Genomic DNA, 230,686 nt, shown 5'->3' on the forward strand with positions numbered 1-230,686 from the left:
CATAAATAGCATTATTTCCCATAATCTCTGGCAGAGATGTTGTATTGCTAACAATACTTGGAATTCCACAAGCGGCCGCCTCTATGGGGGGGAGTCCAAATCCTTCATATAGAGAAACATAAATAAAAATTTTGCTTAAACCATATATTATTGGAAAATCTTCTTCAGCAACATAAGTTAAAGTCTTTATTTCTTTATTACAGTTGTAGTTTTGTTTTAAATCTTCTATTTGTTCTTTAATATTAGTTAAAATAACTAAAGGTAAATTAAAGTTACCTAAGCAGTAACTTTCAAGTACTTTTGCCAAATTTTTGTGAGGTTTGCTATTGCCTAAAGTGAAAATATATTTTTCTGGAAGATCGTATTTTTTTAATACGCTAATTATTTTTTCTTGTGAGAAAAAATTTAGAGGTTTAAAATTATTTTGAACACCATTGTAAATTACATGAATTAATTCGGGTTTTATATTAAAGTATTTAATAATTTCTTGTTTCGAGAAATTTGAAACTGTGATAATTGCTTTTGCTTTTTTTAATTTTCTTTGGAGAAAAAATTGATAATAAAATCTTTTGATAAAAGAATAATTATTACCTAAAGCTAAATGATTCATGTCGTGGATGGTAGCTATTAAAGGAACTGTACTAAGTAACGGAACGATAAATTGTGGTGAATGGAAAATATCTGGTTTATATTTTTTTATTACAAAAAATAATTCTATTTGACTTTTTAAAGAAAAAACAGAGTTTTTTAAGATAATTAATTTAAAATTTGAGGGTAATGCTTCATCTAGAAATACATTATCATTATTAATTAGTATAAAATAAGTTTTGTCATTTCCGGAGGCAATTTTGAATAAGTTTAATAAAAGTTCTTTGACGTGCCTTGCTATACCATGTTCAGAATTTTTAATAGCTATTCTGGCATCTATCATTATAGCTTGCTTACTACTCATTTCCACCTCGGTTAATTAAAATACCCTTTTTTGGATAAAGTAACATTTAAGATAATCGGAAGAATCATTTAATGCAAGGCGTGTATGACAAGGTGATTGTTCTCCTTTATGGAGAAGAACCCAATTACCTTTATCAAATCCTTTCGAAACAGAGTCTAGAAATAATTCATCATTTACATGTCTACTACAGCTACAAATCACTAAAATTCCATTATCAGACAATAAACGTGAAGCTAGTTTTGCTAAACGGGTATATGCTCTGGAGGCCTCTGATACATGTTTTTTTGCTTTAGCAAAAGCAGGTGGGTCAGCAATGATTAAATCAAATTTATAATTTTCTTTATTTAATTTTTGCAAATGTTCAAATAAATCTCCATGTAAGGTTGTTATTTGAGATTCTTTTATACTGTTTAGTTGGATATTTTCTTTGGCTAAATTTAAAGCCCAAGCATCTTGATCTATTAAAGTTAAATCTTGAACGCCCAATTTTGCAGCTGTTGCACTCCATGCTCCAGCATAACTACAAATATCTAAACTTTTTTCAATTTTAGAATGCGGTATTATTTTTTCTAAAAATTTTAAATTATTTCTTTGATCTAAAAATAATCCTGTTTTTTGAGCTTTATTCAAATAGAATTTTATTTTTAAATTTGCAAAATTACAATTTACAAGAAAATTATTTAATTCTTTTCCTTCTCTAATCCAACGGGTTCGTTCTGGTAAATTTTCTAATTTTCTAATTTGCCCAGTACTTCTTTCAAATATTGGTAGTGTTGTAAACTTAAGTAACGCTTCTGTTACATAAGGTAATAAAAACTCGCCAACTATAGATGAGATCTGTAATACATAAACAGAATTATAAAAATCTATTGCGATTGAAGGAAAAAAATCATTATCACCATGTGAAATTCTATATGCTTCAGTATTCGCAAAATGAAAATGTTTTTTATTATTTTGTAATTTATTTAAGTGTTCGTAAAAAAATTCAACTAATTTTTCATTTGTAAAAAAATTATTTTCTATAAAATTATGAAAATTATCCGAAAAAAATCGAACAGAAATTAGACTATTTTTATGATAAATACCATATTTATTTGTTTCCTTAATGCGCACTATAGCAATTTTCTGTTCATTTAAAACAGAATCATCTAAGTGAATAACTTGATTGCTAAAAAGCCAAGGGCTTGTGAAGGATTTTACATTTATTCCTTTAGTTTCTAATTCTTGGATAGAAATCAAGGGAGACTCCCAAAAGCGAAATTATTTATGATTGATGTCCTTTCCATTTACATGGAATAAATGATATAATCCTCTTTATCTTTTTTTGTAAAATATTTGAACAGGAATTTTGCTTGATGTAAATAAGCGCCTGCTTTCTGAAAAACAAAGGAAAGCGTGCTTTCATTTTTGAGGTGCTTCATGAAAAAAGTGATACGAAATGTATCAGAACTTACTATTTCAAAAGAATCCCTTTCTTCAATGCCTTATGCGAATCGTGTGATGATGGTTTCCCCGGCCTATTTTAATGTGGAAAATCCAATCAATGCACATATGCGTCAGTCAGATGGTTCTTTACATAAGTTAGATAAAAATCTAGCCGTAGAGCAGTGGTATAATTTAAAAGCCACTTACGAAAAGTTGGGATTTAATGTTTTTGTTGTTGATCCCGTCGATGAGCTACCAGATATGGTATTTTGTGCGAATCAAAGTTTTCCTTATTTAGATTCATGCGGAAACTTTAATGCTGTTTTATCGAATATGTTCAATGATACTAGAAATGAAGAAGTGTCTTATATTAATTCTTTTTTAATTGGTCAGGGATATGAAACTCACCGAATAGCATCAAGAACTTTAGGATATTATTTTGAATCTATGGGTGATGCTTTATGGTTGCCAGGCTATCGATTTATCCTTGGTGGTTATGGATTTAGAACGGATAAAAGAATTTATCAATTTTTATCTGAAACAACAAATGCTCCTATTGCAATATTTGAATTAAAACACCCAAAATTTTATCACTTAGATACATGTTTAAGTATTTTAGATGATAAAACTGCTTTAGCTTGTAAAGATGCTTTTACTAATGAAGGTTGGCAACTGCTTAATAAAATATTTCCAAAAGTTGTTGAAGTTCCTTTACATGAGGCTGACTCTCCAGGTTTTGCTTGCAATGCACATTGCCCAGATCGTCGCCATGTTATTATTCAAAAAAACTGTGTGCAAACAAATTCAAATTTGAAAGCAGCTGGTTTTATTCCTGTTGAGGTTGATACTTCTGAGTTTATAAAATCAGGGGGTTCTGTATTTTGTATGAAACTCATGTTTTTTTAAATATATAAATTTAATTAAGTTTTTTTAATTTACTATCCATCAATCTATTGTACAGCGATTTAAATTCATTCTATTTGAATTGACACTTTCTTGCAGTATAGATTTTTATGGCATAGCTTAACCTTTGCATTTGTTTGAGTGACAAACTCAAACTTATCTTATTAGAAGATTCTTTAAAAATTGTTTTTTTCGATACTTTATTTGGAGAGTTGATAAATGGCTCAAAAATTATCAAATCAGCTTTTGGTAGCTTTTTATAAAGAAATGCTACTTGGGCGTCGCATTGAAGAGCGAGTTGGACAACTGTATGTTCAACAAAAATTTAGTGGATTTTGTCATTTGTATATTGGCCAAGAAGCAGTTGGCACTGGTTGTTTAAATGCAATTAGAAAGGGAGAAGACTATGTGATTACAGGATATCGTGATCACTTTCTTCCAATCGTATTAGGTATGGATCCTGGTGTGATGCTTGCTGAGTTACTTGGTAAAGTAACAGGTTGTGCTAGAGGTAAAGGCGGCTCCATGCATATGTTCTCTGAAAAATTACGTTTCATGGGAGGACATGGAATTGTCGGAGGACAAGTTCCGCTTGCAGTTGGTGCTGGATGGAGAATTAAATATAAAAAAGAAGACAATGTTGCTCTTTGTTTTTTAGGTGATGCTGCTATCAATCAGGGTCAGTTTCATGAAGCTTTAAATATGGCTGCTATTTGGGATCTGCCTTGTATCTTTATAGTTGAAAACAATATGTACGGAATGGGTACTGCTATTTCAAGAACATGTACATTAGAACACCTTGCTGATAGAGCAAAAGGTTATAATATGCGCCAAGCTATTGTTGATGGTCGAAATGTTATCAATACCTATACTCAGATGAAAGAAATTGTAGAAGAAACACGTAAAACTTCAAAACCAATTCTTGTTGAAGCTCAAACTTATCGTTTCCGTGGTCACTCTGTATCCGATCCTGGAAATTATAGAACAAAAGATGAAGTGGAAAAAGAACGTAGTCGTGATTGTTTAATATTACTGAAAGATGCTATGTTGCATCAAAAAGCAGCAAAAGAAGATGATTTTGAAAAATTTGAAGAAGAAATTGCTGATAGAGTTGAACAAGCAGTGACGTTTGCTGATGAGTCTCCAGAACCTGGACTCGAAGAAATTTATGAACACGTTCTTGTATAATTTTTTAAAAGTTAGAGGTTTATAATATGGCTGTATTAACTTTACGTGAAGCTTTAAATCAAGCTTTGACAGAAGAAATGGAAAGAGACCCAAATGTTTTCATTATGGGTGAAGAAGTTGCGCAATATGATGGCGCTTATAAAGTAACAAAAGGAATGCTCGCAAAATTTGGTCCAATGCGAGTTGTCGATTCACCAATTTCTGAGGCTGGTATTGCTGGTCTTGGTGTAGGCGCTGCTATGTGTGGTTTACGTCCTGTTATTGAAATGATGACTTGGAATTTTGCCATTCAAGCTTTTGACCAAATCATCAATCACGCCGCAAAAATGTTATATATGAGTGGTGGTCAATATAAAGTACCAATGGTTATCCGTGGACCACATGGAGCTGCGCACATGCTTAGTGCTCAGCACAGCCAATGCGTTGATCACATGTTAGTGAATTGCCCTGGTTTAAAAATTGTGAGTACAGTTATTCCCGCAGAAGCTAAAGGCTTAATGAAATCAGCAATCCGTGATGACAATACTGTTTTATTTTTAGAAAGTGAAATGATGTATGGTCGCACAGGGGAAGTTCCTGAAGGTGAATATACTATTCCGCTAGGTGTTGGTGATATTAAACGTGAAGGAACTGATGTTACTTTAGTAGCTTGGAATAAAATGGTTTATGTAGCGCAAGATGTTGCTGCTGAGCTAGAAAAAGAAGGAATTAGTGTGGAAATTATAGATCCACGAACATTAATGCCTTTAGATGAAGATCTTATTTTTAATTCTGTGAAAAAAACAAACAGATTAGTTGTTTTAGAAGAGGGCTGGGGCGTGGCTTCTTTTGGGTGTCACATTGTAGATAGAGTTGTAAAAGAATGTTTTGATTATCTTGATGCTCCACCAGAAAGAGTTACTAATTTGTTCGTTCCAATGCCATATAATGAAAGACTTGAGCATGAAGTCATGCCGACGGCAGAAAGAACTATTTCTGCAATTAAAGCTGTATTATATAAATAATGAATGAAACTTTGGAGAAATAAATTATGGCAACTGTAATGGAAATGCCAAAACTTTCAGATACCATGTCCGAAGGTTCTGTTGCGCGTTGGTTAAAAAAAGAAGGTGAGAAAGTTTCTGCTGGAATTCCTATCATTGAGATTGAAACAGACAAAGCAACAATGGAATATGAATCCCCAGCGGGAGGAATACTTTTAAAAATTCTCGTTGGTGATGGACAAAAGTGTCCACTGCAAGCACCTATTGCCGTGATTGGTAAAGATGGAGAAAAATGGGAAGAAGCGTTAGAAAAATATAATGCAAAAAAAGGGGGAGCTTCTTCAGCTCCAGCTTCTAGTGCTCCTAAAAAAGAAGAAAAAGCAGCGACTCCTGCGCAAAGTTCTGCAAGTAAAACAGCAACATCTTCACAAACCAATGATTTAGTAAAAGCCAGTCCATTAGCTAAAAAAATAGCTGAAGACAAAGGAATTGATTTAAAATCTATTCAGGGCAGTGGACCGAATGGACGAATTGTTCAACGGGATCTTGCACAAGTTTCTTCTTCAAGTGGTGTTGCGACCGCTGGAGCTCCAAGCTTTGCTTTTGGAGCTGCTGAAGTTGAAAAAATTCCTCACACCAATATGCGCAAGACAATTGCGAAACGCCTGACGGAAAGTCTGCAAACTTCGCCACATTTCTACTTAACAGTAAGTATTAATATGACTAATTTGCTTGCTTGGCGAAAAGATGTAATAGCTAAACTCTCTGAAGCAGAAAAATTTAGTGTAAATGACTTAGTTATTTTTCTAACTTCCAGAGCTTTAAAACGTCATCCAGAAATCAATTCATCTTGGCAAGACGATCATGTTGCAAGATATCGCGATGTGCATATGAGTGTTGCTGTTGCATTACCTAATGGATTAATGACTCCTGTGGTTAGACATGCTGATAAATTAACTGTCGTACAAATTGCGCAAGAAACAAAACGTCTTGTTAAACTTGCTAAAGATGGAAAATTGCAACCAAATGACTATGCTGGGGGTACTTTTTCTGTTAGTAATTTAGGCATGGCTGGGATTGAAAGTTTCACCGCGATTATTAATCCACCACAAGCAGCAATTTTAGCTGTAGGGGCAACAGTTCCTACACCTGTTGTTTTAGCGAATGGTTCCGTTGGTGTAGAACAAAGAATGAAAGTTACGTTAAGTTGTGACCATAGAGTTATCGATGGTGCTTTAGGAGCAGAATTCTTAAAAACATTACGTCAATTTTTTGAAGATCCTGTGTCCGCTTTATTTTTAGGTTAAATAATTTTTTTATATAAACAAACTCATTACTGGCCTATTTGTTAGTAATGAGTTTTTTTCATGTTGGGAAACATTAAAATGGTTAAAGAAACGAAGGTTGAATTGGTTAGATTAAACGTACTTTTGCAAGAATATGGAGTTTCATCAAGAAGAAAAGCAGATGAATTAATTGAAGCAGGTAATGTACAAGTTAACGGAAAAATAATTAAAACTTTAGGTATTAAAGTAGAAAAAAATTCTTCAATAAGTGTTAATGGAAAGATATTAAAATCAATTCCTACAAAGGTAACGTATCTTTTTAATAAACCATTTATGACTATTACTAGCAGAAAAGATGAAAAAGAAAGAACAACCATATTTGACCTTCCTGAGTTAAAAAAATTACCTTTAAATGTTCAGTCTGTTGGTAGATTGGACTATCGTAGCGAAGGTTTACTTATCTTAACAAATGATGGTGACTTATCATTAGCTTTATCGCATCCAAAGTATTCAGTAGAAAAAACCTATGCAGTTCTTGTTTCATCTACTTTTACAATCGAAGATTCAGAAAAATTAAAAAAAGGTGTTGAATTAGAAGACGGTTTAGCTAAAGCAATTTCGGTTAAAATTGGTTCAAAAGAAAAATTAGGTAATAGTTTAGGACAATGGATAGAATTGGTTGTTACTGAAGGTCGGAATCGATTAGTGCGAAGAATGTTAGAAGCTATTGGCTTAAGCGTAGTTCGTTTAATTAGAGTAGCAATTGGAGATATTCGCTTGCCAGCAAAACTTGAAGCAGGTAAAATGCGAGTTGTTACTGAAATTGAAGGTAAGTATTTATCTAATCTTAAAAAGAATATGTTACAAGAAATTAATGAAAAATCAAAATTTACTCCTAGTAAAGATATTTTAGAAAAAAGAAAACTAAAGAAAAAAGTAACATTAAATGATATAGAATATGCAAAAGAAGCTGAACGTCGAGAAAAACGAGCTACACTAATATCTAAATTAAGAAAAAAAGAACTTGCACAAAATGAACAAAAAAGACATACTTGGAAAGGGAAAGATTCTAATAATTCTTTCACTGAAAAAAGGTTAGAAACCAAAGAAAATATCTATAAAACAGATAAAAAAGAAAAGAGTTTTAATAAAACTAATTTAGAATTTAAATCTAAAGAACAGATAAATTCTAATATGGATACTAAAAAAGCTATTTTTAAAGGAAAAGAGACCAGAAAACTAAATGATTTAGATAAAAAAGAATTTGAATTAAAGAAAAAGAGAAAAACTACTAATGATAAAAATAATTCTCGTAGTAGTGGAAGAAAAACAAATCAAAGGAAAAAATAATGGATTATGATTTATATTGGTTATATCTAATTATTGGAATATCTTTTCTTTTAGTAGAAATTTTTTCATTAACTTTTTATTTTTTACCTATCGGTTTAGCAGCTATACTAACTGGTATTTTTGCTATTTTTACAAATAATGTTTATTTTCATGTTGGATTATTTAGCATTCTAGGTATATTTTTGTTTTTCTTTATATCTAAATGGAAAAAATCACGATTTTTAAAACCAAAGGGTTCTCAACATATTGCAGGTTTGGTTGGGCAGCAAGGTATTGTTGTTGAAAACTATCAATCCCCGCAAATATCTGGAAAAGTAAAAATATTTTCTGATGTATGGGAAATATATTGGGACATTCACCAAGAAAATAGCTTACGCCAACTGAAAGAAGGTGATGTTGTTAAGGTAATCTCAGTCGAAGGAAATAAAATTAAAGTTGAAAAGTTAAGTTAAGTTTTTAATTTGGAGATATTTATGCAAGAAATGAATTTGATGCCAATGTTATTACTCATTGGTATAGTTGTGTTAGTTGTGTATATTTTTTCTCGTTACATTATTGTTATTAGGCAACAAGAATGTGTCATTATCGAAAGGTTAGGTAAATTTCACACAATTCTGAATTCAGGTTTGAATATTTTGATTCCTTTTGTTGACCAATCAAGACAGATATTATGGAGTCGCAATGGTGTTATTACAAATGTTGATAGAATAGATATGCGCGAAGTTGTTATAGATATTCCAGAACAAAAAGTAATTACCAAAGATAATGTTGGAATTATTGTTGATGCTATTATTTATGTTCAAATAACAGACGTAAAACGCGCTGCATATGAAATTCAATCATTACCATGGGCTGTTGCTCAGCTTACACAAACGACTTTAAGAAGTTTAGTAGGTGAAATGGATCTTGATCATACTTTAAGTAGTCGTGATACCATAAATTCCAGACTTAAAATGGTGTTAGACGAAGCCACTGATAAGTGGGGCTTGAAAGTTAATAGGGTTGAATTGAAAAATGTTTCTCCACCACCAGATGTGCAAATGGCGATGGAAAAACAAATGCAAGCTGAGAGAGAAAGAAGAGCTAATGTTCTTGCAGCTGAAGGATCTAAACAAAGTCAAATTTTAAATGCTGAGGGTGAAAAAAGGTCTAGAATTGAACACTCTGAAGGTGAAAAACAAGAAAAAATCAATCAAGCGTTAGGCGATAAAGAGGCAATGATTGCAAGAGCTTTTGGTCAAGCAAAAGCCATAGAAGATGTCGCAGCAGCGCAAGCAAAGGCTATTGAATTTGTCAAAGAAGCTTTTGGTTCGTCCGATGTAGCAGCTAACTACCTTATAGCTATGGAATACTTAAAACGCTTTGGCGAAATGACGCAAAAGAATACTGATAAAGTTTTTATTCCTTATGAAGCAACTTCAGTTCTTTCTTCAATTGGAGCTATTGGAGATATTTTAAATAAAGTTTCACAAGATCCTTCTAAAATAACTCACCTAAAAAAATAAAATTTTGCTAGGAAAAAAAATATAAGGAAAAAAATTCTTATACATCGCTTTTCTTTTTCTTTAACATAGAAGAGGAGGAAAAGCCTTGAACTCAAATAGTAAATCAAATATTTGGATGACTGAACACGTCTCAGCAACTGAAATGTACCTTTCAGAAGTTGAAGAAGTTATTTATCAAGGAAAATCAACTTATCAAGAAATTATAATTGTTAAATTAGTAAATGGTCATAAAGCTTTATATTTAGATGATCAATTACAATCAACAACATTTGATGAAAAAATATATCATGAATTACTAGTTCACCTTCCCTTTACGATTCATGGAAGTCCTAAAAATGTATTAATTATTGGTGCAGGAGAAGGCGCAAGTGCTAGAGAAGCTTTAAAGTGGAGAACTATAAATTCTTTAACATTAATTGAGTTAGATCCAGAAGTGGTAAACTGTTGTAATAAATTTTTGCCAGAAATGAATGATGGTGCTTACTATAATGAAAAAGTAAATCTTATATTTACAGATGCAGTTGAGTATTTAAAGAATTGCAATGAAAAATTTGACATAATAATTTGTGATTTATGTGATCAAGATCTCGATAGAAATGAAATAATAAATGAAAAATTTTTGTTATTATGCAAAAAAATACTTAATAAAAAAGGAAATATATTAATACAGTCTGGTGAATTGCCATTTAAAAAAGATGAAACATTTGTAAAATATATCCAAATGTTAAAAAATAATTTTACATATTTAAAATTATTTACAACATGGATTCCTTCTTACTGTAGAAATTGGGCATTTGTAGTTTTACAAAATGAACCAATAAATTGTTTGAGCATGGAAAATGTTAATAAAATAATTAATAAAAATGTCTTGAAAGAACTTCTGTTTTTTAATGCAAAAACATACTTAGGAATATTTAATCCTCCAAAGTATGTTCAAGAATTGGAAAAGTAACTGGCATTTATTAGGGTAAAAGTAAATGGGTTATTGAATGATAAATAGAAAAATTATATTCTTTTGTTTACTAGCTTATTTATTTCAATTTGTAATTGAAGTAATTAATATTTCTGCTAGTTCTTTTTTTATAGATACTCTAGGGGCAGAAGAACTTCCAAAAGCGTTAATAATTTCTTCATTATTAACTCCAATAACAATTATACTATTGGCACAATTTGAAAAAATAAAGAACTCTCGACAATATAAAATAATTGTTTTCTTAGTGCTTTCTTTGATTTATTTAGGAATTAACTTTTACTATACAGCAAGTCCTAATTTCTATGAAAAGACAGTCTGGATGTATCAAATTTTTGGAAATCTATTTTCACTAATTAGTATTATATTATACTGGAATTTAATTAATTCATATTTTTATGTATTTGAATCAAAGCTGTTTTTTTCATATTTTATAATTTCAGAAGAATTTGGCGCAATTACATCTGATATTTTAATTAATAAGGTTTTTTATAGTTTAAGTCTTTTTCAGTATTTTTTACTTGATATATTTATCATTTCTGTTCTTTTTCTTTCTTATTTATATGTATTCAGAATTAAAAAAATAAATTCTGATGATGTTATTGAAGGAAATCAGGTGGTTGATAGTGATGAAAAAATTTTAAAAAATAAACATTTATTTAATTTGGTTTTTTTATATATTGTAGTTATTTGTTTATTTCATTTTATTACTGCATTTATAAATTATCAATTTAATGTTTCTGCTGGTGCTACATATGGAAGTACTGAAGAGTTAAATAAATTTTTTTCAGAGTTCCAACTATTTTCTAGTATTTTAATTATACTTAGTAGTTATTTATTAAGTAGATTTCTCTTTACTAAATCAAAAATAATAATGCAGCATATTATATATGGATGCTGTCTGTTGGTGTTAGTGTATTTAATGAATTTAGAATATACTTTTTATGTTATTGCTGGGGTTGAATTAATAAAAGTTGTACTTGAGCACTCCTTATTTCAAACTTCTTATGAACATTTTACTTCATCTTTTAGCGAAATTATAAGTGATAAAATTCGTAACTACACTGAAGGTTTTTTTGTACCTATGATAATTGTTGTTTCTGGTTTTTGTATGAATTTGTTTCCAACAAAATTTAGTTTTTATTATTTGAATTTTAATCTTTTAATTTGTATATCGATTGTAATATTTTTAGCATTTCTTATAAAAAAATACTATTACATTTTTCATTTGAATATTGCAAAAAATAAAATAAGCAACATCCGTTCTGTTCAAGCTTTGGGCGAAAAAAACAATATCCAAGCACTTGAAATACTCCAAAGTAACTATAATAAAACTGATGATAAATTTATTAAAAAAAACATAGTAATTTCAATTGGGAAAATAAATAGTGAAAAATCTATAGACTATATTTTCTCCGTCTTATCTTCAGGAGATGAATTTCTCCAAGCGGCCGCAGTTGATGCATTATTTGAATACAAGTCTTATAAAGTCGATTACTTATTAGTTCAATTTATCATTGGACAGCAAAATAAAAGCCTTTATATAAGGCATAAAATAATTTCATTTATAAATAAAGTTTATAAAAATGCTATAGTTCCTTTTTTTATGCATTTACTTTATAGTGATGATCAAAGAGTTGTTGCCAATGCAGTAGAAAATTTTTGGGACATAAAAGACAAAAAAATAATTCCATTCATGCTAAAATTTTTAACTCATAAAAGTAATAGAGTAAGAGCTAATGTTATTATTTTAATTTATAAGTTTGATATTTCATATTACAATAAATCGTGCATTATTGCTTTACAAGCATTAAAAAACTCGAAAGAATTAAATGATAATTTGTCTTTTGTGTTTGTTGTAGGTTTTTTACGTCTCGAAAAATATTCTAATTCAGTAGAAAAAGTATATGAACGATTGAAAAATACTCCTTTGTTTAAAGAAAGACTTGTAGAAAATTTTGCTTTTTCATTTTCAGCTTTAGATAATCCTATTGGTGATGATTTATTTCAATTTTTATTTATGGACGCTCAAAAATTTCCGCAAACTTTACTTTATAAATTTCGTTTGCTAGATTTGGCAAATAGAATTAAAATATTAAATACATTTATGCTGGGAGGTTTTGGTGACATTGTAGAACAAAATTTACTAACAAATTTTAAAAACTCTATTTATGATTTTAGCTTTGAACTTGAAATGCTTGAAGAAATTATCAGCAAAAATGTAAAGGAATAGTATTGTTAAATTTTACATTTCTCCAGTTATAATTAAGGCAAATTGATTTGTCGTCCATGTAACTGAAGGATTTTTACCACTACTAGCTAAAGATTCTTCAAGTTGATACTGCGCCCCTGGTTTGCTTTGTTGATGCATCCAGGTGAATCCGTAGGTTGAATTCTTATTAATATATGCTATACCTACGGTATAACCAATGAAATTAACATTTATAAATTGATCTTTTACTTTAGGGTCTCCAGTCCAATTATTTGTAAAGTAACCAAGTCTCAAAGCAACTTTTTCAAAAAAAACTGTTTCGGATCCTAAAAAGTAATCATAAACTTCTTTAGTTTGATAAAAAGGGTTATTAGCCTGATTTGCAGAGTAATACGCTATATCCGCGGTAAAAGTTTGAAATTCAAATGGAAACAAAGCCATTCCAAGGCGAATCATATAAGGTAATTCACCAAAGGGTTTTTTATCTTCCTTTGTAGTCGTCAGATTTACAAATTGATCATAGGGGTATGTGCTATCAGGACCTAACGGAACAAAATTTGTATCTGTAATAACTTGATTGTCAACAAAAGTAGTATCTGAATCTTGGGCCATGATAAACTTGTATTTTCCAGACAGACCAAAGGAAATATAATCATTAGGTCTATAAGCAATACCCAAACCACCTTCTATTCCACGCACAAAAAAAGAACTCGTGTAGTTCCACATCTCGTAAGTATAAAGTTGGCTCCCAGGATTATCAGGATCATCAAATGGCCCGCCCACGATGTTTGCATTTTGCACTTCTGAATATTTCATATCAAAAAAAGCAATGCTAGCACCAATGCTCCATTTTGGGGTAATACGTACAGCAGCTCCAAATGCATATTCATTTTCAGTTGAATTTGTTTTTTGCACAAAGCGAGTGCTTTTTTTCCCATCATTACTAAAAGAATTAACCACATTATCAATGTTTACATAATCTTTGTTGTAAATTGCAAAAGCAAGATAAATAGGTGTTTCGGTATCTAGGCGAAATATTCCGCCAAAGTAGCCATTTAATAAATCGGCATCCCCCAATTCAAAGCCTGTGCTACTGTCACTTAAATAGCCTTGTTGTTTTATTGTTGAAGTATAATAGTTGGTTGTTGAAACACTCAGTTGTAAATCAGGTGAAAATCCCATACCACCTGGGTTGTAGTAAATTCCAGCGGCTCCCGTTCCTATGCCAGTATAGGCTCCACCCATTCCAGCGGGTCTTCCTCCCATGATGAAACTATTATTATGCCACCAGTCCGCATAAATTGGAGCATGAAATAAGATATGCAAACAAAATATTATAATGTTTGTTAAAAAGAATTTTTTGCAATCTTTGTTTTGCATTGTTCCTTTAATTTTCATACCTGCTTCATAAAAAAAAGTTTTTACATTTTTTTATTTCTTTCTCCTTTAGCTAAGAAATGGTTTTAATATTTAAAATTATATTTTAAATATTAGTTATGCTTTGCAATCTTTATTTTAGCTTGTTAAGATAAGTATCAATGTGAAAAAATGTTGCAGATAAAAAGTAATCAGTTAGATACTTCCTGCCTAAGCTGAACCTTTAATTAAAGTTTCAACATTTTTTGCAGTTGAATCTAGTTTTTCACTTTGAGAAACTAAATTAATGGAAGATTCTTTCGTATTTGCTACTGCCATTTGGCTTTTTTGCGTTGCTTTATCAATGTTTGCCATAGCGGTAGAAATTTGTCTCACTCCAATTTCTTGTTCTCTTGTTGCTTCAGAAATTTGTTGAATAACATTAGACATTGTTGAAATGTCTTCTGATATTTGATGAAATGATTCTTTTGCTTCAGCTGTTACTTTTTTTCCTTCATCAACACGTTCTTTCGTTAAACCTAAAATTTTGTTCACTTGTTCTTGGCTTGAAGTAATTAATTCTTGTATATCTTGCGCAGATTTACCACTAATTTTTGCTAAGTTTCCAACTTCTTCAGCCACAACAGCAAAGCCTTTACCATATTCACCCGCACGGGCTGATTCTATGGAAGCGTTTAAAGATAGAAGTTCAGTTTTTGAAACAATATCATTAATAACTGCTGTCTTTGTATTAATTTGAGCAATGATTTCAGCAATGTTTTGCAGTTGAGCATTGGATTCTTGAATAGTTTCCATTGCAGTAACAAGCCTTTGCATTGTTTTTTGTGCCGTTTCTGTTTTTTCTGAAGCCGCAGTTGCAACACTCGATGACTCTTTGGCATTTTCAGCTGTTCTGTTTACCATACTAGTGATTTCATTGATTGCAGCACTTGTCTCATGAATAGCAGCGGCTTGTTCACTTACTGAATCAGATAAAACATTTGATCCTTCTTTTAAGCTATTTGCTATTTCACTTGCAGCAATACTTTGGTTTTTTAAATTATCAATTGCTAAATTTAACGCATTGCTTGTTGTGCGAATCAAATTCATAATAAAAAGACCAATGATAACTGACAGTGCAATAACAATACTCATAGTTATTAATGTTAAAGAAGTTAAACTGGCACCTAGTTCTGTCGAATGAACCCCATTTTTGTAATTAAATTTGCCTAATTCAACGATTGCTTCTTCAAATTCAGCAGCATCTTTACGTGCTTCTTTCAAGATAAATTTAACGGAAGCAGGTTTGTCTCCAGCTTTATTAATTTCAATGGCTTTTAAACATGCTTTTTGATATACATCCCATTTTTCTAAGATATTTTTTAAAAGTTTTTGCTCTTCATCACTATCTGCAAGTTTTTTATGGCTTTCCAAATTATCTTCAATTGCTTTTCCGTATTTGTGCAAAGCTTTTAAATCATCTTCAAAAACTTTAGCTCCTTCATCACCTGAATAGATCATAGTATTGGATAGTAATCCAATAATTCTTCTTGAATATTTACTCATACCTTCGCTCATTTTGCTGCTAGATAAAATACTTGGCATCCAGTTTGTTCCCGTATCTTGAGCAAATTTTTGGGTTTTATTGATCATTAGACTTGCGTATATTGCGGAAAATAAAATCAATGTCAGAAGCACCAAAACGGAAACATTTAGTTTAAAGGACAGGCTTCTTTTTTTCATACAGACCTCAAAGAAAACATATTAAATACTTCCCTGAATGAGCAAATCAATTTCATTAGCCGTAAAATCAAGGGTTTTTGTTTGATTTAGAAGAATTTCTGCTGCTTCTGAAGTGGTCTTGACTGCGGCATTGCTTGTTTGCGTAGCCCTGTCAATATTTGTCATTGCAGTTGAAATTTGTCTTACCCCTATTTCCTGCTCTCTAGTAGCATCGGATATTTGAACAATTACAGAAGACATATTTGAGATATCTTCTGAAATTTGTTGAAAAGCATCTTGTGCTTCCGCTGTTACTTTTTTCCCTTCCTCTACTCTTTCTTTAGTTAACTCAAGAATTTTATTAACTTGTTCTTGGCTAGAGGTGATCAGCTCTTGAATTTCATTGGCCGATTTCCCACTAATTTTTGCCAAATTTCCAACTTCTTCCGCCACAACAGCAAACCCTTTTCCATATTCACCTGCTCGGGCTGATTCTATGGAAGCATTTAAAGAAAGTAGTTCAGTTTTAGACACAATATCATTAATAACTGCAGTTTTAGTATTAATTTGATTAATGATAGTTGCAATATTTTGTAATTGTGCGTTGGAATCTTGAATTGTTTCCATCGCAGTTACTAACTTTCGCATTGTTACTTGTCCGTCTTCAGCTTTATTTGAAGCATTGGTTGCTACTTCCGTTGATTCTTTTGCATTTTCAGCAGTCCGATTTACCATACTTGTAATTTCTTCAATAGAAGAGCTTGTTTCATGCACAGAATTTGCTTGTTCTGTTGCAGACTTGGAAAGTTTTTGGGAATCATCGTTTAAGACATGAGCTATTTTATTTGTTTCTTTTGATTGGGATTTTAAATCTATGACAGATTTAGAAATAGATTTCAAAGATTTTAAATTTATAGTAAAAATTGTTAAAGTAACAATTGCTGAAAAAATTAATATCAAAGTCATCGTTATACTTGTTAATTTTGTAAGATATGCTCCTGATTTTGTTGAATCATAAGCTCCTTTTGCATTATAATTGGTAAGATTTTCTAATGCTTTGGTTGTTTGCAAAAATAAGTTTAATGTTTTAGTATTGTAAGTTTCAAAAACAATATTTCCTTTTCCCTCTTCAAGATCTTTTAAATCTTCAACTATTTCATCTTTACACGCCTTCCAAGCACTACTTAAAAGATTAAATAAATTTTTTTCTTCAGCATCAGAGATAAAATTTGGATATTCTTCCATTTTTTTTTCTATTGCGGCAATAAATTCAGTTAATTTTGCTTTATCATCATCTATTTTTTCTTTTCCTTGATTGGTAATATAATTGCCAATTATAGTTACATGTCTTCTAGAAATTTGCCCAAAATTTTCTGAAATTCCTGCCAGTAAGTTAACACTAGGCAACCAATTTATTCCAGTTTCATGGGCATATTCTTGTGATTTATTAATCATAAAAATTGAATATAAACCTGAAATTAAAATAGAGGAAAGAAGTATTATGGTTGCTATGTTTAATTTAAATGCAAAACTGTTTTTCATAAAATTCTTCTTTACCTCGTCCCTATAATTACTAAACTAATATTCCCAGCTGTACCGTCTAGCTTATCACTCTGTTCTACTAATTCTTCAGAAGATTTTGCAGTTGATTTAACCGCAAGGCTGCTATTTTGTGTTGCTTTATCAATTGCGGACATGGCATCAGATATTTTTCTTACGCCTATTTCTTGTTCACGGGTTGCTTCAAATATTTGTTGAATTACTTCTGACATTTTTACAATGTCAGCTGAAATTTTAATGAAAGAGTCTTGAGCTTCACTAGTTACTTTTTTCCCATCATCAACTCTGGCTTTGGTTAGTTCAAGTATTTTGTTTACTTGTTCTTGGCTAGCAGTAATGAGTTCTTGAATTTCATTTGCTGATTTTCCACTAATTTTTGCTAAATTCCCAACTTCTTCAGCAACAACAGCAAAACCTTTTCCATATTCTCCTGCTCTTGCTGATTCTATGGAAGCATTTAGTGATAGTAATTCAGTTTTGGAAACGATGTCATTTATTACTGCAGTTTTTGAATTAATTTGATTAATAATTACTGCAATATTTTGTAACTGTACATTAGATTCTTGAATAGTTTCCATTGCTTTTACTAATTTTGTCATCGTGCTTTGTCCAATTTCAGACTTTTCAGAAGCCTTTTTTGCAACTTCAGTAGATTCTCTGGCATTTTCAGCAGTACGATTTACCATACTTGTTATTTCATTAATTGCTGCTGTGGTTTCGTGAATAGCTGCAGATTGTTCGGTAACAGAATTCTCTAGTTTTTTTGATCCACTTTTTAATTCGTTAGCAATTCTATGGTTTTCAACACTTTGTTCTTTTAATTTTTTTATCGCTTTTTCAATTAGTCCTGTAGATTTTTTAATTATGAGAAAAATAATATAACCTATTATCATTGAAGAAATTATTGTAATTCCCATTGAAATATTGGTTAAATTAGTTAAATAAGCGCCATCATTTGTGGAACTAACACCACCTTTATAATTGTATTCAGATATTTTATTTAATTCTTCATCTAAATTTGTTACTTGAGAAATCATTTTTTCACGATAAAAATTAAATCCAATATTTGGACTTTTATTTTCTTCAATAATTTTTTTTATTTCTTGAATACTGTCATTTAGTATTTTCCAATTAGATAGAGATTTATCATATAATTCTTTTTCTCCTGGTTCACTGACATATTGAGCATAATTTTTTAAGTGGTCTTCAAATTTTTTAAAATTTCCACTAAATTCTTCTAATCCTTTATTTTTTATTGCTTGGGAAGAATTTGTTGCCCAATCTAAGGAATATAAAATCAACCCCCTTGGCCCTGCAATTAGATCTCTTTTTAATTCTCCAATTGCCACAATACTAGGTAACCAGTTTTCTCCGGTATTTTGTGAATAAGAGTTTGTTTTATTTATCATTAAAATTGAATATATTGAGATGCATAATATAAGAAAAAATAATATACCTAGTGATAAATTTAATTTAAAACTAAGACTTATTTTTTTCATTCACTACTCTCCAAAAAATTCCTATAAACTTTTCATGCTTCGGAGTCTTTGGAAAATTTATTAACTAGTAAAGAAACTGGGCGTTAAAATTTTGAACATAGATGAAACTTTTATCTACTATGAATAAAGTAAACAATAAACATACAAAAATCACTTTCTAGTTTTTTGCTTTTGTATCACTTTTCAGATATGAAGTTTTTGAAATCTTGTTTGAATATTGTTAGGAGTCGACTTATGCTAAATCATTCTTTCAATCCATTGACACATTTAAAAGAAGAAGAATCCATGTTTTTTCATTCAGTTCTTGAATTTGCGAAAAAAGAAATTCAACCGCACATAGCTGAAATGGATGAAAAAGAACTCTTGTCACCTGAAATAATAAATAAAATTTTTGATCTAGGTTTAATGGCAATTGAAGTTCCTGAAAAATATGGTGGCGCAGGCGGATCTTTCTTCCAAGCAATTCTTGCTATTCAGGCTTTAGCTCAAGTCGATCCTAGTGTCAGTGTTTTTGTTGATGTCCAAAATACTTTAGTCGCAAATGCTCTTTTAAAATGGGGACCAGAGCAAATAAAAAATAAATATTTTCCGCAAATGGCTAAAAATAGAGTGGGAAGTTATTGTTTAACAGAATCTAATAGTGGGTCAGATGCTTTTGCACTTAGAACAACTGCTAGTGATAAAGGTTCTCACTATGAATTAAATGGTAAAAAAATATTTATTACCAATGCAAAAGAGGCTTCTGTATTTCTTGTTTTTGCAAACATTAGCCCAGAATTAGGTTACAAAGGAATTACTGCTTTTTTTGTTGATAAAGATATGGGTGGAGTTACTTTAGGTAGGAAAGAATCTAAATTAGGAATTCGAGCTAGTAGTACTTGTGAAGTTATTTTTGAGAATGCTAAAGTACCAAAAGAAAATGTTATTGGTGAAGTAGGGAAAGGTTATAAAATTGCAATTGAAACTTTGAATGAAGGTAGAATTGGCATAGCTGCGCAAATGTTAGGGCTTGCTGAAGGCGCATATTTTGCAGCAGTACAATATGCAAAGCAACGTGAACAATTCGGCAAAACAATTTCTCAGTTTCAAGGAATTCAGTTTCAGATTGCAGATATGGCTATTCGTATTGAAGCTGCTAAGCTGATGGTTTACAATGCTGCTCGATTGAAAGATGCTGGTCTCAGTTTTGTAAAAGAAGCTGCTATGGCAAAACGTTTTGCAAGTGAAGTTGCGGAAAATGTAGCCAGTACTGCGTTAGAAATTTTTGGAGGCTATGGTTTTATCAAAGAATTTCCAGTTGAAAAGTTTTATCGCGATGCAAAAATTGGCAAAATTTATGAAGGAACGACCAACATGCAGTTGCAAACTATTGCAAAGATGATACTAGATTAATCTTGTTGTTTTTTGGATTAATTGGAGTGATAAATACATGAATTTTAAATTAGCGACATTGAAATTGAGTGCTATATTGGTTTCTTCTAGTTTTGGCAGTGCTGTCATGGCTCAAACTGCTGCGAGTGCTCCTCAGCAAGCTCCAGCAGGGGCTGCTTCTGCAGGCGCTCCTCAAGGAGGCCCAATGTGGGTTAATTTAGCCCTCATGGGTGGAATTATTCTATTTATGTGGCTATTCGTTTTCCGTCCTCAGTCGAAAAGAGCAAAAGAGCAAAAAGAATTTTTAAATTCTTTAACTCCAGGGGTCGAGGTAATTACAGCTGGAGGAATAATTGGGACAGTTGTTGAAGTGAAAGACAACATAGTTTCATTAAATGTAGGAAATTCTACGTTACGCGTTATCAAATCTTCCATTTCTGGAAGACTAGAGGCTGCTGCAGCTTCTGTAAAGTAAAGTTAGGTTTTGCTTTTGAAAAATGAAACCGCCCGCTCATTCTGGGCGGGCGGTTTCATTTTAAGTTTTTTTTATAGCAACACATCAGGTGATTTATGCCAAACAAAGTTCCTATGCCCGCGTTGTGGTGGATTAAAACGGTTATTATTTTCTGTGCCCTTATTTTTGGAATTTTATATACTTTACCTACTATTATTGGAAATCCTTCGGATTGGAAACGTGATCAAAACGGCCAGCCAGAGAAGTGGTACCAAATAGCTGCTGAAAACTTTCTCCCATCTTCAAGAGTAAATTTAGGTCTTGATTTACGAGGTGGACTTTCATTAACTCTAAATGTTGAAGTTGAAAAAGCGCTTCAAGACTCTATCATTCGTGCAATGTCAAGAGCAAAAGATCTCATAGCTACTGAAGGTATAAAAACTGGAGCATTTAAAGTAAATGATGATCTTTCTGCAACTATTGAAATAGAAAATCAAGCCCAAGCCCAGCAGCTACAAAAGAAAATCAATGAGCAAACATTATTATTATTATTTGATAAAACTGTTGGAAATACTTTACATTTTTATCCTAATAAAACAAACCTTGCTGAATTTGAAAAACAATTAATGCAACAGGCAATCAATACAATTCGTAATCGTATTGATCAGTTTGGCGTTTCTGAACCAAATATTTTTCAAGCTGGTATAACAAGAGTTGTTGTTGAATTACCAGGAATGTCAGATACTGAAAGAGCAAAACAATTACTAGGTAACACGGCACAACTTGATTTTCGTTTAGTTTTGAATTCTGTTACGCAGGAACAGCTGTTACCTTTATTGGCTGAGGCGCGGAAAGCTTTAAAAATTTCTGAAGAAGATCATCAACCTTCTACTATTGAAGAACTTTCAAGATGGTTAAGAGACAATAATAAATTACCTAAAAATGCGACTATAGTTTTAAAAAGAATTTATGGCCAAGGAACCCAAGTAGGCAAAGTCGTATCTACTCTCCCTTATTTAGTAGAATCACATGCTAAATTAACAGGTGATCTTATTGAAGATGCACAAGCAGTTCAAACTGCTGAAAATTATATACCGCAGTACAGTGTTTCTTTAAAATTTAAACCACAAGGTGCGAAATTATTTGGAGAGCTGACGACTACCGCCGCAGATCCCAAAAATGCGCCACACGAAGTTGCCATTATTCTTGATGGAAATCTGCAAAGTGCTCCCTATGTTCGTTCACCAATTACTGGGGGAAATGCTTCTATTACTATGGGAAGCAATATAAATATGGCTGAGCAAATGAAACAATCACAAGATTTAGCTCTTGTTTTACGTGCTGGAGCTTTACCTGCTTCAGTAAAAGTTGTTGAAGAACGTCAAATAGGACCTACTGAAGGTGCGCAAAATATTCATGCTGGAGTCATTTCAACTCTAATTGCTGCAGTTTTAGTTATTGTTGTTATGTTGTTTATTTATGGTTTATCTGGGTTTGTAGCTAATTTAGCTATGATTTTCAATGTCCTTCTCATACTAGCTTTTATGGCTTTGTTTGGAGCTACATTAACTTTACCAGGTATAGCTGGAATTGTTTTAACTATGGCAATTGCTGTTGATGGTAACGTGGTCATTAATGAGCGTATTAGGGAAGAAATACGTTCTGGTTTTTCTCAAAAACAAGCTTTTTATAAAGGTTATAGTACGAGCTTTCGCACTTTAATAGATGCGCATATTACTTCGGCTGTCGCAGGGATTGTTCTTTTAATTTATGGTAATCCTACAGTTAAAGGCTTTGCTGTTACTTTGTTATGCGGTATTATCTGCACATTATTTACTTCATATTACGTAACAGAAGTTATTGGACAATGGCTTGTTGAAAAAACAAAAATTAAAAGGTTTGGCTAAAAAAGAGGAAAACTATTATGGCGTTTAAATTAGGAAACATTCAGGTTTTCCCACATAACTATTATTTTGATTTCATGAAATGGCGAAAATTTACTGTGGGAATTTCGTTATTACTTGTTATATTATCACTAGTAATTGTTGCAGTAAAAGGTCTGAATTATAGTATAGACTTTTTAGGCGGAGCAGAAATTCAAGTCAACGTAGTGGATCGTTCCATTTCACGTGAAAAGTTGCAAGAGGCCATAAAAGCTATTGGTATTGATCATGCTGAAGTAACTGCTTACGGGAATATTGCTGTCCGGAAGGATAATTCTGAATCCTTTTTAATTAGAATTCAAAGAGAAAAAGGAAAAGATGAAAATGCAACAACAGGAAGAGCAGCCGAATTAAAAGAAAAGTTAACTGCAAAGTTTGGTGCAGAGAAGCTTGTTTTTGCCTCTACAACAAATATTTCTGGCAAAGTAGGAAAAGAAGATGAATACAAGGGGTATATGGCTTTGCTGCTTTCTTGTATTGGTATTCTTATTTATATTGCCTTTCGTTTTGACGCAAGATTTTCTCCAGGCGCAGTTTTGTGTTTGATTCACAATGTTATTATTGCACTTGGTTTCATGACTTTACTCGGTCGTCCTTTTAACACCACTTCAATAGCAGCTTTTTTAACTATTGTTGGTTACTCTATAAATGATACGGTAATTGTTTACGATCGAATTCGTGAAACTAGGCTTTTGCAACCCAAAATGCCTATGATTGATGTTGTTAATAAAAGTATTAGTCAAACTATGAATCGGACTATTTTAACTTCAGTTACTGCTATCTTGGCTTTATTAGTATTATCCGTTTTAGGCGGTGGTTCTATTGAAGATTTCGCAATTACAATGTTGGTTGGTGTTGTTGTTGGTACTTATTCTTCTATTTATGTTGCAGCTCCATTAACTTTAATGATGGATGGTTACTTTACTAAGTTAGGCTGGAAACAAAAAGAGCAGAAAGATAAAGCTGTAGTTGAAAAACCAAAAGATTATGCTCCTCCTATTTATGTTAGAAAAAAACATCCACAGGAAAAAAAGTAAATGGTTTTTACAACAAACCAAGAAGAAGTAACGCAGCATTTTACCAATGAATATTTATGTACTACGGAAAGATATGCTTGGAAAATAAAAGATATATTTGCTAAAAATTCAGATTCTTTTGCAGAATATTTTTCCCAAAAGAAAAAATTTTTACTCAATGGTCAAATGCTTGAAACAGATGGAGCCTTGCTACGTTTATTACCAGAACCTTGGTTATTAAAAGATCTTAAATTAGCTTGTGAGCGCATTCTGCAGGCTATTAGGCAAAAAGAAAAAATTACAATTTTTGGTGATTATGATGTAGATGGAACAACATCTTGCGCCATGTTACAGCAATTTTTTGCCGAGATAAATTATCCTGTTGATATTTATATTCCAGATAGGTTGCTCGAAGGATATGGACTCAATAGTATTGGCTTAAGAAAACTCGCCGCACAGCAAACAAGGCTAGTGATCACAGTAGATAATGGCATATCCGCAGTTGCTGCTTGTGAGGAAAGTAAACAGCTAGGTATAGATGTTATTGTTACTGATCATCATGATATTCCTCTAAAATTGCCTAATGCTTTTGCAATTTTGAATCCTAAACAGGAAAATTGTTTATTTCCAGAAAAAATGATTGCAGGCGTTGGTGTTGCATTTTATTTATTAATTGGATTAAGGCAGAAATTAAAAGAAAACAGCTTTAAATGTGACATTAATTTAAAAAATTATCTCGATTTTGTTGCAATTGGTACAATTGCAGATATGGCTCCGCTTGTGGGAGCAAATTATATTTTGTGTAAAATTGGTTTAGAAGTATTGTTGCAAAATATAAGTCTAGGAAACCGTCTGGGGATTCAAGAATTGTTACTTTGTGCTGGGTGGAAAGTTGGGCAAAAAGTGACCGCAAGTGATATTGGTTTTAAAATTGGCCCCCGTTTAAATGCTGCAGGTCGTTTAGGAAATGCTCTTAGAAGTGTTGAATTATTAGCTACTAGTGACATAAATTCAGCAAAAGAAATGGCTTTCCACTTGCATCAAGAAAACTCTGAGCGTCAACTTTTGGAAAAGCAATATACCGAAGAGGCATTTGAATTGGTGCGAAAAATGAGTTTCATACCCGATGCTCTTGTTTTGCATCAACCGCATTGGCATCCTGGGGTAGTCGGATTAGTAGCAACCCGAGTATTGGAAAAATTTTATAGACCTGTTCTTGTGTTTGGCACAGTAGATGGAAAATTAAAAGGAAGTGGTCGTTCGACACATGCATTTAATTTGTTTGCAACACTTAATGCTGCTCGCGATGAGTTTATTTCTTTTGGTGGACATTTTCATGCTGTGGGTTTGACAATTTCGCCAGAAAAATTGGAATGGCTAACGGAGTATTTACATTCTCAAGCGAAAATAAATATTCAGGATAAAGATAAAACTCCATTACTAAAAGTCGATGGTTTACTTTCTTTGGAAAGTTTAACTCTTTCTTTAGTAGAAAAACTTGAAGAATTAGAGCCTTATGGCGTCGAGAACCCGAGAACTCGCTGGTTGTTGGGGCCTGTTCAGGTTAGACATGTTAAAAGAATGGGCAAAGACATTTCCCAAAACCATGCTAAAGTTCTATTCTACGATGGAGGTTCAGAAGCTTGGTTGACAGCTTTTGGGTTAGCTGAAGTTTTTGAGCAATTTTTAGAAACAGGATTGAGTGTTCAGCTAGTAGTTGAAGCAAAACTAGCTGTTTGGAACGGGCGTCTGACAACCGATGTGCGGGTGATAGATTATGCGCCTGTTTTATCTTCGTCCTTATTCTAATAAATTTTGCCTATTCAAATCCTATGCAGTAGAATTGGTTTTCATAAACCATATTTTATTTGTTAATTTTAATTGAAGTGGACGCGCCTATGATCCAGTCACATAGAAATGATATTGAACCATGGTATGTTCGGAAGAAAAAGTATCAGTCACAAAATTCTTTTAATAAACCTTCAAAGCCAGGTTTAAATGAAGAATTAGATAAAAAAGAGCAAATAAAAAGAAGCTTTTCTTTATTTGTTTGTATTTTTTTTATCATAATAACAGCTATTTCTACTGGAGTATTTATTGCTCTAAGTGTCTTTGAAAAATCGATACATGCAAATATCAGTATACTTATTCTATGTGCTTTAATTTTTCTTCTAACATCAATTTTTTTAATTATATTATTAGTAGGTTTTATTTGCGCAAATATTATGAAGAACAATGCAATTAATAAATTTTCTTTTGCATTTCAATTTTTTAAAGGTCAATTACATATTGAAGAACCGCGGAAGGGAATTCCTGCTCCCGAAATGGCTTTATATCAATTTATCCAGCAAGTCAGAGCTTACGCAATGGAAAAGTCATTTTTAAAACAAAAACAAGATAGGCAACAAGATGCTTTTATTGGTTTGAATGGAGTAGATCCTAATTCACTGTTAAAACGCCGTTGGAATGATGTTGTCGATAGTTTGAATGAATTTGAAATTTATTTAGCAAATGATCCGAAAGGTATGATTGAAAAATTAGTGGTCAAATCACCGCCTCAAAATATGGATGTTTCCCAAATATTTAGAGATGTAGCAGAAACATTTGATACTACTTGGCGGAGAAAAGGGATAAACATTGAACATGCTATCGTAACACCACTGAAAGCAAATACAAATGAAGCGCTTTTGCGGCGTTTGCTTGTCGGTCCTTGGAGAAGTTGCGTTTATTTTGCAAGAAGGGGCAATGGAGTTGTTTTCTCTGCAAAAAGTATAGATGGAAAAATTATCACCCGCTGGGAATGCGAGGGAATGGCTTTTCCTGAAGAGTTTTTTGCCTTGGTAAAAAACAACGAGCTTGATGTAAATGAAAGAATTGAAAAGGGTATGGCTATGATTGCCTTAGATCCGAACAGTCCAAATACTTTATTTGCACTGATAAGTTTTGTTACTTGGATAGATTTAGTGCATGTGGCTCAATGCGACTATGAAATTAAGCAAGGTTCAGAAGGTCTTATAATAGAATTGAGATTATAAAAATTTAATCTTTTTGTTAAATAATTAAAAATTATTTTTTCTATCCTTTTTTTTTAAAAATTGTATTCATTCTTCCAAATTTTTACCAAATTTTTCCAAGTTATTTTATTTAATTTGCTATTCATTTTATATTTTTAGCATTTTTTAAACTTTCTTGACTATTTTTAATTAATATATTAACAATTAAATAAAGTTAACTAATTGTTTTAATAAATTAAATTATAAAATCGATTTTGTGATGAGTTGATCTTAAATAAAATATTTCTAAAAATTAATAAAGTAAGGAATTATTCATGAAGCTTATCTATTTAGCTATATTGAATTTGATTGTCTTAATACTTACTGCTTGTGGAGAAAAAAAACAGACCCAAACAGAGCTTTACAAAGTAGATAATTTATTTACTTCTGAAGTTTTTCAAAAACAATCAGAAATGACCTCAGCAATTGTTGGAAAAGGATTTAGTTCTATTGAAAACAAACTTAAGAATAGTTGTTTAGACAATACTTCATTTGAATTTATTCCTGATGGTAGGTCACAAATTTCATTTTATAATAATATCTCTTCTTCTGAATTGAATGAAATTTTAAATATAAATACAAATGGTAAATTAAATTCGCTCCAAGGGAATATTACTTTTGATAGTGGTTATTTAAGTAATTTAAAAGCTAGCGAACTTTCTTCTACGGTAACTCTAGTATCAAGTGTGACAAAGGGAATGAATTCTCTAATTAAAAACGACAATAGTGAAAATGGATTTAAGATAAATAATTTTTATTCTTCGATATTTGAAAAAAATAAATCAGAATTTATAAAAATTTGTGGCGATTCTGTTGTTGAAAAGCAGAAATTATCTGCTTTTTTAATTATAACTGCAAAAATTGACTTCAAGAATAAAGAGTCAAAAATTTCATTTGAAAATAGGATAAATGGAGATAAAAATATTTTTAATGGAATAAATTCATTTGTTGATTTTAAATATAGTAATGCTAATGAGAAAATAAATAATGACATTAAAATTACAATTTCAGGAATACAATTAGGTGGCGATTTTATTCAGTTACAGAAAATATTAAAGAAAAACGTATGTAATTTAAATCAAATCGAGCAGTGTAATCAAATGTTTGAAACTATAAATGAGTATTTTTCAAATGAGTTTCAAAATCAATTAGATCTTAATGATAATGCCTTATGGATTACCTCATCTATTAAAACAACACCATATTCACAGATTATAATAGTAAATAATAGTGGGGAATATTTTAGTGATAAATTTAATTTTGGTTTAGATTATGCTAATTTTAGTGATAAACTAAACATAATAAAAGAAGAAAATAAAAAATTAAATACCAAATTAAAAAATACATTATCACAAAATAAGCATATTTATTTATCAAATGAACAATTAAAATATTACAATACAAATTTAATTAACTCTGAAATAAATTTAAATGTTATTGATGACTACTTTTCTGATTGTCAAAATCTAAAGTCTTTAGATAATTGTGTAGTTAAGTATTTAAAAGAGGCAAAGGAAGCTTTTTTACCAATAGATCTGCGTATTATGAATGAATCAATAGGAAACCATATTCGATCCTATCATATTGGGGTTAGTGATATAATTATTAGTAAGGAAAATTATAAGAAAAGAGATATTGATGAAAGAATTTTTAGTAATGAAAAAAATCTGAAATTTGTTTTGCTAGATCCTAATAGGAATGAAGTAAGAAATGAAAAGATTTCAATCTACTGTGAAAAAAAATATTCTAAGAAAATAGAAAGTGTAAATAAAGGATTTTGGTTGACATTTATATTAAATGTTTGGCCAACTATTTATACAATTATTAGTAAAGCTGTAAATGAAGAATATTATCTTCTTGATAATATTACAAATATGAAAAAATCAGATCTTATTTTACATGATATCAAAAATTACTGTGGAAATGAGGCAAAAATATTTTTTGCAAGTAAACCCGATAGTTTAGTAAGTAAAATTGAAATTTGGGAGCAAAATATATGAAGTTCTTAAAATTTTTATTCACTTTTATTGTCAGTATATTTTTCTTAAATTCAGTTACTGCTTACGATTTTAAAAATGTAATTCAAATTTCATCAGGAAAGAGACATACATGTGCACTACAAAGTAATGGTGAAGTATATTGTTGGGGGGATAACTTAAATTACCAATTAGGCAGTTTAGGAAATGACAGCAGTATTCCTAAAATCGTCCCAAATTTAAATAATGTTGTTTCCATTTCTGCTGGTGGGCAGCATACTTGCGCTCTAAAAAAAAATGGAAGTGTACAATGCTGGGGACTGAATACTTTTGGTCAATTAGGAATACCCATTCAGCTAAATCAACCTAGAATAGCTTCCTTAAAAGAAATAAAAGAATTAAAAAATATTAAAAGTATTTCACTAGGAGAAAATCATTCTTGTGCATTAGATAATTTAGGGGATATTTATTGTTGGGGAGATAATAGCGAAGGTCAATTACTAACAAATCAATTATCAGAATCTGCGTTACCTATAAAAAATAATTACATTTCAAAAATAACTATGATCAGTTCAGGTAACCAACACATTTGTGCTTTACATGGAAAAGGTGAAGTTTTTTGTTGGGGTGATAATAGAAGCGGACAAGTCGGTAATAGGAAAATACAAAATAAAACTATAGTTAATTTAGTTCAAAATTTAAAAAATATAAAAAGTATCTACGCAGGTGGTTCATCAACTTGCGCATTAAATACTTCTAATAACTTATACTGCTGGGGGGATAATACATTTTCCCAGTTAGGAGTAGAAAATACTATTGAAAATAAAAATGCGAAGTTTCCTGTTCCTTTTAAACTCGATCATTTCCAAGATATTAAAGATATTAGTATTGGAGATAATCATGTTTGCGGTTTAACAAAAAATAATACAGTTATTTGTTGGGGTAGTAATTCTAAAAATAACTTTCAATTAGGTACTGTCACTAAAAATACAATTCACTACTTACCATTAGAAGTTCCAAATTTACTAGATATCAATTCAATATCTGCTGGAGGAATTCATACCTGTGCATTAAAAAACAATGGAACAGTTTATTGTTGGGGAAATAATTTCCAAGGACAATTAGGAAATGGTGAATTTTCAGCTTCCTATGGAAGACCTTACAAAGTTTCAATTCTAAATTACCAAGAAAAGAAACAACATCAATATTCACTTGCTTGTTACTATTACGAAATAAATAATTCTCAATCTGATAGTGGAGTAAATCAAACTATATATAATAATTCAAATATTTCTTACTATTGGGGAGTTGAATCAAAAACAGATGAAACAAATTATGCTTCTTTAAATGGGCACATTGAAGATGGATTTTTTATAGAAACAAAGTTAACTTATCAGAATGCTCTGGAGTATTGTAATAATATTATTTATCTTAAAAATAAGTCAGCAAAAAATTTAAACGTTCTAAAATTATATGATATTAAAGCAATTTTACAAGCTGAAATACAAGATTTTGTATATCCAATTTATTTCATGAATCCACTGCGAAATGAACAAATTAAAAGAATAGTAGTATTTGGTGATAGTTTATCTGATAACGGAAATTTAAAAGAATTTACTCATTATCTTCCAAGTGATCCTTATTTTAAAGGAAGATTTAGTAATGGTTTAGTATGGGGAGATTACTATAGTATAATAAATCAAGTACCTATTTTAAACTTTGCATATGGTGGAGCAAAAACAAAGTCAGAGATCAATAAACCAATGTATAAAATAGTTTCTTTTTTAAAGTCTGGAGTTAGAAACTTAATAACTGGTGGTATGACTGACTATATTAATAAATATCTGAAAAATTATTTAAATGGAAATACATTTAAAGGAAATTTTACAATACAATCACCTGATGAGACACTTTATGTTATATGGATAGGCGGAAATGATTATTTAGAAATTATGAATAGTAAAAGCGATTATACAAGGTTGGTTGATAATGATAGCTATAAAATGAGTGAAGGAATTGTAAGTAATATAATGAATAGTATTTATCAGTTACAGCATGCTGGAGCGAAACATATTTTATTGCTTAGTTTACCAAATATAGGAATGACTCCAGAAGGTATTTTAAATGACAATTATAATTTTTCTGGCGGAAAGTTTAAAACTAAGGAGCAAGTTTATTATCGTTTGTCTGAAATAGTACAAATTCATAATTCAATATTGAAACAGAAAGTTGAAGAGAGAAATTCAAAACCTTTAAATTCTTTAATATATTATGTTGATATTAACCCATATTTATCAAAATTTATCAATAGTGAGAATTTTCTTGATGGAAGTAAATTTTCTTATGATTTAATGTATTTAAATAGTGCATATACTTTTAAAGATTTTGATAGCAATACTATTCAGCTTCCTTGTTACAAAGGTGAATTTAAACGAAATCCTGTGGCAAATCCTTTTCAATCACAAAAAAATTTATTTTGTGCAGATAAAAAGGAGATTACTAATGTACGAACTTTATTTTGGGATTCTGTCCATCCAACAAGTTATACGCATTGTTTAATTGCATACGTTATCCAACATAATTTAGGTAAACAGCAATTAGTGAATAGTCCAAGTAATTCTATCTTTGAGTATAAGAATTATTGTTTAGCAAATTTTTATGAAAGAAAAATTTACGATTAAAATTAAATAGAAATTTAAATTTTAAAAGAAAAATGTATATTATAATTAAAGTCCAAAGATTTATAGATAGAATTCCCATTTGGTTACCATAACCTATTAGATAAATAAAATTTTAGTAAAAAGTAATTTCTATTTCAAACTTTCAAAGCAAAATTTTACTTTATAAATCTTGTGACACTTAAATTTGAATAATAAAAATAATTATTTATATAATATACTTTAAGCAAAATTGCTGAGGAATATTTAATATGAAAAGTTTTGCGATTTTTGACCCAAAAAGAATTTTAACTGAATTAAACTTCAAAGAATTAACAGATACTCTTTCAATTCTTTGCAATTCTGCTATTGCTGCAGTATCGATTAAAATTGACGATAAAATATTTTTTATGTCTGCAAAAGGATTGAAAGTTAAAAAAATAAAATATGAAGAATCATATTGCAAATATTCCATTAAAAGTAAGAAAGTATTTTTGATAAAAAATGCTTTGAAAGATAAAAGGCTAGCAAATAATTTATATTTTACAGGTAAAAATAAATTTGTTTTTTATGCTGGATACCCTTTGATTTTAAAAAATAGAAGAGTTATTGGAAGCATTTTTATAATGGATAAAAAACCAAGATTATTAACGAAAAATCAATTACTTTTTTTAAAGAAGTATTCAATAATTATAATAAATTATATTGAATTGTTTCTGAAAAATGTTGAATTAGATACAATTCATTTTAATTACATAAAAGAATCAAGATTTAATTCTATATCTATGCTTTCCTCTGGAATTTCTCATGAAATTAATACACCTCTTGCGATTATTAGTGGAAAATTAAATATCATTGATGAGAAAATTAAGAAATTTTTGGTTGTAAACACAAACTTAAAAATAGAAAAAGATTTTGATACAATCAAAACAGGAATTGAAAGAATTCGTAAAATAATATTTGCATTAAAAAAGTTCTCAGAACTTTCTGATGAAGAACCCTTCACTGAGAATAAGTTAATAGATATATTTAAAGCTATTTTTTTCTTACTTGAGAAAAAATTACAAAATAGCAATATAAAAATAAAAATAAACATAGATGAAAATTTCAAATTAAAATGTAAATTAATTAATTTGTCACATGTTTTTTTTAACCTGATTATAAATGCCTATGAGAGTTTATTAAACTCGAATAAAGATGAAAAGTGGATCAAAATAGAATCACATGTAAATAATTCTGATTTAATTGTAAAATTTATTGATAATGGAAATGGTTTAAAAAAAGAAGATATAGAGAAAATAATGGAACCATTTTTTTCTACAAAAAACGTTTGCAATATTCCGAAAGGTCTTGGTTTGTCAATTGCAAAAGGAATAATTAAAGCGCAAAAAGGTGAAATATATTATGACAATTCTACAGATTTTACCACTTTTATAGTTCTTTTTCCATTGCAGAAATAAAATATTAATGAAATAGATTTTTAGTCAATAAATTCAATTACTGAATTGCTCGCTTCTCTTGTTTGAGGAGATTGTTGATTTAACCTATGTCCAAATGCCACAATAGCAACTAAATCTAGTTCATTCCAATCAATTATTTCTTTTAAAATAGGATGAACTTTTTCAATTTCAAATCCTTCCATTGGGCAAGAATCAATTCCTAGTGATGCTGCTCCAGTCATCATATTTGCTAATGGAATATATACCTGACGTTTAGCCCATTCTTGGGTATTTTGCATAGCTAAATAACTAATTATCATGTTTAAATAATTATCTAGCATTTCGCCAGATGATTTCCTTCCCACTCTTTGTTTTAGAAATTCAGTTTTACCTCTAAAGTGATGAGGCATATAAGAAAGACATAAGACAATAAAAGATGATGAGGTAATTTGATTTTGATTCCAACAAGCTGGCTTTAATTTTTCTCGTAATTCTTTATTTGAAATAGCTATAAATTTCCATGGTTCTAATCCAAATGAGGACGGAGATAGGCGAGCATATTCTAGTATATTTTTTTTATCCTCTAATGAGATATTTTTGCTTGGATCAAATTGCTTACATGCATGTCTAAATTTTAAAAAATCAGTAAAAGTCATAGTCGCTCCTTAATAATACTGTTGAAAGGTAGGTAGCATATTTTTTTCTTTTTGTTAAGTTCTTTTAATAACAATGCATGTAATATCTTCACTGATATGCTTTGAATCATAGTGCCGAAAAGCATCAGAAGTTATTATATCTAATACATATAAAGCATTTTTGTCTTTAAAGTTATTTTTTTCAAAAACTTTTTTCAAATTTTTTTCGCTATAATCTTTCTCAAATTTATCTTTATTATTGACAATTCCTGCGGTAAATAAAAGAATCATAGCCGTGTCTTTAAATTCATATTCTGTAATTTTTATTTCTTCTTCTGCTAATGATGAGTTGTTTTGTTTAACACCCAAGCTGTGTCCTTTACTTTTAAATCTAGAAATTTTTATTTCATCTTTTTCATTATATTCTACAAGATATGGAAAACTATGCCCTGCATTTATAAATTTTACTCTATTTAAGTTATCATCAAGAACTAATATTGACATTGTTAGAGTAAGTTGGTTTTGTATTCCTAATTCTTGAATAGTTTGATTTAGATGCTTGAATACATCTAAAAAATTAATTTTATCCAATGCTTTTTTGTCAATAGCATTTTCAAAAAATTTAGTTATAGAGTCAATTACAATTGTCGTCCCTTTATCATGTCCAAATACATCACCAATTAGAATAACCTTAATTTTTCCAAATTCATAAATTCCCCACCAGTCTTTTCCTAGTTCTTTAGCGCTTTGGGAAAATGCAGCAAGTGATATTAAATCGGTATTAAATGAGGGATTGTATTCAACTCTTGGATAAAGATCTTGTAAACATTTTTCAGCAAATTTACTTTCTATTTCTAGCATTTTGAATTTTAAATCATTTTCATGAAATTTTTTTTCAAGATTTAAATACAAATTAGCTATATGATTGGCTAAAGGTTTAAAAATGAAAAATAAAGATATAATAGATGTTATTAAGTAACTAATAATCATAATAATTGATAAAGCGCTAATTTTTCTTGACTGCAAATCACTTTCATTAGCATATAGCTTAGATAATTTTTCAAGATCTAGTAATAAGCTATTCATTTTATAAATATTATATTCCAACAGAAATTCACTATAATCATTCTTTTTAGCGTTTTCTTCTGCTAAATTAGTATATTCATTTATTCTTTTGTATAGGTTTACCTTATTATTTAATATTCTCTCTATTTCACTATTAGTTATTTTTAATATATTTTCTTTAGGACTTCCATTCATAATAATTTCATTTGCTTTTTTCATTTCTTGAATGCTTGATAGTAAATCACTTTTTATGATAGTCGCGCTATCTAAATTTTTTGCATTTACTGATTGAATTAGTATCATTATTTTTTGAGTAAGCATTCTCTGCTTACCTGTTGTATTTATTAATTTAGTAATTGATGATTCAGTTTCATTAAATTCGTCTAGAAATTTTTTAGTTACAAAAGCAATGGATATTACAAAAATTATAGAAATAATTGAAGAAATAAAAATTTTAATTTTTATTTTACTACCTTCATTTCTTTTTTTCATTAATTTCCTCAAAAATATATTTATATTTTATGTAATATTAAGAATTTTTCTAGAGTAAATTTTGAGGTAGTTTTTTTAAGTTGTTTTTTTATGGACATATTCGCCTTCAGATTTTGCAATTAGAACTGTTCCAATAGTATTACCTATTATATTAGTCACAACTCTTGCATCAGACATAAATCTATCAATTCCAAGTAACAAAGCTAAGCCTTCAATAGGGATAATATGATTAGGCATTGCTGCTAGTATGGCTGATAAAGTTACAAATCCCGCTCCAGTAATTCCAGCAGCTCCTTTTGATACAATTAAAATTGTAACTAAAAGAATAAAAAATTCGTTCCAACCAAATGGGATATTGTAAGCTTGTTGAATGAATAATGCTCCAGCAGTAACATAAATTGCTGTTCCATCTAAATTAAATGCATAGCCAGTAGGAAGAACAAAACTAACAACTTTCTTAGAACAACCAAAGCTTTCTAATTTATTCATCAACTGTGGAAATACTGATTCTGAAGAAGAGGTACCAAAGGCTATAGACATTTCTTCTTTGATATGTTTCATAAGTTTTAAAGGATCAAAACCATAAACTCTTCCAACAATGTAAAGAATTATCCAAAAAGCGACCATGCTGATTCCAAGAACAAGTATAAAGTAACCAAGCATAACAAGTGATTGAACACCTTGTTGTCCTACAGTCGCTGCTATGGCGCCAAACGCTGCAATAGGTGAAATTCTTGAAATCATTCCGATCATTTTGAAAAACACATCATTAGTCATTTGGAAAAATTGCAGAATTTTATCATTGTTTTTCATTTGAATAATAGCTATTGAAAATACTACGGCCAATACAATTACAGCAAGTAAATTATCTCCAGCTAAGGTAGCAAATACATTTTCAGGAACCATGTGAGTAATAAATTCTGTAAAACCACCTTTTGTTCCCTCTTTGGGTTTAAATTTGGAAATATCAACGCCTTGAAATGCCGTAATATTAAATCCGACTCCTGGTTGAAAAAATAGCATAAAACCAAAAGTCAAAACTACTGCCAATATGGACATGATCTCAAAATAAACTATGGTTTTAAATGCTAATTTTCCAACACCACCATGTTTACTATGCGAACAAACACCAAGAATTATTGAGACAAAAACGACTGGCGAGATTACCATTTTAATAAAACGAATAAAAATTGTAGCGATAAGTCGAAGATCAACAGCAAATTTGGGAGCTAATATGCCAACCAATATACCCAAGGCGACTGCTATGACAACTTGAAGAAATAAATGAAATTTTAAAAAAGTAAGTATTTCATTAAGTTTTTTTTTAAAAGACATTTTGCCCCTCTTAATATAATTTTATTCTATTATAGGTATTCTTATATTTTTTTAAAGGGTGTTTATTTAGGTAATTTTGGAGGGCTTGTCAAATTTGCCTTAAGTCAGAAGAAGTTTTAAAAATTTCAGGTTTTTCATTAATAAGTTCTTGGATGAACCAATTTTCCTTGATATGAGTTCCTGATAAAGTACCCATCTTTAATTTTTTACTTAACAAAGAACCTATTTTTTCGCCAACAGCTCTATAGGTTGTGTATTTACCACCATAGATGCAGAAAAGTCCACTGATAGGTTCATCAATAACTGTTTCACGAGAAAGACCCGATATATTTTTGTCTAATTTATTTAAATAAAAAGGCGATTCATAAGGATTATCAATCCAGTTTGAATTTAATTTTGAGAATTTTGTTTTGTTATTAAGAGGCATGCATCTCACACCGCAAAATATTTCAGAAATATTTTGTTCTGCATCAGTTAAATTTAAAACCTCTGTGGCAGTATGCATAAGATATTGTTTATCTTCTTCTGGGTACTTAATTTGTGATGGTCTACTTGTTAAGATAGATTCAGTTGTTCCAAACAACCATTTGTCAAACCAAGGAATAAAAAATACAATTCTTCCATCTGGTTCTTGAATAAGAGTAGCAAAAGAATTTTCTACAGTACCATTTTTAACTGCTTCAGGGCGAAAAATAATATGTGTTCCTAAATTGAGAAGACATGGTATATTTGGAATCATTCCCCATTTTAAAAGATTTTCATTGCACCATGCTCCTGCGGCATTGATTATATATTTAGTAGTTAAAGTTCTTTCTTGGTTACTTGATTTTATCGTTACTCTAAAACCGCCTTCAATTTTGTTAACTTGAGTGACTTCAGAATTTTCTTCGTACGATGCTCCAAGCTTTACTGAAGCTTCTACAACCAGTTTTGCTATTACATCGTCAAGCATTTGTGCATCATAATATAGAAAAGCGCTAATCATTTCACTTTCTATTTTTTTTGTATTTAGATAGGGAGCATAATGTATAATTTCATCTTTGCTAATTTTAGTTGCAGCTGGTAATCCACAGTCTCCGGCAAGTAAATCATAAAAAAAGAGTCCTAGACGAATCATCCAAGGAGGGCGCTTATCTCCATGAAAATTTGGCAGAACGAAAGGGAGTGGTTTTACTACGCCATTTAAAAGTTTCAAAAGTAAACTTCTTTCTTTCAGGGCTTCTTTAACTAAACTCCATTGATTTATATGCTCCAAATATCTTAATCCACCATGTACTAATTTCGTGCTTCTGCTCGATGTTCCTGAAGCAATTTTATTTTTTTCGACAAGATGGATTCCGTGTATTTTACGAGTTGCTAAATCATGTAAAAGACCAACACCGTGTATTCCTCCACCAACAATTAATACATTCAAGTCCATAATCAACATCCTATTGTTTTAGAGTTGCAGATTCTTTTTTTAATTTTATTGCAGTTTTGGCTAAACGTTTAGCAGCTTCTCTGACTTCAGATTCGGAATTTGTTAAGCCAAAACTTATTCGAAAACTTGAAAGGGCATTTTCTAAGGGAACACCCATAGCAAGTAATACGTGGCTAGAGGTTGCTTGCAAAGTCTTGCAAGCACTTCCAACGCTAGCACAAACAGATCTTGTTTCTTCTAGAAGCTTCATAGCATTTACCCCAGAAATACATAAAGTCAAAATTCCTTTTACTTTATTACTGTCTTGTCCATAAAAAATAGGCTGAAGATATTTTGAGATTTCATTTTTAAAGGCATTTTCTAACTTTTCATAATATGTAAATCTTTCAGAAGCTTCAATTTTTTGTAATTCACAAGCTTTTGCAAAACCAATGATAGCCGCTGTATTTGGAGTACTTGAGCGGAGAAGAAATTCGTGGCCGCCGCCAGTAAGTTGTGGTTCCAATTTTATTTTAGGTTTTCTTTTTTTTATTATAAGGGCGGCAGCCCCTTTTGGACCATAAATTTTAGAAGATGAAATTGTCGCAGTATCAAAATTTAAAAATAGATCTTCTGTTTTACAACGCGCAAAACCTTGAGCCATATCTATATGTAGAATAGTGTTTACTTTGTCACATAAATTTTTTAAATGGGAAATATTTTTTTGCAGAATACCTGTTTCGTTATTTACATCCATCACACAAACACATAGTGTACTGCTATCAATTAATTTTTCAGCTTCAGCTAAAACAATTTGACCTTCATTGTCTATTGGGAGTTCCTTTAGAATTATTTTATCGTCAAATTTTTCGCTCAAATCTTTTATTGTTGCAATTATACTTGAGTGTTCTGTGGGACTATATAATATTTTATTTTTTTTTCGGAATGGGCTAGAAATAAGACCGCGAAGAAATAAATTGTTACTTTCTGTTGCACTTGAAGTAAATATGACATCATCATAATCAACTTTAAAAATAGAAGAAATTTTAATTCTAGCTTCTGCGATTGCGTGATCAGTAATTTCACCCATTGGATGGGTTCTATTGGCAGCATTTGCAAAATATCCAAGCATCCAGGGTGTCATTTCATTTAAGACACGTCTATCTAATGGAGTGCTTGCTGCAAAGTCTAAATAAATAGTTTTTTTCGGAAGTTCAATACCACCAAATTTTATATTTGGGACATTTTTTTTTGAAGTATTGTATAATTGAGAGGGCAGAATAAAGTTTTTTATAAATTTATTTTTAAGCATAGATAAAGTCCAAGTTTGATGTAACCAAGATCAATAACTTAGACTGTTCTCTTAAAACTTGCAAATGTTCTTATTTGAAATAAAAATTCAAAGCTTTATTTCCGATATATTTGATTGATTATCCAATCACAATATTTTAATTTGGCAAGAAAAATTAAGAAATTCTTTTATAGATTGAAAAAATAATATATTGTTACTTTAATGAGGTGCTGTGAGTACGGACTCAGCTAACACTTTCTGAAAATAACTCAATATCTTAATTTTGAGTTTTTCTAAATAAGAACGGAACTTATATGCCAAATTCATTGTACTTGAAATTAATTTTCCAAATTCTTTACTTCTCTATCAACATTCTTTACTTAAATATAGTTTGGGAAAATAGAAAACTATTACCAACAGAAGAAATATTCTCTAGAATAAAATGAGAATAATTCTAAAAATAAATTATAAGGTAGTTTTATAAGGTTCTAATATGGTTTTTAATGTCATTGACTACTCAGGTTCATTTGCTTTCTGTATTAGTGGCGCTTCGATAGCTGTCGCTAAGAAAATGGATATTTTTGGCATTTTTGTTATGGCAGTCATAGCTGGCTTTGGTGGTGGATGCCTTAGAGATATTATATTAGGGAATACCCCTCCAACAGTTTTCAATACCCCTATCTATTGGATTATTGCCTTGCTAGCAACTGTAGTTGTATTAGCTTTTAAAAGACAACACCGTTATTTCGATAAAATGATATTGTTATTTGATGCACTGGGATTAGCATTTTTTACTGTAGCTGGTGTTAAAGTAGCCCTTAAATCTGGTCTTTTAAATTATCAATGTATTTTAATGGGTGTTATTACTGCCTGTTTTGGTGGTGTTCTTCGTGATGTTATTGTAAATCGTGTTCCTTACCTATTTCAAAAAGAAATATATGGAGCTTTTGCGGTCATGGGAGGAATTATTTATTTTGTCTTAGATGACTACTTACCCCCATTAATGCTTGATATTATTGTTATTTTATTTATTTTTGTCTCACGTATGATCTCTATATGGAAAAATTGGAATTTGCCAAAAGCAAGAAAAGAAACATTACAAAACCGTAGATTAAAGTTTTTACGGAGAAAGAAAAGAACCTCTAATCTTGAATAACTATTTAATTTCAATAGGTTATATAATTACCTAATTGATCTGATAATTCAAAACTTAGAACAAGTCTAATATTTTCTTGCTATTTTCTTTCTATACTTATAACATCTCTTGATGAGGGTACTTTTATGATTCAAACGCCAATACATGAAAAAAATCAATGCTTAAGTGTTGCAGAAATAGAAGAAAAATTAAAAAAATCGGGAGTTGCAGCAACAGCTCAAAGAATCGCTATTTGTAAATACGTTCTGTGTGAAGCAGATCATCCGACTGCGGAAGATATTAAAAATTGGACCGATGCTAATTTTCCAAAATTAAGTAGAGCAACTGTCTACAATACCCTAGATGTTCTTGTGCAAGCAGGGATGTTAAAGGAATTAAAGTTACCTCACACTGGAAAAGTTGTTTACGATACTAACGTAAATGAACATTTTCACTTTTTTGATAACAATACTGGAAAGCTATTTGATATTTCGCAAGAGCAATGTAAACTTATACTAAACCTACCTAAAAATATTAATGTCGTGGAGGTAGACGTATTTTTGCGGGGAACAATGACTTAAATTCAAAACCTAATTCATTTATCATTGATTCTCATTTTCATTTAAATTACTTACCTAATTTAAAGCAAACTATACTAAATTCAATCCATTCAAGTGTTAAAGTGGGTATTGCAGCGGGTGTATGGAACGAAGATACACTTGAAAATATTGCCATCCTAACCAATTCTGATTTTAATGATATTCTTGAGTTTTTAAACCGAGAAAATTTTCTAAATTCAAATTTTCATATAAACAATAATAAATTTTCTTGCTTTTTAACTCATGGATTGCATCCAATGTATATTCATACAAAATGGTTAAATGCAGATGGCAGTGAAAATTTAAAGCAAATTACTAAAGACTTTGAGTTATTTAGTAGTATTTTAAAAAATCATTTATCAAGTATTTGGGCCATTGGTGAAGCTGGATTTGATCTTTCAAAAGAGGTTATGCAGGATATTAAATGCAAAGGATTAGCAAAGAAACAAATACTTGAATTGCAAAATATTGCATTTGAATATTTAGTGGAATGTGCGGTGAAATATAATTTACCCCTCATTTTGCACTTACGGGCTCCTTGGCAATATTGCTATGAACGTATTCAATGGGCTTTAGGAAAAGGAGTGCAAAAAATTATGATCCATTGCTATAGTGGATCGGTCGAAGAACTAAAAAAACTTTCGAAGCATTCCATTTTCTTTTCTTTTGGAGGAGTTCCTACTTGGAAACATGCCTTAAAAAATAGAGAAGCCTTTATTCAATGCCCTGCGCATTTAAGATTACTTGAAACGGATTCTCCCGATCTTCCCCCAGAAATACCTGAAATAGGAAAATTACCTTATAACGAGCCTGCAATGTTAAGTAATATTGCAAATATTTTAGCAAAATATGTTGATTTATCTCCTAATGAATTAATAGATCAAACAAATAAAAATATTTTGAAATTTTTAGGAATAATTTAGGATGTTTCTTTAAATTTTTAGGTTATTTTATGTGGTGCGAAATTTTTTTCTAGTAAAGAAATTTTTAGAGTGAATTTTTTTATGAAGAAGTAGAAAATAGAATATATACATGGAAATAAATTGCGAATAACTGAGATATTATTGAATAATTAGGTTAAATTTTTAATCCCAGCATCAGTAATAAAATTTGTTTAAGAATACTCTTTAAATGCTTTATTTAAAGATGCCTTCCAAAGCAGTTTATGTTTATTAACAATATCCATAAATCCATCTCAAAACAATATCTGCCTTTAATTGATCAATTAATGTTACTTTATTTGAAGAACTGATTTTCCAATAAAGGCTTTTCTAAAATTTCCTCTATACAAAGATGGTTTTCTGTCGGAATTCTAAGGTAAAATACAGGTTCGGGAAATAATTTGTTTTTAAATTTCTGCTAATATTAAAAAATCGTGATTTCTATGCAATCATTTTCATGCATTAATTTCGATTCACAAAATTGTAATTAACACGGAAGAACCCCTTTTCTCTTTTTTGTTCTAATTTTTAAATCCATTCATTATGATTTAAATAAAAAATTATTAATATTCTATTGATTATTTTTAATTTTATTATAATTTGCAAAAAGACTTTTCAAGTCTTTTTGTTTTAAGATATTTCCTATGGAGGAAAAATGAAAGCTAAGAATATTATTCCATTTCTTTTACCTTTTACATTATTATTTAATAGTTGTGGAAAAAGCGCTTCTAAAAATAGCAATAGTAGTGAATCAAATTCAAATCATAATGAACAATTTAAATTAGTAAACGCTATTCATAATTTTACCCAGATAAAAGGAATGTATCTTGATGAAAATAAAGATCTTCCTGATATAAAGGCAATTTATACTTTAAATGCAGACAACAGTATTTCTGAACTTGGAATTTTTGAAATCACAGATGTTAATACAGGCAAAAAAGTTACAAAATCATCTCATGAGTTATACTCACCAAGATATATATTTGATACAAAATATTATATCCTTCTTTATTTCGTCAATTCACATAACATGATAAAAAGATGTCCTTTTATCACCATTCGTAAAAGTGATGCTCATTTAGCTTGTTTAGAAACAAAAGAAGATTTTTCCATTTATGAAGATGCAATCAATTTTAATTCTGAAAAAACATTCATAGTATTTAGAGATTCAGATAAATTATATAAATTAGATTTATCCACTGATCAGTTTGAAAAAAATAGCTTAAAAAGAATTATAGAAAAGACCTCTAAAGAAAGTGTCTTTGAATTCCAACCCAACTCCTTAGGTGACATTATCACATATTCTCGTTCAGGAGGAGGAGACCTTGTTAAAATCATTAATCACAATGATAAAATACAACCCCTTAATACTAATTTACATGGCTATGAGTATTTAGATGGTCCCAGTGGATTTGGGCAAAATTTTTATTTTTTAAAATATAATAATAACTTTGGAATAGTGCATTATAAATTAGAAAGTTTAGAAAAGGTTGGAGACTCATTTAATCATAAAATCATTCATTCAACTTTACCAGAAGTAAATAAATTAGTAAAAACGAAGCGTTCTATATTTGCTTATAGTGAAGAAATATTTATTGATGCAATGAATTCTAATAATTCACAAACACTCAAACCAGTTCAAATTACAAAAATTGCACAAATTCAAGGTTCTTCTCATGCATTATTTATTTTAGGAACCAATACATCAGGGCAAACATTAATAGAAAAATATGATATCAATAGTAAAACCTTTACGACTTTAATTCAACCAGATAAATTTAGTATTACATATATGAATGTTAATGATAACGGAGATCTCAATTTCATTGCTAATCGTTATGCTGATAATGTTCAAATATTTGCCTTATTAAAAGATGGGAAAAATGAAAGCGACTTATTAATTCAAAAAGTAACTAGTAAAGAAAAAATTAACTTTGTCAGCTTAAATTAAGCGGACAAAGTAAAAGTTAGTCTTTCTTGAAATTTTGAAATTTAAAAAAGTGCTTTTCTTTAAAGAATGAAATATAAAGAAAATTAATTTTGAGAAACTAACTATTCTTTAGTTTCTCTACTTCAGAAATGGGTAGATCTGTTATTTTACTAATCATCTCAATTGAAAAATGATTGGCTAGAAGGTTTTTTGCTATTTCAAGTTTTCCCTTAGCAAAACCAATTTGCATTCCTTCAGTTTTCCCTTTAGAAAACCCTTCTTCCCTTGCCCCATCCATATCGGTGTTGTAATCTAGCTCATATTTTCTTCTTGCTTCGTATTTTGCCCTAGCAATGGGATCTTGGCTGATATATTCGAGTGTAGAAAAAGCTTTTTCAATTTCAGGTGTTTGCATAGCCATAACGGTCTCCTTTGAAGCACCTTTAAAAAAGTGCATCCATTTATCCAGTTCATTGTAATACTGATCGGGGATTTTGGGAACTTCTAAAAAGTAGAGTTGAAAATCGTGAGAAAAAACTTTTCTTGTTTCAGTATCTAACGGTTTAATTTTTGTCATAAAATAATCTTTATCTTTAAAAAAATTAAAGTTTAAAATATGAATACAGATAGCTGGCTTTAAAGTTTTATATTTTTTTCCACTGGTTAATTGTTGTTCATAAAGTTTAGCCCAATAATACAAACAACGTTTTTCATACTCATAAGTGTTTTGTACTTGAATTTCTATGTTAACAAAACTTTCATTATTAAGTTTTGCCAACACATCTAACCTAGTTTCCTTATCGTCTTCTTGGTCTTTATTAATTTCAGTATTTAAATATGTTAAGGAAATAATTTTTTCACTTTCCGGATAATTTAACACACTATTTAAAAAGTGAATTAAAATATCTTCCTTCTCCCCAAATATACGTTTAAAGACATAATCATTTTTAATATCAAGCAATTCAAATTCCATTACGACTCCTTTCAAATAAATAAAAAAGGAACATAAATTAAAAATAATGAAATGTGTGGAGTTGACCAGAAACTGAACAAAGTTGAAAGAAAACTGGTCAAAGTGAATTTTTATTTAATATTTTTCTTTTCAATATTAAATTGAATTTTTTTAAAATTTTTTCAGGGTATATTAAATATTACTTGAATAATAGAGAAACTAACTATTCTTCAGTTTCTCTATTTCAGAAATGGATAGATCTGTTATTTTACTGATCATTTCAACTGAAAAATGATTGGCTAAAAGGTTTTTTGCTATTTCAAGTTTTCCCTTAGCTAAACCTAATTTCTCTCCTTCATTTTTTCCATTTTGAAAACCTTTAGTAAAACCCTCTTCCTTAGCCCCATCCATGTCGGTGTTGTAGTCCAGTTCATATTTTCTTCTTGCTTCGTATTTTGCTCTAGCAATGGGATCTTGGCTGATATATTCAAGAGTAGAAAAAGCTTTTTCAATTTCAGGTGTTTGCATAGCCATGACGGTCTCCTTTGAAGCACCTTTAAAAAAGTGCATCCATTTATCCAGTTCATTATAATACTGATCAGGGATTTTGGGAACTTCTAAAAAGTAGAGTTGAAAATCGTGAGAAAAAACTTTTCTTGTTTCTGTATCTAACGGTTTGATTTTAGTCATAAAATATTCTTTGTCTTTAAAGAAATTAAAATTTAAAATATGAATACAGATAGCTGGCTTTAAGGTTTTATATTTTTTTCCGCTAGTTAATTGTTGTTCATAAAGCTTTGCCCAGTAATATAAACAACGTTTTTCATATTCATAAGTATTTTGCACTTGAATTTCTATGTTAACAAAACTTTCATTATTTAATTTTGCTAAGACATCTAGCTTTGTTTCTTTATCGTAAATCATCGCACAAGCCCACATTTCAATAAAAATTAAATTTGTTAGATTAAAATAGTCATCATAAAAGAAGAGAAAGGAGATGATAATGGAGAATGTAACCTTAAAAAGGAAGTTAAGTTCTTATGTATCAGATAAAGGGTATTTAAAGCATGTCCCCGATGACATATTGTTTGAAGTGTTATTAGCATGGGAGAATTGGACAGGTTCTAGTAAGGAATTTTATGGTACTTTAGGTTTTACTCATGCCCAAATGGCATCTTTAATTGGTAAAGCAAAAAGGTTAAAAAGAGAAGGTCACTTTAGTGACGAAGATTTTAAACAAATAAAGATATCAACGGAACAAAATTTAAATTCAGAACATGCAACAGTAACAACATCTGTATGTGGTGCTGCAGAGTTAGTGTTACCAGGTGGTAAATTGATTCGATTTTCAAACATAGATTTTTTATTGGATTATTTAAAGAAAAGCGCATGATTAATTTTAATAGAAGAACAAAGATATATGTAAATAAGAGTCCCACGGATATGCGAGAATCGTATGATGGGTTATTTAATCGCGCAAAAAATGTTCTTCGTAAGGATCCTTTTTCGGGACATTTATTTTTATTTATAAATAAGAAAAGGTCTTCTTGTAAGTGCCTTTATTATGATGGTACTGGACTCGTAATCATATCCAAAAGGCTAGAAAAAGGTTTATTTTCAAGAATAAATCCGAGGTATAAAAAAGAAATTATTCTTACTCAAGCTGAATTTAGTTTATTTTTTGAAGGAACAGATCTAAACAAAAGATTTGTTGAAAGTCCTGCAGAAATTAGAAAATACATAACCAAATCAAACACTTGAAATTTAATGAACTAGGTGTTATCTTGCGCGAATGGAAAAAAATCTATTCGAAAAAATTACCGCGAATGATCTTTTAAAATTCAATAGCAAACAGCTGATTGAATTCTTTGAAAATCAAAAGAAATATACTGAGAAAATATTAAATTCTCATAATGAATTTATTCAAAAACACAATCTCATTCTTGAAGAACGAGATAGCTTAAAAAAGCATAATAAAGAGTTACTGGATAAAATTGTTGAAGTTGAGGGGCAACTTGTATTACTTAGACGAAGGATATTTAGAGAAAAATCTGAAAGGATTGTAAAAGATAAAAATACTTCGGAACCATCTGATAATATAAAGAAAAACAGCTCAAAAAAACGTGCCAAAGAAATTAAAAGACTTCCATCTGAGCGATATCCTGAAGCAGAAATAATTGAAGAACATGTAGAATTTAAGGAACTGCCTATTTGCAACTGCTGTGGTTCACAAATGCGTGATTCTGGAATGACTGAAGATAGTGAGTTTTTAACAACAGAGCCAAAAGATTACTACATAATAAAACAAAAGCGACATAAATACCGGTGTACCAAATGTCATGGAGATATTAAGACTGCTCCTACTCCTAAAAAAATAATACCAAGTTCAGTTTATAGTGACGAAATGATAGTCGATGTTGCAATGACAAAGTACTGTGATCTCATCCCTATTGAAAGATACAGTTCAATAGCAGGGCGTGAAGGCTTTGTGGATTTACCACCCAATAGTTTAATAGGTACGACACATAAACTAGCCGAATATGTTGAACTGGCATATAATAAAGTAAAGGAAGAAATATTATCTTCAAACGTATTACATGCGGATGAAACCCCTCACCGCATGTTAGAAGGAGATGAAAAAAAGAGCTGGTATTTATGGGGATTTTCCAACAAACAAAGCTCATACTTTGAAATCAGGAATACCAGATCAGGCGATGTCGCTTCTGAGATTCTTGGCAAATCTAAGTGTGAATATTTAGTCAGTGACATTTATTCCGGTTACGTTAAATCAACAACAGAAGTAAATAAAAAGCGAGAGAATAAAAATATTCCATTAATTAAAAATATTTATTGCAATGCGCATAGTCGTCGCAAATTCATGGAAGCTGAAAAATTCCCTGAAAGTAAATTCTTCATTGAACAGTATCATGAAATTTATAGGTTAGAATCAGATGGAAAAAAAGATCCTCAACTACTGCAAAAAAATAGAAATCAAATGAAAGCACTCTTTGAAGACATGAAGATAATAGGAAAAAAATTGTTACAAGGAGTTTCTGCTCAAAGTACACTAGCAATCGCTATAAACTATTTTTTAAAAAACTATGAAGGGCTTACAAGATTTATCGAAAATATTGAATTGCCCATTGATAATAATCACCAAGAAAGACAACTTAGAAGTCCTGTTATAGGAAGAAAAACTTGGTATGGAACTCATTCAAAACAAGGTGCAAAAACAGCATCTATTATGTTTACTCTTGTAGAGTCTTGTAAATTAAATGGAATAAATCCTAGAGAATATTTTTCAATGCTTGTTAAGGATATTCATGCTGGGAAAAACGTCTTTACCCCAAAAGAATTTAATAATATAGACAGCGGATAAAGAAACAATTCTTATTCATTTATCAAATTACGTAAATAAATCACTATAAATTAAATTATAAAATTAAGTTACTGCATTGACGTTTACTCGGCAATGTGTGAAGGTTCGACGATTTACTCTTTATCGTCTTCTTGGTCTTTATTAATTTCAGTATTTAAATATGTTAAGGAAATAATTTTTTCATTTTCCGGATAATTTAAGACACTGTTTAAAAAGTGAATTAAAATATCATCTTTTTCACCAAAAATACGTTTAAAGACATAATCATTTTTAATATCAAGCAATTCGAATTCCATTACGACTCCTTTCAAGTAAACGGAAAAGGAGCTTAAATTAAAAAAAATGAAATGTGTGGTGCTGACCAGAAACTCAACAAAATAAAAAGAAAACTAAACAAAGTGAATTTCTATTGAATTTTATTTTCTGACTTTGATTTTTTTAGCTTCTATATCTTATGAAGTTCCATAAAAAATTTAAATAATACTTATATTAAAAGTCATTATTCTTTAAGAAAAAATATTCACTTAATTTTTACAAATTCCTAATTGGATCATATTTATAGTATCAACAATTTTACAATCATCAGGTATTTTAGTATTTTTATAGAAAAAACCATATTCTGATTTTTTTGCAGCTTCTCTTTCGCCAAAACATAATCCAAGTGATGGATAGTAGGTTGGTGTAGAACGAAAAACATATGCTTTATCCCATGGAAAATTAGGATTTCTTTGCTTCAATTCTGCACATGTTTTATATGGAGAATCATCACCTTTTAAAGCTATATCACTTTCAGGGGCATTTTGAACATTTTTTGGAATATAATTTTCATGATAGATAACTTTTTTTCCTAAAATATTTTCCCTGACAAAAGTTGAAAAGTTTATTCCTAAAGCATCTTGCATACAGATACTTAAATACATTTTAAAGAAAATAAAAAATGCTATTAATTTTAGAATTTTATTATCTAGGTTCTTCCAAATACCGAGAGCAATAAAACTCATAGTAAAAGAAATTCCTGCCATATAGTAGTAATGAACAAAAGCATGAGTCCCATCAAGACCTGCAATTGTAACATATTGTATAATAGCAATTATCCACAGAGTCAGAAAATAAACTTTCTTTTCCTTTACTATTTTAAATAACAGAAAGAAAATTGCAAAAACAAAACCAAAATTAAATAAACTATATGTATTTAAATTTGCAAGAACTTGTTTGTAGTCAAGAAAAAATGAGTATAAGGAATAAAAAAATGGTCTTTTTTGAATATAAAATAACCCTCCAATTTCTTGATAGTTAGATATATATGCAACACCGAAAGTATAGAAAAAGTATGTTATTGATACAGAAGGTATAAGCCAAATAAAGTTTTTAATACGATTAAAACAATTTTTGTCCGCAAGAAAAAAAGCAAAAACAATAACACTGGTTGGCTTCATTAATAAGCCAATGGTGCTAAACAAAAATGCGGGGATAAATCTTTTTTGCTTCCAAGTCAATCCTACTGCTAAGAGACAAAATAAAACTGAAATACTATCAGGCATAAAGCGCCAAAAAAATGGAGCAGAAAAGGAAAAACAGCTAAATAATAATATACTTTCATAAGCTGGAATTTCATAAATTTTAATATTTTTCCATATTTTTAAATTGCAAAATAAAAGAATTAAAACCATACAGCAGGCAAATAAACTTGCTAAAACTTTACCTTCATATGCTCCTAAAGAAAAAAAAGGTGCAGCAACAAAGTTTAGCAACGGGAATTCCATTGGCATAACACCATCTGTGTTACCTGAATTTAAAACACTTGGCAGGTACCAAGGGGTTTTAAACTCAGATAAGTGAGTCCATTTTATCCAATAACTTAAAGCGACTCCTAACGTATCAGTTTGTCTCCAGTTTTGTGGTGAATTAATTGGCATAAAACAATAAACTATTGCACATAAGAATCTAAAAGTTAGAAAGATATATAAAATATTTCTTAACTTAATAATATTACTAAACTTACTCATTGATATCCTTCTAATTCAAAAACAAATAAAAATCTGTAGAAAAAATATTAAATATATTATTTTGATATATATTCAAATTTTTAGAATTGAATTTTTGAAATTTTATTTAAACATTTGATTTAATACTGCATTTTTCAAACAAATTTTACATTTCATAGGAACTCTGATATCATTTACGACAAACAAAGAATTAACTATCAAACACTTAATGAATCCCATTTAGTATAACAATTATCTAGTTCATTTTGCATTGCAAGAATTTCCTTTGAAACTAGATCACTTTCTTTATGATTTGTTCCTTTACTATAAAGCTCTTCTAGTTTTTTATTTAATGCAGAAATTTTTTCTTCTAGCTCAGAAATTCTATTTTCTATATTTTCTAATTCTTTTTGTTCTTTAAATGAAAGTTTTCTTTTTTTGGCTACTTCTTGTTTTTTTTCTTGGTTATCTTCAATTTTGTTAAGTTCTTTTTTTCCAGTTGGTTCTAAAAATTTTTCCATTTCATTTAAAGCTTGGTCTAAGTCCGGTAATAATAGCCATTGGCCAGTAGTATTTTCAGTTGTTTCGTTATTTCCTAAAAAGGTCAAAATATTTGTCGCAACTTTTTGCACAAAATAACGATCATGGCTAGTAAATAAGACTCCACCTTGATAGTCCATTAAGTTTCTTTCAAGAATTTGTAAGGTTGGAATATCTAAATCATTGGTAGGTTCATCAAGTATGAGTAAATTACCTTGTTCTAGCATAAGTTTAGCAAGTAATAATCTAGCTTGCTCGCCACCAGACAATTCTGTTACTTTTCTGTTTGCATCAAATTTATAAAATAAAAATTTATCCAAATAACTCATGATATGAATAAATTTTCCACCGAAGTGGACATAGTCCCCTTCGGGTGAAAGAGTAGATTTAACGGTCTGTGTTGTATCTAATTTCTGTCTTTGTTGATCGAAATAAGTGATATTAACTAATTCATGATATTTGATATCACCCTGGCTAGGATGAAGTTGATTAGCAATAATATTCATTAATGTTGATTTTCCACAACCATTTGGACCTAAAATTGCAATTCTCATTTTTGGTTTGATAATTAGATTTAAATTTTTAAAAATATAATGATTTTGTTTTCCATTTGGATGCAATATGGAAACATTTTTTAAATTTACAAGTTCTTGATCACCTAAACTTTTAACGACCGCAACAATATTATCTTCTGAGTTTCTTTGTTCATCAGTCATCGTTGCTGCAAAATTTAAATCTGTGGTTTTTTTACTTTGAATTGATTTTTGTTCTTTTTGATTTAAAGCTTTATCTAATGCATGGGCTCTATCAATCCTAGATTTTTGTTTCGTTGTTCTCGCTTTTGCTCCAGTTCTAAGCCAAGCAAGTTCTCTACGCATTAAGTTTGCCATTTTTGCTTTTGTTTTTTCAGCGGTAAGAGTATTTTCAATTTTTACTTGGCTATAATCTTCATAATTTCCTTCATATTGAGTTGCAGTACCGCCCTCTATTTCAAGAATTTTATTTACCAAAGTATCAAGTAAAGCCCGATCGTGCGAAATAATTGCAAAGGCAATTCTTTCTGAATTTTCTTGATTATTTTTAAAGCCAAACAAATTAGATCCTTGTTCAACCACTTCTAATAGAAGTTCTTCAAGCCAATCAACCGTTTGAACATCAAGATGGTTTGTTGGTTCATCTAATAAAATCAGTTGTGGATTTTTAAGTAATGCTGTTAAAATTTGAACTCTTTTTTGTTGCCCACCAGATAAATTTTTAAATTTAGACTGCGATATTTCGTTTAATTTCCCTGCTTTTAAAGCACTATTTAAGATATTTTCTGTTCCTGCTCCTGAAAATTTGGATAACTCATCATGTAGCTTTATGAGAGTGTCGTTCCATTTTACGTCATTTCCTAGATCAGAATTTGTGGTGAGTAAATCTGTATGTTCTTGAATTTTATGAAGAATAATTTCTTGCTGAGCATCTAAATCATACTCAATTGGCAATGAATCTTTAAGAATTTCAAAGACTGTTTTTTCAGCATCAAATTCATATTTCTGAGTTAAAATTGATACTTTTAAATTATTACGAAAGGATATTGTTCCAGAATCTGGAGCTTGTTTTCCTTCTAGTAGTCTGAATAAAGTAGACTTCCCAGCTCCATTTGGCCCCACAATTCCCCATCTTTCCCCTGGATGTATTGTAAAAGATAAGTTTTCAAACAGTTTGGTTGCTCCATAACTTGTTGAAATGTTGTGAATTGATAAGTAGGGAGCTGTGGACATAAAAATCTCCTAGTTGGAAAATTACAATGGCATTTCTTTTTAAAACTTAACATTGCTGAAATTTCAATAGTTAAAAATATATAAAAGATGAAATTTTAAGATTTTAAAAAAAATTGTAATAAAATAACGAAAATTTACGATATTAGCATAAGGGGTGTGAATGCCGCAGAAATCAAAACTCCTTGACTTGTGGTTTTCTGAAAAATTGTCTGATGGTGAAGTTTACAAATATTTAATTACTAAAACACGAGTTCAGAAGGAAACACAAAAACATAATTTATATTTGACAGAATTTGATACCAGGGGGATTGGTTTTATTCTAGACTACAAATTAAAGTTTACTTCTTCTGATGAATTTATGTTTTATGAGCCTTTAGTGCATGTGCCTTTTATTCAATCTCAAAATATCAAAAATGTTTTAATTTTAGGTTTTGGCTGTGGGGCAAGTATAAGAGAATGTTTGAAATGGAAAAATTTGGAAAAAATTACAGTAGTTGAAGATGATAAAGAGCTATTTTTAACCAGTGCAGAATATCTTTCTGAAATTCATGAGAATTCTTATAAAAATAAAAAAGTAGATATGCATTTCCTAAGTTTTGATGAATATAAGGAAAAGTATCAGACAAAATTTGATTTAATTATTTTAGATATAAATTATTCATATATTAGTAATGAAAATAGTTCATTACTTGACAGGAAATTTTTTCTAAATTGCCATTCTCTATTAAATAAAAATGGTTTGATGTCTTTTCATATTGCTGACCTCCAAATTAATAGTGATCAAAATTTAAAAGAAAAAATTAAAGTATTGAAATCAATATTTAAAGAAACAATATTATATTCAACTTGGATTCCTTCAATTTGTAAAAACGTAACTTTTATTTTATTGTCAAAAAATAGAAAAATAAAACATTATACGACTGATGAAATTAGTGAATTTATAATTTCTAAAAATGTAGGAATTTTAAAATTTATAAATGAATATTGTTATGTAGGATTAATGAATCCTCCAAAATATTTACAAGTATATGAATTAGCATCTTAATTAACTTATTTATTTTGCGTTAGAGTAACTAACCCAATTTTCGTTTGGCAAATTTATAATATCTTTCATTACTAGAATACTTTCTGATAATTGGAGATCTTTATCAATCACAAATTTTTTATTATCCTCTTCTAAATTTTCATCATTTTCTTTTGAACTAAGATAATCTTCTATTAATTTTAGATTACTACTTAAAATAGGGATCAATGTGCTTTTTCCTAATTTAAAAGCATTTATTTTATTTATAAGTGATTTATATTTTTCATTTATAGATATTCTTTTTTCACTTAAAATATTTAATTTATTTATCAAATTTGCATTATTTTTTAGAGGCTTAAAGTCACTTGCAGGGAGAATGCTATCAAAGGATAAAGCATAATCTTGATTTTCTTCTCCAGTATCAAACCCTTCTTGCAGGCTTGGTAAATTAATATTTGTTTCTACTCCAACCATTTGATTACTTTTTCCAGTGGCTCTGTAAAATTTACTTTGAGTGACTTTAACAGCACCGTCTGTTTTTCTCCCAAAAGTTCCAGGAATTTCTTGAACTATTTGGATTGTTCCTTTCCCATAAGTTTTTTTATCGCCGACAATAATACCTCTGCCATAGTCTTGAATAGCTGCGGAGAAAATTTCAGATGCTGAAGCGCTTAAGTGATTTACTAGAATTACTAATGGCCCCTTGTATAACCAAGAGTTTTGTTCAACATTATATTTTTTTTGAATATGATATTTATCTAATGTTTGCACAATAGTGCCTTTAGGAATAAACAAACTAGTTAATTTAATACTTTCCGGAAAATCTCCTCCTCCATTATTTCTTAAATCTATCACAATTCCTTTTGCCCCATTATCATTTAACTTAATGAGCTCTTTTTCGGTGTCATAAGCTACACCTTTGCAAGTATCAAGAAGTTTTATTTTACATTTTATATCGGTATAAAATGTTGGAATTTTAATTACACCAATTTTTATATTTTGTAATTCTATTATTGTACTATTAACTTTATCGTCTTTTAATTCTATTTCGTCTCTAAGCAAAGAGACATTAATTTTTTCATAGCCTTTACTAGTAGGCCTTTGTAGATACATTTTTAGTAGGGATCCTTTTTTTCCTCTAATTAAACTTACCGCTTTATCAACATCTACATCGAATAAGTATTGAAAACCACTTCCATTACCAGGATCTACAGCCAATATTTTATCATTTGGTTTAATTCTTCCATCTTTTTGCGCTACACCACCATTGACTAAGGATTTAATATAAATTTCGCCTTCTTTTTCAATTAATTGTGCGCCAATTCCTTCTAATTTATTACTAATATGAATTACAAAGGAATCATGTTCATTAGGAAGCATGTGTGCTGAATGAGGATCAAGAGCTAGTGCAAAACTATTTAAAAAATTTCCAAATAATTTATCACTATCTAGTGACGATAAATTTTTTTCAAATTTTAAATATTTTTTTTCAATTTTACTTTTAATGTCAATATTATTTTTTGCAGTTACTTCTTTTAAGTACTGAAGTTTTAATTTGCTTTTTAAAGTTCTATATAGCTCGGGATAACTTTTAGCCCAATTGTTTTTATTTGCATTAAAGTATTCAGTTTCCTTTTTTTTATCAATATTAGTTAAAATTTTTTTTATAGTATTATTTCTCTCTTCCACTCTTTTCGAAAATAATTTGTAAAAATCAAAAACAAAATTGCAATTATTTTTGCTTAAATCAGTTAAATAATATTTAGCTTTATGCGAGATATTTTCTATATCAGATTGCAGTAAGTAAATTTTATTTTGATCTAAGGACTCTCCCATTTTATTCATTGTTCTGGAAAATAGCTCTTCGGTAAATTGATCGTATTGATAATGTAATTCTAACATTGTGTTAATACGGTTTTTTACTTCTTCGCAATTTAATATGGATGGATTTGTTCTTGCAATATTTAAGTTCTCTTCGTAAGCTAGGCACTGGGAGAATGAACCTCCAAAGATGAATGTGATTATAAATACCAGCAAAGACTTTTCTTTTATTTGCATAATGTTTATCCTCTATTCATCTTAAAGCTTTATTATCCTTTCAACTTTTTCTAGTATAGTCAATTTGTTATTTGTGAGATTTTATGACGACATCCCGAAGATCCATTGATAATTTACCTAAAAGATCACATTTACATAAAGTTTTTGATGATTATCTTAGTAAATTGGGTTTACGCCAAACTCGCCAACGCAAAATAATTCTTGATGCTGTTCTTTCTTCTGGCAGACATGTAGATGCAGAAACTATTTCAAACGAAGTAAAAAAAATTGATAGTTCAATAGGTCTTGCTACTGTTTACCGGACTCTTAAAATGATGACTGATTCTAAAATTCTTGTAGAGCGGCATTTTAGTGGAGATAGAGCTAGCTTTGAATTTGCTGACCAAGATAATGAACACCATGATCATTTAATCTGTAATCAATGTGGTGAAATAGTAGAATTTTATGATGAAGAACTTGAAAGATATCAAGATATTGTTGCTAAAAATCTTGGATTTCAATTGAAAACGCATAAAATGGAACTTTTTGCTGACTGCCTTAGCTTTGAGTCCTGTAAACGGAAAAATATAAAGTAATGAATTGATCTTTATTCACGCAAGTTCTATTTTCCCATTGAAATTGATTAGGATAAGTATTGGTTTTGAAAACTTATCTTATATGAAATGTTAATTAGGAAAGAACAGCGTTATGAATAAAAAATCGAAGGCAAAATTGATATGGACTGTAACAAATAAAGGTTGCGAAAAACTTGGGATAGAAAATATTGCCGCAACCATTACTCAATATCGTTTAGATGCTGTCCGTATGTCCTATTCTTCAAGTGCTTTACCTAATATTTTAAAGTTAAGAGAAGAAATTTCTCGTCAATTAGCAAGCGAAGATGTTTCTCAAAGTGATGGCTATGTCCCCTTTTTATTAAGTTTTATAGGGCGTCGAGCTTTATTATCAGTTCCTAATGCGCAATTAGAAGTGGTCGATGGAACTTCTATCGATATTACCTTTTTAGTTGATTTTAATTACTGTGCTTCTCTAAGGCCATCAACAACTGCGACAAAAAATGTAGAAGTAATTGTCTCAAGTGAAGATCAGTTAGTTAATATTAAAGTAGGTACTAAAATTAGTATTTCCTATGGTGCTGTGGAATTAAAAGTGGTTTCTATACCATCTGCATTAACTTCTGGTTGTACTATCCGTTGTGTCGTTGAAAATGGAGGACTTCTTTTATCAGGAGTTGATGTTCATTCTACAGATATGTCTAGAGATTTATTTCCTTTATTGCCTGAAGATGAAAAAACATTGCGCTCAGGATTTTCAGGATTAGCAGATTACGTTATTATTGACGGTTTAAAATCAGAAGAAGAATTATTATCTATTAAAACAGGTATTCTTGGAGAAAATGTCAAAGTATCTGAAAGACATCCGAGTATTCCAATTTCTAAAAACGTTCATGAATTGGAAGCGGTACTGCCTCCTCGGTTTCTATTAAAAGTTGATTCTAAGCGATCATTAGAATTGCTGCCGAAACTTTTAAAACTGGTTGATGGTGTATTTTTAAGCAGATCTGAGCTTGGTATTGATGAACATCCACACAATTTACCAATCATTCAAAAAGAACTCATCACACGTTGTAATAAACTTTCAAAAACTGTTATTGTGGCCTCTGAACTTATGCACTCCATGTTTGTTAATGCAAATCCAACACGGGCAGAAGTATCTGATATGGCCAATGCTGCTGCTGATGGTGCCGATGCTTTAGTATTATCACATGAAGTTACTGAGGGACCTAATTCATCGCTTGTTGCAGAAGTTTCTCAAGAAACTTTAATCAATAGTGAAGCTTGGTTTGAAAAGAAATGGCATCCTTTTGAAATGGATGAAATACCTTCAGATGATGATGCTGTGACTTATGGCGCAATTCGTATTGCTCAACAGGCAAATGTAAGAGCTATAGTTTGTTTTACGGAAGGAGGTTATACGGCTATGAAATTATCATCAATGCGTACACCTACTGAAATTATTGCTATTACATGTAACAAGAAAATTATGCGTCAAATGAATTTATTGCGATCTGTTTCTGCAGTTGTTTTAGAATCAAGAAGCAAAGTAGAAAGAATATTAAACGAAATAAAAGAAATATTAGTAAATAATTATGCGTTTAAAAAAGGTGATAAGTTTGTATTTGTTTCTTTAACCGCCTCGAGTGTTTCTGAAAGAAATTCAAATTTATTTACAGTGCAGGAAATTGATTAATAATGTTGCCAAGTATTTTTTTTATAGTGAACCCTAAATCAAGATCAGGAAGAACAGAAAAAGTTTGGGATACTAAAATTTTACCTGAAGTTTTATCTGTCTTTCCTAATGCAAACTGGAGTTTTACAAATTCTCCATTAGCAGCTTCTTTTTATGCTTCCTATGCAAAAAATATGGGTTATGACATTGTAGTTGCTGTTGGTGGTGACGGCACAATTAATGAAACCGTTAACGGACTTTTAGGGAATATTTTAAATTCAGAATTATTTTTAACAGAAAATATCGAAATTTTTGGAACTCAGCAAAGTATATTAAGTAAAAAAAATAATTTAACTCCTTTACTTGCATGCATGCCTTTAGGTACGGGCTGTGATTTTGTGAAAACCTTAGGAATTCCAAATAATATTAAAAAATCACTAGAAATTATATTAAAACAAAATAGCATAAGTTGTGATGTAGGATTAATAGAATTTAAGCAAGATAATATCCCAAAACAACGATATTTTATTAATATTGGTGGTTGTGGAGCGAATGGGCAAACAATTGAAATCATCAACAACAGAAAAAATACTCTATTTGGAAAGAAAAGTTCATTTTTAATAGCAGCAATAAAAACACTTTTAAAAAACAAATCGTTTCCAGTCGAGATTTGTTACGATAATTCAGAAACAATAACTACTGATCTAACTGTATTGTTTGTCTGTAATGGAAAATATTGTGGAGGAGGAATGAAAGTTTCACCTCAAGCTTCATTGCAAAATGGAAAATTTAAAATAGTTCAAGTTAATAAAATGAATTACTTAAAATCAATTTTTATGATGAATCGATTATACAAAGGAAATTATTCTGGTTTAGAATATGCAATTACTGAAAAAGAAGTATCTTCTGTTACAATTAAACCACAATTCAGTGAATTAATTCCTACTGAATGTGATGGAGAACTGCCTGGTTATTTACCAGCAACATTTTCTATAATGCCAAATAAAATCTCAATAATTGCAAATATAAATTAAACACAAGTATACTTCAAAAAATAATACTTATTTAGTCTTTCCCATTAAACCTTTTAATCTTTTTTCTTCAATTTTCTGCAGCTTCAATTTCACAGCTTCCTCTAAATTTATATTTCTTGAATTACAATAATTCATTAACGCAATAAATACATCGGCTGCTTCATCAGGAATGGTTTCAAATGGCGTTTGATTTGATGGATCTCGCCAAATTTTTTTTTCTAAATTTGCAAGTTCTCCAGCTTCTCCACACAATTCAAGGCTAAAAAAATTTGCAGGTCGTTCGCAAAAAGCATGATTTTGATAATGGTTAAATTCATGTTGGATAGCTTTTAATCCAATAACATTTGGTTCATTTAAACGCTTCAAAGGTTTCTCCTTGTTCCTGTCAATAAAATATTTATTAGGATCTATTTGCCTATCTTAAATTTCTTTCTATTCTTAGTTTTCCGATAAATCTTAAGCCAAAGCAAAATGTCTTGCTATGGGTAAGAAAGATAATAAAATGTTATTCTTTTTGCAAAGTATTTCTGCAAAAAATAAACTCTGGATAGCCACTATTATTCATATTTTAGTGTGTGCTAGTTTATCCATAGGAATAATTTATTATGATCAATTTTCTAACAATAATTTATATATTGCTATTTTAGTATTATGTTTCATAGGCTTGTCATTTATACTGCTAATTAAATATTTACTTTACAAATTTGTTAAATCTATAAAAAATGGATTGAATTATACCTCAACACAATCTGTTCAAGGTGATCAACAATTAAAAGATTTAAAAGATAATTTATCACAATTTATTTCTGTTACAGGTAGTGAATTAGATGAACTCACTACAAATGCAAAGCTTATGCAAGACATTGCTCTCATGTTTGTTGAAACAACAAGAAATTCAGAAGTTTGTAAAGAAATGTCTGATAAGGTTACTAGGGATGTGAATGAAGGAAATGAAATTATGGAAAAAATGGTTGAATCCATTTTAACTATTGAAAAAGCAAAAGATGGTTTAAGTGAAATTTCTAATTTAATTCAACAGATAAGTAATGATACTTCTACTATCCATACTATTGTTTCTACTACAGAATTATTATCATTAAATGCATCGATTGAAGCTGCAAAAGCAGGGCAAACAGGAAAAGGATTCTCTGTTGTTGCAGAAGAGGTAGGTAATTTAGCAAAGCATAGTGGAGTAGAAGCTAATGAAATAGAAAATATTGTAGTAAAAAGTCAAAAACAAATTCAAGAAATTATTCAGGCAAATCAATCTCGGGTCGAGGTTGGTAAAGTATCTAGTAATAATGCTTTGACTTTATTTTCTGAAATTAAAAAGGAAATGTTTGGTATTTCAAGCCGCTCAGAAAATATAAGGGCAGCTACTTGGGAACAAAAAGTAGGACTTGATCATATGACTGAATCTAACGTCGAAATTAGAAATATTTTAAAGAAAAATATAACAGATACAGTTAATTTAATAAGAATTCATGATGTTAATTATAAAAACTTTCAAAATATAAAAGAAGTAGCAAAAGTTTTGAGTGAATACTGGACCGGAGAAAAAGTTAATGAAAACTAGTGATGAAGGAAAAAATTATGATTATTCCGGATTAAAAAGTAAGCTATTATATCTTCATTTTTTCTCTATTTTTTCTCTATTTTTAGGGACTTTAGCAATTGTATATTTTTTTGGATCTGGGAAATTAAATTTAATCAAGTATGCTGTTTTTATGGGTTTAGTATTAGTTTTTTTTCAAACAACAATTTCTATGTATTTAAGAATGATTGAAAAAAAATCTTTTATGGTAGGGTTACTTTTTCAAAAATATATAGAGAAAAGTCAAGAAACAATTGATGAATTTATTTATCCGAAGAAAAATATCTTGAATTCTTTTAATAAACAGTATGATATGACAAATCAAAATGCTGCTGCTTTGGCACAAATTATTCAAATGATTAGCAAAACAATTGAGCAGATAAATGATTGTAAAGCAATAACTCAGGTGACTGAAAATAGATTGCAAAATGGGACTTCTATAATGGAAAAATTAGGAGACTCAATTGAAATAATTAAAAGTGTTACAGCAGACATGGATAAAATGTTGGAAATTATTAATCAAATTATACTTAAATCTATTGTAATAACTGATATAGTTGCAAAAACTGAATTACTAGCCATGAATGCCTCAATTGAGGCCGCTCGTGCAGGTGATCATGGAAAGGGTTTTTCTGTAGTTTCTGAAGAAGTTGAATCACTAGCAAGAACAAGTGGTAAATCAGCAAAACAAATTAAAGACTTACTAAATGAAAGCTCAATTAAGGTTTCATTAATGATTAGAGCTATGAATGAAAGAATTAAAGAAGGAGAAATTGTAAGTAAACGAGCACTCGATGCTTTTAAAAGAATTACTGAAGGAGTAAATTTACTTAAAGAACAAATAAATATTATTTCTGAAGGAACAGAAATGCAAAGAGGACATGTAAAAAACATGGAAGATACAATGCTAAAAATAAAAAATGATACTGCAAATAATAAAAATACAATTGAAAATGGGAATGAAATAATAAATAAATTAACAGAAATTAATCGGCTATTAATGGAATGTTCTGTAAATTCTCAAAAAGCCTTTTCAGGAAATACGGGAATAATGTTTATGGAAAGTAATAAAGGAAATGAAGTCAGAAGAACTTTAAAAAGTATGGGATTTTAAATTACTACTTTCCAAACCAAATATTTAAATATGCTTTTTCATAGCCTAAGTTTTTAAATATATTATCGGTTCCATATTTATCAAGCAACTCTTTTGTCACTAAAATTGGTTTAGTAATATACCCGCTAGCATTCTGACCAGCAAATGCTCTATTTAATTCGTCAGCCAATTGCCATGCTTGTACACTTATGGGCTCGGCGACTGTCGCTATTTGACATGAATTACCTGAACGAATTCTGTTAAAAGCTTTTATAGATCCATCACCTGCAGAAATATTAAATATATCCTTTCTCTTTAATTCTTTTAAAGGAGAAGAAATATTATCATAATAAAGATCATTAATAGCTAATGTATAATTCCAATTTTTGCCAAATTTTTTATTAAGCTGATTTGTTACTTCAGATATTTTGACATCAGCATCACTCATAGGTAAATTTTCAAAAGCTAACACTGTGCAAGATATGCATTTTTTTAAAGTGTCCCGCATTTTTTCAGCTTTAGATGTCGCAATCGTAGAAAGTTTATCGTACAAAATTACAACTCCTGCTTTTTGATTGCTTTTTTGGATTACATAATCTGCAGCAATCATAGCAACTTCTGATGGATTGGTAGTTATATTTGCAAATAAGTTTTTATCATTTAATTCTGGTCCAGAATGCCATCCCACAAAAACTATTCTATTTTTAAATCTATCAATAATTTCTTTATATGGTTCAGGATGAAATCCTCCCAATATAATAGCATCTGGATTTAATATTATGGCTTGAAGAAATTCTTTTTCAATATTTTCAAATCCTTTACCATCAATAAAATCTACATTCCATTTTAAATATTTTGCTACTTTTTGAAAATCCTTGAAAACCTCAGCAACACTTGAATTTTTAAAATCATGGGAAATAAAAATTATTTTTTTGTTTTTTTGAGCTTTTGGACCTGTAGTAGGGCCTTCCCAAGAAAAAATAGTTGGAGAATAGATAAATAATAACAGCATAAATAGCATACTAAATATTTTAAAAATACGTTTCATGTTTAGCATAAAATTCCTTTACAGTCATTTTCTTAAAATGAGTTTTTGAAAAGAAGAAAACGACTTATTTACAGTAGTATAGAAAATTATAATGCTTTTTGCCAAGGAATGATAAGGAGTATATTATAAAGCGGCTTCTTTTTTATTTTTCATTTCAACTAATGGGATATCCTCTGCTGACTCCATAGATTCGACTACTTTCATTTTAAATCCATCTTCCATCTCAAAACTCTCTGCCATGAGGTCAAGGATTTTTTGAGTAGCTTCTTTGCTTATTTTCGCCGCATTTTCGTCATAGCAAGAGATGATTTCAATTTGGGCACCTTCGGGAGATTCACATAACAAAGTAAATTTTTTTCTGACAACACCTGTGAAAAAATTAGACATATCAAAACTCCTTTAAATTATTTTTTCTTTTTAAAAAATCCACCGGATTTTTTACTTGTTGAAGAAGAGTCACTACCACCAGAGAAAAATCCTTTTTTCTTAGGTTTGGAATCATCGCTTTGTGCAGTAGAACGGGGAGAAAAAAAGCCTTTTTTAGTAGAAGATTGTTTGTATTGGTTTTCATATTTTTTATTGAGTTCATCAGGAGTTTTTCCGGAAACTCCTCCTGTAACCAGTCCGCCTTGGCTACCAGAGGCAGGAGGAGGCAAATAATAAGCAGGTGGTGCGTATCTAGGTTGCATAGCATTTGATACCGCATTTCCAACTAATGCTCCCATTAGAAAAGGAGCCCAAGAACTTCCTCCACTATTGCTACTGGCGGAGTGTTCGCCAGTAGTAGCATTTTGATTTGTTGCTGCCACTAAATCTATTTTATATCCCTGAGTCATTTCTAAAACAGGAGTACAATTTCCGTCAGTTTTATTAAAATTTAATTTAGCAGATTCTCCTGAACTACCTTTAGCATTTTCTATTTGCGCCATTTGAATATTTTTGACGCTTAAAGGATTAGGAAGATTTTTGTTATCGTTTCCTGCGCCATGGAAAATTGTATATTTACCCAGATTTTCATTATATGAAACTTTAACAACACTGACAGCGGCGGTTGGACAAGAAGCCGCTGTAAAAGCATTATTATTTGGTGCTGTAGAATGATCTATACAACTAACAACCATTAAAGAAGAAAATGCAATTATTGGAATAACTTTTTTCATGGATTTTCCTTTTCATTTTAAATCAAATCAATTCGAAAATAAAAAGTTTCACAATGATTTGATATATTTGAACGAAAAAAAGGAAAAATTAATCTCACTTTTAACTCATTCAAGATTCCTAACATCGCATCATAATATGGGTTTCTTTTTTTTATTGTCAATCTTTTAATAGAAAATTTTAGAAAAATTCAGAAGAAAAAAATAGTTAGTTTTTATAAATATAAATAACTATTTTAAATTTAAATATATAATTGGGGTAACAAGTTAATTTATTACCCCAATTAAATTAATTAATACTATTTAAAGCTATTTTTCTAACTTCTAGGTAAGCTGTATGGGCTGCTTTTAAAGCTGCATTTTCTTCAGGAGAAAGATCAATTTCAAATACTTTTTCAGCGCCTTTATTTGTTAACTTAACTGGTACGCATAAACAAGCGCCTTCTGAAATTCCATATTCACCTTTTAATTCAACTGAGCATGGAAGAATTCTTCCTTGATTAAGCACTATGCTTTCTATCATAGCTGTTACACCAAAACCAGGCGCAACCCATGCTGAAGTTCCAATAAGTTCTGTTAACTCAGCGCCGCCACGTTTTGTACGACTTACAATATCAGAAATTTGATCGGCGGTTAATAATTTATTTAATGGAACACCACCAACTGTTGCTGTGCTTGTGACAGGAACCATGTCTTTATCAGTATGCGCGCCAATTACAATGGCTGAGACATCTTTGATATGAACATTCAGTGCGCGTGATATATTACTTCTAAAACGAGAAGAATCTAACACACCAGACATTCCTATAACTCTTTCACGTGGGAAATTTGTTACCTTTTGTGCAACAGTAAGCATCGCGTCAAGAGGATTTGACACCAATATTAAAACACAATTAGGTGCAAATTTTTTAACATTTTCGCAAACAGTTTTTACAATTCCAGCATTAATTCCAACTAATTCTTCTCTAGTTTGTCCTGGTTTCCGTGGAACACCTGCAGTAACAACAACTATGTCTGAATCTTGCATAAAAGAAGAATCATCCGTTGCAGTAAAAGATGCATTGAAACCGGCAAATGCACCGCCTTGAGCTAGGTCCAAAGCTCTACCTTGAGCCACATTAGGTTTTAAATCAATTAATACAAGATCTCCAAGTTCTTTTTGCGCGCACCATTGAACAACAGCAGCTCCAACATTTCCACCCGAACCAACAACAGTAATCTTAGGTCTTTTTAGCATATAAAAACTCCCCTAATAAAGAAACAAGAATAACTTAATCACAGAATAACATGTAAAAGGATCATGCTTGTTTTAATAATATAAAACAAGAAGACAGAATTCTTTTAACTTTTTTTAGTCGCTTTGAAAAGTCTTGTAGCACCACCTAACCATTTTGTTTGTTCAATAGACACAAAACCAGCATTAGATAGCATTTTTGAAAAATTTTCAGCTGAAGGCATGGTAGATACACTATTTGGTAGATATTCATATGCAGATCTGTCAGAAAATAAGCCACCAATTTTTGGTAAAATTTTCTTAAAATAAAAGTCAAATAATTTAGCAAAAAAAGTATTATCTGCAGGAAAAAATTCTAAAATAAATAAAGTACCAGAAGTTTTTAAAACCCTATTAAATTCTTTTAATGCAAAATCTCTATTGTCTACATTGCGAAAACCAAATGAAATAGTTAAACAATCAGCAGAATTATTTTCAACAGGTAAAGCCTCGGCAGAAGCTTGAATAAAATGTAAATTATTATTTACATTATTTTTTCTTGCTCTTATTTTTGCCTGTTCAAGCATTCCAGCCGAAATATCAAATCCATAAAAAGTTTTATAATCTTTTCTTTTATTTATTGTATGAAAAAGAACATCTCCTGTACCACATGCAACGTCATATAAAGTTCCAGAGGTATTTTCTGGAAAAGAACATATCATTTTATTTCGCCATCTTGTATCTTGTCCAGCAGATAATAGTCTATTTAAAAAATCATATTTATTCGATATTTTATCAAACATTTTTTGAATTTGGATAGATTTTTCACTTAATACTAATGGATTATTTTCCTGTTTATTTAAACTCATTTTTTCTCCTGAATTTCCTGCTTTTTTAACTCGGAGTAAATATAATCTTCATCGACTACTCCAATTGGAGCAAAGCCATTATTTAATACTAAATTCGGAGATTTTAGCAATAACGTTTGGCCAGCGATACTAAAAGTTATGCATTTTGCTTTTTCACCTAAAGCTAAGTTCATAGCGCCAAGAGCTTCGCGAAATATCCGTCCACTTTCATTTCCTGGTATGACGCCTTCTCCAACTTCATTTGAAACAACAAGAATAGGGCAATTTAAACTTGATAATTGTTTGATAAAGTACAAAGATTCTGTTTCTAAGTGTTTCAGTAATTGAAGTTGTGAATAGTTTTGGATATTTTGGGATATTTGCCATCCCATCCATAAAGTTAAACAATCTATTAAAAGAACATCAAAATTTTCATATTGACAATGTTTTATGACTTCTTCTAGTCCTATTGGATATTCAACAGTTGTCCAGTGCTGTGGCCTTCTATCTTTGTGTTTTTTTATTCGCAAATTCCATTCAGGGGAATTTTCAATTTGTCCACCTGTGGCATAAAATAACACTCTCTCCCATTTTTTTGCACAGTTTTCAGCAAAAAAACTTTTTCCAGATTGCCCTCCACCTAAAAAAAGCGCAATTTTTTCGGAATAATTATTTTTTTCCATAACTTATTTCCTTTCTGAGATTAAGAAAAACTTAATTGAATTTCCTAAATTCTTTATTTTTTCAAAAGAAATAATATTTTTTGTATCATTACTTGTATGCCATTCATCAAGATTTTTCCAGTCAATAATATGCAGAAATGGAATTCCTTCTTGTGCAAAGGGAATGTGATCATCTTCAATTTGGTATGGAAAATTCGATATGTCTATATCTTTTGCATGTTGAATAAATATCTCAGCTTGTTTTGCATTAGAACCTTTTGTAAAGTATAATTTTTGGTTTTTATGACCAATCATATCTAAAATAATGACAAGTTCTATTTTTTTATTATCAAATAATTTAGTTCCATTTTTGTCTTTAATTTGCGTTTTAACAAAATCTTTAGATCCATAAGTATTATCTTGAATTCCCAAGTAATTTAATCCATCATTCCATTCATTTAAAAAAGCTTCTTCGCCATCTAAAAAAACAAAATGTATATCACATTTATGAATATATGTTTCTTTTTTTCCTTTTGTTTTTTGTAGAACTCTCGCTAATTCTAGAAGGAGAACTGTAGATGATCCCCCATCATTTGCTCCAACAAATTTAAATTGAGAAAAATATTTTGTATCATAGTGACCACCTAAAATAATACTGCAATTTTCTGATCCTTTTTTAGTGGCAACAACATTTATTCCTGTTACTTTTTTTGTTAGCCCTGCCATTGCAACTTTTCCGCCAAATTTTGTGGAATCAAGATTTGGAACCTCGACTTCGAATTTCATTTCTCGAACTTTTAAATGCATTTTTTTTAACGTTTCTTGCAAATCTTGAGCGATTTTAACTTGCTCTTTGCTACCCATCGGATGGGGGGAATTAGTAAACCAATCCATGAATTTCTTTAGATTTTCTATTGATAAATGCTCCGAATTTTGAAATGAAATAGAGTGTGCTGCCATTGCTTGAAGACAAGCAAAAAGCCAGATCAAGTTCTTAAACCATGGATAAGAAGGACGTTTCACTATGCATTTACTCCTTTGTAATGATGATGGCTATAAAGCAAAAGGAATTCAAATATTAGCAAAATATTTAAATTCTTTAGGTCACAAAATAACAGTAGTTGCTCCTAATGGCGAACGTAGTGCTCAGTCTCATGCTATGACATTTTATCAACCAGTTAAAATAACGGAAGTTTCCATCAATGAATTTGCTGTTGATGGAACACCTGCCGATTGTGTCGCATTAGCTTTAAGCAAATTGATTCGGGAGAATCCTCCTGATTTTGTCGTCTCAGGAATTAACCATGGGCTAAACGTTGGAATAGACGTAAACTATAGTGGAACTGTCGGTGCGGCCACAGAAGCCGCGCTAATGGGATATAAAGCAATCGCTGTTTCAGCAGATATTGAAGGAATAAAGGGTGAACAACAAGAAACATTATTTCTTCAAGCTGCGAAAATAGTAGGTCAAGTCATTGAAAATGCAAAGTTTTTAGACTGGCCAAGATTAGAAGTCTTAAATATAAATGTCCCGCAAAAACCTGCTAATATCTCAATCGCCGATTGCGGTGGGGAATCATTATATGTACCTCACATTGAAGAATTATCAGTTCAGTCGAAAAAGAATATGGGTATCTATTTAATTGGTGGTCTTTCTCGCTATGAACCTCAAGATATGTCGCAAGATGTATCGTTAATTTCAACCGGAAATGTTACTTTAAGTTTCGTTCGAGCAAAACAAAGTAGCACTGTTAGTAATAAAAAATTAGAAAAAATCGTTGGTTCTTTAAAAATATGAAATCTATTGAAAAAAATTGGGCAAAAGAATTAGCTAAAGGTATTATTACTGCAGAACAGCTTCTGCAAAAAAAATTTATTGCAATAAATGAAGTTGAAAAAATAGAATTAGCTAAAGAAAATTTTGACATTAGAGTTCCAAATGTTTTTTTAGATGCTATAGATAAAAATATTTCTGAAATAAAAAAACAATTTGTCCCTTCTGCCCAAGAACTCAATTTTCTACCTGAAGAACTTGAAGATCCTATTGGAGATGAACGTTGGACACCTGTCTCAGGAATTACTCATAGATATCCTGATAGAGTCCTTCTAAAGCTAACATATATGTGCGCTTCCTATTGTCGTTTTTGTTTCCGACGTTATAAGGTTTCTGATTCTGCTTTTAACTTAACAACTGAACAATATCATGAAGCTATTGAATATATAAAAAATAATAAAGATATTTGGGAAGTTATTTTAACAGGCGGAGATCCTCTCACTTTAACGGATCAAAAATTAAAAAATGTTTTAGAAGATTTAGATAAAATTAGTCACGTAAAAATAGTTAGATTTCATACAAGAATTCCTTCTGTTTTACCAGCAAGAATTAATGATAGTTTGATAAAAATATTAAAAAGTATTCAGAAACAAATCGTTTTTGTAATTCATATAAATTCGCATCATGAGTTTAACGTTGAGGCAATTTATGCTATAAAAAGATTGCGTGCAGAAGGATTTTCTTTATTAATGCAATCTGTTCTATTAAAAGATATTAATGATGATCAAGAAAAATTAATAAAACTATTAAAAATAGCCACTGAAAATGGAATTAAACCCTATTACTTACATTACTTAGATTTGGCTAAAGGAACAGAACATTTTCGTGTTCCGCTAAGAAAAGCTATAAATTTGTATAATAGTTTAAGAGGTTTAATTTCTGGTATATGTATTCCAGAATTTATTTTAGATATTCCTGGTGGAAAAGGAAAAATATCTTTACAAAGTTCTTCGGTGAAAGAATTGGAAAATAATTGTTGGCAGTTTATTAGTCCCATTGATGGATCTAAAATAGTGATCCAGTATCCAGCGGAGGTTTAATTTAAATGCAATTGTTACAGGAAGTATTTAAAAATAGTGAAGAAATCAGTTTGAATGGTAAAACAGCAGTGATAACAGGAGCAAGCTCTGGAATTGGTCAGGCAACTGCCTGTTGGCTTGCTCGGGAAGGTATGAATTTAATTCTTATAGCCAGAAGGTTAGATAAATTAGAATTCTTAAAAAAAGAATTAAATGAACAGTTTCCTAAAGTTTCGATAAAAAATATTCAAATAGATTTACAAGAAAAAAAACTTCTAGAAAAATTAACAAATGAAAATGTTTTTAATTGTGATCTATTTATTAATAATGCTGGATTAGCTCTAACTAGGGATTTAGTTGAAAATAGTAGTGAAGAAGATATTGAAACTATGGTTAGTACAAATATTACTGCTTTATTTAAATTATCTTCCGTAGTAGCAAAAAATATGGTAAAAAAAGGGCATGGGCATATCATAAATATTGGAAGTGTTGCAGGGCATTTTAGTTACCCTGGTGGTGCTGTTTATTGTGCTACAAAAGCAGCTGTAAAATCATTTTCTGAAGCTTTACGCCAAGAATTACACGAAAAAAATGTTAGAGTTACTTTAATTTCGCCAGGAATGGTTCGAACTGATTTTAGTTTGGTTAGATTTAAGGGTGATAAATCTACTGCTGACAATGTATATGCGCACGTTGAATGTTTAGAAGCAAAAGATATAGCAAGAATAATTGTGAAAACTGCGAAAGAACCTATTCATGTTAATATTGATGAAGTATTGGTTTTCCCTACAGTACAAGCACCTGTTTCTTTAAAAACTAGTAAAAATAAATAAAATACATTAATCATTTAAAATTACTATAGTTCAGTATTTTAAATGATTATTAATTTAATAATAAACAACTCGCTTTCGCCCCAGTTTTAACTTCTTTTAATTCAGGAATAGTGCTCGCACATTTGCTTTCTGCTAGTGGACAACGTGTTCTAAATCGACATCCACTTGGTGGATAAATAGGAGATGGCAAGTCACCTTGTAAAATTTGAATGACTTTGCTTTTTTCTAGTTCAGGATCAGGAATAGGTACAGATGATAGTAACGCTTTTGTATAAGGATGTTGAGGAGATTTATAAATTTGTTCCCTAGTTCCAATTTCAACAGGTTTACCTAAATACATAACCATTATTCTATCACTGATATGTTTAACTACACTAAGATCGTGTGCAATAAACACCAAAGTTAATCCTAATTCGCGTTGTAATTTTTTTAATAAATTAACAATTTGCGCTTGGATAGAGACATCTAGTGCACTGACAGGTTCATCACAAACTATTATTTTAGGATTTAGTATTAAGGCTCTTGCAATTCCTATTCTTTGGCATTGTCCGCCGGAAAACTCATGTGGATAACGATTGATATGTTCTGGAATTAGACCAACAAGATCCATCAAACTAGTTACTTTTTCTTTCACTTCTATATTAGACATTTTTGGGAAAAAAGTTTTTAAAGGTTCAGCAATGATTTGTCCAGCTGTCATTCTTGGATTTAAAGAAGCCAAAGGATCTTGAAAAATCATTTGAATATCTTTTCTAGCTTCACGCATTTCATTTTTATCAAGATCAAGTAAATTTTTTTCTAATAAAGTAACTTTACCTTCAGTTGCTGGTAGTAAACGCATTATAGCCCTTGCTAAAGTAGACTTGCCACACCCAGATTCACCAACTACACCAAGTGTTTCGCCTGCGTGCAAATCAAAACTAACACCATCGACAGCTTTTAAAGTAACTTTTTTAAACCATGAACCTTTTTTTTGGACAGGAAAATATACTTTTAGGTTTTCAACTGAAAGAATTTTTTGATTCATGTTAAGAATTCCTTATAACAAGCCTTTTTCGTTTTCTGATTAATTGCAACTAAAGGAGGAGGTGTTGTGAAGCATTTTTCAGTAGCATACTGACAACGTTCATGAAAAGCACATCCCGTCGGTAAGTTTAATAAGCTTGGAGGATTACCTGGAATTGTAGGTAGATCTCCATAAGTTTCGTCGTTTAATTTAGGAATAGATTTTAAAAGTCCTTGTGTATAGGGATGCTGCGGTTGATAAAAAATATGCTCAACTGACCCATATTCCATGGTTCTTCCTGCATACATGACCATCACATTGTCGCAAATACCTGCAACAACTCCTAAATCGTGAGTAATGATTATTATTGCTGTTCCTAAATCTTTTTTAAGATCTCTTAAGAGAGCGACTATTTGCGCTTGAACTGTAACATCTAATGCAGTAGTTGGTTCATCAGCAATCAACAAGTCCGGTTTACAGAGAAGACTCATTGCGATCATAACCCGTTGACGCATTCCTCCAGAAAATTCATGAGGATACATGTCTATTCTATTTTTCGCATCAGGAATTTTTACTAAATCTAACATTTTTATCGATTCTTGTTTTGCTTCTTGTTGAGACATATTCTTATGAAACATTAAGACTTCTGTCATTTGGGTAGAAATTTTTAAATAAGGATTTAAAGAAGTCATAGGATCTTGAAAGATCATCGATATTTTATCGCCTCTGATCTTGTTTAGTTGTTGTTGATTTAAACCAATTAATTCATTGTTATTAAATTTTACGCTCCCAACAGTTTTACCATTTTGAGCTAGTAATCCCATAATTCCTAGGACAAGTTGACTTTTTCCCGAACCAGATTCGCCTACTATTCCTAATGCTTCACTTGAATTTAAAGAAAAACTAATTCCATTTACAGCTTTTACCATGCCATCATGAGTGGAAAAAGAGATATTGAGATCGTTAACACTTAATAAAGTCATAGGAGAATTCCTTTTTTAACGGTCTTTAGGATCAAGAGCATCTCTGAGTCCGTCACCAATAAAATTAAAGCAAAATAATGTAATTACTAAAAAGGCTGCGGGGAAAACCAATCTCCACCAAGCCACTGTTACATTTTGTGCACCATCATTTATTAAAACTCCCCAACTGGTAGCAGGTTCTTGAACTCCAAGACCAAGAAAGCTTAAAAATGATTCTGTAAGAATAACTTGCGGGATAGTTAAAGTAACATATACAATTACTATTCCAAGCACATTTGGAACGATATGGCGTAAAATTATTATCGCTGAACTTACACCGCTTGCATGTGCTGCTTCTATAAATTCTTTTCCTTTTAAAGAAAGAGTTTGTCCTCTAACAATTCGCGCCATGTCAAGCCAATTTACTGCTCCAATTGCAATGAAAATAAGAAATATGTTTCTGCCAAAAAAAGTCATTAATAAAATAACAAAAAACATAAAAGGAAGAGAATAAATAATATCGACAATTCTCATCATAAAACCATCAATTTTTCCACCTAAAAAACCAGCTGTAGCGCCATAAGCTATACCTATAACTACACTTACAACACTTGAAATGATGCCAATTAAAAGAGACATTCTCCCACCATATAGTGTTCTAGAAAAGACATCTCTTCCTAAATCATCAGTACCAAAAAAATGTTTACTGCTAAAATCGGGTGAAAGACCAATTGAATTCCAATCAGTATCTTGCATTTCATAGTGGGAAAAATATGGAGCAAAAATGACCAATAAGGTTATGATAAAAAGGATTCCAATACTAACAACTGCTGCTTTATTTAAAGTTAATCTTCGAAAAGCATCTTTCCAAAGACTTCTTCCTTTAATTTCTTTTTTCAGCGCAATTTTTTCAAGAATGATAGCCTTTTTACTCATATTTGTTACATTCTGTATTGAAGTCATAATGTTAAGCCTCTTCAGTATTTTATTTTTGGATCAATCACAGCATATAAAACATCAACAATAAAATTAAATGCAATTATGAGAGCTCCTACTAAAATTACAGAGCCTAACACTAAAGTGTAATCACGATTTAATGCACCTTTAACAAGGTAACTTCCTAGTCCAGGTAAGCTAAAAATTTGTTCTACAACTACAGAACCGGTAATGATCCCAGCTGTAGCTGGACCTAAATATGATATAACGGGAAGTAATGCAGGTCTTAAAGCATGGCGAAATAAAATAATTCTGGTTGGAATTCCCTTTGCTTTTGCTGTACGGATATAATTACTTTTTAGAACTTCAATCATGCTTCCTCGCATTATTCGACTAATAATTGCTATTTGTGGTAAAGCAAGAGAAGTAACAGGAAGAATCATATTTTGGAAAGAGCCATCATTCCAACCACCGGCGGGTAACCAACCTAAAAATACTGCGAATAATAAAGTAAACATTGGTGCTGTTACAAAACTTGGAATTGAAATTCCTGTCATTGACATTCCTGTTGCTAAATAGTCAACAAAAGTATTTTGCTTAAACGCTGCAAAAGAGCCAACAAGTACACCTATAATAACAGCAATTAACATAGCCCAAGCGCCCAGCCATAGTGAGACAGGAAATCCTTGATTAATAAGTTGATTAACAGTCCAATCTGGATATTTAAATGAAGGTCCAAAATCACCTTTCGCTAGTGACCATAAATAGTCTAGATATTGAATAAATATAGGATCATCTAAATGATATTTAGCGTTCAAATTTGCTTGCACAGCTGGGCTCAGTACTTTTTCTCCAGAAAAAGGACCACCTGGAGCAATTCGCATAAGAAAAAAAGATAAGGTAATAAGTATAATTAGCGTAGGCCATGCCCCTAAAAATCTTTTTATAGTATATGAAATCATATTAACTATGCCTCAAAATAAGTAAATTAAATTTTATTACCTTAAAATCTTTCAATTAAAATAAATCAGTAAAGAATAACTTTTTCTTCTTAACGTATTGCAGAATTGGAACTATCAACTATGTAGAAGTTCTTAGTATACATATGATCCAAAGGATTTTCTCCACTATAACCTCCAACATGATTTTTGACAAGGTGTGTGGTTACATAAGTGTATAAGGAGATAATTGGGTAATCATTTAGCATTAATGCAGATGCTTGTTGCAAAGTTTCTGATCTTTTTGTTGGATTAACTTCTAATGAAGCTTTTTGTATAAGTTCGTCGTATTTAGGATTTTTATATTTTGGATTATTTTGTGGATTATGTGAAACAAAGAGATCCAAATATGTACTAGGATCATTATAATCAGCATTCCATCCATCTCTTGCTGTAATAAAACGGCCTTCATTTCTTTCTGTGAGAAATACTTTCCATTCTTGGTTTACTAAATTCATTTTAACACCAAGATTTTGTTCCCACATAGCGGCTAAAGCTATTGCAACCTTTTTATGTAATGCATTTGTGTTGTAGGTATAAGTCAATACTAAAGGTCTTTCTTTAGAATAACCGGATTCTTTATAAAGACGTTGAGCTTCAGCAATTCTTTGAGAAGCGGGCATTTTTTCCCAAGAATAAGCTTGTTGTTTATAAGATGCCATGCCAAATGGAACTATATCGTATGAAGGAAGTTCGCCTCTACCTGTTACTTTTTCAGTCAGAACTTTTCTGTCTATTGCCATAGATAAAGCCTGTCTTAACTTAACATTATTTTTAAAAGGTTCTACATTTGTATTTAAAGATACATAATAGGTTGATAAAAAAGGATTGGCTTTTAATTGTTTTCCAAGTGATTTTTTTAGATCTTTAAATTTGTCTGATGGAATATCATAGGTAATATCTAATTGACCAGTTTGGTACATTTGCAGTTCTGTATTTACATCGGCGATAGGGTAGTAATTTGCACTTTCAATTACAGTTTTTGCATTATTCCAATACATTTTATTGCGTTCAGTTGTTATTTTATCACCAATTTTCCAATATTTTAGCTTATATGCCCCGGAAGAAACTAAATTACCTGGTTGACTAAACTTATCTCCAAATTTTTCTACATTAGCTTTTTGGACAATGGCTAAATTTTGGAAGGCTACGATCTTTAAAAAATAGGGACATGGTTTATTTAAAGTAAATTGCACAGTACTTTTATCTAAGGCTTTGACCCCTAATTCTTCTGGCTTCTTTTTACCAGTTGTTATTTCAGGGGCATTTTTAATCATCAGGACTAATTCAGCATATGTGGCAGCTAATTTAGGATCTACTAGACGCCGGATGGAAAAAACAGCATCTTCCGCTGTGATTAGTGAACCGTCTGAAAACTTAGCGTCAGGGCGAATTTGGAACGTATAAGTTAAACCATCTTTACTTATTTCCCACCTGTTCGCGATTCCGGGATTAATTTCACCTTTTTCATTTTCTACCAGCAAGCCTTCAAATAGGTCGTATAAAACGCGTGCGCTAACTGTATCTTGAGCCTTTTGTGGATCTAACGAGGGAACTTCAGCTCCTATCCCAACATTTATAATTTGCTTAGTTGAAAGTTTAACACCAGTAGGCACTTCTGCAGCAAAGGTATTAGGAATAAATGATGTACATGCAAATAGTGAAGAAAAAAGAATAGCAGAAAATTTTGGCGTTTTTTTCAACAGCATAGGATCTCCAGCAAGGAAAAAGTAGAGATGAAAATAAATATTTAACTATTGACTATTTAGCCGAAATTATATCTTGTGTCAATTAAAAATATAAAATTAGTTTGAAATTGCTTGTTATCTCTATTATTAAATCATTTTTAATTTGTTCTTAATTAAGATAAATACTTTAATTTAATTCTTTTCATTATAATGACATAAAGTTAACTTTTTCTAGTTCTTGGAATTTATTATATTTAAATGCAATTATTAAATTTAATTATTAAAAAGATATTAAGTTAAAATTTCATCAATATTTTGGAGAAAAAATAAAATTTATTAAATTTAAATTAAAATTTGTAAATTTAATTTAAATTTAATAAAAAACTAATTATTAAAAAGTATTTAGACTAAGTCGAAAAATATCTTGCTTGGGGATGCCAACTCACTAATGCACTAGTTGTCAGCTCAGGATGCATTTGATATGCTTCTGATATAAAAACACCAATTCTGCTGGCATCTAATAAATTAAGTAAAGTTGCATTTCCCTCCATACTTGGGCAAGCAGGATAACCAAAAGAATATCGAGAACCTTGGTAACCTTGACTAAAAAGTTGGCGCATATTTTTCGCATCTTTTCCAACTATTCCTAAATCTGTTCTAATTTTTTTATGTATTAATTCAGCAAATGCTTCAGTTAGTTCTGTTCCAATTCCATGCATGTAGTAATAATCAGTTACGTTACCAGAATCATATAGTTTTTTTGTTTGATTAGAAAATTCTTCACCTAAAGTCACTATTTGTATTCCTAAGGTATCGAATTCAGCATTTTTTATATTTCTAAACATATCAGAAATACACAATAATTTTCCAGAATTTTGGCGTGGAAATTCAAATTCCGCAATAATTTTATTTTTATCAGATGGATGAATTTTATTTTTTTCACTTGGGTCATAAACAAATAATTTATTTTGAAAAGAACATACTGGAAAATATCCGTAAATGGCTTTTGGTTGGAAGACTTTTTCTTCAATAACTTTATTCTTCCATTTATGGTATAAAGGATATGCTTTTTCTTGTAAAAGTAAATTAAATTCCGTATCATTTTTGTTACCTTGAGAAAACCCCCAGCGACTGCGTATTAATGCAAATTCATCAATAAAATTAAATAAATTATCTATACTTTCTTCTATTACTTTTGTTCCCCAAAAAGGCGGAATTGGTATAACTTCGTTTTTTCTTATCCAGGGACTTTGGCCATTTTCATCAAGTTGAATGGAAGGAGAGCCTTTTCTTATAATTTTAATTTTTTGTTCTTCTGGTTCTGAAGGAGTAGAATTATCATGTCCGCGAGCATATTTTCTAATGGCGTTTGCTTGTTCTAAAGTAAGCTCTCCAGAAATTTCGGATAATTTTTCCATTATTTTTAAGCTTTCAAAAGCATCAAAGGCATAAAATACTTGTCCTTTGTAAACTGCCTGGCAATCTTTTTCTACAAATTCTCTAGTCAATGCAGCACCACCAAGAATCACTGGAATAGTGTGGCCATGGACTGTCATATATTCCAAATTTTCTTTCATAATAGCTGTAGATTTAACTAATAATCCACTCATCCCAATTGCATTAGCACCTGAGTTTTTATATTTTTCTAAGATAGATTCGATAGGTTGTTTTATTCCTAAGTTTAAAATTTCAAATCCATTATTTGAAAGAATAACATCGACTAAATTTTTACCAATATCGTGAACATCACCTTTTACTGTAGCAATGATCATTTTACCTTTACTGTAACCTGTTTTTTTCTCCATATAAGGTTCAATAACGCTAACAGCAGCTTTCATAGCTTCAGCACTTTCAAGAACAAAAGGTAATTGCATTTCGCCAGCACCAAAACGTTCTCCAACAGTTTTCATTCCTGAAAGTAAAATTTCATTAATTATCGTAAGAGGAGGGTATTTTTTTAAAGCTTCTTTGCAGTCTTCAATAATGAGCTGTTTTTCTCCATCAATAATATCAAGTTTTAATTTTTCTTCTATTGACAAAGTGTTACGTTTTATTTGTTCTGTAGATGAATCTTTTTTTAAATCAGAAAATTTTTGTAATATTACTTTTAAAGGATCATAATTTTCTGCTCGTCTATCGAAAAGAAGATCTTCAAAAATATTTCTGACATCAGATTCTATTTTTGCAACAGGGATTATTTTTGAAGCATTTAGTATTGCTAAATCTAGCCCATTTTTTACAGCATGATAAAGCATTAATGAATTTAATATTTGCCTTGTATATGGAGTTAAGCCAAAACTTACATTTGATAGTCCAAGAATTGTTTTCACACCTGGTAAAGTTTCTTTAATTAATTTAATTCCATCAAGAGTGGCAATAGCTGATTTTCTAAATTCTTCATCACCACTTCCTAGAGTGAAAGTTAGAGGATCAAAAATAAGATCTCCTGGGTGGATATGAAATTCATCAACTACTAAATTATAAATTCTTTTAGCTATTGCAACCTTTTTTTCAGTAGTTTTTGCCATTCCTTCTTCATCTATTGTAAGAGCAACAACAGCAGCGCCATATTCTTTGCAATATTTTAAAATTTCCCTTGCTTTTTCTTCACCATCTTCAAAATTTATAGAGTTAATGATACATTTTCCGGGTGCAATTTGTAAGGCTTTTTCTATAACTGGTAATTCAGTAGAATCTATCATTATGGGAATATTTACTTGTGTTACTATTTTTTTAAGTAACTTCTCCATGTCTTCAGTTTCGTTACGTGAAACATAAGCAACACATACATCCAAAATATGTGCGCCTTCTTTTAATTGACTCTTTGCTATTTGGACAAGACCATCATAATCATTCACAGCCAGAAGTTCTTTGAATTTTTTAGAACCATTTGCATTTGTTCTTTCGCCAACATATAATGGTTTTGGCTCAAGATTTAAAGGAACACTATTATATAAACTACTTACACTTTTTTCGTATTTTCCTTTACGTATTCCTGGATTAAGTGTACCAGCAAGGTTTGCAAGTTCCTTGATATGCTCAGGCGTAGTACCACAACAGCCACCAATAATATTTAAGGAAAAATCTTTTGCCATTAAATTTACTTTATTGGCAAAATCTTTCGGTCCAAGAGGATAAACTGTTTTTCCTCCCACATTTTGTGGAAGGCCTGCATTGGGAAGAACACTTAACGCAAATGGCGAAGCTTCGGCTAAATAAGCTATATGCTGCCGCATTTCATCTGGACCAGTAGCACAATTCATTCCTAAAACATCTATTTCTAGTGTTTCAATTGAAGTTAAAGCTGTTTGAATATCACTGCCAACTAACATAGTGCCAGAAGTTTCAATTGTTACCTGAGACCATATAGGAACCTTTTTATTAAGCTCCTTCATAGCAGATTTTGCTGCTCTGATTGCAATTTTTACTTGATTAATATCTTGAGAAGTTTCGATTAATATTGCATCTACTCCACCTTTAATTAATCCTACCATTTGTTTTTTGTAACTTTGATATAATGTATGATAATCAATTTGCAAAAGAGAAATAAGTTTTGTTCCAGGTCCTACACTTCCAATGACATATTTATTTTCATTAAAACTATTAGCTACATATCTGGCTAACTTTGCAGCTATAATATTTAATTCTTCTGTTCGATGGGCTAAATTAAATTCACTTAAAACAATTTCATTGCAACCGAATGTGTTTGTTTCTACTGCATCAGAACCATTTATAAAATAATTATGATGGATCTCTTGAATCCACTTCGTTCTTCTTTCATTTAATAATTCTACACAACCATCGTATTCTAATCCACCATAATCCTCAATAGTTGGATTAAAATTAAAAATCTGAGTGCCCATAGCTCCATCAAGAACTAATACTTTCTCTTTAATTAATTCAGAAATTTTTTTTTTCATTTCATAAACCTATATAATTGATTGAGCAATTACCTTTTATTTTTATTTGACATCCTAGCCGTTCATCTTTATTTGCTGATATGGATTCAAGAAAATCTTTTTCTTCTCTTTCCATTGCGGAGATATTCTCAATGCCTTTTTCAATTTTAATTCTGCATGTTCCACAAGTTCCAGTTCTGCAGCCAAAAGTAACATCAGCTCCACAGGAATCAACTATTTCTTGAAAAGAAGTGCCTTGAGGGGCTTCTACTTCCATATCTTCCAATACAAAATATATGATTGGTTTTGACATAATATTTTCCTAATTTATGAGAAATATTTAAAGTAAACGCAGAGCAAACTCAACATTTCCTAAAGGAGCACTTATTTGCAAACCTTGTACAGAAGATTTAATTTCATCAATAAGTTCTTTAGCAATTGCTATCCCTTCGTTCATTTGTTCGTCTGAAGTCTTACATTTTCGCATACGATCTAAAATCGTATTTGGTACATAAACTCCAGGGACTTCATTTGCCATAAATTCAGCATTACGTAGACTTTTCAATGGCCATATTCCAGCAATAATTGGTACTTTAAATTTTGAAGAAAATTCTAAAAATTTGAATAATGAAACAGAATCAAAAACTGGTTGAGTAATCGCCCACTCGGCACCAGCTTCAACTTTATATTTAAAACGAGATTTTTCTTTTTCTATATCAGAAGCAACGGGGTTTGCACCGACACCAACACTCATGCAAGTTGGTCTGCCAATACTGGAACCACCTAAATCAAGTCCAGAGTTTAATCTTGTTACCATATTTACTAATCCAATAGCATCTATATCAAATACCGCTGTTGCATTTGGATAAGGCCCCATTTTAGGAGGATCTCCAGTTATGCATAGAATATTTTTAATTCCTAATCCTGCAGCACCTAATAAGTCACTTTGAATACCTAATAAATTTCTATCTCTACAGGCGTAGTGTAATACGGTTTCAATACCAATTTCGCGTTCAATAATACATGCTGTGGCTAAAGAACTCATTCTTGCTGAAGCTCTAGGACCATCTGGTATATTTATCGCGTCTATGTTATTTTCTTTACATATTTTTGCGCGTTCAAGGATTTTTTCTATTTCTAATCCTTTAGGTGGAAGAAGTTCAATACTAGTAACAAATTTTCCATCAATTATTTTTTGCGCCCAATTACTTTGTAAAACTCTAGGTACATTTGTGATATGTACATGAATTTTATTTTCTTCTTTTGTTTCGATATTTTTTGTTTGTTCCGTTAAGTCAAAAGCTTTTGCTTGGCGAATAGCTCCTGACATTATTTTTGTATGTGCAGGGGACGTTCCACTACTGCCTCCGAGAAGTCTCGCGCCTCTTAGTAAGGCTTGACGAGCAAATTCACCCATATATTCAGGGCTTGCCATATAGATAAGTCTTCCATCAACCATGCGTGGTTGGCCTGCATTGGGATAAAGAATAATTGGTTTATCTGTTGACTGCTTTAGTTTTTTTAATATTTCTAACATGGGAGCAGGGCCATTTCCGCCATCTATTCCTACAACGTCAGCCCCCCATTCATCTAATTTTTGGGTGAACCAAGTAGGTTCTGTCCCAAACAAACTATTTCCATCTTCATTCACACTCATCATTGCAATAATAGGAAAATCACCTATTTCTTTTATTGCTAGTATTGCTTGATGAATTTCAGATAAGTCTGGAAAACCTTCAAGAATAAATAAGTCAACAGATCCGTTTATTAAGGCATGAGCTTGTTCTTTGAAAGTATTTTTTGCTTCTTCAAGCGATGTTGGTCCCCAGGGTTCAATTCTTACTCCAAGTGGTCCAATACTGCCAGCAACCCAACAGTTTGTTGTAGCTGCTTTGCGAGCAATTTCTGCTCCTTTTAAATTTATATCTTCAACTTTTTTTTCCAGTCCAAAAGATTTTAATTTATAGTGATTAGCACCCCAAGTATTAGTACTTATAATTTGTGCGCCTGCATTAATAAATTCTGAGTGAATTTGATAAACAAGTTCAGGTTGAGAAAGATTTACTTCTTCAAAGGATTTATTTATAAAAATTCCTTTTTCATACAGAAGAGTACCGGTTGAACCTCCAAGTAAAATACATTCACCTTTTTGTAAACAGGAACGAAACGAACGTATACATTTTTGCTTAGAATTAGCAGAAAAAGAATTAGGCATATTTTGACCCACTCCAGAAAATTTTGTCTCACAGTGGAAACCACACAACACAGCCAATTGGCGAGAGAACAAAAGAGTTTAGGTTAACAAAAATAAAAAATTTTTGTGCAATGTAGAACATTGTGATAAAAATTATGACATGAAATTTTTCTAGGAGCAAGTATAGTTATATTTCTTTATGTGGAATGTAAGTGTAACCAACACCTCTTACAGAGTGAATAAATTCAGGTTTTGCCGGATTTTTTTCAATATACTTTCTTAATTTCCCTACAAAAACGTCTACAGTTCTAGTTTCTATAATTGCATCATACTGCCAAACTTTATGGAGTAAATCATTTCTAGTTAAAATTTTATTTTCATTTTCTAAAAATACTTGAACTAATAAGCCTTCTGTTGGTGAAATTCTATGGACAATTCCGTCATTTCTAGTAATTGTGAGACGCTCCATGTCAAAAATTGTATTACCAAATGCTCTGGGAGTAAGGGATAATTCGGTCTTATACCATTTTTTTCTTTGTACTAATCTTTTTACACGAAGAATAATTTCCGATAAATTAAAAGGTTTTGTAACATAATCATCAGCACCTAATTCAAAAGCTTTTATTCGGTCATTTTCAAGACTTTTAGCACTTAAAACTAAAATGGGAATTCTTTCAGCAAGAATTCTTGTCTTTTTTAATATTTCATAACCATCTAATTGAGGTAACATTATATCTAATATAATGGTAGAGATTTTTTCAAAATTTATTTTTATATATTCTAATGCTTCAAATCCATTAGAAAGTAACACTACTTCGAAACCTTCGGCTTCAAAATTAAACAATAATCCTTCACCAATTGCTTCTTCATCTTCAACTATGAGAAGAAAGTCTTTGGAGTTCGACATAAAACGTACATCCTTTGTTTAAACCATCACTAAGTGCAAATATTTTTCCATGATGTTCTTTAACTATTGATAAACAGACAAATAGACCAAGGCCAGAGCCTTGGATTTTAACTTTTAAATTTCTTTCTATCCTATAAAATTTTTTAAATATCTTTTTTAAGTGGTTTTTTTCAATTCCAACGCCATTATCTTTTATAAAAACTTGGATAAAGTCTTTTTTTAAAAGAACTCCAGCTTGAATTAAGCCACCTTTTTCTGTATATTTAACTGCATTATCTAGCAGGTTGTCAAATAGCATTGTTAAATGATAAGGATTTCCCCAAACAAAAAAAGCATTTTCAACATCAGTCAATAAATTTTGAAATTCAAAAATACGTAAATCGCCAAATCGATCTTTTACTCTATTAAAACATGCATTCAGTAATTCACATAAATTAACTCTGCTATGAATTAAAGTACTTTTATCCGATTCTAACCGTGCTGATATAAGTACTGTATCAATCAGTTTTTGCAATCTTTCAGTTTCTTTCAATGTTCGGGTTAGAAATTTTTTTCTTTCATCTTCTGTCACATTACGGAGTAGCATTGTTTCTGCATAAAGCCTTATACTCGCTAAGGGGGTTTTCAATTCGTGGGTCACATTGCTTAAAATAGCATCTTGCATTTTTGTAATTCTAGAAAGTCGTCTTTGACTTACAAAAATCATGTATAATGCAATGAGGATAAAACCCATTAATATGCAACCCTGCGATAAAATAACCCATTGACCAGAATTAGTTGCAGCAACAGGAAATTTTTCTATGAATGTATTTATTTCTTGGCTTCTTAAGATGTACCATCTGATCCAGACAAACATAAGCAAGCCCCAACAAATTTGGGCGCCGATGAGGATTGAGATGGGATGTAAAAGCCATTTAAGTTTTTTTAACATGATTTACCCTTTAGCAATAGCAATCTTTGGTTGCTTTAGTAGTATACCTAAAACGTATGCTTTAGAAAACTCAAATTCTGAAGTAATGGGTAAAAAATATATTACTTTTTATCAAGATTTCTTGAAAAATAAAAAACAAGAAGAAATAAAGCATTTAGATGAAATAAAAAAACAAATTGGAAAAGAAAAAAATGGACAAGAAAAAATATACCTTTTATTAGGACTGCTAAATAACGCAGGAGATATATTGCAAGATGATTATGTAGAATTTGCAAAAAAAAATATTCAACAGTCTAAAATAAAAATGACTGATTTGCAAAGTCAACTTTATCGAATATATTATGCAAATTATTTGTATTTAAAAAAAGATTATGCTGGAGCAATATTATTATTAAAACCAATTTCTAAACAAAGTAAATTATTAATTTTTCAGATGATAGCACCGTTGTACTTAGATGCTTTACTTGATGCTGGATTTAAAGCTGAAGCAATAGATTACTATAAATCCTATGGAAATATTATTGAACAATATACAAATTGGGAAAAAATGAATGAAGTATTTGTCAAATTATCGCAAGCAGCAATGTTTTTTAACCAATTTAATCAGGCACTTGTTTTCTTAAAAAAACCTTTGCTTTTTTATCCGTTAGAAAAATCTGGTAGAGATGCAATGGACATTGTTTCAAAAATTGAATGTTCTGGTGGAAGTTTAGGAAGTCTTTATTTTAGGGAAGAAAATCTCCAGTATTTGTCAAAAGAAGTATATAAACGGATAGGGAAACAACCTGATTCACGAAATTATATATTAGCTTTAGTAGGAATTAATCCTTTCAATCCAATTCCAACTAAACCTTTTGAACAACTATCAACCCAAGAAAAAGATAAGATTTTAGGAAACACTGAACTGTTACTTTCTGCAAGAGAATATAATTTAGCTGATAATGTATTAAATTATCTTTCTGAAAATGGTACTTATTCCGATTTAAATATAAAAGATAGAATATTAGATATGCGAGGAAGAGTTTTTAATGCTTTAAATCAACCAGCAAAATCAGCACAAGTGTATTTTAAATTATTTACTGAAATGCCAAATTCAAAGTTTTCAGAAATTGCTAAAATGAAGTATGCAGTATCGCTTCATTATGCAAGAAAACATATTGAGGCAGCTGAGTTTGCAAAGAAATATTATATATTTTCAACGCTTGAAGAACAAAATTGGTTTATTTTATGGGAGTATATATTAGCAAAAAAATATGATGAAGCTGAAAATGTTGCTATAAATTTTTTAAGTCAAAGTAAAAAAGAAACAGTAAACATTAAATTTCAATATTGGCTTTCAGTAATTCAATATGAAAAGGGATTGAAAGAGGATGCTAAAAAAAGCTTTCAATCAATTGCAAAAAGAACTTCAGAATATCCCTATTCTGTGTTTTCAAGATGGAAATTAAATAATTACAGTTATAAAAATCAAAATATTGGAGAAAATTTAGGAATTAAAGACTATTATTCAAGAAGATTTAATCCTTTTTTAAAAAGAAAAATTAAAGACAAAAATTTAGAAGAAATTAGAAAATTTATTTTAAGTGATTTAGAAGATGTAGCGATTATTTATATTAAGAAAATAAATACAAAAAAAATGAAAAAGAACCAGATAGTTCTTTTAGCAAATTTAGCATATGCAGCTACTGACTTTAAAATGTCTTCGGATCTAGCACGCAATAATTTTGGAAATACTCTGGATGAATATGGTGTTGATGAATTATGGACAGAAAAAACGAATTTCTGGAAATTAAATTACCCTTTAGCTTATTGGAAAGATATCCAAAATGCAGCAAAATTAGCTGATATTGATCCTTTATGGTTACTTTCTATCATGCGAGCAGAATCACTCTATTTTCCTACAGCTGAAAGTTCCGTTGGTGCAATAGGTTTAATGCAGATTATGCCTTACACTGGTTTAAATATCTCTAAACATATTGGCAAAGATAATTTTAATATTAGCTTGTTAAAAGAACCTTCACAATCTATTGCATATGCTGCTTGGTATTTAAGAATGTTATTAAAAATATATAAAGGTAATTACTTGTTAGCAACTGCCGCATATAACGGGGGGCCAGAAGCTATAAATCGTTGGATAGGACAAAACAATTCACTAACAATTGATGAATTTTATGAAAATATTCCATTTCAAGAAACAAAAAAATACGTGGCAAAAGTCTTGGGATACCTTGACATTTATTATAGAGTGCAACTAGGAAATAGTGATGGTTATAATTTGGATTTCGGTGATTCGCTACCAGATCCTTTTACAAAACTAAATATTTTTTAGGCGCTTTATAAAGGGGTTCCCTTGTGAATTTACAGCAGATGCAAAATAATGATTTTATTTTGCAAGTAGATAATATTGTAAAAACTTATCCAAATGGGACAAAAGCTTTAAAGGGAATTTCTTTTCAAGTACCTAAAGGTGCATTTCTATCAGTTATAGGTCTTTCAGGTTCAGGGAAATCCACTCTGTTAAGATGCATTAACCGTATTCATGAACCTACTGCGGGAACAGTTTATTTTGAAGGACAAGACATTACCCACGTTAAAGAACGAGAACTCAGAGAAATAAGAAAAAAAATTGGAATGGTTTTTCAGCATTTTAATCTAATCAATAGACGAAATGTATTAAATAACGTTTTAATGGGTAAATTAGGAGAAATGAATAATCATTTTTTGGGTGGGATTTTTAAGAAGTGGCCTTCTGATTGGGTTGATGAAGCTTATGCTGCTTTAAGAATCGTAGGAATAGCAGATAAAGCACTAGTACGCGCTGATGGTTTGTCTGGGGGGCAAAAACAGAGAGTTGCTATTGCAAGAACTTTAATTCAAAATCCACACCTACTTTTAGCAGATGAGCCTGTTGCTTCACTAGATCCAACGACGAGTTATTCAGTGATGAATTACTTAAGGGATTTAAATACTAAAAGAAATATTACCGTTGTTTGTAATTTACATTTTTTAAGTTTAGTTAGAGATTATTCTACTCATGTAATTGCTTTAAAAAATGGAGAAAAAGTTTTTGAAGGAAAACCATCAGATATTTCTGAAAAATGGTTTAAGGATATTTATGGCTCTGATGCAAAAGAAGTGGAGATACATTAATGAAATTCCCTTCATTTATTCCAATAATAGAATCAAAAAGAAAAAAAAGAGAGTTAGCAGGTTTACTAATTGAAATGTTAGTATGGGCATATATTTTAATATTTTTCTTCAAAATTTTAATATTTTCTATTCTTTTACCACTAATTGAAAACTTAGCTTATTCGGAAAACCCAAATCAATTTGCCTTAAATATTATTCAAAAATTAAATTTTGATAGTAGATATTTTGAATTTCCATGGAGTTGGTTTTTGGGTTTATCTTTTATTGGATTTGGTATTGGCGCTTTAGTATCTTTAAAATGCAAAGGATTTGGTTCTTGGGTTGCAAGTCTATCTAAATTACAAGTAACCGATCCTAATGATTATTTAAAAATACAGAAGCATTGGAAATTTGCAAAAATTGAAGCATATTTTTTAGTATTAATTACTTTAATTACGGGGATAGTAATAGTAAATGTTAGTGTATCTAAAATAATTCAAATTGATGGTTTATTAGGCGCAGGTAGATTAACGTTACAGTTAACTTGTGGAATACCTGGAGTTGGTGAACATATATTATTTGGTTCTTTCTACGATCTATTGCAATCTTTTTTTAATTTATTGTTACGTTTGCATAATTCTGTTTTTACCAATCAAGCAGAATATTTTAATATACCTTGTATACCGAACGATTTAACTTATTTTGGCAAAGCTTTAAGTAAACTAGCAGAATCAATTTATTTAGCATTTTTAGCTACGTTTTTTAGTATTCCAATTGCGTTTGTTTTATCTTTTTTTGCTTCTAGAAATTTAACACGCCATAGCTATGCTATGCGCTCTCTTTATTTCTTAATTCGTTCTTACATGAATATTACAAGGTCTATAGAGCCATTGATTTGGGCAATCTTATTTTCAGTATGGATTGGGATTGGTCCTTTTGCTGGCGCATTGGCTTTGATGGTTCATAGTGTTTCCAGTCTAGTGAAACAATATTCAGAAGCTATCGAAACAGTTGATGAAGGGCCTATTGAAGCCTTGCAAGTAACAGGCGCAAGTCGTATTGCTGTTGTCTGGTTTTCAGTTGTTCCACAAGTTATTCTTCCTTTTCTTGCCTTTACGATTTACAGGTGGGATATCAATGTAAGAATGGCAACTGTAATAGGACTTGTAGGTGGCGGTGGAATAGGTAGTATTTTAATTCAGGAGCAAATGTTGGCGCGTTGGACACAGGTGGGAAGTCTTGCTTTTCTTATCTTTTTGGTTGTCTGGTGCATGGATTTCTTATCAGCAAGAATTCGCGAGGCTATACAATAAGTGCAAATAAAATATTTAGGACTTTTACCATATTCAGATACGTTAGGAATAATGGAGTCTATCCATACAGATATTGTTAATAACCCTTCACAAGAAGGAATTATTTTAGTTGTGCAGCATCCGCCTACTGTTACTATGGGGAAGCGTGAGTTATATACAGATATGCTTATTCCACCTGAACAATTAAAGTATAAAGGGGTGGCCTTTCATAAAATAGATCGTGGGGGCAGTGTTACTGTTCATGAGCCAGGACAAATTGTTATTTATCCCATTTTTCAAATTCAAGAATATCAACAAACAGTTCGTTCGTACGTACATTTATTAGAAGAAGCAATGATAGAAACAGCTGCATTATATGGAGTCAATGTTCAAAGAGATGAAATAAACCCAGGGGTATGGGTAGGGCAGAACAAAATTGGAGCTATTGGAATTCGAATTAAAGATAAAGTAACAAAACATGGAATTGCATTCAATGTTTTGAATTCCTTAGAAACATTTTCTAACATCATACCTTGTGGATTACATGGTAGAGGTGTGATTAATTTGCTCCAAGCTATAAAAGACATTCCTATAGAAAAAAGAAAAATCCCCCTTCTTGATTATCATGATGTAGAAAGATATTTAGCACAAACAATAAATAATAAATTATCTTTGATAAATTAATTCTTGCAAAGTAATGAAGTTTTTAGTCTAAATAAATATCGCATTAATCTTTCAATGCCGCGAGAATTTTCTCTTTTCTTTCGGCTAAGCTCGGATGGGTTGAAAAAACTTCTAAAAAGTAAAATATTATTTTTTCACTCTGAGTTTGAGTTGTATTCTTTTCAATATTCTTTAATGCATATATAAGTAATTCTGGAGATAATTGAGCAGACTGTAAATTTTTTGCAGCAAAGATATCTGCTTCATGTTCAAAGTTTTTTGAATATTTATTTTCTAAAATAGCTCCATAAAATGAAGTCAATGTTGATGAAAAATCGCCAAGGATTGCGGATATAAAAAAGCCAATAAAAGTAGATCTTATTGCTTGTGTAATAGAATGTTTATACTTAAGGTGACCAATTTCATGAAGCAAAACAGCAGTAATTTCATCATTGTCGCAAATATTTATCAATTCATCAGTTATTACAATATTTTCTGAAGTCAGTGCAAAGGCATTGGGGCCAAGGCTTTTGCTTGAAAAAAAATGGAGTTTAAAATTAGGTAAGTTATTATTTTCTTTAATAATGTTAACTCGTGCCAAAATAGATGCTTTTTTTTCTGGTGAAACTTTTGTTTCTTCCAAAAAATTTGTACTTTGGAAATACTCCAAAACATTATTATCAATTTTCTGCAAATATTTATAAGGGATATTATGAGCTAATATATGAGAAAATCCAGGTATTAAAATTTTATATGAAATTCCTAAAAAACTTATTAAAGCAACAGTTAAAAGAAATATTTTGGTTACGCTTTTTTCTAAATTTAAGGAATTAGCATGTTTTTTTATAGAATTATTTTTAATCCATTGCTCTATTTCTTTAGAATTTTTAAAATGGCATTGACTTCCATTCTTAAAGAAAAAATATCTTTCTCCATCCGATATTTGTGTTGTGAATTTAATATTGAATGTAGAATATGCAATGTTTAAATCATTGTTTTGAATAATAAATTCATTATTTTCAATTTTAATTCTAACATTATGAGTTATTGATGACAGTCCATCATAATAATTGCCATCAAATTCTCTATCCATAAATTTATACTCCTATATCAATACCAAATAAACTATTTGTTATTTCAGAAGATTGAGAAAGAATTTCATTACTATTTCCAGTATTTTCATTTTTAAAGATCATTTCTTCATTTATTTCTAAGTATAGTTTTTCAAGAAGTAATTTCTTTAATTTAATTTCAGCAAATGGCATATATAGACCGAAAGTTATGACTATCAATATAGTATTTGTTATGTTTGTAAAAAAATATTTTTTGAAACTAATATTAGTTTCAAAATTGTTACTACAAATAGAAAGATTATTAATAACTAATTTATAAAATGCTAAAATTGTATAAATAAGATTCACAAATACCGTAATTACTGTGGCGATATTAAATACTATACCTGTTGTTTTTTCTGTACCAAATAGTATATTATAAATTACAAATGGAGAAAAAACTAAAATAGAAATGCCAATTAATTTAAAATAAATAAAATAAAATTCTTTTGTTTTAGTATGTATTTTGAAAAATACATCTCCAATCTTAATATTGCTGTATATAATGTCATTATATTTTTTAAGCGTATAAGGGAAAATAATAAATAAAGTAATTAAGTTAAGAAAAATATGGGAAAAAAAGAAAATATAAAACTTTTTTAAATTACTCTGATAATTAAAATGTATTCCTTTGTAGCTTATATTTGTCAAATGGTATTGCATAGATTTTGTAATAAAGAATGGAAAAAGAAGAAATGCAGAAAGAAATACTAGAGCAGCTATATTTGAAGAAAAATATGATACTAAAAGATATAACCCAAAAAAAATTAAGACGAAAATATTTCCTTTTAAAATAGCGATAGGATTTGCATGATAATTGAAATGATTTCCTTGGAACCAACTATTTTGCATAAAGTACTGTGTTTTTCTTACTTTTGCCCAGGCATAATAAATACCGCATGTAAGAATAATTAAAACTGTATTTGTAATCCATATCTTAAAATAATCTATCCCTTTACCCGTAAAATTAAACTGCTCAATTTTTTTTTCTTCCATAACCATATCCATATAAAATAAATTAGCACCGAAATAAAACCAAAAAACTAGATATTTGTTGTTAATTAAATTGTCAATATATTTGATTTTTTTATATAAATAAGAACACTAATATCTATAATTAATGTTTTTCTTCTTGGTCGCAACTAACGCTTTCAAATTGTATAGTAACATGAGTAATTTTATGTTTTTCGGCTAATAATTTTTTTATTTGAAAAAGAAGTTCTTCCGAATTGCTATTTTCACGGTTTACAATATGACAAGTGAAATTTATTTTTCCAGAAGTGATTGCCCAAACATGTAAATCATGTACATCAGTAATCCCATGAATTTCTTTAATTTCTTTTTTAATGCCTTCGATATCAGTTCCTTTTGGAACTCCTTCTAACAAGATATTGAAACTATCAGTGAGGAGACTCCAAGCTCTTGGAAAAATCCAAAGAGCGATTAAAATTGCTATTAATGAATCTACCCATTTTATGTTAGTAAAATGAATAATGATGGCTGCAAGAATGACTCCTACTGAACTAATCATGTCACTAAAAACTTCTAAATAGGCTCCTTTTAAATTCAAACTATGTTCTTTCCCGGCACTTAAAATTTTCATGCAAATAATATTAACAACAAGTCCTGCGATAGCAACCCAAAACATAATTCCAGTTTTAATTTCAAAAGCATCGTGATTAAAAAACCGATTAAATGATTCATATAAAATATATATGCCAACAAAAATAAGTAAAAAAGAATTAAATGATGAGGCTAGTATTTCGAACCGATAATAACCAAAAGTTCTTTTTAAATCCGCAGGTTTTTTCGCAATTTTTATAGAAATATAAGCTATTGCAATTCCTATTACATCGGTAAGCATATGAGCTGCATCGGATATTAAAGCTAAACTACCAGAAATTAAACCAGCAAACAGTTCAATACAAAAAAACAAACCAGTAAGAACTAAAGCAAAGAAAAGTGGTTTTTCCTTTGATACATGTGAATGATGAGGTCCTTCGTGAAAAGTCGTGTTCTTTTTCGGAAACATAAAACTCCCATTTTAAATTGTATTTATAATGTAAAATTTTATGAACTAAAATTCAATTTAAAATTAGGAAATTATGGAGAGATTCTTTAATAATTAATTTGCTATTTTCATTTGTTCAGAAGCTACAGAAGGATCATTTTTGTTTTTATTACTTTTTTTCTTAAAAAAGTTTGAGGTAATAATAGCAAATGCTCCGTTACCTAAAACATTTCCCGAAGTATTGACTGGATCAAGAAGAATATAAATTGCTGTGATTAATCCACTCATTTCACTTGAGAAACCTAAATATTTTTCTAGAATAGGAATCATAACAATAATTCCACCCCCAGGAATACCAGCAACACCAAATTTATTAAAAACAAATAAGATAGAAAAAATAAAAAATGTGGACAAACTAGGAAAAGGAAGGCCAAATGTTGCCATAATTGCAATAGCAATCATAGGCACTGCGATGCTGTCTCCCACTAGATGAACATTGACTGTAGCTGGAACGATAGTGCGTGAAATATCTACTTGGCCAGTATTTTTTTCTGCTGCTTGTAAACTTAACGGCAGTGCAGCCATACTAGACATAGTACTAAAGCCCATCATTCCTGCAGGCAATGCGTTGCGCATAAAAAATAGAAATTTTTGTGGATTAAATCCGGCTGCTGCAAAATAAAGAAAAGAAATATAAAGAACTTCTGCCAATAATATAGCAATTACTAATGGAAAATAAGATTTTATGATAACGCCTAAAATTCCGTCGCTTTCAAGTTTAATGACAAAGCCTAAAGCAAATAAAGGGAGGACTGGCACAAAAAGTTTATTTAGAAAAATTGTAACTGATGATCTTAATTTATTAGCGATTCTTTCAGCTTTTGCACTCTTTATTATTGAGAAAATCACACCTGCAATAAAGCCTGCAAATAAAGAAGTATTATTAGAAATTAAGCTGGGAAGATTTAATTCCCAGAGTGGAACTAAATTACTACTTATATTTTGAGTTTCTTTTAAATCATGGAAATGAGTTAGAGCGTATTTTGAAACCCCATATCCGATAAAAGTTGCGATAAAACCAGAAAGGCAAATAAAAATTAGTAAAATAGAGATAAATTTAAGAACATTCGTTTTAAAAGATAAAAGGCATGAAAAAATGCAACTAAATATTATGAAAGGAAGAATAAATACAAGAATACTTTTTAACGTTAAACTTATAGAATATAATGTTTGCTGAACGACTTCTGGAAGGGAATTCCCAAAAAAGAAGCCGAATAATAGAGTTATAATGAGTTTAAAAATAATACTGTTTAGTAATTTTTTGATAAGCTTAAGCATATTATAACCTTAAGTAAAACGTGGAAAATATTGTGAGAATACCGGGTATCCTTCTGTCCTTAAATATGGCCAGTCATCCTGTTTAACGAAATGAAAAATTGGAGTCAACAAATCATGCAATTGAAAGTGTACTCATGGAATTTAAATGGAATTCGTGCGGCAAAAAAACAAGGGTTTTTATCTTGGTTGCAAAATTCTGCAGCGGATTTTGTGTTTCTCCAAGAAGTTAGAGCTACGGCAGATCAACTAGAATCAGAGCTAATTTCTCCAAATCATTATAAAAGTTATTGGCATCCGGCAGAAAAAAAAGGATACAGCGGTGTAGGATTATATTCTAGAATTCCTTTGCGAGAAAATGATGTCATGTTGGGTATTGGGAATCCTGAATTTGATAGAGAAGGGCGTTTTATAGGTGTTTTTTACAATAATATTTTTTTTGCGCATGCTTATTTTCCAAATAGCCAGCCTGAAGGAAAAAGACTGGATTATAAACTCGAATTTTGTCGTTGTGTTGAAGAAAAACTGCAAGAAATTAGAAAAAAAGGGTTTTCAATAGTTTTAGGAGGAGACATCAATATAGCACATACAGAAATAGATTTAGCGAACCCAAAACAAAATACAAAAAATCCTGGTTTTTTACCTGCAGAAAGAAATTGGATATCACATTTTTTGGAGCTAGGTTATCTAGATGCTTTTCGTATTTTTGAAAAAAAAGGTGGATATTACACTTGGTGGAGTCAACGCCCTGGGGTGCGGGAAAAAAACATTGGTTGGAGGATTGACGCTCATTTCATTAGCGAATGCTTAAAAGATAAAGTAAACAATGCATTAATTCACGACAAAATATACGGCTCCGACCATTGTCCTATTTCTATAGAGATATGCACAGATTCTCCTTAAAAAACTAGCCTCATCTCCAACCTATTAATATGATTAAATTTGTGTTATAGCTAAATGCTTTTCAATTTAGGTGGAGGGTTGTATGCGTAAAATTCTAAGTTTTATTTTTTATGGAATTATTTTATTCAGCTGTTCCTTAGCTGTAGCGAAAGATTTTTTGTCCATTAGTGATATTCACTTCAATCCTTTAGAAATATGCGAGGATCCTGCAAACTCAAATTGTGTACTTTTAATAGAAGAATTGCATGTGACAGAAGCAAATTCTTGGGCAATGGTATTCAAAAAATATAATCAGACCAATAAAATTACCATCTATGGAAAAAATACAAACTATATATTATTTAATAGCTTTCTAGAAGAAATTAAAAATCAAACAACTAAAAAGAAATTTGAATTTGTAATAGTTCTGGGCGATTTTTTAGCGCATTTTTTTATCCAAAATTATAACAAGTATACAAAAGATATGCCAAAAAATAAATATGATAGTATAGACATATTTGTTCAAAAAACTATGCAGTATATTGCATATGAATTAAGAAAATCAATTGGAAATAATATTGAAATATTTCCAGTTTTAGGGAATAATGATTCTTCTGTAGATAATTATAATGTAGATAATCCGAAAAAAAGTAACTTCTATAAAAATTTGCAATCAAATTGGGGTAATTTGAATAAAAGTATATTAAATTCCTCCTCTTTTCTTGAAGGAGGCTACTATATAGCTGATACTGGCTTAACTAACTTAAAAATTATTGCCTTAAATACAAATATTTTTTCAATAAATGCGAAAAGTCAAGATAATATAAATTTAAAGAATATGGCTAATAATCAATTAAAATGGTTAGAAAATATTTTCAAAAAAAATACAAAAGATAATTTTTTAATTATCTCGCATATTCCTAGTGGAGTAGATGCTTATACTACCGCTATACGGATTGAAAAAAGTAAAGATAAAGTTTCTTTTTGGAGTTCTAAAAATTATAATATAGAAAATAATTACTTGAAAATTATTAGCAATTATTCAAACAATATAAATGGTATTTTTGTCGGACATACTCATCATGATGGATTTCAAATTTTAAATCAAGAATTAGGCTTATATACTGTGTCTGTTCCATCAGTAAGTCCAGTGCATTTTAATAATCCAGCGTTTAAAATATTTTCTTTGAATGAGACATTTAATTTAGAAAATTCAGTGACAAATTATTTTGACTTAAAAGAAAAAAAATGGATTCAAGGAACTAGTTTTAACGAACTTTTCGAATCAAAAAATATTTTTATTGGTATCCAGAGTTTAGTTGGAAAGTGGCTTAATCAATTATCTGAACCTGACGAAAAATTTATGAAGTATTTTTTTGTAAATTCTCCTTTTGCAAATCAAATTAGAAGTAAATGGAAATATTATGCTTGTGCAATGAGTGATAATTTAGAAAGTAGTGACTACTTAAATTGTATAAATCAAGAAAACTAATTACTTACTAATTTTTTTATTTCTACTTAAACCAAAAAGAATTAAATTAACTAAATCATCAGTAGGCATTGGTAACAAATGCATAGAAAATTTTAGTCTATTGATATATCGTCTTAAACTCCAAAGTAAACCTTCAAGTAACAAAGTTTTCATTCGAAAAAAACTGCTATATGCCATATTAGCTAATAATACATCACCAAATTTATTTTTTTGAGAAACTAAATAACTTTGTTTTGAACTTTCTTTCCAAGATTCAACTCGCATTAAAAAGCGCCAAATAATTTTTGAACTTAATGGTAATCCTGCAAAAGATGATTCCCAAATATTTGCAAAGCGAAGTGAATACAATTTTCTAGCAGCAATTTGTACTTCACCAATTAATTGAGTTTCATCAATTGTTCTAAGGTAACTGTACTTGCTCCAAGATTCGACAATTTTCCAGTAATCATCTAATGAATTTCTTCTAAGTTGTTCTAAACATTCTATAGTACAGAAGCTTCTGGCAATACTTGCAAGTTTAACAAATTCTTGTCTTTCTTTCAGCCATTTTTTAGTTGGAGTTTCTATGACATATCGAACTGTAGCAGGTCTGACTTTATCAACAATTTCAATATAAAGATCACTTGTAATTAATAAAGTTTGTCCATCTTGACTCATTTTTAAATTAGGATGATCTTCAGGAGATACCCTGCGAAAATGAATATTACAAACATTTGCTTTAGAGAGATCTCTTACATAGGAATTTAACGTTTCTAAATCTCTTTCATCAAGCACTGGTCCTATATCAAATTCAGGTAATTGGCGAGTAAATTCAAAAAGAGTTGATAAAATAACTTTAGAAACTCTTAAAATTCCTACATCCCAAACTGTTCCTATTAATTCTTTTAAAGTAAATTGATTTCTGAGAATTAAGCCAAAATTATTTCTTACTGAGATAGATGATGTTGTTAATGCTATTTGGCTCAATCCTCTCAAAGCTGCTTGAACTTGAACTTTTAAATCAATTTGGTTTTCACTTAATGTTTTAATAAATTCGCCAACAAATCTTGTTAAGCTTGCACTTCCCATTGATAAATTTAAAAATTTACTTAAATCTTCTATAATAGCATTTGAATGTAAAGTTTCTGGAAATTCAACCAAATGATGAAGTGTTTTATAAACTCCTTCAGCATCTCTTAACAGTAATCTATAGATTAAATGTTTAAATTCTTGTCTTGTCTTAAGATCCCATAAAAAGCAAGGATTTAAATCAATCATAGATGTTTGATTTGTAATATCATCAAATAAAATGTTACCTGGATGTGGGTCTGCCCAGACTACTCCTTTTGTAAATACAAGATCAATATATGATGTTGCAATATGATCTGCTATTTCTCTACGTTCAAGATACTTTGCTTGAACAATTTTTGTAATTTTTATACCAGGCATTTTTTCCATAAAGACAACGGTTTGGGTAGATAAAAAATATCTTGGTACTTTAATAAAATCAATACTTTCTAAAGCATTGCGTACTTTTTCTGCATTTTGCTCTTCTTTTGTAAAATCAAGTTCTTCTTGACTTTGTTTATGATAATTAAGAACAGATCTGCGCAAGGTAGAAACAATTCCAAGCAGCTCAGAAGCTGTATCGGTATCTATAGAACCATCTGTTAAAATCAATTTATTTGCTTCATCTGTTAATTTTAATATATGTTCACATTGAGTAGCGAATATTTCTTTTAAATTTGGCCTTTGAATTTTAATTAATACATTTTCAACATTGAATTTCTCTTTTCCTAGGGGTGTTAATTGAAATAAATAAAGAGCTCCCACGCTTGCGCTTGCAAAATGTTTAATTGGGATTTGCGGAATTTGGAGATATGGTTTCCATTCTAGATATAAGGGTTGATTTAATGTTTCTATTAAAAATTCCCAAGATTTTTCTATACTGGGAAAAATTCCTCCTGCTTCATCTTGTGTTGTTCTAAGTTCTCTTGCTAAACTTGGTGGACAAAGTTCAGAAATAACTTGTGATATTTTTACGTAAAGACCACCCATTTCTTGAATTGCAATTGCTATTACTCTTCCATTTGAAAATTCATTATGCGGTGTACATGCAATAGATAAAATTGCATTTATGCAACTTTCTCCTGGAATAGCTTCAATAGCTCCTCCTAAAATAGGAGCTAAAACTTTTCCTCTTGGATCAGTAGAAAGAGTTTTCTTTAATAAAGGTAACACTTTTTCTTTATAGACAGAATCTAATATTTCTTCTGCTAAAATATATATTTCTTTTCGCTCTTCTTTTTTTAATTGAAAAAGTGCGTTAAAGAAAGTTTCTTTTAAGTTTGGAAATCGTTCAGCAGCCTGAGTTGACAGTGCTGGAATAATTTCAACAATCCCAGCAATTCTTTCTCCTAAAGGCCCAAATGCAGCTTTTAATATTTGGGGTTGATTAAATAATGCTATCAATTGTGGATTTTTTTCAATTGTCAAACAAACCATTTCTATAAAAGGTGCTAAAAGTTCTTGCGTAACATCTGTATCTGTCAATATTTCTGTTGATAATTCGCCAATATTTTCTTGTAGAGCTTTTATTGACTTTTCGATTTGAGTAAGCAATGAATCACTTTGAGGAAAGAGAGCTTTAGTAATTCCTTTTATTAAACTAAAACGTCCATATTGAGTTTTAGATGAAGATATTGGAGTTACGGCAATTTCAGCAAATACAAATGAAAGAAATTTTGAAATTACTACAGATTTATTTCTTATTTTTTGAGTTAACGGAATGACCCAACGATAATCTAAAGAAGCTACTTTTTCTAAGCTTTCTTTATAATTATTTTTTTTGTGTTCAATATTTTGTTTTTTCTTTTTGTTTTTTCCAAATTGCATTTATCTGAATCCTTTATTAGGGATATGGCTGTGCTAGTCAGTCATACCTCTTCAATAGAATTGTTGACATCATTTAAGCATTTTGCGACCCCTGTGTCAGATAAATTTTGGAGGCTGAATTTTCACTGCCAACCAAAGGAAGGAATGAAATGTTTGCAAAAGTTCTAGGCGCTCAAATACGGAATGAATTCCCAATTTTTAAAAATAACGAAAAAAAAGTGAATGGACAAATTTTACCTTTTGTTTATCTTGATTCCGCTGTTTCTAGTCAAAAACCAACGGCCGTTATTCAAGCTATGGTTCGGCATATGGAGTCTGATTACGGTTCGGTTCACAGGGGAGCATATGGTGTTTCGATACGTTCTTCTCAGCAATTTGAGGAAACACGAAGCATTGTTGCGTCTTTTCTTGGTTCTACAGTCCGGGCTGAACAAATCGTTTTTACTAAGAGTACAACAGAAAGTTTAAATATTCTTGCAAATGGAATAGCCGAGGTTTACCTCGATGAGAAAAGTAGAATTGTCACAACCGCAATTGAACATCATGCAAATTTAATTCCTTGGCAACAGGCCGCATTAAGAAAAGATTGTGAATTAGCTTATATTTCTTTGGAAGGAATAAATTCTGAGAAATTAAAATTAAATTTAATTGAAGCAAAAAAATTAATAACAGCAAATACTAAAGTCGTTTCTTTAGCGTATGTGGGAAATGTGCTAGGTCAAATCAATCCCATTGAAGAAATTATAGAGTTAGCAAAAAAGGTGGGTGCTTTAGTTGTTCTAGATTGTGCTCAAAGTATGAGCACTCATTCAGAAGATTTATTTGCACTTGGTGCTGATGCTATCGTATTTAGTCCGCATAAAATATATGGCCCTTCAGGTATTGGTGTTCTTGCAATGAGTGAAAAACTTTTAGCAGAATTGCCTCCTTTATTGTTTGGCGGAGGAATGATTTCATCAGTTACCTTGGAGGAAAGTTTGTGGACGACAGGTCCTGCGAAATTTGAAGCTGGAACCCCAGCTATTACTGAAGCCATAGGTTTAAAATCCGCTATTCTGTGGTTAGAAGAATGTGGAAGAAAAAGAATTCAAGAGCATGCGCAAAATTTAGCACACCAGTTTGCAGAAGGTCTCCAAAAAATCCCGAATATTGAAATATTTAGCCCTTTAACTGGCAAAGAGACAATTATCCCATTTCGGCATAAAAAAGTGCATGCGCATGATCTTGCTACCATTTTAGATTATAGCAATGTTGCAATGCGGGCTGGGCATCACTGTGCTTGGCCTCTTATTCGTAGCTTGGGTGTCGATGCTCTCGTCAGAAGTAGCTTTGCTGTCTATTCGGATAGCGATGATGTAGAAATAGCCCTTGAAGCTATAAAAAATTCTTATAAATAGTGATAGATTTATTGTAAATATTTATATTATGTTGATCTAGCGTCGCAATTGTCGATCTTATGTATTTGAAGTGGTATCCCTTAATATAGGTTGTATTTTGACCTAAAGTGATAAGAATTTTGGAGTTTTGGAAGTATGTCGGAAAACCTGCAATCATCACAGACGATAGAGCTAAATTCATTGTATCAGGAAGTAATCGTTGATCATTCAAAACGTCCTCGTTTTAAGTCAAAACAATTTCCTTGCCAATTTTGTCAAGAAGGGAAAAACCCTTTGTGTGGTGACATGATAACCGTGTTTTGTAACATTCAGACTAAAGAAAACTCTTTTCCACTTCTCTCTATTGGATTTGACGGTTCTGGATGCTCCATAAGTCAAGCTAGCGCAAGCATTATGTGTGAAAAACTCCAAAATGTTACTTTATCTCAGGCACAACAAGCAATTCAATTAGCCGAACAAATATATACTGGAAAAGTAACAGTTAATTCAAACGATCTGGATGAAGATATTGAAGCGTTAAATGGCGTAAGTAAATTCCCTGTAAGAATAAAATGTGCCGCGTTACCTTGGAAAACTTTGGATCTTCTTCTAAATGATAGCTTTGATGAAAAAGGCATGCCAAAAAGTGGCTGTGATAAAAACGAAAATTGTGCAAAATCTAATAATAATAAACGCAAATTAAAAATTGTAACAACAGAAGCTTAGAATTTGTTATTTTAGGAGATCGTTCCAAATGTTATCCATCAAAAACTTAAAGGCATCAGTAGGTGAAAAAGAAATTCTTAAAGGAATAAACCTTGATGTTCCAAAAGGCGAAGTACATGTCATTATGGGGCCCAACGGAGTAGGTAAATCCACTTTAGCACATGTGCTAATGGGCTCAAAAGCTTATCAATTATCTAATGGTCATATCTATTTAGATTCTGAAGACATTAGTCAATTAGATACTGCTGAAAGAGCAAAAAAAGGAGTGTTTCTAGCATTTCAATATCCCGTTGCTGTTCCAGGACTTCGCTTGTCTGAATATCTCAGAAATTTATATAATATTCGCCATGAGAAACAATTAAGCGTTTCTGAGTTTAGAAAAGTTTTGAAAGATAAACTCCAGCTTTTAGAAATCGACAGAGTAACTTTACAAAGATATTTAAACGATGGGTTTTCTGGCGGTGAAATGAAGCGTTTTGAAATGCTTCAACTACTATTGCTAGAACCAAAATTAGCTATTCTTGATGAAATTGATTCTGGTGTGGATGTCGATGCGCAAAAAATTGTAGCTAATTGTATAAATCATGTCGCTAAAGAAACAAAAACTAGTTTTCTTATTGTTACGCACTATCAGCGCCTTCTAAGTTTTATAAAACCTGATAAAGTACATGTTGTTTTAGACGGGATAATTCATCGTTCTGGTGACATGTCTTTGGTAGATGAGTTAGAACGTAACGGATATGATCATATTCGTCAAAATCATCCTACAGTAACTTTATAAGTTTAAAGTTTGCGAGGAATAGTTATGCAGAAGAAAAAAACAAACGAACAAGATCCAAATCTAGAAGCAAAATCTCAATTAAATATTCTTGATGATTATAAATACGGATTTCATGTTAAAGAAAATTATGTGTTTAAAGGAGCAAAATCTGATAAAGGTTTAACAAAAGAAATTGTTACTGAAATTTCTAAGTTCAAAAATGAACCTGAATGGATGCTTGAATTTCGCTTAAATGCTTTAAATATATTCCATGAAAAGCCTATGCCTACTTGGGGTGATACAAAAGCTTTAAATGAAATTGATTTTACAAATATTCACTATTTTGTCCGTCCTACTGAAAGAGTTGGAACGAGTTGGGATGAAGTTCCAACAGAAATTAAAGATACTTTTGATCGCTTAGGTATTCCAGAAGCAGAAAGAAAATTTTTAGCAGGAGTTTCTGCCCAGTTTGAATCTGAAGTGGTTTATCATAGTATGCAAAAACAACTTGAAGAAAAAGGCGTACTCTTTTTTGATATGGATACTGGTCTCAGACTTTATCCAGATATTGTGAAAAAATATTTTGGATCAGTTATTCCTTCCCATGATAACAAATTTGCGGCCTTAAATTCTGCAGTTTGGAGTGGTGGAAGTTTTATATATGTTCCTAAAGGCGTTCATGTCGATATCCCTTTGCAAGCTTATTTTAGAATTAATACTGAAAATATGGGACAATTTGAAAGAACTTTAATTATTGCAGATGAAGGTTCTTCCGTTCATTATATCGAAGGTTGTACTGCGCCTGTTTACCGTTCTGACTCCTTACATTCAGCTGTTGTCGAATTGATAGCAATGAAAGGTGCAAAAATTCGCTATACGACAATTCAAAACTGGTCAAAAAATATATTTAATTTAGTTACCAAAAGAGCATACGCTTATGAAGATGCCTTGGTAGAATGGGTTGATGGAAATATTGGCTCTAAATTAACAATGAAATATCCTGCTGTTTATTTAATGGGGCCTAGAGCTAGAGGTGAAATTTTATCTGTTGCGTTTGGTGGGAAAGGTATGCACCAAGATGCTGGCGCAAAAATTATCCATGCAGCACCTAATACTACAAGTGTAATTACATCAAAATCTATTTCAAAAGATGGCGGTTGTACCACTTACCGTGGGCTTGTAAAAATTCCTAAAGGTATTGTTGGTTGTAAAAGTAAAGTGCAATGCGACGCTTTGTTAATGGATGAGAAATCGTCATCCATAACTTATCCAACTATGGAAATTGAAGAGCAAATTGGTACAGAAGTGGGACATGAAGCGAGTGTAAGTCGTGTCAGTGATGACCAAATTTATTACTTAACAAGCCGTGGTTTTTCGGAACGCCAAGCAACTTTGATGGTTGTAAATGGATTTATTGAAGCCTTTGTTAAGGAATTACCAATGGAATATGCGGTTGAGTTAAATCGATTGATTGAAATTGAATTTGAAGGAGTAGGTTAAATATTATGACATTGGATTATTTTGATGGAAAAAAATTATCTTTGTGTCCAACTTACCCTGAAGAAAGTTGGCGAAAAACAAATCCTGAAATTTTCTTTTTACCAGAAAATGAAGTAATTAATTTCGAAGGAAATAATACCTTAGAAAACTTACAGAATCATTTTCTTCCTTGGAAGGTTGCATTTCGTAGTGAGAATCTATTATCTGATAAAATTAATGATTTAACTGAATTTCTCGGAAGTAGTAGTATAGAAATAATTAAAAATGAATTGGCTAGAATTATATTTGTTGAAGTATTTCATGGCCGTGTAGATATTTCTGCTTCAAATTCATTAAAATCAAGTGTTGAATATTCTTCAAAACCTTCAGAAATTGAATCAATTGCTCCCAATAGTGATATTGGTTTTGCTTTAGCTAGTCGTCTGAAAGCATCTTCTCCGCATGAATTTTGTATCTCTATTAATAATAGTAATAATAATGAAGTTCCTTTAATAATTGTGAAAAATAATACTTCACCTGATTTTTCTCAATCTTATTCTGCTATGAAAATTGAAATAGAAAAAGGGAGTAGAGCCGATTTATTATTAATAGATGGTCGTGCACCGTTTAATTATCATAGACATTCTATTGTAATTCATGAGAAAAGTGTATTAAATCAATTTTGGCTTCAATACTCTAGCAACGAAATGAATAAATCTGTTTCATTATATGAACGTTCAGTTAAGTTATCAGCTAATGCTACATTTAATGATGCACAGTTATTTTTACCTGAAGGAAACTCTAGAGTAACATCTAATGTAATATTTCAAGGTGAAAAAGGTCAAGCAAATTCTGGTGGAGCTGTTGTTTCGCTCAAAGGAAAATTTGATTATGAACCAATCCAACATCATAAAAAACCACAATGTCAGTCTGCTTTAAATCTTAAAATGATTTTAGCGTCTAGAGCTAGAAGTGTATTTCAAGGTTTAGTGAAGATAGATAAAAATGCTGGTAAAACAAAAGCTTTTCAATTAAATAAAAACCTTTTACTTAGTAAACAAGCTAGAGTTGATGCATCGCCAAGATTAGAAATTTTACCGAATGATGTGGTTTGTAAGCATGGAAGTGCTACTGGTGAAGTTGATCAAAAACAACTATATTATATGGCTACTAGAGGTTTTTCTCCTACTGAAGCAAAAAAACTTATCATCCATAGTTTTGCTAGAGAAACTCTAAATAATTTATCTGAAGCTTCTGTATTGTTACCCATTGCAGAAGCAACATTAGAACATGTGCTTGTAAATACCCTTGATAAGGTTTAAACGGCATGTCTTATTTTAGAGTTTGTTTACTAAGTGATTTGTCTGATTCAAAACCAAAAAAATTTGAAATTGATGGAATTGAGTTATTATTTGTAAAGTCTATTTTTCAATTAGATAAAGTTTGGGCTTTTGATAGTAATTGCAATCATGCTGATAAGCCTTTAGAAAATGGTAGATGGAATGCAGAGAAAGCCGAAATCACATGCCCATTTCATAAAGCTGTTTTTTCAATTAAAGATGGAGGGGAGGTTAAGTCTCCTCCTGCCTGTGTTCCTTTGTCTGTTTACGAAACAGAAATAAGAGAAGAAAATTCTTCTCAGGTTGTTTTTGTAAAATTAGATTAATTGTAAATTAAAGGGGATTATCATGCCTAGCTTTGACATTGTTTCAGAAGTTAGTATTCAAGAAGTAGATAATGCAGTAAATCAGGCGCAAAAAGAGTTGGCTTCGCGCTACGATTTTAAAGGCAAAAAATATGAATTGATTTTAGATAAGCAAAAAGCAGAAATGAAATTAACTGCAGATTCAGAATCACACGTAGTTGCAATGGCCGATATAGTGAATTCAAAGTTACTTAAACGTGGAATTGATTTAGTTTCTTTAGATGTCGAAAAGATAAAACCGGTTGGTGGAATGCAACTATCGCAAAGTATAAAAATAAAACAGGGTATTGAGACAGATGTTGCTAAAAAAATAACAAAAGCCATAAAAGATGCAAAATTAAAAGTAGATACTCAAATTCAAGATAAACAAATTCGAGTTTCGGGAAAAAAAATTGATGATTTGCAATTAGTAATTGCAATGTTAAAAGAAAAGCAACAAGAATTTAAAATACCAATGCAGTTTGTAAATATGAAAAATTAATCTTTTTTGGAAATATTATATCTCCCATTTTGTTATGATAGAGCAAAAAAAAGTATTAATTTATTTTAAATATTCTCTATATTAAAAAAATATTATCATATTTAATTTTTTTCTTTTTTTGCTAAAATTAGAATATTGAAAGAGTTGATCCTAAAGAAAAAATAATTGTACATTCATTTTGTTTAATAAAAAAATTCCTTTAAGATATTTTAAAATAATAAAATAAAGGGGGTTTTTGTTGAAAAATATTTTTAAATGTATAGTTCTTTCAATTTTTTTTATGTTTTATAATTCTGCATTTGCATCTAGAGGATTAATTTTGAGTGCAGACAATTCCATTAACTACTATGAAAATGGAGAATTAATTCGTAAAGTTATTCAATTGCCAAGCAGTAACTACTCAATTTCATATACAGGAGATAATTTTTTTTATGCAAAATATTTTAAAGAGGATAAAAAATATTCTTTACACATTTGTAATTTACTAACTGCTAAATGTAATCCTATCGAAACACCAAAAGAAACAGCTGAAATAGTAGATATTTCATTTTCAGATAATGGATATGGATTAATTGCTAGAACAGATAATAAAATTGACATTTATTTTGAAGGAAGCTATTCATACTCTATTCCGATTGAGGGAAGAGAAATTAAAGGTGTCTCTTTTGTTGGAGATTATTTTTATGTATTACAGGTGAAGGAAAATAGATATAATTGGATTTCATCTAGTATAAAAAAGTGTAGTTTATTAAATTTAATTTGTAGTGATTATATCCAGATTAATCAACAAATAACATCTATTTTTAGCAATGAACAAAATGACATTTTTGCGCTGAGTAAGGACGGTTACATATTTTACTTTTTTAATGGGCAATATCAGTGGCAAAAAAAATTTATAAATTACTATGCAGATAATTTATCTTTTACCGATCAAGGATTTGTTATTCGCCAGCAGTATACTGAAAAAATAAACAATATTTTACAGCCTAGTCGTTACACGGCAAGCTTTTTTCTTTGTTCAATAGAAGAAAATTATTGTGAAAAAATTCAAACAACAAATACTATACCTGTAAAAGGATCTTTTAAGTAATAGAAAAATCTACTAAAAAGCCTTCATGTCTTCTGACATTAAAAACATGGTTTTTAAACATTAAATATTGACCTTTAATTCCCATAATTTCTTCTTCAAAAGTATTATTCTTTTCTAAATTTATCGATTGAAATTTATTAATTTGTTCAGGGAATGGATATTCTATATTTAATATCGTAGGATTTTCAAATAAAGTTATTTCATTTTTTAACTTTAAATGTGTTGGTAATTTAGCTTTGTATTCATCTAATTCTAATAGAGAATTACTTTTTATCCATTGTGATATTTTGGTATAAGTTTCATAAAAAAGAGAAATGGACGGTTTTTCATTTCCGCTTTTGAGCATATTGATCCAATGACTTTTATCATGAATGATTTCTTTTAATTTATGTTCTAATATTCCAGCTTGATTTCTAGATGAAACTTTTGCAAGTAATACAGCGCTTGTTGCTCCTTGATCTATCCAGCGAGTTGGAATTTGAGATTCTCTTGTAATTCCAACTTTAAATTTATCTGTATAAGAGAGGTAGACATAATGTGGTTGATAACAGTATTCATCACCCCAAGTCGGTTCCCGGCAGGTGCCGTTCATGTAGTGACATAAATGTGGACTCATAATGCATTTATCAGCGCATGCTTTATATTTAAAACAAGGAAAGCAAAAGCCATCAAATAGTTTTTTTACAACTTTTGTACATGAATTACAGTTGTAATTTCCTAAATGAAATAATTTTATTTTTCTTTGTTTACCTATTGGAATTATTTTTTCTTTATCAAGAAAATATGTGATATTAATATCAATTGTTTCTTTAGAATTTAATTGTTTGTTTTCAAGTTTTTCTAATGAGAAAGTTGTTGTTCTTGGAATAATTTCGTAATTCATTTTTACTAAAGGATAATTTCTTTTTTGGAGGATATAATTCAAGATTGACACCCTTTTCGTCAAAGTCTAAACATGATGTAACAATGTGTTGATTTCAACACCCGAGCAATTTTTGTAACATATAATATATAGAGCAGTCATGCCGATAACATTAAAGTGTCTGTCATGAAATGGAGCCAAGAAGGTGAAATTTAATAATATCAATATCTTAGATAAAAATGAACCCTCTAAAAAAAAGAAAGTATTTCTTACTGCTTGTAAAACGCTAACAACATTCTGTTTTTTGCCATTGCTAGTGAGTTGTCAAAGCTCTTTAAAGCAATCTGATTTGTATTTATCATCCGAAAATTCTGAAATATATAGTAAAAACAGTAGCATAGATAAAAAGTTAGCAAATAACGAAAAGCAAGAATCAAATCAAAGTACTTCCAGATTTGATGCGAAAAAAGAAAGTAAAAAGCAAGGAATAGTTAAGTCACAAAAGCCACAACAAGCCTATGCTCCGCCAAAAAAGACAAAGCCAGAAGAAGACTTAGAGTTATCCTCTGATAATAATATCATTCCAAGTCCTGACGAAACTGAAGATCTCAATGATAACCTTTCTTTGACAACATCTGATGAGGCTATTTCACTTGAAAAACTTGAAACTTCTGAACTAGCCGGCTTTTCTCAAAATTACTCAACAGGAGAAGGAGCGGAAAACACTCTTATATGTGATGACAACATTTATTATGACTCTTGGAAAGAGCAATTTGACAGTCAATGGTTGGCTAATCACGGACATGAACATAGTTCTGTAGCTCAAAGAAACAAAGCTTTAGCCCTCGCAAGAACAAATGAATATATAAAAATAGTTTATCCTTCGATTGAAAAAACAGGATTTGATTTTCCTGTAGTCATTAATCAACAAGTTTTGCAATGGATTAATTACTTCACTAATCCCGGAAGAAATTATTTTGTTGTCTGGTTAAAGCGAGGAAGGGCATTAATGCCTAAAATGGAGAAAATTTTAGAAGAATATGGTCTTCCTAAAGATTTAAAATATTTATCAATGATTGAATCAGGTTATAACCCAAAAGCTCTAAGTTACGTTGGTGCTGTTGGACTATGGCAATTTATGCCTGCTACAGCTAGGGAAAATGGTTTAATTATTAACGATTACCTAGATGAACGCCGTGATTTAAATAAATCTACTAGAGCGGCAGCTAATTATTTATCTCGTCTTTATTCAACATTTGGATCTTGGCATTTATCTGCTGCAAGTTACAATGGAGGACCAGGTCTAGTCAGAAAAACTCTGAGAAATTATGGAACAGATTCCTCTTTTTTTGAATTAACTTCTATGGGAGTTGTAAATAAAGAAACAGCCGATTATGTACCAAAATTAATTGCAGCTATGATTATCGCAAAAAATCAAGAAAAATTTGGCTTTGATACAACTGATGCTCCGCTGCCAGCACCTACAAAAATTGTTGAAGTAAAACGTTCCATAGCGCTTTCCGATTTAGCTCAAAATTTAAAAATTGATAAAAGTGTATTAGAAGCAATGAACCCAGAGCTGAGATTGGGCATTACTCCTCCAGCGAGCGCTACTGCTGAAGGAAAATTCGATTTGGAAGTACCAGCGAGTCACTATGAAAATGCTCTTTTGGCAATTAATCAGTTACCTGAAGCTTCAAATAAATATATTATTGCTGCAAGAATTCATAGACGCGAATCATTGGTTTCTTTTGCTGCGCGTTACAAAGTATCACAAGCCGCCATTTTACATGCTAACAGTAAGTTAAAAGCTAATGCGCATTTGAGAAAGGGTCAAGTTATATATATTCCTATCTCTTTAGGGAACGGTATGTATGATAAGCTAACTGCACAAAAGTTTTTGGCGAAAAGAAATGCTTCGAAAAAATCACAAATACATCATATTTCTTCAAAAAATAGTAAAATAGTCGCACAAAACGAGCATATAAGTAAGTCTAAAAAAGCTAAATCTTCTTCCATGCAAAAAAGTAAAAAGAAAATTAAAAGCCTAGCTACTGCTCAACAAAAAAGTAGTAAAGGAAAAAAGGTTGCCACATCAGGCAATCGGAAAACTTCTCGCTAGACCTATTTGCCTTTCTAAAATATGTTGTGCTAATCAAATTGAGTCAGGAATCGGAGAGCTGGCAGAGTGGTTGAATGTACCTGATTCGAAATCAGGCGTACTCATTTCAGGGTACCGAGGGTTCGAATCCCTCGCTCTCCGCCATTATATTAAAAGTTTCAATCTTAGATAGTTTCTTTAAAATCTTTATCTGCTATTAATTTTTTTTATTTTCAAAACTTTAAATTATTTTTTAAAATTAAAGGAATATCATTGTTTAATTTATATTAAAGACACTTCAAAAAACTAACTCCCTTTTATTTTTTTTTAATAGTACAATTTTTAAAGAAGACTCTAAAAAATTTATGCTCTTGGAGGAGAAGTGAAGAGTTATGTGTTTTGCTTCTTAATGTTACTAAAAAGTAACTTAATTTTTGCGAATAACTATATGCTAAGAGTTCCTACTTTTGAAAGTAAACCAAAATTTTATAAAAAAAATGGGAAGGTTATTGGATTATGTATTGATGTTTTGTCAGAAATTGAAAAAGTTGAGCCAAAATTGAAATTTACGGGGATGGATGAACAAATTTCAATCGTCCAAATAGAGCAAATGGTAACAGATGGGGAGGCTGATATTTTTCTATGCAATGGTGAAACTGAACGTCGAAATGTAAAATTGAAGAAAGTAAATGTGCCAATATTTCAAGCTCAATCAGTGCTAGTAGCAAGAAGTGAAGACGCTGTTGAAATTAAAAATATCCAAGATTTACAAAAACTCTATCCTAATAATTTAGTTCTTTCATGGAAAGGTACGGAACAAAATGATTGGATACTAAAAAAATCAAAGGTCATGACTGATAGTGGAATATCAGGCACGAATAATATGGAACGGTTGTTTCAAATGCTGCTAACAAATAGAGGGCGATTTTTATTTGTCCAAAAATATACAGCTATAAATAGCATAAAAGAATTAAGTTTGGAAAAGAAAGTTAAAATACTTCATCCACCTCTTTCAGTTTCAAATAGATATATTTGGGTTTCAAGAAAAGTTCCTTTAGAAGCAGTTAACTTAATTGAAAAAGCATTAAATAAATTAAAAGCTAAAAAAATTTTACATGAGCTTGCAAAAAAATACGATATTGATTAATTTTTCTTATAAATTTCATTTGTATTTAAATTTATATGTGACAGTATGCAGAATACGATACATAAAATAGATCCAAGCATAAGAGCATAAAAACCAGCATGCCATCCATATTTGTCTACTAAAAAGCCAAATAAAGAAGTACCTAATGTCGCTCCTAAAATATAGCTCATAAATCCTCTTAATCCTACTGCAGATCCAACTGCAAATTTAGGAACAACTTCCATAGTTTGAACTGAGGCTAAAAATTGTGGAACATAAATAAGGCATCCAACAATCGAGGCAAATATAGTTACCGTATGAACGGATTCACTTTGCCAGTATCCAATAATACATACAAAAATTAATGACATACAAATAATTGCTAAAGGCATAGGTCTACCCTTAAATAATTTGTCTGAAATGTATCCTGCTAATAAAGTAGATGGAATTGCTGCCCATTCAAAAAATAAAAATGCAATACTCATTTCATTTTTAGTGAAATCTTTTTCTTTTAATAAATAAATAGGCAACCAGCTTAACATTCCAAAGCGTACCATATAGACAAACACATCGACGAATGCGACATACCAGGCATTTTTATTTTTAAGAACATATTTTATAAAAATTTGATAAGCGGACATATTTTCAGGAGGGTGTTCTTCATTTTTTTGGTTTGCAGTCATTTTTTCAGGGATAATATCTTTTAATTCAGGCAATCCTTCTTGAGAAGGAGAGCCTTTTCCAAGATAAATAACTAAAAAAGCGATTCCAATTGATATTCCTGCAGGAATAATAAAACTAGAAATTTGCCATTTATCTTGCCCAAGTACAGCGAGGGAACCGCCGATTATAGGAGAAACAACTCCTCCTCCAATATTATGTGATATGTTCCATATGGAGCCTACTCTTCCTCTTTCGGAGCTTGGAAACCAATTTGCAATAGTAATAAATGAGGGAGCTACTCCCATTCCTTGAAAAATACCATTTAAAATAACAAAACCTACAAAAACCCAGAATAAAGAGCTAAATCCTAGTCCTATATTTACAATTGAACAAAGAATTAAACCAAGAGCCATATACATTTTTGGATTAGCTTTATCAGCTAAACTACTCATTACTCCCTTGCTAATTCCATAAGAGATGAGCATGCAACTGCTTAAAAAACCAATTTGAGTATTTGTTAATTGCAATTCGTGCTGTAAATATGGAGTCGAAAGAGTAAAATTGTTACGTACTAAATAATATGATAAATACCCAATAAAAACACTTGAAAGAGCCATAATACGAAATCGGTTATAGGTCTCCTTTATTTTTTCATTGGGAATTTTTACTACAGAAGTTTTTGGTTTTAATATTGAAAACATTTGAACCACCAAAATAGAATTATTTTACATAATATTTTATATTATAAACTATAGTATAAAATATTCAATTTTATAATTCTTTTTATCTTATATTTTCAAGCTTATTTTAATTTATTTTATTATTTAAAATATTTCAATGAGTTTTATGGTTTTTTTATATGTTTTTATTAAGATAAATTTTTTTTTAATATATTATAAATAATTTTATATTTTTTATTCATTATTAGTGGTTGAGTTTTTATTTTGAATTGTTAAAATATGAGTAAATTTGTTATTCTTTCAATCTATACTTATGAGAATTATGAATATTTCATTTTTATAATTTATTTAATTTTGTAAAATAATATAAATTATGCTACTTTGTTTTTTAAAATCTTATTCAATTGATTAGATAGCTCATCAAGATGATGCGCTTTTTCTAATAATTTATGCGACTGTTCTTCTGTTTGATAGACAATTTCATTCATTTTTTGACTTGTCTGTTCCATTAATCTAAGTGCTTTTGTTGCTTCTTCGCTTCCTTTTGATTGTTCTGAATTTGCAGCACTTATTTCATGTGCCATTTCACTTGATCTAGTGGCTATTTCTACAACTTTTGCCAACATTTCTAAAGACTTTTGACTATTTCTTAAGCCTAATTCAACTGAAGTACTAACTTCTTCCATTGATGCAGAAAAATTCTCGCGAAAAGACGAAATGAGATCGCTTACTCTTTGATTAGAATTAGAAACAATACTTAATATTTCAACTGAGGAGCTTCCACTCATTTGTGCTAAATTCCCAACTTCTTCCGCAACTACAGCGAAGCCTTTTCCTGCTTCGCCTGCTCTCGCCGCTTCAACTGAGGCATTAAATGAAAGTAATTTCGTTTGAAACACAATGTCATCTATAACGCTTGTTTTATCAGAAATTTGATTCATAATTTGGATGACTTCTTGCATTTTTTCTAAATTTTGCAAAGTTGTTTTTTTCATGACTTCTTGAGATTGAGTAATAGAGTTCATTGTTTGATTCAAAACTTGCAAAGATTTTAGACTTTGTTCGACAATCTTTCTTGTCTCTGCTGATAATTGAGAAGATTCTGTTGCTGACTGAGATGTTTTTCCTATCATTTCATTCATCTGAGTCATCGCCGCAGCTGTTTCATGAATGGAAGAAGATTGTGTTTGTCCAGATGAATTTAATTCGAGTGAAGTTTTGTTTAATATTTCAGATGTAGTCATAAGAGAATTTGTTTGAAATTTTAAAGATTCTATTACCTCTTTTACGGGAAGGACCACTTTCATTAATTGTTGTAAGCCACCATAAATTGAAATGGCAAAAGTAACACATCCAGCTAGAAGTAAAAAAATTAAGTTTTCATTTCGTACTTTATTGGTTTCTGCAGCAATATCATCGGTATAAACCCCATTCCCTATCATCCATTCCCAAGGCTTAAAAAGTTTTACATATGAAATTTTAGGTTGCGGTTCGGTTTTCCCTGGTTTTGGCCACATATAGCTTACAAAACCAGCTTCTTCATTTTTTACTACTGTTACCATTTCTTGGAAAAATTTTTTACCAGTAGGATCTTTGAAGTCAGTAATATCTTTTCCATTTAATTCAGGCTTGTAAGGATGCATGATCATAGTTGGATGTAAATCGTTAATCCAAAAATACTCATTATCATTATATCTAAGTAATTTTATTTCTTCTAACGCTTCGTTTTGAGCTTGTTGACGACTCATAGCGCCTGATTTTTCTTTATTGTAGTAAAAAGTTAAAATTTGAAAGACAGATTCTATTGCAATTTGAACCGAATTTTTCTTTGCTTGTTCTATTCTATCTTGATAATTTGGCAATGTAAAAAATATAAAAACTAGTATTAAAGGAACAGCTGCTAAAATTGCGCTACTGATACTTAGTTTTAGTGAATGAATATTTTTTATTAATAACTTTCCAATATACATAGCTCTCTCTTAAAGTATGAGTCTAGAGAAATATCGAGAAAGCTTGAAAAAACTTAAATATGCTGGTGTTATTTTCTTGTTAAGTGTTAAAACCTTGACTTTTTAATTTTTTATCTACTACTTGGGTGACACAAGAATCAGACCAAACATTTAATGAGGTTTCTATCATGTCAATTATACTATAAAATGGAAGGATAATCATTAATAATACAATTGAAACATCCATACTGGCGAGTAAACTAGCACTAAGGAAAAAACATCCCATAGGCACTCCAGCATTTCCTATCGCAGCTATCGTAGCAATAAAAACCCATAACAACATTGTTGCAAGTGATATTTCAATTCCTTGATTTTGCATTAAATAAATAACTGTTGCAAATATAAAAGCCGCACAGCCATTCATATTAATACTTGTACATAGAGGGAGCACAAATCGACTTACTGAAGGAGAAATATTTAAATTTTTTTCAGAAGTACTAATTGTAACTGGTAAAGTTCCTGCCGAAGATTTAGAAAAGAAAGCTAATGTTAGCGCGGGTAACATACCTTTAAATGCTTTAAAAGGTTGTATACCATTTGCTTTAAGCCAAAGAGGTAATACAATTAAACCTTGAATTAAGTTTGCTAAAATTATAACTGCTAAATATAAGCTCAGTCCTTTTAAATCCATCCCTTTTTTAAAGGAGAGAACAGTAACAGTCATAAAACCAAATAAACCTATTGGAATAATTTTAATTATCCATTGAGTGATAGTTAGAAAAAGACTGTGCGCGCCTTGAAAAAAATATTGAATGGTTTCTTTTGCTTGTTGATTAGGGATTTTTCGAATAGCAAGGCCAAAAATGATTGCAATAATCAAAATTGAGAGAACTTGATGTTCAATAAATGGAGAGAATAAATTGTTTGGAATAATATTAGTGATATGGTGAAGATAACTTTTATCTGAGTGAATTAAATTGTCTTGAGTTGATAGTTGTACATGGGTATTAGTTGGAGATATTATCAAGTAAAGAAAAAAACTTATTAATGCGGCTACTAAAGTGGTAGTAAGAGTATATAAAATAGTTTTTTTCCAAATGAACTTTGAAGAATTTTCGGAATTGTAATTTGTTAGTGTAACTATTAAAGACAATCCTATTATTGGTAAGCTGATAAATTTGAATATTTTGATAAATAATTCAGATATAAAATTACCAAGGTTATGGAGAAAAGAAATATCGCTTAATCCAGAGATTATCCCTAAAGATATCATGAGAAAATAAGCTAAAGGTTTTAAGTAACGATTATTATTTGACGTAGCATGATTTGCGCACATTTTTTATTAAGCCTTATTTTATTGTAATAAAAGAAAAATAATGAGAAAAATGGAAATTTAGCAACAACAACAGAAAATATTTTTTTGAAAGGATTTTGGAAGTAATAACATTTCATTAACCTATCGTTTGCACAAGCTTTAGATGATACTAAAGGAAGCCAAAAATATATCTATATTCAGTAATTGTCAAATAATATTCCAGAGAGAATTTCTGGGTCGGTATTAATATTTAATAATTTCAATATGTTATATTAAGAAGCGAGTTTTTCTTTTACATGAACTATCTGATTTAACTTTGTTTTAATTAAATTGATATAATTTTTCATTTTTGAAACATTGCCGCTAAATACATGTAAATCATTTGCAACTTTATTTGTCTCAGTTAAAATATTAGCAATATTTTCTTTATTTGAAATAATAAATTGATGAATATCCAGTATTTGATTATCAAAATACCCTTCAATACTAGGATTTCTTGATATTTCAATTTTTGATAAATCTTTGGTTATTTCTAGGCTAAATATTTTTCCTTTTAAAGAATTTGAAATTTCAAGTAGATTTTTACACAGATATTGTGATTTATCAAGAGATTTTATTAATTTTGTATTAGAATTGTCAATAAATAATGAAAAAAGAATACTTACATTTTGAGCTATAATATTTACATTACTATCACCAGAAGAAAAAAATTCAAAATAATCCAGCAAATAATTTTCTATTGTTTGAATTTGAATAAAAGCAAGACAACCTTCTAATTCAATCATTTCTAGTAAAGTTCTGAGTTCTTTAGATATATCTTGAAATTTTCTAACCTGTGTTCTTATGGTTGATACCATAATTTGAAATTCTCTTGAGATAATAGAAACTGAAGCGGTTTGTTGTCCAAGATTTCCTGAGTTAATCGACATATTCAAGGAAATGTAGTCTAGTTTATTACAGGACAATAAAATTTGATCTGTTTTTTCTTTTAATAATGGGGCAAATTCAATCAGTAATTTCATTTTTTCGATAATTACGCTAAATTCTTTTTTGTTATTTAAAAAATTTCTGTTAACTTCAGAATATATTTCATTACTTACTTTTTTTGAAAAAATATTTTCTTTATGTGCAAGGAATTTTTTATTTAGAAATAATTCTGATGATAACGCTCTTGTCATAAATGAATCATAAGATTCAAATCCCATTTCAATGATTTTCTTCATAAATAAATCATACGAGTTGTTTATATTCGAATTTTTTTCAGTTGATAATAATTCAATATATAAATCCTTAATTTTTTGGAACAAAGAGCTTTGGGGTTTGATGCGAATTGATAAATATCCATTTTGAATTGGTAAAACACTTGAAAGTACCCAGTAATAATTCCCCTTTGCATCTTTATTCTTGATATATGCAACTATACCTTTATTATCTTTTAATTTTTCCCAAAGTAATTTGAAAACACATTTTGGCATTTCTGGGTGTCTAATAATATTATGTGGTTTATTGATTAGCTCTTCTTTTGGAAAGCCACTTACTCGAGTAAAAACTTTATTTCCATCAAGGATAATACCTTTCTTATCAGTGATAGAAAAGAAAATTTCATCAAAGTCAAAATCAACTTCTTTACTTTGAGTATTTTGTAATGCGTTCATCAAACCCTCTCGTGCTGTTTTCGGAAAAAATAGTTAAAAATTAATTTTTCGAAGAACTTAGCAGTCAATGTTTTGCAGTCACTTTCTTCCTATCTGTGACATTTAGTTGCCTTTAGGCATGCTCTATGTTAGATGTTCAAATGTAGGATCCATTTTAATTGCTATAGTAAGATATTTTTTCTTCAAGGTATGACTTGATGTAATAAAATATTGATCTTTTTTGATATTATGAATAATTTTAATTTACTAATGTGTTATCAAATCAATATATTGTTAAGTTAAAATAAAAAAATTGGGGATAATTACTTTCAATGAAATTGACTAAAAAAAATATTTTATTACTAGTTGTTCTTTTTATTGCTTCTATATTAGCTACCTATTTTATTTATGATAATTATATTTACTTATCTACAGATAACGCGCAAATTGAAGGACATTCAACCATATTATCTGCAAAAGTAGGTGGCTATATTACTAAAGTAAATATCATTCAAGGGCAAAAAGTAAAAAAAGGAGAAATTTTAATTGAAATTGATGATAGGGACTATCTTAATGCATTGAAACAAGCAAAATATAATTTGTCATCCCTATCAGCAAAATTAAAAGATGCTGAATCTATTTTCAAGCGAACTGAAAGCCTTTTTAATACTGGAGCTTCTACAAAGCAACAATATGATACTAGTTTCGCTAATGTTTCAGATCTACGGGCACAAAAAGAAAGTTTAGAGACCATTATTTCGCAAGCTGAATTAAATTTAGAATATACAAAAATATTAGCACCTACAAATGGTATTATTTCAAAAAAATCTGCTGAGGTCGGTCAATTAGCATCACTTGGAACAGCCTTAGTAGGATTTGTAGATACTAATGAAAGATGGGTAACGGCAAATTTTAAAGAAACAGAAATTGAATACCTAAAAATTGGGCAAGAAGTTGAAATTGATGTTGATGCTTATACTAATAAAAAATTTAAGGGCAACGTTTTTTCAATAAGTTCAGCAACAGGAGCTACCTTTAGTTTACTTCCTCCTGATAATGCAACAGGTAATTTTACAAAAGTTGTCCAAAGGGTTCCAGTAAGAATAAATATTAATTCATTAACGGAACAAGATATTATCCTGTTAAAAAATGGTTTATCCGCATTTATAAAATTAAAGAAACAACGGAATTAACTCTATGAATGCAAATTCTAAATTAATTATTTTTGTTGCAGTTATGGCTTCATTGCTTGAAATTATTGATACATCAATTGTAAACGTAGCTATTCCAACGATGATGGGAAATTTAGGTGCAACATTAGAAGATGTTAGTATGGTTATAACAGGTTATACTGTCGCCAATGCAATCGTATTACCAATTTCAGCTTGGTTTGGAGAGCGTTTTGGAAGAAGACAATACTATTTAAGTTGTATTTTTATTTTTACAGTTACTTCGGTGGCTTGTGGTCTTGCTCCAAATTTAACCTCTTTAATTATCTTTAGAATTTTGCAAGGAATTGCTGGTGGTGCTTTGTTACCGACTTCACAGGCTTTAATTTATGAACAATTTCCTCCGGAAAAAGCAGGAATTGCTGGAGCTATTTTTGGAATGAGCGTTATGATAGGCCCTACTTTAGGTCCTGTAATGGGAGGATACTTAACTGATAATTATGGATGGCGATCTATTTTTAATATTAATTTGCCACTCGGACTTCTAACTTTAGCAGTCGGATATACTTGTATTAAAAATAGAGAAAATCATGGAAGCAATAAAGTTAGATTAGATATCTTAGGTTTTATTTTGTTAGTTCTAGGAATCGGTTGTTTGCAATTTATGCTTGAAAGAGGTCAAGCTGATGAATGGTTTGATTCAAAATTAATTTTAGCTTGTGCAATTATTTCTTTGGTAAGTATAATTTCTTTTATATTTTGGGAATTTAAGGTTAAAAATCCTTTACTAAATTTACATTTGTTTAAAGAGCCTATTGTTGTTAGTGGTATTACTCTTATGGCTTGTTTAGGATTTTATTTATTTGGAATTGTTTTTATTTTACCAGTATTTTTAAATAGGGCTTATAATTATGATGCCGTTCAAATTGGTGCAATGTTTATTCCTGGATCAATTTTAACAGCCTTTTGTATGCCTTTTATAGGAAAACAAATTCAAAAAACTGCCGATCCTCGTCGGTTGATTTTTATTGGCTTAGTTTTGGTTGAGCTTTCATTAGTAATGATGACATTTTTTTCGTCTTTTACTTCAAAAGATTATGTTTTATATATGCTATTTGTTCGAGGCGTAGCTTTAGCGTATTTATTTGTTCCTATAAATTCTACAATTTTGAGCCAATTTAGTGGCTACGAATTAGGACAAGTTTCTGGTTTTTTAAATTTATTTAGACAAATTGGTGGAAGTATGGGGATAGCCTTTATAGATACCATGTTGGCAAGGAAACTAAGTAGTAACTATAATGAATTGTTACCTAGTCTAAGCTCTTTAAATATTAATGCTGCAAATGAATTGAATGGAAATATCCACGGTCTGGCAACTAAATTTCCTAATCAAGTAGGATTTACAGATTATATGACTGCAAGTGTTGCTAGTATTTATCATAGGGTACAGCAACAAATATTTATGTTAAGTTTCTTACAATTAGTAGGAATTATGATGGTTATTTTTTCAATTTCTTTTATTCCATTGTTTTTAATTAAGTTAAAAAAGAAAGTGGTTGCAGTTACAGATGCACATTAAATTATTTCAATTTAAAGTAAAATCTTTATATTTCATGTATTGTAACTTAAGTTTGAATTATCAACTATTATTTAAAAGAAGTTGTGACAAAAACTTTAGATTGAAAAGAAGTTACATAGTCGTTACACCAGCTCTAATTTCATCACTTATGTTTTCAATATTTTTTGTTGTTTGCAATTCTAAATAGTAGCGAATAATATTTTGTTGTATTTGATTTGTTTGCAGAGATGGACAAGGAATTCTTACAATTAAATTTATTTGCTTTGGAGAATGAATTACAATTTGTACCCTTGGTTCAATATTGACTGGTCCCAATACAAAAAAGTGATCTTCGCTGGCGTAAAATTCTTTTGCATCGTTGTAAAAACCTTTACACGCGTTCTGCGCAGCAAGTAATAAATTTTTTTCAGCAACATGCCAATTTGCATTATTTTCGATAGGAACTATAAACGAATAAAGAGTAAATTTTTCATGGTGACTTTCTTTTGCTATTGTATTTGTAAGATATAAACTATTTGGAATAATAAGCATTCTACCAGTATATTGCGAATGATCCTTACCAGGCCCAATTTCAATTATTTTAGTGCTTAGAAATTTAAAATCAATAACTTCACCACGGAAAGAAGAAATTTCTATTCTATCCCCAACAGAAAAAGGTTTGGCTAACCAGTAATAAATTCCACCTATAAAGCATAAAATAAATTCTTTAGTGGCAATTGCAATGGCCGCAGCAATGGCAACAAAAGAAAGAGCCATTGTCTTTATTTCGTCAGACCAAATTGTAATTATGGACAGAAATATAATGATAATAAATAAGTTATTTACTTTAACAATAATACTTCTTTTAGTTTCAGCGGAAGAAATTTTTAAATTAGATATTTGCTTTATAACTAAAAATCTTAGAGCTAGAAAAGTTAAGAAGAAAACAAAGGTCGTAACAACATGCTGTAAATAAAAATCTTTTAAATCTAAAGAGAACATTTTCTTCCTAAAATATTAGAATAATTATTATTTTTGATCTTTTGCTGCTTCATTAGCAATTTTGATCATTTTAGGGCGAGCAATAAAATAAACTACACCGCAAGTCAAAATTACAATACTCACAATCATAAAAGTTTCAAATGGTGCATGTAGTGATTGGCTACCAATTTTTGCTGCTAAGAAACTGGTCAAACCAAAAGAAGCTAGGTAAAAAGATTGGAAAAGAGATTTAAATCTTAATGGAGCCATTATACTTATGGCAGACATCATAACAGGGGAAATAATAGTCTCACTAATAGAAAGTAAAATGATAAATAACATAATTTGATAGTGGACAAAAGGTTTTGTGCCTTCTGTAATATCTTTTGCAATAAATGATAAATAAGTCAAATAAAATATTGCTAATACAGAAACAAATATGGCGAAATTCATTTGAGAGAAAAAATGTGGATATTTATTTTTAAGCGCTAATTTAGCTAAAGTATAAGTAATAATTGGTGTTACTACGATAATAGTAAAGCTTTCAAGTGACATAAAAAAAGTTGTTGGAATTTCATAATTAAATAACGTGCGATTAGTGAACTTTTCAATATATAAGCTTAAAGTGCCGGAAACTGCAAGATTATAAACTGTTGTCCAAATTGCAAAGAAAACAAATGCAAGAATCAAACAATACAAAGCTTTCTTTTGTATTTTTGTCATATGCTTTTTTTGAGCTTCTTTATTTCTTTTTGACTTTTTTGTAAATTCAAGAACTAAATGTTTTTTTCCTAAAAAGAAAACTACCATTCCCAAGATCATTCCTACACCTGCAGAAGCGAGTGCGATAGGATAACCAAATTCTTTTGTCAAAAGACCACCGCTTATTCCTGCTACCATGGCACCAATATTTATCCCTAGGTAATACCAGTTAAACCCAGATTCTCTGCGGCTATCATTGGTTTTATATAAATCGCCAAGCAATGAGGGCATACATGGCTTGAAAAAACCCGTTCCTAGCGCAACACAGCATAAGGCTAAATAAAACATGCTTTCATTTTTTGAAAAAAGCATGAAAAAATGCCCCAAAATAATAGTAAATCCACCAAAAATAACTGCTTTGCCTTTTCCTATATAGTCATCCGCAATATATGATCCAATAATAGGAAAGGTGTATGCAGCTAAAGTATAAATACCAACTAATTCAAGTGCCCTTTCGTTGCTCCAGCCAAGCCCTCCAGAACTTATTGGTGAAGACGCATAGAGAACTAACAAAAAAGAAAGAGTGTAGTAGCTAAATCTTTCAAATACTTCGGTAAACGCTAAGACATACATACCTTTCGGCTGACGTATTTTAGTAGTCATGTTTTTGATCTTTCTGATTCCAGAGAGGGTGAATATTTAATTTTCCCAATCTTAATCTCAAGAAGATAGCTTGACAACTATTGTTGTAATAATAAGCAAACTTAATTTTATTGTAAAAAGTAACTAAAATATTTAAATTATTGAATGAATTTAATAAAATAAAAAATAAATTAATTTTTTAAGATAAATTCTAAAATTATTTTTTTTATATTTGTCGCAGTTTATTTTGGATGAAGGGGGATTATTTTTCCAAATTCAAATGAATTTGGTATTGTATTTTTTACAGTTTGAACATGTTCTGGAGCCACAACTAGACAAAAACCCAATCCCATATTCCAAACATTGTAAGCTTCATCATCAGAAATTTTTCCTAGATCTTTAAAATATTTCATTATGGGAGGAGTAGGAATTTTACTTTTATCAATATCAAAAACAAAACTTTCAGGAAGAACTCTACTAATATTTGTGAGTCCACCACCTGTTATATGTGCCATTGCTTTTATAGGAACAATAGATTTTAAATTTGTAATTTCTTTCACATATAATTTTGTTGGTTCCGTTAAGTATTCTCCTAAAGTTTTTCTTTCAAATGGAGTTTCTAAGGATAGTTTATGGTCATTCATAATTTTTCTTAAAAGAGAATATCCATTTGCATGGAACCCACTGCTAGGTAAACCTATTAAGCAATCACCTGACACTATTTTTTTTCCGTCTATAAGGTCTTTTTGATAGACTTCACCAACAGCAAAACCCGCCAAATCAAATTTATTATTATCGTAGAATCCTGGCATTTCAGCTGTTTCGCCGCCGAGTAAAATGCAGCCACACTCTTGGCAAGCTTTAACTATTCCTTTAATAACTCTGTGCGCAATATCGACATCTAGTTTTCCAGTTGCATAATAATCCAAAAAAAATAAAGGTTTTGCACCACAGACTATCAAGTCATTCAAACTCATAGCAACAAGATCTTGACCCAAGTATTCGTAGCGTTGCATTTTAATTCCAAGTTCCAATTTAGTGCCCACACCATCAGTGCAAGCTACTAAAAATCTATCAGCATCAAGTTGATATAGTCCTGCAAAACCACCAATACTTGGGTTTATTTTCTTTATTTTATCAACAAGAGATTCTCCTGCATGAATACTCACTCCAGCCTTTTCATATTCTTTACTTGTCATTATTTTTTATCTCCTAAGATTGAATGGACGGTATCTATAAGAATTTGATGCTCTAAAGGACGTACTCTATTTATTAACTCTTGAGCACTTTCATAAGGAAACAAAGGAAAAGAAATGTATTTCAAAACCTCTCCTGAATCTAATTCAGGAATAACTTTGTGCACACTTAAACCCCAATGCGAAAATTTATTATTTACAGCATATTCATATGCATGAGCACCTTTATAAAGTTGGAGTGGTGCTGGATGTAAATTTATAATTAATGGTAATGTATTATTAAAAGTTGTTTTAAGTTCTGAAAAAAAAGTAGCTGTTAATACTCGCATATATCCAGCAAGAATAATAAGCTTTATTTCTTTATATTTACCAATACATTCAACTATTTTTTTTTCATGATCTTCTCTCGAAGAAAAGTTTTTATGCGCTATAATATGCACATTTATGTTTGAAGCTTTGGCTTTTTCTATCACTTTAGCTTCTGGATTATTACATATTAATCCAGAAATTTTTTGCTCAAACTCTTTTGCAAGAGCTGCAAAATTAGTTCCACTTCCACTTGCTAATACTAATATCATTTTAAACCCAACTCATTTAAGCTTTGCATTTATTCAAACTCTTGCCCTATATCAGTGCGATAATGTGGATCAACAAAAGTATTTTCAGCGTCTTTCAGTTTAATTTTTTGAATTTGGGAGTAAATATTTTTACGCGCAATTGAAATACTTTTACCAGAACTCAATAATCCAAAAGCTCTTCCACCACTAGTTGATTGGTCAGGTTCAATAGCTGTTGGTATAAATTGACATTCTTCAGAGATATTATTTGTAAATACAAGTTTTCTTTTTGGTGCATTTTTTTCAGGATATTCAGGTGAAGCTCCAACTACAAAAACTCTTTTTAAGGAATCTGTCAGAAAGGGAGTCGTATTTTTTTCAGGAAATAAAAATGCTTGTTTTTTTGCAGTTCTATATAACTCAATATAAAATTCTCTTTGTAATCCTGGTAAAATAACTTGAGTTTCGGGGTCCCCAAGACGACAGTTGAATTCTAGTAACCAAGCATTTTGGTCTTTATCAATCATAAAACCAGCAAATAAAAAACCATGATAAGGAGTATTTCTTTGGTTTAATTCTTTTAAAATTTTTGTAAAAGTATCTTTTACCTGTTCCATTATAATATTTGAAAGTTCTACTGGGGAGACAGTTCCCATCCCACCAGTATTTGGACCTGTTTGCTTATTGTTACGTCTTTTATAGTCTCTAGCAATTGGTAAAAGTCTGAATTGTTCATTATTGCATAATGCAATTACAGAAATTTCTTCACCTATTAAAGTTTCTTCAATAAGAAAATAGGGTTCATTATTTTTATTACTATATGTTGGTGCTTCAACTGATTTTGTCATAATTTCCCAGTCAGGTAAATTATTTTCAATAGTTATTAATGCTTGTTTTATATCTTCATGAGTTGAAAGAACAAAAACACCTTTTCCAGCTGCTAGACTATCATACTTCAAGACACAAGGTAACGAAAAATCTTGAATTCTAGGATTTTCTAAAAAATTTAAGAGAAGTAATTTTAATTTACTCCATGAAATAACTTTTGATTTTGCTGTTTTTATTTTTGCTGCTTCAACGATTTCTTTACAAATTATTTTGCTAGCTTCTAAAGAGGCGCATGCCAAAGAGGGTGCTAACACAGGGATATTAAACTTTTCACAAGCCGGTGCAATACCATTTGCAATCGGTAATTCAGGACCGGCAATGACAAGCCCGACTTTTTCTTTTGCAGCAAATTGAGCTATTTCATTCACATCTGTTGCAGGGCAGTTTGCAAATTTTGGTGAATCCCAAAGCCTTTTTCCAGCAGCACAGAATACTGTGCTTACTTCTGGAAGTTTTTGAAAAGAAGAATAAATAGTATAATCTCTGCCACCATTACCAACGACTAAAACATTTTTTGGCATAATAGCTGCATTTATGATTTCTTTAAAAGTATCTGGAAAAATTGGCCAAGCAACTTTTTGTTCATTAGCAATTTGGAGAGGAGTCTTTTCAGAACCAATAAAGGTTTGATATAATTCTAGATACCTAGTTGTTACCTTTTCGATTAGTTCAGAAATAATTTTTTCATCTTTAAAAAAAGGATGATTTGCAGGATTATCTTTAATATTTTCTGGACTTCCAAAAAGCTTAATTAGTTCTTCACGAAGAAATTCTTTTGACATTTGTTTTGGATTAGATAAGTCTAATTTATCTGCAATCCAATACCGCGAAGAATCAGGTGTATGAACCTCATCTACTAATATAATTTTATCATCATATTCTCCCATTTCGTATTTTGTATCTACAAGGATGAGATTTTTAGCAAGAGCTTCTTTGCTACCAAAATGAAATAATTCAATAGATTTTTTTGCAATAAAATTCCATTTTTCTGCACCAATTAAATTTTTAGCCATTTCTGCTGAAATAGGCAGATCGTGTCCCATTTCAGCTTTGGTGGTAGGAGTGATAATGGGTTCAGGAAATTTTTGATTTTGTTGCATTCCATCAGGAAGATATATTCCATATTGACTAAGAATTTCTTTTGCGCCTTTTTCTTTATATAAACGCCATAGACTTCCAGATAAATATCCTCTAACTACAATTTCTATCGGGAAAACTTTGGCTTCTTTTACTAAAACATGAGTCGTATCCAGTGATCCAATTAAATGGTTTTCAATGATATGGCTTGTATTTTTAAAGTACCAAGTTGAAATAGCTTGTAATATTTCAGCTTTATTGTTTATTTCAAATGGAAAAATAAAATCAAAAGCTGATATTCTATTACTTGTTTGAAGAATTCTTAATTTATTTGATAATGATATACTATTTCGAACTTTTCCGATATAAATATTTTGAATTAATGTCATCTTAAGATCCTTGAAAATACTTATTAATATTGGTTATATTTTCGTACATAGCATCTATCTCGATATTACCACCAGAAAAAACCGCTCTACTAAATGGAAAAATCATTTCATTTGGCATTTTTTTGCATTTTGTAATAACATTCCAATCTGCACCTTGAGCTCCTATACCAGGACATAAAGCACTTAATCCGCTCGAGATAAATTCATGAGAAAAAAGAATTTCTTCTCTGTTTGCAGCAATTACAACTCCTGTTACTTGGGAATAAATGGGATCATTAAATAGAATATTTTCCCGAACTTTTTTGCAGGAAGTTAAAATATTTCTCCAGTTATCTTGAATATAAGATAAATCTGAATTACTATTTTCACTAGTTGCGCAAAGAACATAAACTCTTCCCTTTTTTCCTACATGTTCAACACATTGTTCAACAGCAAGTTCTATCGATTTTTCACCTAAAAAAGGACTAATGGTAATTCCATGAACACCTAACGTAACAAAAGCAAAATCTAAATAAGCTTTTAAGGTTGTAGAAATATCGTTAAATTTTCCATCAAGTATAATAGTATAATCTTTATGAAATTTAGCTACTAATTCTTCTAGAAGTAATAACCCTTTACTTCCGTGCAATAAAAAATAAGCTAACTGTGGTTTTATGATATAATTACTTAATTTACCGCAACTAAAACTTAAAATTTCCATATGTTTATAAACAGAGCTTTTAAAGTTTTCAAAGTCTTTTACAATAGGATTTGGATCAATTCCTAAACACATTTTTGTATTAATCAGATTCATTTAAATCCTTTCTAAAGTTTTCAGAAAATTTATTGCAATCTGTAATGTTTTCTGCATGACAAATAAAATGCCCCATTTTTCTTTGTTTAGTTGCAGATTCTTTGCCATATAAAGTAACGGAAATAATATTAGGATGATCTTTCCAACAACTTAAATTAAGGTTTTTTTCTTTCTTTTGATTAATCCAAGTAGAACCTAATAAATTACCCATACAAAAATATCCGGGATACAATTCAGGCTTATTTATTGGTATATCTAATAATATTCTTGCTAGAAGATCATATTGACTTATAGTGCATGAATTTCTTGAAATATGGCCAGAGTTATGCGGACGGGGAGCGAACTCATTAATATAAATTTGAAAATCATCTATTTCAATTGATTGCTTTACATTATCATTTTTTACTTTTGAAATAAAAAATTCAGTAGTTAACAAGCCTAAAACGTCCAATTTTTCAGCAGCTTGAATGGCAATATTTTGTAATTTTTGTTGTACAGTTATTGGTAATTGTGAGGGCAGATTTGTTTGGTATAATATCTGATTCTTGTGAATATTATCAAAGATAGGTAAACATACGGTAATATTTTGAGAATTACGGGCAACTATGCAACTAGCTTCAGAGAAAATATCAATTTTTTCTTCAATTATAAAAGACGTATTTTCTTTTGTAGTAATCTCAGAAAGAGTTTTATTTAATGCCGTAACATTTTCAATAACCCATTGCCCTTTTCCATCATATCCACCATACGCTGTTTTTATAATAAAAGGAAAAGGAAAATTTTTTGCCTTAGTAATGAGTTCAGATAAGTTTGAACAAGCAATAAATTTACAGACTGGTAAATTATTTTTTTGTAAAAAAGTTTTCTCTGCTATTCTATTTTGGGTTATTTTAAGAACATTTTCTGATGGAAATAAAGGTTTTTTTGTTTTTTCTATCAAAGAATTTAGGAGATCTGTTGCAACATTTTCAAATTCATAAGTAACTAAATCGCATTGTCGAAAAAAAGCTTCGAGTTTTTCAGCATCATTCCAATCTCCCTGATAATGAAAAGCTGATTTATGAAAAGAAGGAGAAAGGGGATCGGGATCATAAAAAACTACTTTAGCTCCATAATTGTATAAAGCCTCAGATAGCATTCCACCGAGTTGCCCACCTCCTAAAATTCCTATGGTTCTCATGGTTCTTGCTTTCCTTGATTTTTGCGAGTTTTCTCTTGAACTATTTGATTACCTTCAAGGGCATTCATGCTTTTCATCGTGCGCCAGTGTTCTAATTTTTTAAATAAAGCATCATTTTCCATTGCTAAAATTTGAATTGCAAATAACGCTGCATTTACTGCTCCTGCTTGTCCAATAGCAAACGTAGCCGTTGGAATTCCGCCTGGCATTTGGACAATCGATAATAAGCTATCTAAACCATTTAGAGCTTTTGATTGAACTGGAACAGCAAGAACAGGAACCAAAGTCAATCCGCTTACCATTCCGGGTAAATGAGCAGCTCCACCAGCTCCAGCAATGATTACTTTAATACCTTTCGTTTTCACAGATTCAGCATAATCAAACATTAATTTTGGAGTCCTGTGGGCACTTATGATTTGAATTTCATAGGGAATATCAAATTCCGCACAAATGTTTTCACTATATTTTAAAGTTTCGTAGTCAGATTGACTTCCCATTATAATGGAAACAATTGGGCTGTTATGCATTTTTTAATTCCTTTATAAAGCCACATCCTTTTTGTTGTGCAATTTTATCTTGATAGTTTCCAGTAAAACAAGCAGTACACCATCCTCCATTTTCGTGGGCGGAATTTTCTAACTTATTATTTTTTTGGAATTTTTGCATTACAATCAGAAGTTGTTTTTCAGAAAGAAAAGATAGAGAGTCAGATTTTAAATAATCATTCATTTCATTTGAGGTCATGACTTGCGCCAGTAAATCTTGTCTTTTGGGAGTATCTATCCCATAAAAACAGGGAAACTTAACAGGAGGGGAGGCGATTCGCATATGCACTTCTTTCGCACCTGCTTCTCGCAATAATTCTACTATTTTTTGGGAAGTGGTTCCTCTGACAATACTGTCATCTATAACAATAACTTTTTTGCCTTTGATCGTTTCCCGAACAGGATTTAATTTTAATCTTACTTTGAAATTTCTAACATTTTGTGTTGGTTCAATAAACGTTCTACCGACGTAGTGATTTCTAATTAAACCAATTTTATACGGAATACCCGAAGCGTTAGCATAGCCCATTGCCATTGGAACACCACTGTCTGGAACAGCAATAACCATGTCTGCTTGGACAGGATTATTCTTAGCGAGTTCTTCGCCCATCGCAAAACGCGTATCATTTGCTAACATATTCCAAACAAGGCTATCAGGACGAGCAAAATAAACATGTTCAAATATACATTTAGCCTGTTGCAGATTTTTACTTTGTTGAGTTGTTAAGTTAAAAAATACGCTTTCAATTTTTCCAGTAGTAAGCTCAATACTTAATATTTCTCCAGGAGAAATATCGCGGATAAATTCAGCGCCAACTAAATCCATTGCACATGTTTCACTTGCAAGAACCCAGCTAGGAATTTCACTCTCATTTTTTATTAAACCAAGAGATAAAGGTCGATATCCACAGGCATCTACAACGGCATACATATGAGTCGGGGTAAGGAGTAATAAAGAAAATGCTCCGAATAATTCTTCAAAAGCATGGGTAAGTTTTGCAATAAATTCTTTTTTACTACTTCGAGCCATTAAATGTAAAATAAGTTCTGTATCAGAAGTAGCTTGTAATATAGCGCCTGAGGATTCTAAAAATTGGCGCATTTCTTCGGAGTTAACTATATTCCCATTATGAGATAAGGAAACAGGAACTCCACCAATACGAGCAGTTAGTGGTTGAATATTTGCGTCAGAGTTTCCTCCAGCAGTGCTGTATCTAACATGCCCTATAGCATGATTACCTTTTAGTTTAGTTAAATCTGTTTCTTTGAAAACATCAATAACTAAACCAGAATTCTTATGACTAATAATTTCAGTAGAATTGGTTGAGGAAATGCCAGCACTTTCTTGACCCCTATGTTGTAAAGCAAAAAGACCAAGATAAGCTATTTTTGAAGCATTTTCAGTATTAGTTACTCCAAAAACTCCGCACATTACTTTGTTTCCTTTTCAGCGCATGAAAGTGTGTCAAAATATTTTTTAAGGGAACTAGAAAAATCTGAATAAACAAGATCATGATCATATATAGGCATACTTATATTAGATCCAATTGGTTTTAATTCTGCTATTTTAGTAACAACGATATCTGTGTGGATAGAAGAATTAAATATTGATTCAAAGTTTTCTTCTTCTTTAAATCCTAAAATAAAGCCCATATTTCCTTCAGAAAATAATTCTTTGCTAGATTTTTTCCATAATGCTTTTTCTAAATCTATTAAACAATTTGAATTTAAAGCTAGAGAAATTAAAGAACCTAGCATTCCTCCATGTCCTATGGGTCTAGAAATTTTTGGTGACTTTAGTTGAATTGTTTTTAAAATGAAATTCCAAATATTTTTTTCACTACTTATATTAATTTTTGGACAATCAGAATTTTCTCCTCCAAAAATCCATGCCGTTTGAGAAGCAAGGTAACTTGAATTTTCAAGAGAATTACTTAATGAAATGTGATATAACTTTATTGATTTTTCTTTAGTTTTATCAAAATATCTTATAGGTAATCTATCTAAAGGTACTTTGTTAACATCATCAACTCTGCCAACCATTCCTAACATCGGAGTAGGAGGAATTGGTATACCTTCTGTTTGATTGTTTAAACTTACATTCCCACTTACTATCGGAATATGCATTTCTTTTGCTATTAAATTAATTCCATCAATTGCATCTGAAAATTGTCGCATTACATCAGGTGATTTGGGACTTCCAAAATTTAAACAATCAGTCATAGCTAAAGGAACAGCTCCACTGGCAACTAATTTTCTAGCAATTTTTAATGCAGTTAATGCTGAACCATGAAAAGGATCTAATTCAACCCAACGCTCTTCGCAGCCTCCTGCGATTGCGATTCCTGTAGTACTTAACTTTCCATTAGAATTTAATTCTTGTGCATATTCAGGTAAACGGACAACACCAGCGGAAGCTGTTTGTAAAGATCCACAAGCTGCAACACTATTTCCTTGAACAGTTGAGCAATAATTATGAAATACAGGTGATCTGTTTGCATTCATCGGATGCGCAAAAAGTTTAGGAATTAAATTTGGATAACGTTCAATCAAATTTTCTAGTTGAATATCTGAAAGAATGTCATTATGAATATCTGAATTTTTTAATGATAAAGACAAACTTAATTTATCTGTATCATTTTTTTGCTGCCAGATATTTTCTGTTGCTTCGTTTTTAATTATTTTTTTCTCTTGTAAGTATTCTTCTTTCCTTTGAATTGGCCAATTGTATTTAGGTGTTTCATCCACTAAAATTGGAACTGGAGTTGCAGTTACAATTGTGTTATCAAAAATACATGTGAATAAACCTGTAGCATTTACTTTTCCAATTTCAGCATAAGTGATATTGAATTTTTCCAATTCAGATAGAACGGCAGAAACATTTTCGGGTTTTACTGCGCACAACATTCTTTCTTGTGATTCGCTTAAAAGTATTTCCCATGCTTGCATATTGCTTGCACGTTGAGGAACTTTATTTAAATCGATGGCAACACCGCAACCAGAACGACCTGCCATTTCTACTGAGCTAGATGTTAAACCTGCAGCACCCATATCCTGCAGACCTATTGTTAATTTCTTTTCAATTAACGATAATGTAGCTTCTAATAAAACTTTTTCCGCGAAAGGATCCCCAACCTGTACAGTTGGTTTAAGAGTGTTCCCCGTGGATGAAAATTCGGAGCTACTCATCGTAGCTCCATGAACGCCATCACGTCCTGTTGCAGATCCAAAATAAATTAAAACATTTTCAGATTCTGGAAACAAAATATTTTGCAAATCAGCATTTATATTTTGTTTGATTTTTATCTTTTCAATATTTGTTACTTTACTTGTTGTTTCTTCAGAAAGAATTCCTTTAAAAATTTTATCTTTATGAATTAATCCAGCATTAAAAGCATTTACCAAAATATTTTTACTATACTTATTATGAAAACTAATATCGCCTGTTACTGTAGGTACACCAACAGAGTTTCCGTAGTCACCAATTCCACGAACGGTATCGCGAATTAATTTTGCATTCCATGTTCCTTCACCAAAACGCAGACAATTTAAGCTTGCTATTGGATAAGCTCCCATACAAAACACATCACGCAGGATACCGCCAACACCCGTCGCAGCTCCTTGATAAGGCTCTAAGTAACTAGGGTGGTTGTGAGATTCCATTTTAAAAGCAATTCCATAATTTTTATTTATTGCTATTACACCCGCATTTTCTCCAGGTCCTTGGATAACCCAAGGTTCTTCTGTGTGAAATCTTTTCAAGTGAACTCTTGAAGATTTATAAGAGCAGTGTTCGCTCCAAAGTGCACCACAAACTGCTAACTCTTCATGACTTGGTATTCTATTTAATTTAGTGCAGAAATTTATTAATTCTTCTTTGTTTAAACCAAATTGCTGTGCTTGAGCTACAAATTCAGCTGTTAGGAGGTTTGAATCAAACATAAATTTCTCCTTGAGTCAGTTGTTCTACAAACAAAGCAAGTGGACTTCCTTGCTTTATAGCTATATTTTTTGTTTGTGAAATTCCTAAAAGAAAAATCAAACCTTCATTTCCGCCTAAGATATCTTCAGATGCGCGTTCTGGATGGGGCATCATCCCAAAAATAGTGCCACTTTCATTTGTTAAGCCAGCAATTGATTTATAGCTTCCATTTTCGTTAAAATTATAATAAACAACTGCATTTTTCTCTGCTAAATTTTTATCTATTTCAGTAGATGGAGGTAACCAATTCCCCATGCCACAAGACATAGGTATGAATATTTCTTTACCAAAAACTTTACTTGCATTTTCTAAAATTTTACCTTTGAATTTAGGAATCCAAAGTGACTTTTTTACTTGGTTAGATTCATCTAAAAAACTAATATCTATTCTTATTGAAACTGGAAAATGGTGATGTTGACGGGTTATATTTTTTATCAAAGCACCTGGCAAGAGACCACTTTCACATAAAATTTGAAAACCATTGCAAATTCCTAAGATAGGAATATTTTCAAGGGCCTTTTCTTTTACAAAAGCCATTTCTTTTGTTCTTGCTGCTAAAGCACCTGCGCGCAAATAATCACCAAAACTAAAACCTCCAGGAATAAAAATAAAGTCAATTTCTTCTTTTTTTAATTGACTATGCTTTTCTAAATCTAGAAATTCAGCATTAGTTTCTAAATTATTTGCAATCCATAATAAGGATTCTTTTTCACAGTTTGTACCTGGGAAAACTGGTACTAAAGTTTTTTTCATCATTGGACAACCTCAATCTTATACTGCTCAATCACAGGGTTGTATAAAACTTCTTGCGTGTATGAGTTAATATTTTCTGGAGAAGCGTGACCAGGAAGACGAACAAAAAACGATTTCTGTTGGCGCATATCGAGCACGTCTGTTCCAGAAGACCTCATATCGTTTGCAATTGTTTTAGCCTCTGTGTCAAGAACATCTGGAAGAAGTTCTACAGTTACCTTAATAACTTTTTGTAATGCTGGGATTTTCGCATTGATTGAGAGATTATTTTTTCGTGCGAATTCCTCAGGAGTGATTCCAAAAACACGTTTAAAAGTAACAGGAACAGTTGTTAAATATCTTTCTGTATCAAATAAAGTATTTAAAGTATTATTTCCAACTATTTCGCTCACCTTTTTGTTTAGCAGGAGATCTTGTAAAAATTGTTTTTGTTCAACACCGACGGTTGAAACCTTAGCAGAAATATTTAATGCTATGGCCTGAACAAATTCATAAGCTTCTGTTCTGTTCATTCCACTTGAAACCAAAGCAGTAAGAACACTTTGGCTTGCCCATAATCCGCCAGATTTCCATAAATTAGCTAACATAGCTTCAGGACGAATCTGCATACCCTCGACAAGTGATGCGCAGCGTGCAAGCATAAAATCAGCTGTAACAAAAATATCAGGTAAAGCTATTCGTTCGACACTGCTGTGGGAGATATCTCTTTCATGCCACAAAGCGACATTTTCAGAAAGCATTCCGACATATCCGCGAATAGATCGCGCTAATCCGCATAAATTTTCAGCTAAAATTGGATTTTTTTTGTGCGGCATCGCTGAACTTCCCTTTTGCTTTTTACCAAAAGGTTCTAATACTTCGCCAAGCTCTGTTCTGGCCCAATGACGCATATTAATAGCAAAACGATCAACTGCATTTGTAGCGGATAAAATAGCATTTGCTACCGTTACAATTCTGTCTCTTGGAATAACTTGTGTTGCTACAAGTTCTGGTTCTAAATTCAGTTTTGTTAACACAGCGGCTTCAAATTTAGGTGACATTTGGGAATATGTGCCAACAGCTCCGGAAAGTTTCCCAAAGGACATTATTTTTTGTGCATGTAGAATTTCTAAGTGCGCTCTTTGGAATTCAGCAAAATGACTGCAGAGAACTTGACCAAAACTCATAGGTTCTGCATGAATACCGTGTGTTCTTCCAATGCATACAGTATTTGCATTCTCGAAAGATTTTTCGGCTAAATTTTCTCTGATTTTTTGGATTGTTTTTGTAAGGATTGAAAGAGAGGAGCGGATGCGAAGGGAAAGGCTTGTATCTAGAACATCGGAGCTTGTTAAACCTTTATGTAAAAAGTGACCTTTGTCACCCATAGAATCTCCGACTTCTGCAACAAAGGCAATGACATCGTGACCCGTTTCCTGCTCTCGCTTTAGAAAATCTTCTGGACCTTTGTTTTTTAAAGCTTTTTCAAAGATAGAAAGAACTTCTTGGGGGGCCTCACCAGAATCAACTAAAGTAGCTAAATGCGCTTTTTCTACTTCTGCCCAAGAGGCGTACTTGGCATCTTCAGTCCATAAAGCTTTCATTTCGGGGCGAGAATAACGTTCAATCATGATACAAACCTCCGGATATTTATGTTTGTTTACACGGTCAGTTTCTCATAGATAAAAATATTTCAATGTACAAGCTTTAATCTTAAAAAGAGAAAAAAAATAAAAAAAATAAAATAGTTACCAACTTAAGCCAACATCAAGAAAAAGCATTAAAATAAATCCAAAGATAAATCCAGTTGTTGCTTTGGAACTGTTTATTTCTTCTTTGTGCAATTCTGGGATCATTTCTCCACAGATGACATAAAGCATAGCTCCGGCACAAAAAGCTAAACTAGAAGGTAATAATGCAGTAGAGAAAGAGGTGGTAATGCATCCTATTAATGCGCCGAAAGATTCGGCTAGTCCGGAGAGGAGGGTGGCAGTAATGGCGTAGCGGTTAGAATAGCCATAAGCTTTCAGAGATAAAGCAACAACAAGTCCTTCAGGCAAATCTTGGAGCGCTATTCCGACAATAATCGGTAAGGCTATTTTCAATTCACCACTTCCTAGCCCGACTCCTACAGCCATTCCTTCTGGGAAGTTATGAATTGTAATTGCAAGTACAAATAACCAAATGCGTTTCAAGGATTTTACATCTTTTCCTTCTTTTCCTTTTAGAAAATGTTCATGGGGAATTTTTTCATTTAAGTAACTGATAAAAAAACTACCCAGTAAAAGAAAAATAGAAACATATCCTGCAACAATTAGCTTATTACTAAATTTAGTTTCAGTTAAACTTATTGCAGGATTTATTAATGAGAAACAAACTGCTCCTAGCATTACTCCAGCGCTAATTCCCATTAAAATATTTCGAATTTTTAATGAAATATTTTTTGAGAAAAAAATTGGTAGTGCTCCTATGCAGGAAGCAAAAAAAGTAACAGAAGTGCCTATGATGATTACTTGAATAAAATGTGCATTATCTATCACTTAATTGAACCACCTTATCTATTCTTATAAGTAACTGAGACCTTTTGTTACTGCTGCAAATTTCATCACTGTATGAATTTTTTGGACAGGAACAGATAATTCTAAAAGTGCTTTTTCATGCGCAACAACACATTTCTCGCAACTATTAAGAATACTAACAGCAATTGAAAGAAGCTCAAAGGTTTCTTTCGGCAATTTTGTATTCATTAAGCTTTGCATTCGTAAATTTGGTGCACCATAATTTACATTATTGCTTTGAAAATTCTTTTCACTAAAATACTTAAATTTATAGTAAGTATTTAACATTCCCATTATAGCAGGAATTTGTATAGCTTCATTTATTAATGAATGTTCTAGCTCACGAAGATTCGCTACTTCCAAAACAGAGTGATACAGATCTTGAAAGTTTAAACTTTTGCTAATGCATATTAATAAAAGTAACTTTTCGTCAGTAGTTAAATCTCCACTAGATAGAAGTTTACTAAAATTTAATTTTAAGTCTTTTGGAATAATTCCTTCTAAATTTCCAGTATACTTATCTATAAATATATTTAAATATTCTAAATTTTCCATAAGAAAGTCTTTCTGTATAAAATTTTAATTCTTATTTAAGCTAACTTTATAGTATCTTGACCTTTTTCCCAATTACAGGGGCAAAGCTCATCTGTTTGTAAAGCATCTAAAGTACGCAGAACTTCATTTACATTTCTTCCAACAGATAAGTCATTGACACTTACCCATCTAATAATTCCTGTTGGATCTACAATATAGGTCGCTCTTAAAGGAACTTTTTCAGTCGGATGTAAAACTCCAAGTGCTTCGCTAAGCTCTTTTTTATTATCCGCCAGCATTGGAAATTGGAGATTCAATAAATCTGGATGATGTTGACGCCATGCTAAATGCACAAATTGGCTGTCAGTACTGACGCCATAAATTTGCGCTTCTCTATCTAGAAACTTTTTATTAGCTTGGTTAAATTCAGCTATTTCAGTTGGACAAACAAATGTAAAATCCATAGGCCAAAAGAAAAAGATAGACCATTTGCCTAAAGTAGAGGCTAAATTAATTGTGTTAAACTCTTTACCTTTTTCTAATGAAACAACTGCTTGGACACTAAAATCAGGGAATCTTTCGGCAATACTTAATAATCTAGACATAAAAACTCCTTAAAGGGCATTAATTTAATAAGAACAAATTTAGAATAAGTCTAAAATTAAATATTGTCAATATTTGCTCGTGAGTTTTTGAAATGAAAAAAGCCATAGAGTAACCTATGGCTTTTGCGATTTTTATTTTAGGAAGGGGAAAAGAATTAGTTACTTTCTAAGTTCTTTTTAAAGAAAGATTTTGCAGAAGCAAGATTTTTCTTATCGCGCATACAAATGCTTAAAGTGGAATCTTGGCGATCACGCGCACGGTACATGTATTTCCAGTCACCGTTGCATTTTACATAAGATTCTTCAACTTCGTAGCTAGGAATGCGTTTACGTGATTTTTTATCAACATTATCACCGAATTTTTGAACCCATTCATAAACAGTTTTATGTGATACTTCAACACCATGAGCGAGCATTTTTTCAGAAACAGAACGAAATGTCATATTTTGTTGAAAATAAAGTTGAACTGCAGTTTCAATCACTGCCCAAGGGTAACGATGTTGTTTATCAATTCTTTCTTTGCTTGCCATTAGTAGTAGCTCCCATTCAAAATCTAGATGAATAAATGTATACGGACCTTAATCAAAAAGTAACGTAACAGTGCCCTTTTGATATCTCAAGTGTTTTTTATAGGCAAGCTTTATTTATATTATTTGTCTTTTAAAGGGATAAATATTTAAGATATAATCAGATTATTTGAGACTGTATTAATATCTAGGATTTGGGCAAATTTAGCACTCAATCCAATCCAGCGTTCTAAAGCAGGTTTTACCATACCAACTAAAACATAACAGGCTTCTTTTGGGCTATCATGGACAGCTAATAATGTCGCATCTTCTACATGATTTGCAATGAGATCTAATTGTTTAAGACAATCTTGACCTTCTTCTTCAATATTGTGAGGATCTTTATTTAAGAGATAGATTGGTCTAGCGCCCAAAGAAAGAAAAAGATTACAATCATTTAAAAGGGTTTCTAAGCTTTTTTCATAACTTTTTCCTGCTTCCCATAGCCTTACAGCAACAACTTTTAGATCAAATATTAGAAGCCCTGCCATATCTAGTGCGACTTGTAAACTTTCATAAGATAATTGCTCTGGGGAGTCTATTTTAACTTCTACTGTATCTTCAGTCTCTAATTTTAGACGATGATATTCAGGGTTATCAATGTCAATTGCACTATTATTTACAATGATAGAGGTTAAAGCACTATTGTTTTTTACTGCAATTGATTCCAGTTTACTTATTAAATTTGAAATATTATCAATGCTTTGAAGTGGCGGAACTCTTTTTCCGTTAACTCTAACATCTGCCATAAAACCTCTCCTTCCAAAGACAAATCAAGTATTAATTATAATTAAGCAGGTTTTTTCATAGTGTCTTGCTTTTGTATTTGTTGGATTAAACTATGTGCTCTGCTATTCATTGGATCGAGTGTTAAGATATTTTCCATTAATTGAAGAGCAATATCGTTTTTACCAGTCTTTAATTCAATTGTTCCTAAGGTATAAATCATATTTACGTCGTTAGGATGGAGACCTAAATAACGAATTAATACTCTTTCAGCATCAACGAATTGTTCCATTTCAAAGGATAACTTAACTAAATTAAAAATAGCTACAGTATTATCAGCTTTTAAATGACAAGCTCTAACAGTCCAAGATAACGCTTGTTTTAATTCATTTAAGCCTTCAAATGCCAAACCTAAGCCTAAACTAGCCATATCGTCGTTTGGTGCCAAACTAACAGCTTTTTGAAATTGCGGAACAGCTATATTATAATTATTTCGTTGTAATGCAATTGTTCCAAGACCAATAAAACATTTAGCACAATAAGGATCTAGCTCTAAAGCTTTAGAATAATTTGATACTCCATTATCTAAATCTCCAAGTTTTGTAAAGCAATCTCCTATCAATCTAAATAAAGTTGCTTGTTGAATAACGGACAAATTTGTCTTTTGAAATGCCTGAGAAATTAAATTTATTGCATCAATATATTGTTTTGCAATGACCATTTCCTCAATTTGAGCAATAAGTTTGCTGGTATTTTCTATCTCAACAGTAGGTAAAGTGATAATTAAAGATTTAAATATTTCAGATATTTCATTGCAGTTTTTTTCGAATGGAAATTCATTTAGCAAAGCTTTTTTTATAGCATTTTTAACGTTAGTAACTTTATCTTGTTTCTCGATGGTTTCTTGCATAAGGCGAGCTAGGCTATGAATACTTCCTGCTGAAAATGTTTTATAAAAACGACTGACCCATTCTCCTATCCAGTTATTACCATTAGAAATAATAATAATATCAGATGCTAATGCACACATTACATCATATGTACTATCTAAATGTTTGGTTGCATTTCCGTTTACTGGAGCAATTGGGGCATGAATCACTGCATCACAAAGAGCAATAATGCTAGAAAATTGGTTTCCATGAATTTCTTTTAAACCTTCACCATTTGGATTTAAAAAATAAACATGATCATCCAATCCTAATTCAACTATGCTCTGTCTTATGTCTGCTCCTGCAGAACCGGTACCACAAAAGCACAAACGCGCTTTGCCTTGAAATAATGGATTGCTTTGGAGCAAATTTTTAAAAGCAAAAACAGAATCAAGAGCGCCTGATTCAATTTCTAATGGCCCAAGGTGAAAAAAAATGAAATCAGTTTCAGGCAATCCTAGTGAAGCTCTTAATTCAAGTCTTCTAAGGGAAGATATTTCAGAGGAATATCTTTGCGAATTAATACCTCTAGAGACTCTTCTAATTCTTTGTGAACTGACATCTTCTAAATATGACCATGTTGCACCATCTTTATCAAAACATAGAACAACATCTGAATTCTTTAATACTTCTTTCCTAACTGTTCTTTCTCTTGCGATATTTGGCAAGGGTGAGCCGTTGGGGGATCTCGCTCCTATATTAGCATGTGGTGGGCGAGGTGAATTTTGCCAAATAATTAAACGTGAAAGGTGACTACGCTTCACTTTAGCGGCTTGATAGCTTGCGAGGGAATTTTCGCCTAAAGCTATAATTAATTGAAAATCCTCTAATTCTTTTTCTAAGCCGGATAGAAATGTTTTATTTTCATTCATTGAATCTAAAGTGTAACAAGTTAAGTAAATAGGTGTATTTGAATTGTGTAATAATTTTGCAAATTGAATAAAATTTCTTTCTTCACTAATATGAGTATATAGTGAACCTTCTACACCTAGTTTTTTCACACATTGATTCCAGATTTCCAGTTCGCACGGATGGGGCAATTGAGGAGCGATAAAAGCCACTTTTTTTGCTTTAGTTAATGCTGCTTTTTCGTGTAGCTCTTGAATTTTAATTAAGGCAGCAAATTTATCGCTTTCAAGATATTCATGAAAGATTTGCGGTTCATACATTTTTGCTGCTTTTAGGATGCTTTCTATGGAACAGCATTTCATCATTTTGGTTTATCCTCCCAAAGTATATTGAGAATATAAATATGCATTCGTAGCTTTTCGATACGCGTTCAATTTATTGAGTTCAGTTAATAGTCTAGTTAAAATTTGAGTTAGAATAGCTGTAAATTTTTCATCGTGTTCGGTTAAAATGTGTTTCAATAAAGTCACTTCATTTTTTAGTGAGGGTTTTTTTTTAATTCCTTGCAAAAAGGCAGAGATCATTCCAGTACGTTTATGCATAAATTGATCATTGAGTTGTTTGATTTCGATAAAATTATGGGTATTTGGATAACTAATTATTATTATTTCTTTTAGTTGAGCAAGATGAATTGTAGTCCATTTTTCCCAAAAATTAATAAATTCATTTTTTAATTCAGAAAGTTCAAAGCCTTTGCTCAATTCTGCATTTAGTTTTTGGTAATGTTCAATTTCTGAAGATAAATTTTTTTCCACTATTAATACCTATTTATCAAAACATAAAAAGCTTTCTCTCCAAAGTTTATTAATTGCTATATAATTAATCAAATATTTCTGCTGTTGCTTTTTTGGCTGAACTACTGCATTTTTTTCTTCTAAAGCAAGATACATCTATCTTGGCAAGTTGGAGGATAAATAATGAATCAGAGTAAGTTTTGTGAAACTATTACTGTCGATGACGGTAAAGTAACACTAGCAGATTACATGGGTAATGATCTATCTGTTGTGAACGCTGCTAGAGTAAGTTTTGGCAAGAGAAAAACTGAATTAGATGAAAAAGATATCAAGTTAATAAAATATTTAGCAGCTCATAAACATATGAGTCCTTTTCGGCACGTTGTTTTTTCGTTTACTTTAGAAGGAGTATCCGAAGTTGTTTGCCGTCAACTTTATAAGCATCAGGTTGGTTGTTCTTATACTAGCGGTGAATTTAAAGAAGCTGCCACAACTTGGAATGAAGTATCAGGCAGATATGTCGAGTTTGAACCTGAATTTCATATGCCAGAGTTATTTCGCAAGCAGCACACAAATAACAAACAGGCATCGAATGAAGGTGATGCTGTAGAGAAAAATGCAGAAGCACAAAAAATATATATGTCAGCTATTGAAAGTGGCTACTCTGCTTACAAGCAATTATTGGAATTAGGGGTTTGTAAAGAGCAAGCCAGAATGGTGATGCCCATCAGTTTTAAAAACTCCTTAGTCTGGACCGCTTCCTTAGAAGCCACTGTGCACTTTATCAAACTAAGGGATCATGAAGGAGCACAGTTAGAAATAAGAAACCTTGCGCGTGCTATCAAAAAATTGATTGACCCTATCTGTCCACACTCTATTGCCGCACTACTAGATTCTTCAAAGTAGAAAAATTTACCTACAGTCCAAAAAAACTTTTCCGATATGCAAAATGTACGCATGGCAAAATGCCTACGATACATTTTTTCTTAGTATGGCCAAGGATGGCCACACCCTGTACCAAAGTGGTTTTGGTTTGCGGTGAGTTTCATGGAGGAGACCAACTATGGGTTTGCGCATACAAACCAACATCCAATCCCTTAATGCTCAAAGAGCCTTGAGTATTACCACTAAACAAAATGACGAATCCATTGAAAAGGTGAGCTCTGGATATCGCATTAACAAAGCTTCAGATGACGCTGCTGGCCTTGCCATCAGTGAAAAATTAAAAGCAGATATTCGTGGTTTAAATATGGCGAAAAGAAATGCGAGTGACGGTATTTCTTTGTTACAAACAGCAGAAGGTGGGATGAACGAAATAGGTAACATTCTTTCTCGTTTACGTGAGCTTGCCGTACAAGGTGCTTCAGATACCATCGGGAATAAAGAACGTGGATTTATTCATAAAGAATTTAATGCGTTGAAAGATGAAGTTGATCGTATTACAAATTCTACTGAATATAACGGAACATTACTTTTAACTGGTAGTAATATTGATAATGTTGAAGATAAAGATCAATTAAATCTTCCAGAAGAAATGACTAAAAAATCAAACGTTCCACCACTAGAAGTTCAAGTTGGGAAAAACTGGGCTGCTGCTACAGATGGTATTAATGAAAGAAAACTTGATGGCCAAGGCGATGTCTTCAATGAAGAGTTCGCTCGTAACCCAGTGAACATTATTCGCTTGAATTTTGATAAGATTAATACCAGTACTTTAGGGTTAGGACTTGGTAGAGCAAGTGATGAATCTTATAATTCTACCGGTGTTTTCATGGAAGACGCTGATAATATGAATGGTTCAAAAATGCGTGCTCAAGCATCAATAAATAAAATTGATGATGCTATTTCAAAAGTATCTGAATTCCGTGCAGATATGGGTGCGTTACAAAACCGTTTATACTCAACGATTTCAAACTTGTCAGTGCAATCTGAAAACTACGCTGCAGCGAATAGCCGTATTCGTGATACAGATTTTGCGGAAGAAACTGCTAAACTGGCTCAATCTAACATTCTTAAACAAGGTGGTGTGGCTGTACTTGCGCAAGCAAACCAAAGCCCTGGCGCAGCAATGCGTTTACTTGGATAAGTTTTTTCTTGAAAGGAGTGGATTTGTTGCGGTTTAAAGTGACAAATCCGCTTTATTTTATGGTTGAGATTATAAATTTTGCAAAAAAAATTTCGTTAATAATTTTCTTTTTATTTTCTCAAAATGTGCATGCAAAAATAAAAATATTTGCTGCAGAAAATCCTCCTTTAATAATGCAAGATAAACAAAATAAAATAACTGGTATTGGTGGAGATATTTTTGTTAATTCTCTAAATTTGTTAAATGATGAATATGAAATAGTTTGGTTGCCATGGTTAAGAGCATTTGAAGAGTGTAAAAAAAATAAAAATTCTTTACTCATACCAATTGGTGGAAATAAAGAGAATAAAAAAATTTTTAATTTATTTGGTGAACTTTATGAAGATTCTGTGCATTTTTTTACAATTAGTCCGCAAAGAGAAATAAAAACTTTTGCTGAGATTAATAAATTAACTTCTTTAGGAATGATATCAGGAGCACCATTTGCTGATATTGTTGAGAATTATGGATTAAAAGATAAGCTTGAAATTTCTTATAATGGTGAATTGCTTATTACTAAATTAAAAAATAATAGAATTGATTCTATAATAATAACAAAACTATTAGGAACATTCAAACTGTTAAATGCTAAAGTAGATTTTAATAATATTCAAAAAGGGATATCCATAGGGACTATGAAATGGTTTATTGCAGCTAATAAAGATTTTCCAAAAGGACAATTAAATAAACTAAAAAATAAACTAGAAAAATTTAGAAAAACTGAAAAATACCAGCAAATATTAACAAAATATTTTTCGGTAACAAAGAAAAAAGATTGACTCAAAGATTTTTTAATTATCTTTCATTTTATAAAAAGAATATTCTTTTACAGTGTTGTTTTCATTAAACACAACATATAATCTTTTTCCTGACAAACTTAATGAGGACCCAGTGATAGATAAATATTCAAATATTAATATATTATTACTAAAACCAACCGAATCAGGTTCGCCAAATATTTTGATAATATCTTTTTGTGTAGTTATATTTGTTTTTATTTCTGTTGTTTTTGTTTGGTCAAATTTTTTTCCTACAGAAATACACCCTTGGAGGTTTAATAAGAATACTAATGATATTAATATGGTGATTTTCATGAACAATTATCTTTCATAAGTTTTAAGAATTTTTTCTTTTTCTGCTGGAACAGTTGTATAATATGTATTGTCTAAGACTGTTTTATCATCTGCAAAAGTTATTAAAAGAATTTTTATTTCAGATGATTTTATTACAAAAAAGTAATGTTTAAAACCGGCATGAACATAAGTAAATGTTTCTTTTCCCATGATATAATGAATTTGCTCAGGTTCACCAAAGTTTTTAATGATTTCGTCTTTGGTTGTTACATTTTTAGTAATATTAAAAGCATCGCCTGTTATTTTTTTAGGGAAGATTTGGCAACTAGCTAAAATAAAAATTGAAAAAAAAATGCTGATGAAATTTTTAAATTTTGGTAATCTATAACTCAACAAGATAAACTCCTATAAATCTATGACATTTAGATACATATTGTATAAAATGTTAGTAGTCTTTACTTTAATTTTTTTTTAAAATCAATAAATGAGAAAATTGTCATTTTCCAGAGTGAGTGTCATTTAGGCAGGAATGAAATTAGGTAGTTATCCATAGAGGATGTCAAAAGTTTTTTCCATAGATCCTGTCATAATATGTTAAAATTTCCATACTCCCTGTCACAGGATTATAATAATGGAAAAACAGGACGTTACCGAAGAAAACGAAAACTCTGGGACATCTTCTTTGGCAATTGGGCCAGTAAGATTGTCAGAACCAGCTTGGGAAGAAGCTCGCTGCAGAGCAAGAATCATCCAATCCCTTTTAAAGATACCAAAAATTTCAGAAAAAAAAAGACAAGCAGCCGCAAATGAGCTTGGCATCTCTAAACGCACATTATCAAGATTGATTAAACGCTATAAAGCGTCAGGAAATCTTTTAAGTGCACTTGCGCCTCAGCCTCCGAGCGGTGGACTAGGTAAGCCAAGGATAAATGAAAATGTTGAATCAATTATCCATAAAGTGGTTAGAGAGCTTTACCTAGATAAACAAAAAAGAAAAATATCTAAAATCGTACAAGAAATCCGAAGGAGATGCATAGAAGCAAATATTACGCCTCCTGGGCAAAATACTGTTCGTAGGCGAATCTCGCAACTTTCTTTGGAAAAAGTTTTTGAAAAAAGATCTGGCAAATTATCTGCTCATCCTTTTACAGCAAATCATGGTCCAGCCGTTACTGCTCAATATCCGCTTGAGATGTTCATGATAGACCACACAAAAGTAGATGTTATTGTAGTAGACGAGCAACAACGCCTCCCTATTGGAAGACCATGCCTTACATTAGCAATCGATGTCTTTAGTAGATGCATTGCTGGTTTTTACTTAAGTTTTGAAGACCCATCAGCAGTATCTGTCGGCCTGTGTTTAACAAATTCAGTATTTGATAAAACAGATGTCCTTAAAAAATATAATATTCAACACAGCTGGCCATTAAAAGGCAAACCAGAAAAAATCGTAGTGGATCAAGGAAGCGAATTTAAAAGCGAAGCATTGCGCAAAGGGTGCGAACAGCATGGTATTTCTATCCATTGGAGGAAAATTGGTTATCCACATCTAAATGGAGTTATTGAGCGTGTTATTGGTACTTTCATGAAAGAAATACATGAAATTCCTGGTACCACCTTTTCAAATATATCCGAACGTGGAAATTACGACTCCACTAAAATGGCCGTTCTAACAATGCCTGAACTAGAAAAATGGCTCACCCATGCAATTGTTGGGAAATATCATCTGGAAATTCATTCCTCGCTTATGGAAACACCGCTTTCGTTATTCCATCGTGGAATAGAAACGAGGAAAAAAGAAATAAATTTAGTGAAAAACCAAAAGGCTTTTTTAATCGATTTTTTACCCATAGAAAGAAGAACTCTTCAACGACATGGATTTGTGATCGATCATATTTTTTATTTTTCTAATGCATTAATACCTTGGATTTCATCAGGTAAAATAAACGAAAAATTTATGATTCGCAGAGACCCTCGTAATTTAAGCAGGATTTTTGTCCTTCATCCAAAAGAATTCCAGTATTTAGAAATACCATATAGAAATATTGCTCGTCCTGTCATTACATTATGGGAACATCGAGAATCTTTGCGAAGGCTAAAAGAAAGAGGCTTACGTCATTTTGACGAGGCTTTAATCTTCAGGACTCTTTTGGAAATGAAAGAAATTATAAAAAATGCTAAAAAAGAAACTCAATCTGAAAGAAAAAAAAGAGTAAAAAATGAAAATGCTAAAAAAAATACGCTAGATATAAAAAGTAACAATAGTTATTATAATTCGAATAAAAAAGAACAGGAAGAATTCGACATACATTCCATTAAACCATTTGAAGATATTGAGGATTGGTCATGATAGAAGTGAACTTTAATAATGCTTGCTCACTTGAGCATCTTATCCCTCAAATGAGAAAAACTGCTTTGTTACCTAATGAAGAACGCATTGCTTATATTCGTGCAGATAGATGGATAGGTTATTCAAAAGCACAAGAAGCAATTTCTAAGCTTCAGAAACTCATTGATCACCCTAAACGCCAAAGAATGCCTAATCTCCTTATTGTTGGCCCTACAAATAATGGAAAATCAATGATTATCGAAAAATTTAAACGCATGCATAAAGTTATTTCTTGCGAAAATACTCCAAAAGAAACAATACCGATCGTAGCACTACAAATGCCAAGCGATCCGACCATAGCCAGATTTTATTCCATGCTTCTCTACAATTTGGGAGCACCTGTTACTATGAAATGCAAAGTTGCTGACTTAGAACATGTTGCTTTAAAATTATTAAAACAATTATCTACCCGTATGATCATTATTGATGAACTACACAATATACTTGCTGGTAGAATAAATGTTCAAAGAGAATTTCTTAACCTTATTAGATTTATTGGGAATGAACTTCAAATTCCTATTGTCTGCCTTGGTATTAGAGAAGCTTATCTTGCCATACGCACAGATGATCAACTTGAAAACCGTTTTGAACCACACATTTTACCATTATGGGAAGATGATAGAGAATTTTCAAGTTTGCTTGCAAGTATTATTTCAACATTTCCATTGAAAATGGCTTCATTTTTACTAGAAAAAGACATACGTCAATATATTTTAAGGAAAACAGAAGCTACTATTGGCGAAATTATTTCTTTGCTTTCTAAAACAGCTATTTTAGCTATTGAAAGCGGTCAAGAATACATCGATTTAAAATTGTTAATGCAAGCTGACTATGATTCTCCAACAGAAAGACGTAATAAATTTGAACGTGAATTACAATAATGAAAAAGAGATTTCCAGTATGGCCTCATCCTTATAAATTGGAATCATTAAGCTCATGGATTATGAGAATTGCTGATTATTATAGGATCAATGTTGATACTTTATTTGAAATTGGATTTTTGCTTCAAAAACCAAGTTCTTGGTGGGATATTGATGTTTCCCCAAGTGCAGAATTATTGAACAAAATTTCAATAAATACAGGATTGTCATTAAAATATTTAAATGAAATGACTGTTGCAGGAATTTCTCCTTGGGTTATTGATTCAATAAAACCAGTATATGATTTTGAGTTTACAAGATTAACTACTTCATTCTGTATATTAAATAGTAATTCCCCTTATTTTAATACAAATTCAAATTGTAAAAAATCTTTGCTACCGTGGATGCCTAATGTTCCATGGAAATCAACTAGGATAAATCGTTTTTGCCCTATATGTATAGAAAATAAAGACTTAGATTTACCTAATCTACTTGTTTGGAGAACCGTATTAGTATCATCTTGCCTAAGACATGAATGTTTGCTTGTAGAGACAAAAAATAATTCTTGGGATCAGTTGTCTTGGAAAGAAAATATTATAAGTACAAAATATTTGAATACTTGGCTCGATGAAATCACACTTAATGCAATTGAAACAGGTTTTGCAAAACTTGGCAATGAAAAAATAAATGTTAGTATTTGGGTCAGGTTTTTAAGAAGCCTTTTTCATGAACTTACGATAGAAAGCAGAGATTTTAAAGATCAAGAACGAATTAATGAAATTTGGCGGTATGCAGGACTTAAAAAACCAAGAAACAAAATATTTGAGCTTCTAGAAATAAAAGAAAGAGCTAATGTTACTAAATGCGCAGCATATTTATTACAAGATTTTCCAAGACAGATAATTTCATTTATCCCAATTAGTAGAAATATAAATCAAATATTTTTGCCAAATTTTATTGCTAAATATTTTGGACAAAATGAAATATATTATGATCTCTTTTTAAAAGAAGAAAACTCTAAAATTGAAATGACTTACAATAATAGAAAAGGAGAAAGTTTTTTACCAGCCGCTAAATTATTTGTTTCACTGATCCAAAATAAAATAAATAAACATGATAAATCAGTTGAAAAAAGAAATATTATAGGAGCTGAATATTTAAGTAATTTAAAAGAAAATAATATTTTTGCAAGAGATGGAGAGAATACAAATTTTTGTAAAATGGATTAATTATTTATTTGGAACATAGCAAAATGACATAGGAGCTCGTTTTATCTCAGAAAATAGATCTTGTATAAAGGCTGGTTCGTTAAGTTTTATAGGATTTCTAATTTCTAAAACTATAAATTCTTGAAGTCCTCTTATATAATTTAATACTTCTTCTCTATTATCACCTGATTTCTGAATATAAAAATCTGCAAATTGAGCTTCAATTTTTTTAATACTTAAAATTTGACATTCTCCCAATATTTTTCCAACTGGTTTTGTGGCATAAATATAAACTTTTGTTCCTGTCGGTAAAATAGGAAAACGACGTCTAAATTCAAGTCTTTTTTTTCCTTCGAGAATTTTTAAAGCAAAATCTGGATGTAGGCTTAATAAAATAGATTTATCTTTATTCACTGTAAACTCACTTAAATCATGTTAAATTTTAAAATACTGTTAAATTATTCAATTATAATATATTGAAAATATTGCATTATATATAGTATTTTTACTCTATAAATACCATTTTATCAACCTTTGGAAGTGTATCAGAAAGTTACTGAAAAATAATCATTTAATTTTAATATTCTAATTAATCATTATATATCAATAGTATAAATGTATTTTAACATTCCAATTAATCATTGAATAGAAAATAAGCTATTATATTGCTGATAGTATTGACATAAATAACAATCCGAGTCTCAATACATTTAAGCTTTTTCTTAAGGATTCTTTAAATCCCCGATAATAAAGAAATTATTCAAATTAAATTTATGTACTAGTATTTTAATAATCATATCAGCAAATTCGTAGTAAAGCATTTGATATATTTAAAATTTTTTAACTTTGCCGATAACAAGAAGTCTTAAAATTAGAAGGATATAAAAAATGCCTTTAGAAACAATTTTATTAACTGGAGAATTACACCATCGATATGTAGAAGATACTTTGACTTGTCTAGGTGCTCCTGAAGGTTTTGTTATTAGATTTGATTATCGCAAAAAATATAAAGATCCAGATATTTCTAATCCAAATATAGATGATACTGTTTACTTATTTTCTTATAAAGGAAAGATAGAAGATAAAAATTGGTTTCCTACACGGATTGCAAAAATTAAGCATTTTTTTGAAGATGAAGACTCTTATCATTACATATTGGAACTTAAAAATTCTATAGTTGCAAATGAAAGTTGTACAAATCATTCAGGTACACTTAAAGAATTTCAGGGAAAACTCAATATTACAGCTGGTGATATGTATCATATTCGAAGAGAAAATATTTCCACAGAGCTTATTTTAAAAAGAGAATTACCAATAAATTTTAAAGAAATTGTAGATTATTCCCTTCGTCATTCAGAACTTTTAAAAAGTAAAGATATTATATTTTCCACAATTTATTTACTAGATAAGAATAATAAAAAAATTATTCTAAAGTATAAAACGAGAAAAAAAAATGTAGATAGTTTCACACCTAAATATCAGCTACCATTCTCACTTTGCAATTTAATTAATGAAATCAATATTAAGATTGAATTTTATTCTCCAAATATAGGTATATTTTCACATAAGATGAAAATTGATGAAACTATTTCAAGTAGTAACAAAAAAACCCATAGTATTAATCTTGGAGCAAGGCAAGATATTTATATTACTCGTATTCCAATCAACCGAAGTTGGTTACCACGTGAAGCAAGTTTTGAATTTCTATCAGAATCTGAAAGTACATTTACTCAGCGTTTAAAAATAAAAATACCACTTCAAATAAATATAGGAATTTGGATTTTGATTTCTATAACATTGCTCTCTTATGCATGTATTTCAAGTACAAAAAATATTTGTAGTTTTTATTGCGAATTTATTAAGGCCATAATAACCGTTATAGTATTAAAAATTCTTACAAGAGATAAGTGACATATTTTTATGTTTAATTCTAATGAGTGCGAAATTAAAATTATTAGTAGAAAAGAATGTCTAGATTTTATTAAACTCTATCACTATCAGCCAGGGCTACCTGCAGTTACATGGAACTATGGAATATTTTATAATGGTATAATCATTGGTGCAATAGCTTTTGCACCACCCAGTTCACCAACTATATATAAATTATTTAGAGGGATATTTAAGAAAAAAACAATTTTTCAATTATCAAAATTTGCATTATCACATTTAGCACCTAAAAACACGGGTTCTTACGCTCTTTCTAAATGTCTAAAAATATTTAAAAAAGAAAGACCAAAAATAGAGTGCATTATTACTTATTGCGATATGGAAAGAGGTTACAAAGGAACTGTATTTCGTGCCGCAAATTGGATTGATATCGGCCTTTCTTGTAAAGGAGGCGCTCAAGCTTATTATCATGGGAGAAAAAGAATTACAGCGCGAGAATTTAATCGATTTAATAATTTAAATATTAAAAATCATTATAGAAAAGAGAAACGTACAATAAAAATAAGATATATATATTTATTTGATCGAAAAATTCACGATTTTCTTTTAGAATTAGATTCAAATTCTGTTAAGGAGTAGTTAAAAATTTGATTTATATATTTATTAAATTAAAGAGCCGTATTTTTTTAGCTATAGAGTTATCATTTATTCTCACAAATGACCGTTTTTGAGAATATTTCTATGTGAAAATTCAGATCGCATTACCATTGGAAAACTTCTTTCTCAATAACCATTCTTGATTCTAAATTCTTGTTCTGATAACTTCAGATGAGTTTTGAGAAGGAGAAGCTATAAAATGCTTATTGGTTATGCAAGGGTTTCAACACTAGAGCAAAATCTAGATTTACAAGAAAAAGCATTGCAAAAATCAGGTTGCAACAAAATCTTTGTGGATAAAGCAAGCGGAAGTCGCTCTGCACGACCTGGATTAGAAAAATCTCTTGAACAATTAAGAGAAGGCGACACTTTTATCGTTTGGAAATTAGATCGTCTTGGAAGAAACATCAAAGATCTAATCGATTTTGTAAAAGATCTTGAAGCTAAAAAAATCGAATTTAAAAGTCTCACTGATAATATTGATACTTCGACTCCTTCTGGGCGTTTCTTCTTTCATACAATGGCTGCACTTGCTCAAATGGAACGAGAACTCATTATAGAGCGCACTAAAGCTGGTTTAAAAGCTGCTAAGGAACGTGGTAGAATTGGTGGCAGAAAAAGAAGAATGACTGCAAATAAACTTGAATCTGCAAAAAAATTACTAAGCAGTGGAACCCCTCCAAAAGATGTGGCAATGAGTTTGGGTGTTTCTATTCCTACTCTGTATCGATGGCTGCCAGCCCATACTCACTCTGAAGCTTCATAAAATCATTTAAACTAAAGGGCGTTGATCTTATTCAGATATTTTAAAAATGACATCCTCTTTGGAAATTTGGACATCCACTATGGAAAATGACAAAAATATTTTATTGAATCTTTTCTAAAAAATTAAAATTGTTATGAAAAGTGTTTTTCTGTGAGCTTAGTTTTCTAGATCAAGAAAAATTATTGAATACTATTAAAAAGAGAATAGATAAATGTTTTAATTAATAACTACAGAATTACTTGCCATTTTTTCATAAAATGAATAAGTCATATAGTAAATACCATCTTTGTAATCTATTTCGTTACTATTTCCAGAATCTTCAAAAATTAAATTCGGGTTCTCTTCTTTTGCAACAGAAGATAAAGATAAGGCTGTAAAAAATGTAACAATAGATATTTTGCACAAATTTGAAATTCTCATTTACCCCTCCAAATAAAATTTTAACTATTTTGAATAAGTTTAACTTAAAAGATTTTAATTACAATTGGTTATGTCAATATTTTTTTGTGAATAATCGGAAACAAGTATTTTTTTGAATTCTTTTTATATTGTGATTTAAAAAAATTGTAATAATCCAAAATTAAATCCAAAGGTATTAAACGGATTTAAAGTATAAGCATAATCAAAGCGTAAAGCCACCCGATTAATTTTTAGGGGTAAGATCCTAATCCCAGTTCCCACACTTACACCAGTAAATTTATTAAAAATACCTGGAAAAGTATCAGCCGCATAACCTACATCGGAGAAAAATGCATGTTGTAAAGCTATGTATTCAGTAACTAAACTTGGTACTCTAAGTTCAAAATTACTAAACCACGAGTATTTTCCTGAAAACTCTCCATCATAAAAACCTCTTAATTTATCTAGTCCCCCAACAAAAAATTGCTGAGAAGTAACATCACTTGAAGTGGCGCTTATATTGCTACGCATAGCAAAAACAGTATATTTAGGTAGAGGAATAATTCCAAAATCAAAATTAGATTTATAATATAATAGAGTGCTATTTACTGAGGTATAATTATCTTCCTTACTGGGGTATCCTTGGAGAGTAGAATCAATTATAGTAACATAACTTAAGCCATCAGATTTTAATCCATCATAATTTATTTTTCCAAGAGTTAATCTTGTTTCAAGTGCTAGAGATGAGGTAGAAGCTGGTACATTATATTTTCGATTTTTATTGTTTTCTGAATCAGATGCTGCTATTCCTTCTTCAGAAATGTAATTATTAAGATATAAAAAGCCAAGACCAATAAAAAAAGAAGGTGTAATTTTTAAATCTGTAAATAAATTTATCATGTCTCTTTGATTTGAAAATGTTCCTAAAATATCTCGATCATGATTATAAACATGAAAAACATTATGTTCTTTAGTTAAATAACTCACAATATTAAAAGCACTACCTAAAACACTTGGATTTCTAAAGTAAACAAAAGTAGAGCAGTTATTATTTTTACAACCATATGTAAAATTAAAGGTATATAATCTACCTATAAAATTGGTTTCGTAAAGTCCAAGAACTAAATATGAAGTACCACCCCCAGAACCGGCTAAAAAATAAGGTAATAGGGTCCATTTTTCTTCTATTTCAAAGCGAACGATAAGCCTATTTTTATCATCTAAATATAAGGTGACATCTATTTTTGAAAATACTTGCAGATTTTTTAAATTCTGCATAGAAACTCTTAATTTTTCTGAGGTAAAAGCTTCGTTTTCTTCAAGTTCTAAATTATTTTCAATGACATCATCACTAGTTCTGAAATTACCTTGAAAATCTAAGTCAGCTATAATCATACCTTCAGCTACTTTGGGTGTAATTATAGTATAATTTTTAATATCTAATTCGTTTGATTCTTGAGCGAAACATGAATTAATAGAATAGAATGTACAAGAAAGTAGAAGTTCACAAATAGTAATAAATAAATAAAATGAAATTACTTTCTTTTTAAAAATTAACAAAATACTTATCCTAGATTATTTTTTAATAACTAAAAAACTGAGAATGGCTTCTTCACTGTTTTTTACTATTTCATCATAGTTAAAGACACCTTCGTCAAATAGCCATTGTAATGCAATTCCATCGATCATTGCAATTATCATACTAGCAAATTGTAGGGCTTCGCCTTTTCTAAAAACACCTTGAGTGATTCCGTGTTGAATGATGATAGCAATTGAATTTCTAAATTTTGCGTAATGACTCGCCACTTCTTGTCTTACTTTTTCTTTTTGATCAATTTGAGTCCAAAAGTCCATATTTATTCTATAATACTCACGTTTATTTTGGACTATACTCGAACACATCCAAATAACATTAGAGAGCCGAGTAATAGGATCTGAATTTAGGTCGCCCGAGTGAAGAAGATTTTCTATATCCGAACTGACATGGTCGAGAACCGTCATCATTAAATCTTCTTTATTTAAAAAATAATAATGAATAATTCCTTTCGAAACATCGGCAACTCTTGCAACATCTTGCATAGAAAAGTTACTGTAGCCATAACGAGTGATACATTCAATGGTGGCATTGATGATTTGAGTTTTTCTTTCTGAAGCAAGATCGGAGCGGCTCATAATTATTATTCCTGTATTGAATCGTCAATTTCGTATCTGGGAAGGAACTGATACTCCCCCAGAATCTAAAATAGCTTAAGATCATAGTAGAATGAGTCAAGAGAATCATTTCAATTCAAAGGAAACTTAAGGTCTAGGGAAAGACATATGTACGATTTGCTTCAGGTTATGCAGCAAGATGGGTACCTGTCTTCTGGAGAACTCATAGCCTTAAGAAAAACATGCAAAGAACTAGGTGAAAATCCAGTTCGTATATTGCGTTCATTAAATATAGCTTCACCCGAGCAAATACAAGAATATTTACAAAGATATTTTAGAGTTAATGCTTTAGGGGATCAGGCAATTACGTTGTTAAATGAATCATATCAATCATATATTCCTATTGATATTGCCGTTCACTATAGTTGTTTTGGTTTGGGTGAAGAAAACTCTGCGATATATGTTGCAATGGAAGACCCTTCTGATAGGGGGACAGTTCAACAGTTACGTTTTTTTTTAAATAAACGAATCATTCCTATTGCTGCTACAGTCTTTCAATTGGCAGAAGGTCTGCATAAAATATATCGAATTAGTATTCCAAATTTAAAGTTAACAACCGTGATTGAACGCTCAAGAGGAGTGATAGGTGGATTAAGATATGAGGCTTCTTATGAAACTAGTGCTCTTGCCATTGATGGTGATAAACAAATTAACAATCTTGCAAAATTAGAGGCAGATAATGTTAATGAATTTGTAAATAAAGGTTCAAAGAAAAATAAAACTAGTGCCCCAGGGCATGATGATGAAGAACCATCACCAGAAATTGCATTTCCAGAGATGAATAACACTATTTATACACCAAGTCCGACTGTGGGTTTTATTGATGGAAGTAGTGGAGAAATTGCAAAAGGAGTTTTAGATGTTGAGGAGTCTAAAAAGGAAGTAAAGGCAGAAACAGGAAGTACGACATCTGAACCTGTGCAACCTTCCAACGCTTCTCCAAGCGAAGCTCCGGCAGAAGAAGGAATTAGTGAAGAGAGTGCAGCAGTTAGTGCAGCCCCAAGCGAAGCTCCGGCAGAAGAAGGAATTAGTGAAGAGAGTGCAGCAGTTAGTGCAGCCCCAAGCGAAGCTCCGGCAGAAGAAGGAATTAGTGAAGAGAGTGCATTAGAAAGTGCTGAAGTTAACGAAACAGCTAATAATGTACCGGCAGAAGAAGGAATTAGTGAAGAGAGTGCATTAGAAAGTGCTGAGGTTAACGAAACAGCTAATAATGTAACGGCAGAAGAAGGAATAAGCGAAGAGAGTGCATTAGAAAGTGCTGAGGTTAACGAAACAGCTAGCGAAGCTCCTAGGGAAGAAGAAATTAGTGAAGATATTGAACTTACAGATTCAGATCAGGAAAATTCCATATCATCAAATGAGCCAATAATTACAGAAGAAAACTCAGATGAGCTTGATGATAAGCAAATATCCGAGTTATCTGCTTTGGCAAGCATAGCTTCAGTTAAGTTAACTATGCTTAGTAATCAGTCTCAAGCTATAAATTACATGAATTCAATTTTACAAAATCATAATATTTCAGTTTCATTTGATGGAAACAATACATATGAAATTAAAGGTCAAAATTTCTCATCAGTTGGTGATTCTAAATCCATTTTAAATCAAAGCGATAATAAAATTTACTATGCACTTGATCCAATTTTAAAACAAATTTTAAAAATGAAGTTAGAATAATTATTATTTGAGGTGTGAAGTGGAAAATGAACAAATGTCTTCGGATACAGGATTGTCGGCAGTTGATTGTATGGCATCTATGTTGAATGCGCAAAGACAGTTGATTATTGCAATTCGACGTTTAAATGAATTGATTGCTTTTTCGCAAAGCACTGATATTGAAGGCGAACGTCAATTGCTTCTTGCTCTCCAGGGGCAATTTAGAAAAATATCGGACAGTATTGCAAGTGTTACGGATAATTTAGGTAATTTACTTGAATTTAGAAAAACTAAAGATCGAGAAATACAAAGAGCGTCATTTAATTTAGATAGTACAAGACAGGCTATTGGAGAAAGTATTGTTACTTTAAATGTTACTTCAGATTACATTCGGGAAAGTATTTTACTAAGTAGACACACATTAGCAGAAACCAGAAAAACAGCTGATAGAAGTAGAGCTTGGGGACGTTTAGGTTCAGATCTTTTGCATGACTTTAATACTTTTCAAGACCAAACAGAACAGCTTACTGAGGTTATAAAAAGCTGGGATGAGCTCATGAATAAAACACAAGTTTTGCAAAATGAAGTATTTCAGCATTCGCAAACGACGCGTGAAGCAATTCAAGGAGTAACCTCTGCCATGATTGGCGGAAGAGATCGAATGAATGCGGTTCAAGAAAAAATTTCTATTTTAGCCAATCGGGTTGCTGACATTGGAAATATTATTGAAGTTATTGATGATATTTCTGAGCAGACAAATTTACTAGCATTAAATGCAAGTATTGAGGCTGCACGTGCTGGTGATCAAGGGAAAGGATTTGCTGTTGTTGCTGATGATATTCGAAAATTAGCTGAACGTTCTAGTACTGCAACTAGAGATATCTATGATCGAATAGAAGCAATACAAGAAGAAACGTCAGGCGCAATGGCAGCTATTCGAGAAGGACATGCTGTTATAGAGGCGGGAGTAAAAAAAGCGGATACAGCCGATGCTTTATTAAAAGAATTGAGAGAAAAAATTGGCCAACTATCAAGACAAGCTATTGGATTAGATGATCAATTAGGAACAGCAAAAAATTTGAGTGAAGGTAACAAGTCGAGAACTAGAGAAATGTTTAGGACTATCAGAAAAATTACAGAAACAGCTACATTTGCCCGGGATTTAGTAACTCAAGTAGAAACAAGTTTAACAAGTATTGTCGCTGCTGGAACCAGTAGTTTAGCAGCAATACAAGTAGAAATAAAAAAATTATTAGACATCGTTAGTAATCTTGAGCAAGCGCAAAGCGTTGTAAGGCAAGTTCATGATTGGGTTCATCATGTTTCAGTTACTTTAGGAGAAGCTAAATCTGATTCAGAAGTTGCAGCAAATCAATGTTCAAGTGGACTTCATCAAGTAGAAATTTCTTTTAAACATTTGGATACAGAGCGTTCTTCTTTAGAAACTATGCAACAGGTATGTAAAGATATATCTGGTTGTGTTGATAAAGTAATATTAGCAAGTGAATATTTAAAAAATATGTTGAACCAAGGTGTATCTTTAAACGTAGGTTCACCTGGTGAAGTTTTAATTTTAAAAGAAGATGGAAAATTTACTTTAGTTGATTATACAGTAAATAAACAAGATGAAACAAACAATTCAAGTGGTGTTAAGGAAGCAAGTTAAATGGGTTTGAGAATTACTGGTACGAGCATTGTAGAATCAAATCTTACAAAAGCACAAAAAGATTATGACAATAGTCTTGAAAAATTGTCATCAGGTGTTCGATTTACTCGTAGCGAACCTATGCCAGCTGAACGAGCGCGTTCAGATATGCTAATGGCAAAAATGCGTGAATTAAACGTTTATAAGCAAAATGCAAACGAAGGTTTATCTTTTACAGAAAGTGTTGATTCTTCTTTAAGTGCAATTTCAAATACCGTTATAAGATTAAAAGAATTAGTAGCGCAATCAATAAATCCTGCATTATCTGATAAAGAAAGAGGTTTTTTATTTGTAGAATATCAAGCTAATTATGATTCACTTGTTTCAACTTCTTCAACAATTGCCCATGCTGGAAAAGAATTATTTAGCACAGATGCAAATGATGCATCTGAATTTCAAGGAATAGGGCGTGGAAATGGATTTAGTACCAAATCTATTAAAATTAGAGTTTCAGCACCAGCAAATTCCGATGGTAAAGATGTTGGGCTGATAGAAATAAACGATTTAGATAAAATCAAAGTTCATCCTGAAGATTTGGGAATTAAATCAGCAGAAAATCTAGTTAATGCTGAAGATGGAGTGTCTATTGATGATGTTTTGGATAATTTTGGTGCAAGCAATGTCAAAGAATTAGGGGAAAGTTTTAATCAAGCGCATTTACAGGTTTCGGAACAAAGGGCGAATATTGGTGCTGCCACATCTCGTCTTTCAAGCGCACTAAGTTCAATTAATGTTGCATATGAAAATACAGCCGCAGCAAATTCAAGAATTCGCGATGTAGATTATGCAATAGAAATTACGAATCTTGCCAAAGCTAATATTTTAGTTCAGGCAAGTACAAGCTTATTAGCTCAAAAAAACCAGCATTCTACCCAAAATATCCTAACATTAATTAAAAGTGTAGATAATAAATCATAATTTCTATTGAATATTAACAAGATTTGGATCGAATTCAATCTCTTCCAAATGATTTGGTATTATTTGAATAACTGGATATTTATAACTATTAAGTTCATTTACATAATTTCTATTTCTAAATTTTTGCAGAATTTTTACTACAGATTTAGCAATAAAAAAATATTCATCAGTTGTACATGGTTTGCTTGAAATCAGAAGTTTTTTTGATGTGAATAATCCTAAAGTTTTGTTTTGATATGAGATTTTTAATTTATTCATGTGATAATCATTCTCTATTATTTCTAAATTGAAGAATACATTATCTCCTCTATTTAATACGCACATATTTTTTCCGTTTAACATTAATTGTAGCCAAAATCCTTGAATAAAAATTGTTACTGTTGTTGCTGGAGAGTATAGTTTTATAAACTCTTTCTTTCCTAATTTAGCTATAAGATGTAAAAACCTTCCTTCCTTATCAAAAGAAGATTCAACTTTTGTTACTTTAAATATTTCTTGCGCAATTTCAGATGCTGTTTTTTGTGCATTTGAATTCGACTTCATAAAAAATTTTCCTTGTGGCATTATGAATAGTTTTGATGATGGCAAATAATATATAATATTGTTTGTTTTTTCCTCACCCATAGAGTTGTTTTACTCTATGAATGATTCTTAACTTAAATTAACTGATGAGGTGTGTCGAAGATTTGACTGGTAATATTTTAGACAGTTTTATGAAGATCAAAAGTATTTAACCCTCTAGTTTTAAGAAATAAGTTGTCTCCAACCAAAAGGATCTGGAAGTTTTCCGGATTGGATTCCGACTAGTTCATTTTTTAACAACATACTCACATCGCCAATTTTCCCATTATTTATTTCAATTTTTTCATCTCCATCTAATAGGCAACCGACCGGCGAGATAACAGCTGCAGTGCCGCATGCAAACATTTCAGTTAATTTGCCTGATTTTGCATCAAGTATAATTTGATTGATATCAACCTTTGTCTCTTCTATAGGAATATTTAATTTGTTAGCGATTTGAATCACAGAAGATCTTGTTATTCCATGCAAAATGCTTCCTGACAAGGCTGGGGTGAGAATTTTATCCTTGTAGACAAACATGACATTCATGGCTCCAGCTTCTTCAACATATTTGTGTTCCTTTGCATCAAGCCAGAGAACTTGCTCGGCACCTTTATCTTTAGCAATTTTCATAGGTAGTAATGATGAAGCGTAATTTCCTCCACACTTCGCTTCTCCAGCTCCACCTATGGCAGCTCGGGATAAATTTCTTTCAATATATACTGAGATTGTGGTTTCACTAGTAAAGTAATTTTTTGAAGGGCTTAGTATTATAAAAAAACGATAATCTTGGGAAGCACGATAGGAGACGCCTTTGTCTAGAGCAATCATTGAAGGCCTTATATATAGTGCACCAGGAGAAGGTAAAATCCAATCTTTGTCTATTTTTACAAGTTCTTTGATGCAATGCACAAACATGTCTTCGGGAAAAGGTTCCATTCCCATTCTTTGTGCTGATTTAGCCATTCTTTCTGCATTTTTATCAGGGCGAAAAAGAAAGATTTCTTTCTCATTGCATTCAGAACGATAAGCTTTCAACCCTTCAAATATCGTTTGTCCATAGTGAAAAACAACAGAATTTGGTGAAAATGAAAAAGGCTTATAAGGAAGAATTTCAGGATTTTGCCACCCATTTTTTCTTGGTAAGTAATCACAGATCAACATGTGATTGGTTGGGATAGCTCCAAAAGGAATATGGTCGTTTAAAGAGGGGGGAGCTTTCCTTTTATGCCTAGGCAATAGATTTTTTATAATTTTGAAATGATTGATAAAATTTTGATTACCGTTTGTACTCTTTAAACTCATTTGTCTTCCCTTTTCTTTTATTTCTGGAAACGAGTCTAAGCCATGAACCTTGGCTATTAGATATGAAAGACTCCCTTCCACATCTAACATGTTTTTTCAATTAAGTAAGAGCCTTCAATCTCTTTCGAAAAAGGAAAAGGATTAACCTAGAAAAAAATTAGAATCGAAGCTTGACAAGATTTGTTAACGTTGGCATACAGGTTTCACCACCGATTGGGGCATCGACAAGTGGTAAGTCAACGGTTTTTGATACCGTCATTCCTAGGTTCGAATCCTAGTGCCCCAGCCACATTTCCACAAGAAATACCTTAGCTAAAACATAAAAAAATTTCATTAAAGAAACATTAGTTACCTTCTTGATGGCTTAAAGGCAGTTCAATAATAACTGTAGTCCCTTCTCCCTCTTTACTCTGTATTTCTATTGTTCCATTATGCATATTTACCATACTTTTTACTAATGAAAGACCTAAGCCCATATTTTTTGATGATGTATGTCGTGCTTTATCAATTCGATAGAATCTATCAAATAAATGTGGGATATTTTTTTCTGAAATACCCACCCCTGTGTCTTTTACTTCTATATGTAAATAATTTTCTTTCTGGATAGCATTTATTTTTATTTTACCATGATCTTTATTATATGTTATTGCATTGGATAGAAGATTACTTATAATTCTTTGAAATAAAACTTTATCAACTTGCGCTGTAATATTTTTATCGCACTCTAAGCTTATTGTAATAAACTTTTCTTCAGCAATACCTTCATAAAGATCTTTCATATTGTTTAATTCTTTAAAGACATTAATTTCTTCAGCCTGTATTCTAATGTTTTGTTTTTCTGAACGAGATAAAAAAGTTAAGTTATCTATAATTCTTGTTAGTCTATGACATTCTTCTAAATTAGAGTGGAGGATATCAATATAGTCTTGATTTGTTCTCTTTTTTTGCAGTGTGACTTCAATTTCACCTTTTAAATTATTTACAGGAGTTCTAATTTCATGAGCAATATCATCAGAAAATTGACTTATTCTTCTAAAAGAATCTTCGAGACGTTCTAAAACTTCATTAAAAGAATTTTTTATTATTTTAATTTCTTGTGGAAGCCAATCGATATCAACTCTTTCATGTAAATTAGAAGATGTAATAATACTTATTTTCTTCACAATTCTATGAATAGGGCTTAAAATAATTTTAGAAATAAATATCGAAAGAATGAGGAAAAATATTAATATAGCTAGTGAAATAAAATTAGAACGATTTTTAAAACTGGTTAAAATTGAAATTCTATTTGTTTTGTCTGATAATACTTCAATATGTAAAACTTTATTATTATGAACAATTTCTTTTTTTATATAGTAAAAATATTTAGAATTTTTAGATCTAATATTAATATCATCATCAGGTGTAACGAGGTTTTCTGTAATATTTTCTCGAAGAGAGTATAAAAATTTGAACATTCCTGGAGTTATAAACATAATCTTTCTGTTTGTAACATCTTCAACTAAAAAAAAGAGATTGTCATTAACCTCAAAAAAAAGACACTCAAAAGGAGATCTGCTTGGATTTTCACGTCTGTCAATAAGTCTAATAATTTCTTGGATGTTTTTTTCAAGTGTTACTTTTTCATTTTGGTTGTAAAAAGATGAGATAAAGCTATTAAATAAGTAATTTTGGGAAAAAATTAAAATGAGACAGGTTATAATGTACCAAAATGAAAGCCAAATTGTAAAACTGATATTAAAGTTGTTTTCTCTTATATTCTTAATAAATAATGAGATTTTTTGCATGCTCAACTTTCATCAAACATATATCCTATTCCTCTAACAGTTTTAATAAATTTCTTATTAAATCCGTCATCAATTTTAGCTCTTAGTCTTCTAATATGAACATCAACAACATTAGTATCTGTATCAAAATTAATATTCCAAATTTTCTCTGAAATTTCACTTCTAGATAGTGCAACATTGTGATTCCGAATTAACAAAGAAAGTAACATAAATTCTTTTGGAGTTAACTCAATTTTTTTACCTTCACGTGAGACTTTTTTCTTATTAAAATCAATTTCAAGGTCAGCAAAAGCCAAAATATCTTTTTGAATTGTAGGTTTTCTTCTCAAAACTGTTTGTATTCGTGCAACAAGCTCAGAAAATGCAAATGGTTTAACAAGGTAGTCATCTGCTCCAAGATTCAGACCTTTTACTTTATCTTCAATATCATCTCTTGCAGTGAGCATAATTATATGGGTTTTATTATCAGAAGCTCTTAGCTCTTTAAGAATAGACCAACCATCAAGTTGAGGAAGCATTACATCTAATATTATTAAATCATAATTATTCACTTGTGCTAAAATAAGACCCTCTTGTCCATTTGATTCAACATCAACGACATAACCCTTTTCCGTTAATCCTTTTTTAAGAAAAGATGCAGTCTTTTCAGCGTCTTCAATAATTAAAATTTTCATTAGAAATCCCCTGTTGTTTCTTTATAACAAATTCCTATTTACCTTCCAATGTGCATATTTTGACTAATTTATAACATATTGAAAAGGTTACATAAAACCATCATTCTCGAAGTGTAAATAGATGAAAATACTGAGAAAATAGTGTCATAAGAAGTTATTTTTTAATACTTCTTAAATAGAATATTACAAATAAAACTCTAAATTTGTAATCTTAATTTCAAGCTAAAAGAAGAAGGAAGTTTTTACTTCATTGGAATTAGTATATTACAAAATAAAACAAAAAATTCTTAATTTTTAAGTCATAATTATGTAATTATTTAATATTTAATTGCTTAAAATATCAATATTTTTATAGTGTTACTTTTATTTTGAGTAATAGAAATAAAATGCGAGTTTTTAATACCTGTTTAACACCTTTGTAATGACTAATATTCTATAAAAAAAAGGTGTTTTTAAAGTTATTTTAGAGGTTAATCAGGAATTATTCCTTTTTATAGCTTTATTTTTATAAAATTACTTAGTTATTTTTAACTAATTAATGTTGAAAGGAATTTCTATAAATGAAAAAAATATTGATTATTTTTTTAACTATTCCTGTTTTACTTGCTTCTTGTGAAAAGAAATCTTCACCAGCAGATAAATCAACTTCTTCTATTAACTTTGAAGATTCTAATTTTTCAATTCCTTCAGAGTGTGAAGGTTAATTATTTTAACATTTTTTCATCACAACTAACTTAAAGGGTTATTTATGAAAATTCGTAATACGAAATTACTTCAACTTACAATGTTGACAGTTGCAGGTGCTGCCTTTGCAATTTCTTGTAACAAAGGAAAATCTTCTTCCTCTGAACAGACATCTGATGTTGTAGCATCAAAATCTGATGCAGCTAAATTAACAGTTAGTGTTCCAGTAGCTCAAATTACTGCTAAAGTTGGTGCAAAAAAAGAACAAGTTATTTTAATCAAAAATGAAGGCACAAAACCAGCAGCAAATATTGTATTAAGCGGACTTAGTTCCCCATTTACAATAAAACCAGCAATTACTCCTGTAGAACCAACAAAAACAGACTCACCTGTAAAAACAGAATCTCCAGCAAAAGTAGATGCTTCAGCAAAAGCAGAAGTTCCAGCTAAACCACAATCTCCAGCAAAAACAGATGAAGGAACAACAGATCCTGCAAAACCTGTTGAAGCAGCAAAAAATTCATGCGAAATTAAAGCATTGGCACCAGGTGAATCCTGTGAAGTAACAATTGAATTTGCTCCTGAAAAAGTTGGAAGTGGGAAAGAAACTCTAACTGTACAATACATGAGCGAAGGAAAAGCGTTATCAGCTACATCAGATATCGCATACTTAGCTAAGGGAAAAATTGAATTAGAAATTCCAAAACTTCCACAGTTTCAAGCAGAAGTTAGAAAACCTGTTACGCAAACACTAACAATTAAAAATAATGGTGAAGAAACAATAACAGGATTAAAAATAGCTGAATTAGCTGCTCCTTTAAGTTCTAAATCAACTTGTAAAGATACATTAGAAGTAGGCGCATCTTGTGACATTGAAATTACTTTTAATCCATTAGAAGTTGTTAGTAGTTTAGTTGATCTAAAAATTTCTTATAATGATATTGATGAAGATGGAAATGAAAAGGCTGTTACGGCAACTTCTCAATTATCATATCAAACAACAGGAATTGCAAATTTAACAATTGAATCTACAGCGGATTATTTAATTGCAAATGTAAATTCTTCAGCTACTCGTACTTATACAATTAAAAATGCTGGAAATGGAAAAGCAACTAAATTAGCCCTTCCTGTATTAGTTTCTCCTTTAAAAATTGGGGCGACAACTTGTAAAGCCGAATTAGATAAAGAGCAAAGTTGTACTTTTGATGTGGTTCTTACTGCTGATAAAGATAATTATGAAACTGCAGGATATGCAATGGCTGTTGTGTACAACGATGGGAAAGTACAAAAAACTGCAATTTCTAATATTAACTTTAAATCAGTTCCTGCAAATGTTTTAAATCTTTCTCAATACAAAGTTGCTACAGCAAGTATTGAAATTGGAACAATTTGTAAAACTGCAGAAGTATATGGTAATGGTTCTCATAATATTCCATTAGTTTCCACTTTCACAGGAACAGATATCAATGGTAAAAAAGTTGATGTTAAATTAGCTGATGTAATGAAATCTACTCAAGTGCAATTAGTAGCAGGTGGAGTTAGTATCAATGCACCAGGTATTAAAGCTGAGAAAGATGTTTATTCTAAATGTATTGATGGTTCTTCAATTCCTGAAGGTGTATCAGCAGTTTACTTAGCATCCAAAGCAAATGGACAAACTTTAGATGTTGGTGCAAAACTTTCTTATGTTGAAAAAGATGGAAAAGTTTCTTCTATAAGCACTGATAATTACCAAGCTGGACGTATTAAAGTAGATGTAAAAGACAATCCTTTCTTAAAGATTTCTGCTAGCTCTTTATACTCTATAGGAATTAAAGCTGATGATTATAGCGGTGGATTGGTAACAAGAGATAATTATAGATTGTTTAAAATCGAACCTAATCTTAAAGATATCCCATCACTATCTATAGCTCGTGTTTCTCAAATTCGTATCACAAATACGAACCAAAATAAGAGTTCAAACTGGTACCAAATTGCAGCTGATAAATTCAGTACAGATTTAGCATGGTTTGACCAAGGTCAAAGAAAAACATTTATGAACAATCAATATAGAAGAGAATTCTATTCAGGAAAATTCCTAAATGGTAGCTTAAAAGGTTCTGAAACTTCTGTTAATTTAAGCAAAAATAAGTCAACAAACTTATCTTTAGCTGAAATTACAAGCCAAGACTTTGCACTAGCTTCAATTTCCGACTCTGGTATGCCTAGCTGGGTAGGTAACTACCAATGGCATCTTCCATTTAAATTAGAAATGCAAGGTACTGATTCATTTGGTAACCAATTCACGGCTGTAATGGGTGATAATTTCTAAGATTGTGTAATATAGCCTAAAGCTTTTAAACTCCAAAAGTTCGGAAGAATTTTTGGAGTTTTTTTTTATTTCTTAAACTTCTATTATTTTTTTCCAAAATACTTTTAAAATTTTCTCTTAGTTCCTTTTATTAGAAGTGTTTTTATTAAAGTTATACCATAATTATTTTTATTATAATTTTAAATTCTAAAGCATTATATTGATTTTTTTTATTTCTTTGTTTTTTCTTTTTTATATTATAAGAAATTTATTTAAATTAATTAAAATATATTTATTTATAAAACTATTTTCAAATTTTAATATTTTTCAATTTAGAAATAAAATTGACATCTCTAGCTAACTTTAATTATCTATATAGCTTGTTAATATAAATCATTTTCTGATTTTTCTTTGTGTTAAATTGAGATTAAAAAATTATGGAGTAACAATGAAATATAAAATTAATTACAATTATTGTATAAAAATAAAATACTTAAATTTTTTTCTAATATTTTTTCTTTATTCATGTAGTAATAAAAATAGTGAGCAAAACCAAAGCAATAGTAATAGTCAAGCATCTCCAGGGGGAACTCCTCCAATAGAGTTAGTAATACCGGAATTCAAAGATGAAGGTAAAAATCCAACAAATGATGAAAATACTGAAATAGATGATATCAATGAAAATGTAGCAAATTTAGAAGATGAAAAAAACAAATTGCCAATTAATTCTTCAAGTATTGTTAATGACAATGAATTAACACATCTTTCAGATGAAGATAGTGAAGTAGATAATCCAACTAAAAATACTTATCAAGTCAAAAATATCAAGCTATCTGATAAAATTTATCCAATTCTTGAAGAAGATTCAGAGTATAAAAGTACTTTAGAAGAAAGTTTAGCTGATAAAAGTACTTTAGAAGAAAGTTTAGCTGGTAAAAGTACTTTAGAATCTGATTCAAACCAGAATGATAATAAAGTTAAAAATGATAAATCCGTTGCAAAAAACATCTTTGAAAAAATAGTGAAAAAAATAAGTCATAAAAAAATCATCCAAAAACTAAAAAGTCATGGAGAAAAAGTAAAAAAACAAGAAAATATTGGAGAAAATGAAAATCAAGAAAATAATAATAGGGAAGTTGAACTTCAAGAAGAAAATAACGTTGAATCGAATATTAAAATTGCTGGTAGTGAAAATGAAACAAAGATATCACTCCAAGAAAATAAAATACCTGAAAAATTTAATGAGTTAAAAAGTTCAACTGAGCTAAATGAGGTAAAATATTCAAATGATATTCAGCCAAGCGCTCCTTTAGAAGATGAAAATCTAATTACTTATGCACAATTGCAAAAAATACTTGAAAAAGAAAAATTAGTGCAACAATTAAATTCTATTAGTGGTCTACACTTAAAAGTTTGGTCTTTATGTAGTAATGCAGATAATATGAAAAACTCAACTTTGTTTGATAATAATTTTCATAAGATTCCATTAGCATTTGGTATTTATGATTCTAATAATAATCAAATATTTTTAAATGATAGTGATTATAGAATATTAAAAGATAATTTATTTATTAAAGATATAGAAAATAGTAATATAAGAAGTATCATGGAATATGATAATAAATTTGATAGCTTTGTAAGGTGTGCAAATGGAGATATCCCAAGTAATGTGAATTTAGCAAATGTTTTCTTTATAAAAAACATAAAAAATGGAGCTAAAAAGCTTAAAATTTCAACTTTTCTTAAAATTGATGGCATGCATCAAGAAATTACAGCGAAATCTAGCGATTATTTAAAAATTCCAGTTAAAATTAGTAGTCAAATAGAAAAGGATAATTTATTTGAAGATTTTAAACATGTTTTTAAAGTTGAAAATATATTAACAAAAGAAAAATTCAAATATATGACTTCAAAATACAATGGAAAATATAAAAACAATGATAAAGTTAATCTTTTTATTCAAAGAATAATTTTGACTGATAAAGAAAATAAAGTAATAAATTTTATAGCAAAAGATGCAAAATTAGAAAATAATATTAAAGACTTAAATTCGTTATTTATTGGTAATAATAAATTACTCCAAAATATTGCATTTTTTGAATTGAAAAGTAATAGAAATGAAGTTGAAAATATTTTTGAAAAATATTTTAGAGGTAGTAATTTGCTTTTTTCAGGAGTTAAAGATTACAATCAGGTAATAAATAGTATTCAAAAAGATAATAGTATTGGAATTTTAATTAAAATTGATAATAATTTTGGTTCAGAAGAGCATGCAAAAATTACAATAGAATTAGAAGGAATAGATAGTTTTGGAAATCCATTTATGGCAAAAATAGAAGATAGTAAGTGGTAAAAAATTTATAATTTTTAATTAATAAAATTTTAAAATAGTTGATTAAATAATATCTCTATAAAATTTCAGTACTTTACAAACCAAATTTTAACACAAATGACTTAAAAATAAACTTTTAAAAATTAACAGTTTAATAAAATTAATAAATAATATTTTTTTTACAGATTTTTATTTTATAAAAATTTACTTTATTTACATTTTACAAATTTAGAAAAATATATTACTCAATAATAACATTTAATTTGTTCTGATAAAAAAAAAATTATATATCTGAGAATATTTGAATATAAACTATTATTATAAAATTAAATTTTTTATATAAATTATGATTTATAAATATTTAATATTTCTATCTTTAATGAGTTAAATTATTTAATTTATTTAATAAAATTATTATATAAATCATAAAAAATCTATATTAAAAGCGTATTTGTAATTTTATTTAATTCAAATATGTATAAAATTAATTTGACAAATATTGGAAAAATTAATTAATAAATAAATGTGGTTGTTTTATATTAATCTTTTTAAAATATATTTTTATAATTTAATTAGATTTGTTAATTTATAGAATGGAGAAAGTATGAAGGTAGAAATAACAAAAAATAAATTACTATCAGTTTCTTTAGTAGCTGTAATTGGTGCATCTTTTTTAACTTCTTGCAATAATAAAAAATCTGATTCAAAAGATCAAAATCAACAAACTTCTGCGCCTGGTGGTAATACAGGAACTGGAGGCGGGTCTACTGGTGGTGGCGGAACTGCTGGTGGAACTGTAGATCCAAGTTTAGTTGATGATGGGATTGGTGCTGATTTAGCAAATAATGAACTAAATTTAGATCTTTTAGATCAAATCGAGTTTAATGGATTAACTGGAAATGTTCCTCAAGAATTAGTAGATTTAGTTGCTTTGAAAAAAATTTCAAGTATAAAACTAGCGCATTTATGTGAAGATTCTAAAAAAGATAAAAAAGCTCTAGGAGTATATTCCAATACTAAGCATAACGTACCAATACAAATTAAACTTTATGATGATAAAAATAGTGAAATTCTTCTTTCAGAAGCTGAAGCTAAAACTATTAAAGATAATTTAGCAATTGATGATACTTCAAGACCAAATGGATTAGTTAAATTGTCGGCAGATGAAAAGGTTTCAAATAACTATTCTAGATGTGCAAATGGTACTGTTCCAAAGCTAAATAATAATTTTAACGTAATTTATGTTAAGCCTAAAACTAATGACAACAAGGATATTAATTTATATGCTGCTTTAAAAATTGGTGATGATAATACTATTTTTAGTGTTGCAAAAGACGGAAGTCAGAGTCCATTATTAATTCCAATTCTAGTGCCAAAAAATGAAAAAAATATTTTCGATAAATTTAACCATGTATTTAAAGTAGTTGATACAAGTAATAATGAAAAATACAAGTATATTTCAGCAAACTACGTAGGAAAGCATAAAAATAAAGAAGAAGTAAATCTAACTGTTACTGATATTAGTATTACTGATAGTGAAAAGCCAAAAAATACGGCTACTTTTACTGCTCAATTAGCAAAAATAGATCAAGATATTCCAGCACTAACAAATTTAAAAATTGGTGGAACTAAGGAACTTGCAGCTTTAGAGCTATATAACATGAATAAACCAAGAATGGAATTATTTACTGCTTTTAGTACATTGTTTAATCAAACTAAATTTGAATTCAAAGATGGCATTAAGTTAGATAATTTAGTAGATAGTCTTCCTAAAGAAAAGAATGTTAGCTTTCTTCTTAAAATTAAAAATGCGGATTCAAATAAACATTCAGAAGTTAAAGTAAAATTAACTGGAGAAGATAGTTTTGGTAACCAATTCACTACAGTAATCAGTGATTCCAAATGGTAATTTTTATATCCCAAAAAATTTAAATGTTGGGTTAATTTTTTTTCTGGGAAATTCCTTTTATTAATGATACCTGATGCATTAATGAATGACTATTAATATCTAGTCCTCCCCCTATGCCCGTATTTTCAGTTTATTCATTCTTTGCTTTCCCAGAAAAATTAATTTATTTATTCTATAAGTTTTTAAATTTTAAAAGTGTTCTCTTTTATCTTAAAAATTTAAAGTTAAATTATTGTCATCACTAATCTTTTACTAACTTTCTTTTTAATAATAAAAATATTTCTGTATAAAATATTTTCAGCTAAATTGAAATTAAGCACATATAAAAGTTCTAATTTAAATTAGTTTAGTAATAAATAATTTTCTTTAATAAAAAGTTAAATTACTTATTTTATATCTTAAATTAATATTTTTTAAATATTTAACTAATTTGTCCAAATTTCTGCAAACTTTGTTCACATTCTATCAACCACCTTAAATTTCATAATTTTTTATTTATGCTCCTCTTCTGTTTACTTGAAAGGAGTCTTAATGGAATTCGAATTACTTGATATTAAAAATGATTATGTCTTTAAACGCATTTTTGGGGAGAAAGAAGATATCTTAATCCACTTTTTAAATAGTGTCATAAATTATCCAGAAGATGAAAAAATTACTTCCTTAACTTACTTAAATACTGAAATTAATAAGGATCATGAAGACGATAAGGAAACTAGGCTAGATGTCTTGGCAAAACTTAATAATGAAAGTTTTGTGAATATTGAAATCCAAGTACAAAATACCTATGAATATGAAAAACGGTGCTTGTATTACTGGGCGAAGCTTTATGAACAACAATTAACTAGCGGAAAGAAATATAAAACATTAAAACCTGCTATTTGTATCCATATTTTAAATTTTAATTTTTTTAAGGACAAAGATTATTTTATGACGAAAATTAAACCGTTAGATACAGAAACAAGAAAAGTTTTTTCCCATGATTTTCAACTTTATTTTTTAGAAGTTCCCAAAATCCCCGATCAGTATTATAATGAACTGGATAAATGGATGCACTTTTTTAAAGGTGCTTCAAAGGAGACAATAATGGCTATGCAAACACCTGAAATTGAAAAAGCATTTAATACCCTTGAATATATCAGCCAAGATCCCATTGCTAGGGCAAAATATGAAGCCAGAAGAAAATATGAGCTAGATTACAACACCGATATGGATGGGGCAAGGGAAGAAGGTTTTACTAAAGGTTTTCAAAATGGAAAAAATGAGGGAGAACAGCTAGGTTTTGCTAAAGGAAAAAATGATCAAAAATTTGAAATAGCAAAAAATCTTCTAGCCAATCATTTTTCAATTGAAATGATTAGTAAAATAACAAATCTACCTATTTCTGAGATTGAGAAACTAATGAACAATTAGTTTCTCAGCATCTTTTTTAGATATTCAAATTAAAATACTCCTCTCATTAAAAATGTTTTAAAGAAATGGTTTGTATTAGTAGAAATAACTGATTTTAATAAATCCATTATTTAATTTTTAAGTAAAGTTTTTCCAATTACTTATTTTTACTAACTAGTACTGTTACCATGCAGTTACTTTGAATATTTAGCATACTTGTAATTGGATCAATAAGTGGTTCAATACTAAGTAATAAAAATATTCCCACTGCTGGGGGGATTCCAAGAGGTGAAAGAACAACTCCAAAAGTAGTTGCGCTTAAAATTGCAGGTCCAGCCGTACTTGCTATCGAAGATAAAAAGCTAGTAATTAAAAGAATGAATAGAGAATTAAAGTTGATAGGAATTTTATACAAATTCATAAGGAAAAATGCAATTGAAATGCTTCTTATCATGATTCCTGGTTTAAAAATACTTATCCCCAAAGGCAGTATTAATTCAACATTTTTTTTCTCTAATTTAAATTCATTTGTTAAAGAGAGCATAGCGGCTGGCATTGAAGCAAAACTACTTGAAGTTGCAAAAGCAATTAAATATGCACTTTTTAAATTGTTTATTGTCTTAATAATCGAAATTTTTTGTTTTCTACTTATTATTATAAGAAAAATAATAAATAAGGTCAAAATAGTAACATATATTAAAGCAATTAAATCAAAAAGAGATTTTAGTGTTTCCAAGCCAACGCTGGAAATAAATCCAGATATTAAGAAAAATATTCCTATAGGCAATACATAAAGAAGAATATTTACCATTTTCATAAATGCGGAAAAAATAGCATCAAAAAATTTAATAGCTGTCGTTACATTTGGATTTTCAGCGCGCCCAAGACAAATTCCTAATAATATAGAAAACAGTAAAATAGAAATATCTTTTCTTTCATAGATTGCTTTTACAATATTAATTGGTAATGCATTTTTAAAAAGTTCAATAAAACTTCCATTAGTATTTATATTTTTTGATAAAGTTTTCTCTGAATTTGCAATTCCATTACTCAATAGTTCAAGTGTTTCTTTAGATAAATTATGTCCAGGAGAAATGATTAAAGAATATGAAAATGTAAAAAAACAAGTGAGAAGAATAAAAATAAAATAATAAAAGGAAAGTTTTTTTAAATAATAAATAGAATCGCTATTATGAAAAATATTAAAAAATCCGCAAATTATTGCTGTCATCATAATTGGAATAACTGAAATTTGGAGCAATTCTAAGTAAATTTCACCAATAAATGATAAATTTTTAGCTTGAAATGGAAAATATAAGCCAAAAGATACTCCTAAAATCATAGTGATTAGGATAGTCCAATGATTTAGCATTATATTTTTAAATTTCTCAATCATTTCATTTCTTTCATATATTTTTTTGCAAGAGTTTTCTCTTTTCCATTGTTTTTCATTCTAGTGATGTAAAGATTAATCCAGTTGGCTAAATTTGGTGTTTTCCAATTCAAAATAATACAAATAGGGTCAACTGCGTCAGTAACTATTTTTTTTCGCACAAATAAATTAGCACGTTTATCATTGGCTAGTAAATTATTGGCATAAATTTCATCTACATAAAGACCTAATATTTTTCCTTCAATAACATCATTAAAGGCGTTTTCCAGAGAGTCATATTTCACAACCGAAAAATCTTTAAAGTTATTTTTAAAAAATTCATAATTTTGATTTGCAAAATCTTCATATGCTGCATTATTTAATATAGCAATTTTTCCATTCTCAGGAGGTATTTTAACATCATTATTAATTTTTAGTTCAAGTAATCTATTTGTTATTACTACTTGGTTTGGTAAAAAATATGGACTTGAAACCCTTACTGATATTCCGCGGTTTAAAGTTCCACTTAATGCACTTATTGCTAAATCAGCTTTTTCATTTTCTACTAATTTAACAACATCTTTAAAAGTTTTAGCTGATCTATCGAATTCAACATTTACTCCAAGATACTTTCCTATATCTTTAGAAATGTCTACATCTATACCTTCTAATTTACTATTTTTTGTTTCGTAGAAAAATGGGGGATAATCAATTCCATTAATTGCTATGATTATTTTTCCTCTTGATATTATTTTTTTTATATCTGGAGGTATTTCAGCTCTTGCATAGTTATTGCTTAATAATAAAATAAGAATTGTAAATGAAAATATTTTTATTATTACTTTGCTAGCTTTATTTTTCATTTTTAATCCAATTTTCTAAATGTAAAATAATAATAAAGCATAAATTAAAAAAAATATAGACAAAAATTTGATATACATTTGGCAAAAATTACCTAATTTAATTTTGACAAACTGAAATTTTCTTCCTTAACAAGTTATAAATTTGGCATTAAATTTAAATAAATATCTACATAGGTGAGCATGTGGCAATAAAATATACTGGACCGCAGAAAGCAGCAATTTTACTTTTAGCATTTGGTGAAGAAATTTCAGCTGAAATCTTCAAACATATGACTGAATTTGAAATAAAACGTATCGGTAGCGCAATGAGTCGTTTAGGTAGAGTTGACAGTGATGTAATTGATATGGTTATGGAAGAGTTTTATCAAATACTTCAATCTAACAAAAAATATTTTCTTGGAAGCAATGATTTTACAAAACGTTTGATTGAGTCTGCATTTAAAAGTGACCAAGCTAATGCATTAATTGATGAGCTTTCATTGACTTCAAATGCAAATTTAGAATCCCTAGAATTGATAGATCCTAAAACTTTAGCTAATTTTTTACGAAGTGAACACCCACAAACGATGGCATTAATATTAGCACATTTGGATCCAAAAAAATTTGGAGAATGTTTAAAAATATTACCTGAAAGTTTACATACGGAATTAATTTTACGGGTTGCCAGTTTAGAAAGTGTTTCACCTGAAATTATTGATGAAATTGATGATGTTTTACGCAATGAAATCCAGCGTCTAGGAAACGTAACAAGTTCAAAAGTTGGTGGTATTGATCCTATTGTTGAAATGCTAAATTTAATGGATAAAGCTACTCAAGAAAATATTTTAGATAGATTAGAAGAAAGAGACCCTGATCTTGCTGAAAATATAAGAAAGCTAATGTTTGTCTTTGATGACTTGATCAAAATTGATGATAGAGGAATTCAAACTGTTCTTCGTGAAGTTAAACCTGAACAATTAAAACTTGCATTAAAAACAGCTTCAGAAGGTGTAAAAGAATTAATTTACAAGAATATGTCTCAAAAAGCAGCTGAAAATTTAAGAGAAGAAATGACAATAATGGGCCCTGCAAAAATTTCAGATGTGGAGCAGGCTCAATTTGCAATAGTTCAAGTTGCAAGAAGATTAAACGATGAAGGGAAAATTGTTATTTCAGCTAGTGGAGAAAATGCGTTAGTATAATGGGAGAAAAATGGCTAGCAAAAGTGGGAAATTAGTAAAAAAGTCAGATGAAAAAATGATGAGTTTATTAGATATGGATAGTTATCCATGGTTACATTTTAATGAGCAAAGTATAATTTTTCCTGACAATGTGAAGCGCTCAGTTATTTTAGAAAAAATGCATGATCCTTTGGAGATAACTCAAAAAGTTATTTCAGCAAAAGAATTCGAAAAGCCATTTGCCGGAAAATCAAAACCATTAATTCCTAGAGACATGACTGAAGATTATAAGCGTGGGCAAAGAGAAGCATTGAAGAGAAGGCGGCGAACATTAATGGATGAAGAAGAAGCTATGGCGTTAGAATTAGCTGAATTAGAGCATGTTGAAGAAGTAAAATTAGGTAAAGAAAAACAAAAAGATAAAGAAAAAAAAATTAATAAAAAAGAAGATAACAAATTTGATCCAAATTTGAGCGAAAAAAAAGACATGGCATTAGGAGAAAGTGAAAATAAACTAAAAGTATTTCCTAAAGAAAATATTACAGAAGAGAAAAAAGAAGTTCAACCACCATTACTGCAAGAAGATAAAGTTAAAGAAAATGTAGATCCAAAAATTCTCGAATTAGAATTAAATAAAGCTAAAGAAGATGGCTTTCAAGAAGGACGTAAAGAAGGTTTTGAACAAGGTGAAAAAATAGGAAAAGAAGAAGGGTATAAAGTTGGGATAGATGAAGGTAACAGAATGGGATTTCAAGTAGGAGAAGAAAAAGGATTGGTAGCAGTTGAATCTAAATATGATAAAGCATTTGCAAATATTTCAGAAGCTGCATTGAAAATGGATGAATTAAAAACAACTTTAATATCAGAAGGAAAAGAAATATTTCTAGAAATATTAAAACTTTGTTCTGAAAAAATAATTCGTGAACAGATTAAAGCTAGTGATACTACTCTTTTTCGAATTTTTGATGATGTTATTAAAGAAATAGATACTAATTCAAATCTTACAATCCAAGTTAATTCTCATGATGCTCAAAGGCTAAAAAAACATTTAGAAGTTCAAAATTCAAAATATAAAATAAAAATAAAAGAAAATAATTCATTGGAAAATGGAAATTTTCAAGTTGAAAATGAAGCTGGGGCTTCATTAGTAGATATTAGAAAAAATGTAGATACTATAATTGATAATATAAAGGATGAACTATTTAAAGAAATTTCATCAAATAAAGAAGCTAATTATGATATTCCTAAAAAGGCAGGATAGTTATGTTTTCTAATAATGCATTAGCAAAAATTAAAAAACAACGTGAAGTACTACAGCCCCAAAATCATTTTGAAAATTTCGGAAAAGTTGTTCAAATAGTAGGAACAGTTATTGAAGTTACTTTAGCAGATGCTCCCTTAGGAGCTCTTGTTAAAATTTTTAATCGTGAAAAAACTTTTGCAATTGAAGGTGAAATTGTAGGATTCAGGAAAGAAAAATCATTAGTCATTCCTTTTTCTGATCCAGCTGGAGTGTGTGCGAATTCTTATGTTCAATGTATAGAAAGAGAGCCGAAAATACTGGTTGGTGATCATCTTATTGGAAGAGTCATCGATGGTTATGGAAGACCAATGACTGGAACTTCTTTCCAAATCGGGCAAGGGATTCCCTATTCTATTCATCGAGAACCTTTAAATCCTTTAGTAAGGAATAGAATAACTAAACACTTTGATACAGGAATACGTTCAATAAATGGGCTTTTAAGTTTTGGTGAAGGTCAACGGATAGGAATTATGGCTGGCTCAGGAGTAGGGAAAAGTGTTTTGATGGGAATGATTTCAAGATATTCTGATGCTGACGTTAATGTAATAGCTTTGATTGGTGAGCGAGGAAGAGAAGTCCGAGAATTTCTTGAAGAAAATCTTGGCTCAGAAGGTATGAAAAAAAGTGTTGTTGTGGTTTCGACAGGAGACCAGTCTCCATTAAGCAGAGTGAGAGCTGCCCATGTTGGAACGGCAATTGCAGAATATTTTCGCGAGCAAGGAAGAAAAGTATTATTACTTATGGATTCTTTAACCCGGGTGGCAATGGCACAACGGGAAATTGGTTTATCAGTTGGCGAGCCTCCTACAACGAAAGGTTACACTCCCTCTGTTTTTTCTTTGTTACCTAAGCTTCTTGAAAGAGCTGGAAACAGTCAATCTTCGGGTTCTCTGACTGGCATTTACACAGTCTTAGTTGAAGGTGACGATTTTAATGATCCTATTAGTGATTCTGCAAGAAGTATTTTGGATGGACATATTAATTTATCAAGAATTTTAGCAGAAAGAAATCATTTTCCTGCAATAGATATTCTTTCTAGTGCTAGTAGAGTTTTAACCGATATAGCATCACAAGAGCACTTAAAATATGTAGCATATATTAGAGATTTAATGTCAGAGTATCAGAGAAATGAAGATCTTATTAATATAGGCGCTTATAGCAATGGTATAAACCCTAAGTTAGATAGAGCAATAAAATTACTTCCTAAAATTAATGAATTTTTAAAACAAGATAGAAATATCAATTGTAATTACAATGAATCTTTGTTGTTATTAAAAGAATTAACAGGAGATGATTTAGCATGAATTTTAAATTCTCCTTGCAAAGAATTCTAAATCTACGTGAGCAAGAAACTCAAGAAGCTGAACTTAAATTAGAAAAGACTAGAAATATTATAGCTGATTTGCGAAAAATGGTGCACCAAGAGAGAGATATGTATTTTGATGAAAGAGACGAATTGAATCAAAATTTAAAAACTGGAAATTTAAGTTCAGTTAAAATTTATGAACGATCTTTATTATTAAGACAAGAAAGAATTATTGAATTACTTGATAATATAAGAACTTATCAGGCAGATTTAGAAGTTCTACAACAGATTTTAATCCAATCTAAACGAAATCAAAAAATACTAGAAAACCTAAGAGATCTAAAGAAAAAAGAATTTTTTGATAGAGAAACGGCGAAAGAGCAAAGGATGATTGATGAAATAGGAAGCCAAAAATATATTCGAGCACAAATTAATGAAAAAGGTGAAGAATGAGAATAGTGTTCATCTACTTTCTGATAAGTATTTCTCAAATTTTTAAAGCATTTGGAGAGGATTTACCTACAATACCAAAAGAATTAACAGCTTCTGAAGCGCTAAAAATTAGAGAAGAGCTGCAATTAATTAAAATAGATATCGAACAAAAGATTGTGAAATTAGAAGAAGCAAAGAAATCTTATGATTTAGCCAAAAATGATGTTGAAGTACGGATAAAAAAAATAGAAGAAGAGAAACGTTTACTTGACGAAACCCTCCAAAAAGAGAAAAAACTAAAAGAGGATCGGGTGAAAGAGGCTGTGGAGTTTGTTTCAAAAATGGAGCCAAGAAAGGTTGCTCCCGTTTTAGAATCTATGGATAGAGATTTAGTGATAGCTCTATTTAGCCGTTTGCCATCAAGGCAAGTTACTAAGCTTCTTGAAAATACTTCACCCGCAAAAGCGACACAATTTTTGGAGTACTACACTAGAATTCGCTCTGGTAGAGAATTTGAAATGCTACGTGAACTTGGGTTATGTTCTCCAGCTAAGGAAAAAAATGAAGAAAAAGGAAAACAAACATCTGAATCAGCAAAACAGTGACTATTTGTATGGACAGTCTCCAAGTTTAAGATTTTTTGTTACCACTGCAAAAGGATTTGAAGACACCCTCCAAGAAGAATTATCTGAACTATATGACTTTTTGAAAATTAAACACCATAGTTGGAAAGGGTCTGCCGGTTGTTATGTAGAATCACCTTGGTCAGGTGCAGTAAGTGCTAATTTAGCTTCAATGTGTGCTAGTAGGGTTTTATTAGTACTACTTGAAAGGCAAATTGATTCTGAAGAAGATATCTATCATGCATGCCGTGAAATTAGCTGGACTGATCTTTTTGAAAAGCAAAAAACATTTGCAGTGAACGCTTCAATAAATCATACATTTATTGACAATTCTATGTTTTTAGCGCTCAAAATTAAAGATGCTTTATGTGATAATTTTCGAGATGATTTTGGCAGTAGGCCGAATGTGGATACAGAAAATCCTGATGTAAAGATATTTGTTCGTTTGGTACAAAATAAATTAAGCATTTCTATTGATACAACCGGAGAGCCTTTATCGCAAAGGGGTTATCGAACAAAAACTGTAGAGGCTCCACTGAAAGAGACGCTTGCTGCTTCTTTACTACGAATTACTGGTTGGAATAAATTAGCCAATAGTATTTGGAATAGTTCAGAGGGTGTCAATTTTGAAGATAAAGAAACTAGAATATTAAAGAAACAAGGAATAAAAGTTAAAGAACACCTCTTATCCCCATTTCTTTTAGATCCAATGTGTGGTTCAGGCACTTTTGCAATCGAAGCGGCACTTGCTCTTTTGCATTGGAAACCCAATGCACATCGCACGCATTTTGCGTTTTTCAATATATTGCCTGAATTAGAACGAGAATTAAAATCTTTAGCAAAAGAAATAAGAAATAAAATATTAGCGAATGAAAAATCAATAACTAATTTAATTTTGGTTATTAGAAATTATGCGAAAGAAAATAATATTGAATTTGATGAAAATACTGTCTATTCAATAATTGCAAGTGATATTTCAGAGAATAATTTAGAAACAGCAAAAGAATGTGCTAAAAATGCTGGTGTTAATAAAATTATTACCTTTAAAAAACAAAATGCTTTTATGTCTAAGCCCCACGCATCAGTTGGACTCTGTTTAGTTAACCCACCATATGGTGAACGCTTAAATGAAAACACGGATTTGGAACCTTTTTATAAATCCTTGGGTGATTTATGGAAACAAGAATTTCCCAATTGGACTTCTTGGCTTATTTCTGGGAATGAAGAAGTTGCAAAAAAAGTTGGTTTAAAACCTACACGTAAAATAACTGTGTATAATGGGAGCATTCCTTGTAAGTTTTTCCAATATGTTTTGTATCCAAGGAATTCAAAAAATTCTAATCCTACTAATTAGAATTAAAAGGAGATCTACTTGGTTGCGGATAAATTTTGTGGATATAAAGAATTTAGGGTAATGTACATTGCGGATTCTTCATTAATAGAATCCTTAAAAGTCGATTTTTTAAAAGCTGGCGCAAGAATTATACATCCAGATAAACCAAACTCATTTTCAGTTTCTTCTTATTTATTAAGAAGACTTGCTTTGGCTGCGAATTCCTTTCCTGGGGCGACAGTTAATTTCTATGATGATGTTCATGAAGTCGCTCGTGAACTTCCCATCTTTGATGCAGATTTAATTATTTTAGATGAAAGAACGATTGAAAAAGACCAAACATTTTTTTCACAACAAGATAACAATTTAAGTGAACAACATATTCAACAGGGAGAAGAAAATCCCGAAATGGCTAATGTGCTACATTCTTCTTCTATTACAAGTGAAAAAAAAGATCAAAAAATACCTATTACATTTGAAAATCTTCGTTCGGCAATTGAAAAATTTACTCCTTCAGGCTTTTTATATACAATGCGCAGAATAGTTGTCATTCTTCCAAAATCTGCGCGTAAATCTAATCGTGAGTTTTATTTAAGTCTAGCAAATGTTAGAGCAGTAATTATTGAACCATCTGATTCAGTTGAGTTATTTTTAGCAGCTACAAGACAACTTTATGAGTTTAGACAATCACATAAAAAAACAAGTATCTGTATTTCTGGCGGGGGGCTAGAAGGCTATATTTATTCAATAGGTGTAGTAAACGCGTTAGATAATTGTTTACTTGATAAAGAAACAGGCGATTTTGATATTTTTTGTGGAGTTTCTTCTGGAGCTATAATTGCTAGTACTATAGCAGTTGGAGTACATTCAGATGATCTCGTAAAACAAATTTATAGAAAGCACACCAGCCTAGAACCTTTAGGCTTAAATACCGTTTTTGACTTTGCAGGTTCAGAAATAATTAAAAGAGCATTCGATTTTATCCGAGCTTTTTCATCTTTTGATTCGGGCGAAGTGATTAGTCGACTACAACATTCAGTTCCAACTGGTTTTTTTAAAGGTGAGAAATTAAAAAAATTTTTTGAAAAACAAATGCGGCATTTTGGTATAGATGATAATCTCTCTTCATTAAAAAAAGAGTTATATATAAGTGTAACAGACCAGGATACTGGGGAAAATATTGTTTTCGGGGAAGAACCTTGGAAAGACATAAAAATAAGCCAAGCTATCAGAGCGAGTACAGCTTTACCTCCCTTTTATTTACCAGAATTGATTAAAGGTCATTGGTTTACAGACGGACAATTAACTAGCGCTTCCGATTTTAATACTGCAATTAGAAAAGGAGCTGCATTGGTTGTTTATATTGACCCGATGGTTCCATATACTAGTAATTTACCTGGTGCTGTTATGAAGCGAGGAGGGTATTTTACTATGGTGCAAGCAGTAAAAAGTTTAGTGCAAACTCGCTCTAGTTCGATGCTAAAGCATTCAATGGATAATCACCCTGATGTCGATTTTATTATTTTTAAACCAACAGATGAAGTTATGGAAGCGATGGCAGGTAACCCTATGAAATACTATATCCGGACAGAACTAGTAGAATTAGGTTATCGCTGTACTATAGCCCAAATATTAGCATCTTATGATGCTATTGCGCATAAATTCGCTAAACACGGATATGCTCTAAAGTCCAAAAATATGATTGCATCCCTCTTAAACTGACAAATTTCCTACATAAAAATTTCCTATAGGCAATAATTGGAGCTTGAATCCATTCTTTTACATTCCGATATAAACTTTGCATAGGGAAAACAGTGCTTAGAGGTTGTGAAATGACTAATATTCGCCTTAAGAAAACCGACTCAAATAACCGGCAAAAGGAAAAACCTGAAGAAGTAAAAAATGTTCCAAAAAATGAAACATTTCCAGATGGTTCCAGCGATGACGACTTAGGTAAAAAGAGAAAAATGATTCTTACTGGAATAACTGCTGGAGTTGGAGTTGCTGGCGCTGCAGCAGCAGGTTTACTATTTTTTGGTCCTTTTTCTCCTTTTGGGATGAAAGAAAATGAAAAACAAGATAATATACCTACTGAAAAGCCTGTAGAATCTCCAGCTAAAAAAGAGGAACCGTTTAAAGTGCAAGTCCCTCAAGAACATATGGTTGAACAATCAAATGTCATTGCAGCTCCAGTAGGGAAAGAATCTGCTAAAACTTCTAGCAATAAAGTTGCTGTTGCACCTCCCGTTAAAGAAACTGAAACAAATAAACAAAATTTGATAGAAGCTCCTAAAAAAATAAATGAAAGACCTACAGTACATTTAGACAATAAGGATATACCTCCTCCATTTATTGCACCAAAAAATGATATTTCTGTAGCTGCACTACCAAAAGAAGCTACTGGGCCAGCGGTATATAATTATGATATACTAGATGGCGGACCTTTATTAAATATTCCACAAAAACAAAAAATTTATGTTTCAAGGGATCCTAATTTTAAGAAAATTTATTTAAATGGATCTGCAGATTCAAGTGGGAAATATAGAATTTCTATACCTCCACCAGGAGAAATATATTGGAAAGATCAAAATGATAATGTGCATAAAATGACTATCATACCGCCAGAATCTTCTGCACTAATAGCAGATATTCCTGAGCAATTAAAATTAAAAGATACAATTAAATGGAATTCTAATGGCAAGGTTTCTTTTTATAGAATTGAAATTGCAACAGATATAGAATTTCTTAATCGAGTGAAGGTGTTTAGTACAGTTAAAACAAGTTTTCCTGTTCAAAATATTGGAAAGGGAAGATGGTATTTAAAAATATCTGCTCTTAACTTACAAAGTGGCACTTGGGATTTTACAAAAATATTTCCAATTAATATTGAAGATCATCTAATAATTAAAGAACCTGTTGTGATAGAACAGCCAAAAAAAGAAGAACAACCAGCTCCAATGCCTGAAGTAAAAGAAGCTAAACCTGAAGAACCAACACCTACAGTTCAGCCTGAAGATCCGCCTGTCAAAGCTGCAGAACCGGTTGCACCTGTCGAGGCAACTGTGCCTGAGAAATCAACTATTCAACCACCTGAAGAATAGCATTCTAAAATTTTCTCATGTAAATTACCTTTTGGACTGTTTATATTTTAAACAGATTTAATGTTAATTATACAAAGGGTAAAATATGCCAATTGCGACAGGCTCGCTTGCTTTGAAACGCTTTCAAATTCTTACTCATGGCAAAGATTTATCTATTCAATGGATCATGGATAAACTCAGCAAAGCTTTTATTTCACCTCTGCACATTGATGATGTAAGAGAAGATGCAAATGGTTTTTGTCACCCTTTTACTGGTGAGCCTAAGATAGAATATCCGCATTCCTTGGTTTTTGATCAGTTTTTTTTGTTTGGAATGAGATCCGATAGAAAAAAAATACCGGCTACTTTTATGAAGTTGCAATTACGAAATGCTTTAGAAGCTCTAGGACATGAAAAAGAAGATAGTCAAGGAAATAAAAAGAAAATAGGGAAAAAAGTACGAGATAATATAAAAGATAAGTTAAAAGAAGAACTATTAAAAAGCTCTATTCCTTCAGTTAAGTTAACAGAAGTATTATGGAATTTAAATGACAATCAAATTTGGTTAACTTCAACATCTCCTTCATCTTTAACTGAGTTTGAAAAATTATTTTCCGAAACTTTTGAATTACCTATTATTAATATTAATCCTGGAACAGCCGCTTTAGATTTCGAGAAAATACAATTAAATTTAAATGCTGATATCCAACCTTACTTAGATCTATCTCCTGTTTCTTTAGCAAATAAGTTTCATTTTGAAAGAAAAAGTGAAACCAATTATGAAAATGAATCAAGCCAACCAGTTTTTTAGGAAAATAATATGCCAACAAAAAAAACAGAGCTTTCTCCTATTTTAGCTAAACCTTATAAATTAAAAAAATTTACAGTTGTCGATGAAAATGGAAACGGTATTTCTGAAAAAGATCTTTTAGGGAAATGGAATATTATTTACTTTTATCCTAAAGATATGACATCTGGCTGTACTATAGAGGCAAATGATTTTCAGGCTAAATTAAAAACATTTCATAATTATGATTGCAATATTTATGGTGTGAGCAAAGATTCTTGCCAAAGTCATTTAAAATTTATTCAAAAAGAAGGTTTAAAATTTACCTTATTATCAGATGAAGAAGGAAAATTATTAGAAATTTTTGATGTATGGAAAGAAAAAAGTATGTATGGAAAAAAATATATGGGTATTGAACGCTCAACTTTTTTAATTAACAAAGAAGGAATGGTCGTTGCTGAATGGAGAAAAGTTAAAGTAACTGAGCACGTGGAAAAAGTCTTAGATGTTTTAAAAGAATTATCAAGTTCCTAAAATTCTACCAATTTTATAAATTCAATGCCTGTAACTTTGGAATGCAAAAAAGAATAGAAATGCTTAGAAATGACATATTTTCATATTTTTCATTTTTATGTTAATATAACTTCAAATTGTGATTTATGTAACAATTTTATGAGGTTCAATAATGAATGAGATAGATAAAGAAGCTCGTGACCAAGAAATAATCCAACGCGATAAAAATGAGCTAGCTAGTGGTTATCCTAAATGGTTTAGAGCTATAGAGATTGTTGGTTTATTCTTATTTTTATCATTTGCATTTATTATAAGTTGGAAAATAATTGCCTCCTTTCATGAGCTATGGTTTTTATCTTTACCTGCTCTTATCCTTGGTTGGGTATTTAGCGATTTTATAGGCGGAGTAGTGCATTGGGCAGGTGATACTTGGGGGTCTGTAGATATTCCTATTTTAGGTCCTGCACTTATTCGCCCCTTTAGAGAACATCATGTAGATCAGCTTGCAATTACTCGGCACGATTTTATTGAAACCAATGCTGCTTGCGCTTTAGCAGGCACTCCAATACTTTTTGTTTGCCTTTTTTTACCCATAGGATCTTCTCATAAGTTTTTATCCTTTTGTGTTTACTTTGTTTTTTTTATGACAATATTTGTGTTATTTACAAATCAAATACATAAATGGGCACATTCAAAAAAGCCAAATTTATTAATTAAAATATTGCAAAAATATAGAATATTTTTAAACCCAGAGCATCATAAAATTCATCATACAGTCCCTTTTAATAAATATTATTGCATAACAACTGGGTGGTTGAATCCAATTTTAACTTATCTCGATTTTTTCCCGAAATTGGAGCGTTTCATTACAAAGTATACAAAAGCATTACCTCGACGTGAAGATATCGGACAAAAAGCGGCAGAAAAACTTCTCACTTGAAATTCTCTCTGTTTGAAAAATCTTTTAACTATGATTTTTTGCTGCTTGAAAATTATCTTTTTTAATTAAAATTTAAATAAATCTAAGAAAAGTTGATCTTTACAACAGTTAAAATTTCCAATATCAATATTATTTGTTTTTAAAATGTAGATGAAAGAAAATTCATGTCGTTTACTAAAGAAGTTTTACTGCAAAACATCAAAGCTCGAACAATAAGCCAAATCATTGAAGGTGTTGAACGGTTTCCAAAACCTTTCCAGGCAGAAACTTTCATTCAATTACCAGAAGATGAAAATTTGTCAGCTAAAATTTCTCAATGTGTTCTGTGCTCATTAGCTAAGTCGAGAAATCATGTTGTAGTTTCAAAAGTTATTCAACCTAAAAAATATTTTATTCTAGCGGATTTTCCTGATTCAATAGAAGATAAATCTGGACATATCTTTTCAGAAAAATCACCCTTAGCAAGTCTTATTTTGAATTTACTTGGGAAAATTGGAATTATCAACGAATCTTATTTTTCTTATGCTATAAAGTGTTTTCCACAAAAAGCTCTCTCAACAGATTGTCTGAATATTTGTGTCCAAAATCATTTATTAGATGAACTAAAAAATGTTGCGCCCGAATACGTTTTTTGTTTTGGCTATCGAGCAATGAAAGGCCTGTATATTTCTCTTAAAGTTCCCTTTTTTTTTGAAAATATTAATGAAAACAGCAAGTTAGATAAATTGGAGCTCTCTGGAAAATCTATCCAACCATTTTTTCTTCCGAGTATTAAAGAGTTATATGAATTTCCGCATTGGAGAAAACAGGTTTGGGATCTTCTCACAGGTCTATAATTGTTTCTTTTGTCAAACCAGTTTCCTTAAAATTATTGATTTTATAGTCAAAATGCAGTTCAGTATTGACCTTACAGGTTCTCTTTAGTAATGGTTTTTAGCTAAACAATTGGTGTTTGCTACGCTCTTTATAGGACTTGGCAACTTTAAGCAACATCCGTTTTATGGATTTTTTATTAAGTAGGAACTAAAAATGACATTTTCCTCAACTATTGAAGAAGTGAATAGCACTCGTCGTAAATTTAAAATATCAGTACCAGCTGCTTCTATTAAAATAGCATTTTCTGAAGTTGCTTCGGAAATTCAAAAAACTGCAGAAGTTAGAGGATTTCGTAAAGGAAAAGCACCTCAAGCTTTGATTAGAAAGTTTTATTTTGGTGACATAGTAAAAAAAGCTGCTGATAAAGTAATTAATAATGCATACTCTGATGTTGCAAAAACAGCAGATTTTCAAATTGTTAGTTATCCACATATTGAACCAGAAAACCAATTTGATGAAAATAATGATTTTCAATTTACTGCTACGGTTGATATCAATCCCAAAGTTGAAATTAAAGATTATTCTAATTTAACTGTTAAATTAAATAAAAATTTAAATATTAATGCAGAAGAAGAACTTGATAAATTACTTAACAATTATGCTAGAATTTTAGGCAAAACTGAAAAAGATGAGAGCGGAAGAACTCTTGTTAAAGGTGATGTCGCTAATGTTTCTTATAAAGTATTTTCAGCTGAAAATGAACTTAAAAATAAAGAAACAAATTCACAAATGATTGAATTAAATGGCACTAATCTTCCAGCAATTGAAGAAGCAATTTTAGGATTAAAAGCCGGCGAATCCAAAACTTTCTCGGTAACTTATCCAGAAAATTATCAAGATGATGAGCTAAAAGGGTTAACAGTTGAATTTCAATTGGTAGTCAATTCTGTTGAAACTATAATTCCAGCTGAATTAAATGATGAATTTGCTACACGTTTAGGTCATAAAACTATGGATGAAGCAAAAACAAATTTGCTCGAAACCATCAGAAAATCCAATGAAGAAGCTCGTTCAAGTTCTGCTTTTGCACAGATAGTCGATCATGTTCTTACGGTAAATAATTTTGAGGTAGCTGAAAGTTTAATCGAAAGTACTATCGATCGTGCTATAACTGAAGCTAATGCCAAAGCAGCAAAAAATGCTCAAATTAATAAAGAAGATGAACAAGTACGAGCTGGATATCGTGAATGGGCTTCAAAACAAGTACGCGGAATTTTAGCTTTAGGGCATATTGCAAGACAAGAAGAAATAATAGTGAGTGATGATGAAATGTTAAGAGATATGGCTTCATACGCTATGGCAAATCGCATGGATCCACGCGAATTAATAAAACGTGCTGGGACACAAATTTATGATGAATTTCGTGGTCAAGTAATGATTCGTAAAGTAATTTCAAAAATTTTGGAAAAAGCGCAAATCGAATATATTGACTAAGATAAAAAAATCTTTAAAAAAGATTTTGATCTTGGAATAAATTCTGAATTGTTTGCGTTTTAATATCTGAGGATGATTTTTTGCTCCTCTTATTTTAATCTAAGCCAATTTTTTTTGGGGGTTTTCATGAAACTTATATCTTTAGTTGCAGCATCTCTTCTTACTTTTTCTGCTTTTGCAAACGAAGCGGCTACTGAAGCAGCTGCACCTGCGGCGGCTCCAGCCGCTGAAGCTAAACCAACTTCTACAGCAGCTGCAAGTGATGCTAACGCTGAAGCTAAGCCTGCTGAACATAAAAAAGCTGAGAAGAAAAAAGCAGAAAAGAAAAAATCTGCACACAAGAAAAATAAAGCTAAAAAATCCGAAGCTGCTAAATCTGAAGCTGCTCCAGCAGCTGAAGCAGCACCAGCTTCTAACTAAATATCAGTTTAAAGCTGAAGTGTTAAAAGCCTCCTGTTAAGGAGGCTTTTTTATTTAATTTTTGAAGAATTAAATAATTAATTAAATTTCTCAATATCGTTAATAAAATTCAAATTCACATCAAAGTAACAATTTATATTGACTTTTTGTAAATATAATTTTATCTTAACAAAAGATAATTGCTTGAATCTGTGATTTTATTTGCCTTTTCTTTACTTTTGCTTCTGATATCTTGTAAATCTGGCAATTAAAATTCTGAATAATACTAAATATTCCTTATTATTCTTTAATTAAATAATTTATTTTTTATTCCTTAGTAATTGAAAGGAACATGCAATGGGAATTTTATATCCTATCGAAGATTATGAAATATGGGCTAAGCGTTATGATATTGAAATTAAAACTATTCGTTGTGATAAATGCGGTAAAGCAATTACGACCTCAAAACCTTTTGCGTTAGGTCAATTGCGAGGTCTTCTAGCAGAAAATCATGGTTGTGAAGGAAAATGCTTAGCTTCTGTGGTATTTCATGGGAATCAGCTAAAAAAAATTGAAGGCATGCTAAACCTAAAAAAGAAAGCTAAAAAACCTAGATTTATCAATATCATATAATTACCAATAATAAAGTATTACTTTTTTAAAAAGTAGAAATATAAAAGTAATTGATTTATATCAATTTTGTGTTAAAATAAACATACTGGCAATGAACTTCCTTTCCTGTTTTGCTTATTAAAATAAATTAAACAATTCTAAAGGTTTGTATGAAATTTAAATTTAATAAACATATTAGAGTCTTAAGTGCTATTTTGGCGTTTAGTTTTTTCAATTGCATTTATGCTATTGATTACCATGAATCTACTAGCGATAGAAATTCAATTCCATTAAGAAACTACTTAATTTCTCATAAAAAATGGATAAAATCTTATTATCAACAAGAGAAAAATTTACTTGTAAATAGAAAAAGTTATTCTAGCGAACCTAGTCAGGTATATAAACCAAATTTCTACGAAAGAAACGAATTAACTCCACTATTTGATCGATATTCTTATGTAAAAGATTCAATAGAGAAGCCAGTTACTATTAAGAATAAAGAATTGATTCAAAATGTTGAATTTGTAATGACACCCCATTTTAATTTACTTGGAGCACATCTTTATCCAAGTTCTAGTATAAATGTTTCTTTAGAATTAAAAGCTTTATTTTTTTAGCCAATAATTTAATTCTTTTTTAATGGATACTGAAGATTGTAAATTATCAGAAGCCCATGCAATATATAAGTCAGGTCTGATAAGTAAATATTTTGTCTTGAAAAATTCAAACCTTTTTTCTGTGTACTTAAAATGATAAATATCTAATCTATCTTTAAATTCTTCTGGTAGTCTAAATTTTTGATGAGTGAAGCAAATAAATACGAAATTTCCTCTAGAAAATAAATTGTATAAATTTAAGCAATTAAAATCCTCAAAAAGCTCTAAATCCGGAACTCTACAGCCAATTAATTTATTTTTATCTTCTGTGCAATTTTGATAATTGATATGTAATCCAGCAATTTCTTGGGTTAATTTTTTATTGACTTCATCTGTTTCTATAATAACATCTTCAAAATATTTTCTAAAAGCAATATCGCTTTCACTGGTTCTAAATAGTAAACTTTCTTGTTTTTTGACTGACTCCATTAACATTTTACCTGCATAAATTCTTTCTGTTTGATAGCTATCTAGTAACCATTTTGGTGCCCAACCCTTTAATTCAGCAGCAAGTTTCCAACCCAAATTAAAAGCATCTTGAATCCCATAATTTAGGCCTTGACCGCCTGCAGGTAAGTGATAATGAGCAGCGTCACCAGCAAGTATTACTCTATTTTTTATTAGTTGTTTTGCTAATTTATTGGCATTTCCAAAGCTGGAAATCCAATGTGAGTTTTTTACTCCAAAATCGTGTCCGCAAATATCTAATAAATATTTTTTAATTAAATCTAAATCTAAAGAATTTTCCTTCAAATTTTTATCTATGCTATCACTAATTATAACAAAGCGGGTAAGTTTTTTTCCAGCAGGCATTACCACTACGACACCTTTGGAACTAAATTCACACTGTGTAGAATATGCTAATGGGGTATCTAAATAAATATCTGCCATTAATGTTGTATTTGTTTTATTTGTTCCTAACATTTCTATATTACTTATTTTTCTTATTTTACTTTTGGCACCATCGCACCCAACTAAATATTTAGCTTGGAATTTTAATTTATTTTCTAGATGTTTTACTTCAACTACCACGCCATCATAATGCTCTTCAAAATGAATAACTTCATGATTTTTTAATATATCTACACCTAATTCTAATGCATGGTTTTGCAGGATAATTTCGGTGTCTTTTTGTGGCAACCAAAGTGTAAAATTGCAGGGACTATCTAACATATACATTTTTAATTTAATCATGACAGCATAGTGATAAAGAGGAAGCCTGGGATCTTTTTCTAAGAGATCTTTTCCTTTTTCTATAAATTTTTCTAAAATTCCTCTAGAATATAACAGTTCTGCTGTTCTTGGATGAATTGTAGCTCCCCGTGATTGTGGTGATTCTGCAATTTTATCGTCTAAGACTAAAGTTTTTATCCCTTTTAAAGCCAATTCACAGGCAAGCATGAGACCAGTAGGGCCTCCTCCAGCAATGACAACTTCATATTCATTTTTCATTTCTATTTTCCTTTGTTTTAGTTAAGTTAAAGGGAATAAAAAAATACCCTAACATTGTTAGGTTTATAGTCTAACAATGTTAGGGTGTCAATGGGGGTGTATTATGAACCATTCACAATCACAAAATATTATTAACGCTGCCTTAGAGTTGCTAGATGAAGTTGGTTTTGAAGGCTTAACAATGCGAAAATTAGCTGATAAACTGAATATAAAGGCGCCAACTTTGTATTGGCATTTTAAAAACAAACAAGAATTAATAGATAAAATGGCAGACTCTCTATTTTCAGATGTAGCATTAGTTCCTTTAAACAATGAAATGAAATGGTCTGATCAAGTAAAATTGATTTCAAAAGAAATTAGACAAGCTTTGCTTTCGAGGCGAGATGGAGGATTAATTTATGCAGGAACAGTTGTACCAACAGAAAATGTTTTTCGCGTTTATCATGCTGTTGTTAATCCATTAATCAATAATAATATTCAATCAATAATTGCTGGTAGATTTGCTTTTAATATATTGTATTTTGTTTTAGGTTTTGTCATAGAAGAACAGGGAAGTAAAAAATCTATTGAGAAAAAACATCTCAATAAATTAACAGATTCTTCTAACATTAATTTGCAAAATGTCTTAAATAATAATTTAAACACAGTTTTAGAAGATTTATTCTCAGATAATGATGAAGATCGATTTGAGTTTGGACTAGACCTTTTGTGCAAAGGTTTAATGGCAATTCTAAATGAAAGCCCTTAAAAATATACTTTAAGGGCTACTAATATATCATAGGAGACTCATTTTTATTGCGACAGTTTCTCCTTCGCAAGATATCTCCGTAGAATATGATGCTTCTTTAGGTAAAGTATTTGTTATTTGAGATAATGTTTCATCTTCAATATATGTTTTATTTGCCTGAATTGCTTTTAGCAACGCTGTATTCGCATCTATTTGGAGATAAATTTTATCTTCTACATTGAAGTCAGCAGATTTTCTTGCCTTTTGAATTAAACTTACTAGTTCTCTAGCAACTCCTTCTAAGCGTAATTCTTCTGAAATTTCAGGATCGAGAGCGGCAACAATTTCAGCATCTGTAGCGACTAAGTTATTGCCACTAGGTCTTAATTCAACTGTTACTGAATTAGGATCTAAGGTAAAATTATTAACGGTAAAGGTTTGTTTCTTTAATGCAAGAATAGAATTTTCTTGTGAAAGTTCATTAAGCAAAGTTTGTAATTCTTTTATTTTATCGCCTAAGGATTTTCCTAGAACTTTAAAATTAGGTTTTACAATTATTTTTGCTAGCTCTGAAGGATCTTGTGTTATTAAAACTTCTTTGACATTTAATTCTTCACAAATAACATGAGTTTGAGATAATATTTTTTGTCCAATTTCTTTGGATAAAACTCCCACAGTTAGTTTTTTCAATGGTTGTCTATTTTTTAGTTTATGAGTGACTCGAATAGTTCTTCCTAATTCTACAACTCTTCTTGCTAATGCAACTTCTTCTAGTAGTTTCTCTTCTTCTTGTGATATTTTTCTGTATTCAGGTAACAACGCTAAATGAACGCTTCCAATTTTTTGCAATTCTTTAGTTAAAGCTAGTTTTCCAAAAAAATATTCCGCAGTAAATGGAGCAAATGGTGCAAGAATTTGAGTTGCTTGAAGCAGTACTTTGTATAAAGTAGAGTAAGCTTCTTTGTTACTTTCCCAAAAGCGTCTACGGCTTCGGCGGATGTACCAATTATTTAAATCATCAAAAAATTGAGTAATTGCAGGAGCTGCTTTGGCTATTTGATAACTACTCATTGAAGTATCTATGTTCTTTAATAATTCATTTAATTGGAGTAAAATCCATTTATCAAGATCATTTTTACTTTCAACAAAATCTTTTTCAGGGCACCATTTATCTATGGAAGCATAAGTCGCAAAGAAAGAATAAGCATTCCACAATGGCAATAAGACTCTGCGAGTACTTTCTTTTACGCCTTCAACACTGAAACGTACTTCTTCAGCAACAGTCGCCGGAGAGGACAATAAAAAGAGACGAACTGAGTCTGCTCCATACTCATCAAGAGTAGCCATTGGATCGGGATAATTCTTAAGACTCTTACTCATTTTTCTGCCATCGGAAGCTAAAACGAGTCCATTTACAACAACATTTTTAAATGCTGGTTTTTCAAATAAAAGACTAGAAAGTAATGTTAATGTATAAAACCAGCCTCTTGTTTGATCCAATCCTTCACAAATGAAATCGGCAGGAAATAAGGAAGCAAATTCCTTTTCACGTTTAAAAGGATAGTGATGTTGGGCATAAGGCATAGATCCTGATTCAAACCAGCAATCGAGAACAAATGGAACTCTTTTTAAGAAGGTTCCTGGAAATTTAGTAGATGGAATAATGATATCATCGATAAATTCCATATGCAGATCAGTTATTTTTTTATCTGTATATTTTTGTAATTCGGCAATAGACCCAATGCAAAGTTCTTCGCCAGTTGTTTCATTTTTCCAAACGGGTATTGGGTTGCCCCAGTAACGAGAGCGACCAATATTCCAATCTCTAGCATTTTCCAACCATTTACCAAATCTTCCATATTTAATGTGATCTGGTACCCAGTTGATTTGTTCATTCATTTTTAAAATGAGTTCTTTATTCTCTTGTATTTTTACAAACCAAGATGGTACAGCGCGATACATCAGAGGCACACCTGAACGGTAACAATGCGGATAACTATGAACAAATGTTTCGTGTTTGAATACAAATCCCCGTTTTTTTAAATCAGCAATAATAATTTTATCCCCAGATTTAAAATCGAGCCCAATGACTTCCGGGATGTTACCTTCAATAAATTTACCATTTGTATCTAAATGATCAAAAATGGGTAGGCCATATTGTTTTGCTGCATGAAAGTCATCTTCACCAAATGCAGGGGCTGTATGCACCGCTCCCGTACCAGTATCGTGTAAAACATAATTTGTTGCATAAACTTTGAATGAATGCTCTCCACCTTTATCTATCCAAGAATCAAAAAAAGGTTCGTAGGCACAATTAACAAGCTCTTCTCCAGGAAATTCACGCACAAGTTGATAGGATTCTTCTTTCGGCCAGTAAGCTGAAATTCTGCTCTTTAATATATAAAAATGTTCACCTGAAGCAGTATCTTTAATTTCAGCGTAAATACCTTTTGCATCGATAGCAACGGCAAAGTTAGTTGGGAGTGTCCAAGGAGTGGTCGTCCAAACTAGCAGAGATTTTCCTGTATGTTTCCCTTTTAGTTTCGCTTTTATAGTTAATGAGGGATCTTGGACGTCGCGATAGTCTAAACTTGCTTCAAAATTTGATAAAGTAGTTCCTAATGCAGTTGAATAGCTAACTACAAATTTACCTTCATAAATAAAGCCTTTATCCCACAATTTTTTTATAACGTACCAAACACTTTCCATAAATTCAGGATCCATGGTTCTGTATTCGTCATCCATGTCAACCCAACGGCCCAATCTTTTTATATAATTGCGCCATTCTTTAGTGTATCTGACAACCGAATTTCGGCATGCTTTGTTAAACTCTGCTATTCCAAATTTTTCTATGTCTAATTTTCCATTTAAACCAAGCTCTTTTTGTACAAGCAACTCAACAGGAACGCCATGGCAATCCCAGCCGAAACGTCTTTCAACTCTGTAACCTTTCATAGTAAAGTAACGAGGAAAGGCATCCTTTACTGAGCCAGGTACAAAATGTCCAAAATGTGGTAGACCTGTTGCAAACGGAGGTCCATCATAAAAATTATATTTTTTTTCAATAGGGCGTTCGGAAATGCTGCGTTGAAAAATATTTTCATTGTCCCATTTTTCTAATATTTCTTTTTCTATGGCAGGGAAATTTATCCCTTTCGATGGCTTTTCAACTTGCATTTCAGTCTCCTGATTTTCCTTTGACTTATTTCAACCGATATCCGGTATTCTGTTGGGTATATCAAATAAACTAGGAAGTAGTATAGTTTTTTAAGTGGAAAAAGTTTTTGAAAAGTGTATGTATATTGAACAATTTGGCTATTCTGGAAGGCATTGTTTTCACATGAGGAGATTCCACTTTGTTTAAGCGATATTTCAATGATTTTTTTTGGGTAGTTATATTTGTTTTGTGTTTTGTCTTGTTGAAAACTTCGGTACTCAGTTTTTATATGATACCGTCTTCTTCAATGCTCCCAAACATAACTCCTGGAGATAGAGTTTTTTTAAATAAGCTTAAATACGCGCTTTGGTTACCTTTTCAGTCAAAGCCTATTCTTAAATGGAGCTCTCCTAAAAGAGGTGAAATTATTCTTTTTATCCCTCCAAATGAAAAGGATATTTTTATAAAAAGAGTAATTGGCATACCAGGAGACAAAATATCCTTTGACAAGGGGATGATCACCATCAACGATCATCAATTATCTTTTAGCTACATTGGAAATAATCCTACGACTGTTTACCAGAATTCTTTAATTTTAGAAGAAAATAAAGATTTACAATTATCTCCGCATTTAATACTAATGTCCGAAACTCCAAGTCATACGTACTTTGAGAAGAGGAACTTTATCGTCCCTCCAAATAAAGTGTTTGTTCTTGGCGATAACCGTGATAGCTCTATTGACAGCCGCATATTTGGTTTTATAGATGAAGATGCCATATTAGGTGAAACAGGATTTGTCTTATTCTCAACAACTGGAAACGATCGCTTTTTCCCTGAATTTAAGACAGAACGCTTTTTCAAAGCAATAGACTAGTGTGGAAATTGGTAAAATATAATAGTTTTAGTTAGTTACATTGAAGGCATAGGCGTAAAAAAAATTTGCGAAGATTTTCACTAAGGGCTTCCCTTATGGAAATAAAAAACATATAGTGCGCCTGTGTTTTGAACATTTCATGGAGGTACTCAGTACATATGTCTCGTTACACCGGCCCACGCATGCGCATCGCTCGTCGCCTCGGAACTTTGCCAGGGCTTACAAATAAAGAAATTAAGAGAAAATCTCGTCCTGGTCAGCATGGTGCAGCACCACAAAAGAAGTCTGACTTTGCTCTTGCATTAGAAGAAAAGCAAAAAATTCGCTTCAATTATGGTCTGACTGAAAGACAAATGCAACGTTATGTTAAAGCAGCTCGTAAGGCTAAAACCCTAACAGGTGAAGCTCTATTACGTTTATGCGAAATGCGTTTAGATAGCATAGTATTCCGTCTTGGTTTTGCGCCTACTATTCCTGCAGCACGTCAGTTGGTTCGTCATGGACATATTCATGTCAACGGCCGCCGTGTAAATATGCCTGGGTACCAATGCAAGCCAGGTGAAATTATTGTTCCAACAAACAAAGAAAAAACTGTTTCTTTAGTGAAGAACAATATCGTTCACCGTGCGAATGCTCAACCACCTGCATTTCTAAGCTTAACTGCTGATAAATTACAGGCTTCTGTAGTATCTACTTGTTCACGTGAAGAAGTTCTTTTAAACGTAAATGAGCGTTTGGTTGTCGAATACTACGCACAACGCGGTTAATTTCATAAGCTATTATTTTTATTAATATTATTCTTGTTACTAAGTGTAATTTACTAAAATATAATAGCTTTTTTATTTTTTGCCTTCCAAGTTTTCAAATTAAAATAATGAGTTTATAAAATTGATACGATAATATAACAGGATAGCTATACAGTTACTTAGCTATAACTTACTGTAATTACTTATAATTTATATAGGCAAAAATATGAACTCATCTTTTGTAGCCAAAGACAAAAACTTTAATAGAGAAATTCCATTACCGAAAGGGGCTTTATCAGTAGAGGTTGAGTATAAAGCTAAGTCTTCCTATCCTATTATTCCTAGTCCATCCATAGAAGGGACTATTGGGAAACAAATTATTGCACCAACATATTCACAAGAGCAGCATGAGACATGGAAAAAAATGTTAAAAAGGCAGCAAGAATTGGTTCAGGCTCACTTGTGCCAAGAATATATCTTAGGCACGCAAGCGCTAAAATTTCCTGCAGAACGCATTCCTACCCTTGCACAATCTAGTATAGAGTTGGAAAAATGCACTCATTGGCAAATTATTCGAGCTGAAGGCCTAGTTTCACCGATCAATTTTTTTGCTCTTTTAGCAAATAAAGTTTTTCCATGTACAGATTTCATCAGACATATGGATGAAATAGATTATACCCCTGCCCCAGATACTTTTCACGATCAAATAGGTCACTTGCCGATGATCACAAATCCTCGTTTTGCTGAATTTTTTCATCTATTTGGAATAGCTGGAGCGAATGCAAAAACGGAAGAGGAATTGAGTTGGTTTAATCGAATTTACTGGTTCACTGTTGAATTTGGTTTAATAAATCCTACAGCGCATCACGGGAAAGAAAGAAAACCTCAATTAACACGTATTTATGGCGCTGGCATAGCATCTTCTTGTGGCGAAATAGTATATAGTTTATCAAGTAAGGTTAAAAAAATTCCTTTTGATATTGATGTCATAATCGAAACTGATTTTGATATTCATCATATGCAAGATCAATTATTTGAAATATCTTCATTTGATGAATTAGAAAATAAATTCAGAGAATGGGCTAAAAAAAAGGGTTTTTTACAGTAAAGATAAGTCAATAAAGGAATGTTTATGTTGGCTAAAGTAACTCATAAATTTCTGTTTTTAACTTTAATTATATCTTTTTTTTGTAAGGTTCATGCAAGTAGTAGATTAAATTTATGTGGTGAAATAATGTCACCTTATTTCATAAAGTCAGAAACCAATGTTTTATCTGGGATAGATATCGAAATATTAAAAGTAGTATTTAATAAAATCCAAGTAAATTACGACATTGAAGAAATGGCTTGGCCTAAATGCGAAGAAGGTTTGAAAACAGGAAAGTATGATGGTGCTCTAGGCACTTCCAAAAATTCTGCTAGGGAACAATTTTTATACTATCCAGCAAGTATTTCTTGGAGTTCTGAATTTGTATTTTTTACAACACAAGAATTTAAAAAAAATAATCCCAGAATGGACTATGAAAAAATTATAAAAAATAATTTAAGAGTAGGAGTTATTGAAAAAAATTCTTATCATCCCTCTTTTTGGGAAGCGTTCCCTTGGGTAGATGAGTCTAAAGGTCTTTATAATAAGCAAATAGAAGCCTCTAAAAATGTTGAAACTAATTTGTTAAAATTAAGTAAACGAAGAATTGATCTCTATCCACAAGACAAACAAATTGGTCTATCCACAAGCAAAAAATTAAATATTACTGATTTAGATTACTATGAAAATATCCTTTTTAAAAAGGATTATTACGTAGTATTTTCAAGGAATTCTCAATATTCAACGGAAAAGTATAAAACTATATTAGATGTAGTGAAAAAATATGATTCTGAAATCTCAATTTTTAAAAGAACAAATCAGTATAAAAAACTATTTTTGCAAAATTAGTAACAATTAAATGCATTATTATCTTTAAATTTACAATGATTTTCAGGAACAGTTAACATTACATGAGCATAGAAAGAACCTTCGTTAGAGCTACATGTTAATAAATTGCTGTAAGTTCCATCTTCATTTTGCAAAGGTTCAATTGATTTTTTATTCCAATGCACAATTTTATTAACTTTAAAGTTCATAACTGTTAAATCGCTGGTTTTCTCAGTAGCATAAATGAACCATTCATTCATAGTATCCATTATAGAAACATAATTGCCAGCAGGTAAAGCTGGGCATTTATATTCTTTAGTGGTTGCAGTTGCAATTAAAGGGAACAAAGAAAAAAGAGTAAGTAAATATTTAGATTTCATATAAAATTTTCCTTAAATAAAAATTAAATCAAGAATTGATTTAATTTAAATCTAATAAAATTAAAATGATTTGTCAACAATATGTGATAATATATAAACAAAGCATACCAAAAAGAATTATAAATATTTATTTTTATAGATTAGTTGTGAGAGTAAAGGTAATGAAAATTTCTTTATTAGTTAAACTTTAATTTAATATAAATATTTTTAAGTGTCTAATAAATTTAAAATTAGTAGCAACAAAAAATATTATTTTCTTTAAAGTGACAATTCCGTTCAGGAACAAGTAATACTGCATGAATTGTGTAATTTTCTTCGTAAGAATAACAAGTTAACAGATTGCTTGAAACGCTATCAGTATATTGTAAAGGTTCTATTAATTTTCTTTCCCAAACTACTACATCCTCAATAAGAAAACTTTTTAAAGATGTTTTGCTATTTTTTGGAGTAGCAAAAAAATTCCATTCACCATTTTTATTTATATTTGAAGTGTAATTTCCTTTTGAAATATCAGGGCACTTATATTCTTTTGCGATAGAAAAAGAATGATATGAGATTAAAATTGAAACAAAAAATATTTTAATATTCATTATTAAGTCTCCAGTTTATTTTTGAATTACTAGTTAAGTAACAAAGAATATATTTATAGTCAATTAAATTAATAAATATTATTAGCTTAAATTACCAAAAATATTTTATACTAGATGATATTATTTGTTTTATATAAATTTATTTTATTTTTCTTTTTTATTAATAAGATCCCATGCTGAAAGAGCAGTATTTAAAAGTAACATCGCGATAGTCATTGGGCCTACTCCACCTGGTACTGGAGTTAAAGCGCTTGCTTTTTCTTTGACACTTGAATGAACATCTCCGCATAATTTACCATCAATTTTTCTATGTATACCAACGTCCACAACAATTGCACCATTTGATACGTAATCGCTAGTAAGTATTTCGGGTTGACCCGCAGCTGCAACTATTACATCTGCAGATTTACAAATTTCTTTCAAATTTTTAGTTTTAGAGTGAGCTAAAGTAACAGTGGCGTCATCTGAAAGTAACAGTAATCCCATAGGTTTGCCAACAATATTACTTCTTCCTATTACTACGGCATGTTTTCCTGCAAGTTGAATTCCATAAGCATGAAGTAAAACCATTACACCAAAAGGTGTACAAGCTATTGCTGTGTTAAATTCTCCAGTTGCTAGTGAACCCATATTATGCGCCAGAAATCCATCAACATCTTTATGTGAATCAATGGTATTTAGAATATTTATTGAGTTGTATTTTTTTGGTAAAGGAAGTTGAACTAAAATACCATCAATATTTTCATCTTTATTTAATGATATTATTAAATTAATAATATCTTGTTCAGAATAATCAGCTTCATTTAAAATAAAAGATTTAGATAAAAAACCAGCTTCTTTAAATATCTTTATTTTATTATTTACATAAACTTTTGAAGCAGGATCGCTTCCAACAAGAATAACTGCTAAACACGGAATCTTTCTTGCACTTATTAAAGCTTGGGATTGTTGGACAAAATTATTACTTAATTTTTTTCCATCAAGAATTTTGCAGTTTGTATTTTCAAAATATGCGGATTCTAAAGTAAGATCTGGAATAATAAACCCATTACTTTCAGCTCTTTTAAATGCTTTCATAAGGCTCCTAAAAAAATAAAACCCTTCTTGGAAGCCAAGAAGGGTGAAAAATTGGATCATCCAACTATTTCTAATGTGCTTTTTCTTACCAAATAAGGGTATTCATTAAAAAAGTCTTTTACTTTTTTCAAAATTCTTTCGCATTCTTGAGAGTCAATAATTCCAGCAGCTACATTACGTTTTAATTGCATTTCATAACTAGAAATTATTTCTTCGTCTTTATAATTCATGATACGTAGAATTTCACCTATATCTTCGCCTTTTACCTCTTCAATTGATGAAATTTTACCATCATGATTTATTCTAACGACTAGTTCGTTAACTGCTCCAAATAAATTATGATTATTTCCTAAAGCTTCTTGATATGCTCCGACTAGGAAAAAGCCAATATAATATGATTCGTTAGATTTCGGTATATGCAAAGCTAAAGAATGTTTTACGTCTCTTTTATCAACGAATTTATCAAGACAGCCATCACTATCGCAAGTTAGATCCATTATAACGCCATGATGATCTGTTCTTTCATTTAACCTTGTAATTGGCATAACTGGAAAGAGTTGGTCAATTCCCAAAGTATCAGGAATTGACTGAAACATTGAAAAGTTAGCCATATATTTGCCAAACTGATTTTTTTCTAATTCATCAAACTCTTCTAATTGCATGCCCGAATTTCGATAAAAATTTAATGCTTTTTTACATAGTGCATAATAAATTACTTCAGCTTTAGCTCTTTCTTCAATTTCTAAGTAACCTAAACTAAACAATGTAAACAATTCATCTCGATACTGTAATGCATCATGAAAATATTCAACAAAGTTTTTCCCATTCATGTAAGATAATGAATTGATCATGTCTCCTAGAATGCGATGATCTGTGGGAGATATTTTCCATTCTTCTAAATCTCCACCTGTTTTTTCAACTTCTCGCACATCGGTAATAAGCACAGCATGGTAAGCAGCAACAGCTCTTCCACTTTCACTTACAATATGTGGAGTTTTGCAATTTTCAGATTTACAAACATCTTGAATGATATAGATAACATCATTCGCAAACTCTTGAATTGTATAGTTGTGACTTACATAGAAGCTAGTTTTACTACCATCATAATCCACACCAATTCCGCCACCAATATTTAAGTAACGGAGATTGAATCCGCTTTTTAAAATTTTAGCATAAACCCGCGCAGCTTCTTTCATGGCAGATTTTACTTTTTTAATTTCTGTTATTTGGGAGCCGATATGATAGTGAATCATGACTAACTTTTCTTTTAAACCCGCTTCTTCAAGCAGATAAAGAGCTTCAATCATTTCCACACTATTTAATCCGAATTTACTGCCAATTCCGCCCGACTTTTCCCACATGCCCGAGCCTTTTGAGTAAAGTTTAGCTCTGAGGCCAATGTCGACACAAAATCCCACTTTTTTTGCGTGATTGATAATAAATTTTAATTCATCAGTTCCTTCAATCACAAGAACAACATTTTTACCCATTTTTTTTGCATCGAATGCTAGTTCAATGAAATGAGAGTCCTTAAAACCATTACAAACAAATAAAGCTTCTGGATGGATATCATAAGCTAAAGCTGCAAAAAGTTCAGGTTTAGTGCCAACTTCAAGGCCATAAATATGTTTCTTCCCACTGCTTACTAAGTCATCGATAAATTCTTTTCTTTGATTGACTTTAAATGGAAAGACAGCTCGCAGTTCGCCATCATATTTAAACTCTTCCATTGCTCCTCTGAAGGCATTTTGTATTCTCGTCAATTGTGTGTCGAGAATTTGAGGAAACCTGAGAATAAAAGGTGTTTTAACCTTTATTTCAGTGGCATGGTCGACAATTTTGGCAAGATCAATTGCGACTTGTTTATTACCAAAAGGATAAACTTCAACGGTACCTTGTTCAGATATACCAAAGTATCCAGAACCCCAATCATCGATTCCATAAAGGTCACGAGACTCTTGAATGACGTTTTTAATCATCGTCATACCCCACAAAAAAAGGAGTTAAAAAGAATTTCCGCAATACACTGCGAGAGAGGAAACACGCTCTGAAATATAATAGATGTAGCTTATGTCAAGAATTTTCTGAAAAAAAAAGAAAACCTTAAATGTTATAATAAATTTAGTATATTTTAAGAGGTACCCAATCCAATTTCTATAGTCAAACCTTCATTGAGAGGGAGAGGCAATGTCATTTTGGCAGAATAGGCGATATCAAGAAATTGAAAAAGTAAGCACAGGGGATCCTATCAGAGGATTGGCCAATAAAAACTTTCCTTGGCATCTATTATACGCAACTTTTGCAGATAATATTAATGATACATGGCACTATGAAATATCTTGTTTAAGTATATTTCCAGACAAAAAAATTAAACAAGTTAGAGCGCAGATCTTTATGATTGCTGAAAGTGAAGTTACAAAAATAAATTTAAAGCAAATTGGTATATCAAATGATAGATTGGATTTAATTAATATTCCTAGATGGAATTATTTGGAAGAAAAATTTAGTAGTGAAATTATTTGTGAACTTGAAAAAGTTGAAGAGAATGCAAAACAATTGGCAGAAAAGTGGATATTACAAATTTTAAATAAAAGTTCTTTAGAGTATAAGTTTAAACGAATAATGAATAATATTAAATCCTCAAAAATTTCTGGTTTTTCAGAGTAAATTATTATTTTTATAATTATCTTGCATTTGTTTTGTTGTAAGACCTTTATCATTTGGCAGCCATCCGGGGGGATAAAATAAAAATTTAATTTTATTTAGTAATTTTTTTTCATTTTTAATATCAATAATTAAAGAATAAATCATATGAAAAGCAATTTTAAAGGGATTAAAACTATTTACTGGATGAAGAACTCCATATTTAGGTTCTTTTTTCTCCGGAGTAAAGGTTTTAAAAATTCTATCCCAAATTATAAAAATACCCCCATAATTTTTATCTAGATAAGGGATTTCTGTTCCATGATGAACTCTGTGATGACTGGGAGTATTAAAAATGTAATCAAGAAAACCAAATGATTTTGTTAATTTAGTGTGTATCCAAAATTGATAAAATAAATTGAGGGTTGCTTGAAAGAAAATATCTTCTGGACGAAATCCTATTAATGGCAAAGGTAACCAGAAAATCCATGTAAATGGTGCACCTATCCAAGATTGCCGCAATGCTGTTCCAAAATTGTAATATTCTGATGAATGATGAGTTTCATGAGCGCACCAAAAAAATCGACAGATATGACTGATTCTGTGAAACCAGTAATAGCAAAAATCATCAAGAATAAATAATATTAGTATTGAAAGTAAATTTATTTTACCATCTAAAAAAAAACTCATCCAAGGTGATGGAATATCAAATAATTTAAATTCATAAACAAAAGAATAAATATAAAAAATATATATTCCTGCTAAACTAGAAACAATTAGATAACCTAACCCCATTACTAGACTTGCAAAAGTATCTTTCACTTTATAGGCTATTTTGTGTTGTTTTTTAAAATAGAAAAACTCTAAAATAATTGCAATTAAATAAATGGGAATGGTAAAGAACATAAAAAGTTTCATACACATCCTTGTTTAGAATGAATGATAGTTAATATATCGAGAAAAAAAATATTGGCAAGTGAGAAAGAAATATTTTTTCCATTAGCTATTAATGTCATTTCAATGGCTAAAGAGAATGAAAAATTTAGTAATAAAGAATAAGCTATTAATGAGGAGAAAAAAATGAAAGTAAAATTTATAATAATAGTACTTTTTTACTTGCCTTTAAATATTTTTGCTGAAACAGAACCAATATTTTTAAATTATCAGCCTAGAATTCCATTTTTTATAGAAGATAAAAAAGAAAAGTACCCAATTGATGGGATAATTTTTAAACTAATTCAGAATATTTTTCAAGATTTAAATATTGAATATAAGTTTTCCAATGTTCCAGTTATAAGAACAATGCAAATGATTAAAGAAAATAAAGTAAAAGTTTGTTACCCATTAGGTTTAAGAAACAATGAAAGAGAAAAAATCGCAATAATTTCTAAGCCAATATATAAAGATAAAAACATGATTGTTCTTTACAATAGTGATAATGAAAAAATAAAAAATTATTCAAATTTTGTAGAAATGTTAAAGGATAAAAATATTTCATTACTAGTCAAAATAGGGTATAGTTATGGGAAATTAGTTGATGATAAATTGTATGAATATTTTCATTACAAAGCGTCTGATAACAATAAAAACATAGAAAAAAATATTCATAAAACATCAGATGATAATATAGGTATGTTAAATCAAATTTTAAATAAAAAATCAGATTACATGTTAATTGCAAAAAATGAAATTGAAAATTTAATTGAACAAAATCCGGTATATAAGAAATATATTAGAATATTTGAATTTAAAGATTTACCTGATGGGGAGTATAGGCACTTGATTTGTTCCAAAAAAGTTGGTGAAGAAACAATGGAAAAAATTAATTTAAAAATTAAAGCATTAAAACTTCCTAATGAAAAGTAAATACTATGAATAAAATATTAATTATATTAGTTTTATTGTTGCCTATAATTGCTTTTTCTAACGAAAATAAAATTTTTCTTGCAGTTTATAATCGTCCTCCATTTGTAATTTTTGATGAAAAAACTGCTCTTCCAATAGATGGAATACTCTTTAGACAAGCAGAAAAGATTTTAAAAAAAGCTGATATTTCTTATGAATTTAAAGAAATGCCGTTAATAAGATCTATGGAAATGATAAAAAAAATGAGATTAAAATGTGTACTATTTTCGCGTACAAAAATAAGGATAGAGAATCTTATTCCTTTTTTTCAGAACCCTACTATTCTGAAAAAAGATTGGTTTTAGTTACCTTAAAAAATTCTGAAATTGTTAATAAGGCTCGCACATTAGAAGATGTTTTAAAAATAGAAGATTTTAAAATTCAATTAAAAATTGGTTACAGTTATGGAGCATTCGCAGATCATTTAGTAAAGAAATATAAAAATTATAGTAATACTACTGATAGGGTAGCTGATGAAAAAAAAATATATTTAACTTCTGATGATATTACAGGAATGTTATTTAATATTGTTAGAAAAAAAGCAGATTATATGTTAATAAATGCAAGTGAATTTGAATATTTTTACAAATTAGAAAAAGAATTTAAACAAAATTTACAATTCAAACTATTTCCTGATGTACCAGAGGGAGAAAAAAGGTACTTTATGTGTTCTTATAAAGTTGGTGATGATTTTATGAAGAAAATAAATAAAGTTATAAAACTTTTGCAAAAATAGTTCTTGTCAATAGGCTCCAATTTAGATAGTTATAAATTTTTGGAGTTTTCCTTGATACGATATATTTCCTTTGCTTCAATTATTTTAGCATATTACTTTTTAGACGCCCCTTTAGTACATTGGATTCATAATCAGAGGATAAATAAAATAGCATTTTTTAATATATTGACTCATATTCCTGATGCCATAATTGCATTTTTAATCTTATTTTTTCTTGTTTTTATTTTGTTTTTCAAAAGATTTGAAAAAGTGAAATTATTTAATGTATTATTTATTGCTATGGCTTCAGTAGCTGTAAGTGCACACATTAAGGATTTTCTAAAATTTATTTTTGCAAGATATTGGCCCAATACATGGATAGATAATAACCCTTCTTTATTAGTCGATAATGTATATGGTTTTCAATTTTTTGAAAAGGGTACTGCATATCAATCATTTCCCTCGGGCCACACTACTGTTACTTTTGCTTTTTTTTCTGTTTTAATTTATTTCTACCCTAAATATAAAACTGTTTTTTTAATTCCGTGTATTTTATTGGGTATAGGGCAAGTTTTAATGCATTATCACTTTTTAAGCGATGTTATTGCTGGAGGATTATTAGGTTGGATGGTAGCAATTATTTTCTGTCGCTTTATAGAAAATAAAATAAAATTACTTGAGACGTAGGAGGAAGAAAACCAATATTTTCTATTTTGCTTTAGAGGCTAATTTTTCTCTAGAGATAATCAAACCATGACTGACATCATAAGGGGATAATCCTACCGTTACTCTGTCTCCTATAATGACACTAATTTGATATTTTCTCATTCGCCCAGAAATTTTTGCTGAAATAATTTGGCCAGTGCTTAAACTTACTGAATATTTTCCACCAGCAAACACGTTCGTAACAACTCCCTCAACGCTCAACAAATCGGTTCTACTCATATAAAAGACTCCTATTGAATTTTAAAAGAATATATTACTAGTATTTCATATAATTTAATCTGAAATCAAGGCCATAGAAAATTTTTATGAAATAAATTCAATTACTGTAACCCCATCACCCCCCTCTCCTTGCCTTCCATTGCGATAGCGTAATTTATAAGAAGTTTCTTCTATGAATTTTCTGACAGATTCTTTCACTCTACCCATTCCATGGCCATGAATAATAATTACTTGTTCAACTTCATTTCTATGCATTTTATCTAATTCTAAATCAAGTTTATCAAGAGCAATATCTACAGTTAAACCTCTTAAGTCAATTGTGTTTCCTGAATGCTGAAGGGCAGGGGGGATTTCTGGGTCAAACAAATTTGTATTTTTGGCTTTTTTTACTGTCTGATTTTTAATTTTATTGGTCGAATTAGCTATCGTTTGTTGATTGTTAATTTCAGTAGTTTTTAATTCATAATAAGGAATTTTTATTTTTAAAATTCCAAAAAGACATTCTACATTTCCTTTTGAATCAACTATTTTAATAACTTTTCCTTTTTCTTTAAAGCGATCGCATTTTACCGTCATTCCTACTTGCCAGAAATTCGGCTCTTTACCTTGTGTTTTGATATCTAAAACTGTTTCTTTAGCTTGTTTTACCTTGTCTTTTGTATTTTTTTCACTATTTTGGATTAAGTTTAAATCCGTATTTAACTCTTCTTCAATATTATCATAAGAATGTTTAATATAATTTAAGCTTAGTCTAGCTTCGTCTAGTAAAGCTCTACTAGACATTTGCTTTGGAGCGCGAAATTTACTTGCTTTATCATCTAGTGAATCATAATCAATATATGAATCACTTTGACTTTGTTTTTTAGGTAATTTTAATTGTGAAAGAGCTTCAAAACCTGATAGTTTTTTTGGCTTCATACCTTGCTTTGTTTCTTTATTATCCTCAGCAGTAGCTTTTTCAGATTTTAAAATATTGCTATTTTCTATCGTAGATGGATTTTCCTCATGTTCTATACTTACTTTATCTTGCAAATCTTTTAGTAGACTTTCTTTTTGTTTTTCAAATTGCCGTTCTCGAATATTTAATCTGTTTTCAAACGCATTCAGTCTTTTTTGTAGTTTATTTCGATAGTTTTCTACTAGATCTTCACGAATTTCGGAAATTTTTTCTTTTTCTATTTGAAGTGATTTTAATTGTTCATCTAGTTTTCTAGTCAACAGAGATTGCTTCGTTAATTCTTCGCTTGCTTGAATTTTTTTCAATTGCAAATCTTTAAGAATATTTTCCATTCGTTGTGATTCGTTGCCATAATAGTTTCTGGCTTGATGAATTATTTCATTATTTAAACCCATTCTTTCAGCTAATTCAATTGCGTAACTTTGACCTGGTATTCCATTTAAAAGCTTATAAGTAGGCAAAAGTTTTTTGGGTTCAAATTCCATGCTTCCATTGTAGAATCGTTCATCACCATCAGCAAGAGTTTTCAAATTAGAAAAATGAGTTGTAATGATAACTGTTGAGTTCTTTTTAGCAAAAAATTCTAATGTAGATCTTGCCATCGCTACACCAATTGCTGGATCTGTTCCTACAAAACCTTCATCTAATAAAATCAAAGTTTTTTCATTTGAGTAAGTTGCAATTTTCTTTAATTGTGCAAGATGTCCAGAAAAAGTGGAAAGATCTTCTTCTCTGTTTTGTCTATCCCCAAGTTCAACAAATATGTGTTCATAATCGAGTAGCTCTGCTTTTTCACAAGATACAAATAATCCTGCTTTTGCCATTAATGTAAGAATACCAACTGTTTTCATTGCAACAGTTTTTCCACCAGCATTTGGCCCGCTAAGAACCCAAATAAAAGGAGAGTTGGAATTAAGTTTTGGTTTCAGCTCAAGATCATTATCAATACAGGGTTTTTTTTCAAGAATAAATAAGGGATGTTTTGCGCGTAGAAAGGAAAATCGTGGAGATTTAGAAGAATTTGTGACAAATTTTGGTTCTACACCATGAATTAAGCCGGCAAGCTTAGTACGTGCTATGATAAAATCAAACGTTGTTAAATGTTCAGCATTGAATAGAATATCTTCTTGGTTTAGGTAACAGTCTTTTGAAAGTTCCCTTAAAATTCTATTTTCTTCAATTTCAACATCAGTTTGAGCTTTTTCAAGTTGTGCATGTTGAGCTGCCAAAGCCTGCGGTTCGATAAAAACTGTAGAACCAGATTGACTGACTCCTCTAGGAATACCTTCGACCCCACTTTTGCGATCTGAGCGCACAGGCAAAACATAGCGACCATCGCGCAACATCCAAACAGAATCTTGTAAAGAGCTTTTTATTTCTTGCTTCTTTAAAATGTCTTCTAGGTGCTCAACGATCTTTCTTTTTGCATGTTCCACTCGGCTTCTAGCAGATTGCAACTCAGCAGAAGCTGTTGATAAAATACTTCCTTGCTGGTCGACACTTTGTTTTAATTTGTTAAAAAGATCTAAATTTGGTTTTAATAAAAGTGCTAAATTTGATAGTAAAGGATATTTTAATGATTTGGCTTTTTCATGTTTAAAAAAGTGGAGAACATTAGCGGTCAATTTTAAAGTGGTTAAAATTTGAAACAAAGCAAGTGGAGGTAATATAGCCCCTCGTTTCAAACTATTTTCAAATAATTGAAAATCAAAAGGCTCTAGGTTAAGCCCATTACTGGTAGAATTTAATTCTAGCATTTCACCAGTTGTTCCAAAGTAAAATTCACGTTTTTCTTTAGTCAACCAAGGATCTAAAGTTGCTAATGCGTTTTTAGTATGTGGAAAAGATGCAAGTTCAGCTAAAAAGCTTGTTATTTTCCCCCATTCTAGGCGTGATAAAGCATCTTTGTGTAAATAGGATAAGGAATTGTGTTCAATATTGTTTTCGTGTTCCATAAAATCGTACGCCAGTTTAGGGTTAGTTTCCAAGCTTTGCGTGATGATGTATAAACGTATTGTGGGCAAACATCAATAGGAGTAAAGACTTGGCTCGCATTAAAAACTTTGACGTCCAAGATGAAAGACGTAACAATTTTAAAAAAATTGAAAAGATAAAAAAAGAAAAAAGGTCTGTGCGTGGACGTATAATTGATGACTGGTTAGTCAATTCAGATGAAGATAACTTATCCGAAAAACAATTAAACGAAAAGCTAAACTCGTTTTATAAGAAGGGTTACCGTAACGGTAGGGTAATTGAAGTTCAAAAAAGAAACGTATTTATTGCTGAAGAAAGTAAAATCGGCTTTCCTGAAACAGAAAATTTATGGCTGTGCACAGTAGCAAAACGACATTTTCAACGCGCACATAAAGAAAGAAATTTTGTGGTTGTTGGTGATAGAGTTTTGTTTGAACCCAATGCAGAAATTCTATTCGATGCGGAAGGACAACCCATCGACACTGATTTGCCTCGTGGAGTCGTTCAGCATGCTTTTCAAAGAACAAGTAAAATATCAAGAAAAGATCCTTTAAATGCCGAATGGGAACACGTCATGTTGGCTAATATCGATCTTATTGCGATAGTCGCTTCTGTGTTAAATCCTGAAGTTCGTTGGGGACTTATTGATCGTTTCTTGGTTCAAGCTGAAATTGAAAGTATACCAGTTGTAATTATATTAAATAAAGTAGATCTATTAACTAATGAAAAACTAGCGAATAAAGATTTTCTGCAAACGTATCAAAAAAGAGTCGAAATTTATAAAAAAATTGGATACGATGTAATAGAATTGAGTGCATTAAAACCTAAAAAATATACTGATAGTGTTAAATATTTAAGAAAACTTTTTAAAGGAAAAGTAATAGGCTTTGCTGGTCATTCTGGGGTAGGAAAAAGTAGTATTCTAAATTTAATGAAACCTGAATTTGAACAAATTGTTGATGAAAACCCAGATATTTTTTATAAAGGTCGTCATACAACAACATACAATAGTTTACTATATTTAGACATTGGTGCTTACGCTATAGATACACCAGGTATTCGTTCTTTTGATATTCAAAACTACGACTCTATAACGTTGAGTTATTGTTTCCGTGAATTTAGAAATTTTAAATGTAAATATCGAGAATGTTCCCATAATTTAGAGCCTCAATGCGCAATAAAAGAGGCTGTTACTCAGGGAAAAATTTCTGCAGAGCGTTATCGCAGTTTTCTCGGGATATTAAAGGGAATAAGTTTTCGTGAAGGTGAAGGTGATGCTACTGATGCAAATATGATAGCAGATTTAAAAGCTCGGGTGCAAAAAAGAGATGAAGAATTGTTTGAGGAAAACGAAATTGAAAATAATGATAAGTAACACTAAGGAATTTTATGAGCGCTGTTGCTAATTCAGAACAAAATTTTTCCGAATATGTTGTTATTGGAGGAGGACTATCAGGGTTACTCTTAGCATTAAAATTATCCAAAGATCCTAAGAAAATCACAAAAGGTATTACTTTAATTGAAAAAGAAGCCCAATTAGGAGGCAGATTTTTTTATACGCAATTAAATCAATTTTCAGGAAAATCGCGTTCCCAAGTGTTTTCAGAGCTTTATGAAAGCGCCTCGCGAAATCAATATTTAAGTGGACTTGGTTTTGAGTTTTTAAATGCAGATGCCTTAGAAATTATTTATCGCCATTTTTTATCTCAGCTTTCTGAAGAAGAGATTAACCATATAGAAAATATGCAGGTTAAATTAGATGTAAAAGATGAAAAATATGCTTCAGAAAGAAATCTTTTTTTTGTAAAAAAAGATTTTATATCTGAGAATGAATTATTTAATTCTTCTTCTGAATTTTTCACAAAAAAAGAAGCAGAAAGTTTTAAAATTTTATTAAATTATTCTCTAGAAGATGAGTTTCAAAATGAAACTATACTTTTTGAAAAATCAAAATATTGGCTTGAACTTCCAAAAAGTGTAAAAGATACATTTTCTCCTTTTTTTCAAACTATTATAGGCCCGAATTGGGAAAAAACGAGATTTGTTATTGTCCAAAGAAAAATTCGAGATTTCTTTAATAATTATCAAAAAAAAGTTCCAAGTTATTTCTATCGAAGTTATTGTTTTGAATATTTAATAGGAAATATCCTAATAAAAAGAGGGGTAAATATCCGGAATTTATGTGAACTTATCCGAGTTCAAAAAAATGAGAAAAATATTTTTCATCTTCTTTTATCTGATGATTTAAACCCAAATGATAAAAATTTAGAATGTAGTAAAATTATTTTTGCTATGCCTCTTAATAATTGTTTAGGGATAATAGCAAAAGAGCATTTTTCACCATCTCAATCAAAATTTATTTCAAAGGTTAGACCAATTTCTCTAGTTATTTCTGAAATTATAAATTTTTCTGAAATAAAAAATGATCAATGGCCAACTAATATTAAAGCTGATGATTGTCTGGTTTTTCCTGTTGAAAGATCTATAGGATATTTAACAAATGATCAAAGATTTCTTGTGACAACAAAACTAGATTATGAAGATTCATTGCAAGCTCCTGCTGTAAGAGAAGCTATTTCCCGTTTGCGAAAAGCTACATGCCGTGTCATAAAACCTGAATTTATAGATGAATTAAAAAAGGGTGCTCGAATTCCGCAAAAGAAAATTCTGGAAAGAATTATTTTATTACCAGTAGCTTATACTATACCAAATGATATTCCAGTAAATATAGAAGTTAAAGAAATTAAAATGGGTTTAGAAGGAATGTTTTGCTGTGGAGATACTTTTCCAGGTATTGCAGATGAACCATGGAAAATGATAGTAAATAGCGTTAATGAAGTTTTTGCTAATTTATCATAAATAATATTTATATTTTTATTATTTTAATAGCAAGTTAAAAATATTCAAAAAATATTTTTTGGAATACACTTTTATAATTTTATGCTATGATAAGACATTGTAAATTATATGAGGATAAATATGAAAAAAAAATATTTTGTTATTTTTGGCACTTTTATTATGTTAAATAGTTCATTTTTAAATGCTAAAAATTTGGAAAATAAAGCAAATGAACAAGTTTTAAATATTGGAAATGGAGATGATCCTAAAACATTAGATCCACAAAAGTGTAATGAATCTACATGCACAGCCATAATTAAACAATTATTTGAAGGATTAATTACAACAGATGTAGTTGGAAATATTATTCCTTCTAGTGCAGAAAAATGGAAAGTAAGTAATGATGGAAAAATTTATACATTCTTTTTAAAGAAAAATTTAAAGTGGTCGGATAATACTTCATTAACAGCAAAAGATTTTGTTTATTCATTTAGAAGATTAGTCGATCCTAAGATTGCCTCCGAACAAGCAACTCTTCTAGAGTCAGTTATGAATGCATCAGAAATTATTGCAGGAAAAAAACCTATTACAAGTTTAGGAGTATATGCTGTAGATGACTTTACCCTTGAATTTGTATTAAGTAAACCGTCGCCTGCTTTTTTTGAAAATTTAACAGTCACAAACACATATCCAGTTCAAGAGAAAAACGTTGAAAAGTATAAAGATACCTTTACACAGGTAAACAATTTAATTTCTAATGGTCCTTATCAATTAAAATTTAGGAAAGTAGGAGATAAAGTTTCCGTTCAAAAAAATCCCTATTATTGGGATGAAAAAAATTACTTTATTGAAAAAATAAATTTTTTTGCCGTAGTTGATCAGAATACAGAATTTTCTATGTATGAAGCTGGTCAGTTAGATATTACAAGTAATATTCCACCGAACAAATTTGCTCAAATAAAAGTTAAGTTTAGTAAAGAATTAGTGAATAATCCTTATTTAGCTAGTTATGTTTATGTATTAAATACACAAAAAAAACCTTTAAATAATATAAAACTACGGAAAGCATTAAGTATAGCAATAGATAGAGATATTATAACTCGTTCAGTATTAGGAATGGGACAAAAACCGTTGTATGATTTGGTTCCTTATGGGATTAAAAATTATTCACAAAATGTTTCTTATTGGCAAAATTGGCCACGCTCTAAACAATTGGAAGAAGCTAAAAAACTTTATCAAGAAGCTGGATTTAGCACGCAAAATCCTTTAATTATTCATATTCTATATAATACAAATGAAGCTCATAAAAAAATTGCAACATCTGTTGCTGCTATGTGGAAAACAAATTTAGGAGTTCAAGTAGAAACTGTAAATGAAGAATGGAAAACTATGCTTGATAAAAGAAGCAGCGGTGATTTTGAAATATTACGTTTTGGAAATATTGCAAATATCAATGATGCAGGAGATTTTTTGAATCAATATAGATCAACAGATCCGATGAATGATCCGAAATATAAAAATACAGAATATGATAGAATTGTAAATTTGTCACTGTACGAAAGTGACAGTGTAAAAAGAAAAAAATATTTAGAAAATGCAGCAAAAATATTACAAGAAGACACTCCTGTTATACCAATATATAGCTATGTTTCTACCTATTTAAAAAAACAGTATATTAATGGATTTGAAAAAAATAATTTAGGCAAATACAGTTTACAAGGAGTGTATTTACAACAAAAATAAATTTAATTATGTTACTTGGCATCCCATTTTTAGTAGTTAAAAACGTTCCAAAAGCATATAAATAGCTTTATGGCGTATCATGCCCGATACGGAACAAATGTTTTGCTGCTAGATACAAATTGTTCCTAGCAGATGTAATAAAAGGGGTTCTTTTATTACATATTTTACAAACATAAGTTCTTTTCCTAAGAATAAATTGCGGTTGTAAACTACAACACTTAAATGGCACCAAACTTAGGTTTTTATTTGAGACAATAGAAACTACTTTGCCAGCTCTTATGGCTTTGTAACAAAGTATATTTTGAAAATGTTTCATATTTAGTCGTGTAGAAATAAAACTATTTCTAGATTGTATTCTTTTCTTTGCAGAAAGTATTTCATTAGTAATAATTACTGCATTACTATTGATAATTTTTGTTGATTCTTTATGAAAGAAATCTTGTTTAATATTTGTAATTTTATTTATGATTATTTTTTCTCTTTTACTAATAGGTTTAGACTTTTCTTTTATTTTATCTTTTTTTCTTAGAACTATTCGTTTCTTTTTAGCAATGTTTAATTTTTTTATTTTTAACTTTAATTTAATCGGAAAAACTGGTCTTGAGTTAATTATACTATCATTATATGTTATTGCTTTATAATTGGATAAAAACATTACTGATTCAGATGTTGAATTTTTATTATATAAATTTCTTTTTGTTTCAAGAGTGATATTTAGATACCAACGCCCACAATTATCTTGTGCAAATGAACCAGATTTAATAAGAGCATCACTAGGCAATTTTCTAGAGTTCCAAAATTTAAATTTTTGTTTATTATATTGAACTTCATCTTTCTTGATTTTTATACCAGAAGATTTGAAAGGAATCCACCCCAATGAATTTCTTCCTCTCCAACGTAATAATTTTTTAAATTGCTTTCTTCTTGTAATATACTCTTCTGCAACTGCTTGAACACTTTGGGAGTGCAACCCAAGTTCTTTTGAACTTCCAGCTACAAGCTCATTCATTTCATATTGGGTAAAAAAGTATGGAGTATAATATATTTTCTTAGTTTTAGGATCTGTAATTATTTTTACAGGTTTATTTTTTAAAGCAGTTGATTGTGTTTCTTTACAAAAATTCCAAATGTAATTTACACCACTTGCCATTTTATTTAATTTCTTTTTGGTACTGCCAGAATCTTTGATTCGGTAGCGGAAAGTTGTAATCAATTTGCCATCTCTAAATCTAAAAGTTTAAGTTTAGCAGTAGTTACTGCACCTTTATTCCTTTTAAACAATTAAGAATGAATCACTGATTAAATTAATATTAAAATATTTTAGCAAAGAGCTATTTTGATAAGAAAAAGAGACTTTATAAGAGTCCCTTTTCCCATTGTTCACGAATTTTTTTTGCTCTTTCTTGGCGAACCTTGAGCGATCTCATATTGTTTTCTTTAATTAAATTGTTTCGCTTAACTTCTTTGTTAAGATAGTTTTCATAGCAGTGTGGACAATAAGTATCCTGCTTGTAATTAGGATGCGCCTTATCTTCAACTCTTAGAGGAGTCCAACATGCATAGCATATTTCATACTGAGTTTCTTTTAATTGTTTATCTACGGCTACTCGATAATCAAATACAAAACAGTCGCCATCATAATAGTTATCATCTGCAGGGGTATTTTTATGCGTTTCTTCAAAATATTTTAGAATTCCGCCATGTATTTGGTAGACATCTTCAAATCCTTCTTGACGCATAAAAGCGGTAGCTTTTTCACAACGGATACCGCCTGTACAAAAGGTTATAACCTTTTGTTTTTTATATTGCATAAAATTTTCTTTAACCCAGTCAGGAAAATCACGGAATTTTTTTATTTTTGGATCGATAGCGTTGCGAAAAGTGCCTAACTCAACCTCATAATCATTTCTAGTGTCTAAAAAAACGAGATCTTCACCTGCGTCTAGCCAATCTTTTAATTCCAATGCAGTGACATATTTTCCTGTAAAATTAGCTGGTTGAATAGAATCCATTCCCATTGGAATAATTTCTTTTTTAACTTTTACTAACATTCTACGAAATGGAATATGTTCACTAAAACTTTTTTTGAATTCAATGTCTGCAAAAAATGGATGTTTGTGCATAAAATCTATATAGGCATCGATTGCTGGTTCAGAGCCAACTAAGCAGGAGTTAACCCCTTCGTGTGCTAGTAAAATAGTACCCTTTATTTGCAAGTCATTGCATAACTTTAGTAAGGTTTCGCGAAGTTCATTGGGTTGATCAATTTGAACAAATTTATAGTATGCAATATTTACAAATTGTTCTGGATGAGGTTGATTGTTTAAATTCATTTATTTCACCTTGTAAAGTATTGAAATTATTTGAATAAAAATACTTATTCGCATTTTTACTATCTATATTAATAAAAATTTTTTATGACATCATTTCTTTATAGATTTTATTTAAAAGTTCGCTATCCTTACGTTCCCATGAGAGGAAGACTCTGCGTGCTTCTCTATTTTGGAGTGCTGTTGTCCGGAAAAAATTGATGAAAGAATCTTCAGATTCTTGGGTGCGTAAACTTTGAACGTGTTCTGCATTGATGAGGATTTGGCTAGCCCCACGGCGAAGGATCAAATTATTGCGGTTCCATTCAAGACTTACTGCTACTGAGGTAAATACCATGGTTTTCTCCTTATAGGGTGAATAAGAAATCAGGAATTCCTCATAACTCAAGGAATGCGGATCCTCAAGTTTAATTTACTTCAAAGACGCAAAGCCGCGGATAAATTTATCTTAAATTAACAAAGGATAGAATGAGGAATTCATGGATGAATTTACAGGTCTAAAAAAATTAGTTGCATTTATTTGTTGTTTTATAATTGAATTTTCTTATTCTTTTGATGACATGCATGGTAAAATCTATAGAAATAAGGAACTTAATATAGGGCAAACTGAATTTCCTAGTTTATTAGATCCACAAAAATGTAAAGAAAATATTTGCAATGTATTAATTTATCAACTTTTTGAAGGATTAGTGATATCAAATGGTGAAGGTAAAATAATACCTGCAAATGCTGAACGTTGGACTCTAAGTTCAGATGGTAAAACTTATACGTTTTATTTAAGAAAAAATTTAAAGTGGTCTGATGGGTCTAAATTAACGGCAAATGATTATGTTTATTCCATGCAACGTTTGGTTGACCCTGCAGTTTATTCTTTTCAATCTTATTTGTCAGAATTTATCAAAAATAGCAAAGAAATTATTTTAGGTAAAATGCCAATAAGCTCACTTGGTGTAAAAGCAATTGGTGAATATATCCTAGAAATTAGTTTAACTCAGCCGACACCTATTTTTTTAGAAATATTAGCAGTATCTAATAATTTTCCAGTACAAAAAAATAATATCGAAAAATTTGGTAGTAAATTTACATTACCAGAAAATTTAGTGACGAATGGCAGTTATACCCTAAAGAAATCTAGTAAAAGTGCAAAAATAATTTTAGAAGCAAACAAATATTACTGGAATCAAAAAGCTATAAATTTTGAAAGAATAAATTATATTTTTGAAAAAGATCCAAATACATTAATAAAACTTTATCTATCAGGTCAAATCGATATTGTAATCGATATAGAGATCGATCAAATTAAAAGTATTAAAAATAAAATTGATGCAGAATTAAAAACGGTTCCTATTTTAGGCTGCTATTTTTATATATTTAATATTCAATCACCTCCTTTTAGTAATAAAAAATTACGCCAAGCTTTAAATATTGCAATCGATAGAGAATATATTTCACAACATATTTTTAGTAAAACTCAAATTCCATTATATGATTTCCTATCTTATGGTCTAAAAAATCATGATCATACAATGCCATATTGGTATTCTTGGACTCGCGAAAATCAAATTAAAGAAGCAAAACGCTTGTATAAAGAAGCGGGATATAATGAAAACAACCATTTAAATATATATATACATTTTAATAAAGCTTATATGCAAAGAAATATTGCAGTATCTATTGCAAATATGTGGAAACAAATTCTTGGAATCAATGCTGAATTAGTTGAAGAAGAAGGGGATAATTTAGAAGAAAAAGAAAAACTAGACAATTATCAAGTTATTAGAATGGGTGTGCTCGCAAATATTAATGATGTTTATGATTTTTATAATATTTTAACAAGTAGTAATCCCTTAAATAATTCAAATTACAAAAATAAATACTATGATAAAATTGTATTAGATCTTATGCATGAGCTTGATCCAAAGAAACGAAAAGAATTAATTCATCAGGCTTCAAAAATTCTTTTAGAAGATGTTCCAAGAATTCCAATTATTAGTAAGACTACAAATTTTTTAGTAAAACCATATATTCTTAACTTCAAAATTAATCCCTTACAGCTTTATTTACTTTCTGAAGTTAGTGTTAAAACTGAAGGGAAATTGAAGTAATGCTAATTTTGTTTTGGTAATACTAAGTATGTATATCCAGAAAACGCTGCATTTGGCTCTGAGCTTTGCCAAATAATAACTTTTTCCGATTGGGCAAATGTATTCCAGTTTCCTTGAGTCCCAGAAAGTAAATTATCTGGACAAGTAATTGCGCCATTAGAAGACATGAAAGCTTGGTTGATGGAAACATAATCATAGTTTGTTAAAAGTGAAGACTCTAAAATTTTACAAGCATTTGAATTTTCAACTTTCCCAATTAATGAATAATCCCAATCTCCACTATTACGTTGAATTTTACTAAGTCTTATATTTGTAACATTTGGTGCACTAGGAGCTGGCCCTGCATTTACAGTTACAGCTTGCATTGCAACATTTTCTAAATCTACGATAACTTTAGCAGGATCGGTTCCGTTATTAATCACTAAATTATATGCACCTTTTCCAGCAGCAGCAAAATACCATTTTTTATTGTCAGGATCTGCAGGAGAAACTGAATATTCTACTGCAGGATTGGTTAGTGTTATGATACCTGCATCAGAAATAGTAATAATTAAAGGAGTATCTTTTGCTGTAAATGTTCTAGAGCCATCAGAATAACTTTTTAATGTAATCGAGCAGGCACTGTTCTTAACGACATTAAATTTAGGATCGTTATCTTGAACAGTGAAACTATCTTTCCAATCATTTACTCCATTTAATGCTTTTGGGCATACAATATCGATATTAATTGATTTAAATGATGATAATGCGCTAGAAATAGATGATACATTCATTGAAATCTTTGAACTAATATCACTTGTTCCCGAATTAAAATCATTTGTTTCACTGCTGAATTTTCTATTACAACTAATTGCAACTAACGCTAATGAAGTTATTACGACAATCTTTTGCATGTTTACTCCTAGTTTGAAATAAAACAAAAATGAAATCAAAATCAAAATTAAATTTCATCTGGTAATAAAGAGTCCGAGAAATTTTGTCTGTGATTAGTATTGAGATTTTCTTGCAAACTGTGATGGTATTTCTTTAACAATTCCTCCTCATTGTATTCAATTGTTGTGCTAGGTGTTGTAGAGCGATTTAATGCCGTAGAAGCTGAAAACTGAATTGGAATTTGTGTATTTTGTAAACTACCATTATTGTAACTAACATTTAAAACACTTACCAAATTTCCTGAAGTTGCTTTTGGCGGATTAAATACTAAGGTAATGTTGCAACTATTTATAATATTGGTACATGAAGAAGATCCTTCTATACTCCATGCATTTGGAAATGTTGTATTTAATTTAGTAATATCTACTGTCACCTTATTTAGGGAGCCAAAAGTGGGTTTAAAAGTTAACCCTATTTTTTTTGGGGTATTTATTACAGAAAAAACTGCCGCTAAATTTGTATCAGAACTAGTTTGTAAAGCGCTACTATAATTTTTGATAGGGTTATTTTTCTCATAAAGCCCAATTTTATAATTAGTTGCATCAGCAAATAAAACAATTTCATTGTTAGCTGAATTTTTATAAGCACTACTTTCTGAACTTCCAGTTCCAGATTCAGTGATATTCAAGACAAGAGGTTTATTTTTAGGGACAAAAATATCTCCATTCGCTAAGGTATATTTTGTAATTGTTAAGCTACAGCTTGAACTTTGGACAATTTTAATAGGAGTATTGGAATCAAACTTTACGTTTTTATCATCCCAATCATTTTCACCTTCTAAAGCGTCTTCACAATGAATATCAACAAGCATTGATGAAGTTTGATTTTCACCACTGTAACTGACATTTAACATTTTTTTTTCAATATTTTCTCTTGTAGAAGGTGATTTTGCACAACCAGTTAAAAAAATAATTGGTATGATAGAAAAATAAAATTTATTCATAGTAATATCCTCATATAATCATTTTTAAAGCAGTGGGATAATAACAATAAAATTAAATAAAAAGCAAAGAAAATTATAGAAATTATAATGGGTTGTTACTGTAGCTCGCTAATAAAATATTGATTAATTATATTATGATATTTTTTGCAGGGAAGTTCAAAGAAAATGGTAATCTTTAGTAATTTTAATTTAATACTTTAGCGCCATTTGATTCTAGAACTTTTGAAAGTTTAGTTTCAATATCAGATCGAAAAGCTTTGTGAGTTAGTGATATTTTTTCAGATTTATGAATACATTCAAAACCATCTGCTAGGTTTTTTAAAGAATAGATAACTTCGCTTTTTCCCAATTTAGAGAATGTAATAATTACATTCTCTCCATTTAAGGAAACGCTAGCAATTTTTCCTAATTCTCTTTGAGACAATGAATCAGAAACTTTTTTTATAAATTCATTTACTGAAAAATTACTAACCGAAAAAGATTTAATCATAAGAAATTTTCCTCTACTTTACATAAGGTTTTATTAAATTGTTTAAGTCATTAGTGCTTACTAAGTCAATATCTGAAATATTTTTTAATTCTTTCATTTCATCTGCATTAGGATTACCCATAATGACTAAAACAGGATAAACTGATTCTTTCTGGACTCTTTTTAAAAGTTTGTTTAATTCTTGTACGTCTTTTTGTTTGTCTAGTTTTGCTAAATTAAATTCTATTGGGTTTACACTTGGTAAATTTCCTTTTAAAATTTGGTTCATAACTTCATCTGATTTGTTATATATAGTAATTTCTGTAGCCAACATTCTATTGATTAGAGCCGTTCTTGTATTATCTAATTCTTCTTGTGAAATTCCATTTTGAATAAAGTTATTCCATGTAGAAGTAGCTAATTTAACTGCTTCAGCTAATCTTTCATTTGGACTTTGGAAAGTTAAATGAAACATGCCAAAATTTGTATTTGGATAAAGGGTTGTTTCATTAAAATAAGCGTGAGGTGAATAGCTTATTCCTGAATCAGCACGCAGCGCTTTTGTAAATCTATCGTTTCCGACTATCCCACCACTGGACGAAAAAATTTCTTCTAAAATATCAAATTGTGTACTTTCAAATGAATTTAATTTTCCAATTTTAGGGAAATAATAACGTAATGAAATATTGCTTTGGCTCATATCAGGTTTTGTTATGAGAACTGTTCTTATTTTCGTTATATTTTCAGCTTCAATATCTTTTTGTGGTAACCATGTGCGAATTTGCGGAGTTAAATGCGGCAAATCTGAAATTAATTTTTTTACCTTGTCAAAATCACTTTCTGTATAATTCCCAGAAATAAAGGTATTTAAACCATTTTTATTAATTGTTAATTTATAAAGTTCTTTTATTTTTTCAAAAGTAATTTTTTCAATTACAGCTGGAGAAGATCTTTCTAAAGCCTTTGCAAAGTAGTGATTTTTTCCAAAAAGAATACTATTTGCTTGCTGATCTATCAATCTAAATTGTTTGTCAAAGGTATTAAAATCTATCAAATTTTTAAAACTATCTATTGTCCTTTGTTTCCATAAAGGAAGGCTATTGGCTTCAAATCTTGGTTTTAGCAAGATGTTACGTAATAACTCTGAAACTTTATTAAAATCTTGTGTTAAAGCATCTGCAGAAAGCATGAGTTGCCCATTAGCTAGTATATTTGTGCGAATATTAATTCCGTTTTCAGAAGAATAATTTTCTAATTCATCAAAACTAAAATTTCCACTTCCACCTAATATTAATAGATCAACAAGAGCTCCAAACGCAGGACGATCTTCTTGAGGTAATGCAAAAACACCGCCTGGAAGGACAATATTAATTTTGAATTTTAAGTTAGAGTCATTTTGTAAACTATAAATCGCAGCCCCACCATCTATAGCTGTCCGATTATAATTAATACTAGGCCAAGTATATGAGCGCCAATCTAGTTCAATAGGTTTTGAAAAAACAACTGGGCGCTGACTTTTTAAATCTTGTGCATAGCTAGACACACAAGTTAAAAGTAGCGCAGCTGAATTAAGTAAATAAAATTTAGTATTTTTTAAAAAAAGAAACATTTTTTACTTCCTTATTTCTTATAGAAATTTGTATATAAATCTTGACACGACTCTGCTTTACCTGTTGGTACTATGCCTGTTATATAATTATTTTTATTTGCCAGATTAACTGTTACCCATTTTCTGAATTCAGTTGTACTAGCTGACTTAACTAATTTTTCTATTTGGCTTGTAGAATTGATATTTTTTAGAAAAAATACATCTTCAAAAATAGTATTGACTAAATTGGTCATTTTTTCTGCAGTTTCTGCATTTGATACTGCTAATTGTTTTAATATCTGTTTTTTAATTTTTTCGCTAATAGGTTTATTTAATACTTCTTTTACACCATTTTCCCAAAATTTAAGAGCATTTTCAAATTTTTGTTCATTGCTTAAAGAAAAAGTCGCAAGAAGCGGGTTACTTTGATTTTGCCAAAATACTTTATAAAAAGAAAAGTCAGTGGCTATTTTTTCTTTAACTAATCTTCGTTCAAATCTACCATCTGGATGATCATCTAATAAGGTTTTAAAGATAATTACATTTACTAAATCATTAATGTTTTTACTAAATGAGGGATAATTTATTTTGTATTTTTGTGAATTAATTGGAGCACCACATACAAACTTTTTTCCTAAATCACGGGTTAAATAATCCGCAGGAAATTTTTGGTGTGTTACTTTTAAATTCCCTTTCCATGATCCGAAATATTTTTGGACTAAATTAGCGACCTTTTTAGGATCAAAAGGTCCACCAATAAAAATTGTAGTATTGTCTGGTGTATAAAAGTTTTTATAAAATGTTTTAGCATTTTCAATACTCATATTTTCTACATCTTGTTTTGAACCTATTGTAATCCATTCTAAAGGAGTGTTCCGTTCTGTGATTGCTCGAATAATTTCACTACTGCGGGTAAAAGGATCATTTTCTACTCTAAGTTTTCTTTCAGAAATAACAGCTCCTTTTTCTATAGAGAAATAAGGTTCCGTAATATCTAAATTAAGAAAACGATTAGCTTCTAGTTTAAGCATTTGTTCTAAAGCAGGACTTGGAAATGAGGAATAAAAAGTAACATAAGAATCGCTGGTTCCAGCATTTCCTGATCCTCCAAAGGAATTTAACACTTTATCATAATTTCCTTCAGGTGCTCCTACGGATTTCCGAAACATCATATGCTCAAAAAAATGTGCTAATCCTGTAGTGCCTTTAGATTCCCGATTACTTCCAGCATCTAGTATAAAATGAATGGTAGCAACTGGATTGCGGTGATCTGGAACGATAAAAAATTGAAGTCCATTTTGTAATTTAAACTGAAATGCTTGAATGGAAGAGCCGGGAATAATTTTATAAGTTTGTTCTAATTTGGGCTCAGTTTCAGCAGCATTAATTATGAAGGAATATAAAAATATTGATAAAATTAATAGTGTTTTTATAGGAAGAAAAATGGTTTTAAAGTAACTAAAATGCGTTCTGGTTAAGCGCATAATTAAGAATCCTTTCTGATATATTTTTGGGCATAATTTCTTACGCCCGCTTCTGCTAAAATATGAAAAGTTCTAACAAGTCGTATGTCTTCTTGAGGAAATTCGTCAAGTTTGGCATAAATAATATTTTTTCGACTTTGCTTTAATATTTTTGCAATATGTTGTGATGGTGGATGATTAGAAATAAATAAAATACTTTTATGATTTGTAGATAAAGCTCCTGCTAATATTAAACATTCTGTTGCATTTCTTGCATAATGTTGGATAAAAGGATTTCCCCATGGATTTTCTATTGAACTTGGGAGTGGGATAACGGCAAATCCTCCAAATTCACTTTTAGCAATTCCAGGGCCTATTAAATTGTCTTTGAATGGAGTTGCGTAAAACATTAAATTACTATCATCGTGTTGTTCTGCTAACCAAAAAGAACGCCAAGAATAATGTGAGTCTTTAGCTGGGTCAGCAAAACTAAACACTACCGTACCAATATCAGGTTTTCCAGTGTTGTGCAGTTCTTTGACAATTATTTTTTCTTTGTGCCAATTGCGTATAGTTTCTCTGATATCAAGACCTTCATAAAAGTCTGTTTGCAATTCTTGATAATTTATTTCTTGTGATTTTAATTTATCACTCATATTTTTTTTGATATCTAAAGCCAATTTTTCCATAAAAATATCTTCACTTGGAAAAGAACATGAATATGGATGATCTTCATGAACCCAAGTATTATCAGCATATTTTTCTTCGTTAATTGGGGCAATATTTTTTTGCTGATTTATTTTATCAACAGCTTTAAGTTTCGTTTTTTTAAATTTTTTCTTGCTTTGAATGGTGCTGAATTTTTCGATACTAACTTTTTCAGTATGTTTGAAAAAATGGTCAAGAGGCAAATGAATTTCAGGAAGGGTAGTCGCTAGTTTTTGATTTTCAGGAAATTTTTTACATTCCTTCATTAGTTCATAAGAAAAGTTTGAATCAACAACTGCTGAACCTGCAATTAAAATATCAAAAATACTTGGAAAAAACATGTTTCTATCTTGTGCTAGACGATAAGAAAAACGGAAATAGTCTCTTTCTTGTGCCGCATTAATATCTAATTTGGTCCAATCGCTATAATTTTTACTCGCACGAATAAAACTATTTGCATAACTTTTTCGAGCAAAATCAATCCAACTTATTAAAGTATCTTTTTCTTCTAATAAATCAGAAATAAAAAAACCTGGAACTTGAATGTATTCTAAAAACGAATCTTTACTAGGTTGACTCAATACAAAATGTTGGTTGTTTTTCTCTTTTTTTTCTTTTAAATAAGTCAAATTATTTGCTTCATATATTTTTAAATCACTTCTAGATTTTATTTTCTCTAAATGTGATTCTATCAAATTCATAGTTTTATAACCGCAAATAATAATAATATTTTCATTCAAATGCGAAAAAATGTAATGCATTATATTTTTAAAAATTTGTTCTGCTTTATTTAGCATAAATTCATGCCTAAATATTTCAGAAGAAAAATGTTGTGCAAGTTGATATTGCATCCAGGCTGTTAGTGAACCATTCACAATACATTCAGATTTTAAAGTTACTTTTTCATTGCTATTGGCAAATAATTGATACTGAAGATAGGTCTCAATAGATCCAATACAGTGTGTTTTATTAATTTCATCTTTAAAAATATTTAAAAAATATCTTCTGGGCTCGGTGGATTCAAAAAATAATATAGGATCCTCTTCAATATTTGCTATTATGTTTTCAACGGTAGTTGAATTGTCTTTACTTGCTAAATGACTTTTGGAAGTTACTGTAACAGAGTGAGGAAAAGATAGCTGCAAATTTTGAAGTAACGGTTGACATTCTTCAGGCCAATCTATTAAAACATGGGCATTGTTTACATGTTTAAATTTTTCTTTTAACAATTCCATATTTTTTAAAATACAAGATTCTTGCAAATTAGTTTTAGCTATCGGAAAAAATTGGATATTACTTTTCGGGAATAACTTTTGTAAAGTTTTTGCTTTTATTTTTCCTTGAGTATATTCCCAACCTAAAAAAACATCAGTATTTTTATTTTCCTCTGTTAATTCTGGGTCTAATTCCAAATAATATTGACTTGAGAGCTTTATAATATTTTTTTGCGTTCTCATTTTGTCTGCCATATTAAAAAAATTTTATACTGGTCTTAAATTTGGTCGAGTTGAGGATTGTGATTCATTTTGCATTTGTTCATCTGCAGGAAAATATTTTAAAGCATCCTCTCCTAAAATAGAATAAACACTAGCTTTTAAAGCTTTTGGTAAAGTTAATTCTTTATTTAAACTTTTCAATCGTTGTGCATATTTTGCTATTTGAATTCCATCACGCACAGAAAATGATTCTTCATATTTATGCGCAATTGCTAAAAATGTTACTAATAATGATAGTAAATTTTCTTCTACATAAGGAACTGCAAAGCGAATAATTCTTGCTTCTGTTTCAATATCAGCAAAATCTAAAAATATTTGTGGGTTTAAACGACTTTGAATATATTCTGGTAAATCATACACACTGGAATCATCATTCATTGTGGTAACAAAGCGAAATTCTTTATGCGCATGAATACGAACTCCTGCAATAATGGAATCAACATAACGACGATGATCAAGTAAAGATGCAAGGCTAGCCCAACTTTTTTCAGACATACGATTGCCTTCGTCTAAAATACACACGCCGCCAAGTAACATGGCTGTTACTATAGGACTTGCGACATAACTAATTTGTTTCCCTTCAGTAATAACGGGAGTAACAATTAAATCATCAGGACGGGTATCACTTGTTCCTTGCATTAAATAAACTGGATATTTTAATTCCCGTGCAACCGCAACAGCTAATGTTGTTTTACCAACTCCAGGTTTTCCAACAAGTCTAGGATTCATCGGAAGATCATCATCAGATAAACGAAGCCATGATGCTCTTAGTTGATGGGCTGCGAGTTCATTTCCAAGCCAATCTGCCTTGATTTCAAATTCTTTTGCAAGTCTTACTGTTATATTTCCAATAACTGCAGTTTCTTTTTCTCTGTCGATTGTAATACCAGTATTCATTCTTCGACCTCTTGCATGTTCTACTTTGTTTACTTAGTAGTTAATCCTAAAGAACGTAAACGGCTACCTGAATTTAATCTGTTTTTTATTTGATTTGCTTTGTCAGCATAACTGGGTTTCCCTAGGAGTGCAAACATATTATTTTTGTAGTCTTCAACCCCTGGTTGATCAAAAGGATTGATTCCTCGTGCATAACCACCAATACCACAAGCTAACATGTTTACATACATCCAATAACCGATCCACCAAGCGTTTAATTCGGGCATTTCCCAAACCAAAGTTGGTACCTTCCCATCGGAATGCGCAAGAAAAGTTCCTTGTTGAGCTTCATTTTGAACATAGGAAAGATCTTTTCCTAATAAGAAATCAAAGCCATCATTTAATTTAGGATCAGGAATTTTTATTTTTCTTTTCATTGATCCTTTAGTTAGTGAGTATTCATCTTGAATTTTAAGATGAGTGGCAAATAGATGTCTTTCTCCATCTTGAAAATATTGGCCTAATGAATGCAAATCTGTCGTAAAATTTGCGCTTGCGGGAAAAATACCTGTATTTTCTTTGCCATCGCTTTCGCCAAAAAGTTGTTTCCACCATTCGGCAATCCCTTTGGCCTTTGGTGTCCATGTGCATAGGGATTCTATTTTATAATTGTTTTTATATAAAACATTGCGAACACCAGCATAGCAAAGTGCGGGGTTTGTTTCTAAGGAATGATTTTTTTCAGACAAGCTGTCTTCATAAGCCTGTTGAGCACCAGCAACAAATTCTTGAATATTAATTCCAGCAATTGCTAAAGGTAACAAACCTACTGGAGTAAATATTGAATATCTTCCACCTACTGTTTTAGGAATGCTAAAATGAGGATAGTTATTTTCTTTTGATATTTTTAACAGAGTTCCATCACTAGGATCTGTAATTGAAAAAATACGGTGTGATGCTTCGGTGGTTCCAAATCTATCATCAAGATATTGCTTTAAAACTCTGAATGCTAAGGCAGGCTCTGTAGTGCCCCCAGATTTGGAGACAACTATTAAACTAGGAGTATAGCAATCTAGGGCATCGAGCAGCTCAGAAAGTTCATCAAGAGCTAAATGATGCCCAGCCCAAAATAATAAGGGTTTTTTATGGAATTGATCTGGTTTTACTGCTGCATAAGTGTGAGTCAACGCTTCATAGACAGCTTTGGTTCCTAATAAGCTGCCACCAATACCAACTACAACAACTGCGTCTGAATGGTTATTTATGGTTTCTACAGTTTTGCTTATTTCGTTTATAATTTTCGGACATTCTTCTTTTACATAATGAACCCAACCTGTAAATTCAGGACTTTTGCCTTTTCCAGTTGCAAGAGCTTTTTTTGCCGAAATTAAGTTATTAGTTTCATTGGCAAGATGTTTTTCAATAGGAAAAACATCATGGACTTTTGTCCAGTCTAAAATGAGGCGTTTTTCTAGCGAAAGCATGAATTTACTCCTTAAGCGCATTATTTTTGTATTCCTACGAATACAAGCGATATAAGAAATCACATAATGTTGGCATTTTTGCAATAGACTGCAAGCTAAAGAAATAAAGAAAAACCTGAATCATTAGGTTGAATTGTTGTTACATTAAATAGAAATAGAGAGCTCAATTAGAAATTATTTTTTTGAATTTTAACTTCATTAATTAAAGGAAGTTTATTTTCAAAGTCAGAAATATTATTTAACGTAGTTTCAACAATGTTATGAATTGCTTCAGCAGTTAAAAATCCTTGATGGCCAGTAACAATTACATTTGGAAAAGTTAACAGTCTTGCTAAATTATCGTCATCAATTCCTTTACCCGAGAAGTCAGAAAAGAAATAATTTTCTTCTTCTTCATACACATCAAGAGCTGCACCTTTAATAGTTTTTGTTTTTAATGCTTCAATTAATGCTTTTGTATCTATAATTCCACCTCTGCTAGTATTAATAATAATGGCATTTTTTTTCATACAAGAAAAAGCGGATTCATTAATTAAATGGTGCGTATCATTTGTCAAAGGTATATGCAGTGATATGATGTCACATTTTTTATATATTTCATCTAACGAAACAAACTGCATATAGTTTAAACTTGTGTTTGGATATTTATCATATGCTAAGATCTGGCAACCAAAACCATGCATAATTTTTGCCATTTCTAATCCAATTTTACCTGTTCCAACGATACCTACTGTTTTGCCATGTAAGTCAAATCCTACTAAACCTTCTAATGAAAAATTAAATTCCTTTGAGCGATTATAAGCTTTGTGAATTTTTCTATTTAAAGTTAACAATAATGCTACTCCGTGCTCTGCAATAGCATGTGGAGAATAAGCTGGAACTCTAACAATAGGAAGGTTTAGTTCAAAGGCAGCATTTAAATTGACATGGTTAAAACCAGCACTACGTAAAGCAATTAATTTAATACCAATTTCTTTTAATTTAACTAATATTTCAGCATCTAATTTGTCATTCACAAAAGCGCAAACGCAATCAAAGCCTTTGGCCATGATAGCAGATTCTAAATTTAAATTATTGTATACAAAGAATAATTCATGGTTATTGACTGTATTTAATTCGGAAAAATATGGCTTTTCATAATCATGGGCGCTAAAAACAATGACTTTCATAATAGATTCCTTACTTCATAAACAAACAAAACATATAGCATGTTTAAGAAGTACAAACAATTTTAATTTTATGGCAAATTTTTAAAATGAATATTAATTTAAATTTATCTCGCAACATTATGATAATAAATGACAAATAAAGTATTAAAAAATAAAATTGATCTTAAATAATTTTTATTTTGTTTATTTTATTTATTATATTATTAAATAATATTTCTTAAAATATTTCTTAATTTTGATAGAAAAATTGCTATAAAGAGCCAATATTAATATTATTAACTTGCTTCATTCTGATATAAAAGCGTTTTTTCGCCACTGGCCTACTAGTTATATCTTGTCCATTGTTCAGAATTTGTACCGAAGCATAATCCACACAGCTACCATCATCACGGTTCACTTCATCGCATTGGCCAGTTACAGCTAGAGGAATTTTTGCAAAATCACTCTCAGAATTTAAGGTATATACTAAAGGATATTTTTCTTCATCCTTCCAGTGAATTGCGCCCTGAATAGGACCTCCACCTAAACTGACTTTCACTTGAACTGGAAATTTAAATTTGTAAACTGCTGAATTTTTAAGTTGTACAGTTAAATTAAAAGCTTTTGTTTCTCCTGCTTTTAGCTTCACTGGAATAGGCTTTGAACGAGAGCCTGGCAGTCCAGCAATAATATCTTTCCCATCTGCTTTAAAAATATATTCAGCATGTGAATTATTATCCAAACTGAAGTTTCTATTGGCCAATGCAGCTAAAATAAGTTCTTTTAAAGCACCACTTTTACGAAGTTTGCCATTTCCAAGTTCATCTGCAAATAACATGTGTTCAAACCACTCTTTCTCACCAAGTGCAGGGTGGTTACGGCTTAAGCGCATTGCATCTAATGTTAAATCTGTCATCATTTGCAATCCGGTATAAATTCCAAATTTCTTTTCTGCTGCCGTTAAAATATCAAACATTGTCCCACCGAAAGCTTCACCGTCATCATGAACTTCGTTGGTTAAGAAAAATCCAGTTTTATTGATAATCCGCATATCAGATAAGCCAGGGAAAGAACCAGCACCTGTTACATCATGCAACACCATTTGTGCTACAAAATCTGCCATGCCTTCACTGAGTCCACCTGTGCCAGCTAAATTAATATAATCGCCCATCAAGCGATCCATCACACCATGTCCAAGTTCATGCCAAATCGTCGTATTGTCACGGGCCATGTTACCTTGGCTTGGGGAATAAGTTGTAAAGTTAATTGTGTCGTCAGTATAATAAGCATTATTTTTCATGGAAATATCAGGATCGTATAAAAATGCATGAAATGGTCGGGTGGATATCTCTGGATCATTAAAACCACTTTTTTGCAGAGATTGAAACATTTGATCAACTGCCCAATAAACTTGAATAGCATCAAAACCGTTGTTCATGTACTCAACAACATTATGATCAGGGAGACGAACCGCATCGACTTGGTCCATTTGTTTTCGCGAAGTAAACGGTTTAGCATGATAAGTTCCGGTTGGTACCATTTCATTATCACGATAATCAAAACGGAATTGTCCTGAAAATTGCGGCTTAAAGTTTAGTTTGTCAGCATATTGCTTCATAGCTTCAGGATGAACATTAATTGAAGTATATTTTCCTTCAAGAAGAAAACCCGAAGCAAAGTTATTATCAACTAAAGGTAGTGAGCTACGAATTGCGTTACCTTGTCTTTTTACGTAGGAAGGAGCCCAATATCCTTCTTTCCGTCCAGCTGCAGTTAATCCTTTAAATGGATCAAACATGGAATTTAAGTATTTTATGTTACGTAAAGGTGCAAAAGGATCTGTCTCTGCTTTGAAGATCTTACTATTAAGGTTCCGTAAAAAACTTGGAGAACGTGGCATTAACTCATTAGTT

General features: G+C 30.5%; 199 protein-coding genes, 2 tRNA genes and 1 CRISPR repeat array (2 of these 202 cut by a window edge). Of the genes, 101 read left to right on the forward strand and 100 right to left on the reverse strand.

Annotated features, from left to right (window positions below):
* On the reverse strand, window positions 1-952 hold the 5' portion of the coding sequence (locus QEJ31_RS12310) for a glycosyltransferase family 1 protein (protein ID WP_280590520.1). 167 nt of this gene lie to the left of the window's left edge; the window shows 952 of its 1,119 coding nt (coding positions 1-952); its start codon is at window positions 950-952; its stop codon lies beyond the left edge, outside the window.
* 15 nt (window positions 953-967) lie between these two features.
* Window positions 968-2,191, reverse strand: a complete 1,224-nt coding sequence (locus QEJ31_RS12315) for a class I SAM-dependent methyltransferase (protein WP_280590522.1) — start codon at window positions 2,189-2,191, stop codon at window positions 968-970.
* A gap of 180 nt (window positions 2,192-2,371) precedes the next feature.
* Between QEJ31_RS12315 and QEJ31_RS12320 the strand changes: the two genes are divergently transcribed.
* The 9 genes from QEJ31_RS12320 (at window position 2,372) to QEJ31_RS12360 (ending at window position 12,795) form a co-directional block, all read left to right on the forward strand.
* Complete coding sequence (locus QEJ31_RS12320; RefSeq protein ID WP_280590524.1) at window positions 2,372-3,283, forward strand: arginine deiminase-related protein; 912 nt, start codon at window positions 2,372-2,374, stop codon at window positions 3,281-3,283.
* A gap of 216 nt (window positions 3,284-3,499) precedes the next feature.
* Complete coding sequence (pdhA, locus tag QEJ31_RS12325) at window positions 3,500-4,468, forward strand: pyruvate dehydrogenase (acetyl-transferring) E1 component subunit alpha (RefSeq protein ID WP_280590526.1); 969 nt, start codon at window positions 3,500-3,502, stop codon at window positions 4,466-4,468.
* A 26-nt stretch (window positions 4,469-4,494) separates the two neighbouring features.
* Window positions 4,495-5,472 (forward strand): pyruvate dehydrogenase complex E1 component subunit beta, encoded by a 978-nt coding sequence (locus QEJ31_RS12330; RefSeq protein ID WP_280590528.1) that lies wholly within the window; start codon window positions 4,495-4,497, stop codon window positions 5,470-5,472.
* A 26-nt stretch (window positions 5,473-5,498) separates the two neighbouring features.
* The gene (locus tag QEJ31_RS12335; protein ID WP_280590530.1) at window positions 5,499-6,758 is read left to right on the forward strand and encodes a pyruvate dehydrogenase complex dihydrolipoamide acetyltransferase; all 1,260 of its coding nucleotides are present in this window, start codon (window positions 5,499-5,501) and stop codon (window positions 6,756-6,758) included.
* A 78-nt stretch (window positions 6,759-6,836) separates the two neighbouring features.
* Window positions 6,837-8,087, forward strand: a complete 1,251-nt coding sequence (locus tag QEJ31_RS12340) for a pseudouridine synthase (RefSeq protein WP_280590532.1) — start codon at window positions 6,837-6,839, stop codon at window positions 8,085-8,087.
* A complete protein-coding gene (locus tag QEJ31_RS12345; protein WP_158997114.1) occupies window positions 8,087-8,539 on the forward strand; it encodes an NfeD family protein in 453 nt (150 codons plus the stop codon). Before QEJ31_RS12340 ends, QEJ31_RS12345 begins: the two co-directional genes overlap by 1 nt.
* A gap of 21 nt (window positions 8,540-8,560) precedes the next feature.
* Window positions 8,561-9,592 carry an SPFH domain-containing protein gene (locus QEJ31_RS12350; RefSeq protein WP_280590534.1) on the forward strand — a complete coding sequence of 344 codons (1,032 nt, stop codon included), beginning with the start codon at window positions 8,561-8,563 and terminating at the stop codon, window positions 9,590-9,592.
* Between the two features lie 85 nt (window positions 9,593-9,677).
* Entirely contained in the window at window positions 9,678-10,544 is an 867-nt protein-coding gene (locus QEJ31_RS12355) for an RsmD family RNA methyltransferase (protein ID WP_280590536.1), read from the forward strand.
* Between the two features lie 37 nt (window positions 10,545-10,581).
* A complete protein-coding gene (locus QEJ31_RS12360) occupies window positions 10,582-12,795 on the forward strand; it encodes a hypothetical protein (RefSeq protein ID WP_280590538.1) in 2,214 nt (737 codons plus the stop codon).
* Window positions 12,796-12,807: 12 nt separating this feature from the next.
* Here QEJ31_RS12360 and QEJ31_RS12365 read toward each other — a convergent pair whose 3' ends face one another.
* From QEJ31_RS12365 to QEJ31_RS12380, 4 genes are all read right to left on the reverse strand, one after another.
* Window positions 12,808-14,172, reverse strand: coding sequence for a hypothetical protein (locus tag QEJ31_RS12365; RefSeq protein WP_280590540.1), 1,365 nt, complete (start codon window positions 14,170-14,172; stop codon window positions 12,808-12,810).
* A gap of 189 nt (window positions 14,173-14,361) precedes the next feature.
* Window positions 14,362-15,873 carry a methyl-accepting chemotaxis protein gene (locus QEJ31_RS12370; RefSeq protein WP_280590541.1) on the reverse strand — a complete coding sequence of 504 codons (1,512 nt, stop codon included), beginning with the start codon at window positions 15,871-15,873 and terminating at the stop codon, window positions 14,362-14,364.
* Between the two features lie 21 nt (window positions 15,874-15,894).
* Entirely contained in the window at window positions 15,895-17,394 is a 1,500-nt protein-coding gene (locus QEJ31_RS12375) for a methyl-accepting chemotaxis protein (RefSeq protein ID WP_280590543.1), read from the reverse strand.
* Between the two features lie 11 nt (window positions 17,395-17,405).
* Window positions 17,406-18,911, reverse strand: coding sequence for a methyl-accepting chemotaxis protein (locus tag QEJ31_RS12380; protein WP_280590545.1), 1,506 nt, complete (start codon window positions 18,909-18,911; stop codon window positions 17,406-17,408).
* Window positions 18,912-19,145: 234 nt separating this feature from the next.
* Between QEJ31_RS12380 and QEJ31_RS12385 the strand changes: the two genes are divergently transcribed.
* From QEJ31_RS12385 to QEJ31_RS12425, 9 genes are all read left to right on the forward strand, one after another.
* Entirely contained in the window at window positions 19,146-20,303 is a 1,158-nt protein-coding gene (locus QEJ31_RS12385) for an acyl-CoA dehydrogenase (protein WP_280590547.1), read from the forward strand.
* Window positions 20,304-20,340: 37 nt separating this feature from the next.
* Entirely contained in the window at window positions 20,341-20,757 is a 417-nt protein-coding gene (gene yajC, locus QEJ31_RS12390; protein WP_280590550.1) for a preprotein translocase subunit YajC, read from the forward strand.
* Between the two features lie 95 nt (window positions 20,758-20,852).
* Window positions 20,853-22,643 (forward strand): protein translocase subunit SecD, encoded by a 1,791-nt coding sequence (secD, locus tag QEJ31_RS12395; protein WP_280590552.1) that lies wholly within the window; start codon window positions 20,853-20,855, stop codon window positions 22,641-22,643.
* A gap of 17 nt (window positions 22,644-22,660) precedes the next feature.
* Window positions 22,661-23,716: a protein translocase subunit SecF gene (gene secF / locus QEJ31_RS12400; RefSeq protein ID WP_280590554.1), complete on the forward strand. Its 1,056-nt coding sequence runs from the start codon at window positions 22,661-22,663 to the stop codon at window positions 23,714-23,716.
* A complete protein-coding gene (gene recJ, locus QEJ31_RS12405) occupies window positions 23,717-25,504 on the forward strand; it encodes a single-stranded-DNA-specific exonuclease RecJ (RefSeq protein ID WP_280590556.1) in 1,788 nt (595 codons plus the stop codon).
* A gap of 89 nt (window positions 25,505-25,593) precedes the next feature.
* On the forward strand, window positions 25,594-26,730 hold the full coding sequence (locus QEJ31_RS12410) for a hypothetical protein (RefSeq protein WP_280590558.1): 1,137 nt from the start codon (window positions 25,594-25,596) through the stop codon (window positions 26,728-26,730).
* 293 nt (window positions 26,731-27,023) lie between these two features.
* Complete coding sequence (locus tag QEJ31_RS12415; protein ID WP_280590560.1) at window positions 27,024-28,748, forward strand: hypothetical protein; 1,725 nt, start codon at window positions 27,024-27,026, stop codon at window positions 28,746-28,748.
* Window positions 28,745-31,405, forward strand: a complete 2,661-nt coding sequence (locus QEJ31_RS12420) for an SGNH/GDSL hydrolase family protein (RefSeq protein WP_280590562.1) — start codon at window positions 28,745-28,747, stop codon at window positions 31,403-31,405. The genes QEJ31_RS12415 and QEJ31_RS12420 overlap by 4 nt, the downstream gene beginning before the upstream one ends.
* Before the next feature lie 248 nt (window positions 31,406-31,653).
* Window positions 31,654-32,841: a GAF domain-containing sensor histidine kinase gene (locus QEJ31_RS12425; RefSeq protein ID WP_280590563.1), complete on the forward strand. Its 1,188-nt coding sequence runs from the start codon at window positions 31,654-31,656 to the stop codon at window positions 32,839-32,841.
* 20 nt (window positions 32,842-32,861) lie between these two features.
* Here the strand turns inward: QEJ31_RS12425 and QEJ31_RS12430 are convergent, their stop codons facing one another.
* From QEJ31_RS12430 to QEJ31_RS12450, 5 genes are all read right to left on the reverse strand, one after another.
* Window positions 32,862-33,476, reverse strand: a complete 615-nt coding sequence (locus QEJ31_RS12430; RefSeq protein WP_280590565.1) for an NAD(P)H-dependent oxidoreductase — start codon at window positions 33,474-33,476, stop codon at window positions 32,862-32,864.
* Between the two features lie 54 nt (window positions 33,477-33,530).
* A complete protein-coding gene (locus tag QEJ31_RS12435; RefSeq protein WP_280590567.1) occupies window positions 33,531-35,012 on the reverse strand; it encodes a SpoIIE family protein phosphatase in 1,482 nt (493 codons plus the stop codon).
* A gap of 75 nt (window positions 35,013-35,087) precedes the next feature.
* A complete protein-coding gene (locus tag QEJ31_RS12440; protein ID WP_280590569.1) occupies window positions 35,088-36,347 on the reverse strand; it encodes a cation:dicarboxylase symporter family transporter in 1,260 nt (419 codons plus the stop codon).
* An 88-nt stretch (window positions 36,348-36,435) separates the two neighbouring features.
* Window positions 36,436-37,767, reverse strand: coding sequence for an FAD-dependent oxidoreductase (locus tag QEJ31_RS12445; RefSeq protein WP_280590570.1), 1,332 nt, complete (start codon window positions 37,765-37,767; stop codon window positions 36,436-36,438).
* A 10-nt stretch (window positions 37,768-37,777) separates the two neighbouring features.
* Window positions 37,778-39,058: an aminotransferase class V-fold PLP-dependent enzyme gene (locus QEJ31_RS12450; protein ID WP_280590571.1), complete on the reverse strand. Its 1,281-nt coding sequence runs from the start codon at window positions 39,056-39,058 to the stop codon at window positions 37,778-37,780.
* A gap of 472 nt (window positions 39,059-39,530) precedes the next feature.
* Here QEJ31_RS12450 and QEJ31_RS12455 point away from each other — a divergent pair, with 472 nt between their 5' ends.
* From QEJ31_RS12455 to QEJ31_RS12470, 4 genes are all read left to right on the forward strand, one after another.
* Window positions 39,531-40,193, forward strand: coding sequence for a trimeric intracellular cation channel family protein (locus tag QEJ31_RS12455; RefSeq protein ID WP_280590573.1), 663 nt, complete (start codon window positions 39,531-39,533; stop codon window positions 40,191-40,193).
* 125 nt (window positions 40,194-40,318) lie between these two features.
* Window positions 40,319-40,753, forward strand: a complete 435-nt coding sequence (locus QEJ31_RS12460) for a Fur family transcriptional regulator (RefSeq protein WP_280590575.1) — start codon at window positions 40,319-40,321, stop codon at window positions 40,751-40,753.
* 23 nt (window positions 40,754-40,776) lie between these two features.
* Window positions 40,777-41,694 carry a TatD family hydrolase gene (locus QEJ31_RS12465; protein WP_280593285.1) on the forward strand — a complete coding sequence of 306 codons (918 nt, stop codon included), beginning with the start codon at window positions 40,777-40,779 and terminating at the stop codon, window positions 41,692-41,694.
* A gap of 673 nt (window positions 41,695-42,367) precedes the next feature.
* Window positions 42,368-43,663, forward strand: coding sequence for a hypothetical protein (locus tag QEJ31_RS12470; protein ID WP_280590577.1), 1,296 nt, complete (start codon window positions 42,368-42,370; stop codon window positions 43,661-43,663).
* Window positions 43,664-43,760: 97 nt separating this feature from the next.
* Here the strand turns inward: QEJ31_RS12470 and QEJ31_RS12475 are convergent, their stop codons facing one another.
* Together QEJ31_RS12475 and QEJ31_RS12480 are read right to left on the reverse strand one after the other, a co-directional pair.
* Entirely contained in the window at window positions 43,761-44,615 is an 855-nt protein-coding gene (locus tag QEJ31_RS12475) for an Rpn family recombination-promoting nuclease/putative transposase (RefSeq protein ID WP_280590578.1), read from the reverse strand.
* 198 nt (window positions 44,616-44,813) lie between these two features.
* Entirely contained in the window at window positions 44,814-45,518 is a 705-nt protein-coding gene (locus tag QEJ31_RS12480; protein WP_280590579.1) for an Rpn family recombination-promoting nuclease/putative transposase, read from the reverse strand.
* Window positions 45,519-45,597: 79 nt separating this feature from the next.
* Between QEJ31_RS12480 and QEJ31_RS12485 the strand changes: the two genes are divergently transcribed.
* Genes QEJ31_RS12485 through QEJ31_RS12495 form a run of 3 tightly spaced genes read left to right on the forward strand, consistent with a single transcriptional unit; the run spans window position 45,598 to window position 47,973 of the window.
* Window positions 45,598-45,987, forward strand: coding sequence for a hypothetical protein (locus QEJ31_RS12485; protein WP_280589761.1), 390 nt, complete (start codon window positions 45,598-45,600; stop codon window positions 45,985-45,987).
* The gene (tnpB, locus tag QEJ31_RS12490; protein ID WP_280590581.1) at window positions 45,984-46,355 is read left to right on the forward strand and encodes an IS66 family insertion sequence element accessory protein TnpB; all 372 of its coding nucleotides are present in this window, start codon (window positions 45,984-45,986) and stop codon (window positions 46,353-46,355) included. The genes QEJ31_RS12485 and tnpB overlap by 4 nt, the downstream gene beginning before the upstream one ends.
* A gap of 31 nt (window positions 46,356-46,386) precedes the next feature.
* Window positions 46,387-47,973 carry an IS66 family transposase gene (locus tag QEJ31_RS12495; RefSeq protein ID WP_280589758.1) on the forward strand — a complete coding sequence of 529 codons (1,587 nt, stop codon included), beginning with the start codon at window positions 46,387-46,389 and terminating at the stop codon, window positions 47,971-47,973.
* Between the two features lie 113 nt (window positions 47,974-48,086).
* Here the strand turns inward: QEJ31_RS12495 and QEJ31_RS12500 are convergent, their stop codons facing one another.
* The 3 genes from QEJ31_RS12500 to QEJ31_RS12510 all read right to left on the reverse strand — a co-directional run bounded on the left by QEJ31_RS12500 (window position 48,087) and on the right by QEJ31_RS12510 (window position 52,264).
* Window positions 48,087-48,269, reverse strand: coding sequence for a PD-(D/E)XK nuclease family transposase (locus QEJ31_RS12500; RefSeq protein ID WP_280590583.1), 183 nt, complete (start codon window positions 48,267-48,269; stop codon window positions 48,087-48,089).
* Window positions 48,270-48,497: 228 nt separating this feature from the next.
* Window positions 48,498-49,979 (reverse strand): hypothetical protein, encoded by a 1,482-nt coding sequence (locus tag QEJ31_RS12505; protein WP_280590584.1) that lies wholly within the window; start codon window positions 49,977-49,979, stop codon window positions 48,498-48,500.
* Window positions 49,980-50,176: 197 nt separating this feature from the next.
* Window positions 50,177-52,264 (reverse strand): ABC-F family ATP-binding cassette domain-containing protein, encoded by a 2,088-nt coding sequence (locus QEJ31_RS12510; RefSeq protein ID WP_280590586.1) that lies wholly within the window; start codon window positions 52,262-52,264, stop codon window positions 50,177-50,179.
* 160 nt (window positions 52,265-52,424) lie between these two features.
* On the opposite strand from QEJ31_RS12510, the gene QEJ31_RS12515 reads away from it, so the two are divergent.
* Complete coding sequence (locus tag QEJ31_RS12515) at window positions 52,425-53,309, forward strand: hypothetical protein (protein ID WP_280590588.1); 885 nt, start codon at window positions 52,425-52,427, stop codon at window positions 53,307-53,309.
* Window positions 53,310-53,318: 9 nt separating this feature from the next.
* On the opposite strand, the gene QEJ31_RS12520 is transcribed toward QEJ31_RS12515, so the two are convergent.
* Window positions 53,319-55,346 carry a carboxy terminal-processing peptidase gene (locus tag QEJ31_RS12520; protein ID WP_280590590.1) on the reverse strand — a complete coding sequence of 676 codons (2,028 nt, stop codon included), beginning with the start codon at window positions 55,344-55,346 and terminating at the stop codon, window positions 53,319-53,321.
* An 83-nt stretch (window positions 55,347-55,429) separates the two neighbouring features.
* Between QEJ31_RS12520 and QEJ31_RS12525 the strand changes: the two genes are divergently transcribed.
* The 3 genes from QEJ31_RS12525 (at window position 55,430) to QEJ31_RS12535 (ending at window position 58,609) form a co-directional block, all read left to right on the forward strand.
* Window positions 55,430-55,921 (forward strand): transcriptional repressor, encoded by a 492-nt coding sequence (locus QEJ31_RS12525; protein ID WP_280590592.1) that lies wholly within the window; start codon window positions 55,430-55,432, stop codon window positions 55,919-55,921.
* A 112-nt stretch (window positions 55,922-56,033) separates the two neighbouring features.
* Window positions 56,034-57,596, forward strand: a complete 1,563-nt coding sequence (locus QEJ31_RS12530) for a pyruvate kinase (RefSeq protein ID WP_280590593.1) — start codon at window positions 56,034-56,036, stop codon at window positions 57,594-57,596.
* 2 nt (window positions 57,597-57,598) lie between these two features.
* Complete coding sequence (locus QEJ31_RS12535; protein WP_280590595.1) at window positions 57,599-58,609, forward strand: diacylglycerol kinase family protein; 1,011 nt, start codon at window positions 57,599-57,601, stop codon at window positions 58,607-58,609.
* Between the two features lie 27 nt (window positions 58,610-58,636).
* Here the strand turns inward: QEJ31_RS12535 and QEJ31_RS12540 are convergent, their stop codons facing one another.
* On the reverse strand, window positions 58,637-58,975 hold the full coding sequence (locus tag QEJ31_RS12540; protein ID WP_280590597.1) for a MazG nucleotide pyrophosphohydrolase domain-containing protein: 339 nt from the start codon (window positions 58,973-58,975) through the stop codon (window positions 58,637-58,639).
* A 136-nt stretch (window positions 58,976-59,111) separates the two neighbouring features.
* Here QEJ31_RS12540 and QEJ31_RS12545 point away from each other — a divergent pair, with 136 nt between their 5' ends.
* Both QEJ31_RS12545 and QEJ31_RS12550 read left to right on the forward strand, forming a co-directional pair.
* The gene (locus QEJ31_RS12545; protein ID WP_280590599.1) at window positions 59,112-60,185 is read left to right on the forward strand and encodes a methyl-accepting chemotaxis protein; all 1,074 of its coding nucleotides are present in this window, start codon (window positions 59,112-59,114) and stop codon (window positions 60,183-60,185) included.
* The gene (locus tag QEJ31_RS12550) at window positions 60,175-61,317 is read left to right on the forward strand and encodes a methyl-accepting chemotaxis protein (protein ID WP_280590601.1); all 1,143 of its coding nucleotides are present in this window, start codon (window positions 60,175-60,177) and stop codon (window positions 61,315-61,317) included. The genes QEJ31_RS12545 and QEJ31_RS12550 overlap by 11 nt, the downstream gene beginning before the upstream one ends.
* A 4-nt stretch (window positions 61,318-61,321) precedes the next feature.
* Here the strand turns inward: QEJ31_RS12550 and QEJ31_RS12555 are convergent, their stop codons facing one another.
* The 7 genes from QEJ31_RS12555 to QEJ31_RS12585 all read right to left on the reverse strand — a co-directional run bounded on the left by QEJ31_RS12555 (window position 61,322) and on the right by QEJ31_RS12585 (window position 67,247).
* Complete coding sequence (locus QEJ31_RS12555) at window positions 61,322-62,344, reverse strand: substrate-binding domain-containing protein (protein ID WP_280590603.1); 1,023 nt, start codon at window positions 62,342-62,344, stop codon at window positions 61,322-61,324.
* 123 nt (window positions 62,345-62,467) lie between these two features.
* Complete coding sequence (locus QEJ31_RS12560) at window positions 62,468-62,731, reverse strand: hypothetical protein (RefSeq protein ID WP_280590605.1); 264 nt, start codon at window positions 62,729-62,731, stop codon at window positions 62,468-62,470.
* 17 nt (window positions 62,732-62,748) lie between these two features.
* Window positions 62,749-63,504 carry a hypothetical protein gene (locus QEJ31_RS12565; protein WP_280590607.1) on the reverse strand — a complete coding sequence of 252 codons (756 nt, stop codon included), beginning with the start codon at window positions 63,502-63,504 and terminating at the stop codon, window positions 62,749-62,751.
* Between the two features lie 286 nt (window positions 63,505-63,790).
* A complete protein-coding gene (locus tag QEJ31_RS12570; protein ID WP_280590609.1) occupies window positions 63,791-64,738 on the reverse strand; it encodes a malate dehydrogenase in 948 nt (315 codons plus the stop codon).
* A gap of 104 nt (window positions 64,739-64,842) precedes the next feature.
* Window positions 64,843-65,583: a bifunctional demethylmenaquinone methyltransferase/2-methoxy-6-polyprenyl-1,4-benzoquinol methylase UbiE gene (gene ubiE / locus QEJ31_RS12575; RefSeq protein ID WP_280590611.1), complete on the reverse strand. Its 741-nt coding sequence runs from the start codon at window positions 65,581-65,583 to the stop codon at window positions 64,843-64,845.
* On the reverse strand, window positions 65,580-66,245 hold the full coding sequence (locus QEJ31_RS12580) for a bifunctional adenosylcobinamide kinase/adenosylcobinamide-phosphate guanylyltransferase (protein ID WP_280590612.1): 666 nt from the start codon (window positions 66,243-66,245) through the stop codon (window positions 65,580-65,582). The genes ubiE and QEJ31_RS12580 overlap by 4 nt, the downstream gene beginning before the upstream one ends.
* Before the next feature lie 3 nt (window positions 66,246-66,248).
* Entirely contained in the window at window positions 66,249-67,247 is a 999-nt protein-coding gene (locus QEJ31_RS12585) for a M28 family peptidase (RefSeq protein WP_280590613.1), read from the reverse strand.
* Between the two features lies 1 nt (window position 67,248).
* Here QEJ31_RS12585 and surE point away from each other — a divergent pair, with 1 nt between their 5' ends.
* From surE to QEJ31_RS12600, 3 genes are read left to right on the forward strand one after another with little or no spacing between them, the layout of a single operon-like run.
* On the forward strand, window positions 67,249-68,022 hold the full coding sequence (surE, locus tag QEJ31_RS12590) for a 5'/3'-nucleotidase SurE (protein WP_280590614.1): 774 nt from the start codon (window positions 67,249-67,251) through the stop codon (window positions 68,020-68,022).
* A complete protein-coding gene (locus QEJ31_RS12595; RefSeq protein WP_280590616.1) occupies window positions 68,019-69,098 on the forward strand; it encodes a KamA family radical SAM protein in 1,080 nt (359 codons plus the stop codon). Before surE ends, QEJ31_RS12595 begins: the two co-directional genes overlap by 4 nt.
* A gap of 5 nt (window positions 69,099-69,103) precedes the next feature.
* Window positions 69,104-69,910 (forward strand): SDR family NAD(P)-dependent oxidoreductase, encoded by an 807-nt coding sequence (locus tag QEJ31_RS12600; protein ID WP_280590617.1) that lies wholly within the window; start codon window positions 69,104-69,106, stop codon window positions 69,908-69,910.
* 49 nt (window positions 69,911-69,959) lie between these two features.
* Here the strand turns inward: QEJ31_RS12600 and oppF are convergent, their stop codons facing one another.
* The 10 genes from oppF to QEJ31_RS12650 form a co-directional block, all read right to left on the reverse strand.
* Window positions 69,960-70,937 (reverse strand): murein tripeptide/oligopeptide ABC transporter ATP binding protein OppF, encoded by a 978-nt coding sequence (gene oppF / locus QEJ31_RS12605; RefSeq protein ID WP_280590619.1) that lies wholly within the window; start codon window positions 70,935-70,937, stop codon window positions 69,960-69,962.
* Window positions 70,934-71,899: an oligopeptide/dipeptide ABC transporter ATP-binding protein gene (locus tag QEJ31_RS12610; protein WP_280590621.1), complete on the reverse strand. Its 966-nt coding sequence runs from the start codon at window positions 71,897-71,899 to the stop codon at window positions 70,934-70,936. Before QEJ31_RS12610 ends, oppF begins: the two co-directional genes overlap by 4 nt.
* A gap of 15 nt (window positions 71,900-71,914) precedes the next feature.
* Window positions 71,915-72,814, reverse strand: coding sequence for an oligopeptide ABC transporter permease OppC (gene oppC, locus QEJ31_RS12615; protein ID WP_348524561.1), 900 nt, complete (start codon window positions 72,812-72,814; stop codon window positions 71,915-71,917).
* A 41-nt stretch (window positions 72,815-72,855) separates the two neighbouring features.
* Window positions 72,856-73,776: an oligopeptide ABC transporter permease OppB gene (gene oppB / locus QEJ31_RS12620; protein WP_280590624.1), complete on the reverse strand. Its 921-nt coding sequence runs from the start codon at window positions 73,774-73,776 to the stop codon at window positions 72,856-72,858.
* Between the two features lie 89 nt (window positions 73,777-73,865).
* Window positions 73,866-75,521, reverse strand: a complete 1,656-nt coding sequence (locus QEJ31_RS12625; protein ID WP_280590625.1) for a peptide ABC transporter substrate-binding protein — start codon at window positions 75,519-75,521, stop codon at window positions 73,866-73,868.
* A gap of 386 nt (window positions 75,522-75,907) precedes the next feature.
* Window positions 75,908-79,420: a methionine synthase gene (gene metH, locus QEJ31_RS12630; protein ID WP_280590627.1), complete on the reverse strand. Its 3,513-nt coding sequence runs from the start codon at window positions 79,418-79,420 to the stop codon at window positions 75,908-75,910.
* A gap of 1 nt (window position 79,421) precedes the next feature.
* Window positions 79,422-79,712, reverse strand: coding sequence for a 2Fe-2S iron-sulfur cluster-binding protein (locus QEJ31_RS12635; protein ID WP_280590628.1), 291 nt, complete (start codon window positions 79,710-79,712; stop codon window positions 79,422-79,424).
* Window positions 79,713-79,739: 27 nt separating this feature from the next.
* A complete protein-coding gene (locus QEJ31_RS12640) occupies window positions 79,740-81,614 on the reverse strand; it encodes a bifunctional homocysteine S-methyltransferase/methylenetetrahydrofolate reductase (protein WP_280590629.1) in 1,875 nt (624 codons plus the stop codon).
* 166 nt (window positions 81,615-81,780) lie between these two features.
* Window positions 81,781-82,500 (reverse strand): response regulator transcription factor, encoded by a 720-nt coding sequence (locus tag QEJ31_RS12645; protein ID WP_280590631.1) that lies wholly within the window; start codon window positions 82,498-82,500, stop codon window positions 81,781-81,783.
* Complete coding sequence (locus QEJ31_RS12650; protein ID WP_280590632.1) at window positions 82,466-83,431, reverse strand: HAMP domain-containing sensor histidine kinase; 966 nt, start codon at window positions 83,429-83,431, stop codon at window positions 82,466-82,468. Before QEJ31_RS12650 ends, QEJ31_RS12645 begins: the two co-directional genes overlap by 35 nt.
* Between QEJ31_RS12650 and QEJ31_RS12655 the strand changes: the two genes are divergently transcribed.
* From QEJ31_RS12655 to lipB, 4 genes are read left to right on the forward strand one after another with little or no spacing between them, the layout of a single operon-like run.
* Window positions 83,430-85,760 (forward strand): transglycosylase SLT domain-containing protein, encoded by a 2,331-nt coding sequence (locus QEJ31_RS12655; RefSeq protein ID WP_280590634.1) that lies wholly within the window; start codon window positions 83,430-83,432, stop codon window positions 85,758-85,760. The genes QEJ31_RS12650 and QEJ31_RS12655 overlap by 2 nt on opposite strands.
* Window positions 85,761-85,783: 23 nt before the next feature.
* On the forward strand, window positions 85,784-86,581 hold the full coding sequence (gene phnC, locus QEJ31_RS12660) for a phosphonate ABC transporter ATP-binding protein (RefSeq protein WP_280590635.1): 798 nt from the start codon (window positions 85,784-85,786) through the stop codon (window positions 86,579-86,581).
* On the forward strand, window positions 86,581-87,873 hold the full coding sequence (phnE, locus tag QEJ31_RS12665) for a phosphonate ABC transporter, permease protein PhnE (RefSeq protein ID WP_280590636.1): 1,293 nt from the start codon (window positions 86,581-86,583) through the stop codon (window positions 87,871-87,873). The genes phnC and phnE overlap by 1 nt, the downstream gene beginning before the upstream one ends.
* A complete protein-coding gene (gene lipB, locus QEJ31_RS12670; RefSeq protein WP_280590637.1) occupies window positions 87,874-88,536 on the forward strand; it encodes a lipoyl(octanoyl) transferase LipB in 663 nt (220 codons plus the stop codon).
* Window positions 88,537-88,579: 43 nt separating this feature from the next.
* Here the strand turns inward: lipB and QEJ31_RS12675 are convergent, their stop codons facing one another.
* The 4 genes from QEJ31_RS12675 to QEJ31_RS12690 form a co-directional block, all read right to left on the reverse strand.
* Window positions 88,580-89,608, reverse strand: a complete 1,029-nt coding sequence (locus QEJ31_RS12675) for a M48 family metallopeptidase (protein ID WP_280590639.1) — start codon at window positions 89,606-89,608, stop codon at window positions 88,580-88,582.
* Between the two features lie 4 nt (window positions 89,609-89,612).
* Window positions 89,613-90,623 carry a YjgN family protein gene (locus tag QEJ31_RS12680; protein WP_280590640.1) on the reverse strand — a complete coding sequence of 337 codons (1,011 nt, stop codon included), beginning with the start codon at window positions 90,621-90,623 and terminating at the stop codon, window positions 89,613-89,615.
* Between the two features lie 121 nt (window positions 90,624-90,744).
* Window positions 90,745-91,659, reverse strand: coding sequence for a cation diffusion facilitator family transporter (locus QEJ31_RS12685; RefSeq protein ID WP_280590641.1), 915 nt, complete (start codon window positions 91,657-91,659; stop codon window positions 90,745-90,747).
* A 93-nt stretch (window positions 91,660-91,752) separates the two neighbouring features.
* Window positions 91,753-92,976, reverse strand: coding sequence for a cation:dicarboxylase symporter family transporter (locus QEJ31_RS12690; protein WP_280590643.1), 1,224 nt, complete (start codon window positions 92,974-92,976; stop codon window positions 91,753-91,755).
* Window positions 92,977-93,090: 114 nt separating this feature from the next.
* Between QEJ31_RS12690 and QEJ31_RS12695 the strand changes: the two genes are divergently transcribed.
* Together QEJ31_RS12695 and QEJ31_RS12700 are read left to right on the forward strand one after the other, a co-directional pair.
* Window positions 93,091-93,876, forward strand: coding sequence for an exodeoxyribonuclease III (locus QEJ31_RS12695; protein ID WP_280590645.1), 786 nt, complete (start codon window positions 93,091-93,093; stop codon window positions 93,874-93,876).
* An 82-nt stretch (window positions 93,877-93,958) separates the two neighbouring features.
* Window positions 93,959-95,347 carry a metallophosphoesterase gene (locus QEJ31_RS12700; protein WP_280590647.1) on the forward strand — a complete coding sequence of 463 codons (1,389 nt, stop codon included), beginning with the start codon at window positions 93,959-93,961 and terminating at the stop codon, window positions 95,345-95,347.
* Here the strand turns inward: QEJ31_RS12700 and QEJ31_RS12705 are convergent, their stop codons facing one another.
* A complete protein-coding gene (locus tag QEJ31_RS12705) occupies window positions 95,348-98,221 on the reverse strand; it encodes an AarF/UbiB family protein (protein WP_280590649.1) in 2,874 nt (957 codons plus the stop codon). It lies immediately after the preceding gene.
* Window positions 98,222-98,370: 149 nt separating this feature from the next.
* Between QEJ31_RS12705 and QEJ31_RS12710 the strand changes: the two genes are divergently transcribed.
* The 8 genes from QEJ31_RS12710 to QEJ31_RS12745 all read left to right on the forward strand — a co-directional run bounded on the left by QEJ31_RS12710 (window position 98,371) and on the right by QEJ31_RS12745 (window position 105,838).
* Window positions 98,371-99,618, forward strand: coding sequence for an aminotransferase class V-fold PLP-dependent enzyme (locus QEJ31_RS12710; RefSeq protein WP_280590651.1), 1,248 nt, complete (start codon window positions 98,371-98,373; stop codon window positions 99,616-99,618).
* Between the two features lie 135 nt (window positions 99,619-99,753).
* Window positions 99,754-100,323 carry a Fe-S cluster assembly sulfur transfer protein SufU gene (gene sufU / locus QEJ31_RS12715; RefSeq protein ID WP_280590653.1) on the forward strand — a complete coding sequence of 190 codons (570 nt, stop codon included), beginning with the start codon at window positions 99,754-99,756 and terminating at the stop codon, window positions 100,321-100,323.
* Window positions 100,324-100,351: 28 nt separating this feature from the next.
* A complete protein-coding gene (sufC, locus tag QEJ31_RS12720) occupies window positions 100,352-101,104 on the forward strand; it encodes a Fe-S cluster assembly ATPase SufC (protein ID WP_280590654.1) in 753 nt (250 codons plus the stop codon).
* Window positions 101,105-101,128: 24 nt separating this feature from the next.
* A complete protein-coding gene (gene sufB / locus QEJ31_RS12725; protein WP_280590655.1) occupies window positions 101,129-102,583 on the forward strand; it encodes a Fe-S cluster assembly protein SufB in 1,455 nt (484 codons plus the stop codon).
* Window positions 102,584-102,588: 5 nt separating this feature from the next.
* Complete coding sequence (locus QEJ31_RS12730; RefSeq protein WP_280590656.1) at window positions 102,589-103,884, forward strand: SufD family Fe-S cluster assembly protein; 1,296 nt, start codon at window positions 102,589-102,591, stop codon at window positions 103,882-103,884.
* Window positions 103,885-103,889: 5 nt separating this feature from the next.
* A complete protein-coding gene (locus QEJ31_RS12735; protein ID WP_280590657.1) occupies window positions 103,890-104,228 on the forward strand; it encodes a Rieske 2Fe-2S domain-containing protein in 339 nt (112 codons plus the stop codon).
* 22 nt (window positions 104,229-104,250) lie between these two features.
* Complete coding sequence (locus QEJ31_RS12740; RefSeq protein ID WP_280590658.1) at window positions 104,251-104,748, forward strand: YajQ family cyclic di-GMP-binding protein; 498 nt, start codon at window positions 104,251-104,253, stop codon at window positions 104,746-104,748.
* Window positions 104,749-104,986: 238 nt separating this feature from the next.
* The gene (locus QEJ31_RS12745; protein ID WP_280590659.1) at window positions 104,987-105,838 is read left to right on the forward strand and encodes a hypothetical protein; all 852 of its coding nucleotides are present in this window, start codon (window positions 104,987-104,989) and stop codon (window positions 105,836-105,838) included.
* On the opposite strand, the gene QEJ31_RS12750 is transcribed toward QEJ31_RS12745, so the two are convergent.
* The gene (locus QEJ31_RS12750; RefSeq protein ID WP_280590661.1) at window positions 105,831-106,763 is read right to left on the reverse strand and encodes a DUF2797 domain-containing protein; all 933 of its coding nucleotides are present in this window, start codon (window positions 106,761-106,763) and stop codon (window positions 105,831-105,833) included. The two genes, QEJ31_RS12745 and QEJ31_RS12750, sit on opposite strands and share 8 nt — an antisense overlap.
* Window positions 106,764-106,905: 142 nt before the next feature.
* Here QEJ31_RS12750 and QEJ31_RS12755 point away from each other — a divergent pair, with 142 nt between their 5' ends.
* The 3 genes from QEJ31_RS12755 (at window position 106,906) to QEJ31_RS12765 (ending at window position 109,948) form a co-directional block, all read left to right on the forward strand.
* Window positions 106,906-108,822, forward strand: a complete 1,917-nt coding sequence (locus QEJ31_RS12755; RefSeq protein ID WP_280590663.1) for a lytic transglycosylase domain-containing protein — start codon at window positions 106,906-106,908, stop codon at window positions 108,820-108,822.
* A 52-nt stretch (window positions 108,823-108,874) separates the two neighbouring features.
* Window positions 108,875-108,966: transfer RNA gene (locus QEJ31_RS12760), tRNA-Ser, on the forward strand.
* A gap of 217 nt (window positions 108,967-109,183) precedes the next feature.
* Window positions 109,184-109,948 (forward strand): transporter substrate-binding domain-containing protein, encoded by a 765-nt coding sequence (locus QEJ31_RS12765; RefSeq protein ID WP_280590664.1) that lies wholly within the window; start codon window positions 109,184-109,186, stop codon window positions 109,946-109,948.
* Here QEJ31_RS12765 and QEJ31_RS12770 read toward each other — a convergent pair.
* From QEJ31_RS12770 to QEJ31_RS12785, 4 genes are all read right to left on the reverse strand, one after another.
* Window positions 109,945-111,291 (reverse strand): MFS transporter, encoded by a 1,347-nt coding sequence (locus QEJ31_RS12770; protein ID WP_280590666.1) that lies wholly within the window; start codon window positions 111,289-111,291, stop codon window positions 109,945-109,947. The genes QEJ31_RS12765 and QEJ31_RS12770 overlap by 4 nt on opposite strands.
* A 350-nt stretch (window positions 111,292-111,641) precedes the next feature.
* Window positions 111,642-113,240 (reverse strand): cache domain-containing protein, encoded by a 1,599-nt coding sequence (locus QEJ31_RS12775; RefSeq protein ID WP_280590668.1) that lies wholly within the window; start codon window positions 113,238-113,240, stop codon window positions 111,642-111,644.
* A gap of 79 nt (window positions 113,241-113,319) precedes the next feature.
* Window positions 113,320-114,555: a dicarboxylate/amino acid:cation symporter gene (locus QEJ31_RS12780; protein ID WP_280590670.1), complete on the reverse strand. Its 1,236-nt coding sequence runs from the start codon at window positions 114,553-114,555 to the stop codon at window positions 113,320-113,322.
* Window positions 114,556-114,806: 251 nt separating this feature from the next.
* On the reverse strand, window positions 114,807-116,189 hold the full coding sequence (locus QEJ31_RS12785) for a PAS domain-containing protein (RefSeq protein WP_280590672.1): 1,383 nt from the start codon (window positions 116,187-116,189) through the stop codon (window positions 114,807-114,809).
* 311 nt (window positions 116,190-116,500) lie between these two features.
* Between QEJ31_RS12785 and QEJ31_RS12790 the strand changes: the two genes are divergently transcribed.
* A complete protein-coding gene (locus tag QEJ31_RS12790; RefSeq protein ID WP_280590674.1) occupies window positions 116,501-117,361 on the forward strand; it encodes an HlyD family secretion protein in 861 nt (286 codons plus the stop codon).
* A 4-nt stretch (window positions 117,362-117,365) separates the two neighbouring features.
* On the forward strand, window positions 117,366-118,916 hold the full coding sequence (locus QEJ31_RS12795) for a DHA2 family efflux MFS transporter permease subunit (RefSeq protein ID WP_280590675.1): 1,551 nt from the start codon (window positions 117,366-117,368) through the stop codon (window positions 118,914-118,916).
* A gap of 111 nt (window positions 118,917-119,027) precedes the next feature.
* Here QEJ31_RS12795 and QEJ31_RS12800 read toward each other — a convergent pair whose 3' ends face one another.
* The 19 genes from QEJ31_RS12800 to QEJ31_RS12890 form a co-directional block, all read right to left on the reverse strand.
* The gene (locus QEJ31_RS12800) at window positions 119,028-119,897 is read right to left on the reverse strand and encodes a mechanosensitive ion channel domain-containing protein (RefSeq protein WP_280590676.1); all 870 of its coding nucleotides are present in this window, start codon (window positions 119,895-119,897) and stop codon (window positions 119,028-119,030) included.
* 27 nt (window positions 119,898-119,924) lie between these two features.
* Window positions 119,925-121,241 carry a peptide MFS transporter gene (locus QEJ31_RS12805; protein WP_280590678.1) on the reverse strand — a complete coding sequence of 439 codons (1,317 nt, stop codon included), beginning with the start codon at window positions 121,239-121,241 and terminating at the stop codon, window positions 119,925-119,927.
* Between the two features lie 221 nt (window positions 121,242-121,462).
* Window positions 121,463-122,419: a phosphoribosylformylglycinamidine cyclo-ligase gene (gene purM / locus QEJ31_RS12810; protein ID WP_280590679.1), complete on the reverse strand. Its 957-nt coding sequence runs from the start codon at window positions 122,417-122,419 to the stop codon at window positions 121,463-121,465.
* The gene (locus QEJ31_RS12815) at window positions 122,419-122,994 is read right to left on the reverse strand and encodes a formyltransferase family protein (protein WP_280590680.1); all 576 of its coding nucleotides are present in this window, start codon (window positions 122,992-122,994) and stop codon (window positions 122,419-122,421) included. Before QEJ31_RS12815 ends, purM begins: the two co-directional genes overlap by 1 nt.
* Before the next feature lie 29 nt (window positions 122,995-123,023).
* Window positions 123,024-125,327, reverse strand: a complete 2,304-nt coding sequence (locus tag QEJ31_RS12820; protein ID WP_280590681.1) for a phosphoribosylaminoimidazolesuccinocarboxamide synthase — start codon at window positions 125,325-125,327, stop codon at window positions 123,024-123,026.
* A gap of 1 nt (window position 125,328) precedes the next feature.
* Window positions 125,329-126,120: an orotidine 5'-phosphate decarboxylase / HUMPS family protein gene (locus QEJ31_RS12825; RefSeq protein ID WP_280590682.1), complete on the reverse strand. Its 792-nt coding sequence runs from the start codon at window positions 126,118-126,120 to the stop codon at window positions 125,329-125,331.
* On the reverse strand, window positions 126,107-127,300 hold the full coding sequence (locus tag QEJ31_RS12830; RefSeq protein WP_280590683.1) for an ATP-grasp domain-containing protein: 1,194 nt from the start codon (window positions 127,298-127,300) through the stop codon (window positions 126,107-126,109). The genes QEJ31_RS12825 and QEJ31_RS12830 overlap by 14 nt, the downstream gene beginning before the upstream one ends.
* Entirely contained in the window at window positions 127,297-127,827 is a 531-nt protein-coding gene (gene purE / locus QEJ31_RS12835) for a 5-(carboxyamino)imidazole ribonucleotide mutase (RefSeq protein ID WP_280590684.1), read from the reverse strand. Before purE ends, QEJ31_RS12830 begins: the two co-directional genes overlap by 4 nt.
* Window positions 127,820-129,277: an amidophosphoribosyltransferase gene (purF, locus tag QEJ31_RS12840; protein WP_280590686.1), complete on the reverse strand. Its 1,458-nt coding sequence runs from the start codon at window positions 129,275-129,277 to the stop codon at window positions 127,820-127,822. Before purF ends, purE begins: the two co-directional genes overlap by 8 nt.
* Window positions 129,277-131,787 carry an AIR synthase related protein gene (locus QEJ31_RS12845; protein WP_280590687.1) on the reverse strand — a complete coding sequence of 837 codons (2,511 nt, stop codon included), beginning with the start codon at window positions 131,785-131,787 and terminating at the stop codon, window positions 129,277-129,279. Before QEJ31_RS12845 ends, purF begins: the two co-directional genes overlap by 1 nt.
* Entirely contained in the window at window positions 131,780-132,583 is an 804-nt protein-coding gene (locus tag QEJ31_RS12850) for a phosphoribosylformylglycinamidine synthase subunit PurQ (RefSeq protein WP_280590688.1), read from the reverse strand. The genes QEJ31_RS12845 and QEJ31_RS12850 overlap by 8 nt, the downstream gene beginning before the upstream one ends.
* Entirely contained in the window at window positions 132,580-134,190 is a 1,611-nt protein-coding gene (gene purB, locus QEJ31_RS12855; RefSeq protein WP_280590689.1) for an adenylosuccinate lyase, read from the reverse strand. The genes QEJ31_RS12850 and purB overlap by 4 nt, the downstream gene beginning before the upstream one ends.
* A gap of 117 nt (window positions 134,191-134,307) precedes the next feature.
* The gene (locus QEJ31_RS12860; RefSeq protein ID WP_280590690.1) at window positions 134,308-135,099 is read right to left on the reverse strand and encodes a ZIP family metal transporter; all 792 of its coding nucleotides are present in this window, start codon (window positions 135,097-135,099) and stop codon (window positions 134,308-134,310) included.
* Between the two features lie 24 nt (window positions 135,100-135,123).
* Window positions 135,124-135,672, reverse strand: coding sequence for a carboxymuconolactone decarboxylase family protein (locus tag QEJ31_RS12865; RefSeq protein ID WP_280590692.1), 549 nt, complete (start codon window positions 135,670-135,672; stop codon window positions 135,124-135,126).
* Between the two features lie 35 nt (window positions 135,673-135,707).
* Window positions 135,708-136,256, reverse strand: coding sequence for a peroxiredoxin (locus QEJ31_RS12870; protein ID WP_280590694.1), 549 nt, complete (start codon window positions 136,254-136,256; stop codon window positions 135,708-135,710).
* A gap of 155 nt (window positions 136,257-136,411) precedes the next feature.
* A complete protein-coding gene (locus QEJ31_RS12875; RefSeq protein WP_280590695.1) occupies window positions 136,412-136,786 on the reverse strand; it encodes a DDE-type integrase/transposase/recombinase in 375 nt (124 codons plus the stop codon).
* Between the two features lie 146 nt (window positions 136,787-136,932).
* Window positions 136,933-137,571 carry a hypothetical protein gene (locus tag QEJ31_RS12880; RefSeq protein ID WP_280590697.1) on the reverse strand — a complete coding sequence of 213 codons (639 nt, stop codon included), beginning with the start codon at window positions 137,569-137,571 and terminating at the stop codon, window positions 136,933-136,935.
* A 41-nt stretch (window positions 137,572-137,612) separates the two neighbouring features.
* On the reverse strand, window positions 137,613-139,691 hold the full coding sequence (locus QEJ31_RS12885; protein WP_280590698.1) for a tetratricopeptide repeat protein: 2,079 nt from the start codon (window positions 139,689-139,691) through the stop codon (window positions 137,613-137,615).
* A gap of 6 nt (window positions 139,692-139,697) precedes the next feature.
* Window positions 139,698-140,141 (reverse strand): hypothetical protein, encoded by a 444-nt coding sequence (locus tag QEJ31_RS12890; protein ID WP_280590699.1) that lies wholly within the window; start codon window positions 140,139-140,141, stop codon window positions 139,698-139,700.
* 162 nt (window positions 140,142-140,303) lie between these two features.
* Here QEJ31_RS12890 and thyX point away from each other — a divergent pair, with 162 nt between their 5' ends.
* The 3 genes from thyX (at window position 140,304) to QEJ31_RS12905 (ending at window position 143,024) form a co-directional block, all read left to right on the forward strand.
* Window positions 140,304-141,026 carry an FAD-dependent thymidylate synthase gene (gene thyX, locus QEJ31_RS12895; RefSeq protein WP_280590700.1) on the forward strand — a complete coding sequence of 241 codons (723 nt, stop codon included), beginning with the start codon at window positions 140,304-140,306 and terminating at the stop codon, window positions 141,024-141,026.
* A 157-nt stretch (window positions 141,027-141,183) separates the two neighbouring features.
* Entirely contained in the window at window positions 141,184-142,206 is a 1,023-nt protein-coding gene (locus tag QEJ31_RS12900; protein WP_280590701.1) for a flagellin, read from the forward strand.
* Between the two features lie 26 nt (window positions 142,207-142,232).
* Complete coding sequence (locus QEJ31_RS12905) at window positions 142,233-143,024, forward strand: transporter substrate-binding domain-containing protein (RefSeq protein WP_280590703.1); 792 nt, start codon at window positions 142,233-142,235, stop codon at window positions 143,022-143,024.
* 12 nt (window positions 143,025-143,036) lie between these two features.
* Here the strand turns inward: QEJ31_RS12905 and QEJ31_RS12910 are convergent, their stop codons facing one another.
* Window positions 143,037-143,339, reverse strand: coding sequence for a hypothetical protein (locus QEJ31_RS12910; RefSeq protein ID WP_280590705.1), 303 nt, complete (start codon window positions 143,337-143,339; stop codon window positions 143,037-143,039).
* 6 nt (window positions 143,340-143,345) lie between these two features.
* Window positions 143,346-143,714: a hypothetical protein gene (locus tag QEJ31_RS12915; protein WP_280590706.1), complete on the reverse strand. Its 369-nt coding sequence runs from the start codon at window positions 143,712-143,714 to the stop codon at window positions 143,346-143,348.
* A 235-nt stretch (window positions 143,715-143,949) separates the two neighbouring features.
* Between QEJ31_RS12915 and QEJ31_RS12920 the strand changes: the two genes are divergently transcribed.
* Genes QEJ31_RS12920 through QEJ31_RS12930 form a run of 3 tightly spaced genes read left to right on the forward strand, consistent with a single transcriptional unit; the run spans window position 143,950 to window position 147,796 of the window.
* Window positions 143,950-145,668: a Mu transposase C-terminal domain-containing protein gene (locus tag QEJ31_RS12920; RefSeq protein ID WP_280590708.1), complete on the forward strand. Its 1,719-nt coding sequence runs from the start codon at window positions 143,950-143,952 to the stop codon at window positions 145,666-145,668.
* Complete coding sequence (locus tag QEJ31_RS12925) at window positions 145,665-146,588, forward strand: TniB family NTP-binding protein (RefSeq protein WP_280590710.1); 924 nt, start codon at window positions 145,665-145,667, stop codon at window positions 146,586-146,588. The genes QEJ31_RS12920 and QEJ31_RS12925 overlap by 4 nt, the downstream gene beginning before the upstream one ends.
* Window positions 146,588-147,796 carry a TniQ family protein gene (locus QEJ31_RS12930; protein ID WP_280590712.1) on the forward strand — a complete coding sequence of 403 codons (1,209 nt, stop codon included), beginning with the start codon at window positions 146,588-146,590 and terminating at the stop codon, window positions 147,794-147,796. Before QEJ31_RS12925 ends, QEJ31_RS12930 begins: the two co-directional genes overlap by 1 nt.
* On the opposite strand, the gene QEJ31_RS12935 is transcribed toward QEJ31_RS12930, so the two are convergent.
* Window positions 147,797-148,189, reverse strand: a complete 393-nt coding sequence (locus QEJ31_RS12935; RefSeq protein ID WP_280590714.1) for an ASCH domain-containing protein — start codon at window positions 148,187-148,189, stop codon at window positions 147,797-147,799.
* A gap of 474 nt (window positions 148,190-148,663) precedes the next feature.
* On the opposite strand from QEJ31_RS12935, the gene QEJ31_RS12940 reads away from it, so the two are divergent.
* The 3 genes from QEJ31_RS12940 to QEJ31_RS12950 all read left to right on the forward strand — a co-directional run bounded on the left by QEJ31_RS12940 (window position 148,664) and on the right by QEJ31_RS12950 (window position 151,085).
* Window positions 148,664-149,686, forward strand: a complete 1,023-nt coding sequence (locus QEJ31_RS12940) for a hypothetical protein (protein WP_280590715.1) — start codon at window positions 148,664-148,666, stop codon at window positions 149,684-149,686.
* A gap of 9 nt (window positions 149,687-149,695) precedes the next feature.
* Window positions 149,696-150,301, forward strand: coding sequence for a hypothetical protein (locus tag QEJ31_RS12945; protein WP_280590717.1), 606 nt, complete (start codon window positions 149,696-149,698; stop codon window positions 150,299-150,301).
* Window positions 150,302-150,518: 217 nt separating this feature from the next.
* Window positions 150,519-151,085, forward strand: coding sequence for a recombinase family protein (locus QEJ31_RS12950; protein ID WP_280590718.1), 567 nt, complete (start codon window positions 150,519-150,521; stop codon window positions 151,083-151,085).
* A 216-nt stretch (window positions 151,086-151,301) separates the two neighbouring features.
* Here the strand turns inward: QEJ31_RS12950 and QEJ31_RS12955 are convergent, their stop codons facing one another.
* The 5 genes from QEJ31_RS12955 to QEJ31_RS12975 form a co-directional block, all read right to left on the reverse strand.
* Window positions 151,302-151,505, reverse strand: a complete 204-nt coding sequence (locus QEJ31_RS12955; RefSeq protein WP_280590719.1) for a hypothetical protein — start codon at window positions 151,503-151,505, stop codon at window positions 151,302-151,304.
* Between the two features lie 135 nt (window positions 151,506-151,640).
* Window positions 151,641-153,044 carry a POTRA domain-containing protein gene (locus tag QEJ31_RS12960; RefSeq protein ID WP_280590721.1) on the reverse strand — a complete coding sequence of 468 codons (1,404 nt, stop codon included), beginning with the start codon at window positions 153,042-153,044 and terminating at the stop codon, window positions 151,641-151,643.
* A gap of 15 nt (window positions 153,045-153,059) precedes the next feature.
* Window positions 153,060-153,656, reverse strand: coding sequence for a TetR/AcrR family transcriptional regulator (locus tag QEJ31_RS12965; RefSeq protein WP_280590723.1), 597 nt, complete (start codon window positions 153,654-153,656; stop codon window positions 153,060-153,062).
* Window positions 153,657-154,303: 647 nt separating this feature from the next.
* Window positions 154,304-154,483, reverse strand: a complete 180-nt coding sequence (locus QEJ31_RS12970) for a hypothetical protein (protein WP_280590724.1) — start codon at window positions 154,481-154,483, stop codon at window positions 154,304-154,306.
* 3 nt (window positions 154,484-154,486) lie between these two features.
* A complete protein-coding gene (locus QEJ31_RS12975; RefSeq protein ID WP_280590726.1) occupies window positions 154,487-154,627 on the reverse strand; it encodes a hypothetical protein in 141 nt (46 codons plus the stop codon).
* A gap of 19 nt (window positions 154,628-154,646) precedes the next feature.
* Window positions 154,647-154,943: a CRISPR direct-repeat array (repeat unit 33 nt; unit sequence CCGGCAGAAGAAGGAATTAGTGAAGAGAGTGCA).
* Window positions 154,944-155,120: 177 nt separating this feature from the next.
* Between QEJ31_RS12975 and QEJ31_RS12980 the strand changes: the two genes are divergently transcribed.
* Genes QEJ31_RS12980 through QEJ31_RS12990 form a run of 3 tightly spaced genes read left to right on the forward strand, consistent with a single transcriptional unit; the run spans window position 155,121 to window position 157,971 of the window.
* A complete protein-coding gene (locus tag QEJ31_RS12980; RefSeq protein ID WP_280590727.1) occupies window positions 155,121-155,369 on the forward strand; it encodes a hypothetical protein in 249 nt (82 codons plus the stop codon).
* Between the two features lie 19 nt (window positions 155,370-155,388).
* The gene (locus QEJ31_RS12985; protein ID WP_280590729.1) at window positions 155,389-157,014 is read left to right on the forward strand and encodes a methyl-accepting chemotaxis protein; all 1,626 of its coding nucleotides are present in this window, start codon (window positions 155,389-155,391) and stop codon (window positions 157,012-157,014) included.
* Window positions 157,015-157,971: a flagellin gene (locus QEJ31_RS12990; protein ID WP_280590731.1), complete on the forward strand. Its 957-nt coding sequence runs from the start codon at window positions 157,015-157,017 to the stop codon at window positions 157,969-157,971.
* Window positions 157,972-157,974: 3 nt separating this feature from the next.
* Here the strand turns inward: QEJ31_RS12990 and QEJ31_RS12995 are convergent, their stop codons facing one another.
* Both QEJ31_RS12995 and QEJ31_RS13000 read right to left on the reverse strand, forming a co-directional pair.
* On the reverse strand, window positions 157,975-158,514 hold the full coding sequence (locus QEJ31_RS12995; protein WP_280590733.1) for a hypothetical protein: 540 nt from the start codon (window positions 158,512-158,514) through the stop codon (window positions 157,975-157,977).
* 201 nt (window positions 158,515-158,715) lie between these two features.
* Window positions 158,716-159,837: a branched-chain amino acid aminotransferase gene (locus QEJ31_RS13000; protein ID WP_280590734.1), complete on the reverse strand. Its 1,122-nt coding sequence runs from the start codon at window positions 159,835-159,837 to the stop codon at window positions 158,716-158,718.
* 214 nt (window positions 159,838-160,051) lie between these two features.
* Here QEJ31_RS13000 and QEJ31_RS13005 point away from each other — a divergent pair.
* Window positions 160,052-160,126, forward strand: a tRNA-Gln gene (locus QEJ31_RS13005).
* 55 nt (window positions 160,127-160,181) lie between these two features.
* Here the strand turns inward: QEJ31_RS13005 and QEJ31_RS13010 are convergent.
* Window positions 160,182-161,624, reverse strand: a complete 1,443-nt coding sequence (locus tag QEJ31_RS13010) for a heavy metal sensor histidine kinase (RefSeq protein ID WP_280590735.1) — start codon at window positions 161,622-161,624, stop codon at window positions 160,182-160,184.
* A 2-nt stretch (window positions 161,625-161,626) separates the two neighbouring features.
* The gene (locus QEJ31_RS13015; RefSeq protein WP_280590736.1) at window positions 161,627-162,298 is read right to left on the reverse strand and encodes a heavy metal response regulator transcription factor; all 672 of its coding nucleotides are present in this window, start codon (window positions 162,296-162,298) and stop codon (window positions 161,627-161,629) included.
* Window positions 162,299-162,858: 560 nt separating this feature from the next.
* Between QEJ31_RS13015 and QEJ31_RS13020 the strand changes: the two genes are divergently transcribed.
* The 5 genes from QEJ31_RS13020 (at window position 162,859) to QEJ31_RS13040 (ending at window position 170,923) form a co-directional block, all read left to right on the forward strand.
* Complete coding sequence (locus tag QEJ31_RS13020) at window positions 162,859-163,002, forward strand: hypothetical protein (protein ID WP_280590738.1); 144 nt, start codon at window positions 162,859-162,861, stop codon at window positions 163,000-163,002.
* Between the two features lie 44 nt (window positions 163,003-163,046).
* The gene (locus QEJ31_RS13025; RefSeq protein ID WP_280590739.1) at window positions 163,047-165,293 is read left to right on the forward strand and encodes a choice-of-anchor D domain-containing protein; all 2,247 of its coding nucleotides are present in this window, start codon (window positions 163,047-163,049) and stop codon (window positions 165,291-165,293) included.
* Window positions 165,294-165,720: 427 nt separating this feature from the next.
* Window positions 165,721-167,625, forward strand: coding sequence for a hypothetical protein (locus QEJ31_RS13030; RefSeq protein ID WP_280590741.1), 1,905 nt, complete (start codon window positions 165,721-165,723; stop codon window positions 167,623-167,625).
* A gap of 583 nt (window positions 167,626-168,208) precedes the next feature.
* Window positions 168,209-169,513, forward strand: a complete 1,305-nt coding sequence (locus QEJ31_RS13035; RefSeq protein WP_280590742.1) for a hypothetical protein — start codon at window positions 168,209-168,211, stop codon at window positions 169,511-169,513.
* Window positions 169,514-170,044: 531 nt separating this feature from the next.
* Window positions 170,045-170,923 (forward strand): Rpn family recombination-promoting nuclease/putative transposase, encoded by an 879-nt coding sequence (locus tag QEJ31_RS13040; protein ID WP_280590743.1) that lies wholly within the window; start codon window positions 170,045-170,047, stop codon window positions 170,921-170,923.
* Between the two features lie 136 nt (window positions 170,924-171,059).
* Here QEJ31_RS13040 and QEJ31_RS13045 read toward each other — a convergent pair whose 3' ends face one another.
* Together QEJ31_RS13045 and QEJ31_RS13050 are read right to left on the reverse strand one after the other, a co-directional pair.
* Window positions 171,060-172,298: a cation:dicarboxylase symporter family transporter gene (locus QEJ31_RS13045; RefSeq protein ID WP_280590745.1), complete on the reverse strand. Its 1,239-nt coding sequence runs from the start codon at window positions 172,296-172,298 to the stop codon at window positions 171,060-171,062.
* The gene (locus tag QEJ31_RS13050; RefSeq protein WP_280590747.1) at window positions 172,295-173,137 is read right to left on the reverse strand and encodes an ABC transporter substrate-binding protein; all 843 of its coding nucleotides are present in this window, start codon (window positions 173,135-173,137) and stop codon (window positions 172,295-172,297) included. The genes QEJ31_RS13045 and QEJ31_RS13050 overlap by 4 nt, the downstream gene beginning before the upstream one ends.
* A 182-nt stretch (window positions 173,138-173,319) precedes the next feature.
* Between QEJ31_RS13050 and fliG the strand changes: the two genes are divergently transcribed.
* The 16 genes from fliG to QEJ31_RS13130 all read left to right on the forward strand — a co-directional run bounded on the left by fliG (window position 173,320) and on the right by QEJ31_RS13130 (window position 188,552).
* Window positions 173,320-174,318: a flagellar motor switch protein FliG gene (gene fliG, locus QEJ31_RS13055; protein WP_280590749.1), complete on the forward strand. Its 999-nt coding sequence runs from the start codon at window positions 173,320-173,322 to the stop codon at window positions 174,316-174,318.
* A 10-nt stretch (window positions 174,319-174,328) separates the two neighbouring features.
* Complete coding sequence (locus QEJ31_RS13060) at window positions 174,329-175,558, forward strand: FliH/SctL family protein (RefSeq protein WP_280590750.1); 1,230 nt, start codon at window positions 174,329-174,331, stop codon at window positions 175,556-175,558.
* 2 nt (window positions 175,559-175,560) lie between these two features.
* Window positions 175,561-176,904 (forward strand): FliI/YscN family ATPase, encoded by a 1,344-nt coding sequence (locus QEJ31_RS13065; RefSeq protein ID WP_280590751.1) that lies wholly within the window; start codon window positions 175,561-175,563, stop codon window positions 176,902-176,904.
* Complete coding sequence (gene fliJ / locus QEJ31_RS13070; RefSeq protein WP_280590753.1) at window positions 176,901-177,359, forward strand: flagellar export protein FliJ; 459 nt, start codon at window positions 176,901-176,903, stop codon at window positions 177,357-177,359. The genes QEJ31_RS13065 and fliJ overlap by 4 nt, the downstream gene beginning before the upstream one ends.
* Window positions 177,356-177,943 (forward strand): hypothetical protein, encoded by a 588-nt coding sequence (locus QEJ31_RS13075; protein WP_280590755.1) that lies wholly within the window; start codon window positions 177,356-177,358, stop codon window positions 177,941-177,943. Before fliJ ends, QEJ31_RS13075 begins: the two co-directional genes overlap by 4 nt.
* The gene (locus QEJ31_RS13080) at window positions 177,900-179,315 is read left to right on the forward strand and encodes a THUMP domain-containing protein (RefSeq protein WP_280590757.1); all 1,416 of its coding nucleotides are present in this window, start codon (window positions 177,900-177,902) and stop codon (window positions 179,313-179,315) included. Before QEJ31_RS13075 ends, QEJ31_RS13080 begins: the two co-directional genes overlap by 44 nt.
* Before the next feature lie 18 nt (window positions 179,316-179,333).
* Window positions 179,334-181,016 (forward strand): patatin-like phospholipase family protein, encoded by a 1,683-nt coding sequence (locus QEJ31_RS13085; protein WP_280590759.1) that lies wholly within the window; start codon window positions 179,334-179,336, stop codon window positions 181,014-181,016.
* A 110-nt stretch (window positions 181,017-181,126) separates the two neighbouring features.
* Window positions 181,127-182,395: a hypothetical protein gene (locus QEJ31_RS13090; RefSeq protein ID WP_280590760.1), complete on the forward strand. Its 1,269-nt coding sequence runs from the start codon at window positions 181,127-181,129 to the stop codon at window positions 182,393-182,395.
* An 85-nt stretch (window positions 182,396-182,480) separates the two neighbouring features.
* Complete coding sequence (gene rdgC, locus QEJ31_RS13095) at window positions 182,481-183,185, forward strand: recombination-associated protein RdgC (RefSeq protein ID WP_280590761.1); 705 nt, start codon at window positions 182,481-182,483, stop codon at window positions 183,183-183,185.
* Window positions 183,186-183,194: 9 nt separating this feature from the next.
* Window positions 183,195-183,695, forward strand: coding sequence for a peroxiredoxin (locus QEJ31_RS13100; protein ID WP_280590762.1), 501 nt, complete (start codon window positions 183,195-183,197; stop codon window positions 183,693-183,695).
* A gap of 151 nt (window positions 183,696-183,846) precedes the next feature.
* Window positions 183,847-184,614 carry a fatty acid desaturase family protein gene (locus QEJ31_RS13105; RefSeq protein WP_280590764.1) on the forward strand — a complete coding sequence of 256 codons (768 nt, stop codon included), beginning with the start codon at window positions 183,847-183,849 and terminating at the stop codon, window positions 184,612-184,614.
* A 164-nt stretch (window positions 184,615-184,778) separates the two neighbouring features.
* Window positions 184,779-185,450 carry a uracil-DNA glycosylase family protein gene (locus QEJ31_RS13110; RefSeq protein WP_280590765.1) on the forward strand — a complete coding sequence of 224 codons (672 nt, stop codon included), beginning with the start codon at window positions 184,779-184,781 and terminating at the stop codon, window positions 185,448-185,450.
* Window positions 185,451-185,643: 193 nt separating this feature from the next.
* On the forward strand, window positions 185,644-186,924 hold the full coding sequence (gene tig, locus QEJ31_RS13115; RefSeq protein WP_280590766.1) for a trigger factor: 1,281 nt from the start codon (window positions 185,644-185,646) through the stop codon (window positions 186,922-186,924).
* A gap of 126 nt (window positions 186,925-187,050) precedes the next feature.
* Complete coding sequence (locus QEJ31_RS13120) at window positions 187,051-187,344, forward strand: hypothetical protein (protein WP_280590767.1); 294 nt, start codon at window positions 187,051-187,053, stop codon at window positions 187,342-187,344.
* Window positions 187,345-187,680: 336 nt separating this feature from the next.
* Window positions 187,681-187,956: a hypothetical protein gene (locus tag QEJ31_RS13125; RefSeq protein ID WP_280590768.1), complete on the forward strand. Its 276-nt coding sequence runs from the start codon at window positions 187,681-187,683 to the stop codon at window positions 187,954-187,956.
* Between the two features lie 149 nt (window positions 187,957-188,105).
* The gene (locus QEJ31_RS13130) at window positions 188,106-188,552 is read left to right on the forward strand and encodes a hypothetical protein (protein ID WP_280590770.1); all 447 of its coding nucleotides are present in this window, start codon (window positions 188,106-188,108) and stop codon (window positions 188,550-188,552) included.
* Here QEJ31_RS13130 and QEJ31_RS13135 read toward each other — a convergent pair.
* A complete protein-coding gene (locus QEJ31_RS13135; RefSeq protein WP_280590771.1) occupies window positions 188,541-190,043 on the reverse strand; it encodes an FAD-dependent monooxygenase in 1,503 nt (500 codons plus the stop codon). The two genes, QEJ31_RS13130 and QEJ31_RS13135, sit on opposite strands and share 12 nt — an antisense overlap.
* Window positions 190,044-190,146: 103 nt before the next feature.
* On the opposite strand from QEJ31_RS13135, the gene QEJ31_RS13140 reads away from it, so the two are divergent.
* Window positions 190,147-190,791: a TetR/AcrR family transcriptional regulator C-terminal domain-containing protein gene (locus tag QEJ31_RS13140; protein WP_280590773.1), complete on the forward strand. Its 645-nt coding sequence runs from the start codon at window positions 190,147-190,149 to the stop codon at window positions 190,789-190,791.
* Window positions 190,792-190,818: 27 nt separating this feature from the next.
* Here QEJ31_RS13140 and ileS read toward each other — a convergent pair whose 3' ends face one another.
* Window positions 190,819-193,947: an isoleucine--tRNA ligase gene (ileS, locus tag QEJ31_RS13145; RefSeq protein ID WP_280590775.1), complete on the reverse strand. Its 3,129-nt coding sequence runs from the start codon at window positions 193,945-193,947 to the stop codon at window positions 190,819-190,821.
* Between the two features lie 179 nt (window positions 193,948-194,126).
* Here ileS and lepB point away from each other — a divergent pair, with 179 nt between their 5' ends.
* The 4 genes from lepB to QEJ31_RS13165 all read left to right on the forward strand — a co-directional run bounded on the left by lepB (window position 194,127) and on the right by QEJ31_RS13165 (window position 197,483).
* The gene (gene lepB / locus QEJ31_RS13150) at window positions 194,127-194,801 is read left to right on the forward strand and encodes a signal peptidase I (protein ID WP_280590778.1); all 675 of its coding nucleotides are present in this window, start codon (window positions 194,127-194,129) and stop codon (window positions 194,799-194,801) included.
* Window positions 194,802-194,959: 158 nt separating this feature from the next.
* A complete protein-coding gene (rpsD, locus tag QEJ31_RS13155; protein WP_280590779.1) occupies window positions 194,960-195,568 on the forward strand; it encodes a 30S ribosomal protein S4 in 609 nt (202 codons plus the stop codon).
* A 205-nt stretch (window positions 195,569-195,773) separates the two neighbouring features.
* On the forward strand, window positions 195,774-196,655 hold the full coding sequence (locus QEJ31_RS13160) for a hypothetical protein (RefSeq protein ID WP_280590781.1): 882 nt from the start codon (window positions 195,774-195,776) through the stop codon (window positions 196,653-196,655).
* A 24-nt stretch (window positions 196,656-196,679) separates the two neighbouring features.
* A complete protein-coding gene (locus QEJ31_RS13165; RefSeq protein ID WP_280590782.1) occupies window positions 196,680-197,483 on the forward strand; it encodes a transporter substrate-binding domain-containing protein in 804 nt (267 codons plus the stop codon).
* On the opposite strand, the gene QEJ31_RS13170 is transcribed toward QEJ31_RS13165, so the two are convergent.
* The 4 genes from QEJ31_RS13170 to speA form a co-directional block, all read right to left on the reverse strand.
* Window positions 197,480-197,842, reverse strand: coding sequence for a hypothetical protein (locus tag QEJ31_RS13170; RefSeq protein ID WP_280590783.1), 363 nt, complete (start codon window positions 197,840-197,842; stop codon window positions 197,480-197,482). The genes QEJ31_RS13165 and QEJ31_RS13170 overlap by 4 nt on opposite strands.
* A 230-nt stretch (window positions 197,843-198,072) precedes the next feature.
* A complete protein-coding gene (locus QEJ31_RS13175) occupies window positions 198,073-198,432 on the reverse strand; it encodes a hypothetical protein (protein ID WP_280590784.1) in 360 nt (119 codons plus the stop codon).
* 144 nt (window positions 198,433-198,576) lie between these two features.
* Entirely contained in the window at window positions 198,577-199,509 is a 933-nt protein-coding gene (locus tag QEJ31_RS13180; RefSeq protein ID WP_280590785.1) for a bifunctional 5,10-methylenetetrahydrofolate dehydrogenase/5,10-methenyltetrahydrofolate cyclohydrolase, read from the reverse strand.
* 56 nt (window positions 199,510-199,565) lie between these two features.
* Entirely contained in the window at window positions 199,566-201,488 is a 1,923-nt protein-coding gene (gene speA / locus QEJ31_RS13185; RefSeq protein ID WP_280590787.1) for a biosynthetic arginine decarboxylase, read from the reverse strand.
* A 208-nt stretch (window positions 201,489-201,696) separates the two neighbouring features.
* Here speA and QEJ31_RS13190 point away from each other — a divergent pair, with 208 nt between their 5' ends.
* Window positions 201,697-202,176 carry a hypothetical protein gene (locus QEJ31_RS13190; protein ID WP_280590789.1) on the forward strand — a complete coding sequence of 160 codons (480 nt, stop codon included), beginning with the start codon at window positions 201,697-201,699 and terminating at the stop codon, window positions 202,174-202,176.
* On the opposite strand, the gene QEJ31_RS13195 is transcribed toward QEJ31_RS13190, so the two are convergent.
* On the reverse strand, window positions 202,168-203,070 hold the full coding sequence (locus QEJ31_RS13195) for a sterol desaturase family protein (protein WP_280590790.1): 903 nt from the start codon (window positions 203,068-203,070) through the stop codon (window positions 202,168-202,170). The genes QEJ31_RS13190 and QEJ31_RS13195 overlap by 9 nt on opposite strands.
* A gap of 162 nt (window positions 203,071-203,232) precedes the next feature.
* Here QEJ31_RS13195 and QEJ31_RS13200 point away from each other — a divergent pair, with 162 nt between their 5' ends.
* Genes QEJ31_RS13200 through QEJ31_RS13215 form a run of 4 tightly spaced genes read left to right on the forward strand, consistent with a single transcriptional unit; the run spans window position 203,233 to window position 205,459 of the window.
* Window positions 203,233-204,018, forward strand: coding sequence for a transporter substrate-binding domain-containing protein (locus tag QEJ31_RS13200; RefSeq protein ID WP_280590791.1), 786 nt, complete (start codon window positions 203,233-203,235; stop codon window positions 204,016-204,018).
* A 5-nt stretch (window positions 204,019-204,023) separates the two neighbouring features.
* Window positions 204,024-204,362, forward strand: coding sequence for a hypothetical protein (locus QEJ31_RS13205; RefSeq protein ID WP_280593288.1), 339 nt, complete (start codon window positions 204,024-204,026; stop codon window positions 204,360-204,362).
* Entirely contained in the window at window positions 204,353-204,793 is a 441-nt protein-coding gene (locus QEJ31_RS13210; RefSeq protein WP_348524542.1) for a hypothetical protein, read from the forward strand. The genes QEJ31_RS13205 and QEJ31_RS13210 overlap by 10 nt, the downstream gene beginning before the upstream one ends.
* Window positions 204,794-204,844: 51 nt before the next feature.
* Complete coding sequence (locus tag QEJ31_RS13215) at window positions 204,845-205,459, forward strand: phosphatase PAP2 family protein (protein ID WP_280590793.1); 615 nt, start codon at window positions 204,845-204,847, stop codon at window positions 205,457-205,459.
* A gap of 21 nt (window positions 205,460-205,480) precedes the next feature.
* Here the strand turns inward: QEJ31_RS13215 and infA are convergent, their stop codons facing one another.
* Together infA and QEJ31_RS13225 are read right to left on the reverse strand one after the other, a co-directional pair.
* Window positions 205,481-205,717 (reverse strand): translation initiation factor IF-1, encoded by a 237-nt coding sequence (infA, locus tag QEJ31_RS13220; RefSeq protein ID WP_158997372.1) that lies wholly within the window; start codon window positions 205,715-205,717, stop codon window positions 205,481-205,483.
* A gap of 84 nt (window positions 205,718-205,801) precedes the next feature.
* Window positions 205,802-208,630, reverse strand: coding sequence for a Smr/MutS family protein (locus QEJ31_RS13225; RefSeq protein ID WP_280590796.1), 2,829 nt, complete (start codon window positions 208,628-208,630; stop codon window positions 205,802-205,804).
* Between the two features lie 89 nt (window positions 208,631-208,719).
* Between QEJ31_RS13225 and rsgA the strand changes: the two genes are divergently transcribed.
* From rsgA to QEJ31_RS13240, 3 genes are all read left to right on the forward strand, one after another.
* Window positions 208,720-210,024, forward strand: a complete 1,305-nt coding sequence (rsgA, locus tag QEJ31_RS13230; protein ID WP_280590798.1) for a ribosome small subunit-dependent GTPase A — start codon at window positions 208,720-208,722, stop codon at window positions 210,022-210,024.
* A 14-nt stretch (window positions 210,025-210,038) separates the two neighbouring features.
* Complete coding sequence (locus QEJ31_RS13235; protein WP_280590800.1) at window positions 210,039-211,508, forward strand: NAD(P)-binding protein; 1,470 nt, start codon at window positions 210,039-210,041, stop codon at window positions 211,506-211,508.
* A gap of 120 nt (window positions 211,509-211,628) precedes the next feature.
* Entirely contained in the window at window positions 211,629-213,230 is a 1,602-nt protein-coding gene (locus QEJ31_RS13240; RefSeq protein ID WP_280590802.1) for a peptide ABC transporter substrate-binding protein, read from the forward strand.
* A gap of 67 nt (window positions 213,231-213,297) precedes the next feature.
* On the opposite strand, the gene QEJ31_RS13245 is transcribed toward QEJ31_RS13240, so the two are convergent.
* The 3 genes from QEJ31_RS13245 to QEJ31_RS13255 all read right to left on the reverse strand — a co-directional run bounded on the left by QEJ31_RS13245 (window position 213,298) and on the right by QEJ31_RS13255 (window position 215,897).
* On the reverse strand, window positions 213,298-214,443 hold the full coding sequence (locus tag QEJ31_RS13245) for a hypothetical protein (RefSeq protein WP_280590804.1): 1,146 nt from the start codon (window positions 214,441-214,443) through the stop codon (window positions 213,298-213,300).
* 142 nt (window positions 214,444-214,585) lie between these two features.
* A complete protein-coding gene (locus QEJ31_RS13250) occupies window positions 214,586-215,563 on the reverse strand; it encodes a rhodanese-related sulfurtransferase (protein WP_280590806.1) in 978 nt (325 codons plus the stop codon).
* 82 nt (window positions 215,564-215,645) lie between these two features.
* A complete protein-coding gene (locus QEJ31_RS13255; protein ID WP_280590807.1) occupies window positions 215,646-215,897 on the reverse strand; it encodes a hypothetical protein in 252 nt (83 codons plus the stop codon).
* 142 nt (window positions 215,898-216,039) lie between these two features.
* Between QEJ31_RS13255 and QEJ31_RS13260 the strand changes: the two genes are divergently transcribed.
* Window positions 216,040-217,665 (forward strand): peptide ABC transporter substrate-binding protein, encoded by a 1,626-nt coding sequence (locus QEJ31_RS13260; RefSeq protein ID WP_280590809.1) that lies wholly within the window; start codon window positions 216,040-216,042, stop codon window positions 217,663-217,665.
* Between the two features lie 2 nt (window positions 217,666-217,667).
* On the opposite strand, the gene QEJ31_RS13265 is transcribed toward QEJ31_RS13260, so the two are convergent.
* The 10 genes from QEJ31_RS13265 to QEJ31_RS13310 form a co-directional block, all read right to left on the reverse strand.
* Window positions 217,668-218,558, reverse strand: coding sequence for a hypothetical protein (locus QEJ31_RS13265; RefSeq protein ID WP_280590811.1), 891 nt, complete (start codon window positions 218,556-218,558; stop codon window positions 217,668-217,670).
* Between the two features lie 47 nt (window positions 218,559-218,605).
* On the reverse strand, window positions 218,606-219,541 hold the full coding sequence (locus tag QEJ31_RS13270) for a hypothetical protein (RefSeq protein WP_280590813.1): 936 nt from the start codon (window positions 219,539-219,541) through the stop codon (window positions 218,606-218,608).
* Window positions 219,542-219,725: 184 nt separating this feature from the next.
* On the reverse strand, window positions 219,726-220,031 hold the full coding sequence (locus tag QEJ31_RS13275; protein WP_280590815.1) for a hypothetical protein: 306 nt from the start codon (window positions 220,029-220,031) through the stop codon (window positions 219,726-219,728).
* A 13-nt stretch (window positions 220,032-220,044) separates the two neighbouring features.
* Window positions 220,045-221,619: an insulinase family protein gene (locus tag QEJ31_RS13280; RefSeq protein WP_280590816.1), complete on the reverse strand. Its 1,575-nt coding sequence runs from the start codon at window positions 221,617-221,619 to the stop codon at window positions 220,045-220,047.
* A gap of 11 nt (window positions 221,620-221,630) precedes the next feature.
* Window positions 221,631-223,082, reverse strand: a complete 1,452-nt coding sequence (locus tag QEJ31_RS13285; RefSeq protein ID WP_280590818.1) for a pitrilysin family protein — start codon at window positions 223,080-223,082, stop codon at window positions 221,631-221,633.
* Window positions 223,083-223,084: 2 nt separating this feature from the next.
* Window positions 223,085-225,226 (reverse strand): hypothetical protein, encoded by a 2,142-nt coding sequence (locus QEJ31_RS13290; RefSeq protein ID WP_280590820.1) that lies wholly within the window; start codon window positions 225,224-225,226, stop codon window positions 223,085-223,087.
* A 24-nt stretch (window positions 225,227-225,250) separates the two neighbouring features.
* Window positions 225,251-226,162, reverse strand: coding sequence for an AAA family ATPase (locus QEJ31_RS13295; RefSeq protein ID WP_280590821.1), 912 nt, complete (start codon window positions 226,160-226,162; stop codon window positions 225,251-225,253).
* A gap of 29 nt (window positions 226,163-226,191) precedes the next feature.
* Complete coding sequence (locus QEJ31_RS13300) at window positions 226,192-227,625, reverse strand: glucose-6-phosphate isomerase (RefSeq protein WP_280590823.1); 1,434 nt, start codon at window positions 227,623-227,625, stop codon at window positions 226,192-226,194.
* Between the two features lie 167 nt (window positions 227,626-227,792).
* Window positions 227,793-228,794, reverse strand: coding sequence for a 2-hydroxyacid dehydrogenase (locus QEJ31_RS13305; protein ID WP_280590824.1), 1,002 nt, complete (start codon window positions 228,792-228,794; stop codon window positions 227,793-227,795).
* Window positions 228,795-229,044: 250 nt separating this feature from the next.
* Window positions 229,045-230,686: the 3' portion of a hypothetical protein gene (locus QEJ31_RS13310; RefSeq protein WP_280590825.1), read on the reverse strand. The gene runs 677 nt beyond the window's last position; the window shows 1,642 of its 2,319 coding nt (coding positions 678-2,319); its start codon lies off the right edge, out of view; the stop codon is at window positions 229,045-229,047.

The organism is Pigmentibacter sp. JX0631 (assembly GCF_029873255.1).
Classification (GTDB): Bacteria; Bdellovibrionota_B; Oligoflexia; order Silvanigrellales; family Silvanigrellaceae; genus Silvanigrella.

Bases quoted from the DNA above. Each gene is read 5' to 3' on its own strand.
- QEJ31_RS12320 (WP_280590524.1), top strand. From the start codon at position 2,372: ATGAAAAAAGTGATACGAAATGTATCAGAACTTACTATTTCAAAAGAA.
- pdhA (WP_280590526.1), top strand. From the start codon at position 3,500: ATGGCTCAAAAATTATCAAATCAGCTTTTGGTAGCTTTTTATAAAGAA.
- QEJ31_RS12330 (WP_280590528.1), top strand. From the start codon at position 4,495: ATGGCTGTATTAACTTTACGTGAAGCTTTAAATCAAGCTTTGACAGAA.
- QEJ31_RS12335 (WP_280590530.1), top strand. From the start codon at position 5,499: ATGGCAACTGTAATGGAAATGCCAAAACTTTCAGATACCATGTCCGAA.
- QEJ31_RS12340 (WP_280590532.1), top strand. From the start codon at position 6,837: ATGGTTAAAGAAACGAAGGTTGAATTGGTTAGATTAAACGTACTTTTG.
- QEJ31_RS12345 (WP_158997114.1), top strand. From the start codon at position 8,087: ATGGATTATGATTTATATTGGTTATATCTAATTATTGGAATATCTTTT.
- QEJ31_RS12350 (WP_280590534.1), top strand. From the start codon at position 8,561: ATGCAAGAAATGAATTTGATGCCAATGTTATTACTCATTGGTATAGTT.
- QEJ31_RS12360 (WP_280590538.1), top strand. From the start codon at position 10,582: ATGATAAATAGAAAAATTATATTCTTTTGTTTACTAGCTTATTTATTT.
- QEJ31_RS12365 (WP_280590540.1), bottom strand. From the start codon at position 14,172: ATGAAAATTAAAGGAACAATGCAAAACAAAGATTGCAAAAAATTCTTT.
- QEJ31_RS12370 (WP_280590541.1), bottom strand. From the start codon at position 15,873: ATGAAAAAAAGAAGCCTGTCCTTTAAACTAAATGTTTCCGTTTTGGTG.
- QEJ31_RS12375 (WP_280590543.1), bottom strand. From the start codon at position 17,394: ATGAAAAACAGTTTTGCATTTAAATTAAACATAGCAACCATAATACTT.
- QEJ31_RS12380 (WP_280590545.1), bottom strand. From the start codon at position 18,911: ATGAAAAAAATAAGTCTTAGTTTTAAATTAAATTTATCACTAGGTATA.
- QEJ31_RS12385 (WP_280590547.1), top strand. From the start codon at position 19,146: ATGCTAAATCATTCTTTCAATCCATTGACACATTTAAAAGAAGAAGAA.
- yajC (WP_280590550.1), top strand. From the start codon at position 20,341: ATGAATTTTAAATTAGCGACATTGAAATTGAGTGCTATATTGGTTTCT.
- secD (WP_280590552.1), top strand. From the start codon at position 20,853: ATGCCAAACAAAGTTCCTATGCCCGCGTTGTGGTGGATTAAAACGGTT.
- secF (WP_280590554.1), top strand. From the start codon at position 22,661: ATGGCGTTTAAATTAGGAAACATTCAGGTTTTCCCACATAACTATTAT.
- recJ (WP_280590556.1), top strand. From the start codon at position 23,717: ATGGTTTTTACAACAAACCAAGAAGAAGTAACGCAGCATTTTACCAAT.
- QEJ31_RS12410 (WP_280590558.1), top strand. From the start codon at position 25,594: ATGATCCAGTCACATAGAAATGATATTGAACCATGGTATGTTCGGAAG.
- QEJ31_RS12415 (WP_280590560.1), top strand. From the start codon at position 27,024: ATGAAGCTTATCTATTTAGCTATATTGAATTTGATTGTCTTAATACTT.
- QEJ31_RS12420 (WP_280590562.1), top strand. From the start codon at position 28,745: ATGAAGTTCTTAAAATTTTTATTCACTTTTATTGTCAGTATATTTTTC.
- QEJ31_RS12425 (WP_280590563.1), top strand. From the start codon at position 31,654: ATGAAAAGTTTTGCGATTTTTGACCCAAAAAGAATTTTAACTGAATTA.
- QEJ31_RS12430 (WP_280590565.1), bottom strand. From the start codon at position 33,476: ATGACTTTTACTGATTTTTTAAAATTTAGACATGCATGTAAGCAATTT.
- QEJ31_RS12435 (WP_280590567.1), bottom strand. From the start codon at position 35,012: ATGAAAAAAAGAAATGAAGGTAGTAAAATAAAAATTAAAATTTTTATT.
- QEJ31_RS12440 (WP_280590569.1), bottom strand. From the start codon at position 36,347: ATGTCTTTTAAAAAAAAACTTAATGAAATACTTACTTTTTTAAAATTT.
- QEJ31_RS12445 (WP_280590570.1), bottom strand. From the start codon at position 37,767: ATGGACTTGAATGTATTAATTGTTGGTGGAGGAATACACGGTGTTGGT.
- QEJ31_RS12450 (WP_280590571.1), bottom strand. From the start codon at position 39,058: ATGCTTAAAAATAAATTTATAAAAAACTTTATTCTGCCCTCTCAATTA.
- QEJ31_RS12455 (WP_280590573.1), top strand. From the start codon at position 39,531: ATGGTTTTTAATGTCATTGACTACTCAGGTTCATTTGCTTTCTGTATT.
- QEJ31_RS12460 (WP_280590575.1), top strand. From the start codon at position 40,319: ATGATTCAAACGCCAATACATGAAAAAAATCAATGCTTAAGTGTTGCA.
- QEJ31_RS12470 (WP_280590577.1), top strand. From the start codon at position 42,368: ATGAAAGCTAAGAATATTATTCCATTTCTTTTACCTTTTACATTATTA.
- QEJ31_RS12475 (WP_280590578.1), bottom strand. From the start codon at position 44,615: ATGGAATTTGAATTGCTTGATATTAAAAATGATTATGTCTTTAAACGT.
- QEJ31_RS12480 (WP_280590579.1), bottom strand. From the start codon at position 45,518: ATGATTTACGATAAAGAAACAAAGCTAGATGTCTTAGCAAAATTAAAT.
- QEJ31_RS12485 (WP_280589761.1), top strand. From the start codon at position 45,598: ATGGAGAATGTAACCTTAAAAAGGAAGTTAAGTTCTTATGTATCAGAT.
- tnpB (WP_280590581.1), top strand. From the start codon at position 45,984: ATGATTAATTTTAATAGAAGAACAAAGATATATGTAAATAAGAGTCCC.
- QEJ31_RS12495 (WP_280589758.1), top strand. From the start codon at position 46,387: ATGGAAAAAAATCTATTCGAAAAAATTACCGCGAATGATCTTTTAAAA.
- QEJ31_RS12500 (WP_280590583.1), bottom strand. From the start codon at position 48,269: ATGGAATTCGAATTGCTTGATATTAAAAATGATTATGTCTTTAAACGT.
- QEJ31_RS12505 (WP_280590584.1), bottom strand. From the start codon at position 49,979: ATGAGTAAGTTTAGTAATATTATTAAGTTAAGAAATATTTTATATATC.
- QEJ31_RS12510 (WP_280590586.1), bottom strand. From the start codon at position 52,264: ATGTCCACAGCTCCCTACTTATCAATTCACAACATTTCAACAAGTTAT.
- QEJ31_RS12515 (WP_280590588.1), top strand. From the start codon at position 52,425: ATGCCGCAGAAATCAAAACTCCTTGACTTGTGGTTTTCTGAAAAATTG.
- QEJ31_RS12520 (WP_280590590.1), bottom strand. From the start codon at position 55,346: ATGCAAATAAAAGAAAAGTCTTTGCTGGTATTTATAATCACATTCATC.
- QEJ31_RS12525 (WP_280590592.1), top strand. From the start codon at position 55,430: ATGACGACATCCCGAAGATCCATTGATAATTTACCTAAAAGATCACAT.
- QEJ31_RS12530 (WP_280590593.1), top strand. From the start codon at position 56,034: ATGAATAAAAAATCGAAGGCAAAATTGATATGGACTGTAACAAATAAA.
- QEJ31_RS12535 (WP_280590595.1), top strand. From the start codon at position 57,599: ATGTTGCCAAGTATTTTTTTTATAGTGAACCCTAAATCAAGATCAGGA.
- QEJ31_RS12545 (WP_280590599.1), top strand. From the start codon at position 59,112: ATGTTATTCTTTTTGCAAAGTATTTCTGCAAAAAATAAACTCTGGATA.
- QEJ31_RS12550 (WP_280590601.1), top strand. From the start codon at position 60,175: ATGAAAACTAGTGATGAAGGAAAAAATTATGATTATTCCGGATTAAAA.
- QEJ31_RS12555 (WP_280590603.1), bottom strand. From the start codon at position 62,344: ATGAAACGTATTTTTAAAATATTTAGTATGCTATTTATGCTGTTATTA.
- QEJ31_RS12560 (WP_280590605.1), bottom strand. From the start codon at position 62,731: ATGTCTAATTTTTTCACAGGTGTTGTCAGAAAAAAATTTACTTTGTTA.
- QEJ31_RS12565 (WP_280590607.1), bottom strand. From the start codon at position 63,504: ATGAAAAAAGTTATTCCAATAATTGCATTTTCTTCTTTAATGGTTGTT.
- QEJ31_RS12570 (WP_280590609.1), bottom strand. From the start codon at position 64,738: ATGCTAAAAAGACCTAAGATTACTGTTGTTGGTTCGGGTGGAAATGTT.
- ubiE (WP_280590611.1), bottom strand. From the start codon at position 65,583: ATGAGTTTAAATAAACAGGAAAATAATCCATTAGTATTAAGTGAAAAA.
- QEJ31_RS12580 (WP_280590612.1), bottom strand. From the start codon at position 66,245: ATGGAAAAAAATAATTATTCCGAAAAAATTGCGCTTTTTTTAGGTGGA.
- surE (WP_280590614.1), top strand. From the start codon at position 67,249: ATGCATTTACTCCTTTGTAATGATGATGGCTATAAAGCAAAAGGAATT.
- QEJ31_RS12595 (WP_280590616.1), top strand. From the start codon at position 68,019: ATGAAATCTATTGAAAAAAATTGGGCAAAAGAATTAGCTAAAGGTATT.
- QEJ31_RS12600 (WP_280590617.1), top strand. From the start codon at position 69,104: ATGCAATTGTTACAGGAAGTATTTAAAAATAGTGAAGAAATCAGTTTG.
- oppF (WP_280590619.1), bottom strand. From the start codon at position 70,937: ATGAATCAAAAAATTCTTTCAGTTGAAAACCTAAAAGTATATTTTCCT.
- QEJ31_RS12610 (WP_280590621.1), bottom strand. From the start codon at position 71,899: ATGACTTTATTAAGTGTTAACGATCTCAATATCTCTTTTTCCACTCAT.
- oppC (WP_348524561.1), bottom strand. From the start codon at position 72,814: ATGAGTAAAAAGGCTATCATTCTTGAAAAAATTGCGCTGAAAAAAGAA.
- oppB (WP_280590624.1), bottom strand. From the start codon at position 73,776: ATGATTTCATATACTATAAAAAGATTTTTAGGGGCATGGCCTACGCTA.
- QEJ31_RS12625 (WP_280590625.1), bottom strand. From the start codon at position 75,521: ATGCTGTTGAAAAAAACGCCAAAATTTTCTGCTATTCTTTTTTCTTCA.
- metH (WP_280590627.1), bottom strand. From the start codon at position 79,420: ATGAAAAAAAAAATTTCTGAATTAATTAAAGAGAAAGTATTAGTTCTT.
- QEJ31_RS12635 (WP_280590628.1), bottom strand. From the start codon at position 79,712: ATGTCAAAACCAATCATATATTTTGTATTGGAAGATATGGAAGTAGAA.
- QEJ31_RS12640 (WP_280590629.1), bottom strand. From the start codon at position 81,614: ATGCCTAATTCTTTTTCTGCTAATTCTAAGCAAAAATGTATACGTTCG.
- QEJ31_RS12645 (WP_280590631.1), bottom strand. From the start codon at position 82,500: ATGTCGAACTCCAAAGACTTTCTTCTCATAGTTGAAGATGAAGAAGCA.
- QEJ31_RS12655 (WP_280590634.1), top strand. From the start codon at position 83,430: ATGATTTACCCTTTAGCAATAGCAATCTTTGGTTGCTTTAGTAGTATA.
- QEJ31_RS12650 (WP_280590632.1), bottom strand. From the start codon at position 83,431: ATGTTAAAAAAACTTAAATGGCTTTTACATCCCATCTCAATCCTCATC.
- phnE (WP_280590636.1), top strand. From the start codon at position 86,581: ATGAAATTCCCTTCATTTATTCCAATAATAGAATCAAAAAGAAAAAAA.
- QEJ31_RS12675 (WP_280590639.1), bottom strand. From the start codon at position 89,608: ATGGATAGAGAATTTGATGGCAATTATTATGATGGACTGTCATCAATA.
- QEJ31_RS12680 (WP_280590640.1), bottom strand. From the start codon at position 90,623: ATGGAAGAAAAAAAAATTGAGCAGTTTAATTTTACGGGTAAAGGGATA.
- QEJ31_RS12685 (WP_280590641.1), bottom strand. From the start codon at position 91,659: ATGTTTCCGAAAAAGAACACGACTTTTCACGAAGGACCTCATCATTCA.
- QEJ31_RS12690 (WP_280590643.1), bottom strand. From the start codon at position 92,976: ATGCTTAAGCTTATCAAAAAATTACTAAACAGTATTATTTTTAAACTC.
- QEJ31_RS12695 (WP_280590645.1), top strand. From the start codon at position 93,091: ATGCAATTGAAAGTGTACTCATGGAATTTAAATGGAATTCGTGCGGCA.
- QEJ31_RS12700 (WP_280590647.1), top strand. From the start codon at position 93,959: ATGCGTAAAATTCTAAGTTTTATTTTTTATGGAATTATTTTATTCAGC.
- QEJ31_RS12705 (WP_280590649.1), bottom strand. From the start codon at position 98,221: ATGCAATTTGGAAAAAACAAAAAGAAAAAACAAAATATTGAACACAAA.
- QEJ31_RS12710 (WP_280590651.1), top strand. From the start codon at position 98,371: ATGTTTGCAAAAGTTCTAGGCGCTCAAATACGGAATGAATTCCCAATT.
- sufU (WP_280590653.1), top strand. From the start codon at position 99,754: ATGTCGGAAAACCTGCAATCATCACAGACGATAGAGCTAAATTCATTG.
- sufC (WP_280590654.1), top strand. From the start codon at position 100,352: ATGTTATCCATCAAAAACTTAAAGGCATCAGTAGGTGAAAAAGAAATT.
- sufB (WP_280590655.1), top strand. From the start codon at position 101,129: ATGCAGAAGAAAAAAACAAACGAACAAGATCCAAATCTAGAAGCAAAA.
- QEJ31_RS12730 (WP_280590656.1), top strand. From the start codon at position 102,589: ATGACATTGGATTATTTTGATGGAAAAAAATTATCTTTGTGTCCAACT.
- QEJ31_RS12735 (WP_280590657.1), top strand. From the start codon at position 103,890: ATGTCTTATTTTAGAGTTTGTTTACTAAGTGATTTGTCTGATTCAAAA.
- QEJ31_RS12740 (WP_280590658.1), top strand. From the start codon at position 104,251: ATGCCTAGCTTTGACATTGTTTCAGAAGTTAGTATTCAAGAAGTAGAT.
- QEJ31_RS12770 (WP_280590666.1), bottom strand. From the start codon at position 111,291: ATGTTTTCAATATTAAAACCAAAAACTTCTGTAGTAAAAATTCCCAAT.
- QEJ31_RS12775 (WP_280590668.1), bottom strand. From the start codon at position 113,240: ATGTATATTGGAAAGTTATTAATAAAAAATATTCATTCACTAAAACTA.
- QEJ31_RS12780 (WP_280590670.1), bottom strand. From the start codon at position 114,555: ATGTGCGCAAATCATGCTACGTCAAATAATAATCGTTACTTAAAACCT.
- QEJ31_RS12785 (WP_280590672.1), bottom strand. From the start codon at position 116,189: ATGAACGCATTACAAAATACTCAAAGTAAAGAAGTTGATTTTGACTTT.
- QEJ31_RS12790 (WP_280590674.1), top strand. From the start codon at position 116,501: ATGAAATTGACTAAAAAAAATATTTTATTACTAGTTGTTCTTTTTATT.
- QEJ31_RS12795 (WP_280590675.1), top strand. From the start codon at position 117,366: ATGAATGCAAATTCTAAATTAATTATTTTTGTTGCAGTTATGGCTTCA.
- QEJ31_RS12800 (WP_280590676.1), bottom strand. From the start codon at position 119,897: ATGTTCTCTTTAGATTTAAAAGATTTTTATTTACAGCATGTTGTTACG.
- QEJ31_RS12805 (WP_280590678.1), bottom strand. From the start codon at position 121,241: ATGACTACTAAAATACGTCAGCCGAAAGGTATGTATGTCTTAGCGTTT.
- purM (WP_280590679.1), bottom strand. From the start codon at position 122,419: ATGACAAGTAAAGAATATGAAAAGGCTGGAGTGAGTATTCATGCAGGA.
- QEJ31_RS12815 (WP_280590680.1), bottom strand. From the start codon at position 122,994: ATGATATTAGTATTAGCAAGTGGAAGTGGAACTAATTTTGCAGCTCTT.
- QEJ31_RS12820 (WP_280590681.1), bottom strand. From the start codon at position 125,327: ATGACATTAATTCAAAATATTTATATCGGAAAAGTTCGAAATAGTATA.
- QEJ31_RS12825 (WP_280590682.1), bottom strand. From the start codon at position 126,120: ATGAATCTGATTAATACAAAAATGTGTTTAGGAATTGATCCAAATCCT.
- QEJ31_RS12830 (WP_280590683.1), bottom strand. From the start codon at position 127,300: ATGAGAACCATAGGAATTTTAGGAGGTGGGCAACTCGGTGGAATGCTA.
- purE (WP_280590684.1), bottom strand. From the start codon at position 127,827: ATGCATAACAGCCCAATTGTTTCCATTATAATGGGAAGTCAATCTGAC.
- purF (WP_280590686.1), bottom strand. From the start codon at position 129,277: ATGTGCGGAGTTTTTGGAGTAACTAATACTGAAAATGCTTCAAAAATA.
- QEJ31_RS12845 (WP_280590687.1), bottom strand. From the start codon at position 131,787: ATGTTTGATTCAAACCTCCTAACAGCTGAATTTGTAGCTCAAGCACAG.
- QEJ31_RS12850 (WP_280590688.1), bottom strand. From the start codon at position 132,583: ATGATGAAAAAAACTTTAGTACCAGTTTTCCCAGGTACAAACTGTGAA.
- purB (WP_280590689.1), bottom strand. From the start codon at position 134,190: ATGATTGAACGTTATTCTCGCCCCGAAATGAAAGCTTTATGGACTGAA.
- QEJ31_RS12865 (WP_280590692.1), bottom strand. From the start codon at position 135,672: ATGGAAAATTTAGAATATTTAAATATATTTATAGATAAGTATACTGGA.
- QEJ31_RS12870 (WP_280590694.1), bottom strand. From the start codon at position 136,256: ATGTCTAGATTATTAAGTATTGCCGAAAGATTCCCTGATTTTAGTGTC.
- QEJ31_RS12875 (WP_280590695.1), bottom strand. From the start codon at position 136,786: ATGGCAAGCAAAGAAAGAATTGATAAACAACATCGTTACCCTTGGGCA.
- QEJ31_RS12880 (WP_280590697.1), bottom strand. From the start codon at position 137,571: ATGGCAGATGTTAGAGTTAACGGAAAAAGAGTTCCGCCACTTCAAAGC.
- QEJ31_RS12885 (WP_280590698.1), bottom strand. From the start codon at position 139,691: ATGATGAAATGCTGTTCCATAGAAAGCATCCTAAAAGCAGCAAAAATG.
- thyX (WP_280590700.1), top strand. From the start codon at position 140,304: ATGAATCAGAGTAAGTTTTGTGAAACTATTACTGTCGATGACGGTAAA.
- QEJ31_RS12900 (WP_280590701.1), top strand. From the start codon at position 141,184: ATGGGTTTGCGCATACAAACCAACATCCAATCCCTTAATGCTCAAAGA.
- QEJ31_RS12910 (WP_280590705.1), bottom strand. From the start codon at position 143,339: ATGAAAATCACCATATTAATATCATTAGTATTCTTATTAAACCTCCAA.
- QEJ31_RS12920 (WP_280590708.1), top strand. From the start codon at position 143,950: ATGGAAAAACAGGACGTTACCGAAGAAAACGAAAACTCTGGGACATCT.
- QEJ31_RS12925 (WP_280590710.1), top strand. From the start codon at position 145,665: ATGATAGAAGTGAACTTTAATAATGCTTGCTCACTTGAGCATCTTATC.
- QEJ31_RS12930 (WP_280590712.1), top strand. From the start codon at position 146,588: ATGAAAAAGAGATTTCCAGTATGGCCTCATCCTTATAAATTGGAATCA.
- QEJ31_RS12940 (WP_280590715.1), top strand. From the start codon at position 148,664: ATGCCTTTAGAAACAATTTTATTAACTGGAGAATTACACCATCGATAT.
- QEJ31_RS12945 (WP_280590717.1), top strand. From the start codon at position 149,696: ATGTTTAATTCTAATGAGTGCGAAATTAAAATTATTAGTAGAAAAGAA.
- QEJ31_RS12950 (WP_280590718.1), top strand. From the start codon at position 150,519: ATGCTTATTGGTTATGCAAGGGTTTCAACACTAGAGCAAAATCTAGAT.
- QEJ31_RS12955 (WP_280590719.1), bottom strand. From the start codon at position 151,505: ATGAGAATTTCAAATTTGTGCAAAATATCTATTGTTACATTTTTTACA.
- QEJ31_RS12965 (WP_280590723.1), bottom strand. From the start codon at position 153,656: ATGAGCCGCTCCGATCTTGCTTCAGAAAGAAAAACTCAAATCATCAAT.
- QEJ31_RS12990 (WP_280590731.1), top strand. From the start codon at position 157,015: ATGGGTTTGAGAATTACTGGTACGAGCATTGTAGAATCAAATCTTACA.
- QEJ31_RS12995 (WP_280590733.1), bottom strand. From the start codon at position 158,514: ATGAAGTCGAATTCAAATGCACAAAAAACAGCATCTGAAATTGCGCAA.
- QEJ31_RS13000 (WP_280590734.1), bottom strand. From the start codon at position 159,837: ATGAGTTTAAAGAGTACAAACGGTAATCAAAATTTTATCAATCATTTC.
- QEJ31_RS13010 (WP_280590735.1), bottom strand. From the start codon at position 161,624: ATGCAAAAAATCTCATTATTTATTAAGAATATAAGAGAAAACAACTTT.
- QEJ31_RS13015 (WP_280590736.1), bottom strand. From the start codon at position 162,298: ATGAAAATTTTAATTATTGAAGACGCTGAAAAGACTGCATCTTTTCTT.
- QEJ31_RS13020 (WP_280590738.1), top strand. From the start codon at position 162,859: ATGAAAAAAATATTGATTATTTTTTTAACTATTCCTGTTTTACTTGCT.
- QEJ31_RS13025 (WP_280590739.1), top strand. From the start codon at position 163,047: ATGAAAATTCGTAATACGAAATTACTTCAACTTACAATGTTGACAGTT.
- QEJ31_RS13030 (WP_280590741.1), top strand. From the start codon at position 165,721: ATGAAATATAAAATTAATTACAATTATTGTATAAAAATAAAATACTTA.
- QEJ31_RS13035 (WP_280590742.1), top strand. From the start codon at position 168,209: ATGAAGGTAGAAATAACAAAAAATAAATTACTATCAGTTTCTTTAGTA.
- QEJ31_RS13040 (WP_280590743.1), top strand. From the start codon at position 170,045: ATGGAATTCGAATTACTTGATATTAAAAATGATTATGTCTTTAAACGC.
- QEJ31_RS13045 (WP_280590745.1), bottom strand. From the start codon at position 172,298: ATGATTGAGAAATTTAAAAATATAATGCTAAATCATTGGACTATCCTA.
- QEJ31_RS13050 (WP_280590747.1), bottom strand. From the start codon at position 173,137: ATGAAAAATAAAGCTAGCAAAGTAATAATAAAAATATTTTCATTTACA.
- QEJ31_RS13060 (WP_280590750.1), top strand. From the start codon at position 174,329: ATGGCTAGCAAAAGTGGGAAATTAGTAAAAAAGTCAGATGAAAAAATG.
- QEJ31_RS13065 (WP_280590751.1), top strand. From the start codon at position 175,561: ATGTTTTCTAATAATGCATTAGCAAAAATTAAAAAACAACGTGAAGTA.
- fliJ (WP_280590753.1), top strand. From the start codon at position 176,901: ATGAATTTTAAATTCTCCTTGCAAAGAATTCTAAATCTACGTGAGCAA.
- QEJ31_RS13075 (WP_280590755.1), top strand. From the start codon at position 177,356: ATGAGAATAGTGTTCATCTACTTTCTGATAAGTATTTCTCAAATTTTT.
- QEJ31_RS13080 (WP_280590757.1), top strand. From the start codon at position 177,900: ATGAAGAAAAAGGAAAACAAACATCTGAATCAGCAAAACAGTGACTAT.
- QEJ31_RS13090 (WP_280590760.1), top strand. From the start codon at position 181,127: ATGACTAATATTCGCCTTAAGAAAACCGACTCAAATAACCGGCAAAAG.
- rdgC (WP_280590761.1), top strand. From the start codon at position 182,481: ATGCCAATTGCGACAGGCTCGCTTGCTTTGAAACGCTTTCAAATTCTT.
- QEJ31_RS13100 (WP_280590762.1), top strand. From the start codon at position 183,195: ATGCCAACAAAAAAAACAGAGCTTTCTCCTATTTTAGCTAAACCTTAT.
- QEJ31_RS13105 (WP_280590764.1), top strand. From the start codon at position 183,847: ATGAATGAGATAGATAAAGAAGCTCGTGACCAAGAAATAATCCAACGC.
- QEJ31_RS13110 (WP_280590765.1), top strand. From the start codon at position 184,779: ATGTCGTTTACTAAAGAAGTTTTACTGCAAAACATCAAAGCTCGAACA.
- tig (WP_280590766.1), top strand. From the start codon at position 185,644: ATGACATTTTCCTCAACTATTGAAGAAGTGAATAGCACTCGTCGTAAA.
- QEJ31_RS13120 (WP_280590767.1), top strand. From the start codon at position 187,051: ATGAAACTTATATCTTTAGTTGCAGCATCTCTTCTTACTTTTTCTGCT.
- QEJ31_RS13125 (WP_280590768.1), top strand. From the start codon at position 187,681: ATGGGAATTTTATATCCTATCGAAGATTATGAAATATGGGCTAAGCGT.
- QEJ31_RS13130 (WP_280590770.1), top strand. From the start codon at position 188,106: ATGAAATTTAAATTTAATAAACATATTAGAGTCTTAAGTGCTATTTTG.
- QEJ31_RS13135 (WP_280590771.1), bottom strand. From the start codon at position 190,043: ATGAAAAATGAATATGAAGTTGTCATTGCTGGAGGAGGCCCTACTGGT.
- QEJ31_RS13140 (WP_280590773.1), top strand. From the start codon at position 190,147: ATGAACCATTCACAATCACAAAATATTATTAACGCTGCCTTAGAGTTG.
- ileS (WP_280590775.1), bottom strand. From the start codon at position 193,947: ATGCAAGTTGAAAAGCCATCGAAAGGGATAAATTTCCCTGCCATAGAA.
- rpsD (WP_280590779.1), top strand. From the start codon at position 194,960: ATGTCTCGTTACACCGGCCCACGCATGCGCATCGCTCGTCGCCTCGGA.
- QEJ31_RS13160 (WP_280590781.1), top strand. From the start codon at position 195,774: ATGAACTCATCTTTTGTAGCCAAAGACAAAAACTTTAATAGAGAAATT.
- QEJ31_RS13165 (WP_280590782.1), top strand. From the start codon at position 196,680: ATGTTGGCTAAAGTAACTCATAAATTTCTGTTTTTAACTTTAATTATA.
- QEJ31_RS13170 (WP_280590783.1), bottom strand. From the start codon at position 197,842: ATGAAATCTAAATATTTACTTACTCTTTTTTCTTTGTTCCCTTTAATT.
- QEJ31_RS13175 (WP_280590784.1), bottom strand. From the start codon at position 198,432: ATGAATATTAAAATATTTTTTGTTTCAATTTTAATCTCATATCATTCT.
- QEJ31_RS13180 (WP_280590785.1), bottom strand. From the start codon at position 199,509: ATGAAAGCATTTAAAAGAGCTGAAAGTAATGGGTTTATTATTCCAGAT.
- speA (WP_280590787.1), bottom strand. From the start codon at position 201,488: ATGATTAAAAACGTCATTCAAGAGTCTCGTGACCTTTATGGAATCGAT.
- QEJ31_RS13190 (WP_280590789.1), top strand. From the start codon at position 201,697: ATGTCATTTTGGCAGAATAGGCGATATCAAGAAATTGAAAAAGTAAGC.
- QEJ31_RS13195 (WP_280590790.1), bottom strand. From the start codon at position 203,070: ATGAAACTTTTTATGTTCTTTACCATTCCCATTTATTTAATTGCAATT.
- QEJ31_RS13200 (WP_280590791.1), top strand. From the start codon at position 203,233: ATGAAAGTAAAATTTATAATAATAGTACTTTTTTACTTGCCTTTAAAT.
- QEJ31_RS13205 (WP_280593288.1), top strand. From the start codon at position 204,024: ATGAATAAAATATTAATTATATTAGTTTTATTGTTGCCTATAATTGCT.
- infA (WP_158997372.1), bottom strand. From the start codon at position 205,717: ATGAGTAGAACCGATTTGTTGAGCGTTGAGGGAGTTGTTACGAACGTG.
- QEJ31_RS13225 (WP_280590796.1), bottom strand. From the start codon at position 208,630: ATGGAACACGAAAACAATATTGAACACAATTCCTTATCCTATTTACAC.
- QEJ31_RS13235 (WP_280590800.1), top strand. From the start codon at position 210,039: ATGAGCGCTGTTGCTAATTCAGAACAAAATTTTTCCGAATATGTTGTT.
- QEJ31_RS13240 (WP_280590802.1), top strand. From the start codon at position 211,629: ATGAAAAAAAAATATTTTGTTATTTTTGGCACTTTTATTATGTTAAAT.
- QEJ31_RS13250 (WP_280590806.1), bottom strand. From the start codon at position 215,563: ATGAATTTAAACAATCAACCTCATCCAGAACAATTTGTAAATATTGCA.
- QEJ31_RS13255 (WP_280590807.1), bottom strand. From the start codon at position 215,897: ATGGTATTTACCTCAGTAGCAGTAAGTCTTGAATGGAACCGCAATAAT.
- QEJ31_RS13260 (WP_280590809.1), top strand. From the start codon at position 216,040: ATGGATGAATTTACAGGTCTAAAAAAATTAGTTGCATTTATTTGTTGT.
- QEJ31_RS13265 (WP_280590811.1), bottom strand. From the start codon at position 218,558: ATGCAAAAGATTGTCGTAATAACTTCATTAGCGTTAGTTGCAATTAGT.
- QEJ31_RS13270 (WP_280590813.1), bottom strand. From the start codon at position 219,541: ATGAATAAATTTTATTTTTCTATCATACCAATTATTTTTTTAACTGGT.
- QEJ31_RS13275 (WP_280590815.1), bottom strand. From the start codon at position 220,031: ATGATTAAATCTTTTTCGGTTAGTAATTTTTCAGTAAATGAATTTATA.
- QEJ31_RS13280 (WP_280590816.1), bottom strand. From the start codon at position 221,619: ATGTTTCTTTTTTTAAAAAATACTAAATTTTATTTACTTAATTCAGCT.
- QEJ31_RS13285 (WP_280590818.1), bottom strand. From the start codon at position 223,082: ATGCGCTTAACCAGAACGCATTTTAGTTACTTTAAAACCATTTTTCTT.
- QEJ31_RS13290 (WP_280590820.1), bottom strand. From the start codon at position 225,226: ATGAGAACGCAAAAAAATATTATAAAGCTCTCAAGTCAATATTATTTG.
- QEJ31_RS13295 (WP_280590821.1), bottom strand. From the start codon at position 226,162: ATGAATACTGGTATTACAATCGACAGAGAAAAAGAAACTGCAGTTATT.
- QEJ31_RS13300 (WP_280590823.1), bottom strand. From the start codon at position 227,625: ATGCTTTCGCTAGAAAAACGCCTCATTTTAGACTGGACAAAAGTCCAT.
- QEJ31_RS13305 (WP_280590824.1), bottom strand. From the start codon at position 228,794: ATGAAAGTCATTGTTTTTAGCGCCCATGATTATGAAAAGCCATATTTT.